Genomic DNA, 227,837 nt, shown 5'->3' with positions numbered 1-227,837 from the left:
CTGCGAATGGCACGAGAGGATCTGTTCGATCAGCGTCGAGCCGGCGCGGGGCAGGCCAACGATGAAGATCGGATCGGGGGAGGCATCGCCCCATCCTTCGTGTTCGGCCACGAACTCGGGCGTGAAGGTGGCGATGACGCCGTCGACCTGTTCCGCGACTGCGGCAGGGTCGTGTTTCACCTCGTCCTTCCGCAGGGCGTTCCCGGCGGCGTAGTGGCGGAATGCCGCCTCGGCGTTGCCGCTGTCGGCATAGGCCTTGCCCAGGGCGAAATGGAGATGGAGGCGGTCTTCGTGAGCAGGTGCGGGCTCGCTTGCCAGCGCGGTTTCCATCGTCTCGACATCGTCATCGCCGAAGCGGACGGTCTTGAGGTTGGCCAGGCTCCACCAGACCTCGCCAAGGTCCGGCTTGACGGCGATGGCACGGCGATAGGCGGCGATGCTTTCGTCTTGCCGACCGACCGTCTTGAGCGCGTGGCCGTAGCTCATCAGCAGCTTGGCGTGGTCGGGAAAGGCCGGGATCAGGTCCTCGTAGATCCGCAGCGCCTCGTCGTAGTCGCCGATCCGGCCGAGGGTGGCCGCCCGCAGGTTGCGGTTCGCCGGGTTCATGTCCCCCGCATCGGCCAGCGCGTCGAGCGTTTCGCCGGCTTCGGCGAAGCGGTTCTGGCGGTAGAGTACGGTGGCGAGGTTCGCCCGCGCGGCGCTGAAGCCCGGAGCCAGTTCGAGCGCGCGGCGCAGCAGAACTTCGGCGTCGCGCAACCTCCCGATCCGCCCGGCCAATTCGGCCATCAGCCGGATCGCCGCCACGTCGAACGGCTGGGACTTGAGCCGGGCACGCAATAGCGCTTCGGCCTGCGGTAAGTCGCCCGCGTTCATCGCCTGGGCGATCGCGATCATGTCCTTGTCGAAGGCCGTCGCCCGGATCGCGGCAAGTTCGGCCTCGGAGGCTTCTTCATCTTCGCCCAGAGTCCTGAGCGCCTGACCAAGCAAGCGCCAAGCCTCGGGGTTCTGAGCATCGTCCCGCAGCAGCTTACGCAGGCGCGCGACCGCCTCTGCCGGGTTGTCCCTTACAAACCTGTCGATAGCTGTTGCTGGCCCCACCATGCCCCTGCTCTAACATGCAGCCATAAGGTCGCTACAGGAGATTCGCATGCGTTCGTTTGCCGCCGTCCTGCTTCTTGCCGTGCCCGTTACCGCCGCCGCTCAATCGCACCCGCAGGCCGAGGCGCAGGCGTTGGCCCTGTCGCAGGAAACGATCGCGCTGCGTTCGGTGCAAGGCGAAAACAACCGCACTGCCGATGTCGCACAGGCCTTCCGCAAGGCGCTCCTCGCCGGCGGTTGGGCGGACAAGGATATCGAGATCGTGCCGGTGGACGACACCGCCTATCTCATCGCCACCTGGCCGGGCAGCGACCCTTCGCTCAAGCCGGTCCTGCTCTCCGCGCATATGGATGTGGTCGAAGCCAAGCCCGAGGACTGGGAACGCGATCCGTTCACGCCGGTGGTTGAAAACGGCTATCTCTATGGCCGCGGGGCGAGCGACACCAAGTTCGAAGCTTCGCTCGCCGTCGCCTCGCTGATCGAGCTGCGGCGCCAGGGCTTCAAGCCCAAGCGCACCATCGTGATCGCCTATTCGGGCGACGAGGAAACCACGATGAAGACCTCGCGCCTGATCACCGACCGCTTCAAGGACGCGGAACTGGTGATCAACATCGACGGCGCCTCGGGCACGTTCTCGGAAGAGACCGGCAAGCCGCTCTACTGGTCATGGCAGGGGGCGGAGAAGACCTACATCGACTTCCAGCTCGAAGTGACCAATCCGGGCGGCCACAGTTCTGCGCCGCGCCCGGAGAACGCGATCGCCCAGTTGTCCGAAGCGCTCGCCCGGATCGGCGCTTATCGCTTCACGCCCGAAGTGAACGACATCACGCGCGCCTATTTCGAAAAGGCGGCTGCGCTTCAGCCTGAGCCCGAACTGGCGGCCGCGATGCGCGCCTTTGCCAAGGACCCGACCGACGCCGCGGCCATCGCGGTGTTGCGCCACGACCCGGCGATGGCGGGGCGTATCGCCACCACTTGCGTGCCGACCATGGTCCAGGGCGGGCATGCGGCCAATGCCTTGCCACAACGTGCTACGGCGGTGGTCAATTGCCGCGTGTTTCCGGGACACTCGAACCCCCAGATCCAGGCCGAGCTGGAGCGGGTCGCGGCCACGCCGCAAGTGAAGTTCAGCGACATCACTGGCGACACCTCGACCACGTCGCCGGCCTCGCCGCTCAAGCCGGAATTCATCAGCGTGTTCGAGAAGGGCGCGCGCAAGGCCTGGGGCGATGTGCCGATCATTCCGATGCAGTCGTCGGGCGCGTCGGATTCGATGTGGTTCCGGGCCGTGGGCGTGCCGAGCTATGGTGCGAGCGCGAGCATGAGCAAGGATTCGGACGACTTCTCGCACGGGCTCAACGAGCGGATTTCGCTCAAGAACATCGGGCCGGGGGTGGTTTACTACCTCAGCGTGATGACGGACTTGGCTTCGAAGTAGGGCTTAATCCTCCCCGAGCTTGTCTCGGGGAGGGGGACCGTCCGCGCAGCGGATGGTGGAGGGGCGTGGCGTTCTTCCGCTTACCCCTCCGTCACGCTCCTTCGGAGCGCCCCACCTCCCCGAGACGAGCTCGGGGAGGATTGAGCCTACGAAACCCCCAACGTCTCCGCCGCAGCCTCCAGCTCCGCACGCTTCTGCGGGTTGGCCGCCAGCGCGCTCTTCAAGGCCTTGCGCGCGTCTCCCTCGCGCCCAAGCGTCTGGTAGCTGCGCATCAGCATGATCCAGCCCTGGACGTTGCCCGGCTCCTTCTCAAGCCGGGCGGCGAGGCGTTCGACCATGCCTTCGGCCATGTCCTGCTGTTCCGACGGGCGCATCTTGGAGGCCGCGGCGAGCTGGTCCTGCGATGGACCGGGGATGCCTGCCATCGCCGGCACGGACTTGGGCCGCAGCGTCTCGGCGGCGGCGACCTGGGTTGCAACGTCGATCGAGTTGATCTTGCCGACTTGCTCGATGGTACGCTTGAGGTCCGCCTCCCACGGCGCGCCGGGGGGTGTTTCGCTCAGGAGCGCGACCCAATCGGCGATAGCGCCCTGATGGTCGCCCGACAGGTCTTTCTCGACCGCGAGGAAATAGCGGGCGCGAGGGTCCTTGGGGTCGAGCTGGGCGGCTTTGCGGAAAGCTTCGCGCGCGGGGCCCGGCATCGGATCGCGCTCGCTCGCCATGGCCAGCGCTTCGCCGAGTGAGGACCACAACACCGCGCTATCAGGATCGGCCTCGGTGGCGTGGCGATAGGCGGTGGCGGCCTCGTCGAACCGGCCGAGTTCGAAATAGGCGAAGCCGAGCTTCTGCCAGGCGCCGGCGTTCTCCGGCTCCTTCTCGACCAGCTGTTCGAGCCTGGTGAGCGGATCCGCCTGCCCTTGCGCCAAAGGCGCCTCGTCGGAAGTGCCGACCAGCCGATAGCCGATTACACCCACGGCAAGCGCCACCGCCACCGCCGCGGCAATCCCTCCTGCGCCAATCTTTTGCAGTAAAACCTTCACGCGTACCCCCGACCCTAAGCGCTTCGGGGAATAGCAGCGAATTCCTCGGCTTCAATCCGACTGGCTGTTGTTGCCGGGCATCCTTTCGGGCATGACGAAGCAGGGGTTTTTCGTGGCGGGTCAGATTTCAACCAAGGTCAGGGTGGCGATCGTCGGCTCGGGTCCGGCAGGCCTCAGCGCGGCCGCGCGTGCCGCCGCTCTCGGCATGAGCCACGTGCTGATCGAGAAAACCGACCACCTCTCCGACACGATCTTCAAGTACCAGAAGGGCAAGCACGTCATGGCGACGCCCAGCAACCTGGTGCTGCGCTCCGACCTCGATTTCGACGCCGCCAAGCGCGAGGCGATCCTCGCGACCTGGGACGAGCAGGTCGCGGCAGGCAAGGTCAACGTCCTGCTCAACGGCGAAGTGACCGCGATCACCGGGGAGAAGGGCGCCTTCACCATCGCGCTCAAGGGCAAGGAGCCGGTCGAGGCCGAGGCGATCGTGCTGGCGATCGGAACCCAGGGCAATCCGAACCTGCTGCGTGTTCCGGGCGCCGAGCTGCCGCAGCTGCAATATCAGCTCGACGATCCGGGCGAGTACTTCGACGAGCACATCACCGTGATCGGCTCGGGCGACGCGGGGATCGAGAATGCGCTCGGCCTCGCCGCCGATCCGGCGCAGCGCAACGTGGTGACGATCCTCAACCGCGGCACCGACTTCGCCCGCGCCAAGGGCGCGAACGTCAAGCTGCTCAACGAGGCGGCGGCGGATGGGCGCATGATTATCCGGCTCGAGACGTCGCCCGCCGAAGTGAAGCCGGGCGAATTGGTGCTCGATACGCGCGACGGGCAGGAGACGATCCGCTGCGACCGGATCATCGCCCGCACCGGCTCCAAGCCGCCGCGCGCTTTCGTAGAGGCTTGCGGCGTGACTTTCGCCAGCGAACAGCCCGACGCCTTCCCGCAACTCAGCCCGAGCTTCGAGACCAGCAAGCCCGGCATCCACGTGATCGGCGCGCTGGCCGGCTATCCGCTGATCAAGCACTGCATGAACCAGGGCTACGACGTGATCGAGTTCCTCAATGGGAACACTGCGCTCAAGCCCGCCGACGAGCCGATCCTGGCGGAGAAGTTTGCCGGGTTGCCGGGCCGCCGCTCGGTCGATGAATGGCTCGAGCTTTTCCGCGCCAACATCGTCATTCTCAACGAGCTCTCCCCGCTGCAGATGCGCGAGCTGATGCTCGACAGCCGGGTCCATGCCTACGGCGCGGACGAGGTGATCTTCGTCCGCAATGACCAGGGCTCCTCGATGTTCGCTATCGCCGAGGGGTCGGTGCTGGTCGAGGTGAGCGCCGAGGACCCGTCGATCACCGTGCCGATCGGGCAAGGCTCGATCTTCGGCGAGGTCGGCCTGATCTCGGGCCGCCGCCGTGGCGCGACGATCCGCGCGGCCGAGCCGACTCTGTGCATGGAACTCTCGCGAACCGCCGCGCTCAAGCTGATGGCCACCGCGCCGAGCGCTGCCCGCGCGGTCAATCGCGTCTTCATCGAGCGGCAGCTGCTGCAGATATTCGGCTCGGGCCTGACGGCGGAAGACGTCGCCGAACTGGTCGATGCCGCGGTGGTGGAGGAAGTCCGCGCCGGAAAGGTCGTCGTCCAGGAGGGGGCCGACGACAAGGACATCTTCCTCGTCCGGCGAGGGTCGATGATCGTCGAGAAGGACATCGGCGGGCACCCGGTGTTCCTATCCTATCTCCCCGCCGGCAGTTACTTTGGCGAGATGGCCGTGATCGACGGCTCCAAGCGCACCGCGACGGTCAAGGCGGCGATCAAGTCCGAGGTCGTGCGCTTCCCCGGCGAGGCGTTCACCGCGTTGCTCGACCGCAAGCCGCGCCTGCGCGAGAAGGCGCTCGCGGACATGGCCGGGCGGCGCGAGGTCAACCAGTTCATCGAGAGCCGCAAGGACAGCTTCGGCGGCGCGGTCGACTATTACTCGCGCACTGCGCAGTTTCTGGTCGACAACGGCATCGGCGAGGCGACCGATGTGCTGCTGATCGACGAGATGCTCTGCGTCGGCTGCGACAACTGCGAGAAGGCCTGCGCCGACAGCCACGACGGCCTCAGCCGGCTCGACCGCGAAGCCGGACGGACATACGCCCACCTCCATGTGCCGACCTCGTGCCGCCACTGCGAGCACCCGCACTGCATGGCCGACTGCCCGCCCAACGCGATCAAGCGCGGCCCCGACGGCGAGGTGTTCATCGACGACACCTGCATCGGCTGCGGCAACTGCCAGCGCAACTGCCCCTACGGCGTGATCCGCATGGACGCCAAGCCGCCGAAGAAACCGGGCCTGCTCTCGTGGATGCTGTTCGGCGCTGGGCCCGGGCCGGGCGAGGCGAGCTATTCCTGGCGCAAGAAGAAGGCCGAGGCGAGCGGGGTCGAGCAGGCCAAGCTGGCGATCAAGTGCGACATGTGTTCGGGCATCACGGGCGGCCCCGCCTGCGTGCGCGCCTGCCCGACCGGCGCGGCGATCCGCGTTTCGCCCGAGCGCTTCCTGTCGGTGGCGCGGCTGGTCGAGGAAACCGATTGATGGCGGCCGCTCCCGACATCGAGTTCGCTGGTCAGTCCGAAAGCGACATCCGGCGTGGTTCGGACCACGAGAGCTTCCTCGCGCACAAGGGCATGCGCTGGCTCAAGGTCTCATTCGGGCTCAGCCTGGTTGCGATCCTCGGCTATGCCTTCGCTGATGTAACGCCGCGCCCGAATGGCGGGACCTGGTACGGCTATCTCCTTGGCACCCTTGGCGCGCTGTTGATCGCGTGGCTCTCGCTACTCGGCGTGCGCAAGCGGGCGTTCACGGCGGGGCGCTGGTCGCTCAAGGCCTGGACCAGCGCGCATGTCTATCTCGGCCTCTCGCTGATCGTGATCGCGACGCTGCACACGGGGTTCCAGTTCGGCTGGAACGTGCACACGCTGGCCTATGCCCTGATGATCCTGGTGATCCTCTCGGGGGTCTACGGCATCATCGTCTACGCCGTCCTGCCGCAGGAGCTGAGCAACAACCGGCGCGAGATGACCCAGGGGCAGATGATCGAATCCCTGGCCGCGATCGACCGTCAGCTCGAACAGGCCGCGCAGCCGCTTGCGCGCGAGGAAGCCGACCTCATCATCGCCGCACTCGGACAGGACACTTTCGCGCCCGGAGTCTTCGCTCGCCTGACAGGACGTTATCGCAATTGCCTGACAGAGCGTGCCTTGGCCGAACTCGCCGACCAGACCAGCGACGAGGCCCACGAGCGTGTCGTCGTGCTCCTGCGCAAGCGTGACGGGCAGCTCGAGCAGATCCGCCGACACTTGCGGCTGAAGGCGCTGCTTGAGGTGTGGCTCTACGTCCACGTCCCGCTGACCGTGGCGCTGCTCGCGGCGCTCGCCGCCCATATCGTCAGCGTGTTCTACTACTGGTAGCGGCCTGAATGTTCCTCATCCGCAGCATCGACCAGACCGCCACCGGCCGCGAGATCGTGCGCGAGCGCGCGGTCGAGAAAGACCAGCTGACCGTCGGCCGCGCGGCGGAGAACGACATCCACCTGCCCGATCTCGCGGTGGAGCAGAACCACGTCGGGATCGTGCCTGCTTCGGGCGGCCGGCTGCGGTTGCAGGCTGCCGGGACGCTGGGGTTCACGGTCGACGGTCGCTCGACCACCGACGTTACGATCGATCCAAGGGACGGGGCTGAACTCGGCCTGGGCTCCTACCGTTTGTCCTTCGCTCGCGAGGGCGCTGGCGAGAGTGGGGGCGAGGTAACCGTCACCGTCCGCCAGGCCGAGGAACGCCAGACCGGCAAGGTCGATGAGCTGGCCGGCTTCTCGCTCGCCCCGGTCATGCCCAGCAAGCGAAAGGTCGCATGGATTTCGCTGGCGTTGATCTTGCTGGCGTTCCTGGCCGTGCCGATCTGGTCGCACCTCAACCGCCCGCGCGTCGCGCCGGGTATCAACAAGCCCGACGCGGTGATGATGGACGCCAGCTGGCGAACCGGCGCGCTGAGCTCAGTCCATCATGGCCTCGAGGACAATTGCGAGGCCTGTCACACCGAACCCTTCGTGGCGGTGCGCGACGAGACTTGCCTCACCTGCCACAAGGACATCGGCGACCACTCGGCGCAGCCGCGCCTGGCCAGCGCCCGCGGGCCGATGAGCTGGGGCGACGAGGCGCAGTGGGACGTCGCCCACACTTTCCACAAGCCCGGCCCCGGCGCCTGCACCGACTGCCACACCGAGCACGAAGGCGCCGGGCGGATGGAGCCGACGCGCGAGCAGTTCTGTTCCGACTGCCACGGCTCGCTCGACCAGCGGCTGACCGACACCGCGCTCGGCAACGCGGCGGATTTCGGCAAGCTTCATCCGCAGTTCCAGGCTGCGCTGTTCACCGCGCCGGGACAGAAAAAGCTGAGCCGGGCGTCGCTCGATGACAAGCCCAAGCAGTGGAACGGCTTGCGCTTCCCGCACGATATGCACCTGAGCAAGACCAACGGCGTCGCGCAGATGTCCCGTCGGCTCGGCGCTGGACGCGGCTATGGCCAGCCGCTTGATTGCGCGAGCTGCCACACGCCGACCGCCGATGGGGTCCGCTTCTTGCCGGTCGACATGGAGAAGGACTGCGAGTCCTGCCACAGCCTCGTGTTCGACCGGGTCGGTACCACCTTCCGCACCCTGCGCCACGGCGATGTCGAGCAGATGCGGGCCGAACTCACCGCGCTCGATGCCCGCATGCCGCGCAACACCGGGCGGCGGAGACCGGGTGAATTCGGTTCGGGCGGGCTCTACCGCGCCAACTTCGGCGGACCGGGCACCGCGCTGATGACGCGGGCGATGTCGGAGAAGGGGCTGTGCGGCGAATGCCATACGCCCGCCGCGTCGGGCGGTTCGCTCCAGGTCATGCCGGTGACCCAGCAGTCGCGCTACTTCCTCAACGGCTGGTTCGATCACGAACCGCACAAGCAGGAGAAATGCACGACCTGCCACGCGGCGGACACCTCGAAGGCGGCCTCCGACTTGCTGCTGCCGGGCATCGCCCAGTGCCGCGATTGCCACCAGGGCGAAACCGCGGTGAAGGCAGAGGTGCCATCGAGCTGCGCAATGTGTCATACGTACCATCCGCGAGAAGGGGCCGCCGCCGCGCCGCCCCGGATCGCGCGGAAGTGAGCAGGGCTAAGTGAGAAGGGAGCTGCTTTGGGAGGGCGGCCTGCAGGGGGCTAGGCAATGCTGATCGCGCAGATGACCGACATCCACATCGGTTTCGCGCCGGACGACAAGCCGGAGGAACTCAACCGCACGCGGTTCCGGGTGACGCTCCGGCGGCTGCTCGACGGCCCCAACCGGCCCGACATGCTCGTGCTGACCGGCGACATCACCGACAATGGCGACATCGAGAGCTTCGACAAGACGGCGGCACTGCTGGCCGAATGCCCGTTCCCGGTGTGGCCGATGGTCGGCAATCACGACAGCCGCGAGGCGCTGCTGCACGCGTTTCCGCAAGTCCGTTTGGACGGGGGCTTCCTGCAATACGTCGTCGAGCAGGATGGCCTACGGTTGATAATGCTCGATACGCTGGACACCGGCCGCCACGGCGGAGCTTTCTGCGAGGCACGCCAGGCCTGGCTCACCGCGCGACTGGACGAGGCGCCCGATACCCCGACGCTGATCTTCATTCATCACCCGCCGGTGGTCAGCGGCATCGACTGGATGGACCCTCTGCCTGATGAGGGCTGGATCCAGCGCCTCGGCGCGACGATCGAGGGGCGCACGCAGATCCTCGCCATTCACTGTGGTCACCTGCATCGCCCGTTGCTGGCGACCTTCCGCGGCATACCGCTTCAGGTCACGCCGTCAGTGGCGCCGCTCGTGTCGATGGACTTGCGCTCGATCGACAAGGAGCAACCCGACGGGCGCGACCTGATCGTCGCCGAGCCGCCGTGCTATTCACTGCACCGCTGGGACGGGGCCAATCTCGTCACCCACCACGAGCGGGTGGATGATTGGCATGTGCTGGCCCATTACACCGGCAAGCTCCAGCAGATGATCCAGGACATGTTCGCCGAACGGGAGTGAGATCCTCCTCCGAAGGGGGAGGGGGACCACCCGCAGGGTGGTGGAGGGGCACGGTCGGTGAACCCAACATCTCGAGGGCAGGACTATCGGCCTGTGCCCCTCCACCATGCTTCGCATGGTCCCCTCCCCGTACCGGGGAGGATCTAGTTGCTCGCCACCACCGGCCCGCGTCCCGGCACCCACGCGGCCATGTCCGGCTCGTCGCTGACCTTCCACGGCACGCCGCCCTTGGTCAGGAACAGCCGCTCCATCTCCGGCCGAGTAAACGGCCGCGAGCCCAATCGCCCGAACACCGCGATCTGCCCGCCAGTCTCGTCCACCGCGCGGTCGCGGTCGAGGCCCTTTGACATGGCAAGCGCCGGCGAGGGCGTCTTGGCCCAGGCGATCAGCTCGGGCATCGGCGCAGGACTAAAGCCGTAGAAGTTGCGCTGGCTGTCGGGGCTGGTGAGTTGCAGCACCTTCATCCCATTCCGGCCGTCGGCGACATAGGCGAACAGCGAGGCGTTGGTGGAGGCGACGACCACGTCTTCGACGTCGTTCATCACGCCGCCGAAAGTCTCCTGCTTGTAGATCTTCGGCGCCATGGGGTTGGTGAGGTTGAGGATCACGAGGCCGTCCTGCTTGGCGGCGACGTAAGCGTAAGTCCGCGCGATGTAGAGCCGCCGCGCGTCGGCTAGCGGCACTGTGCCTGACGGGACCGCGATGGGATTGCGCAAGTTGGTCACGTCGAACAGCTTCACGCCCTCGGCATCGGTCACCCAGAGGTAGCGGAACTGGATCGCGCTCGCCCGCGCATCGGTTAGCGGGCGTTCGGCGGCGAGCTTGGGATGGAGCGGATCGGCCAGGTCGACCACCGCCAGCCCGCCCGCCGTGGTGATGTAGGCCACCTCGCCCGCCAGCACGATATGCCGTGCGCCATTTAGCACCCCGCCCTCATTCCAGGTCACCGCGCGCCTCAGCTTGTTGTTGCGGAATTCGCCGTCGGCCAGCGTGTTGACGTTGACCAGGACCAGCCCCTCCTCGGCGTCGGTGATCGCGGCGTAATTGTAGATCGGCAGGAACGCCTGCTCCTGGTTGAGTGCGCGCAATTCTGCGGTGCTGCGGGTCGGGGCGATCGGCTGGTTGGTCGGCAGCGCCATGCAGGTGGCGTTCCTGGTGTCGACGTGGGTGTCTTGCCCGAGAGCAGAGAACGGCGCGGTCAGGATCCGCTCGGAGAAGCCCTTGTTGGCGATCGAAGCGACGTCATAGACGCGGAAGCCGCCCTTGCCTTCGGCCACGTACATGTACTCGCCGCGCAATTGCAGGCAGCCGACGCGGTCGCTGGTTTTCTCGTGGACGTTGGCGAATTCCTCGAACGCCTGGGTCTCGCCCGAAAGGTTGGCGTCGAAGGTCTTGCCGCGGGTCCAGTTCTTCAGCTCGCGGTTGTTCTGTTCGACGTGCAGGCGCCAGTAGTCGGGGTAGGCGTAGCGCTGGAGGTAGCTGCCGATCACCGCCTGTGGCTCGTCCCACTCGGTCACGCGCACCGCCTCGAACCCGCCTTCAAGCCCGGTCCAGGCGTTGAGGCCGATGAAGTTGACGTAGTTCGTGCCGAGCAACAGCAGCTGCGCCATGATCGCGTTGTTGTCGTCCTTGTCGCTCAGGTGGCAGTCGGAGCAGGTCTTGGTCTCGGTCGTGCGCACGGTGTGTGGGAAGTGCGGGGCGAAGGCCTGGCTCGAAAAACCGATCGAGCTGATCGGCGGCTGCTGGACGTAGATCCGTTCCCGGTTGAGATTGGTCGAGCTGAGCACCAGCGCGCTGGTCGAGCGGATCGGGGCGACCTGGTTGCCCTTGGTGGTCATGTGCTTGCCGAGCTGGAACATCTCGTCGCGCGCGACTTGCGGGTTGTAGGTGGCGAAGTTGCGGGTGGTCTCGCCTTCGTAGCGGTGGACCTCGCTCTGCCAGTTGGCCTCGATCGGCAAGTGGCAACCGCCGCAGCTGGTGGTCCAGGAGAGGTGGCAGGTGAAGCAGGCCATCTCGCCGTCCTGGTGCGCGCGTTCGGTGGGGGCGATGCCGGGGCCGAACTCGAACTTGCCGGTCTCCGCCCCGCTTCGGCTCATCAACTTGGCGCGGGCGGCCTTGGCGTTGAAGTGCGGGTTGGCGGAATCGACGCTGTCCTTGACCAGGCTCACTTGCCATTCGAGCTCAGGGTCGACGATCGAGCGCTGGACCAGCACTTGCCGGCCCATGGAGTCGTAAGTCCACTCGAAGCGGCGCTTGCCGTCAGGGTTGCGCAGGAGGGCGAGGTTGTTGCCCCGTGGTGGCGCGGCAGGCCCGGAGGTCAACAGCGTCGGATAGGCATCGGCGGTGCCGTGGCAGTCCTTGCAGCCGATCTCGACCGCGTTGGCGACCTCGCCGTAGATCAGCCCATTGCCGTGGCTGTCCTGCGCGAAGTGGCAGTCGGCGCATTGCATGCCCTTCTCGGCGTGGATGTCCATCAGGTGGACTGTCTTGCCGGGGTTGGTGCCGACGGGGACGAACTTGTCCTCGCCTTCGCGGCGCCACTTCTCGGGGTCGTCGGGCGAGACAATATTGCCCTCGGCGTCGAGCAGGTTGCCCTCGCGGTCGCGCTTGAACACCGCGCGGAAGTTCCAGCCGTGGCCGTGGTAGTCGGCGAACTGGGTGTCCTTGAGCGTCGGGTTCAGGTCATAGACGTTGCGCAAGAAGTCGAGGTCTCCCCACTTGCCGCGCGGCGCCGCGCCCTCCGGATTGCGGTCGAGGACAGCGCGGACTTCAGCGGCAGTGGGGTACGTCTGCTGCGCGGGCCACATGCTCGGGGCGTCGGACTCGTAGTCCCACATGGTGTAGCCGAGGAACGAGTTCAGGAAGACGTTCGGCTGGTGCATGTGGCAGTTCATGCACTGCGCCGTCGGGATCGAGCGGGTGAACACGTGCCGCAGCGGGTGGCCCTTCTGCTTGACGGGCTCATCCTCGTGGTGGTCGCCGGGCTGCTTTACCGAGCCATGACTTGAGCTCTGGGTGAGCGGGGCGATCGTTGGGTCGACCGTCACCGATTGCCCGTCACGCCCGTATTGCGCGTAAGTCAGGCTGTGCCTCGGCTCGCGGTCGTTGGCGTAGATCACGTGGCAGCTGGCGCAGCCCGAGTGGCGGTAGTCGCCCGGCTGGTCGTTGGTGCCCATGAACCAGGTGAACGGGTCGTTGAGCCGGGTCTTGTGGATGTTGAGCACCGGGATCGCCACGCGCAACCCGGTGGCGGGGCCGCGGTTGGACTGCTTGAGATCGGGCCGTCCGGGCTCGTCGAGGCGCTGGATGCTGCCGGTGGGATTGGGCAGGCCGATCTCGGCAAACTGGGTGCTGATGTTGCGCCCGCCCCGCTCGAACACGCGGAACACGTCGCCGGGGGGGACGACCTGCCAGGTGGGCAGCGGGTAGAGTTCCGCCAGGGCGCCACGTGCCTGTTGGGCCGGGGTTACGGTGCCCGGGGGATTGCCGGCGCTGACGATCTTCGCCGGTTCACCCTCGCGAGTGTAGGCCTCGCCCAGCAGGTAGTTCTTAAACGGCAGGATCCCGTTGTTGTACGCCGCCCCACCCCACAGCATCGCGCCCGAGGCCATCAGCGAGCGCTCGGCTGCTTCGATGGTCTCGACGTGGCAGGCCCCGCAGGCCTCGCGTGCGACGCGGTAGTCGCTCGGGTTCACGAACTTCACGAACTCCGGCGATTCCCGGTTGAGCAGGGCGTAGCTGCGCTCCGGATTGGCCGAGGAGGGGTAGTGCCAGCTGCCCGGATAGAGCGGCAGCACGTGCGCCCGCTCGCGAGCGGAGACGTAGGCGGGGTCGTCGTGCTCGAGTTCGCTGTTGCCCGTGACCGTGGCATCTCCGCCGTGGCAGTCGGTGCAGCCGAGGCGCACTGCCGGGCTCTCGTGCATGGTCGGCGCGTCGGTGCGGACGTGGCAGGAGTAACAGCCGTCGGATTTGCTCGCCATGTCGGCCAGCGACTGCCCGGCCGGAGCGGGCGGGGTGATGACGCGGGTGTAGTCGCGCTGCACCGCTGCCTCGCCGCCAGCGGCGCGCAAGGCATTGCCCGCGAACAAGGCCGCCGCGAACAGCAGAGTTACGGCGAGGAGACGAAACGCCGACGTCAGCGGTCGCCCAAGGTGCTTCGACAAGCTCAGCACGAACGGGAACTGGGAAGACACCAACCTCCGTTCGTCCTGAGCTTGTCGAAGGACGTTGCTCCTACCCATGAGGCTGGGGTGGATTTGCGCAACGCGCGAGAAGAGCCCCCAGGTTCGCATCAGTAAGTCAGGATCGCGTTGGCCAGCACGGAGTAATATGCCTTCGAGCCGCTGGTGTTGTCGAACAGATCGCGGAAGCCATCCCCGGCGATGAGCGTCGCGGCGGAGAGGCGGAACACCAGGTTCTGCGTTGCCTTCGGCCGCCAGATCCCCGCCGCCGACAAGTCCCAGCCGATCGACTTCGGGATCGAGCCTTCCATCCTCAGGGCCTGGAGGGTCGAGGTGTTCTCGAACCACAAGTGGTTGGCGTTGCCCGACAGGCGCACTTGCGGCGTCAGGTCGAAGTCCGCTCCCACGCCCAGCAACATCAGCCCCGGGTTGTTGAAGTTCGACTGGCCCTGCTCCTTGGAGGAGCGCAGCGAGTTGAGCAGGCCATTGCGTCCGCTCAGCGCTACCGCCCGCCCGCCGCCCGCGAAGGGGATCGTCTGGCGGATCCAATAGCTGGTGTCGGCTCCGGCGAAGATCGGGTTCTCGAAGATCGCGTCGAACCCGCCCTCGGTGTCGTCGAAGGGATCAGAGTCGCCGCTGGCCCAGGCGCCCGAGACGCGGAAGCGCATCCAGTCCTGGTCGTAGCTCAGTTCCGCCGCACCGAAGTAGGCGCGGATTTCGGCTTCCCGGTCGGTAAAGAAGTTGTTCCGGTCCTCGCCCAGCGCGGCATAGGCGCTGGCGGTGACGTTGATCCGTCCCACTCGGCCATCGGCGTTGTAACCGAGGTAGAGCACGTCGTAGTCGTGCCCGCGCAAGGTGCCGAGCAGCGAGGGGCGCACTGGGAAGCCGTTGTCGTCGACCTCGATCTCGTCGCCTTCGCGGTTGCGGTTGTAGGCCACGGTCACCTGGCTGGTCAGCGCCGGGATCAGGAAGTCCTGGCGGTAGACGTTGGCCAGCAGCACGAAGTCGTCCCGCGGGCGCTGCACAATCGAATTGAGACCGCTGTTGGTGTCCTTCTCCAGCCGCCAGAACGCCGCCAGGTTGTACTGGAAGCGGTTGTTGTCGCGGTTGCCGAACAGGCGCACGCCGAGCTGCTGGTCGTTGAACAGGAAGCCGCGGAAATCGGCCTGGAACGGCTGGATGCCGACCCGGACGGAATCGAAGTCATACCGCTCCGACACGTTGCGGATGTGGTAGTCGACGAAGGCTTCCTGCAGCCCAAGGAAGTGGTCGAACCGGTGGGTTGGCTTGCTCGGCTCTACGTTGAGCACACGCCGCTCGGGCACGTCGACGTAGTTGAGGTTGAGCGCCAGCGTCATCCGGTATTCGACGTCTGGCGGCTTGAATGCGGTGCTGCCCTTGATCAGCGCGGCGCTGGCGATGATCGTCTGCGAGGCGACGTAGCTGGCGTCGTTGCCGAACACGTCGAGGCTCTGCGGACGGCTGGTGGTCTGCACACCGACAGGGATCGGGAAGGTGCGCGGTTCGAGCACTGTATCGGACACGAGGTTGGCGGCGAAGAACCAGTCGTGGCCGGTGATGAAGGGGACCTGCTCCGGGTTGAGCGGACGGTCACCCTTGAGGGTGTTCTGGTGATAGGGATCGAACCAGCGTTCCTTTACCAGCCCGAGCGTCTCGATAAGGCGCCAGCGGTCGGGGATCGGGATCTGGTCGGTCGGGAACGCCTCGGGCGGCGGGGCACGCACGGCGCCGGGATTGTCCTGTGTGACCGCGTCGGGCAGCGGGCCGGTGTAGCCGGGACGGCGGCGACCATCGATCGATTCATTGTCTACCGGCGGAGGCGCCTCGTCGACTTGGTCAAACGGCAGCTCCTGGATGACGATGGTTTCGCTGCCCGGCTCAAGAGGTGGCGGGGCCGCCTCCGGGCTCGACGCTTGCGCCAAGAGCAAGGGGAAGAGCAGCCCCGCCCCCATCACAGACCCTGACAGACGTTCTGGTCGGACGAGTCGAGAAACGGTGCGAACGGGCAGCTGACATAGCGCAGCCGCACCGACTGCCCGCCGCCGAGCGCCACTAGGATCTGGTCCGCCCGCATCGCCACCGGCGCGTTGCCAAAGCCGCCGAGGCGTGTCCCGGCGTTATGCAGGCCGAGGAAGCTGATCATGTCGTCCTGGTCGATGCCATCGCCCGAAACCCCGAGCCCGCCGACCAGCTGCGTGCCGCGATAGATCGGCACCGAGCCGGGGAATATCTGCAAGCCATTGGCGAGCCGCTTCTGCCCCGGCGCGGCGTCGGGGAGGTCGGTGCAGCGTTGCGGCGTGTCGGTGGCGGAGGCGCCGGTGACGAAGGCGAGGTGCTGGCCGAGATCTCCCAGGACCAGCGCGGACTGGAGCCCCGTCGAGAACGGATTGAACTGAGCGATCGGGCGCGACAGCGGTCCGTTCGGCCTGCCGACCTCGCCATCGGGGAAATAGGGCCGCGAGAGATTGCCGCCGGACCGATCGGCGAAGGCGTGGGTCCCGGTGAGCGCGGTCGCTCCCAGGAACGCCCGCATGTTCGCAAGGAACTGCGGCACCTCGCCGCCTCCGCCCGCGAGCTGGGCCGCGGCAGTGGGGCCGGACATGAAGTTGGCCGTGCGCGCCTTTTGCAATGAGACGTCGATCCCGAACACCGGCGCGTCGGGCGAGCGGACGATCCCCAGCACTTGCCCGCGCGTGTCGACCAGCGAGATCGAGACTTGCGCGCGGCTGTCCAGCGGCTGGCGGATCTGCGCCCGCGCGCGGGTCATGACCTTGAAGGCTTCCTCGAGGATGGCCTGGGCCTCGGCTGCCGAGAGGGGTTGCGCCACGTCGCCTGCGTCGGTGCCTGCGCGGATCGGGTAGCGAGGGGCTCCCGCGCCATTGCTAAGGACGAAGGCGTCGCGGTTGGAGAACTCTGCTGCCGTCGAGGCACGGACACCCGAGGGCTCGCTACCGTAAGCGGTGCCTGCGAGGAGCGCGGCGGTGGGGTAGTAACCGGTGACCGGGACAAGATCGCCGCGAGTGTCGGCCGTAACAAAGCTCGCACCCGCCACGCTCGCAAGCGACGAATAGGCCGCATCGGAATAGCGCAGCGAGGTGCCGTCGACGAAAATGCGTTCGGCTCGGATGCTCGTAGGCGCTTCGAAGCCGACCGTTCCGGCGAGAGCTATCAACTCGTCGGCATCGCTCTCCACGTCGAGCACGTTGGCATCAAAGCCGTACGTGCCGTCAGCGATCACGCCGACCCCTCCGACCAGCACGCCGCTCTTGTACAACGGGAAGCCGCCCGGATCGGCCGAAAGGCCGAGCGGCGAGCGCTTGGGTCCGATCGACCCCGCCGCCAGCCGTGCCGCAAGGTCGGAGCAGGGCAGCTGGCTGAACTGCACGCCGAATAGCGGCCCGCTCTCCAGCCCTGCTGTGCTCGGCGCGGGCGGGAAGTGCTCCTGCACGATCATGCTCGCCGTGCGGGTAGAGAAGGCGTTGCCGCCGCTCGAAAGGTAGGCGCCGGTGATGGCCTTGGCGATGGCAGCGGCCTCTGACGGGACGTCGAGGCCCTGGATGTCGGCGTTCACGCCGTTGGGCGCGTCGGGAATGGCTGCGAGCGCCGGGGTGCCGTTCATGCGGAACACTGCCAGCACGTTGCCGACCCGGTCGACCACCGCGATCGTTGCCGGGCGCGAGAGGGCGTCGGCTTGCGTTACCGCTTGCGCCACCACCTGGCCGACCTCGGCTGCGCTAAGCGCGACCTGCGCAGGCGGGGTGTAGCTCGCGCTGGCCGTCGGCGCGGGGGTTGGGGTGGGCGAGGGGCTGGGCGTCGGACTGCCACCGCCGCCTCCGCACGAGACGAGCACCAGCGTTGCCGCGCTCAGCAGCGCCGTTCCTGCAGTGACCCGCTTCACTGCAGCTTCCCGATCGCCCCGGCGGCCTGGCCCAGCGAGGCACGGAAGCGCACCGGATTGTAGCTCTCCGGGCTGCGGACGGCCTCGTAGGCATTGTTGATATCGGTGCGGATGCCTGCCGCGGCGCCGACGGTGATCCGGCCCTGCCGCACGAGCGCGTTGAGCAGCGTATCCACTGCCATCACCGCCTGCGAGGACCCCGCGTAGTCGGTGAAGCGCGGCGAGGTCGTGCGGTCGGCAATGGCGGCGATGATCGCGAACGCATCCGCTCCGCCGCTGCGGGCGAGCGCATCGGACAACGACCCCGCGGCGCCGCTCAACTTCGTTGCCGCCCCTGCTGCCTCCTGCCGCCCTTCGCCCATTGCCCGGTGGAACTCGCGGCTCGCGGCCTCGAAGCTGTCGGCCTGCCCGGGCGCCAGGACGCGCGACACGGCCGAGAGCATGATGATGTTCTCGTCGTTGAAGGGCGGCTGGCCGAACGGGATCGGACGCGCGGGGTTGGTCTCGAAAGTCAGGCGGCGCTGCGGGCCGTCGTTGATCTGCCGGTGGCAGCTATGGCAGTCGTAGAAAGTGAATTCGGGAAACACGCCCTCGGTGCCGAAGCCGGGGCGGGCGAACAAGTTGGTGGAACGGCGCACCGCCTCCGCCTGGCCCACGGCCCACAGCGTCACGCTATCGGTCCGCCCCTTGCGCTGGGCGTAGTCGGCGTCCTCGTCGTGGTGCTGCTGCAGGGCGCTGAACAGATCGAGCTCGAACACGAGGCGTGGGTGGCCGGCGGCCATCATCCGGTGGGTGACGAACTGGTTGCCGTTGGCGCTGCCGTAGTGGCAGTCGAGGCAGACTTTGGCGCGGGTCTGCGGGTCTTCGAGCGGGGTCAGCCCGGCCGCGACATTGGCCGCGTGCGAGCCGCCCGTAGTGTAATGCGTGGCGATCCATCCCCCGGCGGCGCCGTGACAGGACTCGCAGCCTACACCCTCCGAAAGCTGGAACCGCGGGCCTCGCTCGGCGACGGGCGCGAAAGTGGCGTGGCAGCCGAGACAGGCGGGTTCGGAGGAAGGATCGCCCATGCCGAGCGTCGCCGCGATCTGGCGGCCACGGAGTGAACCCAGGACGGAGAGCGCCCGGCTATGCGCTCCTGCTGGAGACGAGGGCTCCTGCCAGGTGGCGATCTCGTCCTGGCGCACGACGGCGCCATTGCCTTCGGCGCGGCCGTGGCAGGTCGATCCGGCGCATGTGGCCACGCCAACGTAGCGTCCGTTGTCCTGCGCTGTCGCCGGCGGCAGGCCCGCGGCGAGGCACAGTACCGCTGCCAGCAGCACGCGCCAGCGCGACAACCCCCATCGACCGCGACCCCAACCCACGCTTACTCGTTGCCCCCTCTGCAGACCCCATCACCGTCCTGCGCTTCGCAGGGCGGTTCCCACAAGTCGTCGTTGCCGACCCCGGTGATCGGCTCGTCGACCAGCGGCGGCTCGATCAGGGGCCGGGTTTCGGCCAATTCGATCAGCGGCGCAACGATCGATGAATTGTCAGGGCCGACCGGATCGACGGGATTGAGCTCCTCGCTCGGCGGGGGTTCCGGAGCCCGCGGCGGCTGGGGCGGCACGAACCCGCAAGCCGTACCGATCACGCAGCCGTTGATGGTCGAGCCCGGATCGAACTGACCGCCCGCCGCTGCCGGCACGTCGTTGATTGTGACCAGCGGGATGACGTCGAGGCCGCCCACCGGCCCGTTGGACGAAAGGATTTGCCCGTTGATCGCGATCCGCGTGGTCGGTGCCGACGTCGAGATGTCGATCACGTTCGCGGTGATGCCGCGCCGGTCGTCGTAGTCGGTCGAAGTCCCCGTATTCTGGACATAGAACCCGCTGGTGACCGAAGCGGTCAGCGTTCCTGTCCGCAGGGGCTGGGCCACTCCACCCGGCGGGTCGAGCAGCGCGTTGATCGCACCCATGCTGGTTGCCGTCCGCAGCTGGCTGAGCACGGCAGTTGTCGCCACGGCTACCGTATCGCCAACCAGCGTCAGGCGTCCCATCGGCGTGCCGTTGGCGTTCAGCATCGCGATCGAGCCGGTCGAGGTGTCGATGCCGATGAAAGTCGGATCGATCAGGAAGGTATCGCCGGCACTGCTGGTGGTGAGGGCCACGTTGCCAGTCACCATGACTTCGGTCGGGGTCGAAATCTCCAGCGTCCCGCCATTGCCCAGATTGCCTGCAGGCCCAAAGGTCATGGCCAAATCGCGCACTGCGATGAGGCCCTGGCCGGCAGTCGCGCCGGGGCCGACGCCGAGCGAGATCAGGTTGTCGGCAAACAGCACCGCCAGTTCCGCCTGGTTGAGGCTGTAGCCGGTGTTGTCGGTCGCTCCGCCGATGAACGTGGTGCGTGACGGATCGCGGTTGATCAGTTCGATGGTGTCGGTGAGGCCGCGCTCGCCGATGTACGCGCCGCTTCCGGCAAGGACGATGTCGTCGGAGGTCACGCTGACGACTTGCCCGACCGCGCTGCCCGCCAGGTTGAAGGTTCCGTCAGCGTCGATCAGGATCGTGCCCGAGGCGACGATGTCGTCGATCGACAGGGTCCCGCCCACGCGGATCGTCGCGTTGCCGGCGGTCGCGTCGATGGCGCCGAACTGAAGGCCTGTAGTGGAGGCGATGTCGACCGATTGACCCAGGGCGTTGACCTGGCCCGCCGAGAGAAGTTCTCCCACTGCAAGCGTTCCCCCGGTTGCGGAGAGCGTGGTCACGCCTCCGGAGCGTAGTTCCTCCGCATCGATCCCGAGCGTGCCCGCGATGTCCATCGAGACCGTGGCTGAGATAACCCCGCTCGAGGTGAAGCTGCTGCCGCTTATGAACGCGGCCCCGCCGACGTTGAGCGGCTGATCCGCGGTGATGGCGATCGGGCCTGCAGTCGACAGATGCAAATCGCCACCGAGGTCGAACGCGGCCCCGCCGATCACGCCTCGGATGCCCGACGTCGGCGTGAAGTTCACCGCCCTCGCATAGACGCCAAGCGAGCCCGGCAAGGTGACCGCCGAACCCGGATCGAGCACGTCGAACACGAACTCCGCCAGACCGGCGTTCGAGAGCGCAGTCGTGCCGCCATTGCCCGCGCCGCCGACCGCGCTGACGTCGAGAGTGAGGTCGGTAAGGTCGCGCGTCCCGCTCGGGCCCGCGGCGGAATCGACGACCGCGAACCGGGCCTGGCCGCCGCTGGCCTCGCCGGCCACTTGGCCATAGCCACCGTTGCCCATCGCAAGGACCGAGACCGAGCCCAGCGAGAACGAACTGTCGGCAATCCCGACCTCCGCCGTGCCACCGGTCCCGATGCCACCGTCGCCGAGGTCGGACCCACCGCCGAGCCCGCTCGCATCGAGCGTCAGCGAACCGACCACCAGTTGCCCCGCCGCCTGCGTCAGGCCTGCCGCGCCGCCGGTGCCGTCACCGCCGTCGCCCTGAAACGGCTCTCCACCTGGCAGCGTCGTTCCTCCGTTCATGACCAGACGTCCGTCGCCGAGCGCCTGAACCGACAGCGAAGTGGCTCTCAGGCTTGCGGTTCCGAGCGAGCCCTGCAGCAGCTGGACCGAGGCCGTGCCGCCGGTCGCATCGAAGCCGTTGCCGGGCGGTATGACGTCATAGAAGACGTCGACCATGCGGGCGTTGGCCGAGAGGACGATGTCGCCGAGGACCGTGAAAGATCCGTCCTCCAGGACGATCTGCGCGGTACCGCCGATAGCATCCGCCGCGGCCGGGCCTAGCGCTCCGAAAGCGTCGGCCGAAATCCACGCGAAGGAGGAGTTGGTGTCGTCATCGAGCAGGATCGAACCACCGCCGAGCGCGGATACTGTGACCGTTCCGCCAGTTGCGGACCCGGCTGAGCTCGCCACGCCCATGCCAATGGCCTCGGCCTTGGCGTAAAGGTAGCTGGCGGTGACGCTGCCACCGTCAGCCGTGAGCGAGACGGTTCCGCCGTGCTGGCTCGGGGCCGTGGCCGGGTCGGGATCGAGGTTCTCTTCGAAGAACAGCGCGCTGGCCTGGAGGTCGAGAGAGCCCGCGACCACCAGGCTCGCTCCACCGGTGACCGACACGCTTACGTCGCCGGCCTGGCCGGAAAAGACCGCCGGACCTTCGAGCCCCATGTAGCTATTGGCGGTCATGAAGAGGTCGCTGGTGAGATCGAGCTGCCCGGTGCCGCTGATCTCCAGGCTCGCCTCGCCGCCGTCGAGGACATTGCCGGTGAACCCGGTGTCGAAAAAGGCCTGGTTTCCGGCGGTACCGCTGGTGTTGATCGACAGGTAGTCCCAGGCCTGGGCCTGCGAGGTTATCTGGACAGTGGCTCGCCCGCCGGTCGCGTCGCCGCCGTTGAGGGCATAGGCGCCGTTGGCGCGAGCGGTGATGTAGAGGTCGCGGAAGCCAACTGTCCCGCCTTCGTCGACGACCGAGACAAGGCCGCCGATGCCGTTGCCGCCGTCGTTGTCGGAACCGCCACCACTGCCGTCGGCGCTGAGGCTGACGAAGTCGGCTGCGATCGCGCCTCCGCCCAGCACCCTGACACTGACCGTGCCGCCCGTGCCGTTACCGCCGGCAGTGATGTCGAAGCTGCCGTAGCCGTCGGCCGTGCCGAACAGGGTCGTTGCTTCTATGCGGCCGCCGTTGGCGGTGATGTCGACCGAACCTCCCTGGCCATTGAGCGGGGACGTCGCTCCCGAGAGGATGCCATCGCTTGAGGCGTATGCGCTCAAGGTGCCCGCGACGTCGATCAGGCCGGCTTGCGAGCCACCGGACGTGGTCGCCAGGAGCGTGATAGTGCCGCCCGTCCCGGCCTCGCCGGCGGAGAGATAGAGATTGCCGTCGGCCCTGATCTCCTGGAGATCCCCGGCGGTAAGGGCGATCGATCGGGCGGCCTGGAGATTGGCGTCGGCCTGGAAGCTTGTCGTGCCGGAGGGCGGAGCGATCTCGATGCTGTCGGTGGCGTAGCCGGTCACGGCATTGGTGAAAGTGGCGGGGCCGATGTCGATGCTGCCCAGGCGATTGGCGGGGAGCGCGGTCGGGTGGTCGTCGGCGAAGCCGGCGGCGAGCACGACCGAGCTACCGTCGTTGAAGGCATTAGCTGCGGGTGAGTAGCCAATCGAACCCGAGAGCAGCATGGTCAGCGCGTCGTTCTTCGGCAGCGCCACCATCGAGATGCGCTGGGGATCGGTGACGCCGGCAGATTCCGGCCCAGTGGTCGTGCCGTCGTGGACCACGCCGTTCGCGTCGGTCGTGCCAACCGTGAGGGTAAAATCGACCAGCCCGGCGTTGATGGTCATGTCGACCTGCTCGGCCGCGATGTAGGCAATGTTGCCGTCCGCCGAGACCGTACCCGATTGCACCACGCGCGGGGCGACTAGCGCGACGTAGGCGCTCGATCCGTTTGGGTTGCCGAGCGCGTTGATTTCCGCGCCGTTCTGGATCTCGACGAACCCGGCAGAGTCTGCTGGGCCGCGGAACTCAACCAGGCCGCCCGGGCCATAGATGTAGCCGGTTACGTTGTTGGACAGGTCGTCCGCCACGTACTGGATGTCGTTGGTGGTCAGGATCAGGCTGCCGACGTTGAAGGTCGCAGTTGGCCCGACGATGATCCCGGTGGGGCTGTAGAACCAGATCTGCCCGCCGACCACGTTCGGCGTGCCGACCGGACTCACCAAGCTCTCGACCGTGCCGTTGAAGCTGACCGTGCTTGCGATCGGGGCGCCATTGCCGTTGACCGGGAGAATGCGGTTGAGGACGGTGAAATCGGCCAGGCCGTCCGTCCTGAAGGTGGCAGTGGTCCCCGCAGGCTGGAAGTCGACATTGCCATTGCCTAGGAAGTCTTCGGCGGTCCAGTTGATGACCGTTTGAGCTGAGCCGACGGTGATCTCAGTAGTTCCCGAGCCATGCACGACCCCGGCCGAGCCGGTCACGACGCTATGGCTGCCCTGGAACGACTGAGCCCCGGCGGCCTGCGGCAGCCCGACCAGCAAGGCCCCGAGTGCGCAACCGGCAAGCAGTCCGGATCTTGCAAGTGGCAGCATCAGCGGTCTCCCCACGGAAGCAGGCGGGTGGTCAGGGTGAACAGCAGGCGCGGGTCACTCGTCTCGGTCTGGTAGCCGGCGGGGGCGAGTGGGAACGCGAGCAGCACACTGAAGTCGGCCATGCTGCCCCAGCGCCCGCGAGCGCCGAATCCGGCGGTCGTCACGTCCTGCGGATCGGACCCGGCGATGGAGTCGTCGATCCAGGCCTTGGCCCAGTCGAGGAACACGAAGGGTTCGATCGCGAAGCCGTTCGATTGCCTCGGGTAGATGCTGCCGTAACGCAGTTCGAACGAGGCCCCGAGCGCGCTGTCGCCGAGCGCGACGCCGGGTTCGAGACCGCGGCCGATGGTGTAGTTGCCCAAGCTCGCCTGTTCGTAGGAGAGCAGCGGCCCGTCCGAAATCTGCGCTCGCGGAGCGACGGCGATGGTGAAGCGATGTGCTGGGCGGAACTCGAGCTGGCCGTCGAGCCGCGCGACGAAGGAGCTGGGGTCGGCGGCGAAGTTGCTGATCGGCACGTTCGGCGGCAGGCAGTTGGAGAGCGGAACGCAGCTGTCGCTCGCCCCAAGCCCGTCGATCCCCTGGCGCAGTTCGAGCGAGGCGGCGGTGCGCCAGCGCGGTTCGAGCCCGCTGAAGCCGTTTCTTCCGGTGATGCTGTCCCGGTCGACCATCTGGTGATCGAGCCGGGCATAGGCGACCCTGAGCTGGTCCTTGCTCAGCAGGATGTCGCCGAAGTTGACCTCCTGGTCGACCACCTCGAACCCGGCAGTGCCGAACAGCGATTGCGACTGGTGGCGGATGAAGGGGTAGCTGAGGTAAGCTTCGGCAGTGAAACTGTCGGTCGTGAACGGAGCGCCGCCGAGGTCGGGTTCCGTCCGGCCGAACAGCACGCCAACGCCCAGCCGAAGCCCGTCGGCATTGAGCGCCAGGTCGTGCGAGACGTTGATGATCCGCTGCTCGTCCCAGTCGAAGGTGTTGTAGAAGCTGACGATGGTTCGATCGCCGAGGCCAATGAGGTCGTTAGCGGTCAGGGCCACGAATCCCGCCTCGCGCCCGGTGGCGATCGAGCCCAGGTTCTGAATGCCCGCCACGAGTTCGAACGGACGCCGCTCGATCAGCACGTCGCCTACGACTTCGCCCGGCTTGCCACCCGCAGAGCGCAGGACGAGGCGCACGTTGTAGCCGGGCATGTCCTCCATCAGCAGCAATTGCCGCTCGGCTTCGCGGGTGTTGAACCACTCCCGCTCGGTCAGGCGGGCGAGGTGCGCGGCGATCAGCTTGCCGCTGGGGCCGGGTTCGCCCCTTAGCTGCACTTCGACCAACTTGGCCGCGAGCACGTCCATGCGCACCGTGCCTTTGGCATCGATCCGCTGCGGCGGGATCTGGACCGCGGCGAGGTAGCCGAGGCCGCGCAGGATCGTCGCGGCGCGGTCGCGTACTTCGCACAAGGCCGCGATCGGCAGCTCGCGGCCCGCGAGATCGTTCCACGAGGCGTCGAGCACCGAGGCCGGGACGCCGGGCAGGCCGGAGAACTCGACGGTCGAGAACGTGACCCGAGTGTTGGCGAACGAAGCGTCGGCCAGAGGGCAGGGGCCGCGCTCAATGTCGCCTTCGACCGACAGCGTGCTCGGCCGTTGCCGGCTAGCTTCGTCCCGCGCGACGTTGAGGTCGGTGCTGGTCGGCGGATTGGGCACCGCGCCCTGCTGCGCCAGCGCCGATCCCGGAACGGCGACGCATATCGCCAATCCGATCAGCAGGCGCTTACTCGCGAAAAACCCCATGAAACCCCCATTCGGTACGGCCTGGTCGAAAGCCGGCTTCCCTCGCCCGCTTCGCCTTCGAGCCGTTACCGGCTTCGGCGCCTGTGCGGCGCCTTATGCTATCCTTCGGTCACCATCGTTGCCGAAGAGAGCAGCTCAAGCTGCCTGGTGCAGCCATTCTCGATCAGTTGCTGGGCGAGCGCTTCGGGCTCTTCGGCCACCGGATTGAGGATTGCAAAGCTAAGTTCGCCGACAGCATTCCCGCGCGCATCCGCGATGCGATAGACCTGGCCGGCGGTGACCGGCAGGCCCGCGGTGTCCCACGGCGTCAGCATGTCCCCGTCGCCGAAGTTAATGGTCTCGGACTTGCCGCCACCTGCGGGGCTGAGGGTGTAGCTCGCTTCGCCATCGGTGGTGTTGCGCCAGATGCGCACGCGGTCAGTCTCGGCCAGACACACCTTGCCGGGCTTGGCGAGGTCCACGTACCACAGGTTCGGCGGCTGGACCTGTCCGGTCACTTCGTCGCCGCGAACCGCCCCGGTGCGCATCCGTTGCGCCGAACGGCGCTCGGTCAGGACCGCGAAAGTGCCGCTCTTGTTCGGTCCGGCCTGCTGGTCGAGCGAGAACGTCCCCGCCCCGCGCAGGACGCGGGTGCCCTTGCCGTCGAGCACGGTAAGCGCATCGCCGGCGCGCAGGACGATCTTCTCGCTGTCGCCGATCTTCTTGCCGACGGGGAAGCTGGAGGCCGATGGTCCGCTCGACGCTACAACCACGCCCGCCGAGGCAATCGCAGGCACGAGCACACAGGCGGCCGCCGCCAGCGCGAACGGGATCAACCGTTTCGTCTTCGCTTGCTTCACCCCACGTTCCCCTTTCATCGACCGAGACCTTCCTACCAAAATTCGCCCGGAGTTGTCAGTGAAATTCCGGTAGTTGTGCGCTCATCCGAGGATGAACGCGTAGTTGTTCGACAGGCGTTCGGTGCGTTCGACGAGATTGGCGAGGGCGGCGTCGTCGGGGTGCCTCTCAGCGACCCCGCGCAGGACTTCGAGCGCCGCCGGCTTGTCCTTCTCCACCAGGATCATCGCCTGATAGAGCGCCGCGCGATCCTCCTGCGGGAAGTCGGGCGCGGGCTCGAACAGGTCGACCGGCTTCATCCGCCCGCGCAGCACTACCCGGCCCATTGGCCGCCACCAGTCTAGGCCCGAGCGGTCGGCGAACTCGCGGCTCGCCATGACGCTGGAATAGAGCGCCTTGTTGGCCGCCTCCAACCGCGACGCCGTGTTCATGCTGTCGCCGAGTGCGGTGTACTGGATGCGGCTCTTGCCGCCGAAGTTGCCGATCACCGCCTCGCCGAAATGGAGGCCCACGCGGGTCTTGCCGACTGGCGGGAGGCTGGGGTCGATGCTCTTGCGGAATTCCTCGCCAGCCTGCCACACGGCGTAACCCGCCTTGGCCGCGCGGGCGCCGTCGTCCGGCTTGGCGATCGGCGCGCCCCAGAACGCGACCACCGCGTCCCCCACGAACTTGTCGATCACCCCGCCGTGTTCGAGCACGACGTCGCTCAGCATGTCGAGGTAGCGGTTGAGTAGCTTGGCGACCATTTCCGGCTGCAGCGCGTGGCTCATTTTGGTGAAGCCTTCGAGGTCGCTGAAGAGGACGTAGATCTCCTTCTTCTCGCCGTGGAGCGACAGCCGTTCAGGGTGTTCGAGGATTTCCTCCGCCATCTCGCGCGGGAGGTACTTGCCCAGCGCGCCCTGAGCGAACCGTCGCTGCACCGCGCTCGAGGCGCGAGCGGCCGAGGTCACCGCGCTGAAGGCGAGGATCCAGCCGAGCAGCCACCCGGCGGCGGGCAGGCCATAAGTATCGACCCCGCGCCACTGAAGCAGGAACGGTACGCCCAGCAGCGCCGCAAACTGGATCGCCAGCAGGGGGTAGATCCGGAGGTTGCGCAGCTCGACGAGGCCGGTGAGCGCGGCCGTCAGGACCACGGCCAGCCCAAGGAGCCACAGGACGACCGGTGCAGGCTGCGAAAGCCTGGCGCCATCGAGCATCTGCGCGATCATCTCCGCGTGAACCTGCATCCCGGGCGGCGTTTCGCCGGTCGCGGCGGTGAGCGAGGTCGCCACGCGGTCGTAGTCGACGATGTCCCCGCCGATCAGGACGTAGCGTCCCTCGATGGCGGGCTGGAGGTAGGGGAGCACGTCCGGGTTGACCAAGCTGTCGATCTGCAGCGGGCTGTAGACCGGGACCTCGTCACTGGCGGCGCGCCGATAGCGGATCGAGCCTTCGTAGCCGGGAAAGGCCTTGGAACTCTCCCCTGCGGCCGCGAGCATGGCGCGGCCCAGGGTCGGCGGAAGTTGCGGCACGAGCTTGGGCCAGACGCGCGTGGCCCCGTCCGCATTGCTCAGCGCAATGCTCGCAGGATGCGCCTTGCTCCCCTCCAGCCGCGCCAGGAACTGCTCGAGGTATTGCTGCTGCTCGTACTTGATGTCGCCTTGGTTGACCGAGGTTTCGGCAAAGGCGACCGACACCGGGGTCTTCATCGCCCGCAACGTCGCGATCAACTCGTCATCCTCGTCCTGCGGCTGGTCGAACAGGATGTCGATGCCGATGGCCTTGGCGCCCATCCCGTCGAGGTTGCGCAGCGCGTCGGCCAACAACCCGCGGTCGAGCGGCGATCGCTTGCGGGCATTGATCAGCGTCTGATCGTCGTAGACGACGAGCGCGATGCGATCGTCCTGGTCGACTTGCGCGGCGAGCACGAAGCTGCGCAAGTCGTAGAGCCGGTTCTCGGCCTGGTCGGTTACCGGCAAGTACCAGCTGAACCGCGCCAGCAGCAGCGCCACGATCAGCAGCAGCGCCGTCAGCACCAGGCGCCGCGTTCCAGCCTCGCGGATGTTGCGCCATCCGCGTGTCAGGAAGTTCGAAGACCGGCCCCCCGCCATGTGTCCCCCCGAGCCCTCCTCAGGACCCGGAGAACAGCGGCCGGGCGCCGTCGCCGATCAGGGCGAAGCCGGACCAGTAGAACGGGTGCGAGGTCGCCGGATCGTCCATCAGCTGGTGCTGGGCCGCCAGCAGGGCGTCTCCCTGGCTGGTCCCGGCGGGCGCGCGGAAGAAGCTGGCGAACAGTCGTCCGGTCGCGTCGTATTGCTCGGGCGCGGGCCAGTGGCTGGCGATGACCTGCCTGCCGCCGGCACCGATAAAGGCGCGAACCAGACCGTCGAGCGCCTGCCCGCCGCCGCTTTCCAGGCCGGCTTCGCGAGTGGCTTCGAGGCCAGCGGTAGCGGCGGTATCGCAGGCCGAGAGGATGACGAGGTCGGCATCGAGGTTGAGGTCGAACACCTCGCCGAACTGCAGCAGTCCGTCGGAGCCCTGGTCGCCGAACGAGGTGACCAGCGCCGGTTGCGCCGGGCAGCCCTCGCGCGGCGGCGTCACCACGGCGTGGGTCGCGAAGTGAAGGATGCGGAACCCATTGAGATCGGTACGCCCCTCAATCGCGGTGTCGCTGAAGGCGGCGCGAGTGAGCAGGGTCGATTGTCCGGCACCGAAGACCTCGCTCGCCGCGATCAACTCGTCCGAGGGGATCGGGCGGTTCCAGGAGGCCACCGGCAGGGCGCAGCCGGGGTCGGTAAACTGGGGGAGGCCGCGTGTCAGGGCTGCCTGCGTCACTGGCCCAAGCGGCTCGTTTTGGCCGAGCCCGAGATAGGCCTTCGCCGCCCTAGACGAAGGCGCGCGTCGGGCATCGCGGAAGCCCGCCGGCGACAGCGCGGTGCTGATGGCCTTGTCGCGGCCGAGCCAGTTCACCCCGCGGAAGTCGAACTCGTCACCCCCGGAGGCAACTCGCGCGTGGTAGGCGTCGACGCCGGGTTGATCGGCCACGAGCAGGTTGATCGGCAACTGCAGCAAGGCGCCATCGGGCTCGAAGACCAGGTGCTTGACGCGGCCGAGGTCGCCGGCGACCGGCCCGAATACTGCCTGGTAGAGCTGGCGCGAGCTGTCGACGTCGAACGGGTAAGTGGCGGTCACGCCGTTGATGCTCAGCGCGATCGAATCCCGCAGCTTCTGGACCAGCCCCGCCACCTGGCTCGCGCTCGCATCGACGCGCCAACCGGTCGAGCGGGTGGGCGAAAGGTAGACCGCGAACATCTCATCGCCGAGGCGCACCAGCTTGAGATAGGCCTCGTCCGGCTTGAGCAGGGCGACGAGGTCGTCGGCCGCGACGTAGTTGTGCGAGATCGAGCGGTATTCGGGATAGGCGCCCAACGCCTCGATCAACTCGAGCTGGGCCTGTTCGAGCCGGGTCCGCCGATCCTCGAGCTCGGGCAGAAGGGCCGCCGCTTCTCCAACATCGTCGGGCGAGCGGGCCTGGGCGATCGAGAGGTTCACGCGGGTCAGCTCGCGATCGACGGTATTGGCGCGGCGGAACAGGTCCGAGGCCTCGCCGGTCCCCGCCGACAACTGCCGTGAAAGCTGCGCCAGGGTCTGGGCCGCACCGGGCCGCTCGACCAGTTGCGAAGCGAGGAACAAGTCGGAGACCAGCGCCGGCTGCGTCTGCAGGTCTTCCACCAGCATACGCATGTAGGGCCGGATCTGGTTCTCAAGCCCGACCAGCGCGGCGCGCTTGCCTGTCACGTCGCCGACGACTTCGCGATAGAGCGCCAGCGACTGCGGCCGCTCGCCGCGTCGAGCGAGATAGGCCGCGAGCCGCGCCTTGGTCGCATTGACCGAGGCCGATTCAGGATAGCGAAGTTCGGTGAGCGCCACGGCCTCGCGCAGCAGCCCTTCGGCCTCAGCATAGCGACCCGCAGCCTCGTGGACCTGGGACATCTCGGCCAGGATCTGCGCCTGGAGCCGTGCCGTGCTGAGCACCCGGCCTTCCTTGACCCGCAGGATGGCGTCGCGCGCTGCCGTCAGTTCGGCGAGCGCCGCGTCGCTGTCTCCACGCAGGCGCAGGGCCGTGCCGCCGATCTGGCGGGCCTGCGCGTCGATGATCGCGGCGCGCTCGGCCAGGGTCAGACGACTGGCCTGCTGCACCGAGTCCGTCAGGCTGGCAGCAAGGCCCGAATTCAATCCGGCGGACAGCGGCGGATCGATCAGGACAGCGCCGCCTTCCGCCGCAACCGGTTGAGCCACGTCCGGCACCGGGCGGGAAAGGATCGGCGCAACGGCGTCGAGATCGCCGCGATTGAGCGCGTCGATTGCCTCGAAATTGCGCAACAGGCGCGGCTGGATCGGATCGCGCAGGCCCATGGCGCGGGCTTCCCCGAACAGCCGTGTCGCCTCGTCGAAGCGGCCGAGGTTGGACAGCTGGAGCGCGCGGTTGACCATGGTCTCATGGCGCTGCGTAGCGATAGTGGCGGCGCCTTCCTGGCTCGTGTCATCGAGCAGGCCGGGGCGGAAGAACTCTTCGGCTTCGGTATATTCGCCAGCGTTGTTGCGGCGATAGCCCTGGCCGATCAGCAGGTCGTGGCCGCCAACTCCCGCTCGCGCCTGAGCCAGCGAGCGGGAGCCGCCCGTGGTCACGATATCGAGCGTGCCGGGCACGACGCGGTTCTGGACGAGGTTGGCCATGGCCAGGCGCAGCGCGCTGTCGAAGGCCGCGACGCCCTCGACCACCAGCACGCGGTCGCCGGACCGCACGGCGTAGCTGTTCCATTCGAGGTTGCTGCCCTGCTCTCGGCAGCGGCGGACCACGGCACCGGCGGCGATATCGGAGGCGGAGGTCGCCTCGCCGCATTCGATGGGTGCATCACGCCCGCGCCCGACCCAGGCCGACGCGTCGCCTCCGGCACGCCAGCTGAAAGCGGAACCCACCGGCCGGTCGACGTCGCTGCAGATCAGGGCCCACTTGCGGTCGAACACCGAATTCCGCGCCGCACCGAGCATAACACCCTGCGCTTCGCACAAGGCGCCCTCGGTGCCGACCTGGAAGCTCTCGCTCTCGAGAGGTGTCGCCGCCAGCGTGGGCACGGGCAGGGCGAGCGCGGCGGCACTCCACAACACGGCAATCGATGCACGGGAGAAAAACGGCAGCATTCCCTGACCCCTCTGTCGGAACGCGACTTCCAGATTTTCAAGTGCTTTGCGCCAAGCCGGACGGGGAGGCAAGCGTGGGCGAGCGTCCCGTTACCGCCTTTTCAGCGTCTGGCGGGCCGTTCATACTCGGGTGAGTCGCCAACCGGCCGACGCCATGCTCGCCTTCGGAGTCGTATGACCCAATACGCCAATATCCTCGTCGAAACGCGTGGAGCAGTGACGCTGGTCACGCTCAACCGCCCCGAAGCGCTCAACGCCTTGTCGAGCGCTGTCCTGGAGGACCTGATCGCAGCCTTCGCCGCATTCGAGGCTGACGATAGCCAGCGCTGCGCCGTGGTGACGGGGTCGGGCGAGAAGGCCTTCGCTGCCGGCGCCGACATCAAGGAGATGGCCGAAAAGCCATCGGCCGAATTCTACGCCGACGACATGTTCGTGCGCTGGCAGAGCCATCTCGTGGGCGCGGTGCGCAAGCCGTGGATCGCGGCGGTGAATGGCTTTGCGCTCGGCGGTGGGTGCGAACTGGCGATGATGGCGGACTTCATCATCGCGGCGGACACCGCCAAGTTCGGCCAACCGGAGGTCAAGCTGGGCGTCGTCCCCGGCATGGGCGGCAGCCAACGCCTGACCCGCGCTATTGGCAAGGCCAAGGCGATGGAGATGATCCTCACCGGCAGGATGATGGATGCAGCCGAGGCCGAGCGAGCCGGGCTGGTGGCGAAAGTCGTGCCGGGCGCCGAACTGCTCGACAGCGCGCTCAAGACTGCCGGGGCGATTGCTGGAATGCCGCCGCTTGCGGTCCTTGCCGCAAAGGAACTGGTCAACGCCGCGCAGGACTTGCCTCTCGGCGAAGGCATCAGGCTGGAGCGTCGCCTGTTCCACGTGCTCGCGGCGACCGAGGACAAGGCGGAGGGCATGGCCGCCTTCGTCGAGAAGCGCCCGGCAGTTTGGAAGGGGCGCTAGCGCGCGCCGGCAATCGGCTGTGTAATCAGGCAGCTACCCGCTTCCGAGAACTCGACCTCCGCCAGCGAGGGTGCCAGCGCACACTCGCCCGGAGCCACGACCTCGCCTGAGACCACCGCTGAACCCTCGCGCGGGATCACCAGCAGCGGCCCGTGATACTTCGCGGCAATGGCGGCGGCCGGTCCACCGTCGAGCCGGTCGAGCCGGAACCACGGCCCTTCGACCAGGGTCATGTCGCCGCGATCGGGAACGTGCATCGCGCGCTGCTCATCGTAGGGTCGACCCTGCGCCACCCCAATCGCCTCTTCGAGGTGCAGTTCACGCGGGCGACCATAGTCGTAGAGCCGGTAAGTGATGTCGGAGTTCTGCTGGATCTCGATGATGCTGACCCCGCCGCCAATGGCGTGGACCGTGTTGGCGGGAATGTAGAAGAAGTCGCCCGCCTTGACCGGGTGCCACACCAGCATGTCCTCGATGCTGCCATCGAGCGCGGCCTGGCGCATGGTCTCGCGGTCGATCTCGCCGTCGAACCCCATGCCGAGGACCGCGCCGGGATCGGCATCGATCACCAGCCAACATTCTTCCTTGCCCTGCTTGCCCAGCCCAGCGGCTTCGGTCTGAGTGTCCGAGGGATGGACCTGGACCGAGAGTTTCTCGCTGGTGAAGATGTATTTGACCAGCAGTTCGGGCAGTTCCGTTGGCGGCACGAACCAGATTTCGCCGATGCGCTTGCCTTCAGGGGTCGCGAACGGGGGCGGGAGCACGTCCTTGCCCCAGGGTTTCTCGACGGTCTTGGTTTCAAGAAGCATGACGGCCTAACTCCCGGTCAGACCATGAGGTCCAGCAGCGCCTGGATCTCGACGGTGGCGAACCCGACGGCGCTATCCGAAATGCCGTAGGGCACCAGCAGTCGTTCGCCGACTCTCAGCGCCCCGCAAGTATAGACCACGTTGGGCACATAGCCCGAACGATCTGCATCGACCGCCGTCAGCACCGGCTCGGCAGTGCGGCCGATCACCTTGGCCGGATTGTCCCGGTCGAGCAGCGCGCAGCCGAGTGAATACTTGCGCATCGCGCCGACGCCGTGAGTGAACAGCAGCCAGCCGGCATCGGTAAGGATCGGGCTGCCGCAGTTGCCGATCTGGATGAACTCCCACGGGTACTTGGGCTCCATCAGCAGGACGCCGTCGGAATTCCAGCGGTCGAGCCGGTCCGACTTGAGCAAGAACAGGTTCTTCCCGTCCTGCCGTCCGACCATCATGTACTTGCCGCCGACCTTCTTGGGAAACAGCGCCATGCCCTTGTTGCGGCCGGCCTTGCCGACGATCGGTTCGAGCAGGAAACGCTTGAAATCGACCGTCCGCATGAGTTCTGAACGGATCGATTGGCCCGAATAGGCGGTATAGGTGCCGATCCACTCGTAGTCTTCGTCACCATGGTCGAAACGCACTAGGCGCAAGTCTTCCAAGCCGCCGCGCTGCTGTTCGGTGATCGGGAAGATCACGGTGTTCGACAGGCTGGAATCGGGGTGACGATGGACAATCACGCCCGCGTCGCTGTCATGCAGGCTGGCATCGTCGAGGTCGACCGAGGTTGCCAACGTGCCCTGGGGCCACAGGCTGAAGCTGCCGTCGGGATTGGCGATGCCCTCGCGGAAGGCGACCGAGCTGATGTGGCCTTCGCCCACCGCCCGCAACGACATGACGAACCGGCACGATCCGCCGCTGATCCCGCTCTGGTCGGGATGCGGCACGATCGACGGGTTCATCAGCGCCGCCGCGGCGTAAGTGTACTCGTGGCAGAAGAAGGCCCCGATCAGCCGCTTGCGGGTGCGCGAAAAGCCGCTGCAATCGATATCCGCCGTGACCTCGACTTCGTCGAAGCGGTCGTCGAACATTTTCTCAGTCTGCCAGTGCCTTGCCGCGAAGTCCCCGCGCACGCGGTCATACTCCGCGACCACTTCGTCTTCGCTTAGCGCGGCAACGTCGTGGACCAGTTTGAGCGCGCGCCCTCCAGGTGCGTTCGTCGCCTGCCAGCCTAAGTGGAATGGCCGAAGAACGACGCGTGAGGGATCCGCGTGGAGCCGCTCGTCAAGGATTTGCAACGGACTGTTCTGAGACGCGCCCTCGAGACCCAAGCTTATCTCCCGTCGATTCGCCACGCTGTGCCTGCGAGAGCGCTAGCATGGAATAATGGGCGAGCTGAAAGGCAAGAATCGATTCTGCACCACAGTTTTCATTCGCTCCACGTGGATTTATGCCATCCCGACTGCGGCCGGTCGTCAGGTCGCCGAGGATTACGCCGCGGTCGTTGGCTCCGAAAAACCACTTCCAGGCGGCCGTTGCATGCTCGAACCAGCGTCGGTCGCCAGTCGCGACATAGGCGGCGCGCGCGGCCTCGATGGCGGCCTGGACTTCCAGCGGCTGCTGATCGAAGGGCAGGTAGGAATGCTCCTTGCCGAAGCTCTCCGAGCCGATCGGGCGAAAGTGTCCGCTCACTGCGAGCTGTTGCTGGGCCACCCAATCAAGCGTTTCCAATCCCGCCTCGGCGAATTCGAGTCGGTTCAGGACCATCCCTGCTTCGATCAGCGCCTGTGACAGGCGCGGGTTGTCGTAGCCGAGTACGGCTTCGAACCACGCCCAGTCGGGCCGGCGCTCGCGCTCAAGCAGGCGGCTCAGAACTTCTCCGCCCTCGTTCAGCATATTGATTGAACCGCGATGACGCGGAAGTGTTCGCAGGACCGCCGCAGCGCCCAGTATCATGAAGGCGATAGTGCGCGGGGAACCGAACGAGGCGCAGTGCGGCAACGCCGTCTCGAACCAGCGCAAGGCCCAGTCGCGCAAATCTTCATCGGGAGCGTTCTCGACCGTGTGGCCGAGCGCCCACAAGGTGCGGCCGTTCGAGTCTTCCGAACCGCAATCCTCGCACCAGGTGCGCTCGAAGCTCATGAAGTTGCGGAAAGCCTTGAGGTCCTGGTTCCAGGCGTGCTGGATGAAGGAGGCGTAAGTCAGGCTCCAGCGGGCGCGCTCCTGGTCGGGCAGCCCGGCGGCGACGTTCATGAGCATCAGCGCGCGGGCATTGTCGTCCACGCAATAACCGTGGCGTCGATCGGGCACGATGCCGATGGCGTGTTGCAGGATGCCGGTCCCGTCGCTCATCGCGAAGACTCCGCTCAAGCCTGGCGTGGCGGTTATCGGGGCCGGGCGCCCTTCCGGGGCGATGGCCGTTTCGATCAGCGCCGCAGCGCCGTCTGCGAAACGCGGCCAGATCGTTTGCCGGCCCTTGGCATAAGCCCTGCGCTGCAGGGCGAGCAGTTCGTCGCGGTCGTCGAGCAGCGCGTTGACGCTCGCGGCGATGGCTGGGGCGGAATCGGGTTCGATCAACCGACCCGCATCGCCGGCCAGTAATTCGCGGGCATGCAGGTAGGGGGTCGCCACGACGGCCTTGCCCAGCGCGACCGCGTAGCTGAGCGTGCCCGAGGTCGATTGCTGGAGGTTGAAGTACGGGGTGACGTAGATGTCGCAGGCTTCGAGCTGGTCGAGCAAGCCGTCGGTTTCGACGAAGCGATTGTCCCACAGCACATGGTCGGCGACACCCAGTTTGGCGGCCAAGGCCTGTAGGCGTTCGCGATAAGCCTCGCCTTCTTTCGCGACGAGGTTCGGGTGGGTTGCCCCGACGATCCGGTACACGGTGTCCGGATGCCGGGCGACGATCTCCGGCATCGCCTCGATCACTCGCTCCAGGCCCTTGCCGGGGCCGAGCAGGCCGAACGTCATGAGGACGTTCTTGCCGGAAAGCCCCATGCGCTCCTTGAAGGTCTCGCTGCGGCCGAACGGCCTGTCAGGGGCGCCATGCGGAATGATCTGCAGGATTTCCCGCGGCGCGCCGTAATGATTGACCAGCAGCTCGCACGAATGGCGGCTCATCACCATGATCCGGCTCGCCCGGGCGACCAGGTGCTCGAGGATGGCGCGCTGTCGCTCGCTCGGTTCGGTCAGCACGGTATGGGGGGTCAGGATCAGCGGGGCGGCGAGGCGGTCGACGAAGTCGCATACCATCTCTCCGTCGGGTCCGCCGAAGATGCCGTACTCATGCTGCAGCCAGACCGCGCCGACACCGCTTTCGTTGATGCGTCGGGCGGCGGTCAGATAGGACTGGGGATCGTCACTGGCGATCGTGCCAGCGATGTCCTGGTATTCGAGCGGGTCCTTGGGATCGTCGAGCGCGTACACATCGACCTGGATGCCCGGGTGAAACTGGCCGAGCTTTTCGAATATATCGTTGCCGAATGTGGCGATGCCGCATTTGCGAGGGACGAAAGTTCCGACCATGGCAATGCGCGTCTGGTGCAGCGGACTGTCCTTGAGTCGAGTGAAGAACGAACTGGCGTCAACAATCCTCGAAGGTAATGCAGGACGGGACTTGGTCTCGACAATCATTGGCGTTCCCTAGAAACGAGGTTCTTCCGCCGGGCGCCCTCCAACTAGCGGCGGATTCGGTATGTTGTGCAGTGCAACATATAATGCTCGTCATGACAAGCACATTAGCTGTTTTGAGTTGCGGCTGCGGTTCTAAACCCCCGACTTTCAGCAATTTGGTTTTGCTGCACCGCACACGCGGAAGCACTCATTCGGTTCAACCAGAGGGTTCGACCGAGGTTCCTGAACTAATCAATGACAGAATAGCGGCACCGCTAGGGCGCCCGCGCCGGGCTGGGGCAAGCTTGAGCCGAAATGCGGAAACTGGCGGGTTTTGGGGAGGCTCAATCGCGCAGGAAGATTTCCTCGATGGTCATCCCGAACACGTCAGCGATACGAAAAGCCAGCGGCAGCGAGGGGTCGTACTTGCCGGTCTCTATCGCGTTGACGCTCTGGCGCGAGACTTCGAGCCGGTCGGCCAGCTGCTGCTGGCTCCACTCGCGCTCGGCCCGCAGGACGCGGAGGCGGTTCTTCACGGGCATTCGCCCCACACACCGTGGGTGATCCGGTTGACGACCAGACCGACGAACACTCCGATCGCCCAAAGGATGACCACGTAAAACGTCGGCATGTGTTGGACGAGATGGAATACCTCAAGGCAGCCCCACACGCTGGCGATCGAGAAGGCGAAACCCGCGGCGATCAACTGCTGACGGACGGCCAGCATGCGCATGAATTCGTCCTTGGTGTCGACGATCATCATCATGGTCACGTAGAACATCGTCGCTATGGCAAGTCCGGGGACCACCGCCACCGCCACGGCGACCGGGCGCGACACTCCGACGTTACCGATCAGGTACCCTGCGCCGATCATGCTGGTGATGTAGGCGGCCGCGACGATCCAGGAGCGGATCACGTACTTCCGGCGGACGGGGGTGAAGCGGGACGGCATCTCTCAGCCCTTCCTTGCCAGTGGACACGCACCGCGCCCGCTTACGGCCATCCAGCCGGCTACGGGCAGGGCGATCAGCAGGGTCGTGGTCGAGGCCTGGTCGATCACCTCGAACATTCCGGCGAGGGCGACACCGACGATGGCGCCGGCCCAGCAGAGCGCGTTTCGGTAGGAGTTCATTGGTCAAGCTCCCTTGCAATCATGTCAAGGAAACTAGACTAAATCGTGCGTGTGTCAAGTGTCCTAGACATGCGCATGAAAAAAGGGCCCGCTCACAAGGCGTGAGCGGGCCCGTAGTGTGAGCCGGGTGCGCGGCTCAGAAGGTCTTCTTGAAGCCGATCCGCAGCTGGCGCGGTTCGACGATTCGGCTTTGGCGGCCTTCGATGCCGTCGAGCGGTTCGCCGGGAAGGCGGGTGGCGTAGACGTAGTCGATGTCGTGGGCGGTGCTGTCGAACAGGTTGAGCACCTCGCCGTAGATCTCCCAGCCCTTGTACTGGCTCGGCGTCCAGGCGGCGCGCAAGTTCACCAGCAGCGTTTGCTCGCCACGCTCGGAGTTGTCCTCGATCAGCGGGTGCGGGCCGAGGTAGCGGAAGCGAATGGCCGCGTTCCATTCGGGGAAGATGCTCGACACGCCCAGCTCGCCGGCGCTTTCGAGGGCGCCCGGAACATAGTTCTCACCATCGGGCAGACCGACGTAACGCGCCGTCGAGCCCGTCCACACGCCGTCGAGGGCGAGCCAGGAGTTCGGCTTCCAGAACGCAGTCAGCTCGTAGCCGTGGCGCCGGCCGGGATCGCTCGGCTCCACAGCACCAGAGTCGCCGACGTAGATCAGCTCGCTGTCGATATAGCTCCACCAGTAGACGCCGGTGAGGATGAGTCCGCCACGCTCGAAGCGGGCGCCGATTTCCTTCATCGTGCCCTGGACCACGCCGGGCGCTGGATCGGTCGGGCTGGTGACGCCGCGAGAGTCGTTCGAGTGGAAGCCTTCGCCCCAATTGGCGTAGAGCGCGATCCCGTCGGCGATCTCGTAGTTGACGCCGATCTTGGGGAACACACCGTGGTCCTTGACCACGCCGTCCCAGCTGCTGGCTCCTTCGAGGGCCGTGGTGCGGAAGCGATACCAGTCGCCCCGCAGCCCGCCGATCACCATCAGGCGATCGATTGGGCGCACGATGGCTTCGGCATAGACACCCGCGCTCGATTCCTTGACGTCGAACGCGCCGACGGTGAACTCCTTCACCCCGCCGATCGTCTCATCGAATCCGACCCGCGGCTGGGTGTCTTCGCGCAGTTCGGTCCCTGCGCGAACCGACAGAGCGTCGTTCACTTCGACTGTGCGTTCGATCCGCCCGCCATAAGTCCAACGCTTGTCATACTGCCGCAGCTGATCGCCGTTGACCGGGTCTTCGAGGTAGAAGGTGAAGTTGGAGAGCAGGTTCCAGTCGTAGTGCTGGAGATAGCCGGTGATGCGCCAGGTATCCGACTTGTACCCGACCGTCAGGATCTCACGTTCCGTTGATCCGCGTAGCGTAGGGTCGAGCGTTCCGTAGGCGTCCGGCACAAGCGTCCCGATCGCGCGCTCAGGGATCTGCTCGGTCGGCGCCCAAGTCGCGCTGTAGATGTTCAGCGAGGCCTGAAACTGACCGTCGAACAGCGGGGCCGAGTACTTGAGCATGCCGGAGTAGCCGTCGTAGTCTTCCGGCAAGTCCCACGGGCCGTTGTTGTACTTGGCCTGGCCGACGAACAGCAGGTCGCCACCGCCCACCTTGAGCGAACCGCCTGCGACGAAGCGGGCGTAATCGTACATGCCCACTTCGACGACCGCGAACGGATCCATCTTGTTGCGCGTGGTGATGTAGCTCGAACCGACGAAGCCGAAGTCGCCGGTGTCCGCACGATAAGGGCCCTTGCGGTAGTCGAGGCGTTGGACGGCTTCGGGGATCAGGCCGTTGACGTCGAGGTATCCCTGGCCGTGGCCGTGGGTGCGGAAGTTCATCGGCATGTCGTCGATGTAGACCGCAAAGTCGGTGCCGTGATCGAGGTTGAAGCCGCGCAGGAAGTACTGGTTGGCCTTGCCGCCGCCGGAGTGCTGGGTCGCGATCAGGCCAGGAGTCGCCTCCAGGATTTCAGCCGGGCGGAGCAGGGGACGGATTTCGATGTCGGCACCCGCGACGCCGCCCTCGCTGGCCGCACCCGCCTGGCCGATCAACCGCTCGGCCCGGCCGAACACGATGATCGTGTTATTGGAGTCCGCTGGCTTTTCGGCAGAATCGTCCTGTTCGTCGGTCGCAGTCTCGTCGGCCTTGTCCTGCGCCCGTGCAGTGGCCGGAATCGTCGACAGCGCAACCGAAGCAACACCGGCAAGCATAGCCTGCCGGCAAGAAAACCTAACAAAACTCATGACTTGAAAAATCCCCATCCCTGTAGAGAGCAGTGCAAGAATCGGGTTGGTGGGAGCCGCTCGCCAAACCAAGTTAATTACGGTAATCCCTACGTTACATCGCGTTACACCGGGGCTGGCCGCGTCTATGCGACTTGGGGATGAGCGAAGAATTGGTTGAAGCAGTTTCGCATGACGAATCCGCATTCGCGGCAGAAGTCGGGCGGGTTCGCGCAAGCGGCACGCTGGGCGAAGGCGGACGGCTGCTCGAACTGTTCGATTTCCTGGCCTCGCGCGGGGCCAACAAGCCCTCCGCCTCGCAATCCGAAATCGCCGAGATGGTTTTCGGCCAGACCGAGGCGGGCGCGGATGACGCCACTGTCAGGGTCTACATCCATCGCCTGCGCAAGCGGCTCGATGAATTCTACACCGCCAAGGGAGACGCGCCTGACGGCTCCCGCCTGACATTGCCTTCCGGCACTTACGCTCTCCGCCTGGTCCGGCCCGAAGGTGAGCCAGAGGCGGAAGAGACGGCACAGAACTCGCGCCGACGCGGCAACCTGATCATCGGGCTCGTCGCGCTGGCCGCATTGGCGGCCGCGTTCCTCGCCGGTTGGGCGGTACCCTGGCGTGACGAGGCTCCGCCGGCCAATGCGCTATGGCAGCCGTTCATCGACTCCCCGCGGCCGAAGCTGATCGTCGTCGGCGACTACTACATGTTCGGCGAAATCGATTCGGTCTCGCCCGAACGCGGGCGCCTGATTCGCGACTTCCGCGTCAATTCGCCGAGCGACCTGATCCAGATGCAGGACCTCGAGCCTGAGCGGTACGGCAGCGCGGAGGATGTGGGGCTCAACTACCTGCCGTTTTCGGTGGCCTACGGGATCAGTGGGATTGCCCCGGTCCTCGCCGGCGGTGGCAGCCAGGTCAGCGTGATCGCGGCCTCGGAACTTGAGCCCGACATGCTCAACTACTTCGACGTGGTCTATGTCGGCCTGTTCAGCGGCATGGCGCTGCTCGAAGATGTGAACTTCATGGATTCGGGCTTCCAGATGGGCGAGAGCTACGACGAAGTGCTCGACAAGGCCTCGGGCAAGACTTTCACCAGCGGGGAGGCGCGCAGCCTCGCTTCGCCGGCCTACTACTCCGATTTCGGCTACATCGCGCGGTTCCGCACGCCGAGCGGGGCCTTGGTCGCGATCGTGGCGGGGGCGCGTGATACGGGCTTGCGGGGTGTCGCCCCGATCGTTGCCGGACCAAGCCTTCCGGGCGAGTTGGACAAGCTGGCTCGCAAGGGCGACTTCGAGGCCTTGTTCCAAATAACCGGCCAGCAAGGAGCCGATCTGGCCGAAAAGCTGATCGCCGCCCGCCCTCGCGGCGACTGACGCCGATCGACGCGCAGTTGATGCCACAAGACGTACTGCGCACCCGTTAGCTTGCCATTCACAGGCGTAGACCTACATTGACGTGCGAACGCAAAAGGATTCCTGATGAGCGCCAATCGTGAGCCGGAAGGCAACGGCAACCCCTGGATGAAGAGCCTGCTCGTATGGGGCGGTATCTTCCTCGCCCTGCTGCTGGTGGTTTCCATGGTCGGCGGCCCGCGTGAAGCGGCCGGCACCCAGCTCCGTTATTCGGAGTTCCGCGAACGCGTGGCCGAAGGCAGCGTCGAGGAAGTGCAGATCGCGCCCGACCGCATCAGCGGCAAGCTCAAGAACGGTTCGACCTTCACCACGGTCCCGGTTCCCAACGACACCGAACTCACGCGCCTGCTCGATGACAGCGGCGTGAAGTACGCCGGCACCGCGCCGGAAGAACCGAACGTGCTGCTCTACATCCTGATCCAGTCTCTGCCGTTCCTGCTGATCCTGGGTGTGGCGTTCTTCGCCCTGCGCCAGGTGCAGAAGGGTGGCGGTTCGGGCGCCATGGGCTTCGGCAAGTCCAAGGCCAAGCTGCTCACCGAAAAGCAGGGCCGCGTGACGTTCGATGACGTTGCCGGCATCGACGAAGCGCGCGAAGAACTGCAGGAGATCGTCGAATTCCTGCGCGATCCGCAGCGCTTCTCCAAGCTCGGCGGCCAGATTCCCAAGGGCGCGCTGCTGGTCGGCTCGCCCGGTACCGGCAAGACCCTGCTCGCTCGCGCCATCGCGGGTGAGGCGCGGGTGCCGTTCTTCACCATCTCGGGTTCGGACTTCGTCGAAATGTTCGTCGGCGTCGGCGCCAGCCGCGTGCGCGACATGTTCGAGCAGGCGAAGAAGAACGCGCCGTGCATCGTGTTCATCGACGAAATCGACGCCGTTGGCCGCCATCGTGGCCATGGCCTCGGCAACTCGAACGACGAGCGCGAACAGACCCTCAACCAGCTGCTGGTGGAGATGGACGGGTTCGAAGCCAACGAAGGCATCATCATCATCGCCGCGACCAACCGTCCCGACGTGCTCGACCCGGCGCTGCTGCGTCCGGGCCGTTTCGACCGCCAGGTCGTGGTGCCGATTCCCGATATCGAAGGACGCGAGAAGATCCTCGCCGTGCACATGAAGAAGGTGCCGCTGGCGCCGGACGTGAACCCGCGCACCATCGCTCGCGGCACGCCCGGTTTCTCGGGTGCCGACCTCGCCAACCTGGTGAACGAAGCGGCGCTGCTCGCTGCCCGGCGCAACAAGCGCCTGGTGGCGATGCAGGAATTCGAAGACGCCAAGGACAAGGTCATGATGGGCGCCGAGCGCCGAAGCATGGTCATGACCGAAGACGAGAAGAAGATGACCGCCTATCACGAGGCGGGCCATGCGATCGTCTCGGTCAACGAGGAAGCGTCGGACCCGATCCACAAGGCCACGATCATCCCGCGCGGCCGGGCTCTCGGCATGGTCATGCGCCTGCCGGAGCGGGACAACTACTCGTACCACCGCGACAAGATGCACGCGAACCTCTCGGTCTCCATGGGCGGCCGCGTGGCGGAAGAGATCATCTTCGGCCACGACAAGGTCTCGAGCGGCGCTTCGAGCGACATCCAGTATGCCACTAGCCTCGCCCGCAACATGGTCACCAAGTGGGGCATGTCCGATGCGATGGGCCCGCTCCAGTACGAAGAGCAAGGCGAAGGCTATCTCGGCTACGGCGCCAATCAGCGCGTGATGATGTCGGACGAGACCAGCAAGCAGATCGACAAGGAAATCCGCGCGCTGGTCGAAGGGGCTCACGCCCGGGCGACCGACATCCTCAGGACGCAGGAAGACAAGCTGCATCTCCTGGCCCAGGCGCTGCTCGAGTACGAGACGCTGACTGGCGACGAGATCAAGACCCTGCTCGAAAGCGGCAAGATCGACCGCCCGGATCAACCGAGCGGCCCGTCTCCGGTTCGTCCGGTACGCGGTTCGGCCATTCCCAAGGCCGGCAAGCGCTTCGGCGGGGAAGCTCCGCAGGGGGCTTAAACTCCTAGCGGAGGCCGAAAAGTCTTAGTTCCGTTCGTGGTGAGCTTGTCGAACCACGCTGGCGTGGCGCTGGCGTCCTTCGACAGGCTCAGGACGAACGGAGAAGTGGTTGCAGAGGGGTGAATCTTATCGATCACCCCCCTCAGGCCACCATCACGCTGATCGCAGCGGCGAAGATCAGGATGGCCACCCAGGCGAACAGGCTCAGCGCCAACATGCGCAAGATCGCGCCCCACCGGCCCAACCCGTAAGTGCCGCGCAACTGGCGGTACATGTGCCACGGGGCGTAGAACAGCAGCAGGCCTCCGATCGACCCCAGGTCGAAGAAGAACAGCAGGCTGACCACCGCCACCAGCGCGATCATGAAGCTGATCGAATAAGTCGCGAACACCGTGTGGTCGTAACCGCCGAACCGGCGGCTGAAGGGGAATAGCAGCCAGACGAACGGGACGCTCAGCGGGATCAGCATCCAGCTGTATTTGTAGGCGCTGGTCTGCGCCTTGTAGATCGCCAGCTGCGGGTTGGACTGGATGTGCTCGATCGCCTTGGTGATCTTGTTGCCCTTGGGCAGTGGAGTGCGTTCGAACCCGGCCTTGAAGTCCCGTTCGAACTGGCTGCCGACGTTGCCCAGGACCATGCGCATGGCGTCCTGGTCATCCTTGAGGCCGCGCATCTCCTTGTCGATCCGCGTCACTTCCGAGGCGTTGCCGGCCAGCTTTTCGCGCTGGACGCGCAAGTCGGCGAGCTGCTGTTCGTTGGATTCGTAGGCGGCTTTCACCTGCTCCATGCCGTTGACGCTGGGCGTGAGCGACTCCGCGCCGCCCAGCGCGCTGAACAGCGCGTAGCTCAGGAACACGACGAACAGGAACACCGCGACCGGGCTGACATAGCTGGCGCGGCGTCCGTCGATGTACTCGCGCGTGAGCTTGCCGGGGTTCCACACCAGCAGCGGCAATGTGCGCCAGGTCCTGCCTTCGAAGTGGAGCACGCCGTGAAGCAAGTCGTGGAAGAACGCGCCCAGGGTGCGGTGGACATGGCTGCTCTGGCCGCAATTGTAGCAGTGCGGGCCGACCAGCGGCGTTCCGCAATTGAGGCAGGCGCTCTCGTGCGTGTGACCGTCTGCCGCCGGTTCCACTTCCGCGACGCTTTGTTCGTTCATGCCCTGCTCCGCCATCGAGCTAGCCTAGTCCAGCGTTCGGAATGGCGAAAGAGCGGCATTTCAGGCCTTTGGCTTGGCCAGCTTGCGCTCGATCGCGGTCCACAGTTGGGCGAAGCCCTTGGCGGCCGGGGACGCTGGCGCAAAGGCGCCGAGCGGCTGCTGGCGAACCGCGCATTGCTCGATCGCGCTCGCCATCGGGATTACCGGCCAGTTGCCATTCTCCTCCCGCGCGGTGCGGTGCAGGGCGCGGCGGGCGTCGATCATCGAGAGGACCGGCAACATCGGCGGATGGTCGGGGGCGTGAGTGCTGATTTCCTCGGCCACCAGTTGGAAGGCCCGCGAGGATAGCGGCGAGGGCGGCAGCGGCACGATCACGCAGTTCGCCGCGCGGATGACCTGGGCACTGATCTCGTTGAGAACTGGCGGGCAATCGAGAATGATCCGCTCATAGTCCGAGGCCAGCGTTTCGGTCAGCTTGGCGAGGCGCCGCTTCTTGCCCATGCGGGAGAAGAGGTTGTGGAGATCGCGCAGGGATTCGTCGGCCGGCAACAGGTCGAGCCGCTCGATGCCAGTGTGGCGGATCAGGTCAGAGGGGCGTGCGTCCTTGGCGAACAGGCTCTCGGCGCTGTGCTTCTTGCGCGGTTCGACGCCGAACAGGAAACCCGCGCCGCCCGCCGCATCAAGATCCCACAGCAGCGTCCGGCGGCACGAGATCGCTGCAGAGCACCACGCGAGATTGGCCGCGATGGTGGTTTTGCCGACCCCGCCCTTCACGCTGTAGACCGCGATAACCGCCAACCGACATTCTCCCTTCAGGGGAAAGGCCGTTGTGCCATTTCGTCGCCAGCTTGCAAGGATTCACCGGCATCAACGAAAAAGGGCCGCCCTTGCGGACGGCCCCTAATTCGAGTTCGAACCTTTCGGCCCGGATCAGCCGTCGTAATCGCCGCCGACCGAGTTCGAGCGGGCTGGGGCCGCAGCCGAGAGGCGCATGGCCTCCGCCGACTGGCTCAGCGAACCGATATCGTCCGCCTCGTCCTCTTCGTCAGGCAGCACGCGCTGCAGCGACTGGACCAGGCTTTCGTGCAGGATCTTGGGCCGCACAGTGATTTCTGCGATCTCGCGCAGGGCGACGACCGGGTTCTTGTCGCGATCGCGATCAATCGTCAGCTCGGCGCCGCCGGAAATCTCGCGGGCGCGCTGGGCTGCAAGCAGGACCAGATCGAAACGGTTGGGAACCTTGTCGACACAATCTTCGACAGTAACGCGCGCCATGAGCACTCCGGAAATTCGGGTTGTTCGGAAAGCGAGGCACTTAGGTGGGGAGGGCGCAGGAGTCAAGGTTTCGCACCGGCGCGATGTTGGTAGGAAGGGGTATGGCCTCAAGCGACCTGCAGCCTGCGGACTCATGTGACCCTGAACCGTTCTCCCTCGAGGCCCAGGGCCATTCGCTGGCGTTCTACCCGGGCGGACAGGAACGGCTCGATGCCCTGCTCGGCATGATCGCGGGCGCGAAGACCAGCCTCAAGCTGGCGTTCTACATCTTCGCCAAGGACACCTCAGGCGTGCTCGTGCGCGATGCGCTGACCGAGGCGGCGCGGCGAGGGGTCGACGTGCACGTCATCCTCGACGGTTTCGGGGCGGATGCCGACCGGCGATTCTTCGCGCCGATGATCGAAGCGGGGGGCACCTTCGTCTGCTTCATCGCCAAGTTCACCCGCCGCTACCTGATCCGCAACCACCAGAAGATCGTCATCGCTGACGGCAAGCTGGCGATGCTCGGCGGGTTCAATGTCGAAGACAGCTACTTCGCCATGTCCGGTGACCGCTGGGCCGATCTGGCCTTCACCGTCGAAGGGCCCGTCGTCGAGCGGATAGGGCAATGGTACTCGGAGCTTGAGGACTGGGCCTCGCATCCCGACGCTCAGCTGCTCTCGATCCGCCGCAAAGTGCGTGAGTGGCGCAGCGGCAGCGGGCCGGTGCAGCTGCTGATCGGCGGACCGACCGGTCGGCTCTCAAGCTGGGCGCGCAGCGTCAGCACCGATCTGGTCGAGGGCGACCGGCTCGACATGATCATGGCCTATTTCTCTCCCTCGCGCCGCCTGGCGAAGCGCATTCGCCGGATCGCGCGCAAGGGCCAGACGCGCCTGCTGTTTCCCGCCAAGTCCGACAACGGCGCCACGATCGGGGCGGCGCGGGCCTACTACACCCGCCTGCTCGATGCCGGGGCGCGGATCTGGGAGTTCGAGCCGTGCAAGCTGCACACGAAGCTGATCGTGCTCGACGATGCGGTGTATCTCGGCAGCGCCAACTTCGACGCGCGCAGCCTGTTCATCAACCTGGAGATCGTGCTGTTCATCGAGGACGCGGCGCTGGCGAAGCGGCTGAGCTACTTCATGGAGAGCCTGCTGCCTGCGTCGTTGGAGATCACTCCCGAATTGCACGCGCAGCGAGCAACGTGGTGGAACCGTGCGCGCTGGCGCTTGTCGCGGTTCCTGGTCGCGGTGGTGGACTATACGGTGACGCGGAGCCTCAACCTAGGGCAGTAAATTACCTGGCCCCGTTCGTGGTGAGCTTGTCGAACCACGTTAGCGCCGCGCCAGCGTCCTTCGACAAGCTCAGGACGAACGGGAATGGGGTCCGATCATGGTGAGCTTGTCGAACCACAGGCTCAGGACGAACGGATCAGTAGGTGTGCAGAAGCGCGAACGCTCAGCCTCACTCCAGATCTTCACCCCGATACTCGCCATCAGCGAGGTCGGAGAACTTGGTGATCTTCGGCTCGAAGCGCATGCGCACTTTGCCGGTGGAGCCGTGGCGCTGCTTGGCGATGATCAGTTCAGCCAGGCCATAGACCCGCTCCATGTCGGCCTGCCACGCGGCGTGGGCCTCGTGCGCCTTCATGTCGTCATCGCCGACCGGGACTTTCGGTTCGCGCGAGGCGACGTAGTAATCCTCGCGGAACACGAACCAGACCATGTCGGCGTCCTGTTCGATCGAGCCCGATTCACGCAAGTCGGACAGCATCGGACGCTTGTCTTCGCGCTGTTCGACCGCACGGCTGAGCTGCGAGAGCGCGATCACCGGAACTTGTAGTTCCTTGGCCAGGGTCTTGAGGCCGCGGCTGATCTCGGAGATTTCGTTGACGCGGTTGTCCGTGCTGCGCCCGCTGCCCTGGAGAAGCTGCAGGTAGTCGACCACGATCAGACCGATATCGTGCCGACGCTTGAGCCGCCGCGCGCGGGTGCGCAGCGCGCCGATGGTGAGCGCCGGGGTGTCGTCGATGAACAGCGGCAGTTCGGCCAGGCGCTGGCTGGCGTAGCTTAGCTGCTGGAAATCGTCGCGGCTGATCTTGCCCATGCGAAGCGCTTCGCTGGGGATGCCGGCCTGTTCGGCCAGGATACGCGTGGCAAGCTGGTCGCAGGACATTTCGAGGCTGAAGAAGGCCACTGCCGATCCGACCGATTTCTCGATCCCGTCGCGCTGGTCGCGCAGCCAGCGGTCGGCGCAATTGAAGGCGATGTTGGTGGCGAGCGAGGTCTTGCCCATGCCCGGGCGTCCGGCGAGGATGATAAGGTCGGAATCGTGGAGGCCGCCGCACTTCTCGTTGATCGAGGACAGGCCGGTGGTCTTGCCCGAGACGTGGCCGCCCGAATTGATCGCGGTCTCGATCATTTCGAGCGCCTTGCCCGTAGCGCCGCGGAAGCTCTCGGCTTCGCTGGCGCCAGAGGCGCCTTCGGCGACGCGGAACAGCGAAGCTTCTGCCAGTTCGATCTGCCGCATGGGCTCGACTTCTTCGGACGTGTCGAGCGCGCCTTCGACGAGTTCGCGGCCGACAGTGACCAGTTCGCGCAACAACGCCAGGTCGTAGATCTGCTGCGCCAGCTCGCGCGGGGCGAGCAGGCCGTGGCCGTCGGCGGTCAGCCGGGCGAGATAGCCCGTGCCCCCCAGCTCAATCACCGCCGGATCGGCTTCGAAGTAGGGCTTCAGCGTTACCGGGGTGACGACCATCTGCCGGTCGGCGAGAACGAGGATTCGTTCGAAGATCCGGCCGTGCAGCGGCTCGAAGAAGTGTTCCGGCCGCACGGTGACCGGCAGCTCTTCCAGCACCCGATTGTCGATCAGGACCGCGCCGAGGAAGGCCGATTCGGCTTCCAGGTTCGCGGGTAACGCCCGTCCGGATGCGACTTCTGCGGCAGGGTGATCGAGAACGGTGGTGCTGGCCATGGGGCTCAGATGCGCCGAGCCCTGTCTCGCGGCAAGAGCCCATCATGTGGATAGCGGGCACAAGCCGGCGGGCCGCGACACAAATCCTCCCCGAGCTTGTCTCGGGGAGGTGGCGCGCGCTGAAAGCGCGTGACGGAGGGGGAGGCGGAACAGCACAGTGCCCCTCCACCACCGACTTCGTCGGCGGTCCCCCTCCCCGAGCAAGCTCGGGGAGGATCAAGGCCTTGCCCAATCCCTGCTGCATCTGCGAAAGACGCCCGGTGTCCGATGACCGTATCGCCCATATCGAGCTCGACGAAGCTACGATTCTCAAGCGCAGCTCCGATGTCGAGCAGGAGCGCGAGGTGGCGATGCGCGATCTCGAGGCGGACAACCGCTTCAGACCGATTCTTGCGGCGGGGAACGGCTTCGAGGGCCCGTGGTCGTTAAAGCTGACCATCGCCGAAGGGCGCCTGACCATGACCTTGCGCGACCACGAAGGGACCGATGCAGGCGGGATCGGGCTCGGGCTGGCGCGCTTCCGGCGCGAGGTGCGGGAATACTTCGCGATTTGCGATTCGTACTACCGGGCGCTGCGCAAGGCCTCGGCGAGCGAGATCGAGACGGTCGACATGGCGCGCCGCGCGATTCACGACCGCGCCACGCGTCAGTTGCTCGAAGCGCTCGAAGGAAAAGTCGAAACCGACTTCGCCACGGCACGCCGCCTCTTTACGCTGATCTGCGTCCTCCATATCAAGGCCTGAGGAGGCGGGGCCCAGGGTCAGGCCCCATGCCCAGCGCGTTCGAGGTTTGAATCAAAATGGCTCAGTGCAAGGAAGGAAGCCGCAGTAATATGTCGATATTTCAAGGTTTCCTGACGCGGCAATGGGCCATTTTGATCAAATCCCGAAGGGACGGCAGAATGGCTTCCATCTCGGACGGAAACGACCTTGGAAAGGCATCCAGCCTTTCCGGCGGCCCTTTCCGTCCGATATGTTCGCCATTCTACCGCCTCGAAGGCGCTGGGCATGGGGCCTGACCCTTAGGTCAGTTCAATGGGGAGGAAGCGCGCAATTGGTTGGCGCGGCCGTGTGGCCGCGACGGTGGTGCTGGCGGCATTGGTCGGCAGCGCCTGGACGTGGTGGGTCGCCCGCCATTGGGCCCCCACGCGCAGCGAGTTTCCGGTCCAGGGCGTGATCGTCGGTGCCGAAGATGGCGAGACCGATTTCAAGGCCTTGCGCGCGATCGGCGCCGATTTCGCCTATCTCGAAGCCAGCAGCGGCGACACCTCGCGCGATCCGGCCTTCGCCCGCAACTTGCGCGAAGTGCGCGGGACCGGGCTGCGGTTCGGCGCGGTCCATACTTATGATCCCTGCGTGCCGGCGGACCGCCAGGCGGCGAACTTCGTCACCATCGTCCCGCGCGATGCCGCGCTGCTGCCGCCGGTCATTTCGCTCTCGAGCCTGACCGAAGGGTGCCACGATCCCGTGAGCGAGGCCGGTGTCGAAAGCGAGCTGACGACCTTCCTCAACCAGGTTGAAGCGCATACCGGCCAGCCGGCCGTGCTCAAGATCGGGCCGGAGTTCGAAGATCACTACCACATCGCCGCGCGGCTGGAGCGCGGCCTGTGGCTGGAGCGCGACTGGATGCAACCCGACTACGCCGGGCGGCCGTGGACCTTGTGGACGGCTAACTCCTCGCTGCGGACCGAAGCGGGTTCGACGCCGTTTCGCTGGGTTGTCCTGCAACCCTAATCCTCCTCGAGCTTGCTCGGGGAGGGGGACCGTCCGCGAAGCGGATGGTGGAGGGGCTCTCGCGTTCTTCCGCCTGCCCCTCCGTCACGCGCTTGCAGCGCGCGCCACCGCCCCGAGACAAGCTCGGGGAGGATCTGGTTAGTGTATCAGCGGATCGAATTACCCGAATCGCCGATCGTCCAGGCGCTCACTTCGCAGACGTTGACGTTGCGCTTTTCGACGGTCTTCTCGTTGCTTAGCACTGCCTTGAGGTCGTAGAAACACTCGTCGCTGCCGTTGTCGATGTCAGCCTCGATCGTTTCGCCCGGCGCCAGGGTCCGCTGGCCGAGCAAGTCTTCTTCCCAGGTGTCGGAGGAAACCGGTGAAGCGTATAACTCGCGCAGCGTAACGCTGGTGTAGTTCTCGACGACGACCTTGCGGTTCTTGCCGTCGGATGCTGCCCAGGCTGTTCCGGGAATGGTCGCGGCGATAGCCAGAGCCGCCACGAATGCCTTCGCACCGCGTATGCTTGTCTGCATTACTGCCCCCTTCGAATTTTGACCCTCTGCTATTCGCAACAATACGCGGGAGCGCCCTTCGCGACAAGCGTACCTGCAGGGTTCTTCCGCCACGGCGCACTCGTGCTAAAGTGGTGCAAGACCGCGAACGGCGCCGGCTGAAACGCGGCGCATGGGAAGAGGACGTTGGCGATGATGATTTCGGCCGACAACGAGTTGCTGACCCGCGTCGGGCCCGGCACCGCGATGGGCACGATGTTGCGGGAATACTGGGTCCCCGCTTGCCGTTCCGCGAAGCTCGAAGCCGATGGCGCGCCCGAGCGGGTTCGCCTGTTCGGAGAGAACTTCGTCGTCTTCCGCGCCACTGACGGTCGCGTCGGCTTCATGCAGGATGCCTGCCCCCACCGCTGCGCCAGCCTGGCGCTCGCCCGCAACGAAGGCAACGGCCTCAGGTGCGTGTTCCATGGCTGGAAGTTCAGCGTCGAAGGCAAGTGCGTCGACGCGCCGACCGAACCGCGGACCCAGCGCGAGCGGTTTGCCGAAAGTGTCCCAGTGCGCAGCCATCCGACCCATGAGGCCGGCGGTCTCGTCTGGGTCTACATGGGTCGGCAGGACAGCCCGCCGCGCTTTCCCGACTACGAGTTCACCAATCTGCCCGAAGACCACGTGCAGCCCTATCGCGGGATCATCCGCACCAATTGGCTGCAAGGCCTGGAGGCGCTGCTCGATTCCGCGCACGTCACCTTCCTTCATTCGGCCAACCTCAATTCCGACCGAGGGCGCGACTATTTCAAGGCCGAGAGCGACTACCTGCTCAACGATGGCGCGCCGGTGTTCGAGTTCGACGAACGCCCCTACGGCTTCCGCGAAGGCGCGATCCGCGAGGAAGGGGCTGCGCGCAGCTACGCCCGCGTGCGCGAGGTGGCCTTGCCGTTCTTCTCGTTCATCCCTTCGGCGCCGCAAGGGGCCAGGATCGTGTGCTGCTCGATCCCGGTCGACGACGTGACCACCGCGCAATGGTACATCGCCTACGACACCGACGCGCCGCTCAACCCGAACCTGTTCGGTGCCTTCGGCATGTGGTCGGGCGATCCCGATCACTTCAACTCGGACATGGGCGATGCCTCCAACCTCTGGCACCAGGACCGGCAGGCGATGAAGGATGGCCACTGGTCCGGCATTACCGGGCGCGGGAATGCCTACGAGGACTTCGCGGTGCAGGAATCGATGGGCCCGATCGTCGATCGCAGCCAGGAATACCTCGGCACTTGCGACAGGGTGATCTACCGCGCCCGCAAGCTCCTGCTCGAAGCGGTGAGGCGGCATCGTGACACGGGCGAATTGTCCTTCGCCGGGGACGACATCGACTACACCGCCATCCGCGCGGTCAGCTTCGCCTTTCCGCGCGAGGCGGACTGGCGCGAGGTCGATCCTTACGAACTGCAGGAAGCGGCGGAGTAGGCGTGCGGCACTTCGGAGGGTCCAATCGCTCGCGCATCGGGGCGGCCGGCGTCGTGCTGGCGTTGTCCGGTGTCCTGGGAGGCTGCGCGGCGGCTGTGGTCGTGCCGATGCTGGCCGCGGGCACCATGGTCGCGACCAACAGCAGGAAGGATCGGCGTCCCGAGGAGCAGTCCGTAGCGGTGGTAGTTGAGACGGACGAGCCCGCCCCTCAGCTCGTATCGCAGCCCACACCTCAGGCGGCTCTTGTGGCTCCAGCGGCCCTTGTTCCAACTCGTTCCTCTGTGACCGTCGCTACTCAACTTTCGGACATCGACGAGTGGCGGGCTTTTGTTGACTATGCGCTTGGCAAGAGCCGCGTGCTTGGTGGCCCCGAGCCGGTGGAATCCGCCCTACTCGTTACCGGCTCGCGGCTCGAACGGCCGGACCGACTCCCATGTAGAAGCTCCACCCCAGCGGTGATCCTGGACCTCGATCAGGGCACATCGGCATTTTCGCCAAGCCCTTCGGCTCAACCTGTCGCCGGTCTTGCCGAGGGGCTGGCGCAGCTTCGCGCCGAGGGGGTCGTGGTGATGTGGGTCTCCGCAGCTGACGCAAACCGGGTCACCCCGATCGGTGAGGCCCTGCGCAGTTCGGGTCTCGACCCTGCCGGGAAGGATCCGCTCCTGCTCATCCGGAACGGGGAGCAACGCAAACAGGTGTTGCGAGACGACGCGAACAGGTCGGTCTGCATCATCGCCATGGCAGGAGACCGCCGCAGCGATTTCGACGAGCTGTTCGACTACTTGCGCGACCCTTCGGCCGCCGCCGGGCTCGATACGATGCTGGGTGATGGTTGGTTCATCGTGCGGCCACCCCTGGACGAAGCTCCGCCGCCAGTGAACTGAGCCGCCTCAGACGTAATTCGCCACCCATGCAACCGCCATCGCCGAAGGAACGAACAGCGCTTGGGCGAGCACGGTACCGACCAGGCGGCTGAACGAGATCCATACGATCGTGCGGCGGAACAGCGGCTCGCTGACCCGGCCTTCGACGACGTCATCGGTCATTACCGAGAGCTGGGGATCGATCAGCGCGAACAGCAGGATCGTCGCGAACCCGTTGATTACCGCCGAAAGCTGCGAGGCGGTAACCCGGAACTCGGGGTTCAGGTAGCCGGCGTAGAGCGAGGCCAGTACGCCGACGGTCAGCAGCGCCTGGGCTAGGCAATTGGCCAGCAGCACGCCCCAACCCACGCCCCGCGGCAGAGCGAGTTCGCGCAGCTGCTTGGGACGCGGCATGGCGAGCGAATCGCGGATCGTTCGCATCCCGGCCGGCGTCGCGCTGCGCATCAACATGCGGGTGGTCGAGCGGTGCTCCTGGAAATAGCCGATGGCGCGCGCGAACAGCCGCTGCGAGGTCGGCACCAGCAGGATACCGACGAACACCGCGATCGAAGCCGACATCAGCACCAACCGGAAATCGCCGAGCAGAGCTTCGCCGCTGTCGTTGGAAATCTGCGTCTCGATCCGCTTGGCCAGGAACGGCCCGAGGAAGCTGTTCGACATGCGCGAGATCAGGACGAGGATGTTGAACAGCGCAAAGCTCATCGCGATCCGCCGCGTGCGCACGCCCGCGATACGCGCGGCGTAGGCCAGCGTGCCGATGAGGTTGATGCCGGCCGTCAGCAGGCAGATGACGAGGAGCTGGGGGTCTATGTTCACGGCACCTGATTAGTCGAGCGAGGGACGGCCCGCCAGCGAGCGCGACGAGCTATCCCCTCTCGGTTAAGGCGGGTTGCCCCAGTCTACAGCACCGCGTCGAACGCGTCCGACAGGCGTCCCAGGCTACCCGGCACGTCCTTGAGCTTGTCGAGCCCGAACAGGCCCAGGCGGAAGCTCTTGTAGTCCGCGCCCTCGTCAACCATCAGCGGCACGCCCGCGGCGATCTGCAGGCCCTGGGCGGCGAACTTCTTGCCGTTCTGGATCTCGGGATCCTCGGTGTAGCTGACCACCACGCCGGGCGCCTGGAAGCCCTCGGCAGCTACCGAGCGGACCCCGCGCTGTTCGAGCATGCGGCGCACGGCATTGCCCTGCTCCCACTGCGCGGCCTTGAGCGTGTCGAAGCCGAGCGCCTTGGTCTCCAGCATCGACTTATGGAACGCCCGCAGCGCGTCGGTCGGCATGGTCGCGTGGTAGGCGTGGCCGCCGCCGAGGTAGGCCTCCATGATCGCGTTCCACTTGTTGAGGTCCATCGCGAAGCTGGTGGTCTGCGCAGCCTTGCAGCGTTCGAGCGCGGCCTCGGTCATCATCACCAGGCCGGCCGAGGGTGGGGCGGACCAGCCCTTCTGCGGGGCGGAGATGAGGATGTCGACGCCGGTGTCCTTCATGTCGACCCAGACGGTGCCCGAGGCGATGCAGTCGAGCACGAACAGCGCGCCGACTTCATGCGCGGCGCTGGCCACCTCGCGGATGTAGTCGTCGGGCAGGATCATGCCCGAGGCCGTCTCGACGTGAGGGGCGAAGATCATCTCCGGGCGGTCGGTGCGGATGCGTTCGACCACTTCCTCGATCGGCGCCGGAGCGAACGGAGCCTGTGGGCCGTCACCCTGACGGCGGGCCTTCAGCACGATCTCTTCGGAGGGGATCGAGCCAGCCTCGAAAATCTGCGTCCAGCGATAGGAGAAGAAGCCGTTGCGGATCACCAGCGCCTTCTTGCCGGTGGCGAACTGGCGCGCGACCGATTCCATCGCATAGGTCCCGCCGCCCGGCACCACGACCGCCCGGTGCGCGCCGTAGACCTCGCACAGCGTCCCGTGGATCTCACGCATGACCTGCTGGAAGGCCAGACTCATGTGGTTGAGCGAGCGGTCGGTGAAGACCACCGAATATTCGAGCAGGCCGTTGGGATCGACGTCGTTGCGCAGCGCAGGCATGGGGTTCTCCTTCTGCCGAGCCCGATTCACCCGATTTGCGCGGCAGTCAAATTTATCCGGGCGCTGCGCTGGATCCGTGGTTCGACAAGCTCACCACGAACGGGGGAGGGGTGGTGGCCTTCCTTCCTCCGTTCGTCCTGAGCTTGTCGAAGGAACCTTGTCGAAGGACGTTGTCGCCCCCCACGCTCTGCGATACAAAAATCGCCGAGGCGGAACGACGCCTGACGATGGAGGGGTAATCGATGTTCAAGTCACTACGTTTCGCGGCGATCGCTGCGACTGCTTCGCTGATTGCCGCGCCGGCCCTGGCGCAGTCTTCGCCGGTGCTCGGCACCTGGGCCACCGCGGTCGACGTGCAGGGCCAGAAGATCGAAGCCGAGATGACCTTCTCGCAGGCTGGCGGCGCCTATGCCGTGGCGATCAAGGACGGCCCGATGCCGGGCGCTCCGGCCGATGCCCCGCCGATGGAAAGCAAGATTTCGGACGTCGTGGTCGATGGGTCGAAGTTCACTTTCAAGCGCGCGCTGACCACGCCGCAGGGCGCGATGAACCTCACCTACACCGGCACGGTCGACGGCGATAAGCTGTCGGGCGAGGTCGGCTCGGACTTCGGTCCGATCGCGATCACCGGCTCGCGTAAGTAAGGCAACAGGCCTTAGGGCATCTGTAGCTCCGACCGGCCAGATAGCTTTTGTCGCGCGGCATAAGCTGCGGTACAAAAGCGCTGGCCGGTATGGGGCGGCTCCTGTCGTTGGAGGGATGCTCGATGCTGAGGACAATCCATTTCGCCCCGTTTGCCGTTGCAGCCTTGCTCGTCGCGGCTCCTGCCATGGCCGCGGATTCGCCAGTGGTTGGCACCTGGGCCACCGAGTCCGTGACGGACTTCGGGACTTTCAAATCGACACTCACCGTCACCGAGGTAGGGGAGGGCTACCAGGTCGACATCAAGGACGTGCCGCTCGAAGGCGCTCCGCCAGCGCCGCCGTCACCGCCTGGGGCGATCAGCGATGTCGTGGTCGACGGGACGACATTCTCGTTCAAGCGCAAGCTGACCACGCCGCAGGGCGAGATGCAGTTTTCCTACGTGGGCAATGTCGAAGGCGACAAGCTGACGGGTGAAGTCGACACCGGCCAGTTCGGCAAGATTCCGGTCACCGGCGTCCGCCAGTAACCTATTTCCCGGAGAGAAAGCTCTCGATCACCTCGCGCGCGGGGCGCGTCGGGCGGCGGGTCTCGGCGTCGAGGCAGCACCAGCTCGAACGGACTTCAGCGACGACTTCCTCGCCGCGGCGGATCAGCGTTTCGTAGAACGCCCGTGCGCCCTGGACTTTTTCGAGCAGGACTTGCGCCACCACGGTATCGCCGAGGAAAGTCGGGCGCCGGTAAGTGATCTCGTGCTTGAGCGCGACCCACAAGTGCCGGGCCACCGCCTCAGCCGGAGCGCGCGACCGCCAGTGGCCGATCACCGCGTCCTGCACCCACGTCAGGTAGCTGGCGTTGTTGACGTGCCCCATGAAGTCGATGTCCGCGGGGCCGATCTCGATCGGATGCAGGTAGGGGGATACGCTGTTCACAGTTGTGTAAGTAACATGAAGGAAGGTCGGCGGGAAGTGGGATGTTTTGGCGATATTTCTTGACATCAATAACCAAATAGGTTATAGACCCCGCCGTCAGTTGACACCTGACAAGCGACGGGTGCGGGAGCGTGTAGCGCTTCGCTTTCACTCCCGCAGCTAAGGCCGGCGCCCTTCGACATCGTCAGAGGGTGTCCGTAGGATACGAGGATGTGAAAACCGTTGGCGGGACTTGCGAGCCCTAACCGCCAGTGCCTCCTATCCGACAGGGCCGAGCAGCGAGTTTTGGTCGCAGCCCTCGCCGCCGTTCGCCATATGCTAGCGCAAGGCAATCCTGTGACGCCCAGGACGCGCCGGCCTTTGCCCGTCCGCGTTTTTGCCTCTGGCGTTAGGCCCGCGCTCGCCAGCGGGTGTTCTTGCATGTCTGGAACTCAAGATCCTCCCCGAGCTAGCTCGGGGAGGGGGACCGTTCGCGAAGCGAATGGTGGAGGGGCTCTTGCGTTCTTCCGCCTACCCCTCCGTCAGCCCTTAGGGCTGCCACCTCCCCGAGACAAGCTCGGGGAGGATATTGTCGCTACCCTTCCAACCACTCCACCAACGAAGCCAGGCAATCCCGCGCCAGCAGCTTCGACCGCTCCGGGCTCCACCCTTGCTCAGGATCGGGCAAGTCGTCGTTGTCCTTGAACGGCATCTCCAGCGTCATCGCGCAGGCGCCGAAGCGTTCAGCGAGCTGGTTGGTGCTCATCGACAGGTTGGCTTTGCCGGCCCCGGCCACCGGGTAGCCCTTGGCGGTCTGGAAGTCAGGACTCCGCCGTTCGAGGATCGAACGATAGCGCGAGTATTGCCCGCCCAGATCGTCGGTCCACGAAGGGATACCCTCGAACCCGGCGAGGAAATTCGCGGCAATCGCCTCGTCGCCGTGGACGTCCATCACGAAGCGCACCCCGCTCGCGTCCATCGCGTTGCGGATGGCCAGGACTTCGGGCGAACGCTCGGGCGTCGGCTCATGCCATTCGCGGTTGAGGTTCACCCCGGCGGCATTGGTGCGCAGGTGGCCGCGGGTCGAACCGTCGGGATTGCAGTTGGGCACGACGTACAAGCGGCACTTCTGCCGCAGCACGCGCGCCACCGGATCGGCCGGATCGCATAGCGCCTCCAGCGCGCCTTCCATCAACCATTCGGCCATGCTCTCGCCCGGATGCTGGCGGGCGATGAGCCACACGGGAATCGAACCTTCGCCCATCTCCAGGCAGTCGATCGGACGCCCGTCGAGGCTGTGTCCGAGGCAGCGATAGGCCACGCCCTCGCTTGCAGCGGCTTCGGCGATAAGGTCGTGGTGCCGTTCGAGCGAATAGGGCGCGAAGTAGGCGAACCAGGCGATGTCGCTATCGGGCGTGTGGCGGATGGTCAGGGTGCCGCCGTCCTCACTCTTGTCGAAGCTCGTTTCCGCGCGGGCCCAGTAGCTGCGGTCTTCCGACGCGCAGGCGCGGTAGCCACGCCAGCCCAGCGGATAGGCCGAGGCGTTGAGGTCGCCGATCTTCAGCTCGAGTTCCTGTCCTGCCGCACCGGCGACGCGGAAGTGGAACCACTGGTAGAATTCGGACTCGTGATCGTGCCGGATGCGCAGCCGGGCCTGGCTGCCGGAGATCTCGAGGACTTCGATGTTGCCGCTATCGAACGCGGCGTCGATGTGGATGTTCATCGCACCCGGATAGTCTCTCCAGACTGTCCGGGGAAGCCACCGAACAGCGCCCCGGCCAGGCGACCGGCGGCAGCATCCACGCTGCCGTAGTTGCTGTTGGCGGTGGCGTTGAACTGTGCGCCGCCTTCCCACAAAGCGTCGCCGCCGCCGGCCGGCTTAATCATGACGCGCATTTGAGTGACGACCTGATCCGACGGGCGCGGGGTGAGGTCGATGCCGACAGCCGCACCGACTCCGCCGTGCCTGGGATTGACCGCGCTCCCGCTCGCCGCGCCGACGCCCACGCTGACCGGCGAGTGGCCCGAGGCCTGCATCACGAACCGCTCGACCCGGACTTCGGCCACTTGCGGGGCGTCGCCCTTGACCACGGTGTAGCCGAGCCGGGTAAGCTCCGCGGCGACCGCGTCCTCGAACACGCGGTTTTCCAGCGAGGCGGAATCCTGACCCGGTGCCGCGCGGACCACGATCTCTCCTCGGCCGAGAAGATGTGGCTCACTGCCGGTGAAGCGGGTGACTTCGACCGGGGAGACGAATGAGGTGGTGCAGGCGCCAAGCGTCGCGACAAGGGCCACGGCGAGAGCGGGGGCGAGGAGGCCGGGGGCGGTCTTCATGAAGCCCAAACGCGCGAAGTGCCAAGCAGTTGCAGCCATTGTGCGGGTCCTCCCCTTGCAAAAACGATTGCGCCTTGACGCGATGCTACGTAGCCCGCGGACTGATGACCAGCCCTGTTCCAGTACTCGTCACCGGCGGCGCCGGATATATCGGCAGCCACGCTGTCCTCGCTCTGCTCGACAATGGCTGGCCGGTCACCGTGATCGACAATCTCACCACGGGGTTCCGCTTCGCGATCCCGGATGAAGCCGCGTTCTACGAAGGCGACATCGAAGACGGCGAGCTGCTGGCGCGCATCTTCGCCGAGCAGGGCATCAAGGCGGTGATGCATTTCGCCGGCTCGATCATCGTGCCTGAATCGGTCGAGAACCCGCTCAAGTACTACCACAACAACACCGTGAAGAGCCGGGCGCTGCTAGAGGCTGCGGTGAAAGCGGGCGTGCCGCATTTCATCTTCTCCAGCACTGCTGCGACATACGGGATTCCCAAGGACTCGCCGGTGTCGGAAGACTCGCCGAAAGAGCCGATCAATCCCTACGGTTGGTCCAAGCTGATGACCGAACGGATGCTGGCCGATACTGCGGCGGCGCATCCCATCAACTTCTGTGCACTGCGCTACTTCAACGTCGCGGGCGCGGATCCAAAAGTGCGAAGCGGACAATCGACCGTGGGCGCGACTCACCTGATCAAGGTCGCGGTCCAGGCTGCCCAGGGTCAGCGCGACAACGTCCAGGTCTTCGGTACCGACTACGACACCCCCGACGGCACCGGCGTGCGCGACTACATCCACGTCAGCGACTTGGCCGCGGCCCACGTCCTGGCGCTCGAGGCGCTGATCGCCGAGCCGGGGCGCTCGATGACCATGAACTGCGGCTATGGCCGGGGCTTCTCGGTCTTCGAGGTGCTCGATGCGGTTGATCGGGTGACTAACCGCACGATCGAGCGAGTGCTCTCGCCCCGCCGGGCGGGCGATCCGGATTCGCTTATTTCGGACCCGACAAGGATCAAGGCGACCTTGCCGTGGCAGCCGAAGCACGCCGATCTCGATGAAATCGTCAGGCATGCGCTCGCCTGGGAACGGCGCCTTTCGGAATTGCGCGGTCCAGCTTGACTTGAAGCGGCGCCGAGCATAGGGCGCGGCCACGAATTCCGGCATCGGGGGTGTCTCCGGTGCCGCACTTTTTTGGAAAATAGCCATGAAGATCGTCAACAGCCTCAAGTCGCTCAAGGGCCGCCACCGCGACAACCGCGTGATTCGCCGCCGCGGCCGGGTCTACGTGATCAACAAGACCAACCGCCGCTTCAAGGCGCGCCAGGGTTGATGTCTGCCGCGCCGCGATTCGTTCGCGGCCGCGATGACTTGCAGGGCCTCCGAGGAATCGGGGGCCTTTTGCATGCCTGAAGTCCCGCACGCCGTTGTCTTCGACATCGGCCGGGTCCTGTTCGACTGGAACCTGCGCTACCTGTTCGAAAAGCTGATCGCCGATCCGGCGGAGCTCGACTGGTTCCTCGCCAACGTCATCACCGAATCGTGGCACTTCCAAAGCGACGGCGGGCGCCCGTTGACCGAGATGCTGCCCGAACGCATCGCCGAGTTCCCGCAACACACGGCGCTGATCGAAGCCTATGCCGAGCGTTTCATGGAAACGCTGCCCCACGCCATTCCCGGCACGCACGAACTGGTCCGGCGCCTGGCCGAGCGGAACGTCCCGCTCTTCGCGCTGACCAATTTCGGTGCCGAGTTCTGGGCCCGCTTCCGTCCCGCCCAGCCGGTGTTCGACCCCTTCCTCGACGTGGTGGTTTCCGGCGAGGAGCGCTGCGTGAAGCCCGATGCACGAATCTACGAGATCGCCGAGACCCGATTCGGCCTTCCGCCAGAGGCGCTGTTCTTCACCGACGACAACCCCGCCAACGTCGCCGCCGCCCAGGCGCGCGGATGGCAGGCGCACTTGTTCACCGATGCCACTTCACTGGAAGCGGAACTGGTCGAACGGGGATTCCTGGCCTGAAGCAAATGACCCCCGCGCATAAAGGGGGGAGTCGCGCGGGGGCCGAGTCTGCGCCCGGGAGATGGAGTTTTCGCTGGGCGCTCGAGATACCTACATAGGTGTAAGCAAGTCTGGATCTCAGGCGCGAGGGGGCTGCCTGCGATAGCTGAGCGCCTCCGCCACATGGATCCGCCCCACCTGTTCGGCACCCCCCAGATCGGCAATGGTCCGCGCCACCCGCAGCATCCGCGTGTAGCCCCGCGCAGTTAGGCGCATGGCGTCCGCCGCTTGGAGCAGGAGCTTGCGGCCCGCTTCGTCAGGGGAGGCGTACCGGTCGAGTGCATCACCCTCGAGCTCCGCATTCGAACGCACCCCGCGCGGGGCCTGTCGGTTGCGAGCTGCGGCAACCCGGGCCGCGACCTCAGCTGAACCCTCGGCAGGCGGGGGCAGGGCTAGGTCGGCGGCGCTGACGGCCTCAACTTCCACATGTAGGTCGATCCGGTCGAGCAGCGGGCCTGAGACCTTGGACTGATAGTCGGCGGCGCAGCGAGGCGCGCGGCTGCAGGCGAGGGCGGGGTCGCCCAAGTGGCCGCAGCGGCAAGGGTTCATCGCCGCCACCAGTTGTACCCTCGCCGGAAAGGTCACGTGGGCGTTGGCACGCGCGACGTCGACCTTGCCGGTCTCAAGCGGCTGGCGCAGCGAATCGAGCACCGCGCGCTGGAACTCGGGCAGTTCGTCGAGGAACAGCACTCCGAGGTGGGCGAGGCTGACCTCGCCGGGGCGTACCCTAAAGCCGCCGCCTGTCAGCGCGGCCATCGAGGCCGAATGGTGCGGCGCCCTGAACGGACGGGTGCGGCTGATCTTACCGCCTTCGAGCGTGCCCGCGACCGAGGCAACCATGCTCACCTCCAGCGCTTCGGCCGGAGCGAGTTGGGGCAGGATGCCGGGGAGGCACGAGGCCAGCAGGCTCTTCCCCGCGCCTGGCGGACCGCTCATCAAGAGGTTGTGGCCACCGGCAGCGGCGATCTCCAGCGCGCGCTTGGCGGTCTCCTGCCCTTTGACTTGTCTGAGGTCGGGGCCAAAGCCCGGCTCTTCGACCTCGCCCGGTTCGGGCTGAGACAGCAGCTGCGTGCCCTTGAGGTGGTTGAGCAGGCTGACGAGCCCCGGCGCCGCGACAACGGGGATGCCGCTGGCCCAGCGTGCTTCGGCGCCTTGAGCGGCGGGGCAGATCAGGCCCCGCTCCCTCTCGCTGGCATGGAGCGCGGCGAGCAGCACGCCGGGCGATGGCACGATGCGGCCATCTAGGGCCAGTTCTCCGACGGCGATCCAGTCGGCCAGTTGCTCGGCATCGGTCACGCCCATCGCGGCCAGCAGAGCGAGCGCGATGGGTAGGTCGTAGTGGCTCCCTTCCTTGGGCAGGTCCGCTGGCGAGAGGTTGATGGTGATTCGCTTGGGCGGCAGCGACAGGCCCATCGCAGCGAGCGCGGCCTGCACCCGTTCCCGACTTTCCCCGACGGCCTTGTCGGGCAACCCGACGATGGTGAAGCGCGGCATGCCGGGGGCGACCTGGCACTGCACCTCTACCTCGCGAGCCTCCAGGCCGAGGTAGGCGACCGTCGATACTAGTGCGACCAAGGGAACATCCTTTCAAATCAGCTAGATAGACCTCTGTTGTTCTAAGTGTCGAGCGCAGATCAAATTCATGGGTATTCCCCCGTCCGACGCGGGTTGGGCCCAATTGTCGGACCCCCGTGGAGTCCGGGATAAGCGACCGACGCCTCGGGAACGCGCTGTCGTTCCGGGCTTGAGAGATGCGTGGCCTTGTTTGCCTCCTGGCACTGCCCTGTGCCTTGTCGCTCGCGGCACCCGCCGCAGCGCAGACGGCCACCACCGCCCAGCAGGCGACATCTGCTGGCGGGCAGACCTCCGTGCTCAGCTTTGTCCCGAGTGCCTGGACCCCGATCGCCAGCTACGGTCCGTTCGCGGTGATGGAGAAGCGTACCGCTGCCCTGGTCGGCAGCACCGACGCCCGCTCACCGGCGGCCTTCCGCGCCATGCTGCGCGATTACCCGGCGATCGACACGCTCGTGTTCATCGAATGCCCCGGCACTTACGACGACCGCGCCAACCTGGCGCTCGGCCGGCTGATCCGGCTGGCGGGCCTTGGCGTCTATGTTCCCCCAGGCGGCTCGGTCCGCTCGGGGGCGATCGACCTGATGCTGGCCGGCACCAACCTGGTGATCGCCGACAGCGCGGTGTTTGCCGTCCATGCCTGGCGCGAAAGAGGCGGGCGCGAGGCGGGCCAGGTTCCGGCCGATTCGTGGGAGCACACGAAATATCTGGCCTATTACCGTGAAATGGGCATGACGCTGCCGCAAGCGAAGGCGTTCTATGCGATGACCAATTCGGCGCCGCATGAAAGCCCTCGCTGGATGTCGGGCTCGGTCATGCGCGAATGGATCAAGGGCGATCCGGTGCTGGTGCGATCCTCGCAGCAACTCGGCCGCCTTGACTTGGGCGCACCTCTCCACTAACCGCCCGCCCCGTACCAAGGCCGCCTGAGCTGCGGCCCTTTTTGTTGATTCAGGATTTACGACGATGAAGCGCACTTTTCAGCCGAGCAACCTCGTCCGCGCCCGGCGGCATGGCTTTTTCGCCCGCAAGGCGACCGTTGGTGGCCGCAAGGTTCTGGCCAACCGCCGCAAGCGTGGCCGCAAGAAGCTCTGCGCCTGAGCATAGGGCTCGATCCCGGCGGATCGCCGGGATTGTTCGCATTCGACGCTCTTCGGATTTCGTCCGGAGGGCGTTTGTGCGTTTGTGCCCATCTGGCGGCGCGCCGAATCAGCACCTAGATATGCGGCCACAATGACCGCCGGCATCCAGATCATCCGCAAACGGGCAGACTTCGTTGCCGCCAATCGCGGGCTGCGAGTCGCGCGTCCGGGCTTCGTGCTCCTGGCCCTGGCGAACAACGGACAGGGCAAGCGCTACGGCATCACGGTCACCAAGAAGATCGGCAATGCGGTGGTCCGCAACCGCATGAAGCGCCGCTTCCGCGAGCTGCTGCGAGAGGCCCTGCCCGCAGACGGATTGCCCGATCACGACCACGTTCTGATCGGCCGCGAAGGCGGGATCGAGCGCGACTTTTCCAAGCTGCGCGAAGAGCTTGCAGTTGCGCTGTCCCGCGCCACGGCGGGCAAGGGTGACCCGCCGCGCCGCAGAGGACCGTCGCGCAAATGAAGCAGGTCCTGATCGTCATCGCCAGGGCCTGGCAACTCGGCCCCTCGCGGGTCCTTCCGCCCTCGTGCCGCTATCAACCTTCGTGCAGCCAGTACGCTATCGAGGCGGTCGAAAGACATGGCGCGATCAAGGGTGGATGGATGGCCGCCAAGCGTCTAATGCGCTGCCACCCATGGGGGGGACACGGCTATGACCCGGTGCCCTGACGAGTGGCACGGTAATCGGATCTAGGATCGCATCTTGAACAATCAGCGTAACCTTATTGTCGCTGTCGTGCTGTGCATGGCGCTGCTGCTCGGCTTCGACCTGGTCATGGGTCGGCTCTATCCGCAGCCTGCACCGACCGCACAAGTTGCCGCCGAGGCCGACGCGCCGACTCAACCCGCCGCGGTCAAGCATACCCGCGAAGGTGGTCTGACGGATCCGATCGAAATGGCCGAAGAGGTCAAGGATCTGAAGACCGTGCTCGCCACGCCGGGCCGCGTTGCGATCGAGGCGCCGAAGGTCGCCGGCTCGATCAATCCGGTCGGCGCGCGAGTCGATGACATCACGCTCACGGCGCACCGCCAGACGGTCGAAAAGGACAGCGGCCCAGTGCGGCTGTTCTCGCCCAACGGCACCCCGGCGCAGCAGTTCGCGCAGTTCGGCTGGATCGGCCAGGGCGTTGCGCTTCCGGGCCCGCAGACCGTGTGGCAGGTGTCGGGCGGACCGCTGGCACCCGGCAAGCCGGTTACGCTGACCTGGGACAACGGCCAGGGCCAGCGCTTCACGCAGCGCTTCACGATCGACGAATTCTACATGCTGACGGTCGAACAGACCGTGGCGAATACCGGCGCCGGCACCGTCGCCCTGCGGCCCTATGCCTTCATCAACCGCACCAGCCGCACGGCCAGCCAAAGCAGCTTCAATCTCCACTCCGGTCCGATCAGCGCTTCGGATGGAAGCGTGAACTTCAAGGTCAGCTACGGTGGGTGCAGCAGCTTTTCGTTCGTTTCGCGGTGCGTCGATCTCGGTGAATTGAAGCGGGTTCCAGTGGCGGGCAAGCCGGCCTGGCTCGGCTTTACCGACATCTTCTGGCTTTCGGTCCTGGTTCCCGAAGACGGCGCGCGCGTTGAAAGCGGCTTCCAGGCGCTCGGCAACGAACTGTTCCGCGCCGACGTTGTCTATGACCCCGTCACGTTGACTCCGGGCACGCAGGCCACTCGCACGACGCGCCTGTTCGCAGGCGCCAAGGAAAGCGAAGTCCTCAATCATTACGAAAAGGGCGGGATCGAGAACTTCGGTCTGGCGATCGACTGGGGCTGGTTCCGCTGGCTGATGTATCCGATCTTCTGGCTGTTGAAGCAGATCTACGCGGTGACCGGTAACTTCGGCGTGGCCATCATGCTGCTGACGGTGATCGTGCGCGGACTGATGTTCCCCGTCGCGCAGAAGCAGTTCGCCAGCATGGCGCAGATGCGTGCCGTGCAGCCGAAGCTCAAGGCGCTGCAGGAACGGCACAAGGACGACAAGGTCCGCCTGCAGCAGGAGATGGGCAAGCTCTACAAGGATGAAGGCGTCAACCCGCTTGCGGGATGCCTGCCGATCTTCCTGCAGATCCCGATCTTCTTCGCCCTCTACAAGACGCTGCTGATCGCGATCGAGATGCGGCACAAGCCGTTCATCCTGTGGATCCACGACCTTTCGGCGCAGGACCCGGCGATGATCCTGAACCTGTTCGGCCTGCTGCCGTTCACGCCGCCGAGCCTGCTCTCCATTGGCGTGCTGGCGGTGCTGCTCGGCTTCACCATGTGGCTGCAGTTCAAGCTCAACCCGGCGGCGATGGATCCGGTCCAGCAGCAGATGTTCATGATCATGCCCTGGGTGCTGATGTTCGTCATGGCCCCGTTCGCGGCGGGCCTTTTGATCTACTGGATCACCTCGAACGTCCTGACGTTGGGACAGCAGAAGTACCTCTATTCGAAGCATCCACAGCTCAAGGCGCAGGCGGACAAGGACGCTGCCGACAAGTCCCGCGCCTCCGAACGTGACAAGGCCAAGGGGTGACCGATCAAGAGCAAGAGCAAGGGCAAGAAGCGCTGATCGAGGAAGCTCGCCGGCTGTTTTCCGGCCGGGTGGACTTCCTCAAGTCGGCGCCTTCGCTCGACTTCCTGCCTGATGGCAACTTGCCGGAGGTGGCCTTTGCCGGCCGCTCGAATGTCGGCAAGAGCTCACTGATCAACGCCGTGACCGGGCGCAAGTCCATCGCCCGCGCTTCGGTGACGCCGGGCCGCACGCAGGAACTGAACTTCTTCGAGGTTGGGGAGCCGACGCGCTTCCGGCTGGTCGACATGCCCGGCTATGGCTTTGCCAAGGCTCCGGTGAAAGTGGTCGAACGCTGGCGCCGCCTGGTGCGCGACTTCCTGCGCGGACGGGCTGCGCTACAGCGTACCTTGGTGCTGATCGACAGCCGCCACGGTATCAAGCCGCCCGACGAAGAGATGATGAAGATGCTCGACGAGGCCGCGGTCGGCTATCGCCTGGTCCTGACCAAGGCGGACAAGGTCAAGGCCAGCGAACTGGCCGAAACCCTCGCCAAGGTCGAAGTCCAGGCGCGCAAGCATGTTGCGGCCTATCCGGTGATCCACGTGACCAGCGCCGAAAAGGGCATGGGCATTCCGGAATTGCGCGCCGCGATTCTCGCCGACGCGCTCGGCTGAACCCAAGACATCAGGCGCCGGCTGGCGCCTTGTGACAAATAGCTGACGCCCCTTGTCACGCCAGGGTGGGTCAGCGGGGTCGACGCTTGTCGGATAAATTCGGCGAATTGTGACAATCCGGCGAGATGGAAACTTCTTGGCGTCATCTGCAAAGCCAGAACCCGTTACCTTGCTACGGTTATGAAAGGGGTCGACGCGGCAATTTGGTGCCGTTTGGAGGGTAAACAGTGCACCAGGTTCGTGTGGCCTCGCTGGCGTGTTACGCCCAGGTAGCCGGCCAGGTCGGCCTCGATGGCCCGGCGATGCTGCGCGAGGCTGGGCTGCAGCTCTCGGGGTTGAACGACCCGGAGATGCGCATTTCCGCCGGCGCGGCCGTCAAGCTGCTCGAAGTGTCGGCCGAGCGTTCCGGGTTCGATAGCTTCGGACTGCTCATGGGCGAGGCTCGGTCCTACTCGAGCCTGGGTCCGCTTTCGCTCCTGCTCGAGCGGCTGGAAAACGTCGGCCAAGTGCTGGGCGCGCTGACCCGCTATCGCCGCCACCTCAACGATGTTCTCAACATGGCCGTGGAAGAGCAGGACGGCACCAGCATCATCCGTGTCGAACTGATCCCGGAGTATGCTCGGACCCAGGTGCTCGACTACTCTCTCGGGTTCGTGGCCAAGATCCTGCATTGCGTCTCGGGCGGGCGTTGGGTTCCCTCGATGATCCACCTCGAACGCAAGGCGCCGTCGGACCTGTCGATCGCGCGCCGACTGTTCCGTGTGCCGGTGGAGTTCGAAAGCAATTTCAACGGCATTTCGTGCCCGGCGGATTCGCTCGCCATCGCCTTGCCGATGGCCAATGCCGAAATGGCCCACCATGCCGAGAGCCTGCTCGCGCTGGTGCCGCTCGGGCCCGAGGATGCCCCCATCAGCGAGCGGACCAAGCGCCTGATGATCCAGCTCCTGCCCAAGGGCCTGACGACCGTCGAACAGGTCGCCAGCACTTTCGGGATCAGTTCCCGCGCCCTGCAGCGCAACCTGGAACAGGAAGGGCAGAGCTTCGCCCTGCTCCTCAACGAGGCCCGGCGGGAGCTGGCCAAGCGCTATCTGACCAACTCCACCCGATCGATCACCGCGGTGGCAGAGTTGACCGGCTATGCCAGCCTCAGTTCCTTCAGCCGCTGGTTTGCCCGCGAATTCGGCACATCCCCACATTCCTGGCGCGCCGCCAAACTGCGCTCCGCCCTTGAAGGCACGCGGCCGTGAGCGGCGTCATTTTCAGCCTGAGGGACGGGGAGGTCTGGGCTAGCTGGCCGGGCAACCCCAACGCCGTGCGCCTTGGCGAAGTGGGCGAAGTCTCTGCAATGATGCGTGATTTCCTGCAGCAAGTGGAACTGGGCGAGCGCCTGAACCGGAAGTCAGGGCCTTCGGAATAGTCCCCGAAGGGTTGATGCCGCGAAGACTCACTCCCGGTCGCGGCGGCGGCGCGAAATGTGAACAGCGTTGACTCGTTCTTGAATTGCTGGGCAAATGCCCTTCGAGGCTAAGTTCGGGAAAACGAGTGGGTTCTCGATACGCTCAAGACCACGCCATTGGGCACAGAACGTCCCACGATGACGGTCACACCCTCGCATCACCTGATGTTATCGCTACCCTCGTCGCCGGCGCCTCGACGCCGATCGATGTGTTCGAGAAGCTCGTCAACGGACTGCCGGACCAGATCGCCCTGCTCGATATTCGCTGGAACATCATCGCCAGCAATGACGCCTGGACGGATTATTGCGCGGCTCATGGGTTCGAAGTCTTCCAGGTAGGCCACAACTACCTCCAGGAACTCGAGCGGCTCAGCGAGGAAAAGCGAGAGGCGTCGCGAGCGACCGACGCCGTGGTCGCCGCCATCAAGGAGTTCGAGCAAGGCCGGCCGAGCATGTACCGGCACGTCTACAGCGGTCCGCGCGACGGGCAGGAAACCCAGATCCGCATCGCGAGCATGGAGATCGGCGGCCGCAAGTACTTCACCGTTACCCGGATCGACGTGACCGAGCTGGTCCAGCTGCGCCGCCTGCGCCAGGGCTTCAGTACTTCGCTGATCCACACCCAGGAGGAAGAGCGCCGCCGGATGGGGCGTGAGATTCACGATTCCACGATGCAGCAGCTTTCCGCGCTCGGACTGGCGGTCAGCCAGTTGAAGCGCACCCGCTTGCCGGGCGAATCCCTGGCGCTGGTCGATGACATCGAGGAACTGCTGTTCGATGCCCAGCGCGAACTCCGCTCGATCGCCTATCTCGCGCATCCCCCTCAGCTCAGCCGGATGGAGCTTTCCGAAGCGATGCGGACCCTGGTCGAGGGCTTTGGCCGGCGGGCTGGCCTGCTCACCACGTTCGAGGTCGAAGGCGAAACCGACGTGCAGTGGCAGAACGCCCGAGTGGCAATCTATCGCGTGCTGCAAGAAGCGCTGTCGAACGTGCACCGCCATGCCCACGCCACGCAGCTGTCGGTCAGACTCATCGGGCGCCAGTCGATGATCCACCTGATCGTGGCGGACAATGGCCGGGGGATGCCGGTCGACGTGTCCCCGGGCGTTGGCCTGCTGGGCATGCGTGCTCGGCTGGCAGAACTCGGCGGTCGCGTGATTCTGCGCAACCTGTCGCCGGGCACGGCCGTGATCGGCAGCGTGCAGCGGACCTGATCCGCGCCGGTCGGTTCAGTCTCGACAGTCCAAGAATGAACGCCTAGGGCGCGCAGCGGGCAGACAGGGCGCCGAGCGTGAAGCTAATCATCGGTAACAGGAACTACTCGAGCTGGTCGCTTAGGGGCTGGCTTGCAGCCAAGCAGTCGGGCCTCTCGTTCGAATCGCTGACCGTCCATATCGACGGCGACGACTGGCAGGCGACCAAGCGCACCGACGACGAATTTCAGCCCTCCGCCGGCAAAGTGCCAGTGCTGTGGGACAACGAGGTGGTGGTGTGGGATTCGCTCGCCATCCTCGAATACTTGGCCGACAAAGTCGGGCGTGACCGCTTCTGGCCGAAAGACGATGCCGCGCGTGGCATGGCGCGGGCGATGGTGGCGGAAATGCACAGCTCCTACCTCGCGTTCCGCCGGCAGTGCCCGATGAACATCCGCAAGCGCGTCGAAGGGCTGGAGCTGACCGACGATGCCCGTCATGACATCGTGCGCATCCTCGGCCTGTGGGCAGAGGCTCGCGCGCGGTTCGGCAAGGGCGGGCCGTTCCTGTTCGGCACGTTCGGCGCCGCAGACATCTTCTACGCCCCGATCGTCACTCGCCTGGTCACTTACGGCATCGGCGTTCCTGGCTTCGCCCAGGCCTACATGGAGGCGATCTGGGAACATTCCTGGATGCAGGAATGGATCCAGGGCGCCGAAGACGAACAGTGGGTCATTGAACAGTTCGAGGTGGCGTAACGCCGGTCAGCCTTTCGGCAGGTAAGGCGTCCCGTCGTTGTGCAAGTAGGCGCCGGGCTCGAACCGCAAGTCGATGTCGGGGTAGTCGCCCCGATCCTTGTCAGGGTCGCCTGCGCTGATCGCCACGAAGCTGCAGTCGGTCTCAGTGCGGTTCTGCAGGCAGTGACCGTTGGTCACACCCTTGGGCCAAGCCGCTACATCTCCGGCCCGCAGCACGGTCTCTCCGTCGTCCTCGACCAGCACCGCCTCGCCCGAGAGCATCACCAGCAACTCGTCGACCTCGGCATGCCAGTGGCGCTGCGAGGACCACGCGCCGGGCTTCAGCACCACATGGCTCGCGCCCATTTCGTTCAGCCCACCCGCAGGCGCCAGCCGGCGCCACCAGCGGCCTTCGACGTCGCGATCGTAGGGATCCGGATAGCCTGTCCGGTTCGACTGCGGGATGGCGTCGAGATCGAGCTTGGGCATGATCTTCATCTCCGGCTGGAAAGAGGCATGACGCTCGTCTAACCCGCCAGCGATGGGAAATTCCAGCGACGTTGTGAGCTACGCCGAGCGGCTGATTGCCTGCAAGAGCGTCACCCCTGCCCGCGGGGGCGTGTTCGACGTGCTTGAGGCGATGCTCGCGCCCTTGGGGTTCGAGGTTCACCGCTTCGTCGCCGGTGAAGCGCCGGACGGCCCGGTCGAGAACCTCTTCGCGATCCGCCGCGGACCTCAGGGAAGCCGCCACCTCGCCTTTGCCGGCCACGTCGACGTGGTCCCGGAAGGCGAAGGCTGGACCAGCGGCGCCTTCACTCCGGAACGGCGCGGCGCGCTGCTCTATGGCCGCGGGGCGGTCGACATGAAGGGGGCAGTCGCGGCGATGGTCTCCGCGGCAGCGGAAGTCCCGGTGGAAGCCGGGACGCTGAGCTTCATCATCACAGGCGATGAGGAAGGGCCAGCTGTCTACGGCACCCGCGCCCTGATCGACCAGATGCGCGAGCGCGGAGAGCTTCCGGACTTGTGCCTGGTCGGCGAGCCGACTTCGGTCAATCGCCTGGGCGACATGATGAAGATCGGCCGGCGCGGTTCGGTCAACGTGTACCTGGAGGTCGAAGGGAGCGAAGGCCACGTCGCCTATCCTCACCTGGCCGACAACCCGATCCCGCGACTGGTGGCGATGCTGGCGGAGCTCGACGCACTCGATCTCGACCAGGGGACCGAGTGGTTCCAGCCCTCGAACCTGGAGATCACCGAACTCGAAGTCGGCAACCCGGCCACCAATGTCATACCGGCCCGGGCGAAGGCGCGCATCTCGATCCGCTTCAACGACACCCATACCGGCGCAGAATTGGCCCAGAAGGTCACAGAGATCGCCCGCAAGCATGGCGGCACCGCCAGACCGATTATCTCCGGCGAGCCGTTCCTGACGCCTCCAGGCGCCTTCTCCGACATAGTCAGCACGGCAGTCGCGGCCGAGACCGGCATCGCGCCCGAAGCCTCCACCAGCGGCGGCACGTCCGACGCGCGGTTCCTTCGCGCGCTGTGCCCGGTGATCGAGTTCGGCCTGCCCAACGCGACCATGCACAAGCGCGACGAGGCGGTGGCGCTTGAAGACCTCGAATGCCTGGTGCGGATCTATCGTCGGATCGCCCTGGCGGCCTTCGCCTAGTCAACCTTAGATCAGTGCCCCTCCCGCGCGGGAGGGGAGGACCTCCGTACGTATTATCACGGAGTTTTCATCCCTGATGGTAGCGCTACCAATACGCGCACCATCGGCAGAAAGCCGAAATAAAACAGGGAGGATAGCGTGGTTTCACGCCTTGAGATCGTGCGCCGTGAACTGCTGGCCGCGGTGGCCATTTCCAGTCTGATGCTGCCAACGCTGGCGCAGGCCGAATCCGAGGCAGTCGAAGCCGAGGCTGAGCAGCCGCCGGTCGATGAGTTCGATCTTGAGAACTGGGATGAGGAGAACGTGATCCTCGTCTCCGGCTACCGGGCGTCGCTGCAAAGCCAGACCAATGCCAAGCGCGAATCGACTGGCTTCACCGACACGATCTTTGCCGAAGATATCGGCAAGTTCCCTGACACCAACATCGCCGAATCGCTCAACCGCATTCCCGGCATCACCATCGGCCGCGAAGTCACCGGAGAGGGCGTGACCATCGCCATCCGCGGCCTCGGCAGCGCCTTCACCCGGGTGTTGCTGAACGACGCGCCCGTGGCGATCGCTTCGGTGCGGTTCGATGCGCAAGGGACCAACCGCGAAGTCGACCTCGACCTCTTGCCGACGGAACTGTTCACCCAGCTCACGGTCAGCAAGTCGCCAGTGGCCAGCCAGGTCGAAGGCGGCGCGGCCGGCACCGTCAACTTGCGCGCCGCCCGCCCGTTCGACAATTCGGAGCCCTACGTCAGCTACGGCCTGCAGGGCTCGAAAGTGAGCGGAGCGGACAAATGGGGCTATCGCGGTCACGTGCTGGCGAGCGCGACGTTCGGCGACTTCGGCATTCTCGTCGGCGGGGCTGCGGTCAGGAATAACTTCCACGTCGAAGGCTTTGAGACGATCGGCTGGACCAATCCGAACCTGACCGCCGCTCAGCGCCTCGGTCCCGACGAATTGCGCAATCCTACCAGGGGCGGCAACTTCACCATCCCTTCGACCGTGCCGAGCAATGCGGGCAATGGTCTGGTCCCCGGCGCGGCGATCGACGAGGCATTCCTGCTCGCCAACAATCCCGGTGCGACGATCGACCAGATCGACAACGGCCTGATTCCGCGCCTCGGCCGACCGCGCTCCGAGATTGGGGAGCGCCAGCGTTATAACGGGTTGGTCGCGCTCGAATGGCGTCCCAGCGACGACTTCCATTTCTACGTCGACGGCATGTACGCGAGGCGCACCACCGATTTTACCCGCACGTCGATGAACTGGGCGGTCCGCAACGGCGCGGCGATCCCGCTCAACACGACTTATGACCGGGATGATTGCTCGCAGGGCTGCGTCGTCACCGGCGGCACTTATGCCAACTCGCAATTCTTCCTCGAATATCGCCAGTACAAGGACACGCAGGAATATTACGGCGTCAATCCGGGGGCGGAGTTCACCTTCAACGAGTGGCTGAAGGGCGACTTCAACGTCAATTACACCAAGAGCACGTTCCACCGCGAAAACCCGACATTCCTGGTCACGACGCCACCCAACGGGGGCGCGACGGTGACTTATCGCAATGACGGCAGCGTTCCCTCGATCGAGACCGACATCGACCTCAACGACCCCGCCAACTTCGGCTGGGTCGGCGGCGGCCGCGTCAACCTCAACGGCGAGGATCGGGAGACCGAGACCATAGGCGTGCGCGGCAGCCTGCTGTTTGGCGACGAGAAGCGTCTCAGCGTGCGCGTAGGCGGCGCCTATGACGACACCCGCCGCCGCATCACGCCGTTCGACAATACAAACCCGTGGCAGAACGCGATCTGCGGCAACGGGCCAAGCGTCACGCTGCTGGCGCCCAATACCGTGACCACCCCATGCTCCGGGCTTGACCAGCCGGGCAGTTCCACACCTGCAGGCTTCCCTAGTTTTCCAGGCTTCGGGTCCAACGCCACGAGTGGCGCTCCGCCGCTAATCTATGCCGGCTCGCTCATCCCGAACGCTTTGGTGCCCAGCTACCTGCGGCCGGGCGGCAACGGTTACGTCACCGTCGATTGGGACAAGGTCAAAGCCGACACCGACTATGCCGGTCATCTTGCGAACGCGCCGGAGATCAACGCGAGTGCCACTGGAGCGAACGGCGGCTTGATCCGCGAGAAAGTCGCCAGCAGCTTTGTCGAGGGCAACGGCATCTTCTACGTCGGCGATGACACGCTGCGGCTGAACGGGGGTCTGCGCGTAGTGTGGACCGAACAGTTCGTCGGCGGGCGAGTCAGCTTGCCCGATCCGCGCAACAATCCCGTGGGCGCTCCTCCGGTTGCCGATGGTGGTCGCTATCAAAACGTGATCAACTTCCCGACCACCAGGACGAGCTATTCGAACCTGCTTCCGTCAACGAGCATTGCCTACGAATTTGGCGGCAAGGCCGTAGCGCGCGCCTCGATCTCGCGAACGATGACTCGGCCCGATCCCAATGCCATGCTGCCCGGCGCGAGCTTCGTGCAGCCGTCGTCCGACATCGGCACTGTCGGGAACAGCGCGCTCGATCCCTATATCTCGGACAATATCGACGTGGGGTTCGAACTCTATACCGGCGGTGAAGGGGTGATCGCCTTCGCGGCCTTCCGCAAGTCAATCACCGGCTTCACCGTCAATAGCCTGACCAACGTGCCGTTCTCATTCTTCGAACAATACGGCATCAACCTGGACTCCCTGACCGAGACCCAGCGCCAAGCCCTCGCCTCGCGCGCTCAGCCGGGCCAGGCGCTGCGAGACGTCAGCGTGGTGGTCCAGCAGCAGGTCAACGCCGACGGCAAGCTGAAGGTCAACGGCCTCGAATTCCAGCTCACGCAGCCGCTCGATTTCCTGACTGAGTATGTCGGCGTGTCGGGCTTCGGCGTGCAGGCGAACCTGACCTTGATCGATCAGAAGGGCCAGGGCGCCGGGGCTCCCGCCGTGGCGATTGGCGTCTCGCCGATGACCTACACGCTGACCGGCTACTACGAGAAGGGCGCGATCTCCACCCGCCTGACTTACACCCGCAACGACGGATCGCAGGGTTCGGGCCTCAACCAGAACGGCATTCCGCAAGCGGCTATCTTCGGGCGCGGCTACTCGCAGCTCGACTTCTCGGGCAGCCTCGACCTTGGCTACGTGTTCGACAACGAGCGTCTGCCAACCCTGGTGCTCAACGCGACCAACCTCACCGAGCAAGCCCAGGGCAGTTACTTCCAGTTCCCGAACGCGATCTTCAACCAATACAATCCTGGCCGGACCGTGCTGGTGGGTATTCGCGGGACGTTCTGACGGTTGGGAGAAGAGCGAGAGACCTTCTTCCGTTCGTGGTGAGCTTGTCGAACCACGCTGGCGCTGCGCTGGCGTGGTTCGGCAGATCCAGGACGAACGGGTTAGGGGTGAAGGATATCTCACGCAGAGGCGCAAAGCGCTTGCTCCACACCTCCCCCTCTTTCGTCATTCCCGCGAACGCGGGACCCCAGGGCGGAGCAGCGAAAAAGAGCCGACTGGGTCCCCGCGTTCGCGGGGATGACCATGGGCGGAAAAAGGAAGTGGGTCATGGACGCTCATCCCCGCCCGCCTCCAGCGCGATGCTCGACCGATGCGGATTGCTTCGCTACCTTCGCCGATAGAACAAGGGAACGGGGTAGGCATGAGCACTGACGCGGAGCAGATCGCCCAAGAAGCCACGCCTGCCGGCCACAGCAAGTTGCAGTGGCGTATCCTGATCGGTTTTATCGGCGGTCTCGCCGCTGGCCTGCTGACATATGCCATCGCACCCGACGCTGCCTGGCTGCAATGGGTGGTGACCTACGTCACGGGCCCGATCGGGCAGATATTCCTGCGCCTGCTGTTCATGCTGGTGCTGCCGCTGCTGTTCTCCGCACTCGTCGTCGGCATTGCCGAGATGGGCGAGATCCGCGCCCTGAAAGCGATCGGTTTGCGCACTCTGGCTTACACTGTGATCGTCTCGAGCATTGCGGTCGCCGTTTCGCTGGTGCTGGTGAATGTCCTCAAGCCCGGCCAGGGTGTCGATCCCGCGGCGGCCAACGAGCTGCTCGCCCAGGGGAGCGCCAGCGCCGCCAGTATCGTCGCGGCCTCTGCGGAGAGCGAGGCCGGGGTCAACGCCTTCGTTGCCATCGTGCCGAGCAACGTCGTCTCAGCGATGAGCAACAACGACATCCTCGCAGTGATGTTCTTCGCTCTCATGTTCGGCATTGGCCTACTACTGGTCCGCACTCCGCGCACTCAGGTGCTCAAGGAAGCGATCGAAGGCGTGTTCGAAGTGGCGATGAAGCTGATCGGCATCGTCATCCAACTCGCGCCGATCGCGATCTTCTGCTTCATGTTCAACCTCTCGGCGCAGTTCGGCTGGGATCTGCTGCCGCGGCTCGCCGCGTTCGTAGGCGTGGTGCTGCTGGCGCTGGGCGTGCAGATGTTCCTGGTGTTTCCGGCGCTGCTCAAGTTCGTCGCCGGCAAGAGCCCCGTCGCATTTTTCCGCGAGACACGCGAGGCGAGCGTGATGGCGTTCTCCACCGCCAGCTCCAACGCGACGCTGCCGACCTCCCTGCGCGTGGCAGAGACCCAGCTCAAGCTGCCGCCCAAGATCTCGCGCTTCGTCCTCACCATCGGGGCCACTGCCAACCAGAACGGCACGGCGATGTTCGAAGGCGTGACGGTGCTGTTCCTCGCCCAGTTTTTCGGCGTCGACCTGACGCTGGCCGATCAGCTGTTCGTCATGCTCGTCTGCATCCTGGCCGGCATCGGCACCGCGGGCGTGCCTGGCGGCTCGCTGCCGGTGATCGCGCTGATCCTCGCGGGCGTAGGCGTGCCGCCCGAAGGGATCGGCCTGATCCTCGGCGTGGATCGCTTCCTCGACATGTGCCGCACGACGCTCAACGTGGTCGGCGATCTCGTCGCCGCCCAGGTGATCAGCAGCCTCAGCCGTGAGCCGTCAGTAGCCGAAGCGACCTAGTCGGCTGGTGGTTCGGGCGGGTCGGAGCTCTCCGAACTGCTCGACGTGTCGGGATTCTCCGTGGTTAGCCTAATGGGCACGAACCTGCCAAGCCGGCACCGCGGGCCACGTGCGGACCCGGCCTGTAGCACGGTGATCATATCGGTGTGACAGAGCCGCCCGGCGGTGGCCTGGTACGCGAAGCGCTGCTGGAAACCGAGCTGCGGGCAGCGATTGGGCAGGGTGTTACGGAAGGTCTGGTTGCCGGCCATCCTGAAGTCGATCGTGAAATCGTCATGCACCCGCGTATTTCGGATACGAGCGATGCTGATACAGTTGACCGGCTCGCCAACGACCTCCGCCGCTGGGGCGCGGCTCTGAGGCGTTCGATCGGTTCCGCTTCCGTCCGCACAGGCTGCCAACGACAGCAATCCCGCGCAGGCCAGCGCGGGCGTAACCACTTTCATGGTCATCGCACATACTCCCTCTGTTGCGCCCCAGCTGCAGGCAGGGGGTCATTCAGTAGAGGGAATCGTTGCCCGCTTGCTCTTCGCGGTGGGCCTCTCGAGCACCTTATCCCGATAGGAGCATAAGTCGATTACGGCGCAACGCCAACACTCCGGCTGGCGCGCTTTGCAAATATATCGGCCGTGGAGAATCAACCAGTGGTGCGCGTGACGCCGGAACGGCTGCGGCACGCGGTTCTCCAGTTTGGCTTCGACCTGGTCGGGGGTCTTGCCCTTGGCGAGACCGGTGCGGTTGGAGACGCGGAACACGTGGGTGTCGACCGCAAAGGTCTCCTCCCCGAAAGCGCAGTTCATCACCACGTTGGCGGTCTTCCGGCCGACGCCGGGCAGGGTGACCAGCGTGTCGCGGTCCTGCGGCACCTGGCCACCAAAGTCGCGTTCGAGGATTTCCGACAGCGCGATCACGTTCTTCGCCTTGGCGTTGAACAGGCCGATGGTCTTGATGTGCTGCTTGAGGCCCTCTTCACCCAGCGCGACCATCTGCGCGGGCGTCTTCACCTCGCGGAACAGCGCTCGCGTCGCCTTGTTGACGCCCGCGTCGGTCGCTTGCGCGGACAGCACGACCGCGACCAGCAGTTGATAGACATTGCCGAATTCGAGCTCGGTCTCCGGCGCCGGGTTGTCCTCGGCGAGGCGGCGGAAGAACTCGAAGATCTGATCCCTCGTCAAAGCCCCAGCACTTGCCCCATGGTGTAGCGGCCGGCCGGCTGGCCAATCAGCCAGGTAGCCCCGCGCACGGCGCCGTGCGCGAAGATCATCCGGTCCTCGGCGCTGTGCGACAGGACCAGGCGCTCCTGCGGCCCGGCGAGAATCACCGAGTGCTCGCCGGCCACCGTGCCGCCGCGAAGGGAGGCAAAACCGATTGCGCCTTCGACGCGAGCGCCGGTGTGACCGTCGCGCCCGCGTTCGGAGTTGCCCGCAAGCTCGATCCCCCGACCCTCAGCCGCCGCTTGGCCGAGGAGTAGTGCCGTGCCGGAAGGGGCATCGACCTTCATCCGGTGGTGCATCTCAAGCACCTCGATATCCCAATCGGGACCGAGGCTCGCAGCGGCCTGCTTGACGAGGTGGGCCAGCAGCGTGACGCCGAGCGAGGTATTGCCGGTCTGCAGCACCGGCACGGCCAGCGCGGCGCTTTCGATCAAGGCTTGCTGGGTTTCGCCGAGCCCTGTCGTGCCGACCAGGATCGGGATGCCCGCGCCGACTGCGGCGTGCAGGTTGTTCTCCAGCGCGGCGGGGGCGGAGAAGTCGACCAGCGTGTCGCTCTGATCGGCCAATCTCCCTGCGTCACCGCCTCGGTCGATCCCGCCGGAAACCTCGTGACCGGCCGCCTCGATGGCGCGCGTGAGCGCCAGTCCCATGCGTCCGTCGCTGCCAATAATACCAATGCGGGCCATTGCGCCTCCGTTCGTGCGCGTGCTTCATGCGAGCAATGGACGCTATCCGCAATATCGTGATCCTCACCGGCGCCGGAATTAGCGCCGAGAGCGGGCTGAGGACTTTCCGCGCCGATGATGGATTGTGGGAGGATCACCGGGTCGAGGACGTGGCGACGCCGCAAGGTTTTCGCCGCGACCCCGACCTCGTGCAGCGGTTCTATGACGAGCGGCGGACGAACATCCTCGCAGCGGAGCCCAACGCCGCGCACGAGGCCTTGGCGCGGCTCGACCGAGAATTCGGCGGGGAGCTGCTGATCGTGACGCAGAACATCGACGACCTGCACGAACGCGCCGGGGCCGGGCGGGTGCTGCACATGCATGGCGAGGGGCTTTCCGCCTGGTGCCTCGCTTGCGACGCGCGCCATCGCTGGACCGGAACCTTGCTCGACGAACCGCCTTGCCCCTCGTGCGGCGAGGTGGCTCTACGGCCCGACATCGTCTGGTTCGGAGAGATGCCCTACCGGATGGACCAGATATTCGCCGCGCTGGCCCGAGCGGACATGTTCGTTTCGATCGGGACTTCAGGCGCTGTCTATCCGGCTGCGGGGTTCGTGCAGGAGGCCAAGAGCCACGGCGCGCGGGCGCTGGAGCTCAATCTCGAACGGAGCCAGGGATCGCAGTGGTTTGACGAGACGCGTCTGGGCCCGGCGAGCGAGCTGGTTCCGGCGTGGGTGGATGAGGTCCTAAGCGCCTGAGCTACACGCCCGGCACGCCGGATCCTTGGCAAGATTGAGCGTCCGCATCGACGGCGCCAGTCCGTCGAGCAAGTGCAGCTTGCCCCACTGCGGATCGCCCAGGCCGCCAACCGGAGCGAGCAGAACGCGGATGGCCTGGAGCGCGGCGAAGGTCGCGGTCCAGCCGGCCATGGCACCGAGCATGCCGTCTTCGGCGCATGTGTCGCAATCGTCGGCATCGAAGGCATCGCCGACATAGCAGCGGTAGCAAGCCTGGTCGGGCAGGTGTCCAGCGAAAGCACCGACTTGGCCCTGGAAGCGGCCGACGGCGGCGGAGAGGAGTGGGATGCCGGCCGCGACGCAGGCGTCCGATACGGCGAGGCGGGTAGCGAAGTTGTCGCACCCGTCGAGCACCAGGTCGGCGCCTTCGATCAATTGACCGGCGTTGTCGGACGTAATCCGATCACTGATCCAGCGCACATCGAGATGGGCATCGAACTCGCGCACCCAGGCGGCGGCGAGGTCGGCCTTGCCGCGGGTCACTTCATGCTCGCGGAAGATCGTCTGGCGCTGGAGATTGGTGACATCGACCGTATCGTCGTCGATCAGCACCAGCGAGCCGATCCCGGCTCCGGCAAGGTATTGCAAAGCCGGCGAACCGATCCCGCCGACACCGATCAGGACGACTTTCGCCGAGGCCAGCGCTGCTTGCCCCGCGCCGCCGATCTCGGGCAGCACGATGTGGCGGGCGAAGCGTTCCAGGCGTTCGGGGGGGAGAGTCATGCCCTGCAGCTAGGGCCGGACACGCACCTCGGCAAGCTCAGCCAAACGAAGTCAGGATCCGAACCCCGTTCGCGCTGAGCTTGTCGAAGCACCCTCCCGTCAGAAGCTCAGCTCTCGAGCTGGCGCAACAGGCTGCGTACATCGCCGTCCATGTCGGAATCGCGCTGGCGCAGATCCTCGATCAGGCGGACGGCGTGGATTACGGTCGAGTGATCGCGGCCACCGAACTTGCGCCCGATCTCCGGATAGGAGCGCGGCGTAAGCACTTTGGCGAGGTACATCGCCACCTGGCGCGGGCGAACCACCGCGCGGGCGCGACGCTTGCTCGACATTTCAGCGCGGTCGATGCGGTAGAACTGGCACACCGTGCGCTGGATCTCGTCGATCGTGATCCGGCGGCGGTTGGCTGACAGGATATCGGTCAGCTGTTCTTCGGCCAGCTGGAGCGAGACGTCCTGCCCGGTCAGCTGGGCATACGCGATCAGCTTGTTGAGACCGCCGACGAGCTCGCGCACGTTGCGGTTGATGGTGCGGGCGAGGAACTCGATCACGTCGGCCGGCACGTCGAGCGGGGCAAAGCGCACCAGCTTCGACTGCAGGATCAGCCGGCGCAGTTCGATGTCGGCCGACTGGATGTCGGCGACGAGGCCCATCGACAGGCGGCTGAGCAGGCGCGGTTCGACACCGTCGAGCGCCTGGGGCGCGCGGTCGGCGGCGAAGACCAGCCGCTTGCCTTCGGCGAGCAGCGCATCAATCGTGTAGAGCAGCTCTTCCTGGGCGCTGGCCTTGCCGATGATGAACTGGATGTCGTCCACCAGCAGAAGATCGAAGCCGCGCAGGCGCGCCTTGAACTCGATCATCTCGTTCGACTTCAGCGCCGAAACGAACTCGACCATGAAGCGCTCGGCGCTGCAGTAGAAGATGCGGGCGCGCGGGTGGGCCTGGAGATAGGAGTGGCCGATCGCGTGCAGCAGGTGCGTCTTGCCCTGGCCGGTGGCGGCCTTGAGGTAGAGCGGCGAGAACTGCGGCTTTTCCGCCTGGGCCATGCGCTCGGCTGCGTTCTTCGCCAGCACGTTGGTAGTGCCGGTGACGAAGGCAGCGAACGTCAGCGAGGGGTCGAGGCCGACCGACGAGGTGAACCCGTCGTCGCCGATCGATTCCATAGCCCGGGCACCGGCGAGGGCGCCATCGTTGGCAGCGCGGTGGCCGAAGCCGTCTTCGCCGCGGAAGTCGAGGTCGGCCAGTTTGCGGCGGCCGGGATGGACGCCGATCTTGACGTTGCGCACTTCGCTGCGGGCGATCTTCCAAGCGAGCGAGAGGCGGTCATGGAATCGGTCCTGCACCCAGTTCGCAGAGAACTCGGTCGGCAGGAACAGGTGAAGGGTGCCGGTGTCCTTGCAGAAGCTGCCGACCTGAATCGGACGAATCCACTGGCTAAACAACTGGTGGCCCAGATCCTTGCGCAGGCCCTGGCTGATATCAGCCCAGTCTGCTGCAAGATCGACGGCTTCCTGTTCTTCCATATCCCCCTCAATGCCATCGTTCTTGGCAGGCCCCGATCGGCCGGCGTGCGGTCCCATCCGAATCATTGATCCGTTCCCCTCCCCGAAGGCTTTCCACACTTGAAGACGCCGGGCACAGAAAAGCCCCCCTCGCGAATCCAGTGGAATCGCAAGTGCCCCCGTACGTCATCTCGAATTAGTTCGGCTGGACGAGTCAGTCGCCAACCGGAAGGCCGTTATGAACGTGCCTCGATGACGCTCGCAAGTGTGCGCATCTAAAAAAAGTGAAATATATCGACTTGACTTGCGTGGACCCCGCAGCCTTGCGTTCAAGTCGCTGATTCAGCTTCAAATTGTTGTGACAGTTTTGCGAATCGGCAGAAATCCTGCACTTTCGGGCAGGTCAGTATTTACTGTCTCGCAGACGCGAAAAAGGGCCGGTGGAAAACCCACCGACCCGTTCCAATTTCGTTCCTGGCAAATCCCGAAACGGGACGAATCAGAGAGCCGCGACTCGCTTGGTCAGGCGGCTCATCTTCCGGGCCACGGTGTTCTTGTGGAGCACACCGCGCGCCACGCCACGAGCCATCTCCGGCTGGGCAGCCTTCAGGGCAACCTGAGCAGCGTCCTTGTCACCGGCGTCGAGCGCGACTTCCACCTTCTTCACGAAGCTGCGGATGCGGCTGATGCGCGCACCGTTGATCTCGGCGCGCCTGTCGTTGCGGCGGATGCGCTTGCGGGCTTGGGGCGTATTGGCCATTTTTGTCCTTACAACGGGCCGCGTTTGACGAGCGGCCGGAAGCTCTGTCTAAAATTGCTGAAACGGCAGTTTCCCGCCGGAAAGCGGCGCCCTTACCCACGAGGGGCCGAATCGTCAACACTCCTTATCTTGCCTCAGGAGCCGGCGGGGCCATCCGGACCCTTGGCTTTCCTCGCATAAGCTCGGGCGGGCGCCACCGGTAGGCTACGCCTGCCGGCTACTTGAGCCTAGCGCCCTTGCCGTCCGCTGGTCGCGGACGGAGCTAGTCTACTTCTGACAAGTCGGACAGAACCAAGTGCTGCGACCGCCTTGGGCGATTCTCTGGATCGTGCCGCCGTCGCTGTGATGGCAAGGCTCACCCTCTCTTCCATAGACGGCGAAGCGGCTGGCGAAGTAGCCTAGCTCGCCGTCGGGGCGGGCATAGTCGCGCAGGCTGGAGCCGCCGTCTTCGATCGACTGTTCGAGGACCGCCCGAATCGCCGGGACCAGCCGTTCGAGCGCGGCCCGCGATACTTTGCCGCCGGCCTTGCGAGGGTCGATGCCGGCGCGGAACAGGGCTTCGCAGACGTAGATGTTGCCGAGGCCCGCCACGATCCTTTGATCGAGCAGGAGCAACTTCACCGCCTGCTTTCGGTCGCGCAGAGCCTCGCGCAGGTGCTCGACTGTCAGCCCCGGCCCGAGGGGCTCCGGGCCCATCGCGGCGAAGGCCGGCCACTGGTACAGCCCAGTCGTTTCGACGAGATCGACGAACCCGAACCGCCGCGCATCGTTGAGAGCGAAGCGGTGGCCGATCGTTTCGAGCACGAGGTGGTCGTGCTTGCCGGGCTCCTCGGGATCGATTCGCCAGCGGCCGCTCATGCCGAGGTGGAACACCAGCGTCGTGCCGCGGTCGGTGTGGATCAGGCCGTACTTCGCCCGCCGCCCCATGCCGGTCACGCTGGCGCCGACCAGCGCCTGCACCAGCCCTTCCGGAAACGGGAAGCGCATGTCCGGACGGTTGAGCGCGACACGCTCGATCCGCGCGCCATCGAGGAAGCGGGCGAGGCCGCGGACGGTGGTTTCGACTTCGGGAAGTTCAGGCATCTGCGGACAATACCTAGTCGCCCCGGCTCACTCTGTCATCGCCAAGCACGGCGGGGCTGACTAAAGCGCCGCCATGCCCGTCGATCGCAACCAGGCTCGCGCCTTCGCCCTGCTCGGACTTGTCATGGTCTTTTGGGCCGGGAACTCGATCGTGGCTCGCGCCGTGCGTGCGGACGTCGCGCCGTTCACGCTGGCCTTCATCCGCTGGACCGGGGCCTGCCTCGCCGTCGCTCCGTTCGCCATCGGCCCGCTGAAGCGCGACTGGCCGGAGATCGTAAAGGGATGGAAGCCGCTGCTGCTCCTCGGCCTCGTCGGTGTCGCGGCGTTCAATGGGTTTCTCTACTCGGGCCTGCAGTACACGACGGCCACCAACGCCTTGCTGCTCCAGGCGGCGACACCGGCGATCGTTGTCTTGCTCGACCGGACGCTGTTCGGGGTCCGCCATGGCACGTGGCAAGTCATCGGGGTGAGTGCCTCCATGCTGGGCGTGTTGGTGATCGTGTTCGAAGGCGACGCTTCGGCCGCGCTGCAGCTGCAATTCGGCAAGGGCGACGCGTTGATCCTGTGTTCGGTCGTCGTGTGGTCGCTCTACACCGTGTTCCTGCGCCTGCGTCCGCCTATCTCGCCGGTGAGCTTCATCGCGGTCACGTTCTCCATTGCCATGGTGACAATGGCCGGACCGGCTGTGCTTGAGTGGCAAGCGGGAAGGACGATCGTCTGGAGTCCGGGCGTGGTCGGCGCTTTCCTCTATGTCGCCTTGCTGCCGTCACTGTTGTCCTACTTCATCTACAACTATGCGACCGGCGTCGTCGGCCCAGCCAAGGCGGGACAGGCCATAACGCTGATGCCGCTGTTCGGCGCGTTTCTCTCCGCCGGGCTGCTCGGCGAGCGGCTCCATCCGTTCCACTTCGTGGGCATGGTCTTCATCCTCGCCGGGATCGCGTTGAGTTTGCTGTCCGGCACACGCAAAGAGCCCGCTGGCGCCGCGCCCGGCCCCTCGCTAGAGGACCGGGCATGAGCGATCAGGTTTCCTTCGGATACGAGACGGTCGAGGCGGACGAGAAGACCCGCCGCGTCGGTGCGGTGTTCTCCAACGTCGCGGCGAAGTACGACGTGATGAACGACGCCATGTCGGGCGGCATGCACCGGCTGTGGAAGGACCAGTTCGTCCGCCGCGTGAAGCCGCAGCCGGGCGAGGCGATCCTCGACATGGCGGGCGGCACGGGCGACATCGCCTTCCGCATGGCCGCGCGCGGTGCGGACGTGACGGTGGCCGACATCAATCAGGAAATGCTCGACGTCGGGCTCGAACGCGCAGTCGAGCGCGGGATCGATACGCTGGTCTGGTCGCGCCAGAACGCCGAGCAGCTGGCCTATCCGGACCGCTGCTTCGATGCCTACACGATTGCGTTCGGCATCCGTAACGTGACCCATATCGATCAGGCGCTGGCCGAGGCATTCCGCGTGCTCAAGTTCGGCGGGCGCTTCTTCTGCATGGAGTTCTCGACCACCGAGTGGCCGGGCTTCAAGGACGTCTACGACTTCTATTCGCACAAGATCGTGCCCCAGGTGGGCAAGGCCATCGCCGGCGATGAGGACAGCTACCGCTACCTGATCGAATCGATCCGCCGCTTCCCGCCGATGTCGGAATTCGAGCGGATGATCCGCGCGGCCGGTTTCGAGAAGACCAAGGTCGAGCCGATCCTGGGCGGGCTGGTCGCCATTCATTCAGGGTGGAAGATCTGACCCGACCGACAATCCATATCCTGCGCCTGCTCAAGTGGGGGCGCACGCTTGCCCGGCACGGAGCGCTGAGAGGGATCGAGGGCGATCCCAACACGCCGCCGCCGGTAAAGCGCCTGGTCCGCATCGCGCGCTTCGGCACGGTCCAGCCGCGCGTGCCGGACTATGCCGCCGCGTTCCAGGCCATTGGGCCTGCCGCGATCAAGCTCGGTCAGACGCTCGCCACCCGGCCCGACATCGTCGGCGAAGAGGCCGCGCACAACCTGCTGACGCTGCAGGACAGCCTGCCGCCGCTCCCCTTCGAGCAGGTCGAGGCGGAAATGGCGCGCAGCTTCGGCGTGCCGCTAACCTCGGTGTTCTCTGAGATCGATCCCGTGCCGGTCGGCTCGGCCTCGATCGCGCAAGTCCATCGCGGCGTGACTGTCGAGGGGCACACGGTCGCGATCAAGGTGCTGCGGCCCGGCATCCGCGAAAAGTTTGCCAAGGATATCGAGACTTATGAATGGGCCGCGGCCCATCTCGAAGGGCTGGGCGGCGAAGCGCGGCGGCTGCGTCCGCGCATGACCATCGCCAATTTCAAGCGCTGGACCCATCGCGAGCTCGACTTGCGGCGAGAGGCTGCGTCCTCGTCCGAACTGGCCGAGGCGATGAAAGGTTTCGAGGGTTACACGGTCCCGGACGTCGACTGGGACCGGACCAATGGCCGCGTCATGACCATCGAATGGGTCGACGGCATCAAGATCGGCGACGTCGAGGCCCTGCGCGCCGCCGGGCACGACTTGCCGCAACTCGCCAGCCGCCTGGTGCTCGCGTTCCTGACCCAGGCGATCAGCGGCGGGTTCTTCCATGCCGACATGCACCAGGGGAACCTGTTCGTGCGGCCCGACGGGACGATTGTGGCGATCGACTTCGGGATCATGGGCCGCATCGACCGCCGCGCGCGGCAGTGGCTGGCGGAGATCCTCTATGGCCTGACCACCGGCAATTACCGCCGCGTGGCAGAGATCCACTTCGAGGCGCAATACGTGCCGAGCTATCACTCGGTCGAAGAGTTCGCCACGGCGCTGCGCGCAGTGGGAGAGCCGATGCGCGGCAAGCCGGTCAGCGAACTGTCGGTCGGCATGATGCTCGACAGCCTGTTCGCCATCACCCGCGACTTCGACATGCAGACCCAGCCGCACTTGCTGCTGCTGCAGAAGACCATGGTCATGGTCGAAGGCATTGCCACCCAGCTCGATCCCAAGATCAACATGTGGGACGTGTCCGCGCCTTACGTCCGCAGCTGGATCCGCGACGAACTCGGGCCTGAGGCCGCCCTGGCCGACCGTATCCGCGAGGACTTCGGGACGCTGCTGCGCCTGCCGCAGATCGTCCGCCGGATCGAGGAGCGCTTTCCCGCCAAGGGCGGCGCGCCGGACCAACCGCCGTTGCCGGAAATCGACCTGGTCTGGGAAGGCAAGGCGGAAGGCGGTTCGCGTTGGCTGGGCTATGCCGTAGCCGTGCTGGTGGGTGGGGGACTCGTATGGGCAGGCCAGATGTTGGGGTGGCTTGGTTGAACGGCGCGGCGCCTGACTGGTGCCGCTTTGCCAATTGGCCCCGAGGCGCTGCCATCGCGGTGCTTGCGGCCTTCGCCCTGTTGCTCGGCCTCGCGGTAGTCACCGCCCGCCCACCCGCTCGTAGCCCGTCTGGAATGACCTCGTCTGGGCCCACTGCGGCCCGCGCTGCCGAGGTCGCCAAGCGCGACGAGGACTTGCGCCTCTACGACCGCATTGCCGAGCGCGTAGCGGCGGGCGACAACTATTATCGGGCCGCCGTCGAGGAACAGCGGGCGCGCGGCTTCCCTGTCCGCCCCGGCCTGACAGTGCGCTTGCCTACGCTGGCGTTCATGACGGCCAAGCTTGGCCAACCCGGTATGATCGCCCTTGCGGCGCTCCTTGGCCTGGCCCTGCTCGCCGCGTGGTGGCGCCGGTTGGGCAGCGAGCCGGGGGCGGGCGACAAGCGCTTGGTCTGCATGCTCTTGCTGGTGATCGGCAGCAGTCTGGCGCTGAAGCCGCAATACCTGGTGCTGCACGAGCTATGGGCGGGGCTGCTGCTGTCGCTGAGCTTTGCGCTCCATCGACCGGGCAAGTGGATCGGCGCATGGGTGGCCGCCGCACTGGCGCTGGCGCTGCGCGAACTGGCGCTACCGTTCGTCCTGCTGATGGGCGCGCTGGCCCTTTGGCGGCGTGACTGGCGCGAGGCCGTGGCCTGGGCCGTGCTGGTCGGCCTGTTCGTCGCGGGCATGGCGCTGCACCTGTCGCAGGCCTCGCAGTTCGTTTCGCCCGAAGACCCGGAATCGCCGGCCTGGCTGGTACTACGCGGCCTGCGCGGGTGGACCTCGAACATCCAGCTCAACAGCGTGCTGCAATACCTGCCCGCGTGGCTGGCGGCCCCGCTGGCGCTGCTTCCGTTGATCGGTTGGGTCGCCTGGCGCAGCGATGCGGGGGTTTTCGGGACCCTGCTGCACAGCGGCTATGGGCTGTTCTTCATGCTCGCGGGGCGGGATAACAACTTCTACTGGGCGCTGCTGGTGATCCCGACCTGGTTCCTAGGCCTCGCCTTCATGCCGCGTGCGCTCGGCGATCTAGCGAGGGCCTCGCTAGGCAAAACTTAACCATCGCGCGGCAAGGCTGGCGTTGAAGTGGCCCTAAATGTAGGTCTTGTTCGTTGAACCGGGCTGGAGAGAGCATCACCGCCACCATGGCAGAACCGCGTATCTTGCTGGTAGTGGGCGGGGGCATCGCCGCCTACAAGTCGTGCGAACTGGTCCGCCTGATCAAGAAGGGTGGGGGGGACGTGACGTGCGTCCTGACCGAAGGCGGCGCGCAATTCGTCACGCCGATGAGCCTTGCGGCGCTCAGCGGCAACCAGGTCCATTCGACACTGTGGGACCTCAAGGATGAGGTCGAGATCGGCCATATCCAGCTCAGCCGGCAGGCGGACCTGGTGGTCGTGTGCCCGGCGACGGCAGACTTGCTGGCCAAGATGGCGGCAGGCATCGCCGACGATCTCGGCACCACGCTGATCCTGGCGACCGACAAGCCGGTCATGGCGGTCCCGGCGATGAACGTGCGCATGTGGGAACACGAGGCAACGCAGCGCAACGTGACCTGGCTCAAGCAGGCCGGGGTGCACGTGATGCAGCCCGACGATGGCGAGATGGCCTGCGGCGAATACGGCCCTGGGAGGCTGCCGGAACCGGAGATGATCTGGCTCGAGATCGCCGAGAAGCTGGGCCTCGACCCTGGCGAGGCCGGATTGCGCGAGGTGACGAGCTATCTCGAAGCGATCGAGCCGGAAGACGAGCCCGAGAGCGAGCACGAGGCGGAACACGGCAAGCCGGGCGGCCTGGCGGGCCTGCTCGCCTCGCTCATCCCGCGGAGCACGCCGCGCCGGATCGAACCGGACGAAGTGCGATACGTGGAAGAGCCGTTCGCCGATGAGCCGCTGGACGAACTCAAGCCGGATGGGCCGCCGCTGCCGGAGCCCGACCTGACGGGTGGCCCGCTGATCGTGAAGAAGGGGCAGGCAAGGTCTGCCCCGCCGACCGACCGAGATGCGATCAATCACGAGGTCAATCCGGCGCAGGCGCCCCCCGAACCGCCAGGATTCGATCCGCTCGAGGGTCAGCCCGATTTCGACGTCGACCCCGAACACCGCCCATTGTTCGGCAAGCATGTCCTCGTCACTGCCGGGCCGACGCACGAGCCCATCGACCCGGTGCGCTTCATCGCCAACCGCTCCTCCGGAAAGCAGGGCTTCGCGATCGCCGCCGCGGCCGCGGCCGCAGGCGCGCGGGTGACCCTGGTCTCGGGACCGGTGACTTTGGCGACTCCTCCGGGCGTCGACCGCATCGATGTGGAAAGCGCCCAGGAGATGGCCGCCGCGGTCAAGGCTGCGCTTCCGGCCGACGCCGCGGTGATGGTCGCCGCCGTCGCCGACTGGCGGACGAAGGACTTCGTGCAGGAAAAGATCAAGAAGCGCGGCTCGGCCCCTCCGGCGCTGATCCTTGCCGAGAACCCCGACATCCTCGCCTCCGTCGCGGCGAGCAATCAGCGGCCCCGGCTGCTGGTCGGTTTCGCCGCCGAAACCGAGAACGTGATCGACAACGCCACTCGCAAGCGCAAGAGCAAGGGCGTGGACTGGATTGTCGCCAACGACGTCGGCCATGCTGACGGCAAGAGCGGCGTGATGGGTGGCGACGAAAACACCGTCCACCTGATTACCGAAGGCAAAGTCGAAGATTGGGATCCGATGAGCAAGCAGGCGGTCGCACGGCGGCTGGTGGAGAAAATGACCGAGGTTCTGACCAGTGAGTGATGCGACAGTCGGTGTGCGGATCAAGCGTTTGCCGCACGGCGTAGGCCTCGCCCTCCCAGCTTATGCGACCCACGGTGCCGCGGGCATGGACGTGCTGTCCGCCGAGGATGTGACTCTGGCGCCCGGCGCGCGCCACGCGGTTGCGACAGGCTTCGCGGTGGCCATCCCGGCCGGATACGAGATCCAGGTTCGCCCGCGTTCGGGGCTGGCCCTGAAGCACGGCATCAGCGTGCCCAACACGCCCGGGACGATCGATTCCGATTATCGCGGTGAGGTGAAGGTGATCCTGATCAACCTCGGCAGCGAGAGCTTTGCGATCGCTCGCGGCGACCGTGTTGCCCAGCTCGTGCTCGCGCCGGTGACGCTGGCGTCATGGCAGGAAGCCGATGAGCTGGACGATACCGCGCGAGGCGCCGGCGGGTTCGGCTCGACCGGCGGGCATTCAGCCCTGGTCTGAGCCAAACCCGCGCGGCAGTTCAGTCGCGGCTGGCGGTCTGCTTCTCTGGCGCGATCGAAATGCGCACCGTCTCGCCCGAGTTGCCCGGGAAGCCCACGAACATCGCATCGACGAGGTTCGGCACGAGGTACTGCAGCCGGTTCGAGGTCGACAGCGCCTGGGCGTTGCCTTCGAACAGTCGCACGCCATCAGCCGCGCGGTCGATCTTCAGGTCGACGCCGCTGGTGAAGACGGTGTAGCTGTAGACGTCGTTGAAGAATGCCGAATTCCAGCCCCAGCCCCACGGGCCGCCGCGGGAACCATAGAAACCCCCGCGCCAGCCCGGGCGATAGCCGTACCACGAGCCCCAGGGGTCCGAGAAACCGGTCGAGCGAATGCGCTCGCGCCCGTTGTCGACGCCATAGTCGAAGCTCACGATCAGGTCGGCGCCCTGGCGGTCGGTGACCGGGCGATAGCCGAGTTCCGTGAGGTGGTTGGTCACCAGCTGCGCGTAAGTGCGGAATTCGATGCCGCCTTCGAGCGCGGGATCCAGCGCAGCGACATAGAACGTCTGTCCGGCAGGGGCCGGCAACTGCGATTCAAAGCGCGAAACGTCCGCCTTGAACGGCGTGGTACAGGCGGCCAGGGCGGCCAGGGCCAGCGGCACCAGGATCAGCCTGAGGTGTCGTGCCATCTCGGACAGGTTGCTCATCTCGAAACTCTCTTTCGAAAAACCTTGTGCAACTCGAACTCGTTCGATCGGGTACGAGTTCCTAAACGTTAGAACGTGTCATATCGGAGGCGGGCTGAATAGCCGTTGAACACAAACAGCGGAAAAACCGTGGTTTTTCAAAGAGCACCAGCGCCCACGAGGCGCCGATCGTGCGGAATCGCCGCCCGGACGGCCTGTTCTGGATACAGGACCTTCCGGGTCGGACGATAACTTATTGGATAGTCAGCGACTCCGGGCTCGAGCCGTCAGCCGCGCACCAGCCCCAATGCCCGATAGGCTTGATCCAGCGTCGGACCGGCGATCTGCCGGGCCTTGGCAGCGCCGCGGGCGAGAATCGCGTCTAGCGATTCCCGGTCCTCGAGCAGCCCGGTGAAACGCGCCGTGATCGGGCTCAAGGTCTCCACCAGCAGTTCGCCCAGGGCGGGCTTGAATGACCCGAAACCCTGGCCGCCGTGTTCGGCCAGGACATCGGCCACCGACTTGTCGGTCAGCGCCGCGTAGATCGTGACCAGGTTGAGCGCTTCAGGCCGGCCTTCAAGTCCCGCTTCCTCACTCGGCAGCGGTTCGGGGTCCGTCTTGGCCTTCTTGACCTTCTTCATCACCTCGTCGGAATCGTCGGCGAGGTTGATGCGGCTCATGTCCGAAGGGTCGGACTTGCTCATCTTCGCCGTGCCGTCACGCAGCGACATGATCCGCGCCGCGCCGGGCGGGATGATCGGGTCGGGCAGGGTGAACACCGGGGCGTCCTCGGTGCAGAAGTCGTTGTTGAACTTCTGCGCGATGTCCCTCGCCAGCTCCAGGTGCTGTTTCTGGTCGTCGCCCACGGGAACGTGGGTGGCCTGGTAGAGCAGCACGTCGGCCGCCTGCAGCACCGGGTAAGTGAACAGCGCTACGCTGGCCCCCTCCCGGTTCTTGCCGGACTTGTCCTTGAACTGCGTCATGCGGGAGAGCCAGCCCATGCGGGCGGTGCCGTTGAGCAACCATTGCAGTTCGGCATGGGCGGGCACCTGAGCCTGGTTGAACAGGATCGAACGGGTCGGATCGATGCCGCAGGCGACGACCGCCGCAGCCATCTCGAGCGTGGCGGCCTTCAGCTCGGCCGGGGAGTGGGGCATCGAAATGGCGTGGAGGTCGGCGAGGAAGAACAGGCATTCGCTGTCCGCGTCCATCGCGTCCTGCATGCGGACCCAGTTACGGATCGCGCCAAGGTAATTGCCGAGGTGAAGGGAGCCGGTGGGCTGGATGCCGGAAACAACGCGCATGATGAGAGTCTCTCAGAACTTGAATTGATAGGGGAGGCCGCCCGAAAAGCGGGGCGGCGAGCGCTCAAAAAGAGGCGCGCGTCCGCCATCGCCAGGCCGCCCGGCCACGCGCCATGAAACGGCACGAGCTCTTACGTGAAGGGGCGGCGGGATGTTCCATCGTCGGCGCCGATAGCACAATCGGCGGCGCGCGACAGCCCTACTCGGAAAGGTTGACCGATTGCGCCGGGCGCTTGCGGCGAAGCTGGGCGATCAGGTCCTTGTCGATCGCCCCGATCAGCCACGCGACCGCGAAGAACACGAAGCCACCGGCGCCGACCAGCAGCGCAAGCGACCACACGCGCTCAAGGACATTACCGCCGTAGTGATCGGCCAGAGCCGGGGTCAGCCACCATAGCAGGGCACTCATCACCGCCGTGGCGACCAATTGCCGGGCGATGCGGCCGGCGAGCTTGCCGGTGAAGTGGAACCACCCGCGCAGTTGCAGCAGCGTGTAAAGCGTCAGCACGTTGAGCGTGGCGGTGAAGGCGGTTGCGGCTGCCAGGCCGACGATGCCGAAGCGGGGCACGACCCAGAAATTGAGCGCGATATTGATCGTCAGCACGCAGGCGGCGACGTAGACCGGTGTACGAGTATCCTCGCGGCTGAAGAACGCCGGCTGGAATACCTTCACCAACACGTAGGACGGCAGGCCCGCAACCAGCGCGACGACGATGTTGGCCATGAGCGCGCCATTGGCCTCGGTCATCTTGCCGCCGACAAAGAAGGCGGTGACGAAGGCCGGCGCACAGATCGCTAGTGCGGCGGCAGCGGGCAGGGTCAGCAGCGTTCCGACTTCGACCGCATTCGACTGCAGGCGTTGCGCTTCCTTGGCGTCGCCGGTCTGGATGTGGCGTGCGAGCATCGGCAGGATTGCCGTGCCAAGCGCAATGCCGAAGATCCCGAGCGGCATCTGGTTGAGCCGATCGGCCATCTTGAGCAGCGTCAGCGAACCCTGAGGCAGGCTGGTGGCGAAGAACGTGTCGACCAGCTGGCTGATCTGGTAAACGCCCGCGCCGAACGTGGCTGGCAGGATCAGCATTCCAAGCCGCTTCACCTCGGGGGTGAATTTCGGGAACGAGACCTTGAGGTGCACGCCTGCCTTGCGCGTGGCCCAGGACATGTAGGCGAGCTGCGTCACACCGGCGAAGGCCAGGGCCACCGACTGGGCGTAGGCCACCGTCACGTCGCTGCCGGTGACGTTCTCACGCAAGTAGTAACCGACCACGATGCCGCCGATCAGCACCACGTTGAGCAGCACCGGCACGAACGCGCCGGGCGCAAAGCGCGAACGGGCGTTGAGCAGGCCCGAGAGCATCGCCACCAGGCTGACCAGCATCAGGTAGGGAAAGGTGATCCGCGAGAGGCTGACCGCGAGCTCGAACTTGCCCGGGACTTCCTGGTACTCGCGCGCCAGTAGCCAGACGATGCCCGGCATGAGCAGCATCGCAAGCGCCGAAAAGCCCAGGAGCACCCAGACGAACACTGCCAGTACGTCGTTGGCGAAGCGGTCGGCCGCCTCTTCTCCGCCTTCGCCGTGGAGCGCGCGGGAGTACATCGGCACGAAGGCAACCGAGAATGCCCCTTCGGCGAACAGTCGGCGGAAGGTGTTGGGCAGGGTGAAGGCAAGCTGCCACGCGTCAGCTGCCAGCCCGGCTCCGAGGACCCGGGCGAGCAGCATGTCGCGGATAAAGCCGAACACCCGGCTGACGGCGGTCAGCCCGCCGATCGTGCCGACGTTCTTGACGAGGCTCATGGAGCGAACCTCAGCAGGGCCGTAAGATCAGGCCTCGCCGACAGGAGCGTTCTGTTCGGCCTGCTGGGCCTGCGCCTGGAGTTGCTGGACGTAGAGGCCGTTGAAATCGACCGGATCGAGCAGCAGCGGAGCAAAGCCCGCGTCGCGCACGGCATCGCCGACGATGCGGCGAGCGAAGGGGAACAGGATGCGCGGCGCTTCGGCGTAAGTGAAGGCGTGCTTCTGTTCGTCGCTCATATTGCGCATTCCGACGAGGCCGCAATATGACAGTTCGACGATATAGGCGGTGCCCTGGGCGGTCTTGTTGGTGACCGAGATCTTCAGTTCGATCTCGTGGACCTCTTCGTTGATCTTGCGCGCGGCGATGTTGAACTGCACGTCGATCTGCGGCTGGTCCGTCCACTGGAAGCTCTCGGGAGCCTTTGGATTCTCTACCGAAAGATCCTTCACGTACTGCGTCAGGAGACCCGCGACAGGCAGGGTATCCGCGCCATTGCCAGCGCTGGCGGCATCGGAATCGAGATTGGTGAGGACGTCGCCCTGTTCGGCCATGATGGTATTCGACTTTCGAAAAATGGGTTTGGGGCGCGCTAGCACCGCCATTGCGCCGCCGCAACGGCTGCCTAAAAAGCGTAATCTCTCAGGAGCCAGTGGGCCTGACAGGAGTTGTTCATTTGTGTATGGCAACTATCTTAAGCATAAGTAGGCTCTGGCCGTTCGTCCGTGGACGAGCCGGGTCGCAGATCGGACAAGCGTAGTGATCATTGAAATTGTCATCCTGGCCATGATCGCAGCCTTTCTAGGGCTGCGGCTTTATTCCGTGCTCGGCCGCCGTGCCGAGCATGAAGAAGAGCCGGTGCCGACTCGCTTCGAGCGGGGCGAAACTGGCAACGCGCCGCGCCAGATGACGACTTCCGCTGTCGAGCTGCCGAACAACAGCCGCGAGATTGCGGGCTTCCCGCCCGCCATCGAACAGGGGCTGCGCGATATCAGCGTTGCCGACCGCCGGTTCGACCTGCTGAGCTTCCTCGAAGGCGCCAAGGCGGCCTACGGCATGGTGCTCGAAGCCTTCTGGCGCGGGGACAAGGACGAACTGCGCCAGCTGTGCGACGATGACGTATACCAAAGCTTCTCCGCAGCGATCGACCAGCGCGAGGCCGCGGGCGAGACGCTCGACAACCGGCTGATCCGAATCGAGGACACAGTGGTGCACATGGCCCGGCTTGACGGGCGCGTGGCGCGTGTGGCGGTGCGCTTTACTGCCGATATCGCCGCGGTCACGCGCGACAAGGAGGGCAACGTCGTTGCCGGCTCGCTCAACGATGCGATTGAGAGCATCGACGTGTGGACCTTCTCCCGCGACGTGAACAGCGCCGATCCCGACTGGCTGCTCGACGAAACCGACGAAGGCTGACCCCGGGTGCCGGGGGGAAGGCGTTTCCGATTCGCCGGGCTGGCAACGCTTGCCCTGCTCGCCGGGTGCGTAGCACCAAGCATCAAGCCGTCTGAGCCAAGGCCCATTGCGGTCCCGAGTCCGACGCCGACCCCAGCCACTGCGTTTGCGGCTGGAGTGCGGGCCGGCCCTGCGATCTCCGACCTGCAGCTCACCGTTTCCGATGCGCGCGGAGCGCTGACCTCTTTTCGTGAAAGCTGTCCCAAACTCCTGGCGCGCACCGACGGAAGCGGGCTGACGCAGAAGGACGATTGGCGCCCGGCTTGCTCCGCTGCCGCCGGCTGGTCGGCGGAGGACGCGCAGCGCTTCTTCGAGACGCAGTTCGAGGCGGTGATCGTCGGCGAGGGCGCTAGCCACGTCACCGGTTATTTCGAACCTGAGATCGCCGGCAGCCGCCAGCGTCGTCCGGGTTACGAAGTGCCAGTCTACCGCATGCCGCCCGACCTTGTACGCGATTGGCACGCAGGCACTCCGACTGGCGAACGGAACGGGCGCCCACCCCTCGGCCGGCGCGACGAGCGCGGGGTGTTCGGCCCCTATTTCGACCGCGCTCAGATCGAAGACGGCGCACTTGCGGGCAAGGGCCTGGAGATTGCCTGGGCGGCGGATCCTATCGAGTTCTTCTTCCTGCAGATCCAGGGATCTGGCCGCCTGCGCACGCCGGATGGCGAGGTGATCCGCATCGGCTACGCCGGGCAGAACGGGCGTTCCTACATCGCGATCGGCTCGTTGATGCGCCAGCGCGGGCTGATCGGCAGCGGGCCGGGGCAATACTCGGGCTCGATGCAGGGGATCGTGCAGTACTTGCGCGAGCATCCAGCGGAAGGCCGCGCGATGATGCGCGAGAACCAGAGCTGGGTGTTCTTCCGCGAGCTGACCGGCGACGGCCCGCTGGGTGCGCTTGAGGTGCCGGTGCGGCGGGAGAACTCGGTCGCCGCCGATCCGGCGTTCGTGCCGCTTGGCGCACCGGTGTTCATCAGTGTCGACCGGCGCGAGGCCAACGGGTTGTGGATCGCCCAGGACACCGGCGGGGCGATCAAAGGCGCCAACCGTTTCGACACGTTCTGGGGCGCGGGAAGTGACGCCCAGGTCATCGCAGGTGGCATGAACTCGCGCGGCAGGGCGCTTGTCCTGCTGCCGAAAGGGACGCTGGCGCGCTTGAGGTCGCAATGAAGGCCCCGCGCGGGCTGAGCGCGGAGGAAGCGGCGCTCTGGGCACGGGTTGCGAGTACGGTCACGCCGCTGAATCCTCCCCGGCACGGGGAGGGGGACCAGCCGAAGGCTGGTGGAGGGGCGCCCGCGACCGAACCAGAGCCCTCGAAGAAGACCCCGCCTAAACCTGCACCCAAGCCATCACCGCGCGTGCCCCTCCACCCCCGACCTGCGGCCGGCGGTCCCCCTCCCCGTAGCGGGGAGGATAAAGTCGGCCTCGATTCCTCATGGGAGCGCAAGTTGGCGAAGGCGGCGATCGATCCCGACTTCACGCTTGATCTGCACGGTCACAACCTGGAGCAGGCGCACAACCGGCTCGACATGGGTCTGATCCAGGCCAAGGCCATGGGCGCGCGGCTGGTGCTGCTGATCACCGGCAAATCGCGCCCCGTCCACGCCGCCGACCGCGGCGAGAAGCGCGGGGCGATCCGGGCAAAGGTGCTCGACTGGCTTGCGGCCGGTCCGCACAGCTCGGACATCGCCGCGATACGCAAAGCGCACCGTCGCCACGGGGGCGAGGGCGCGCTTTACCTGGTGCTCAAGCGGCGGCGTTAGGCGGGTGAGCCCACCCGGCCTTCAGTTCGCCAGCGCTTGAGGAGGCGAAGAACTCGCCACCGGAGTGAGCGACGGTTCGCCGACATATTTCTGGAAGAACTTCTTCTCGGCCAGGTTCTGGAGCGCCGACACGAACGCCAGGTCCCAAAGCTCCTCGAATCCGCTGACCGAGAACTTGGCCAGCGTTCCTTCTCCTTGAGTCTCGATGGTCTCGACCACCTTCTGCGCCGCTCGATCGTAGATTTGCCATTCGACGTTCACGGCAATGCTGCCCTTCACCCCGTTAACCGACGAGCAGACGTTGATCGTTGAGGGAACCACGGTGGCTCCGAGGAGATAGTCCCCTTTCACCTCGGACTCGGAGGCGAACAGGTCTCCCGCGGCCGTGGTGACGGCAAAGCCGCGACCCTTGATCTCTGCCGAGAACAGGTTGTCGTAGCGTTCGTTGTCCTGGGTCTTCTTTTCCTTCGGCAAATCGATGTTGGACGGGAACACGCACAAGGTGCCCCCTTTGACGCGCATCTGGATCGGGCTTGTCGCCGTATCGACGACGACCTTGCTCAGCTGGACCGATTTCGGCGCCGTTTGCGCGGCGCTCGGCACGGCGGCACAGACACTCACGCCCAACAGGGCGAGCCACAAAGTTCGCATGATTTTCCCCCCAAGTAGACTTGGTAAATCTAGCGAGGGGGAAATTCACTCGCAAGCGGGTGTTAGGCCGCCTCGGCTACGTCCTCTGCCGGCGCGTTGCGGATGATGTAGTCGAACGCAGAGAGCGCCGCCTTCGACCCTTCGCCCATGGCGATCACGATCTGCTTGTAAGGCACGGTGGTCACGTCGCCCGCCGCGAATACGCCGGGGAGGTTGGTCGCGGCCTTGTGGTCGATCACGATCTCGCCGTAGCTCGACAGCTCGAGCCCGGACTCCTTGAGCCACTCGGTGTTGGGCACCAGCCCGATCTGGACGAACACACCCTCCAGCTCGATCTTGTGCTCCTGGCCCGAGGCGCGGTTCTTGTACAACAGGCCGCTGACCCGCTCGCCGTCGCCGATAACCTCGGTGGTCTGGGCCGAGATGCGGATGTCGACATTGGGAAGGCTGCGCAGCTTGTCCTGCAGCACCTGGTCGGCGCGCAGCTGGCTGTCGAATTCGATCAGGGTCACGTGGCCGACGATGTTGGCGAGGTCGATCGCCGCTTCGACGCCCGAGTTGCCGCCGCCGATCACCGCCACGCGCTTGCCCTTGAACAGCGGGCCGTCGCAGTGCGGGCAATAGGCCACGCCGCGGTTGCGGTACTCGAACTCGCCCGGCACGCCGAGGTTGCGCCAGCGCGCTCCGGTGGCGAGCACCACCGCGCGGGCCGAGAGCGTCGCGCCGTTCTTGAGCACGACCTCATGCCAGCCGCCAGGCTTCTTCGCCGGGATCAGGCGCTCGGCTTCGGCGAGGTTCATCACGTCGATGCCGTTCTCGGCCACGTGCGCTTCGAGCGCGCGGGCGAGCTTGGGACCCTCGGTGTAGGGGACCGAGATGAAGTTCTCGATTCCCATCGTGTCGAGAACCTGCCCGCCGAAGCGTTCCGCCGCGATGCCGGTGCGGAAGCCCTTGCGCGCGGTGTAGATGCCGGCCGCGGCGCCTGCTGGCCCGCCACCGACGATGAGCACGTCGAACGGCTCCTTCTCGCCCATCTTGGCAGCGGCACGCGCAACGGCGTTGGAGTCGAGCTTGGCCAGCAATTCCTCGACGCTCATCTTGCCGCTGGCGAACATCTCTCCGTTGAGGAAGGTCGCGGGGACGGCCAAGACGTTGCGGGCGTCGACTTCCTCCTGGAAAGTGCCTCCCTCGATCAGCGTCGCGGTGATGTGCGGGTTGTAGAGCGCGAGCAGTGTCAGCGCCTGCACGACGTCCGGACAGTTGTGGCACGACAGTGAGAAGTACATCTCAAACGCGTAGTCGCCCTCGAGGTGACGGATCTGCTCGAGCACTTCGTCGGAGACCTTGGGCGGATGACCGCCGGTCCACAGCAAGGCGAGCACCAGGCTGGTGAATTCGTGGCCCATGGGCAGCCCGGCAAAGCGCACCCACACTGCTGCGTCAGACGCGCGGCGGATGATGAAGCTGGGCTTGCGTTCGTGGTCGCCGTCGAAGCGGGCCGAAACCTTGTCCGACAGTTCCGCGATCTCATTGAGCAGTTCGCGCGTCTGGTCGGACTTCGTGCCTTCGCCGAGGGAAGCGACAAGCTCGATCGGCTCCCGGAGGTTGCCGAGATACTGCTTGAGCTGTTCCTTCATCGTGGCGTCGAGCATCGAAAATTCCCTTTAGTTTGAAACGTAAAGACGGCCCGGGACAAAGGGGGGGAGGTGCCCCGGGCCGCCTTGCATCCCGCGTACGCGGGACGCGAACCGTTAGATCTTGCCGACGAGGTCGAGCGACGGGGCAAGCGTCTCGGCGCCTTCTTCCCAAGCGGCCGGGCAGACCTCGCCCGGGTGAGCGCGGACGTACTGGGCGGCCTTGATCTTGCGGACCAGCTCGTTGGCGTTGCGGCCGACACCCTCGCAGGTGATTTCCATGATCTGGATCACGCCGTCCGGATCGACCACGAAGGTCGCGCGGTCAGCCAGGCCAGCTTCTTCGCGCAGCACGCCGAAGTTCTTCGACAGGGTGTGCAGCTGGTCGCCGAGGAAGGCGTAGTTCAGCTTGCCGATCTTCTCGGAGGTGTCGTGCCAGGCCTTGTGGCTGAAGTGGGTGTCGGTCGACACGGCATAGACGTCCACATCGATCTTCTGCAGCGTGTTGTAGTGCTCGCCGAGGTCTTCGAGCTCGGTCGGGCAGACGAACGTGAAGTCCGCCGGGTAGAAGAAGAACACCGCCCACTTTCCGGCGAGGTCCTGCTCCGTAACGTCGAAGAAGTCCTTGCCCGCCTGGAAAGCGGTCGCCTTGAACGGCTTGATGGTGCTGCCGATGATACCCATGATTTCTCCGTGGTTTTTGGGTTGAACTCGAAACTCTGTGCCGCCCCAGATAGGCGTTGTTGCGATGCAAAAAAGCGATTTGTTGCGATTGCGAGGATCGAAATAATCGATCAACCGAGGGACACTTTCGAAAAGCGCAACAGGTGGTGAGGTTTTTGCATCCTCCCCGAGCTCGCTCGGGGTAGATCAAATCTCACGCAAAGCGGCAAAGCCGCGAAGAGCTAGTTCGATACTCTCTTCATTCGTCATTCCCGCGAACGCGGGAACCTAGGGCGGAACAGCGCAAGAAGAGCCGACTGGGTCCCCGCGTTCGCGGGGATGACGAAGGGTAGGAATTAGTTCTTCGCGCCTTAGCGTGAGAAAAATCTCACCCGCACTGCGCGCGGTGGAGCAGCTTATGATCGGCCAGTACCAGCGCCATCATCGCTTCCACGACCGGCGTACCGCGAATGCCGACACAAGGATCATGGCGACCCTTGGTGACGAGCTCGGTCGCTTCGCCTTCGCGCGTGATCGTCTCTTGCGGGATGAGGATCGAGCTGGTCGGCTTGAACGCCACCCGCACTACCACCGGCTGACCGGTCGAGATGCCGCCGGCGATGCCGCCCGCGTGATTGGCCAGGAACTCAGGGCCTTCTGCGCCAGGCCGCATCGGGTCGGCGTTCTGCTCGCCACGCAACGTGGCTGCGGAGAAGCCGTCGCCGATCTCGACACCCTTGACCGCGTTGATGCCCATCATCGCCGCGGCGAGGTCGGCGTCGAGCTTGCCGTAGATCGGCGCCCCCCAGCCGGCCGGAACGCCAGTGGCGACGCATTCGACCACCGCGCCGAGCGAGGAGCCGTCCTTGCGCGCGTCATCGACCAGCTTCTCCCAGCGCGCGGCGGCAGCGGCGTCAGGGCAGAAGAACGGGTTCTGGCCGATCTGCGCAGCGTCGAACGCGGCATGATCGATCCGGTCGCCGCCGATTTCGGAAACGTAGCCGATGATCGTCACTTCGGGGATGACAAGCCGCGCTACCGCGCCAGCGGCCACTCGCGCTGCGGTCTCGCGCGCCGAGGAACGCCCGCCGCCGCGATAGTCGCGGAAGCCGTACTTGGCGTCGTAGGCATAGTCGGCGTGGCCGGGGCGATAGGCCTTGGCGACTTCCGAGTAATCCTTCGACCGCTGATCGGTGTTCTCGATCAAGAGGCTGATGGGCGTGCCGGTGGTCTTCCCCTCGAACGTGCCCGAGAGGATCTTCACCAGGTCGGGCTCGCGCCGCTGGGTGGTGAACTTGCTGGTGCCAGGCTTGCGCGCGTCGAGAAGCGGCTGGATCGCCTCTTCGCTGATCGCGAGCCCCGGCGGGCACCCGTCGACCACGGCGCCCAGCGCTGGCCCATGGCTCTCGCCCCAGGTGGTAAAGCGAAGGACGCGGCCGAATGTGTTGACGCTCATGGGCCGCAGGCATTGGCGCAAGTTGCGACGGCTGTCCATATTGGCGCGGTTTGGGAGTTACTGGGGCACGCGATGGCGTGGAGGCGCGGATGGCCGCCTCAGGGGCTCAGAAGGGCTGTCTTTAGCGCCTGCTCCAGCGTCGCCGCTGCGTTGGTGCTGTCGCTTGCCCGCCAGGCGACGAAGCCGTCGGGGCGGGCTAGCAGAGCCCCCGCGGGACCGATCCCGAACCGCTCGAGCACATCGTTCGAAAGGTAGGTCCCCGACAGAGCGAAACCCACCGCCCGGCACGCCTCTGAAGCGCTATCTATCCACGCATCGCCCTGTGGTCCCATGAACAGCGCAAAGTTCGCCGCCGTCCAGTCGATCGTCGATATCCCTTCCTGCAACCACACATGCGGAACCCGGCTGCCCGGATGTCCGCGCGTCACGTCGGGATGAACGCAAGCCAGCTCGCCCTCCGGCCTCCCGCCAACGATCGCCGCCGAGCGATAGAACTGCCCGATCTCCATCGTCAGCTCATCTTTCATCTCGGGGGTGTCGGGTGCGATCTCTTCCGGCACTACGCGGCGGATGTAGCGGGCGTAGGCCTGCTCGACCGTCAGTTGCCCCACCGGGCGCCGCTCGGCCTCGTAGCTGTCGAGCAGCGCCTCGCCCGCTTCGCCTTTCAGCACTGCAGCCACTTTCCATGCGAGGTTCGCCGCGTCCTGCACCCCGGTATTGCCGCCGAACCCGCCGGTCGGCGGCACCACGTGCGCCGCGTCTCCGGCAAGGAACACTCGGCCCACGCGATAGGCATCGGCGCATTCCGCGGTGGCCTTCCAGGTGGCGACGTCTTCGATCTCGACTTCGAGGTCAGGCACCCCGACGGCCGAGCGCACCAGGGCCACGCAACGCTCGTGCGAGAGGTCACCCGCCACGTCCTTCGCACCGGGCAGCGACAAGTCGCCCAGCGTGTTGACCGCCAGGAAGCCGCGCGTCCCGCCTGCCTCGAAGCGGAAGAACCCGCGCTGGTCCGCGTTGACCACGTAGATCACGCCCAGCTGGCGCCCCTCGAGCCACGGACGGCAGTCGGCCTTGAAGTAGATCGTGATGCTGTCGGAGAGCAGGCCGGGCCCGCTCATGCCGATGCCGAGCGCCTCGCGCACCGGGCTGCGGTTGCCGTCGGCCGCGATCATGTACTTGGCGCGGATTGTGCGCAGGTCTCCGGTGTCGAGATCGCGCACTTCGGCGAGCACGTGGTCGTCGTAGCTGCCGAACCCGACCAGTTCGGAACGGTAGGAGAGTTTCGCCCCAAGCTCCGCGGCGCGCTTGTGCAGCAGCGGCTCGAGGCTTTGCTGGGTCATGAAGAATCGGCGGCTTGGGCTATAGGGCTCGACGCCGGCGTTGATGCTATCGACGTGGCGGGCGAGTTCACGCCCGGCGAGCGATTCCACCGCGTTGATCCCCCCATCGGGGCCGAATTGCTCTTCCGAAGCCTGGCGGATCGCCGGCTCCAACCCGATCCGGCGATAGGCCTCCATCGTGCCGATATGGAAGTATCCGGCGCGCGGGTGGATCGAAGTCCCCGCGTGCTTTTCGATCACTCGGGCCTCGATCCCATGCGCTCCCAGGAACGCCGCCGCCGACAGCCCGACCAGGCTGCCGCCGACGATCAGCACGTCGCAAAGCTCATCGGGCCGCGCCGCCATTTGTTTTCTCCTCTTCCCCGCAGGCATCCTAGGCCACGGCGGAACGCTGGCAAGCGCGACGAAGAGGCTTTAGAGCCTGCCAAAGCCAAGGAGGAACGATGGAGCATTCGGAGACCGGTTTCCTCTTGCGTGACGGCTTCGTCATGCTCGGGTTCGCGCTGTTCTTCGTGCTGCTGTTCCGGCGCCTGGGACTCGGCGCGACCTTGGGTTACCTCCTCGCCGGGGTGACCATCGGTCCTTACGTGCTGGGTCTGGTTGGCGACGCCGAGGAAATGAGCGGCATCGGTGAGCTCGGCATCGTGCTGCTGCTGTTTATCGTCGGGCTGGAGCTGAATCCCTCGCGGCTGTGGCGGATGAAGCGGGAAATCTTCGGGCTCGGCCTGTTGCAAGTCGTGCTGTGCGGCCTGGCGCTGACCGGGGTGATCCTGCTCTGCACCGTGTTTTCGCCCGCCGCGGCGCTGGTGATCGGGCTGCCGCTGGCGCTGTCTTCGACCGCGCAGGTGCTGCCGATGCTGCAATCGGCCGGGCGTTTGCGTTCGCCGTTCGGAGAGCGGGCCTTTGCGATCCTGCTGTTCCAGGACCTGTCGATCATCCCGCTGATCACAATCGTCACCGCGCTCAGCCGCAATCCGGCCGATCTCGAAGGTCCCTCCGGGTGGCTGACAGCGGCGCTCACAGTGGTCGCGATCATTGGCTTGATCGCCGCGGGACGTTTCCTGATCCGGCCTCTGTTCCGCCTGATCGGCGGGCTGGGTGAGCGCGAGATGTTCATCGTCGCCGCGCTGTTCACGGTGGTTGCTTCGGCTGCAGTGATGCAGGCCATCGGGGCAAGCACCGCGCTCGGGGCCTTCGTTGCAGGCGTGATGCTGGCGGATTCGCCCTATCGGCACGAGCTGGAGGCGGACGTCGAGCCATTCCGTTCGATCCTCCTCGGACTGTTCTTCCTCTCGGTCGGCATGCTGCTCAACCTCGACGCGATCTCGGAGCGGCCGCTGTTCGTGTTCGGCCTGGCGATGGTGCTGGTGGCGGTGAAGGCGCTGGTGATCTTCGGCCTCTGCCTGGCGTTCAAGATGCACTGGCGTCCGGCGCTCGGGATGGGCCTGCTCTTGAGCCAGGGTGGCGAGTTCGGGTTCGTGCTGTTCGCCGCGGCGCACGACGCGCTGCTCATCAGCGACGAGGCGGCCAGCCTGTTCGGCGCCGTGGTGACCGTGTCGATGGCGACCACGCCGTTCCTGATGTCGGTGACCAAGAGTTTCCGGCGAAGCCCGGAGCAGCTGAAGGAATCCCGCGAAGGTCCCTCGGAACAGACCGCCGGGGCGCTGATCGTCGGTTATGGACGCTTCGGCCAGACCGTGGCGCAGACGCTGGTCGCGGGCGGCATCACGGTGACGCTGGTCGATAGCGACGTCGAGATGATCGACGTGGCCGAACAGTTCGGCGCCAAGGTCTACTTCGGCGACGGTACGCGCGTGGACCTGCTGCGCCAGGCCGGCGCGGCCGAGGCCGAACTTATCATGTTCTGCATCGACCAGGAGCAGATCGAGCCCGAGTTCGTCCACGCGGTCCACAAGAGCTTTCCGCAAGCCGCGATCTATGTCCGCGGGTTCGACCGCCGCAGCGTGTTGAAGCTGAGCGATACGCCAGCCGAATACGTCGTGCGCGAGGTGCTTGAATCCGCGCTTCGCATGGCGCGCATGGCGCTGCAGAAGATGGGCCTCAGCGAAGAGGCGATCGAACGCGCCGAGAGCCTCTACCGCGCGACCGACCGCGAACGCCTGTCAAAGCAGATCGCCGCCGGCGACTTGCGCGCGGCGCGGGGGATCGTCCTAACAGAACCGCAAGTGCATGACCCGGTGGCGAACGATCCCGCCTAGAGCGCCAGCTCGTAGAGGAACTCGTCGTCGCGGTGGTTGCCGACCCAGAAGTCGATGTCGGCGACTTTGGTGAAGCCGTAGCGCTGGTAGAATCGCTGGGCGCCGAAGTTCTCGCTGAATACCGATAGCTGCAGAACATCAGCACCCCAGGCGCGCGCTTCGGCGATGGCCCATTCGATGAGCGCGGCGCCGAGGCCGTGGCCGGTCATGTCTCCCGCGCAGTAGAGTTGGCTAAGGTACACCGGCTTGCGCGGCTGAGGATCGGGTCGGCCGTCCATGAGGTGACCGCGGACGATCAACGAGTAGGCCGCCAGCTTGCCATCGACCTCGGCCACCTGGATCAAGGTCGGCGGATCGGCCAGGTGAGCGCGGAACGCCTCGGGCGTGCGATATTCCTCGAGGAAGCCTTCGAGATCTTCGGGCCGATAGAGACGGCCGAAGGCGGCGATGAAGCTGTCACGGCCCAGCTTGGCAAGCGCTTCGGCGTCGCTGGCGGTGGCGGGGCGGAGAAGGGTGGTCAAAGGGCGCGCTCCATGCAGATCGAGAAGTCGTCCGAGACGTAGTTGCCGAACGGCGCGCATTCGCTGAAGCCGTGCTTTCGGTAGAGCGATTGCGCCGGTTGGAACGGTTCGGGGCGACCGGTCTCCAGGCCCAGCCAGCCATAGCCTCGCCGCTCGGCCTCGGCCATCAAGTGCAGCAGGATCGCCTCGCCCGCACGCTTGCCGCGATACTCGGGGGCCGCGCGCATCGACTTGAGCTCGCCATGTGTCGCGTCGAGTTCCTTGATCGCGCCGACCGCGGCGAGCTTGTCTCCATCCCAGGCGCTGAAGAAGGTCACATCGGGCTGGCGCAGCCGTTCGACCGGCATGGCGTGCACGCTTTCCGGCGGAGACCAGCGGTGCATCTCCGAAAGGTGAAACTCAAGCAATGCGGTCACCTCGGCGCCGGTCAGGTCGTCGAGCCTGATGTCGTAGTCAGTCATTTCCGCTCTGTGCTACGCCACGACCCGTGCTGACAAGACCGTCCTTGCGCCGTCGTCTCACGTTGGTCGCAGCCCCGCTGGACCTGATCGCGAGCCCGGCTCAGGCGCAGGACGAGCAGGCCTGGGCCAAGGCCCCCGACGTGGCGGTTGGTGGGCTAGTCCTCTGGTCTGTCGCTGTTCCGCTGGGGAAGAAGGGCGGCGGGGCGGCGTTTGCGATGGCGCTCTAGAGCGGCGGAGAAAGGAGAGGGAGGCGGCTGCTGGTGGTTCGACAAGCTCACCACGAACGGAGTTCTAGACTACGGATATACACCACATCCGTTCGTTCTGAGCTTGTCGAAGGACGCTGGCCCCAGGACTAACGGTCGAACTTGTCCTTCTTGCGCTTGCCGAAGCGCATCCCGCTTTCCAGCCTGGCGCGGAGCGCTTCGTAGAAGGCCTCGAGGAACTTGCGGTCATCGCCGTGTCCGGGCTCCCAGCCGATCTTGCGGCAGATCGCCTCCACCACCTTGCGCTGCGCCTCGGGATTGTCGTTCCGCAGGACGCCTTCGAGCACTTGCAGCTCATGCTCGCCGTACACCGATAGCTCCGCCTCTCCGAAGCGGTAGGCGCCCGGAGTGCGCGGGGTGAGCGACATGGCCTCAGGCAATTTATGCCGCTCCGCCTCTACCACCCAGGTGCCCGCGATCAGGTCTCCGGCGCGCAGGGCGTCGCGGTTGAAGAACGGGAACAGCACGAACACCGCCAGCCACACGCCCGCCGCGATCCCGGCGACGCCGCTTGCCCCGCCCGAGAAGAGGAACACCACCGGCACGAACACCTCGACGTCGCGCATCAGGTTGCGGGCGATCACCGCCTCTGCGGTCAAGCGTCCGCCGCCCCGGGCCGCGACGCGAATGCCAAGCGCGCGCTTGCCGGGCGTCGCCCCGCGCGGGCCGATCTCGAACCACAGGAAGTAGCCGTAACGGGCCAGGAACAGGAACAGGATCACGAGGACGAGCAAGACCTCGACACCTGGCGACACCTGTTCGCTTTCGGCTTGGGACATTCCGATGCCGAGGGCCACGAGCAGCAGCGAAAACACGATCAAGCCGAGGAAGATCATGCCCAGGTCGAGCATGAGCGCGCCTGCCCGCGCGCCCTTGGATGCGACGGTGAGCGGCAGCGAAAGCCCCTCGGGTGTCACGAGCTCGCGGTGGCGTTTGGCCTCGAGGCCTTTGCGGGCAGCGATGGCGTTCACGATATCGCTCCCAGGTTGCCCTTTCGCCGTCCGGCGAAGGCGAAATAGGTCAGCCACAGCAGCAGCATCACACTTCCGATGGCGCCGCGCGCCGCGGGTAGCTCGACCAGCTGACGGGCGAACCCTTCCAGCAGGCCGGCAATCGCCAGCATGAACACCACACCCGCCATGACTTGCGCCGCTCGGCGTCCACTGGAGGCGGCTGCGGCCATGACGGAGCGGTCGCCGGGAAAGGCCATTGTCCGCCCGACGTGCAGACCCGCCGCACCGGCCAGCAGGATTGCGCCGAACTCCGTCGTCCCGTGGACCGAGAGCCAGGCGACGAATTGCCACCCGAGACCGGCCTTGAAGAAGACCCACAGCATCGCCCCCAAGGAGGCCATGTTGTAGACCAGCAGCAGCAGCGTCGGGATGCCAAAGGCAAACCCGAGCGCGAAAGCCAGGATCGAAACGGAGGAGTTGTTGGAGAACAGGAAGGTGGCGAAAACCGTCAATCCTTCGCTGTCGTCCGCCCCCTTGAGCGTCTCAGCCAGAGCTGCGCGATCCGCCCCCGGTTCGCGCCCGCCTGCCATCTCTCCAGGAACCAGCGCGTAATACCATTCGGGCTCTTGCGACACGAGCACCCAGCCGGCCGCGGTCCCGGCGACCATCACCGCCAGGGCGATGGCAATCTCCAGCCAGATCGCTCGCACCGCGATGCTCCAGCCGCCGCCGAGGAACTGCCGCAGCCAGCCAAAAAGCGAGGTGCGCGGGCCGTAGACCTGGAACCAGGCGCGCCGGACCAGGGCTTCGAGATAGGCAAGCGTCGCCGCATCGAGCGAAGTCTCGCGCGCAACGGCGAGGCTCGAGGCGGCCTGGCGGTAAAGCACCGGGAGCGCCAGCAGATCCTCGTCCGAAATGCGGCGCAGCCGGTTCTTTTCGAGCGAGATGACAATCCCTTCCAGCCGGCGCCAGTCGCTCTCGCGTTCGAGCCGGAAACGGTCAGAGCGAAGCGACGCCGCCTCGATGTCGGGCAGCGGCGCGATCTCGGGCTTCTTGAACAGGGCCAGCGCCATCAGCCGACCGCCTCCATGCGCTTGGCCTGGAGGTAGCGATCGAGCAAGCGATAGCCGATCGCCTCCCACGGGGCTTCGATCACATCGACTCCCAACCGGCGCAGCCGCTGCAACACCAGCGCGCGTTGGCGGGCGAGACCATCCGCCGCGACAGCGGTCGCCAGGTCGCGCACAGTGGCGGGCTCCGCCCCGGTCAGGTCGGAGAGTTCCTCGTCGGCCATGGTCACGAAAATCACCAGGTGATGGCGCACCAGCCGTTCGACGCTTTCGACCATGATTTCGGCGGAAGTCGGATCGGTGAAGTCGGAGAACAGCACGATCAAGGATCGGCGCTTGAGCTTGGCGGTCAGGGTGGCGAGCGCGAGGGTGAAGTTCGGTTCGCGCGGGATGTAGTCGAGCTCAGCCGCGGCCCGCTGCAACCGGTTGAAGCCGCGCGAATCGAGCGCGAACGGGGTCATCAGCTCAGGCTTGTCGGCGAAGCCGAACAGCGCGACGCGGTCGCCGCCCTTGAGCGCGACATAGGCCGCCATCAGCGCAGCGGAGATCGCCCGGTCGATCCGCGGCAATCCCTCGACGGGCTCGCTCATCGACTGGCCGCAATCGAACGCGAAGACGATCTGGTTGTCGCGTTCGGATTCGTTCTCACGCGCGTAGAGCCGCGAATGGCGTGCGCTCGCCTTCCAGTCGATCCGGCGGCGGTCCATGCCCGGCTCGTATTCGCTGAGCGCTTCGAACTGGGTGCCTTCGCCCCGGATGCGGCGGGCGATCAGGCCGAACTGGGAGTCGCGCAAAAAGGTCTGGAGTACGGGAGAACGGACCGGCGATAGGTCGGGCCATACGCGCACCGGCTCGCCGAGTTCGCGGTGAGCTTGGCGATGCGCAAGGCCGAGTGGCCCGGGCCAGCGGAGCCAGAGCTCGTGCAGTGTCCCGGTTCCCCGGCGGACCGGGACGATCTCGGTCTCGCTCGACCAGACGTCAGGCACCGGGCCTGGTGCCAGGGTAAAGCTCGCCGTTCCGCGGTCGCCCAGGCGCGCATCGAAGCCCAGCGCGCCCTGCGGGGCACCGCTCCCGACCCGGCCGCCGAACTCGGCGTGAAGCAGCAGGCGCATCGGCTGGCCCACCTCGACGTCGGCCGGATAAGTCAGCTTGAGATCGTGCAACCGGCCCGCGATCAGCCCGTCGAGCGCCGTCACCACCAGCAGGGCTAGGGCCGCTGCCGGCGCCACGATCCATGCGTTCGGAGCGAACGCGCCGATCAGCACCGCTATGGGCGCCATCAGTGCCAGCAGCAGCAGGGCCCGGGCCGAAGGGACGATGCGCGACTTCATCGAATCACTTCGGCGCCTCGGTTTGCTCGATCAGGCCGGCCACGAGATCCTCGACCAGCTTGCCCTCGATCTCGGCCGCGGGCGACAGCAGCAGACGATGGCGCAACACCGAGGTGGCGAGGGCCTTCACGTCATCGGGCAGCACATAGTCGCGGCCTTGCAGCGCGGCTCGTGCCCTCGCGGCGTTGGCGAGCACGACGGCGGCGCGCGGCGAGGCGCCGCTGGCGATGTCGGCGCTCTCGCGCGTCGCCCGCACCAGCGCGACGGTGTAACCGATCACTTCGTCAGCGAGCTTGACCGACTTCACCGCTTCCTGCGCTGCGCCAAGCGTCGCGGCGTCAGCCACCATGGCGATGCCGAAATCGGTCGGGTTCGGCGGACCGCTGCGCTCGCCGAAGCGGCGGACGATTGCCGCCTCTTCCTCGGCACTGGGGTAGGGCACCAGCAGCTTGAACAGGAATCGGTCGAGCTGCGCTTCGGGCAGCGGGTAGACGCCCTGGTTCTCGATCGGGTTCTGCGTCGCCACCACCATGAAGTGGTCGGACAGCGCATGAGTCTGCCCGTCGAGCGTCACCCGCCTTTCCTGCATAGCTTCGAGCAGCGCGGCCTGGGTCTTGGGCGGCGTGCGGTTGATTTCGTCGGCCAGCAGCAGTTCGCGGAAGATCGGGCCGCGCGTCAGGGTGAACTGGCTGGTCTGGAAGTTGAACAGGTTGGAACCCAGGATATCGCCCGGCAGCAAGTCCGGGGTGAACTGGATCCGCCCGAACTCGAGCCCGGTCGATGCGGCGAAGCACTGGGCGAGGAAAGTCTTGGCCGTGCCGGGCGGACCTTCGAGCAGCACGTGGCCTTGCGCCACCAGCGCGATCAGCAAGTGCTCGATCGTCTCTTCCTGGCCGACGATCGCCTTGCCGATTTCTGCCCGGATGGCGTCGGCCAGCGCGCGCGTCTCTGCGAGCGATAGGGTCATTGAACAAGGGTCCTTTCGATGGATCTGAGAGCACCGGCAGCGCGCAGCAAGTCGGCCGGGCGGCGGGCGTTGCGCAAGGCTTCGGCCCGTTCGGGAAAGTCGGCGGGCAGGCCGCGCAGGGCCTGGACACGGGCGATGGCCGCTTCGCGCGCGCCCGGCTCCGCCTCGCGAATATTGAGCGCTGCGGCGATGCGGGCGGAGACCAGCGCGGCATAGGGCGGGCCCAGCAGGTGCAGCCTGCGCGCCCGCTCCACTAGTGCGGCGCTGTTTCGCGCCAGCTGCTGCTTGCCCATCGCGAACGACGGAGCCTCGGCCACAGGTGGGCCGAAGCGGCGGAATGAACGCCAGGCGATGAGCAGCGCGGCCAAGATCAGGCACAGGGTGGCAGCCAGGAACGGCGGCCGGAAAGCCATCGTCAGCAGGTTCTCGTTGCGGCCCAGGCCAGCCACCGTGAGATCGAACACGATCGGCAGGTCGTAGTCCTCAAGCGTCGTTTCGACCAATGCGACTGCCGCTTCGGCCCGTTTGGCGTCGGCGAGGCCGTAGTTGTTCATCAGGTCCGGCTCGACGACCACCACGACGGGCCAGAGCGAATCGTCGACCCCGGGCTCGCTGCCGTCGAGCGGCGGAATCCCGGCTGCGTCGGCGAGATAGGGGTAGACGCCCTTGTCGTTGATGTAGCCGGCCAGCGCCTCGCCATCCTTGTCGCTGATGAGCGGCATCAAGCCGTCACCACGGAGCCCAAGCGTCTCGTCGGGCACGGGGAACGTCCCTTCGAGATCCAGGCCGTACCAACGTTCCCGCTTGGCGAGCCTCAACTCGCCATTCTTGAGACCGTCGATCTCGGTCACGAACTCGGGCTCGCCAGCGCCGCCGAGAATGACCCAGCCACGCGGTACGTTGAGCGTACGGATGCTGTCAGCTTTGCCCGCCGTCCATTTGGGCAGGATCAGCAGCGTGGGCCCGGCGTAGCGTCGTTCGCGAATGATCCGGGAAATTTCCTCTCCGTCCGCCTGGAAGAGGTCCGGCGTGATCACCAGCAGCACCTCGTCCTGCAGGCGTGCCTTTGAACGGGAGAGCGAGACATCATAGCCCTGCGCCTTCAGCAGCCGTGTGAGCCCGGCAAAGCCGTTGAGCCCGTTCGCCGCCGCGTGGGAGCCGCCGTTGCGGTCTTCGCGCCCGTCCCAGCCTGCCCCGATTGCGTAGAGAAACAGCAGGAAGGCCCCGGCGCCGACCACCAGCACCGCGAGGATCATCTTCGGCGAGAAAGGTGAAGCGCTCCGACTCATCCGGCGACCACTCCGAGCCTTGGCGCTGCCAAGGCGAACTCGGCGTAGGCGGCGCGCGCGGCCTGCCAGTCTTCTGCCGAGAGGTTGCGCAAGGCAAACAAGCTGCGCTCGACCCGTTCGGCAATTACGCCGAAGGCGCTGCGGGCGCCGTGCGAGAGGTCTGGCAACTCGGCGATCTCGCGGGCGGTGCTCGATGGCTCGAGCAAGCCGGGCCGCGCTTCAGCGATCTGGCCGACACTGCGCTTGAGCAAGAGGTGAGTGGCTTCCTCGAATCGGCCTTCGGCGGCAAGCCTGTCCGCGTCTTCGAGCAAGGCCAGCGCTTGATCGGCATCGGGCGTCCATTCGGGCACGCTTTCGTTCGCCCCGCCAGGTCGCGCGTTCGCCAGCATCGGGGCAAACGTGCGCCACAGCAGGTAGAGGATCAGCAGTGCCGCGAGTGCCAGCACCGACCACATGATGACCTGTCCGGAAACTCCGAGGAATCGGCCAATGGCACCGAACACGTTGGCCAGCAGATCGCCCAGCGGCTGAAGCAATTCGCCCAGCCATTTGAAGAAGCTCTGCAGCCATTCCGGCGGCGGGTTCGGCGCGGGCGGTTTTACGGGGACGAATTGGATGTCGGAGGCCGCACGCAGCGCTTCCCAGTCGCGCGCGAAATCGCCTGCGCCCGCTTTCGCGGCGCTATCCCCCGTCTCCACTGTCACACGCTACGAGGTGGCATGGCCGCCGCGACGGCGCAACCCGTGGTTTTACGTGGTCTAGCCGCGAACCCTAGCCTGCGGATAGCTGCCGAGCATGCGCAGTTCCTTGCTGTGGAACGCGAGCTCCTCGAGCGCCCTGTCGATCGACGGATCGCCTGGCGCGCCGAGGATGTCGGCAAAGAACATCGTCGCCGAGAAGCTGGCGCCTTGCTGATAGCTTTCGAGCTTGGTCATGTTGACGCCATTGGTCGCGAACCCGCCGAGCGCCTTGTAGAGCGCGGCCGGTACGTTCTTCACCTCGAACACGAAAGTGGTCATCGCCGGATGGCCCGAGAGCGTGGCGGGATCGAGCGCGTCGCGTGAAAGCACCACGAATCGGGTGGTGTTGTCGGGCGCGTCTTCCACACCCTGCTCGGCGATGGTCAGGTCATAGAATTCGGCCGCGAGCGCTGGCGCGATGGCGCAGGCTTCGGGATCGCCCATCTCCTTGACCAGCGCGGCGGCACCGGCGGTATCGGCATAGGCAAGCGGGACGATGCCCCGCTCACGCAGGTATTTCCGCGTCTGGCCGAGCGCCTGCGGGTGGCTGTAGGCCGCCTTGTAGGGACCCGCGCCGAGACCCATTACCGCGTAGGTGATCGGCAGGAAGTACTCGCCGACGATCGACAGCCCGCTTCCGGGCAGCAGAAAATGAATGTCGGCCACGCGGCCATGTTGCGAATTCTCGATCGGGATGATCGCGCTACCGGCACGTCCTGCGCTGACCGCATCGAGCGCATCTTCGAACGAAAAGCAGGGCAGCGGCAGGCAGCCGGCCGACCATTCGATCGCAGCGCGATGCGAATTGGCGCCAGGCGCGCCTTGGAAGGCGACCGCGCGAGCGGGGTTGGCCGCGGCGGCGGCGTGCATCTCTTCCACGAGGGCAAGGGCGGGAGTGGGATAGCTGTCCATTCAGGCGACGCGGGTAACGACGCATCTTGCGACCGACAAGTGACTATCGGACTTGCGCCTTTGAACCCGCCTTACTAGAGCGGCGCGCAAATCTGACTCTGGTAGATAATCCATCGATGACTGATCGTTTCAACACCATCGCCGGCTGGACACTGGGTGCGGCCATCGTCGCACTTGGCGGCTCCATCGCAAGCGGCCTGTTTTTCCAGGCCGACAAGCCCCACCGTCCGCACGTGATGGGCTTCCCCATCGAAGGCGTCGTGGAAGCGGGTGCCGCCGCCGAAGGTCCTCCGCTGGCGACTCTGCTCGCCACGGGTGATGCGGCTGCGGGCGAGAAGATCTTCGCCAAGTGCACCTCGTGCCACACGATCGCTCAGGGCGGTGGAGATGGCATCGGTCCGAATCTCTATGGCATCGTTGGCAAGCCGATCGGCAAGCACGAGCCGGGCTTCGCTTATTCGAGCGATCTTTCGGGTCATGGCGGTGACTGGACGTTCGAGAATCTCGACCACTGGCTGAAGAGCCCGAAGGCTTTCGCTGGCGGCACGAAGATGAGCTTCGCCGGCCTCGGCAAGCCTGAGGATCGCGCCAACGTGATTCTGTTCCTGCTGCAGAACGGTGGCGGTCCGCCGCTGCCTCCGCCGCCGGCAGCCGACGCGGCCGCTGGTGATGCGGCCGCTGCTCCGGCCGACGCTGCTGCAGCTCCTGCTGCTGACGCAGCTCCTGCTGCTGACGCAGCCGCTGCCCCGGCCGACGCTGCTGCAGCTGCTCCGGCCGCCCACTAAGACCGGCGGCTACGGCCGCCGCGTTTCTAGCGATTGTCCCGCGAGGGAAAGGAAACGGCCGCTTCTGCGGCCGTTTTTCTTTCAGGCTTGGTCCCGGCCCTTGAAGCCCTGCGCGATGACGTACCATTCCGACGAGCCCTTACGGCTGGCGGGGGGCTTGGCATGCTTCACCGCACGGAAGTGTCGCTTGAGGAGAGCCAGCAAGTCGGCATCGGTCCCCCCGGCCAAGACCTTGGCCACGAAGGCCCCGTCTTTGTCGAGCACTTCGACCGCGAAGTGAGCGGCGGTCTCTACCAGCCCCATCGTCCGCAAGTGATCGGTCTGCTTATGGCCCACGGTGTTGGCGGCCATGTCCGACAACACGAGGTCTGGCGGCCCGTCGAGCGCGGCTTCTAGCGCCGCGGGGGCATCGTCCGCCATGAAGTCCATCTGGAAGATCGTCACGCCTTCGAGGGGTTCGGTCTCGAGCAAGTCGATGCCGACGACCGCGGCGCCCGGCACGCGCTTGCGTACGACCTGGCTCCAACCCCCCGGGGCGATGCCGAGGTCGACGACCCGGCGCACACCCTTGAGAAGGCCGAATCGCTCGTCGAGTTCGAGAAGCTTGTAGGCGGCCCGGCTGCGATAGCCTTCGGCCTTGGCCTGCTTGACGTAAGGATCGTTGAGCTGGCGTTCGAGCCAGCGCGTCGACGACGCGGTGCGGCCCTTGGTTGACCGGACGCGCCGGTCGGGATCGCGGCCAGAGCGGGTCACCGGAGTGTCTGCTTGAGTCGTCGCAGTGCTGCTTGCGCCTCGATGCCGAGCGCGTCGGCGGACATCAGTCCGCGCAGGATGCCCTCGCGGATACCACGATCCGCCACGCCGAGCCGCGGTGCCGGCCAGATGTCGAGGATCGCTTCGAGAATGGCGCAGCCCGCCACCACCAGATCGGCCCGCTCGTTGCCAATGCAGGGCAGCCGGCGGCGGTCTTCGGGCCCCATGGTGGAAAGCCGGGTGGCGATGTCGCGCATCGATTCGGACGGCACGACGAGTCCGTCGACCGCCTTCCTGTCGTACTGCGGAAGGTCGAGATGCAGGCTGGCGAGAGTGGTCACGGTGCCGCTCGTACCGAGGAGACGCAGGTCCGGCAAACGGAACGGAGCGATGCGCTCTGCGAAACCGGCAAAGCTGTCGGCCACGAGCTTGTGCATCTTGCGATAGCGGGCAAGCCGCGAGGCGGCGTCCTTGCCTTCGTCGCCGACGGTCTCCGTCAGCGAAACCACGCCCCAGGGGACGCTCTGCCAGTCGAGAATATGCGGCACCGGCGCGCCGGGTTCGATCAGGACCAGTTCGGTCGATCCCCCGCCGATGTCGAAGATTACCGCCGGTCCGATGCCGTCTTCGAGCAAGATGTGGCAACCGAGCACTGCCAGCCGCGCCTCTTCCTGGGCGGAAATGACGTTGAGCTTGATGCCAGTTTCATGCTGCACCCGTTCGATGAACTCGGCGCCGTTGGTTGCCCGCCGACACGCCTCGGTGGCGACAGAACGGGCAAGGCGGACATTGCGGCGCTTGAGCTTGTCGGAGCAGACTTTGAGCGCCCCAACGGCGCGGTCCATGGCCAGGTCGCTCAGCCGGCCCGTCTGGGCGAGACCTTCACCCAAGCGTACGACACGGCTGAACGCATCGATGACCACGAAATTGGCATCGGCCGGGCGGGCAATCAGCAAGCGGCAGTTATTGGTGCCAAGATCGATCGCTGCATAAGCCTGGCGCGATTGGCCAAGCGGAAGGCTTGCAGGCTGCTCGCGCAGATCAGCGCCATTGGCGCTGCCATTTTCCTGCCTTTCGCCGGCGGTGCCGGAGTGGCCCGACTGAGGGTTCGCCAAATTCGGCGCCTCTCCCTCAGAACCCGCGGTACTCCGCCGCTCGTCCGACGGATTGAAATCCGCCATTTTCTTTGAACTCGCTCGTATTTCTTACCCGCTCAAGGCGGAACCTGAACACAGGCTAGCGAAAGCGCTTCGCCGGGGCAAGTTTGGGGCAACCGAGGCCCTTACGTGCAATCCTGGCCACAAGACGCGTGTGGCCCGCTTGACGAGACCGTCCGGCCTTTCTAGATGCGCCGCTCCCGCGTTGCCCCGTCGTCTAATGGTAAGACTACGGACTCTGACTCCGTCAATTGAGGTTCGAATCCTCACGGGGCATCCAGGTTTTCCCTTAAAAGTCAGCGATATAGCTCTACTTAGCCGGTTGCCTGATGGGTTTGCGGCATTTCCGCTGAGTTGCGCGGTTTTCCGTCGATTCTCTCAGCTTCCCCGCCCCTCCGTGCAACACCAGTGCAACATGAAGGGATGTTCGCGCCTCGACCTTGTGGCGACGGGACGGCATGGTCGGAGCTGTAAAAGACGGTCACGGACTCGCAACCAGCCTTCAGATGGACCTCACGTTAGCGAGGCATTGTCGATTACGAACCGATACTTCACGTCGCTCTTCAGCATACGCTCGTAGGCAACATTGATCTGTTCGGCTGGGATGAGCTCGATGTCCGACACGATCTGATTCTCAGCACAGAAGTCGAGCATCTCTTGGGTCTCCGCGATGCCGCCGATCGTGGACCCTGCAATCGCCTTGCGCCCCATAATTAGGGGGAAGACCTCTGGAGAAGGATGTGGGTGTTCCGGCGCGCCAACCAGGCACAGCGTCCCATCCCGCTTCAGAAGGGAGGTGTAGTCATCGAGCTTGTGACTCGTTCCCACCGTGTCGAGGATGAAGTCGAACGTTCCCGCGTGCTGGGCCATCTCGGCCGCGTCTCTGGAAAGGATGACCTCGTCAGCGCCCAGGGCGAGGATGTCAGCTCGTTTGCTTTCCGATGTCGTGAACCCGACGGTATGCGCACCCAGCGCATGGGCGAACTTCACCCCCATGTGCCCCAGTCCGCCAATGCCGACGACCCCAACTTTATGGCCTGGCCCGACATTCCAGTGCCGGAGGGGGGAATAGGTCGTGATCCCCGCGCACAGCAACGGGGCTACGGCAGCCAGATGCTCTTCGCTATGGGTGACCCGCAGGACAAACTTCTCGTCCACGACGATCCGGTCCGAATAGCCGCCAAGGGTATGTCCAGGCGGGTCCTGGGTGGGCGAGTTGTAAGTGAGAGTGTTTCCCGTCTCGCAATACTGTTCGAGCCCCTCCGCGCAGGATGGGCAGTGCTGGCAGCTGTCCACCATGCAGCCCACGCCGACTGCATCACCGATGGCAAACTTGCTCACCGCCGCGCCCACGGCGCTGACATGACCCACGATCTCATGACCGGGCACACACGGGTAGATCGTGCCATCCCACTCGCTCCGCGTCTGGTGCAGGTCGGAGTGGCAGATGCCGCAGTAGGCGATCTCAATCTGGACATCTTTGGGTCCGGGCTCGCGGCGCTGGATGACCAGCGGAGCGAGCGGCTGGTCAGCAGCAGAGGTGCCATAGGCTTTGACGGTCATGTTGAGTCCCTGACGTCTTCTTGCAGATTGCCGGCGAGGTCGGCGAGCGTTGTATCGAGGCTACTAACGTCCGCGGGAGTAAGTTCCGCATCGGGGACCCCGTGTTCTCGTCAGGCAGGGGTTACCTGCGCGGATCGACCATGGACAACGGCGGCGCTGATGAAGGGAATCGGCCGTTATCTTCACTCGGTGACGGGGAAGGCGTGAAGCTCATGAGTCATGTCTCAAGTGCTGAGCAACACCGTGGTCAGGCACCTTTGCCGCAGAGCGAACTGGGCTTTGATCCCGGTCAAGGCAATCAGAGCTCCGGTTATTCATTAGGGTATTCGGGCACAGAAGCCTAAGTTTCTCGATGCCCGCCACGTTGACAAGGAGGAAGCAATGGCCGCCTCAGTCGTCAGTGAACAAGCGCTCGGAAAGCGCCACAAGCTAAGCGTCGTTCGCCTGCTCGTAAGCGGCGCCGCGACGGGCCTCGCGATCTTTGTCCTTTGCTGGATCGGAACCGCTGTCCCGTTCTCAAGCCCAACTCACGCCTACATCAGCTTGTTCACCAATGCTCAGGTGAACTCCGGCGCGGCGCTCGTGGAAGGGTCGGTCTGGTCCCTGCTCTTTGGCGGACTTTCTGCGGGTCTCTTCGGAATTATCTACAATCTTGCCGCACCACTTGAGAGTCGGTGACTCGACGCCGGATCGTCTGACGGACTGCGGACCGTTCTTGGAGCCGAAGGCCCTGCGCGAGGCAGGCTGGCAGGAACTCCAGTTGCGGCCTTCCGGCATCGGCAACGGGTGAAAGGGATAGATCGCTTTCGTCATCTGATGGCGGAAGGGAAGACCTGCTGGTCGTTTCCCCGATCCTCATGTCCTCATATCGACACGCTCCGCAGCCGGAGCGAGTTGCCAATGACGGCAACCGAACTGAATGCCATCGCCGCTCCAGCGATGATCGGGCTCAGGAGTATGCCAAACCATGGATAGAGCACGCCGGCAGCAATCGGAACGCCCGCCGCATTGAACACGAACGAGAAGAAGAGATTCTGGCGGATGTTGCGCATCGTTGCGTGACTGAGGCGACGCGCCCGGACGATACCGCCAAGGTCGCCCTTTACGAGAGTGACCGCGGCGCTTTCCATGGCGACATCTGTGCCGGTTCCCATGGCGATGCCGACGTCCGCCGCAGCAAGGGCCGGCGCGTCATTGATGCCATCACCGGCCATGGCCACGCGGCGTCCAGCTCGCCGGAGCTCTTCCACCTTGGCCTGTTTCTGATCCGGCAAAACCTCGGCTATCACTTCATCAATATCGACACGACGAGCTACCGCCTCTGCGGTCCGGCGATTGTCGCCGGTCATCATGACGACATGAATACCCGCGCGGCGTAGATCTCCAACGGCCTGCACCGCACTCTCCTTGATCGGGTCTGCGACGACCACCAGCCCGGCCAGCTTGCCGTCGATGGCGACGAACATCACACCCGCGCCCTCGGACCGATGCTTGTCCGCTTGTTGTTCGAGCATGTCCGAGCTGATCCCGAGGTCCACCAACAACGCCTTGTTCCCCAGACCTACCATCCGGCCATCGACGCTTCCCGTCACGCCCTTGCCGGTATGTGACGTAAAAGCAGTGCTCGCCGGTATGGTGATATTCCCGTCTTCCGCGCCTTCGACGATTGCCGCGGCAAGCGGGTGCTCGCTCCCTCGTTCGAGCGAAGCAGCCAGCCGAAGCACCTCCTCTTCGGAAAAGCTATTCACCGGCTCGACGGCGACAAGCTTCGGTTTACCCAAGGTCAGAGTTCCGGTCTTGTCGACCACAAGCGTGTCAATCTTCTCCATCAATTCGAGCGCCTCGGCGTTCTTGACGAGCACGCCGGCTGTGGCGCCGCGCCCGGTTCCAACCATGATCGACATTGGAGTCGCGAGACCGAGAGCGCAGGGACAAGCGATGATGAGAACCGCGACGCTGTTGACGAGGGCGTGGGCGAGACGGGGCTCCGGTCCCACAAAGTTCCAGACCGCAAAGGCAACGATTGCAACGAGCACCACGGCCGGAACGAACCACGCGGACACCTTGTCTGCAAGCGCCTGGATCGGTGCGCGGGAGCGCTGTGCGTCGGCCACCATCCGCACGATCTGCGAAAGGACCGTGTCGTGCCCGACCCTTTCCGCGCGCATCACCAGACTGCCGGTGCCGTTGACGGTCGCACCTGTGACTTTGTCGCCCATGACCTTTTCGACAGGCACTGGCTCGCCGCTGATCATCGACTCGTCGACCGAACTGCGGCCCTCGACGACCGTGCCGTCGACAGGGACCTTTTCGCCCGGCCGGATCCGCAGCAAGTCGCCGAGATGGACTTGTTCCAACGGGATGTCTTCTTCGCTGCGGTCAGCTTTCAGGCGGCGTGCGGTCTTGGGCGCGAGGCCGAGCAAGGCACGGATCGCCTTGCCCGTCGCGGATCGTGCGCGCAGCTCCAGGACTTGGCCGAGAAGAACTAGCGTTGTGATGACCGCGGCCGCCTCGAAATAGACCGGCACCAGGCCGCCCATTGAGCGCAGGGACATGGGGAACAGCTGCGGCGCGACTGTCGCTACGACGCTGTAGCCGTAGGCCACCCCGATACCCAGACCGATCAGGGTGAACATGTTGAGGTCCCGCGTCTTCAGTGAAGCCCAGAACCTCTCGAAGAACGGCCAGCCGCCCCAAAGCACCACAGGCGTGGCAAGCGCAAACTGCGTCCAGATTGAGCTGCGCATCGGCAATAGATCCAAGCCGAGAAGTTCCGTGGCGACGACAAGGATCACCAGCGGGATGGACAGCGTAGCGCTCACCCAGAAGCGGCGCGTAATGTCGGCCAACTCGGGGTTTGGCCCGTCTGCGAGCGTGGGCTCAAGAGGCTCTAGGGTCATGCCGCAGATAGGGCAGAAGCCGGGTCCATTACGGCGGATCTGGGGGTGCATCGGACACGTCCAAATCGTGCCCTCGGTCGCTGCCGCCGACGCGCCAATGGTGGAATTGCTAGTCGTTGGCTCGTTCGCCGACCGGCTCAGGTAGTGGTCAGGATCGACCTGAAACTTGTCGAGGCAACGAGCGCTACAGAAGAAATAGGAGGCGCCGTTCAGTTCGAGGCGATGCGGGCTGGTGCGGCTATCGACCTTCATTCCGCAGACCGGATCGGTCACGAGGACATCATGATCTTCCGACTTAGCGGAGTGCTCGTGATTGCTATGCCCGCACTCTGTCATGCCCGTTCCTTTCAGATGCGACTTGCGATGCCGACCGCCAGGGCGGGTAGCACAACCATTCTCACGCCATTGGTCCAGGTGGTTCCAGCGTCCCGAGCCAGGCCACTAGACCGAGGATCCCGACCGAGGCCGCCCCTTCAAGCGCCAGGCTCTTTCGCAGGTCACGGACCGCCGCTGCAACGTCGCGAGTGCGGATTGCCTCGCCGAGAGCTGGCGTGAGACGCCACCTGTTCGCAGCAGCGAGAATCAGCATGGCCGCAAATAGGCCGAGCTTGGCGAGGAGGAGCTGCCCGTAGGGCGAACCCATCAATTGGCCCAGGTCAGCAAGGCCCAACAGGACGAGACTGTTGACGATCCCGGTCGCCAAGATAAGCCCAACGGCTATTGTCCCGACACGAGCGAACTGTTCCAGGGCGCGATGGCTCGTAACCAGCCGCGCTTCCGATGGCGTTGCCATCGACGGGAACAACAACCAGGCAAAGGCTGCGAGGCCGCCAATCCAAGTCGCTGCCGCCAGCATGTGGACGATGTCGCTAACTCTATGTGCTGTTCCGGTCCAACCTTCGGTGGCGCCGGCGTGTCCGGTCCAGACCAGTGTGGCGATTGCAACGGACACCGATACGAGGAGGAAGAGGCGCGCGGCCCGAGGCTTCCAGCCGAGAGCGACAGCAGACGCCACGGCGGCGGTCATGGCCGCCATGCGGACGATCCACGCAGTTCCGATCGCGGTCTCGCTGACCACTTCACGCAGCACGGCACCATCGATCGCCAAGAGGCTGGAACCTGTCATTGACGCGACGAGTGCGAACATGCCGACCCAGGACAGTAGTAGTCCGATCAGCGACAAGGCCAGGGCAGGCTTCTCTAACGGCAATATGCCCGAGGCGCGCTCCTGAGGGGTCAAAGCATATAGGGAAAACGCGGTCAGGCCCGCCAGCGCCAACAGGCCGGCGTAAAGCGCGAACCTGATGACGATGACGGGCACATAATCCATCGCCCTAGCGCACAGTGAAGCTGAAGTTGCCGCCGGCGCGATGTGAGTCTGCGCCCGCAGCTGACCAAGTAACCTTGTAGGTCCCCGCCGCGAGTGCGTGCCGCAGTTGCAGTGTCATGGTCTTCTTGTCCTTGCTCATTTGCGAGGTGAATCCCGTGACTGCCGTCGGGTCGTGGCTGGCCGTGCCCGGCATGCCGGTCATCGCGATTTCGGCGCGCGCAGTACTGCCGACAATCGGCTCCTCGAAATGAAGCTCGATCTTGGTTGGGCTGGCGACCCGTGCATTGGCGGCCGGTATCGTCGAGACGAGCTCGGTGTGTGCGCTGGCGATCTGGGGGGCACCGAGCGCAAGCGCTGCGAATGCGAGGGTGAGGATACGGATACGCATGGGGTGTCTCCTTGGGGGCGTGCCATGGTGCAATACGCGGCGGGGAGAGCCGCCCCTCAAAATCTCGCACGGAATTTTCCCTGAGGGATCGAGCGACCGACTGCGTATAGGAACGCGAAGACATTGGAGACCTTATCCATGCACGACCTCGATCTGTCCCTTCGCCGTCTCAGCGAAATGCCGGTCCCTCCGGGGCTCGACACGATCGACGACGCCGTGTTCGCCGGTCTTGTTCGTGTTCGGCAGGACGCGGTCAGCGGACGGCGCCTAATGGGCATCGCAGCCGCGTTCGCGCTGGTTCTGGGAGTTGCGGGAGGCGGCCTCGCCGGGGGCACGCCCGCAGCGGCCCATCCCTTATCGCCCTTTGCAGCAGACAACGCGCTCGCACCTTCGACCTTGTTGGCGGTTCATCCGTGAATTGGGGCAAGCGGCTGGTTTTGGTGGCGATCGTCACAATCCTCGCGGCGGTCACCGGGGTCTTTGCCGGACGGACAATATTCGATTCGAGGCAGCGGAGCGAAACCGAGCTGCACGCGCTGCTGCACGAGGAATTGAAGCTCGATGCGGCGCAGGAAGCCAAGATCGAGGTCATCGAGCAGCGCTTCGCCGTTCGCCGAAAGGCTCTTGAACTGGAGATGCAAGCGGCGAACGCCCATCTCGCCGCGGCAATTGAAAGCGAGCACGGCTACGGTCCGCAGGTCACCGCCGCCATCGATCACACTCACCACCTCATGGGTGAGCTGCAAAAGGAAACGTTGGAGCATCTATTCGCCATGCGAGCCGTGCTGACGCCCGAGCAGGCTGCTCGGTTCGACAGCACCGTGGTCAAGGCCCTGACTCCAGACAAGCCGTGAAACTGGCGCTGTCGGCCGCCAGTGATGCAGAACTTGCGGACTTGGCGCGTGCCGGGCGTCAAGAAGCCTATCGCGAATTGCTGGATCGACATCGAGAAGCTGTCTTTCGCTTGGTCCGTGCCACCACCAACAATCCCGACGAGGCGCTGGACATCACACAGGAAGCCTTTGTCGCGGCATTCGCAGCGCTAAACCGCTACGACAGAGATCGGCCCTTTGCCGCTTGGATCAAGCGGATTGCCCTTAACAAGTGCCGTGACTGGGCGCGACGCCGCGCAGTGCGATCTTTCTTCACCCGCGCCGCCCCCCTGGAGGAAGCCTTGGCAGCGTCAGACACTGCAGCCCCCGCTGACGTGCAAGCCGCCGATCGAGCCGAACTTGCGAAGGTAACCGCGGCAATAGCGAAGCTGCCTGCACGCTTAAGGGAGGTTCTGCTGATCCGAACGATCGATGGCCTCAACCAGGTCGAAACGGCCGAGTTGCTCGGCATCAGCGAGAAGACAGTCGAGACCCGGCTCTACCGTGCCCGTGCTAAGCTGCGGGAAATGCTGGGCGTCTAAATTCCAAGGGATGCTGCGCTGGGCTGCGTATGGGCATTAACAGTCCCCGAAACCGCTGGAAGTCATGCGCACAATCTCTCTCGACCGACGCGGCCTGATGCGTTCCGCTGCCTTGGGTGGCGGTCTCCTAACTCTCTCGGCAGCACTTCCCACTTGGGCGCGGAGCGGCACCGCCGGACTTGCAGCGCCAATGGCGACGGTGTCGGGCAATGACATCCAGCTCACGATCGGACACGTCACGATAGATCTAGGCGGACGCCAAGGCCACGCTGTTGGTATCAACGGCACGGTTCCGGGTCCCGTCATCCGGTTGAGGGAAAACCAGACGGTTCGGCTCACGGTTACGAACACGCTCGACGAGGAAAGTTCGATCCACTGGCACGGGTTGCTGTTGCCGTTCCAGATGGACGGCGTTCCCGGCGTCAGCTTTCCTGGCATTAAGCCGGGCGAGACCTTCGTCTACGAGTTCCCGGTCCGGCAATCCGGCACCTATTGGTATCACAGCCATTCCGGCATGCAGGAAGCGATGGGCATGTATGGCGCCATCGTCATCGACCCGGCGACGCCCGATCCAGTGGCGTATGACCGCGAGCATGTCCTGCTCCTCGCCGACTGGAGCTTCCTGCATCCGCATACCATCCTGCGGAAGCTGAAGGCTCAGGCTGGCTACTTCAACATGCAACGGCAGACACTCGCCGGTCTGCTGGCTGGTAAGGACCAATCCGGGGCTGAGCGGCGCATGTGGGCGCAGATGCGAATGGACCCCACGGATATTTCCGACGTCACTGGCTCGACTTTCCATTACCTCGTCAATGGCCATGATACCGCCGCCAACTGGACTGGCGTGTTCGCTCCCGGCGAGCGAGTGCGCCTGAGGATCATCAACGCATCGGCGATGACCAATTTCAATGTGCGGATGCCTGGTTTGCCGATGACGGTTGTCGCTGCCGACGGCCAGAACGTGCAATCGATCGAGACCGACGAGTTCCAGATCGGCATCGCCGAGACATACGATGTAATCGTCACGCCGACGGCGGATCAGGCTTATGGTTTGATCGCCGAGGCGATCGACCGTTCGGGCCAGGTTCGCGCCACACTCGCACCGCGTGTGGGCCTCGTCGCGCCGGTCCCGGAAATCCGCGAGCGTCCGCTGCTCACCATGAAGGACATGGGGATGGGCAGCATGGACATGTCGGGCGGTAGCGAGATGCCGGGGATGGATCATTCGGCGATGGGCCATGACATGGCTGCGACGGACCACGGCTCCATGAAGATGCGCGACCCTTCCGTTGCCCCGCAGGTCAAGTTGGGGCCGGGTGTCGCGACGCTCTCGCCAATGCCGGTGGATCGAACCGGGGAGCGTCCAACTGGTCTCGAAGATGTCGGGCATCGGGTGCTGACCTATCGCGACCTGAAATCGCTCGCGCCCAATCCCGATACGCGCACGCCGGCGCGTGAGATCGACATCCACCTCACCGCCAACATGGAACGGTTCATGTGGTCGTTCGACGGCGAGCAGTTCGGCACTGGCACAGAGCCCATTCCCTTCCGGCACATGGAGCGCGTGCGGGTCAATCTCATCAACGACACGATGATGCCGCACCCGATCCACTTGCACGGCCACTTCTTCGAGGTCGTGACCGGCAATCCCGGCCATCATCCAGTGAAGCACACGGTCAACGTCCTACCGGGGGGCAAGGTCTCCTTCGACCTTACGGCGGACGCGCTCGGCGATTGGGCATTTCACTGCCACATGTTGCTGCACATGATGGCCGGCATGTTCCGCGTCGTAACGGTGCGCCACGAGGAGGATGCAGCATGAGAGCGATCTCTCTCACCTCTGCTTTGCTGCTCCTGGCAACGAATGGCGTTGCATCGGCGCAAGCATCGACGCCCGGAATGAACGTTGCGACGCCGGAGGTTTCGGAGCCCAATCACGACCACGCCGGACACGACGCAGCCGAGCCTTCGACGCCTGAGAACGAGGCGGAAGCGCCAGGCAACGCGAGCACCGAAGTAGTGGACCATTCCGGCCACGATATGGCGGATATGCCGTCCAACTCCTCACAAATCGGCACGGCGCCCGCGCCTGCACCGCCGGAAGATCATGCGGCCGATGCGATCTTCGATCCGGCGGACATGGCACGGGCGCGCGCGGCAGCGGTTCGTGAAATGACGTTCACCGGCTCCTCGATCCTGTTCGATCTTGCCGAATACCGAGCGCGTGAAGGCGGCGATGGCTATCGATGGGAAGGCGAGGCTTGGTTCGGCGGCGACATCAATCGCCTGCTTCTCAAGACCGAGGGAGAGGGCACCTTCGGCGAACCCATCGACGACCTAGAGGTCCAGGCGCTCTACTCTCGTGCGATCTCGCCGTTCTGGAACGCGCACGTCGGGCTCCGCCATGACATCGTGCCGAACCCGTCGCTGACCTATGCGGTGGCCGGCGTTGAGGGTATTGCGCCCTACTGGCTTCATCTAACCGGCCAGTTGTTCCTGTCCGACAAAGGCGACGTCAGCGCTCGGATGGAAGGCAGCTACGACGAACGCATCACCCAGCGGCTGATCCTTCAACCTCGCGCAGAGTTCAATCTCTCGGCGCAAGACGTGCCGGCCATAGGGGTAGGGTCAGGGCTGTCGGAGTTCGAGTTGGGCGTGCGCCTGCGCTACGAGATCCGCAAGGAATACGCCCCCTATGTCGGCGTGGAGTGGTCGAAAAAGACGGGCGATACCGCTCGATATGCACAACTGGCAGGCGAAGATCCCGATACAGTCGATTTTGTCGCCGGCGTGCGGTTCTGGTTCTGACGAGCCGAACTGCGAATCCTAAACAACGTAAGGACACCTGGGCATGTCGCATCAACGCATGATGCAGCGCTTCGCACGCTGGCATATCTGGCTCGGCTGGGCGATCGCGCTCCCGATCCTGATCTGGACCATCACCGGCCTGGTCATGGTGGCTCGCCCGATCGAAGAGATACGGGGTGACCACTTGAAGGCCGGGAAAGTTGCGTTCGAACCCGACCGGCTAGTGTGGCCCAAGATCGGTGAGCCGCTCCAGGAGGCTAAACTCGTTCTCCAGCCCGACGGCCCGTTATGGATAGTCACCGCAACCGACGGCCGACAATGGCGCTACTCCGCCACAACCGGCACTTCGATTTCGCCTGTGCTCAGGGACGAAGCGCGGCGGATCGCCGATGCGGCCTTTGCCGGGGACGCCCGGCTTGAAAAGATGACCTACTTCCCAGTGGACGAGGAGCCGCTCGACCTCCGGGCCGGTCGCGCCGCCTGGCAAGCACATTTCGCCGATGGCACCAACGTCTACGTCGACGATACCACCGGGGAGGTGCTCGCGTTTCGCACCGGCAACTGGCGGATTTATGACTTCCTCTGGGGCTTGCACATTATGGATCCACAGACACGGGAGGACACTCACAACCCACTCGTAATTGGGTTCGGCGTTCTCTCGTTGATCGGCGCTCTGTTGGGCTGCATCCTACTCTTCCGCCGCCGCAAGGCGCGGGTCCAGACACGCCCTGCCCTGGCCAATTGAAAAGTCTTGAGCATGACCAGATCTTATGGTCGCGCCTTCCTTGCGACGCTGGGCATGTCTGGTGGATCGCAGATCGTGCGGCGCGCCCGCCAAGAGTGGCAATCTGTAAGTCGAACGAAGTTGCTTAGCAGGTAGCCGGACCTTGCGCTCAAACGGAATTCCAGTTCGGGACAAGTCCTGACCCGCATTCATGCCGACAGATGGCAATTTAGCTGAGGGCACCGTCTGATTGGCGCTACGCGGATGCGAGGTGGCGACCAAGCGTAGGACTTCGTCTTTCCAGGTCTCGCCAACCTAAGTTCCACGCTCATACCAGCCACGCGAGCGTTTCGCGATCGCCACCACAGAGAGCATTACCGGCACCTCGACAAGAACGCCGACAACAGTGGCCAATGCTGCGCCGGAGTTGAGCCCAAACAACGAAATCGCGGAAGCCACGGCGAGCTCGAAGAAGTTCGATGCGCCAATCAACGCTGCGGGAGCGGCCACGCACCACGCCACACCCAACCTCCTCGACAGCCAGTAGGCCAAGCCCGCGTTGAAGTAGACCTGGATGAGTATGGGAACTGCGAGTAGCGCTATCACGAGCGGCTGTGCGAGTATCTGCTCACCTTGGAATGCAAACAGCAAGACGAGCGTGGTGAGTAGTGCGACCAATGACACCGGGCCAAGGGCATTTAGCAGTCGGGAGAGGGCGTCCTCTCCACCCCTTGCGAGGACCTGACGCCGGACGAGCTGGGCAACAACCACCGGGACGATGATGTATAGGCCCACCGATAGAAGTAGCGTTTCCCATGGCACCGAGATTGAAGCGACGCCCAGCAGCAACGCGACGAGCGGCGCAAATGCGAACACCATGATGACGTCGTTGAGCGCGACTTGGGATAGGGTGAAGTTGGGCTCGCCTTCACATAGGTTGGACCAGACGAACACCATGGCGGTGCAAGGTGCGGCCGCCAGCAAGATTAGGCCGGCGATATAGCTCTCGATCTGCGCTTCAGGGAGCAGCGGACGGAATAGCCACCCGATGAATACCGTCGCCAGGAGAGCCATCGAGAAGGGCTTCACGGCCCAGTTGATGAACAACGTAACTCCGACCCCGCGCGAGTGCTGCCGCACCTGCCGCATGGCCTTGAAATCGATCTTGAGCAGCATGGGGATGATCATCAACCAGATCAGCACTGCCACCGGCAGATTGACCTGTGCGACTTCCGCTGCGGCGATCACAGCGAAAGCGCTGGGGATCATTGCGCCGAAGGCGATGCCGACGAAGATACAGAGCCCGACCCATACCGAGAGATAGCGCTCGAACGTCGAAATCGCCGGCTTCGTAGCCGTCACGGATTCCAAAGGAGCAGACACTAGGAGCCCTTTGCGACCAGGGTTGCGCCTTCGCTCAGGCCGATCTCCCGAAGCCGCGACTTCAGTGTCAATTCGTCGATGCTTGTCATGGGGAGGGCGACGAGCAGAGATATGCGATTGTGCAGGTAGTGCATGGCTCGTTCGAACGCTTCGCGCTGTCTCTCACCTTCGATCGCTGCTGGGTCTTCTATGCCCCAGTGCGCGGTGATCGGTCGCCCCGGCCAGACAGGACAGCTTTCACCAGCCGCGTTGTCGCAGACGGTAATGATGAGATCGATTTCAATTGCAGCTGGTCCGGCGAACTCAGTCCAGCTCTTGGAACGCATGCCGTCAATTAAGAATCCATGACTTTCGAGGACATCGAGCGCCATGGGATGCGGCTCGCCTTTGGGCTGACTACCAGCCGAGAAGGCATGGAAGCGTCCCTCCCCCATCCGATTAAGCAAGGCTTCCGCCAAGATCGACCGGGCTGAGTTCCCCGTGCAGAGGAACAGGACATTGCAGACTTCGCTCACGCGACACCCGAGGGTGCGCAACACCTGGCCGGCTCTTCGGCTGCCAGAGTGTCCAGCGCCGGACTATCACCATAGACCGTCGCATCACCGTCCGTGAAGAAGGCTTCCCACACGATACCGTCGGGATCGGCGATCCAACTTTTTTCAGACTTGGCATAGCAGCAGGTGGTCTTGCCCTCGTCGAGAACAGGGCGATCGGCAGCCTTCAGCCGGCCGTAGACCTCCGCCAGTTCGTTGGTGTCTTCGGCCTGGATACCGAGATGCTCGATGCCCTTGCGAGCGTGGTTGCCCGACGAGATGGCGAAGTTGACCCGCGGGTCGTCAAGCATCCACTTGGCGTAGTCGTCCTTGAGGACAGCAGGCTCGGCAGCGAAGAGCGTCGAGTAGAACTGAATCGATTGGGCGAGATCATTCACCCCTACGTGGACATGCAGACGCTTCACGCGGACTTCCTTTCCTGAGCTTGTGGTTCGCACTCGACGTCTGCCCCACAGGCCGCACCGGCACAGCAGTTCTCGGTGAGGTAGGCGAGCAGCGCGTTCATCGCCGGATAGTTGGCCCGGTAGATCAGAGAGCGGTGCTGCCGCTCTTGCAGTATCAGCCCTGCGCTACGGAGTTGCGCCAGATGGAACGAGAGCGAACTGTTGGGGATGCACAGCGCTTCGGCTATAGAGCCCGCAGCCATACCTTTGTCGCCTGCCTGCACGAGTTGGCGGAACAAGGCCAGGCGGTGCTCCTGGGCGAGCGCGCCGAGCGCGCCGATCACCGATGTTGCTTCCATGTTGCCACCTCAATTCGACTCGTGTTGAAATGATCGCGGCCTTATCGGATGGTGTCAATGACGTTTCGAAAGATGCCGAAATAAGCCTCGCTTTCCTTCGTTGCTAACTTGCAAGCGCATCCGCTCTGGGGGCGGTTATGGCAAGCGACAGCGGGGGACGTTGATCTTGCCTGGGGTGGCTCCCGCCCCTATGCTCGCCTCGTGACGGTCCGCATGCTCAAGCTCTGTCTAATTTTCGCTGCCCTACTGGGCCTGGCGGCAGAAGGCACGGCGATTGCCGCGACGCAGCCCTCGGTTCACGAGGCAGTCGCTGCGATGACGGAAGACTGCATAAAGATGATGGCGGAGCACGAGGACAAGAAGTCCTCGCCTTGCGACGGCTCGTTCAAGTGCATGCTCGCCATGGGGTGCCTGTCGGTGAACATGATACCCGAAGCCGGCGACGCATCGGTCGGCGAACCATCCATGACGACACCGGAGTATTGGTCCGCCGTCGTGGCCTTGCAGGGCACCAGCTACCCACCGGAAACAGATCCTCCGACTACTTTCGACTGAACTGATCGAGCGCTGGGCCTCGGCCCCGGCGCTTTGCGTATCAACCTTTCGGTCGAAAGCTTCTCGACATGAAGATTCTGCCTTTCGCTGCCTGTGCGGCAGTGCTGTTCCTCGCGCCGCACGCCGCGGCGGGAGAGCCCATAACATTCGACGACGCCTTGTCAGCTGCTTCGGCCAACGCGCCTCAGGTGCAAGCGGACACGCTCCTCGTCGAAGCACAGCAGTCCGCGTCGATCCCAGCCGCATCGCTGCCGGACCCAAGGCTGGGCGTTGCAGTAGAGAACTTTCCCATTTCCGGGCCACCGGCATTCAGCCTGTCGCAGGACGAGATGACGATGGTCACCGTCAGCGCAAGCCAGGAGATACCGAGCAGCGCCAAGCGCCGAGCGCGCGTTGCTCGCGCGCAGGCCGACATCGGTGCTGCACGCGCATCGCTCGCGTTGACCGAGCGACAGGTTCGGATCGAGGCCGCGCTGGCCTGGCTCGACCTCGCCTACGCAGAGCGGCGGCTCGCAGCGCTCGATGACGCTGTCGCGCGGATCTCGGCCTACGAGGGCAGCTCCACCGCCGGCGTCGGTTCCGGGAGCGTGAGGCCAGCGCAGTCGCTGGAAGTGCGCAAGGCGGTTGCCTCCTTGCAAGACGAACGGGCCGAACTGGAAGCGCAGCGCGGACGCGCCGCGGCAGCGCTTGCGCGGTGGACCGGCAATCACGACCCCGAAGCGAGCGGTCCCATGCCCATGTTCGAGATCGATCCCGAGCGGCTGGCCGATGCTATAGATCGGCATCCCCAACTGGGCGTTGCTATAGCGCAGGCGAGGCAGGCCGAGGCTGACGTCGAGCTGGCGCGGGCCGAGAAGCGCCCCGACCTCATGGCAGATGTGGCCTATCAGCATCGCGATCCCGGCTACGGTGACATGATCAGCGCTGGCGTCACGGTGAGCCTGCCCCTGTTCGCCGAACGGCGGCAGGACCCCCTCATTACGGCGCGCGTCGCCGAAGCAGGGGCGGCCCAGGCCAGGAGGGAGGACGCACGACGCGAGCTGCACGCTGAGCTGGACGCGGCCCTCGCCGATCATGCGATGCATCACGATCAGCTGGAACGCGCACGGACCACGCTGCTACCCCTCGCGCGTCAGCAATCCGATCTGGACACCGCCAGCTATGCTGCCGGGCGCGCGAGCCTTGCCGACGTGATCGCCGCGCGGACCGAGCTTGCCGAGACCGAGCTCCTTCTGCTCGACCGGGAGATCGCCGTTGCGAAAGACGCCGCACGCCTGGTCCTAGCTTACGGAGGCTCCGAATGATCGCGCTCGATCGAAGGGCCGGGCTCGCCGTGGCCGCCGTCGCGCTTGCCCTGGCCGGCGGCGGCGTTGGCTACGTCCTCGGAATGGAAGGCGGCGAGGCGCCGCCGGGCACCGCCGTAGACGGCCGTGAGGTGCTCTACTGGTATGACCCGATGGTCCCAAGCCAGCATTTCGACAAGCCGGGCAAGTCGCCCTTCATGGAGATGCAACTCGTCCCCAGGTTCGCCGACGAAGCGGATGCCGGTGGCGGCGTGGCCATCGACCCCTCGCGCACGCAGAACCTCGGCCTGCGCACCGAGGTCGCTCAGGTGGGCAAGCTCGACGCCTCCGTCATCGCAAGCGGCACAATCGCGTTCAACGAGCGCGACGTGTCGATCGTCCAGGCACGAGCCGCGGGATTCGTGCAACGGGTCTACGGCCACGCGCCGAGCGACGTCATCGAAGCGGGCGCGCCGCTGGCGGACATCCTCGTGCCGGAATGGGCCGGTGCGCAGACCGAGTTCCTGGCGGTCCGCAAAACCGGCGACGAACCTCTGATCCGGGCTGCGCGCCAGCGACTTGCGCTGCTCGGGATGCCGCAAGGCGTCGTCGCCTCGGTGGAGCGCGCCGGACGGGTGCAGAACGTCGTGACCGTGAGCACGCCGGCCGGCGGGACGATCAAGAGCCTCGGAGTGCGCAGCGGGATGACCGTTGGCCAAGGGCAGACGCTCGCCGAGATCAACGGCCTCGGCACCGTGTGGCTCGACGCAGCCGTGCCAGAATCTGCTGCCGGGCTGGTGCGGGTTGGCCAGGGGGCCACGGCATCGCTTACCGCGTTCCCCGGCGAGAGCTTTGCTGGCCGGGTGACCGCCATTCTGCCCTCGGTGCAAGAAGCCAGCCGCACGCTGACCGTGCGGATCGAGCTGCCCAACCGCGGTGGAAGGCTGCGACCGGGCATGTTCGCGACCGTAGGCTTCACGGGAGATGGCCGCAGCGCGCTGCTCGTGCCGACCGAGGCGGTCATCCGCACCGGACGCCGCGCACTGGTGATGCTGGCGCTCAATGGCGGCCGATACCAGCCGGCCGAAGTCCAGCTGGGCCGAGAGGCGGGCGGACAGACCGAGATCATCGCCGGCCTTGCCGCGGGAGAGCGGGTCATCACTTCCGGCCAGTTCCTGATCGACTCCGAGGCGAGCCTCTCCGGCGTTCAGGCAAGGCCGATCGATGCGGCAGCGGGGGCTAAGCGGTGATCGAGAGGCTGATCCGATGGTCGGTCGCCAGCCCGCTCGCCATCCTGTTCGCCGTGGTAGCCCTGGTCGTGGGTGGATTGTGGGCGGTGCGGACTACTCCGATCGATGCGCTGCCCGATCTCTCTGACACCCAGGTCATCATCAGGACGACCTATCCGGGCCAGGCGCCGCAGATCGTCGAGAACCAGGTCACCTACCCGCTCGCGACCACGATGCTCTCGGTGCCGGGCGCGAAGACCGTCCGCGGGTATTCGTTCTTCGGCGACAGCTTCGTCTACGTGATCTTCGAGGACGGCACCGACCTCTATTGGGCGCGATCGCGTGTGCTCGAATACCTGAACCAGGCGCAGGGGCGATTGCCGGAGGCCGCGCGCACCGCCATTGGTCCAGACGCAACGGGTGTCGGTTGGGTCTACGAATATGCGCTCGTGGACCGGACAGGACGCAACGATCTCGCGCAGCTACGGTCGCTCCAGGACTGGTTTCTGCGCTACGAGCTCAAGAGCCTGCCGGGTGTAGCCGAGGTCGCCAGCATCGGCGGCATGGTCAGGCAATACCAAGTCGTCATCGATCCGGTGCGCCTCGCCGCCTTTGGCGTGACGCATGACGAAGTCGTCGAGGCCATCCGGCGCGGCAACCAGGAAACCGGCGGCTCAGTCGTCGAGATGGCCGAGGCCGAATACATGGTCCGCGCGGCCGGCTACCTGCGCGAGCTCGACGACTTCCGCTCGATCAGCCTGCGCACCGCCGGGGGCGTCCCCGTTACGCTAGGAGACGTGGCGACCGTCCAGCTCGGGCCGGAAATGCGCCGAGGCATCGCCGATCTCGATGGAGACGGCGAGGTTGTCGGGAGTGTCGTTATTCTGCGATCCGGCGCGGACGCCCGAGTCACTATCGAGGCTGTGCGGCAGAAGATCGAAGGGTTGAAAAAGAGCCTGCCTCCAGGCGTGGCTATCGTTCCAACCTACGATCGATCGCTGCTCATCGACGATGCAGTCAAGAACCTGACCGGCAGGCTGCTGGAGGAGTTCATCGTCGTCGCGATCGTCTGCGGATTGTTCCTGTGGCACGCCCGGTCGGCATTGGTCGCCGTCGTAACACTGCCGCTCGGGGTCCTTGCCGCGTTCGTCATCATGCGATTCCAGGGGGTCAACGCAAACATCATGTCGTTGGGGGGCATCGCGATCGCCATCGGCGCGATGGTCGATGCGGCGATCGTGATGATCGAGAACGCTCACAAGCACATCGAGGAGTGGAACGCCGATCATCCCGAAGGGGAGCTGGCCGGCACAGAGCGCTGGCGCGTAATTACTGCCGCTGCGGTCGAGGTCGGTCCCGCGCTGTTCTTTAGCTTGCTGATTATCACCCTGTCGTTCGTGCCGGTGTTCACGCTCGAAGCGCAGGAAGGCAGACTGTTCGCGCCGCTCGCCTTCACAAAGACCTATGCCATGGCCGCCGCGGCACTGCTTTCGGTGACTTTGGTGCCATTGCTGATGGGATGGCTGATCCGCGGACGCATCCCTTCCGAACAAAGCAACCCGATCAACCGCGCGCTCACGCGCGCTTATCGTCCTGCGATCGATTGGGTGCTCACGCGGCCGAAGCAGACGCTGGCGATCGCCGGACTGATCTTCCTGACCACCGCCTGGCCGCTCGCCCGTATAGGCGGCGAGTTCCTCCCTGCAATGGACGAAGGCGACCTACTCTACATGCCGTCGGCATTGCCCGGCCTGTCCGCCCAGAAGGCATCGGAGCTGCTCCAGCAAACCGATCGGATGATCAAGACGGTGCCCGAAGTGCAGAGCGTATTCGGCAAGGCCGGCCGCGCCGAGACGGCCACCGACCCAGCGCCGCTGGAGATGTTCGAGACCAGCATCCGCTTCAAACCGCGAGACCAGTGGCGGCCGGGAATGACACCGGAAAAGCTGATCGAGGCCCTGGACCGGACAGTGCAGGTCCCAGGTCTGGCCAACGTGTGGGTTCCGCCCATCCGTAACCGCATCGACATGCTCGCGACGGGCATCAAGAGTCCGATTGGGGTGAAGGTAAGCGGCAGCAACCTCGCTGAAATCGACCGCATCGCCCGCGACGTTGAGGATGTCGCGAAGCGGGTGCCCGGCGTCAGCTCGGCGCTTGCCGAACGGTTGACGGGCGGGCGCTACATCGACGTCGACATCGATCGCGCCGCAGCGGCGCGCTACGGCCTCAACATCGCGGATGTGCAGTCGATCGTCGCTGGAGCCATCGGGGGCGAGAACATCTCGCAGGTCGTCGATGGTCTGGCGCGCTATCCGATCAACGTCCGCTATCCCCGTGAAATCCGTGACAGCCTGGAAGAGCTGCGCGCGTTACCGATAGTCACCGCGTCGGGCGCCCAGATCACGCTCGGCACCGTCGCAACAATCGAGCCGGCGACCGGGCCGCCGATGCTAAAAACCGAAAATGGCAGGCCATCGACCTGGGTCTACGTCGACGTCCGGGGCCGGGATCTGACATCTGTGGTGAGCGACTTGCAGGAAGTGGTGAACCGGCAGGTTCGCCTGAGCCCCGGCGTGAGCATCACCTACTCGGGGCAGTTCGAATATCTGGAACGCGCTTTGCAGCGGCTTATGCTCGTCGTTCCCGCCACGCTCGCGATAATCTTCGTGCTGCTCTACCTGATATTCCGTCGCCTTGACGAGGCAGCACTGATCATGGGCACCTTGCCGTTCGCGCTGACCGGCGGTTTCTGGACGCTCTACCTGCTCGGCTACAACCAGTCAGTCGCGACCGGCGTCGGTTTCATTGCGCTGGCCGGGATCGCCGCACAGTTCGGCGTGGTCATGCTCATCTACCTCAAGGCGGCGCTGGCTAGGCATGGAGCCGATCCATCGGGCGCGGACGTGGCCGATGCAGTGCGCGAGGGCGCGCTGCAACGTGTCCGTCCCAAGGCGATGACTGTGGCGGTGATCCTAGCCGGCCTCCTGCCCATCCTAATCGGTTCGGGTGCTGGTTCAGAGATCATGAGCCGCATCGCTGCCCCAATGGTCGGTGGCATGCTGACTGCACCGCTACTGTCGATGTTTGTTATTCCCGCGGCCTACCTGCTCATGCGCCGGCCGCGAGAAGCGTCGCTCAAAAACCCAAGCTCAACTAAGGAGAATGGCCATGAACAGCCTATTCAAGAGTAGCATACCCCTCGCCGCCACTCTGTTTGTCCTCTCGGCCTGTAACGACTCCCAGACCGCGCCGGAAGCGGATGCCACAGCGACCAACAGTGCGATCGACGGGATGGACGAAACACAAGCTGCCCCGGCCATCGTCAAAGCGAAGAGCACCGGCACGATAACTGCGATCGACACAACCGCCGGCACGGTGACACTCGACCATGCGGCTATCCCCGAAGTGGAGTGGCCGGCAATGACCATGGGATTCGCTGCCGACCCGGCGCTACTCGACGACGTCCAGGTCGGCGACAAGGTCGCGTTCGACGTGGAAATCACCGGATCGAGCGGCAAGGTAACGGCAATCACCAAGCAATAACCGTGCCTCGGGACGGCTTCGGCAGATCGGCACATCCCACGCCGAAGCCGTCGGCATTGCCTCGATCCTCAACTCACCGGCAACTCGGCACCGAGAGCATCGACGTCACTGTAATCGCCGGCGACGTGGTGCTTGTGCCTGCCGCGCAGCAGCAGGTGGCTGATTGCCGGAAGGACGAACAAGGTCAGCAAGGTCGAGGTAATCAAGCCACCGATCACCACGACTGCCAGCGGCTTCTGGACTTCAGCCCCAGTGCCTGTTGCGAGCGCCATGGGGACGAAACCGACAGCGGGGACAATACCCGTCATCAGCACGGCCCTCACGCGCTCCATCGTGCCCTCCTTGACGGCCTGATCGACAGCCATGCCCGCATCGAGACGATTGTTGATGCTCGTCATCACCACAAGTCCGTTGAGGACAGTAACGCCGGACAGCACGATAAAACCAACTGCTGCCGATACCGAGAACGGATGCCCCGTGAGGAGCAGTGCGAACACGCCGCCCGCCAATGCCAATGGAATGGCCGAGTAGACCGCCAGCGACTGCCGTATCCCGCGCAAGGCGAGGAACAGGAGGCCGAAGATGGCAGCGAAGATCAGCGGGATAACCAACGACAGCCGTGCCGAGGCAGCCTGGAGGTTCTCGAACTGCCCGCCCCACTCAATGAAGCTGCCTGGCGGCAACGTTACTTCGCGCGCGACCTTGTCCTGTGCTTCGGCCACGAACGATCCGAGATCGTTGCCGCGGACGTTGGCCTGGACGACCACCCGACGCTGACCGTTCTCTCGGCTGACCTGATTCAGACCTTCAGAGAAGCTGAACCTTGCAAGTTCACGCAGAGGGACCGATCCGCGATGGGCGTCCTCACCGGGTAGCATCACCGGCAACGCTCCCACGGCGTCGAGATCATTGCGAGTGGCGGCATCCAGGCGAACGACAACGTCATACCGCCGGTCACCCTCGAACACGATGCCGGCTTCGCGGCCTCCCATTGCCGCCGCAACGGTATCGCTGACATCCTTGAGGCTGAGGCCGTAACGAGCGATCGCATCGCGATCGAACTGCACGTCCAACACGGGGAAGCCCTCGGTCTGCTCGACCTTAACGTCAGCGGCGCCGGGGACGGTGTTGAGCACCGCCGCGATCTCGTTCGCTGTCCGTCCCATGGCTTCGAGGTCATCGCCATAGACCTTCACGGCGATGTCTCCGCGAACACCGGCGATGAGCTCGTTGAAGCGCAGCTGGATGGGTTGGCTGATCTCGACCGCGTTGCCGACCAGTGGTTCGAGCGCCTTCTCAACGCGCTCGATCACTTCGTCCTTGGTGTTCACGCCGTCCGGCCACTCGTCCTTCGGCTTGAGGATGATGAAGGTATCCGAGGCGTTGGGTGGCATCGGATCACTGGCCACTTCGGCGGTGCCGGTCTTGGAGAAGACGAACGCCACCTCAGGCAACTTGGCGACGGTCCTTTCGACCTGCTCTTGCATCCTTGTGGACTGCGCCAGCGAGGTCGACGGGATGCGCACGGCCTGCATCGCCAGATTGCCCTCACCGAGCACCGGCAGGAACTCACTGCCGAGCATGGTGAATACGAGCGCTGCTGCCGCGAAGGTTCCGGCGCCCGCACCAATCCACGGCCAGGGTCGAGCGATGACGCGGCCGAGCACCGGCTCGTAACGCTCCTTGACCCAGGCGACGGCCTTCACGTCCTTCTCGGCCACCTCGCCACGGATTAGCAGAGCGACCATAGCTGGCACGAAGGTGAGCGACGCCAGGAACGCCCCAGCGAGGGCGAGGAGCACAGTTATGGCCATCGGCGAGAAGGTCTTGCCCTCAACGCCTGTGAAGGTGAGCAGGGGGATGAAGACCAGGAAGATGATGGCCTGGCCGAAGAGCGTTGGCCGTATCATCTCCTTGGAGGCTTCAAACACCTCGTGCAGTCGCTCATCACGCGAAAGGACGCGACCCTCCTGCTGCTGCCGGTGGGCCAGCCGTCTCAAGCAGTTCTCGATGATGATGATCGAGCCGTCGACAATGAGCCCGAAGTCGAGCGCACCAAGGCTCATCAGATTGCCTGACGTGCCGGTGAGATTCATGCCGGTGCCCATGATCAGGAATGAGATAGGTATGACGAGCGCAGCAATGACCGCGGCCCGGAAATTCCCGAGCAGCCAGAACAGGACGCCGATCACCAGCAAGGCGCCGAGCAACAAGTTCTCCTCGACAGTGCCGATTGTGGCATCGACCAGATGAGACCGATCGAGCACCGCATTGACTTGGATGCCGGGTGGCAAGGACTTCGCCACCTCTTCAAGTCTCTCGGCTGAAGCCGCCGCAACGATCCGGCTGTTGCCATCAGCCAGCATCAGCACCGTGCCGACGACAACTTCCTTACCGTCTTGGGTAGCGGTGCCGGTGCGGAGATCGCCCCCAACAGTTACGGTTGCAACATCACGCACCTGAACCGGAACACCACCTCGCGTTGCAACGGTCGCTCGCTCGATCTCGTCGAGCGTTCGAATGCGCCCATCAGCACGGACGAGGAACGCCTCACCTCCTCGTTCCACGAAGTTCGCGCCGACGGAGACGTTGGCGCTCTCAAGGGCTTCCGCGAGCTCTGAGAATGAGATCCCGTAGCTGGACATCCGCGCAGTGTCGGGGTGGACGACGAACTGCTTCTCGTAGCCGCCGATGGAGTCGATGCCTGCGACACCGGATACCGACCGGAGCTGCGGTCTAATCACCCAATCCTGGACCGAGCGAAGGTAGCCTTGCTTGGCGACATCATCTCTGAGGATTTCACCGGACGGTGTCATGTAGGTGCCGTCAGGCTGGAAGCCGGGACGGCCCGCAACCAGCGGTTTATCCTTGGTGCCGGCCGGGGCGAAGTCCACGACATACATGAGAACCTCACCAAGTCCGGTCGAGACTGGCCCCATCTCAGGCTCCACGCCGTCAGGCAGCGTGCCCATCGCCTGGTTCAGCCGCTCGGCCACTTGTTGCCGGGCGAAGTAGAGGTCGGTGTGATCTTCGAAGACGACCGTGACTTGGCTGAAACCGTTGCGCGAGATCGAGCGAGAGCTCTCTAGCCCCGGAATTCCGGCCATGGCGGTTTCGACTGGAAAGGTAACCAGCCGCTCCATGTCCAGCGGCCCCAGGTTCGGTGCAACCGTATTGATCTGGACTTGCTTGTTGGTGATGTCGGGGACGGCGTCGATCGGCAGCTTGAGGAGCTGGAACACGCCATAGGCGGCGATGATCATGGTTATGATCACGACCGCCCAGCGGAAGCGGATCGAGGCGTCGAGGATGCGTGTGATCATCTCAGTGCTCCGCCTCGCCCTTGCCGAGTCCGGCCTTGAGAAGGAAAGCACCGCGCGTCGCCGCGACGGTGCCGGGACGAAGGCCATCGACGATCTCGATACGACCGCCACCGCGTTGTCCGGCGACGACGTTTGTTGCCTGGAAGCCGTTGGCAGTCCGCACGAACACGACATCGCGACCTTCGAAGCTCTGCACCGCTTCCTCGGGCAGTGCGATACGGCTGGTATCGGCACCGGCCGGTTGGATACGAGTGCGGAGGCCCTGTCCCAGGCTAAGCCCCCCGGACCCCTCCGGCTCCAGCACGACCGTGGCGGTTTTGCTCTCCGGGTCGAGCCCCGGCGTAACCGATCGCACGACCGCTCCGCGGGTTTCTCCGTTGGCGAGCTCGATGACTGCCCGATCGCCTGGTTGGATGCGCTGGGCATCCGCAGCGAGGACCGAGGCATTAATCTGTATCCTGCTCGGATCAGCAACTCGGAACAGTTCCGTTCCCGCTGGAATGAAAGAGCCGAGTGTAGCGTCAGCCTTGGTTATACGTCCCGAGATAAGGCTCACGACCGCCAAGGTGCGACCGTCACCGCTTACCTTCGAGGCGCTGGCCGCGGCGCGCGCGCGGCGAGCCTCAGCCTCAGCTTGCGACAGCGCCGCGCGGGCACCTTCGAGATCCTGCCGAGCAGTGACCTTGGCATCGTAGAGCCGCTGTTCACGTTCGTAGGCCGAACGAGCCAGCGCTAGTTGTGCTTCGGCACTGCTGCGTTCTGAGGAAAGGGCCGCAGCATCACGGCTCTCCATCGTCGCTACCGATTCCCCGGCCCGGACATACTCCCCCAAGCGATGATTGATGCGCACGATTGCACCATCAGCGCGAGCGGTGAGGACAGCCTCGCCAGTCGGGGTGGGAGCGACAACGCCCTGTGCCAGGATCTCGGAGGCAAGTCCGCCGGCCTTGACCTGCTCAACGGCGATACCAGCGGTCTTGGCTCGGTCGGCCGTCATGGCGACGAAGCCTTCAGGGCCATGCCCTTCCTCTTCCTCGTGTTCGTCGGCCGCCTCAACCTGCGGGGCGGGAGATACTGTGCGGCCGACCAAGTAGCCGCCAGCGACAAGCACAAGCGCACCAGCCGCGCCCACGGCGATGAGCTGGTTTCGATTCAATGGGAGTTCCATCAGCGGAATGTCCTTCTTGCGCGATCCGCGCGAATGTTGGGGGTCACTGTGCGGCCAGCCTGATGAGGAGGGCGGCTGCCTTGCCTTGCGCTTCCCGCGCGTCGATCAGAGCTCGCCGGATGCCATCACGGGCTTCAGCCGCAGACAGCAATTCGAGCATCTCGAACTTGCCGTTGCGATAGCCGATGTCCGCAAGCCTCACTGCTTCCTCGGCCTGAGGCAGGGAACCCGCCTCAAGGGTGTCGGCCTTCGCTTCAGCGGCGAGATAGTCAGCCCGCGCCTCGGCTACGGCCTGGCGATACTCTGATACTGCAACGGTCTCGCGAGCTGCCGCAGCACGGGCCTGGGCCTGAGCTGCTGCGACGTTGCCCTGGTTACGATCGCGGAACGGGAGCGGGATGCTAAGGCCGAGAACGAGCGCGTTGTCGTTGCTCTCCTCGAACCGCCTCACACCAGCGGAAACCGTCGGATCGGGAATGCCCAAGGTGCGTTCGCGCCCGATTACCGATTGGGCGGCGATCCGCTCAGCGGCTGCCAGTCGAGGCTCCAGCCCCTGGTATTCCGCCAGCAGCTCGTAAGGCGGTTCAATTCGAGGGAAGCCATCGGCCGGCGGCGGGGCTGGATCTTGCGACCAGAGCATTCCCAGGGCGAACCTGGACGCAAGCGCCGTTGCCTGCGCGGCCTTCAGTTCTGCTTCGGCCTCTGCCAACTCCGATTGGGCACGGAGCGATCGAAGCGGTGGTTCGCGGCCGGCGTCGACAAGCTCGGTTGCGATCCGAGCCAGTTCCCGGTTCCGCTCGACAACATCCAGTGCCAACGTCACCCGAGATTGAGCAGCGACAGCGCCGACGTATCGCTGACGCACGGTCATTGCGAGATCGGCAAGCGCTACCTGCTCACGCAGACGCGCAACGTCGACGTCAGCACGCGCTACCGCCAGTCTCGCACCCCGTTTCCCACCCAACTCAAGCGGGAGCCCCGCGCTGAACGTGTATTCAGCCGCGCTCGTCCCAGAGTAGAGTCCACTGCCGGCCACATTCTCGACCTCCAGCGATGCTTCCGGGTTCGGCCCCAGTCCCGCCTGGGTCACCAGCGCTTGCGCGGCTTCGACTTCGGCGCGTGGACCGATGGCCCGTGGGTTCTGCGAGCCAGCCGATGCGACACTCGTCGCACCGGCGAGGTCTAACGCCTCTTCAAGGGTAACCGTGTCTTGGGCAGCCGCCGACAGCGGCACAGCCGCGAAGCCGGCGCCCACCAACAGGGCACCCCACAATGTTACGGATTTCATGATTCATCCCGTTCTCGTCCATTGATCACGATCCGCCGCAGAGCGGCGAAGTGATCAGGCGCGAGGCGGGCGCTTCAGTGTGTCGGGGTCTATCGACGTAAGGATACGGTCGAGCGGCAGCGGATGGTCGCCGTGATAGGCTGCAACTTCCGTGAGAGCCGTCAGCTGCTGAATATAAGGCACGCCATGATGGCAATGCCCGTGGATACACACCCCATCGTGGTCCGCGCCCGGTATTTGATGATCGCTGGGTTCGTCAGCGCCAGCAACTGCCAGAACGCTGATTTCCGTCGTCGGCTCGCACGCCACAACGTCCACGGTTCCGCCGAGCATTACGCCCAGAAGCAGCAGCAATGCCGCAAAGCGTCGAGCGCTACCATGGGACAGCAGGCGAAACATTTCGGCCTGTCTACTAGCTACCGCTTTACATTTAGTCATCCGCTTTCGCCTACGGGGTCGCGAAGCCGCATTGAAGCTTCGGAGCGCGATAGCTAGTTGTCCTGCATGTCCGCTGACTGCTGCAATAGTGTTTGCTCGTCTGTAACTGCGCCGAACAATCGCCGCTGGCGCATCGCCTTGTGGATCGCCTTGATGATTAACTTGGTGATGTTCGCGGTGGAGATGGTCGCCGGCGCCGCCGCTGACTCGCGCGCTTTGATGGCCGACGCGCTCGACTTCTTCGGTGACTCGGCCAACTACGCCATTAGCCTGATCGTCGCCGGGATGGTGCTCTCGATCCGGGCCAAGGCGGCATTCATCAAGGGCGGGACCTTGTTCCTTCTCGGCGCCGGCATTCTGGTTGGCAGCGTCTACGCAGCCGCTACGGGAACGTCACCTCAACCTGAAGCTATGGGCATAGTCGGAACCGTCGCCCTCATTGCCAACGGCTTCGTTGCCCTGCTACTCTATCGCTTCCGCACCGGCGACGCGAACATGCGCTCGGTCTGGATCTGCTCGCGCAACGACGCGATTGGCAACATCGCGGTTGTAGTCGCAGCAGCGGGCGTATTCGGAACCGGCACCGCCTGGCCCGACCTAATCGTCGCCACTATCCTCGCCGGGTTAGGCATCTCAGGTGGATGGCAGATCATGCGGCAGGCCCGCCGGGAAATAAGGTCGGAACGTGAGTCCACAGGACTGGCCTTGCGTCCATCTGGAACACCAATTTAGAGCAAAGTCCGCACTGCGCCGCGTCGGTGGATGGATCTCACGGCCAACACACCGGCTGACAGGCCCCATCCGGATGCTTGGTTACTTCCTACCGTAGGACTTCTTCTTGATGGATAGGCTGTTTCATGCGGAGACAATTAGAGAACGACGAGGCGGCTCCCACCCTTGGCATGTTCAGTTGGGGTGTTACGTCAGTAGCAACGAGCGTTGCTACTAATGGAACACTAGATGAAAATGTCAAAAGCAGTGGCTTATTACAGAGTCTCTACAGCAAAACAGGGTCGCAGCGGATTGGGATTGGATGCACAGCGCAAAGCCGTCGCCGACTTTCTCGCTGGCACTCAAGCAGAACTGATGGCGGAGTTCGTCGAAGTTGAATCAGGGAAAGTCGACCAGCGCCCGCAACTCGAAACAGCGTTAGCTCAGTGCGAGCTTACCGGAGCAACGCTACTGGTGGCAAAACTCGACCGGCTCAGCCGTAACGTTGCATTTCTCGCGGCACTCCAGGACAGCGGGACGCGGTTCCTTGCCGTTGACATGCCCGAGGCCAACGAACTCACCATCCACATCATGGCAGCGGTGGCTCAAGCAGAGCGAAAGGCGATCTCTAGACGGACGAAAGAGGCGCTTGCGGCTGCGAAAGCACGCGGGGTCCGGTTGGGTGGAAACCGAGGGAATGGTGCGGACCTCCGAGTAGGACCTGCAATCAGTGCGCAGAAACGATCCGTGGCAGCTTCTGAACGCGCTGCCAAAGTATGCCGACAGATAGCGCTCATTCGCGCCGAGGGATCTGCATCACTAAGACAAATCGCAGCTGCGTTGAACGACCGGGGCATCACCACGCCCAGAGGTGGCTCGTGGAGTGCCGCCCAGGTCCATGTGGTGCTCAATCGCGCTTCGCGCTGACGGCCGCGCCGGTCCCTGGTCCAAGCCCAGCATCATAGTGTCTGGTCACGTCTCACGCCATCAGACTCCAGCGAGACGTTTTCCCTCCGAAGGGGTTGCGAGAAGCGGAATGCTCTGGGAGAACTCGGGCAATGGGTAGTCCGAATTTCCCATCATCAATCAATAGACTATGCTTCGAGTTTGCGGGGATCGGGACGAGGGGTCGAGATGATAACCAGAGGGTCCGAGTGGCGGCGCTGGGAGCCCCATATTCATGCACCGGGAACCGTGCTCAACAACCAGTTTGGCGGGGGAGATCCCTGGGCAACCTATCTGTCGACACTGGAATCTCGAACTCCGAAGATCGAGGCGATTGCGGCTACTGACTACTATGTCACCGACACATATGAACAGATGTTGGCACACAAGTCGAGCGGCCGACTTCCCGACGTCAAGCTGATCTTCCCGAACATAGAGGTCAGGCTAGATGTCGCTGCCAAGTCGGGTTTCGTAAACCTCCACCTGCTCGTTAGCCCCGAAGACCCAAACCATCTCGCCGAATTAGGCCGCGTCTTGAAACGGCTGCAATTCAATGCCTTTGAAGATACGTTCGATTGCAGTCGCGAAGAACTGATACGACTGGGCCGGCGTGCCAATCCCGCACACATCGACGATCGTGCAGCGCTCGCGCACGGCGCAACCCAGTTCAAGGTAAATTTCGATCTGCTCCGCAAGGTGCTCAAGGACAATGACTGGGCCAAAAACAACATACTCGTGGCCGTTGCGGGAGGCGCCAATGATGGCACGTCGGGCTTGCGTCAGGCGGCCGACGCCACGGTCCGCCAAGAGATCGAGAAGTTCGCCCACATTATCTTCTCCAGCAGCCCGGCGCAGCGAGAGTTTTGGCTTGGCCAGCGCGATGCTAGCGTCGAGCAATTGCGCGAAGGCTATGAAGGCTGCAAGCCGTGCCTCCACGGCAGTGACGCGCACGACCAGGCAGCAACTGGACAACCCGCTGAAGATCGCTTTTCATGGATCAAGGGTGGACCAACCTTCGATGCGCTGCGTCAGGCGTGTATCGATCCTGGCAGTCGAGCTTATGTCGGGATTGAGCCGCCGCGATCGGCGATGCCGTCCCAAGTCATCGGCGAGGTAGCAATCAAAGATGCGAGCTGGGCGGCTAGTCCCGTCGTTCCGCTCAATCCGGGACTCGTCGCGATCATAGGGGCGCGCGGTTCAGGCAAAACGGCGCTGGCCGACATAATCGCCGCGGGCTGTGATGCAATCACTCCTGCTGCGTGGGATGCCGACGAGAATGTTAGCCCATCGTTCCTTGTGCGGGCTCGATCATTGGTCGGTCAGGCCACGGTCAAGCTGACTTGGGGTGGGGGTGGGACGATCAGTCGCTCTCTCGACGGACGCGACGCTTCAGACCCCCTTGCCTTCCCTCGTGCCCGCTATTTGTCACAGCAATTTGTAGAGGAACTATGTTCGTCAAGGGGCGCGTCTGAGGGGCTCATCCAAGAGATCGAGCGGGTTATCTTTGATGCCCACCGGCATAACGATCGCGATGGGGCGGGCAATTTCACCGAATTGCGCGAGCGCCGGACGATGCGATTCCAACAAGCACGCCATCGCGAGGCCGAGGCGATTGCCGCCATTTCAGAAAGGATCGCAGAGGAGTTCGAGAAAGAAGGACTAATCACCGCACTGACAAATCAGGCCGCACAGAAACGTACTGTGATCGCCGGCTATACGGCCGACCTCGCCAAACTGGTGATCAAAGGCACCGAGGCTCAAGCCAATCGTCACACCGAGCTGAACGGGGCGGCGCAGGCCCGCAACGCGCAGGCCCAGACGTTTGCGCAACAGCGGCGCACCTTTCTAGCAATGCAGGATGAAGTGAAGAGCTTGCGCGTAACGAGAGCGCCGGAAATGCTTCGGGAAGCGCAAGCACGCCATGCGGCGAGCGGACTCAATACGGGTCAATGGGGAGAGTTTCTGCTCGATTACAAGGGCGATGTCGACGCAGCGCTCGAAGGCTATGTCGTCTGGGCTGATCAACAGGTCGCGGCGATCAACGGCGTTCCACCCCCACCTGGCGATCCTCATGTCGCGTTGATTGCCGACGGTGCAGATCTTGGCACTGTTCAGCTCTCAACGATCAAAGCCGAGATGGCGCGGCTGGAGCAACTCATCAGCGCGGACAAGGTGGTCCGAGATCAATATGCTGCGCTTTCGGCGCGCATTGGTCAGGAGAACAGTGACCTGCTGGTCATTGACGCCCGCCTGATGGACGCGAACGGTGCCGCCGCGCGAAGGAGGGATCTCCAGGCTGAGCGCAATGCCGCCTATGGACGGGTGTTCGAGGCGATCGTGAACGAGCAGAACGCGTTAGCTGAGCTATACGCGCCTTTGATGATGCGACTGGCGGAATCGTCAGGGACGCTGCGTAAGTTGAGCTTCTCCGTTTCGCGCGTCGTCGATGCGGCGTCTTGGGGTAATGTAGCTGAAGACCATCTGATCGACTGCCGGAAAGCCGGTCCCTTTTATGGCCGCGGCTCACTTATCCATGTCGCCGAGAAGATGCTCAAGCCGGCATGGGCAGTGGGAAGCCCCAGTGATGTTCAGACCGCGATGGCCAATTTCACCACAACCCACACTCGCGACCTATTTGAGCACGCACCGTATGTTCCCACACAGCAAGCCGAGTTCCGAGCTTGGTCGAAACAGTTTGCGCACTGGCTGTTCGGGACAGACCATATCTCGGTCCGCTACGAGATTTCCTATGACGGCGTGGACATCCGCAAGTTGTCTCCAGGGACCCGTGGTATCGTCCTGCTGCTGCTCTATCTTGCGCTCGACGACGCTGACGATCGCCCTCTCATAATCGATCAGCCCGAAGAAAACCTCGATCCCCAGTCCGTGTTCGACGAACTGGTATCGCTGTTCATAGCAGCCAAGCTCAAGCGCCAGGTCATCATGGTCACACACAACGCAAACCTGGTGATCAATACTGACGCCGATCAGATTATCATCGCAGAATCGGGTGCGCATCCCGCTGGCGGCTTGCCGCCGATCAGCTACGTCGCGGGTGGCCTAGAAGACGAGCATATCCGCAACGCAGTCTGCAATATCCTTGAAGGCGGGAAAGAAGCGTTCCGAGAACGAGCGCGACGTCTCCGGGTCCGCCTCAAGCGCTAGCTAACTAATTGACAGCCGCTTCAGTCAATTTGTTGAGAAATTCAACCGCCCTTAGAGGGTGGCGTTCCTATTTTACGGGTAAGAACGAACCTCGCCCTGTAGTGCAGAAAAATGCTTGAACGAAGAATTGAATGCTCGGTAGATGTCAGGGATCGCGTCGATCTTACGTCTCAACCCTGCCTTATGTGACCGCTGTGGCCGTTCCATCCTCGGGATCGACGATGTGCCAACCCTCGTCAGCGGTCCACCGTGCGACCCCGGCAACACCGGCATCCATGTCGTCCCGCAGCGACGCCAATGCGAGCACCAGCTGCCACCGAGACTTGCGGTTGATCACAATGCCGCTCGGGACATCGCCATACTCGTCCAGGTGCCAAACCACGTAATAGCCCACCGCTTCCTCGAAGCTCTCCGCGAAGACCAACAGCTCCTCGCCATCGGTGGCTCTTACGCGGTGGTATTTGACGAGCGAAGGTGGACGCACGAGATCACCGGAAGGGGGATCGCTTGGGCGTACTACCAGCCATCGCCGGGTCGTCGTGTCCCAGTAACCGATACCAGCCGTCCCGGTCATCCTTGCGAGAATGAGCTCCGGGCGGCCCTCCAGGTTGAAGCCTTCATAGTGGTAGATCAATGAGGCACACGCCGGCTCGCTGGGGCGATGCGCGAGGATCCATTCCGCGTAGATCCTTTCGGCATGCCCCAGGTCTTCCGCGAAGACGGTGATGCGCTCTTCCGTCCAAGGCAGAGCCACCTCGAATACCTGGATCACGTTCTTGACGCTCATGCCGAAACCGCCTGTTGCCAACCCGAAAAGCTGTCGAACTCCGCGATGCCCCATGGTCCATAGGTGAGCATATCCTCAAGGCCGAGCTGCTGGTCGGCAAGCAGATGGGTGTCAACCGGCTCGATCGTGAATGACGGGCAGTCTCGACCTTCATCGAGCTCTCGGCTTACGAAAATCGTGACACCGTGATGAGAGCTCTTCGCCGTCATGAAGAGTTGCTCGCGGTCTTCGGGGACGACGCGGTAGAGTTTCAGTCGCATTGGTGTGTCTCCTGATCGTGGTTGGTGAGACCACCATGAGACATGCACACCGATGAGTCGGGTGGCTTCGTGACGGGCATTCGTTGGCCATCCCAGAGCGGTTAGAAACAAACGGCCTGATGTCTGCCCCATACCTACCGACGGCATCACCGACGTGAGGTGCGAACTCCAAAGGCAGAGGCCGCTCCAGCAACCGCCCCGTTCGCCAAGGAGAGGTCTCCAAGCTCGTCGGCCTGGACGATCGCTTCCATAAGGTGATTGATGATGGCCTGGCTGTCAGCGAGCCGCCGAGCCAACACAATCTCTTCCTTGGCCTTGGCATGAGCTCGCCGAAGTGCCTTACGATCAAGGGAAGCTTCCAGGTCCGCTACAGTCTCCCGAGACCGTCGTCCCTTGATTGCCCCTCTACGCTTCATCTCTCGCATGACCGTCTGCGGTGAGACACCAAAATAGATTGCCAGCTCCCGTCCATTCTTGAAGCCGAGTTCAAAGAGGTCAGTTGCGTGATCCCATTGTTCAGGGGGTATGTCAGATCGCTTGGGCATCAACATAAATTCCAATAGCTTGGGGGAACACCGCAGATATGTGGAGGGATGTGCGCACCGAGGATAAGCGCGAAGGTGAAGCGGGCCTCCGTTCAACCATCTAAGGAACGCCGGAGAGATATTTTAATGTGAGGACTACCTGCTCGGGCTCTCGTGCAGCGAGGGCCCGCAGAATAATCTTAGATTATTCTTCATTCGGGCCGGACGCAGATGGTATGCGCTAAAGCCCGCAGGAATCCTGAGTTCTTGTCGCGGCGTGATCCAAGTCCGACCTACGGCGGTTATCGCTCTCGGTAGGACCTGAACACACAACACCATCGGGTTTACGCCGCCGCCGCCATGTAGGGGGTCGAGGTTTCACTTTGATCAATGGCTGAGGCTAAGTTGAACGGTGGCCACACGGGGTCGTTGCTGCCCGGCCGCGGCAAGCGTTCGAGCAAGTCGACGCGCAGTAGATCCCGAGGAACTCGCTGCCGAAGGGCGTTATGGTTTGTATATACCTTCGGGGATTGCACCATCATTTCATGTGCAATAGCGGAAGGGTTCACCTTGGCCTTTCGAAGTTGCAACAGGACTCTTGCATGCCAGGCGTCTGCCGTGATCGCGGCCGAACTGAGGGGCATCCCCGCGATGCGCTTCGGAAGGCCGCCTGACCTTTTCAGCAATCGCAGCTGCGCTACGCGCCAAACTCTGTGAAGCTGCAAGACTTCGAGGAACGCATCATCGAGGTCCCCCTGGCCAACGGCCTTTCTACGGGACTTGCGCTTCCTGTCCGCATCACGCTCGCGCAATTGCGTGCGTTCGTCCTTGTAGTAGTTGAGAACTGCTGCATCGTTAGTGCTCGTAAAGCCGCCGTGCTGCACCAGAGCCAGACACAGGCGTTGGAACTCTCGGTCAGCGCGGGGACAGTCCGTCGGATGACGTAGACCATAACCACCGCCGGCCCGTTCGAACGCGATGAAGGCTTCCTGGATGTCCCGTGTGGCCCGCAATCTCTTCTTGGCTACGTTCTCACAAGCATCATTCACGGGACAGCGCATGCACTTTGACGGGACTACACCAAAACGGGGATGTGAGAGCGGTTGGTGACCGCCGTGCCTAGCGAACGCAGTGGGTTGGCCAAAGCATGGCTTTCCAATCAGCAAAGGCATGCGGATGATGTTCCAGTCGGTGTCCATCAGAACAGCGTTCCGGCCCAGATCAGTCGTGTGGCTCAGCCGCATGCCCTGCCATGGATCACCTTGTGCCCAATGACGGATCTTGGCCTTCGGAGTGAGACCTTCGAGCTCTTCGTGCCTCTCGCGTGTCATGCTTGGCCACTCGCTCTGAAGGCGCAGTCCAGTTCCGACTTGCGAAAGAACATGCGCCGGCCCTTTCGAACCACCGGCAGGTGGCCGTCTTCGACCAGGCGGTAAATTCTTCGGCGGTCGAGCCCGGTATATGTCGCGGCACCCGAAGCGCCGGATAGCAAATCACTGTTCACGCGGTTTCCTTCAACTTGGAACAAGAACATTATTGTTCGTTGTTGTGCCGCCCTTTACAGCCACCCCAAAATGTGGTCAAGAGAGAAAAGGAAGATTATTGTTCTGAGGGTATGATGGATCTGGGATCACGCGACGTTGAAGAGCTGCTGGCAGCGCGGCATGGCATATATGCCGAACGCCGCGTCGCTTTCCGTGGGCGCCTGGAGCATCTCCGCAAGCTAGGCTGTCCTGTGGGTGTGCAAACCGGGAAGGGAAAGCCCGCGGTGTTCGGGTGGAGCCACTTGATCGAGTTAGCGGTAGCTCTCGATCTGGTGAACTTGGGTCTAACGCCTGACCATGCCGCGACCGTCATCACGAACCACCATGTCTTTATCCGAACCGTGTTTTCCGCGCTCGGCACGGATGGCCTGAAATCGAGTGAGCTACTTGAAGCGGCCCAATGCGAGAAATGGCCATTCGAAAAGACATTCTTCCTGTTCGTCGATGTCGGATCGCTGACAGGATTGCGAAAGGACGGCTCGAAGCAGGCCCCCGTCATTGCGGCTTACGACGCCGCTGAACTCGTGCAAACATTGCGGATAGCGCCTGCCGGATCACACGCACACGTCCTGCTCGACCTCGGCACGATAGTTGCCAACTTGATCTACCTCGTAAGCGATGGGTCGAAGGACGACATAGCCAGCGTTGCCGCTCAATATGCCAGGTGGAGCGACGAGAATGTCGTCAATCCGTAAGCGAACATGGACCGGGCCAGACGGGAGGTCACGACAAGCGTGGCAGGTCGACTACAGAGATCAGTCTGGAAAACGTCGCGCCCGCCAGTTCGATAGGAAGAAGGATGCCGAGACTTGGGCCACCAACGCCCTTTCTGAGGTGCATCGAGGCATCCACACACCGGAAAGCGTATCCGTAACCGTTTCGGCCGCTGCTGCGCTATGGATCAAGACGGTTACGGCGAACGGTCGCGAGCCAACGACCATCGCGGCCTACGAGCAGCACGTCCGATTGCATATTGTCCCAAAATGCGGAGCGAAGAAGCTCTCACAGCTCACCGCGCCGACGGTCAGACTGATGCTGGACGCATGGCTTACTGAGCTCTCGCGACCCATGGCGGTGCGAGTATTCCGCACTTTCAAGGCGATCATCACGGACGCCCAGGAGAGGGGGCTCGTCGCACAAAATGTGGCCCTCGCCGTGAAGGTCACGAAGGCGCCGAGGCAGGCAACCAGGGCCTCTCCTCCGTCGAAGGCTGAGCTAAGAGCTATACTCTGTGCGGCCGAGAAGAGCGACGATCTCAAGGGGCGCACGATGGTCGAACTTGTAATCTTCTCGGGCCTTCGCGCCTCTGAGCTTCGAGGGCTTGCCTGGCGGTCGGTCGACCTGAAACGCAGCACCGTTACGGTGGACCAGCGCGCCGACGCAGAGGGGATGATCGGTGCGCCGAAATCACCGGCGAGCTTCCGAACCATACCCTTGCCGAAACGGGTAAGCGCAACGCTTCGAGAGTGGAAGCTTGCCTGTCCCGGTAGCGAGCACGATCTGGTCTTTCCAAGCGAGAAGGGGAAGGTGCTTTCGCATGCCGTCATGGCCAAGAACCACATTAAGCCAATTCTCGTCGCCGCGAAGGTAACCAAGGCTGCATCAACTGATCCCGACGAGCAGGTTGCAAAATACACCGCTCACATATTCAGGCACGCCGCTGCGTCTCTCTGGATCGAGCAGCGCATGAACGCCAAGCGAGTTCAGACCTTGGTCGGACATGGCTCCATCCAGGTCACCTTTGATACCTACGGGCACCTGTTCGAGCAGTTTGAACGGGACGCGAATGATGCGAATGCTATCGAGCGCGCCCTCTTTGCAGATGCAACATAGGTGCAACATGGGCAGCGAAGCATGAGCTTTTCCGCGACCTGACTACGGACTCTGACTCCGTCAATTGAGGTTCGAATCCTCACGGGGCATCCAGGTCTTCAGGAAAATTCACCCAAGTCGAATGCGGCGGTCCGAACTTTCGGCATTTCCGCTGACGTCCGCGGCTACGCGATAAAGACCTGGCGATACGGAAACTCCCTTATTGAGGTGTCGCTTCCGCCAACACAGGCTCGCAACGCAACAAAGGTGGCCACAGGGGCCGTCGCCTTCACGGTCGAAGGCTGTTTGCAGATGGAGACCTGTTGAGATGCGTTGGGCCATTACTTCCCTTGCCCTGATCGCGAGCGCACCGGCATTGGCGCAGCCGTCAACAGAAGCCTTCATCTCGCCCCCGCTCGCGGGTGTTCAGGCCGGGGCGGTGCAGGTCGGTATGGACTACGGCGCCTTGCGTGGCGTCCTGTTGGTCGCAGGTTGGGAAGCGGCGAGCGACACGGACTGCGTGAAGGGCGTCTATGGCGGCACTGGCGCCCGAACGCCGGGTCAGGAGAATATCTGCCGCGACCTGCCGGAAATCGAAGCCTGCTCGGGCGATGGCCATTGTGTGATGTACTTCAGCAATCCGCGTACCGACCATCGGGTTCGGATTACCACCTATGGAGACCTTCGCGCCTGGGAGCAGAAGAACCAATTGTCGGTCCTGGGATGGGAGCAGCAATGAGGCTTGGCCGTCGAGCCAGGTTTGGATTCGGCGAGGGCGCGTCGCGCCTCCTTGTTGCGCCCGAGCTAGGCATGCAAAATCCACCGCTGCTTCCTTTCCGCGCCGCAAATGCCTAGGTCGCTGGGTAAGATTGCTGGGAGAGAGATGTGAGCGGACCGGAAGACCTCGAAAACGACGGGAACATCGAGGACCGCAAGTTTTACCGTGCAGAGCAGGAAGCCGGGTTTGTCGAATCGGCTCCGACTGAAACGCCGCAAACGCTGCACCCAGCCTATCGCCTGGCATTCCACGACACCGATTTCCTGCTGCGGGACGAGCTTCGCCCGGTCCGCTTCCAGCTCGAGCTGCTCAAGCCCGAGATGCTGCTTGACGAGGCGGGCGTCGGTTCGATGCTGGTCATGTACGGATCGGCACGCATTCCGCCGCCAGAGGCCGCGGCTGTCGCCCTCGAAGGGGCCAAGGATCTACCGGTCGAAGAGCGGTTGGTGATCGAACGGTTGGCCGAGAAGGCCAAATATTATGGCGAGGCCTACAAGCTGGCCCGGCTGGTCAGCGAAAAGGGTATTATCGAGCAGGGCAAGCGCCAGTTCGTGATCTGCTCGGGCGGTGGGCCTTCGATCATGGAAGCGGCGAACCGGGGTGCCTCGGACGCCGGGGCCGAATCGGTCGGGCTCAACATCGTGCTGCCGCATGAGCAGGCGCCGAACCCCTATGTGACCCCATACCTGTCGTTCCAGTTCCACTATTTCGCGCTGCGGAAGATGCACTTCCTGATGCGTGCTCGGGCAGTGGCGGTGTTCCCGGGCGGGTTCGGGACCTTCGACGAGATGTTCGAGCTGCTGACGCTGATCCAGACCGGCAAGATGAAGCCGATTCCCGTTCTGCTGTTCGGCAAGGAGTTCTGGACCCGGGTGATCGACTTTGGCGCCCTGGCGCGCGAGGGAGTGATCTCACCGGAAGATCTCAAACTGATCACCTGGTGCGAGACGGCCGAGGAGGCCTGGGACCATATCGCTGACTTCTATGGCATTGCCCGCGATGCCAAGCGGATGCGCTAGCGGACGGCCTGATGACCCATCGGGCCGTGCCCGGCGCCAAAGCCGGGGGCGGCGATGAGGGCGGCTCGGACGAACTCACGGGCCTGGGCAATCGCTTCCTCGAGAGGCTGGCCTTGGCCAAGACACGTGGCGATCGCGCTGGACAGGGTGCAGCCCGTACCGTGGTTGTGGCGGGTGTCGATGCGTGGCGAACGCCATACGATGTCGTCCTGTCCGGGGCGAACCAGGCGGTCCTCGACCTCCGGACCCTCGGCATCGCCACCCTTGGCGAGGTAGGCGATGTTGCGCGCGGCCATGGCCTCGGTGCCGCCCAGAGCCATGAGTTCAGGGACGTTGGGCGTGGTCAGGGTGGAAACCCGCATGAGGCGCTCGAACGCCGCCACGGTGCGCGCATCGGCCAATACCGCTCCGCTGGTGGCGACCATGACCGGATCGAACACGACCGGCAGCCCTGCCGTCTCAAGCCGGGCCGCGACGACATCGGCGATGTCCGGCGAGCCGAGCATGCCGATCTTCACCGCATCCGCGCCGATGTCCGACAGGCAGGCATCGATTTGCGCTCCGACCATTTCCGGCGAAAGCGCCTCGACCGCGGTGACACCGCAAGAGTTCTGCGCGGTGATGGCGGTAATCGCGGTCATTCCATAGCCGCCAAGCATCGTGATCGTCTTGATGTCGGCCTGGATGCCGGCACCGCCGGAACTGTCCGAGCCGGCGATCGCAAGGATGCGGGGTGGGGTGGTCATTCGCCTTTGAAGTGCCGCTCTGTCGATGGCGGGTGCTTCGCGTGCAGCTGTTTCGCCCGAGTAGGACGGTCCATCAGTTCGCCGCCGCAATTGGGGCAACGGTCGTCGAGCGCGTCGGCGCATTCGGCGCAGAAGGTACACTCGAAGCTGCAGATGAACGCGCCGGGGGAATCGGCCGGAAGGTCGGTGCCGCACCGCTCGCAGTCGGGGCGCATCTCGAGGCTCATGCGGCGGCCTTCACCGCGGCGCAGATGTCGTCGACCACCTGCTCGACTTCGCCAGCGTCGTCGCCCTCGGCCATGACGCGGATCTTGGGCTCGGTCCCCGACTTGCGGATGACCAGCCGACCACGCCCTGAAAGTCGCGCTTCCGCGTCGGCTATGACCGACTTCACCTGTGCGTCCGACAACGGATCGCCACCGGCGTAAATCACGTTCTTGAGGAACTGGGGCACCGGATCGAACAAGTGCAGCAGCTCGCTCGCCCGTTTGCCGGTGCGGACCAGCGCCGCGAGCACCTGCAGGGCTGCGATGCAGCCGTCGCCGGTGGTGGCGTGGTCGAGCAGGATCATGTGGCCGGACTGTTCGCCGCCGACATTGTAGCCCCCTGCGCGCATGGCTTCGAGCACATGGCGGTCACCGACCTTGGTCCGTACGAGGTTGAGCCCGGCGTCGTTGAGCAGGCGCTCGAGGCCGAGATTGGACATGACCGTGGCGACCACGCCGCCGCCGCGCAGTTCACCGCTCGCGGCCATGCGCAGGCCGATCAGGGCCATGATCTGGTCGCCGTCGACGATCTGGCCCTTTTCGTCGATCACGATCAGCCGATCGGCGTCCCCGTCGAGGGCGATGCCAATGTCGGCGCCCTCTTCAACCACGCGCGCCCTGATCGCATCGAGTGAGGTCGAGCCGACACCGTCGTTGATGTTGAGGCCGTCGGGCGAGACGCCCATGGCGATGACTTCAGCGCCCAGTTCCCAGACCGCTGTCGGCGCTACGGTGTAAGCGGCGCCATTGGCGCAATCGACCACGATCTTGAGCCCGTCGAGCCGGGTGTCGGATGGAAGCGACTGCTTGATCGCGTGGATGTAGCGGCCGCGTGAATCCTCGATCCGGCGAGCCCGGCCGATGGCATCGGCCTGGGCGAGGACCTGTTCCACCTTCATAGCCGCTTCGATGGCTTCTTCGTCCGCGTCGGACAGCTTGAATCCGTCGGGTCCAAACAGCTTGATGCCGTTGTCTGCGTAGGGATTGTGGCTGGCGGAAATCATCACCCCAAGATCGGCGCGCATCTCGCGGGTCAGCAGGGCGACCGCCGGGGTTGGCAGCGGGCCGGTCATGATCACGTCCATGCCGACGCTGGTGAATCCGGCGACGAGCGCGGTTTCCATCATGTAGCCCGACAGGCGCGTGTCCTTGCCGATCACCACGCGATGCTTGTGGGAACCGCGCAGGAAATGGCGCCCTGCGGCCTGACCGACTTTCATGGCCGTGGCGGCATTGAGCACGTTTCCGTTGGCCCGTCCGCGAATGCCGTCAGTGCCGAAATATTGTCTGCCCATTCAACCCTCGTGCTGCTGGCGATTGCCATGGCGCTTTCGGACTGCAATGTCACGCAGCGGTGACACAGATCAAGCTGCCTGCTGGATGGACTTTCGCGGCGCTGATAGCTGGCTTGGCTCTTGGCTGGCTGCTTTCCGGGAGCGCTGCGAGCGACACCGCCCGCGCTATTGCCGGCCCGGTCGGTTCAGTCTGGTTGCGCGCCTTGCAGATGACCATCGTGCCGCTGGTCGCTGCGCTGCTGGTCACCGGGATCACCCAGATGGTGGCGACGGCGCGCGCCGGTCCGGTGGCGCGGCGGACGCTGCTGACGTTTTTCGTCATTCTCCTCGCCGGAACGCTGTTCGCTGCGTTTGCCACGCCCGCTTTGCTCGAGGCGTTTCCCATTCCCGGGCAAGCCGAAGCCGCCCTGGCGGTTGAAAGCGCTTCGGCCCAACCGGTACCCAAGATCGGCGAATTCATAGAATCGCTCGTCGCAGACAATGTGGTCGCCGCTGCGGCCGAAACGGCGATGCTTCCGCTCGTGGTGTTCTTCGTCGCCCTGGGGCTGGCCATTTCCCGCCTCGAAGGGGTCCAGAAGGACGTGATGCTGCGGCTGTTCGAGGCAATCGGGCAGACCATGCTCATCATCATCGGCTGGGTCCTGCGCGTTGCTCCCGTCGGGGTCTTCGCCTTGGCGCTGGGCGTCGGGCTCGCCAGCGGGGCCGGGGCTTTCGCGGCATTGGGGCACTACATCCTGATCGTGTCCGGCCTGGGCTTCGTGGTGTTGGCAGCCGGATTCGTCCTGGGCAACGTTGCGGGCCAGCGCGGTCCTGTCGGGTTTGCCCGAGCGATGACGCCGTCGCTGGCCGTGGCCATTTCGACCCAGAGCTCGCTCGCGAGCCTCCCCGCCATGCTGCAGTCGTGCCGACAACTGGGCGTGCGGGAGACAACTTCGGACTTCGTGCTCCCGCTTGCGGTCGCCCTGTTCCGCGCAACGGGCCCGGTGATGAACCTGGGTGTCGCGATCTATGTGGCGAAGCTGACGGGGGTGGTACTGACGCCGACGGCCTTGGCGGCGGGCATCGCGGTGGCCCTCGTGACGACCATCGGATCGGTCAGCCTGCCCGGCGCGATCAGCTTCATTACGGCGATTGGTCCGATCGCCTTGGCGATGGGCGTTCCGATCGAGCCGCTGGCCATCCTGGTGGCGGTCGAGATGCTGCCCGACATCATGCGCACGCTCGGAAATGTCACCATGGACGTGGCGGTCACCGCCACAGTCGACCGGACTAGCGCATCTTCGGGCCGGGCTAACATTTCTACGCGAACTTGAATCGGGATGGAGCGTTAGGGGGCCAGACCCAATCCATCAGAGGACGATTTCCCATGGCCTTCGAACTGATCCCGTTGCCCTATGACAGCGAAGCGCTCGCGCCGGCGATTTCCGCCGAGACGCTGAGCTTCCATCATGGCAAGCACCACAAGGCCTATGTCGACAAGACCAACGCGGCCGTCGAAGGGACCGACCTCGATGGCGCCTCGCTCGAAGCGGTCATCGCCAAGGCCCGCGGCACCAACCAGGGCCTGTTCAACAACGCAGCGCAGAGCTGGAACCACGGGTTCTATTGGTATTCGCTCTCGCCGAACGCGAGCGCACCGAGCGGCGACCTTGCGGCCAAGATCGATGAGGCCTTCGGGTCGCTCGAGAACTTCAACAAGCAGTTCGCCGAACGCGGCGTTGGCCACTTCGCCAGCGGCTGGGTCTGGCTCGCCGAAAAGGGCGGCAAGCTCTCGATCGAGGAAACCCATGACGGCGATACGCTGGCCGACCAGGGCTTCCGTCCGCTGCTGACGATCGACGTGTGGGAACACGCCTATTACCTCGATCACCAGAACCAGCGCCCGGTCTACCTCAAGGAATTGATCGAAAAGCACCTCAACTGGGACTTCGCGGCGGAAAATCTCGCTCGCGAGGGGACCTGGAGCTATCCGGCGCCGACTTACGCCTAACAGCGGACAAGTTGCTCCGGGCCGGACGGAATCCGGTCCGGAGCAACCATGATCCGGAAGGAAACCTTAATCATCGCCGTTTAGCGTCCGGCAATGGCTTCCAAGCGCGCTTCTCTCGTCAACAACCCCGAAACTTCGCGGTCGGGGGAGCGCAATTCCCTGACAATCGAAGGGAAATGCCAGATTGGCGACGGCTCGGTCCAGGAGGTGCTCCTGACCGATCTCGACACACTCGGTTGCATGATGCGTGGCTCCGCAATCGGGGTGATCAAATCTGATCCGCTGCAGCTGTGGCTGGGAGAGATCGGCCCCATTGCAGGGAAGCTCCGCTGGGCTCGCCATGGTTCGGTCGGGATCGAATTCGATACGCCGCTTTATGACGATGTTATCGACCAAGTGCGCACCTTCGAGCCGGGACCGACAGTGGTCGCGCTCAGCCGCCGATCCGGGCGCTGAACCTACTCAGGCTCCCTGGGTTCGAGCTTACTGGCCGCAAAGAGCGGCTCTCCGAACAGAAAACCGATGATGTTGGGCCGGCCGAGGTGCTCCATGAGTGCGGTCACGGTCAGCAGGATCGGTACTGAGAGCAAGGCCCCGGTCACCCCCCAGATCCAGCTGAAATAGCTGAGCGCGAGCAGGATCAGCACCGGGTTCATGGTGAACCGCGCGCCCAGGATCGTGGGTGTCAGGAGGTTGGATTCAGTGGCGTGCAGCCCGAGGTAGGCCGCTGCCGGGACCAGGCCCACGAACGGACTGTCCGCCGTCCCCAGTCCGAACAAGGTCAGCAGTCCGATCATGACCAAGGGCCCGACGTAAGGCAGGAAGTTGAGCAGCGCGGCCAGACCGCCCCACATGACCGGGAAATCCATCCCCAGCGCCCAGGCGCCCAGCGTCACCACGACCCCGACACAGAGATTGATGAGGCCAACGGTCAGGATGTAGGCGGCCACCCGGTCCTGCACGTCGCGCATCACTCGGGCGGCTTTCAGGCTCGCGCCGAACTCTTGCCGGTCGAGCAATAGCCGCCGCCGCATGCGCACCCGCGCTTCGATCATGAAGAACGCCATCAGCAGCGTAAGCAGGACCTCGAGCACTACTGTGGGGGTCGCGAAGGCCAGCTGCTGGAGCATCGTCGGCTCGGCCAGAACGACGCGCTGGCCGCCGGCCGATCCGACCAGGCCGGCAACTTTGTCATTGAGCCGGGATATCCATGCGAGGTTCCCCTGCAGCGCGTTGAAATGCTCTCCGATACGGTCGACCATCGCGGGCACGTCGTCGAACATCGACAGCGCCGGGCGCAGGACTGCGGTCAGCGCCAGGGATACGATGACGAGGAAGAGCGCCAGCGCCAGAAGCGAGGCCAGGAAGTTGGGCAAACCGAAGCGTGCCAGTCGGTCCGCCATCGGTGAGAGGATGATGGTCAGGATTATCGCCGTGACCAGCGGGAGGAATACCACCGAGCCGATCGACAGCACGAACGGCAGCGCCAGGAACAACCCGATGGCGATCAGCACGACCAGCGCGGAGATCAGCCGCAGTTCTTCTTCCGCGAACGCCAAACGCTTGCGTCTCGGAGTGGCTTCACCGCTTCGTGGATCGGCCTCTTCGGCCTCGGTGCCATCAGTCATCCCAGCGCCCCCGCATCCCCCCTACTTGGTCGCTATGCTAATCCCCTTGCCCGACGCGACATCGTCAAGTTCCTGCAAAATTGCGCGATGCGCGGCTGGGTCGTCGATCGAACGCTCGGGTATCGAGCCTTCCTCGATCATGACCGTCAGGGCCGCACGCGCTCGGCCGACACGGCTCTTGATCGTACCGACCGCGCAACCGCAGATCTGCGCCGCCTCTTCGTAAGAGAAGCCGCCGGCACCGACCAGCAGCAGTGCCTCGCGCCGTTCAGGCGGCAAGGTCAGCAAGGCGCGGTGCATATCGGACAAGTGGATCGGTTCTTCCTGCGCGGCGGGCGCGACGAGGATACGCTCGGCTGCCGTCTCGTCATATTCCCCGCGAAAGCGGTTGCGGCGCATGTCGGTGAGATAGGCGTTGCGGAGGATGACGAAGGTCCAGGCCCGCATGCTGGTGCCGGGTTCGAACCGGTCCTGCGCGGCCCAAGCCTTGAGCAAGGTTTCCTGCACCAGGTCGTCGGCCATGTCGGGCCGGCCGCACAAGCCGCGAGCAAACGCGCGCAGGTGCGGGACGACCTCGGTAAGGTCGCGCTTGAACGCGCGCTTTTCGTCGGCGCTGCGTTCTGGCGTCACACGCTGTTCGTTGCTCATCGTTTCCCGTCGTCAAGCCTGGCAAGCAAATCCTTGAACGCGTCGGGGATAGGTTCCTCGATCACGGAGTCGTAGAGTTGCTTGAGCCCGGAAGCCCATTCCGGCCCCTGCTTCCTTGTATGCTGCTTCTTGCCTTTCACAGGCTTCCCCGTCCTGTCAGCGCCAGCCATTATCGATGCTTCCACCAGCTCCACGTTGCGTCCTTGCAATTGCCTTGACACCGACCCCTGTTGCAAGTGTGCATCTGCTTCGGCGTTGTTGCGCTCGTTCGGAACGAAAGGGGGGGCATCCGGTTCCCATTCGTAACGGCCGATCGCGAATTCTCTGGTTGGTCCGGACCAACAGGGGGGATGCCTGTGCAATGGGGGAGCGGGCGGCAGACAACCGCCTCAGGGGAGTCGAGATTGGAGCAGGCCACCGGCGGGCGAAGCAGAACCAAGCGCTGGCTTGTCCGCTACCCGCGGGCAGTCCCGGTCGCCATCTTCGTCCTGATTGCCGCAATCACTGTCCTTAGCGTCTTCGCCATCGAGCGGGGTGAAGACGCCCGCGCTGCTGTCCAGTTGCGCAGCCGCGCTGCTGCCGTTGCCTCTGCCCTTGAACGTCGCTCCAACGCCAGCAGCGCCTATTTGCGCGCCGGCGCCGCTCTCCTCGCCACGCTTGACGAGGTGCCGGCGGCAGGTTTCCGCCGGTTTGTCAGCGAGCTTCAGCTCGACGAGGATTATCGCGGGTCCGAAGGGATCGGCTGGGCCGAAGTCGTGCTGCCCGACGAGATCGATGCTTTCGACCAAATGATGTCCGAAGTGGGATCGGGCACGGTCCGGCTCTATCCAAGGCCTTCCGGAGGCCAGCCCTTCTCCGTCCCCGTGACTTACCTGCAGCCCGACACCGAACGGAACAGGCAGGCCCTCGGCTTCGACTTGTTCTCGGAGCCGATCAGGCGCGCTGCGCTAGTGGAGGCCGAGCGAACGGCACGCCCGACCGCGACCGGAAGGATCGTGCTGCGGCAGGATCTCGACACCGGACAGCCGGGCTTCCTGATCGTGATGCCGGTGTTCGAGCCGGCACCGGGCGGCAGGCGCCTCAAAGGCTACATCTTCAGTCCCTTCAACGCGCGCGAGTTCCTCTTGTCCGCGCTCGAGCTGGAAGACGGCGGGAGCTACTCCGTCAGGCTCTATGACGGCGACATCGGCGACAACAACCTGATGGCCTCGATCACCGGCGGGGCCGGGGAGGGGGACACGGTCGCGGAAGAGCTTTCGATCGCTGACAATGTCTGGACCCTGCAGGTCACGGCTTCCTACGGTGGCGGCCTTTCCGGGTTGTCGATGGTGACGATGATCTTCGGCATGCTCGTGGCGAGCCTTCTCATGCTGCTCGTGCGCATGCTGACCCAGCAGGCGATCGAGGACGAGGCCTCGCTCCGCTGGTTCGAAGAGCAGGCGTCGATCCGCAACTCGCTGACGCGTGAGCTTAATCACCGGGTGAAGAACACGCTGGCCAACGTGCTGTCGATCATCGCGCTGACACGGCGCCGGGCGGGTAACCTCGACGAATTTGCCGACGGCCTCGACGGCCGCATCCGGGCGCTGTCCGCCACGCATGACCTGCTGACCAAGTCGGATTGGGGCACCACCCCGATCCGCTCAGTAGTCGAGGCCGAGTTGCTCCCTTACGCGCAGGATGGCGACCACGAGATCGAGTTGCTCGGTCCGGATATTGCGCTCGCCCCCAACGATGCGCTGTCACTCGGCCTGGCCACCCACGAACTGGCGACCAATGCGGCCAAGTACGGCGCGCTCAGCAAGTCGGGTGGCAAAGTGTCGGTGCACTGGAACCTCGTTTCCGACGCGCTCGTGCGGATCGAATGGCGCGAGAGCGGCGGCCCTCCGGTCACTAACAAACGCGGTCGGGGTTTCGGCACCGACTTGATCGAGCGCATCGTGGCGCACGAGCTCAAGAACCCGGTGGACCTGGTGTTCGACCCGGCGGGCGTCCGCTGCGTGTTGCGGATTCCGGTGCGCCGTCCGAGCGAATTCATCATGCGGGCCGGCAGAGGCCCCTTGCGAGACGCCGCTGTCAGCGCGAATTCCACCGAGCACTGACCATTTCACGCACTGGACGTGCTATGTCCCTGGCGATACAGCGGCTCGATGACAAAGGCCCTTTCCGCCTCGCTGCGCTGGATTTGCCTGGCGCTCCTTCTGCCCCTGCTCGCGGCTTGTGGGAGCCCGGCTGAGCCGACCGAGGGGCCAACCGTGCTCGCGGCGGCAAGCCTTCAAGAATCGCTCGAGGCAGCGGCCAAGGCGTGGGAAGCGCAAGGGCACCCAGCGCCGATCCTGTCCTTCGCGGGCTCCTCCGCCCTGGCTCGCCAGGTAGAGCAAGGCGCTCCGGCGGACGTGTTCATTTCGGCCGATCAGGAATGGATGGACTATCTTGCCGGGAAGAATCTGATCCAGCCGGCCACTCGGGTCGCCCTGCTGACCAACCGCATCATGCTGATCGCCCCTAAGGGCGGAACCGTGCGCAGCCTCGATGCGCTGGGCGCGGGCAAGCTGGCGCTGGCTGACCCCGAAGCGGTTCCGGCCGGCCGCTATGCCAAGGCCGCCCTGGAGAGCCTCGGCGAGTGGCAGGCGGTAGCTACCAACGTCGTCCCGGCGGAGAACGTGCGTGCGGCGCTGGCGCTGGTGGAGCGGGGCGAAGCGCAGCTCGGTATCGTCTACGCAACCGACGCGAAAGCATCGGACAAGGTCGAGGTCGTGCGTGAGTTTCCCGAGAGCAGCCATCCGCCGATCCGCTATCCAGCGGCGATCCTGGCCAAGTCGGACAATCCCGAAGGCAAGGCCTTCCTCGGGTTCCTTTCCTCCGCCGAGGCGAGCAAGATCTTCGCTTCGCATGGGTTCGGTATCGCTGAATGAGTGAATGGCTCACGCCCGCCGAATGGGGCGTAGTTACCCTGTCGCTCAAGGTCAGCCTGGTGGCCGTGGCCATCACGCTGCCGGTTTCCTACGCGCTTGCCTGGGTGCTGGCGCGCAGGCGCTTTCCTGGGCGGATCTTGCTCGACGCCGTCGTGCACCTGCCGTTGGTGGTCCCGCCGGTGGTGACGGGCTGGATCCTGCTCGTGCTGTTCGGCCGCAACGGCCCCATTGGTGCGTGGCTCGAGAGCCAGTTCGGGCTGGTGCTGGTGTTCCGTTGGAGTGGCGCGGCGCTGGCCGCGGCGGTCATGGCGCTGCCGCTGATGGTGCGGGCGATGCGGCTGTCGATCGAGGCGGTAGACCGGCGCCTGGTCGATGCGGCCCGCACACTGGGGGCCAGCCCGTGGCGGGCGTTCCTGAGCATTACCCTGCCGCTCAGCGCACCGGGTATCGCCGCGGGGGCCATGCTCGGCTTTGCCCGCTCGCTGGGCGAGTTCGGCGCGACCATCACCTTTGCTTCTAACATCGCCGGGCAGACCCGCACGTTGCCGCTGGCGATCTATAGCGGGCTGCAACTGCCGGGTGCCGAGCTGCAGGTGGCGCGGCTCTCGCTGATCTCGGTGGTGCTGTCGCTGGCAGCGTTGGTCATTTCCGAGCTGCTGGTGCGGCGCTCGGGTGGGGGCCGCGCCCATGTCCTTTGAGGTCGATCTGCGCTGCCCTGTGGGCGAGCGGACCATTGAGCTGGCGTTTGCCTCCGAGGCTCGGCTGACCGCGCTCGTCGGACCCTCAGGGGCGGGCAAGTCCACTGTGCTCAACTGCATCGCCGGATTGCGGCGGCCGGAGAGCGGGCGGATCGCGGTTGCCGGAGAACTGCTGTTCGATGCCGGATCCGGAGTGAACCTGCGCCCCGAGCGTCGCCGGGCCGGCTATGTGTTCCAGGACGCGCGACTGTTCCCGCACATGCGGGTGGCCGCAAACCTCACTTATGGAGAGCGGCTGGCGCCTAAATCAGACCGCTGGATCGGGCAGGAGGAAGTGGTCGAGTTCCTCGGTATCGGCCATTTGTTGACCCGCTGGCCCGCCACGCTCTCGGGCGGCGAGATACGGCGGGTGGCGATCGGTCGGGCCCTGTTGTCGGCGCCGCGCTTCCTGCTGCTGGACGAGCCCTTCGCATCGCTCGATGCCGAGCGGGGCGAGACTCTGATGGGTTTGGTCGAACGAATCCGCGACGAGCTCAAGATCCCGATCCTGCTGGTCAGCCACGACCGCAGCGAGGTCGAGCGGCTGGCCGGCGAGGTTGTAACTCTAGCCTAACGGTTCGCTGGTGGAGGCGGGGCCGGCGAAGGTGCCGGCGGCTCTCCGCGTAGTTCCTGGAACGCAGCGGTGAGCCCGTTGAGGGCGCGGGCCCGTGGCGTATTGCCTTCATTGCCGCCGATCGGAACCTCTGCGCTCAGGAACGATGCCAGTTCCGGCTTGCCTCCGAGCGCGGCGAGGGCCTGTTCCGGCGTGCGGCCCGCCTTCTCAGCTTCCCGCGCGGCATCGGCCACCTGGCGAGTGAACGCGACGTATGAGAGGAACGCGGGCCAGTCGTGCACCGTGGTCCCGTGACCGTCGATCACCTTGTCGACGCCGCTGATGGTATCCTGAGCCTTAGCCAGTGTGTCGGGCAGGGCGAGGGCGCTACCGCCCGAGCCACGGTCGATCCGGGGCATGGCGAGGAGTTGGAAGATGTCGCCAGTCGCCATGGTTCGCTGGGCCGGGAAGACCACGAAGGCATCGCCGTCGGTATGACCGGCACCGAACCAGTAGAGCTCGATCCGATCCGCGCCGGCGCCCAGCGTCAGCCGATCCTCGAAGGTCCGCTTGGCCGCACCGACGTTGGCCATCGCCGCCATGCGCCGCGATGTGTTGGCCTGGGCTACGACTTCGATATCGCCGCGCGGGTTGATCTCGGAGTTGGAGCCGACGTGATCGCCGTGGGAGTGGGTGTTGATGATCAGGGTCACCGGCTTGTCGGTGACCTTGCGCACTTGCGCCAGGATCGCTTCGCCGTTGTTGGCGAGCTTGGTGTCGACCAGCGCCACCCCGTCGCTGCGCAGGAATACCGTCGTGTTCCCGCCCGCGCCGTGGATCTTGTAGATGGTGTCCGACACCTTTTCGATGTCGGACACGCCGGGTCCGCCCTGGGCCTGGAGCCCCGCGGCGGCCATCCCTGCCGCCAAGAGTGAGGCAAGGATGGCAAACCGCTTCATGTCAGACCTCCGTTAGAGGTGATTGTGTTCGTCGGCCGGCGCCCCGCCACCACCAGCCGGACGCGGACCACCGCCACCAGGGCCGGTCGGAAGCGGCTGGCCCGGAAGCGGGGGAGCGCCCATGATCAGCGGCGGCTTCTCGCCGCGCAGTTCCATCATCGCGATGAAGAGGTTGTTGAGCGAGCGCGACTTCGGCGTGCCGCCGTATTCGAGGCCGGGCTTGAGTGCCTCGCTGATATAGGGCGCCATCGCCGGATCGGTCGCGAAGTACTTGTTGAACGCCTGCACGTAGTCGATGTTTTCGGCCACCGCGCGCTTGGCCACTTCCACGACCTTACGGGTGTAGGCGGCGTACTGCAGGAAGCCGGCCCAGGTGTTCGCATCGCCGTGACCTTCGATCACGCGGTCGACGCCGTGAATCCCGGCCACGGCCTTAGCGACCGTGTCCGCCGTGCCGAGCATGCTGCCGCCCGACATCGGATCGACCAGCAAGCCCATGTTCCACGCCATCACGTCACCCGCGGCCATGACCTTTTCCTTCGGGAAGACCACGAAGGCGTCACCATCGGTGTGTGCCGGACCGAACCAGTAGAGGTCGATCTGGTCCCCGCCCTTGCCGAGCGTCAGCTTGTCGGTGAAGGTCTGCGTTACCTTCGGGGTGCCCGGCATCGCGGCCATGCGCGTGGCGCTGTTCGCGTGGGCGACGATCTGCACGCTGCCCCGCGCGGTGTTGATCTCCGCGTTCGAACCCATGTGGTCCGGGTGCGAGTGGGTGTTGATGATCATCGTCACCGGCTTGTCGGTAACTTCGCGGACCTTGGCGAGGATCGCTTCGCCGTTCTTGGCGAGCTTGGTATCGACCAGCACCACGCCGTCGCTGCGGATGAAGAACGTGGTGTTCCCGCCCGCGCCGAAGATCTTGTAGACGTTGTCGGAGACCTTTTCGGTCGCACCGATCCCTGGCAGTCCCTGCGCGTTAAGACCTGCGGCAGCGAGGCCGCCAGCCACGATCGTTGCCAGGATTGCGAACCGCTTCATCATTCAGCCTCCGAAAAACACCCTCTCGACAAACCAGTAGCCGCCCGCTGCGATGACCACGAGCGAGCCGATCGTTACGATCCAGCCACTCGCCGCCGGTCTGCGCCGGCGGATCACCTCCAGCAATGCGCCGACTACGGCGACGATTGCCAGCTGCCCCAATTCGACGCCGACATTAAACGAAAACAGCGACCAACCAAGCGCTTCTTGAGGAAGTCCGAATTCTTTGAGCACGTTGGCGAAGCCGAAACCGTGGATCAGCCCGAAGAAAAGCGCCGCCCAGGCACGCAAATCTCGGCCTTCTCCCCTCCGTTGCAACAGGTTATCGACGCCGACCACCACAATGCTGAGCGCAATCGCCGGCTCGATCAGCCAGGGCGGCGGGTTGAGAATGTCCAAACTGGCGAGCGTCAGTGTGATGGAGTGGCCGAGGGTAAACGCGGTCACGATCGTGACCAGCTGACGCAAGCTTCCGCCAAGTAGCAGCAGGCCGACCAGGAACAGGATGTGGTCCGGCCCGATCATGATGTGGTGGACGCCTGAAGGGATGAAGGTCCCCATCACCGCGAAGGCGCCGGCGGTGGTCCCGCGGTAATAAGTCTTCGGCTTGCTGGCGTCCGAGAAGATGAACTGCTGCCGCAAGTCCCCGTCTTCGTAGACGTTGACGAAAGTCTGGTGGTTGGGGTCGGTGGTGAACAGGTCGGTATCGAGCGCCAAGGCCCCTTCGGGAGTGCCCTTGATTGTGAAGGTCAGCTCCAGCGCCTCGTTCTCGTCGACCACCGCGATCGGCCCCCATTCGGCGCGGGCAAATCCGTCGTTCTCGAACGCGATGTGCGAGGCGAGATAGCGTTCGATCTCCACTCGCCGCGCGGCCTGCACTTGCGGGTCGAGCAGAGATTGCGGATCGGCAATGCCGAGGATCGGCGCGATGTCGGTCAGGTGCGCCCTGACCCGGCCGGTGACGGCATCGTCATGCACTTCGAGATCGAGGTAGCTGAACGGCACCGGATGTGCCGCGGCGGGCACGGTGAGGAGCAGTGCGAACAGGGTGACGAGCCAGCGCAGCACAGGCCAGTTCATGTTACCTTTGCGCGCATGGCACGCGTTACTCACCGCTTGCTTTCCAGAGTCAGTGTTCGTTCCTGCTCAACGGTCGTGTCTGCGACATTGTCGTGAAGCACGATCTGTAGTCGATAGGTTCCGGCGGGATCGCTTGACTGCAGCATCGCCGGCACGGGCTCCTCGCTGAACATTTGAACGCCGGCGGGCTGTGGGGCTTTCGTCCAAATCTTCCGCGCGCGATCGTCTACCACCTGCTTGCCGCTGGGGTCGAACAGGCGGTAGTCGGCTGTCACATTGCAATTTCCGTTCGCACCAGGCTTGCAACCAGCAACTGCGACCATGACGAGGAAAGGAACATCGGCCAGTTTCGCCGGTACGACCGTAGCCTCACCGAAAGTGGCCGCGCCGCGTTGCCATGCCTGGAATTTCCCGCGATCGAAGAAGATGTAGAGCGCGCCCTGAAAACCGGCGGTCGTTCCCTGCGCCATGGCAGCGGGGACAGTGACGGGAACTATACCGGCCAAGCCTGCCAGCATCGCAGCAGCACCATAGATCGCCCTCATCTTCCCATTCCCCCGTATTTTTTTTGCGCGGCGAGTGTCCCGCCATTCCGATCGCGCGTTGGCGTTGCCGATGCCGAAGAGGAGGCCTTGTATCAAGGGGGGAAAGTGCGTTGGAAGTTGATTGGTTTGACAACTTCAGGTCCGCTTTCCACCCATTGTGGACCTTCGCGCATTGCCTGTTGTCGCCGCACCCGACGCGATGATAACGCTACCATAAAGAGGGTGCGGAGGGGTGCCATGAGTCTTGGCGAGTTGAGCGTCGCGTTCTTTCTCCAGATATTCGTCATCATTGCCGCGTGCCGCGCGATGGGGTGGGTGGTGAAACGGTTCTTCGACCAGCCGCAGGTGATCGGCGAGATGATTGCCGGGGTGATCCTCGGGCCATCGCTTTTCGGCCTGTTGGCGCCGGAGCTGCAGCAGACCGTCTTTCCGCCCGACAGCAAGCCCGTCCTCTACGTCTGCGCGCAGCTTGGCGTCGGGCTCTACATGTTCCTGGTCGGCCTCGGCTTCCGCACCGACCATTTCCGCGACAATGCCAAGAGCGCCGTGGCGGTGTCGTTCTCCGGCATGTTCGCGCCGTTCCTCGTTGCGGTCGCGCTGACGCCGTGGCTGCTGAACCTAGATCTGTTCGGCGAGGGCGTCTCCGGCCTCCAGGCCACGCTGTTCATCGGGGCGTGCATATCGATCACCGCGTTCCCGGTGCTGGCGCGCATCATCCAGGAGCGCGGCCTCACCAAGACACCGCTCGGCTCGCTGGCGCTGTCGGCGGGTGCGATAGACGATGCAGGCGCCTGGACCGTGCTGGCGATCGTCCTGGCCAGCTTCGGGGGCGGACCGGAAGTCGCGCTCAAGGCGATAGTGGGCGGCGGATTGTTCGCCGCCTTCATGATCCTCCTCGGACCCAAAGTGTTCGCCCCGCTCGCCCGCTGGGCCGAACGCGAGGGTAAGATGACCCCACCGCTGCTGGCGGTCGTCGTGATGCTGTTCGGGCTGAGCGCCTGGGCGATGGACGCCGCTGGCCTGCATTCGGTGTTCGGCGGGTTCCTGCTTGGCGTAGCCATGCCCCGAGGCCTGCTCACGCGCGAGATCAAGCGGCAGATGGAGCCGTTCACTATCGCCTTGCTGGTCCCGATGTTCTTCGTCTTCTCCGGGCTCAACACCCAGCTGACCATGGTCAACAGCCTGGACCTGGCGGCTATTGCCGGCGTGATCCTGGTGGGCTCGATCGCCGCCAAGGCTCTCGCCTGCTGGGCTGCGGCGAGAGTCACCGGGCAGGACAATCCGACGGCCATGGCGGTCGGCGCGCTGACGAATGCGCGGGGCCTGATGGAGCTGATCATCATCAACATCGGCCTGCAGAGAGGCATCATCGGACCGGCGCTGTTCTCGATGCTGGTGGTGATGGCGATCGTGACCACGCTGATGGCCTCGCCGCTGTTCGAGTTGGTCTACGGCCGAAAGGCCCGTGCCAGTGGCGAGCTGGGCCAGCTCAATGACGACGAGGACGAGGACGAGGAAGAGCGTGGAAAGCTCGAATTGGCCCCGTCGCGCCTTCGGTGACCCTTGACGATGCAGATCGCCCCCAGCGGCCGCACTTTCTGATGGGCAATATCAGCATGGCTAAGTAGGTTCCGCTGGCCAAGGCGGGAGACCGGCGATGGACGATGCGGTGCGGATCCCTATCGATATCGGTTACGAAGCTGCTTCAGCCGAGGCCGCTTCTGGTGAACCGGCCGTCCAACGAACCACCGTGCGTGAGGACGGCACGGTCGTTATCGACGTTCTCGCGCCCCAACCTTGCGTCCCCGAGCCGAGCACCGGCGACGAAATCGTGGTCTGCGCGCAAATTGATGGCGATCCACAAAGGATGCCCGACGCTCAGCCACCGCCGTCACCAGGTCCGATGGAAAAGCTGAAGAAGGCTTTGACAGCTCATGTAGGTCCGGTCGAGATCACGCCTTTCGGCGCGCGGTTCAAGTTCTAGACTGCACCCCGTCCGCACCATTTCCCAATGTCCGGTTTCCACCCCGCGGACAACCAATGCGGTCAGTCCTCGCTGTCCGCGACAACCATCCAGCTGCTCTCAGTTATACGTTTGAATGTTGTTTCAACGGCAGCCCAGATCGGCGTGGCGGGTGGTGCCGGGACGTCAGGCGGTAGGACCAAGGCTTCCCACGGCCGATTTACTGTGCGCTCGTAGGAACAGCGGACTCGATCCTCAACCTGCGCTTCGCAACGGATACTGCGCACCGAATACCAGTCTCCGAGCCGATAGTAGCACGTGAGTTCGTCGCAGGACTCGATGCGGGGACGTCGCAATGTGTCCTGAATGGCTTCCGCGCCAGGGAACTCTTCGGCTTTCGCCGACGTCGAAGTTGCCGTTGATGCCCGGAGCACCAGCAAGGAAGCCGTGAGGACGCGAACGGACGACATGGCGCGGGGGCAGACCCTTCAACCGCCCGGGGAAAACGGCAGTGAATCTGGCGGCAATGTCCGCACACCATATCTGGCCGCCAGTTCGGTGTATCGCTCCCTGTCACGCGGCATCTGCAGGCCAGCGTCCGAGGCCTCGCGGAACATCTTCTCCAGTCCGCCGGGGATCAGCGTCAGCACATGTTCGCCGGGCTCGGTGCCGATGTTGCGAAAAGTGTGGGGTATGCCCTTCGGCATGAAGAGTGCGGTTCCTGCCGGAGCGTCGACCTCCTCGTCGCCATGGCGGAAGCGATAGTGGCCGCGCACGATCGTGAAGACCTCGTCCTCGCGCGAATGCACATGCGGCGCCGCGCCTTCTCCTGGCGGCACAAAAATCCGCAAGACGGCCGTCGCTCCGTTGGTGTCCTCGCTACTGGCCTCGAGGAACATCTTGAGGGCGAGGAACCTGAACGCCTCCCCTTCCTTTTGCGTCGAACTTGCCGCTGGATGCAGATGGCTGGCCAGCGATGCCTGACCGACTGCCGCCGATCCGGCCACCAGCGCTGAGAAGCCAACCACCGCGCCGCGTCGCGTAATCGTTGTCATCGCCATGTCCCCATTCCCCGGGAGGCGACTTCATAGCGATTTCGGTTGGAGGATGCGAATCCGCCGCCGGCTGCGTCCGCCAACCATCCAGGTCATTCTGACCGCCGAGTGCCTGAAACTGGGTCTACCCAAAGCGGACAGTCAGCTAGCGACCCATTGCGGTCATTGGCCACGTGCCTAAGATCGCCACGTGAGGACCGCAACGTCGTGCTGAATAGGTGGTGGTTAGCGTCAGCTTTGGCGGCGGTCGTGCTTGTCGGCACGGCGATGGTGCTGTGGTATCAAATTGATCGCACGACGATGCTAAAGTCGATGTGCGAAGTCGGCCTTCCAAATTTCTCACGTCCCAATGAAATTGATGCCGATCGTTTGGGTTGTGCGATCGTCGGCCCAAAGAGGACCTTCTCAGGCGTGCTGGTGACCGGATTCGAAGCGTCAAACTTCCAAAGTCCGGACTTCCCGAGCGTTCCGGGGCAACAGAACTCTGAGGACAAGCGGGCTTGGTTTAATTGCCCTAGAACAGGCTGCGGCAACGAGTTTGATGCGCAACTGGGCCACAATTACGTGGACTGTCCGGGAGATGATTCCTTGCTCCACAGGGGTTTGGCAAGCATTGAAGCGGAAGGTTGGGTTACGGTTTCCGAAGGGGCATTTGGGCACCTGGGCAGTTACCCTCGCGAGTTCTTTGCTTCCAGGATCGTTCGCGTATCGCCCCCACCTCAAAGAATGGTCGACGAATGGATGAGTGTCCACGAACGCTATGATGAGTGCGACGGAGTCCCTTTCACATAAGGCACAGGCCGCCCAACGTCCGCTTTCCACCCATCGCGGCCACCGAGCGATTTCGCCCTTGGGCTCATGACTTGCCATGACGTTATCGGTTGGCAGGCCAGTGCCTCCTTGTCCGTCCAACCGCAGCAGTGAGCTTCGTCTGAGCGTCACAGAAGGGCGAGTCAGTCTAGCCGAGACGGCAAGTCCATTGCCGTCGCCTTGCAGTTGCGTCACTGTGGAGGAACCACGCCCCATTTCCGCCCGGCCATGACGGCCTGAAAGGAGGACGATGGAAGCCAAAGTGAGGAAACTCTTCGAGCGTTACGAAGGCTCGTTCAATCGGGCCTTGAGCGGCGTCGTCGATCTTGAGGAAGTCGTCTCGCTCTACGCGCCCGAGTTCATTGGAGCTGCCCCCGGCGGTGTGATGACCGGGAAGAACGACGACAAGTTCGCTTTGGCCATGGCGGAGGGCTATGCCCGCTATCGGACGATCGGGATGAAGGACATGCATCTCCGCGAAGTCCGCATCTCACCAATCGACGATCTTCATTGCCTGGCCCACGTTGGCTGGACGGCGACCTATGCCCGCTGGGATCAGCCGGATGTGGCGATCGACTTCGAGGTCCAATACTTCGTCAGGACGCTCGAGGGGGAACCGAAGGTGTTCGGTTGGGTGACGGGTGACGAAGAAACCCTGTTGAGGGAACACGGAATCCTGGGCCCTCCGGACGGGCTCCGTACCTACAAGCGCACCGCGACCTATACCGAAGACAGCATTCCCGCGGGCCTGCTCAAGGACCACGCGACCAAGGAAGGCACCTGGGGCCTGATTCATGTGGAGCAAGGCAAGCTCCGCTTTCTGGTCACGGACGATCGCCGTCCGCTTATCGAGCGGATCCTGACGCCGGAAACCGATCCGGGCTTAGTTGAGCCGACGATCCTCCATCATGTCGAACCGCTGGGGCAGGTCCGATTTCATGTCGAGTTTCTCCAGCGCGATGAAATGCCCTCTCCCATATGAGAAGAGGGCATCGTCGCGTCGGACCGCCTTATTGGAACAAGCGCGGCGCGAAGTCGGTCAGGTAACGGCGCCAGTTGATCCAGGTGTGGCCGCCGCCGGTCTCGTTGTAGACATCCTCGATCCCGTACTTGGCGAACATTGCCCGGGTCGGGGCGACGGTGCCGTAGAGGAAATCGTCCTTGCCCATCGCGTAGTAGACCAGGTTGAGGTCCGCGGCCGCCTTCTTCAGCGCGACGTCGTTGGCGGTTTCGTAGGCCGTCACGTCAGCCGGACCCTGCATGCCCAAGCCCATCGAGAAGATGCCGATGTAGTCGAACAACTCGGGATGGGTCAGGCCATAGCGGATGGTGTGCGATCCGCCCATCGATAGGCCGGCCATCGCGCGGCTCTGCTGGTTGGCGAGCGTACGGAAGTTCCCGTCGACGTAGGGGATCAGGTCCTTGATCAGGTCGTCCCCGAAATCGGTGTTGGCGAGCATGTTGGTGCCCGGACGGTCGGGCGTGTGGCCAAAGGGCATGACCACGATCATCGGCTTGGCCTTCTGGGCCGCGATCAGGTTGTCGAGGATGTAGTTGGCGTGGCCGACCGAGGTCCAGCTGTCGGCGCTGTCGCCCGCTCCGTGCACCAGGTAGAGCACTGGATAGCGGGCGCTGTCCTTCATGTAGCCCGGAGGGGTGTAGACATAGGCGCCGCGCTTGGCTCCGATTGCAGAAGACCAGTACTCGATCCGGCTCACAGTCCCGTGCGGGATGCCCGGATCATAGGCTTGGAATTCGCCGGCCTGACCGGTCACCTCGAAGGTGGAGTTGGTGCCGACGCGCTCGTGGCTGAAGGTCGTGCCTTGCGGGTCGGGCACCTTGGCGCCGTCGACCTGGAAGGCGAAGCGGTAGTTGTCGGCGGGGACGGGCACCGCGGTTGTCGCGGTCCACAGGCCAGTTGCATCCTTGGTCATCGGCAAGCCACGGGTGCTGCCCGGTTGGATACCCATCGGGATCGCCTCGTCGATGTCGTTGCTGGTGACGCGGACCTCCTGCGCTTCAGGCGCGCAGATGCGAAAGGTCACCTTGCCGTCGGGCAGTTGCTCGACCGACTTGTAGCCGGCCGCCGCGGCAAACATGCCTTGCGGGCGACAACTCGCGGGCTGGGATGAGGGCGCTGGCTGGGCGAGGGCAGGGGCCGCGGCGAGTGTGGTAGCCAATAGCGCGATGCAGGCAGTCTTGTTCATGGTGGCGATGCTCTCCCTGGAAGTCCTGGCACACTTTCGGCGCCTTGATATTCGACGTTCATGCGTTGCTAGTGAGTGCGCCAAGGCGCGCGGCACGCGGCCCCTCCTCCTCGACCCCTCAATTTGAGACAGCGTTGTCCACAATCGGGGGAAAGGCAAGCGGCCAGTCGGTGCTGACACGCATAGGGGGCGTTGTGAGCGCTATCTTTTCGTGATTTACTCCGCTGTGGAGGAGGAGGTGATTATGAAACGAGGGGCTGCCATTATCGGCTGTGTGCTGGCGTTGTTTTTTCTGGGACCGGCCACGGCCCAGGACGATCTGGCCAGCAAGATCATCAACGACCCGGGCAATCCGCAAGTCACGGGCGCGTCGGCCAAGCTGCGTGAGGATCCTGCAGTACAAGGCGGACAGGCCCTACGGATCGCGGTCCGCCGTAAAGGCGCGAACCCGTGGGACGTTGCGGTGCAGACGACGATCGACAAGCCGGTCAAGGCTGGCGACTCGCTGATCTTCGCCTTCTGGGCACGGCTTGAAAAGGGCGAGAACGGCGCCACCGAAACGGTCCTGCCCTACAACGCGGTGCAGATTTCGGCGGCGCCCTATACCGCGCTGTTTGTCGAACCCGCGACTATCGGGCCGGAATGGAAGATGTTCGAAGTGAAGGGCAAGGCGGCCAAGGATCAGGCCGCAGGCTCGCTCAACGCGACGATCCACCTGGCGACGGCGGCGCAGACGGTCGATCTTGGACCTCTGATCGTGGTCAACATGGGGCAATAACAACCGGCGTCCCCGCTGAGTCCGGGGAAAAGCGCCGAACGAAAGCAGCGGATTGCGTGCTGCGCGCGTAAGGAAAGCCATCCGCTTGGGGAGGGAAAATGGAAAACAAGTCGACGGTGCGCGCGGCCTTTATTGCCGTGACCACGCTGTTCTTCGCCTGGGGTTTCATCACCTCGCTGATCGATCCGCTGGTTGCGGCGGTGAAGGGCATCTTCACGCTCACCGACGTGCAGGCGCAGCTTTCCGCATTCGCCTTCTTCATCGCCTATGGTCTGGTGTCGTTTCCAGCTGCGGCGCTGATCTCGCGGGTGAAGCCGGTGCCGGCGATCCTGCTCGCGCTGGGGATGATGGCGGTTGCCTGCCTGATCATGCTCGGGGCGGCCAACCTGGCGATCTACACGCTCGTGCTCGTCGGCCTGTTCGTGCTGGCGAGCGGCATCACCATCCTGCAGGTTGCGGCAAATCCGCTGGCCGCGGCCCTCGGCCCTCCAGAGCGCAGCCACTTCCGCCTCACGCTATCGCAAACCTTCAATAGCTTCGGCACTTTCATCGGCCCGTTCCTCGGCGCGGTGTTGTTCCTCGAAGGGGTGGAAGTGAAGGAAGGCACCGCGATCACGCCGGAGGTGCGCGACGCCGCGCTGGCAGGCATCGACCGGGCCTATTTCTGGATTTGCGGCTTGCTGCTGCTGCTGCTCGCCTTCTTCTGGTTCAACCGCAAGACGGTGGCGGCCGCTGCGCCGGAACCAGCTGTGTCCCACGGAATCGGGGCGATGATCTCTGACGCGATCGCCTCCAGGTGGGCGTTGCTCGGAGGTGCGGCAATCTTCCTTTACGTCGGGGCCGAAGTGTCGATCGGCACGCAGATGGCGCTGTTCCTGAATTCGGACGGCATCTGGGGTGGCTCTGACGCGCCGTTCGGCGTGCCGCTGCTCGGCCACGCGATGGGCAGCGACGGCGTGCCTGGCGTCAGCCTGCAGGAAGCCGGCAAGGCCGTGGCGTTCTACTGGGGTGGTGCGATGGTCGGCCGGGCAGTCGGTTCGGCGCTGTTGGCACGTTTCTCCGCCTGGCGGCTGCTGGCGCTATTCACCGCCATCGCCGCGGGCATGTGTGCTTATGTCTTCGTCATCGGAGGCGTCACCGCCGGATTCGTGGCGCTGAGCATCGGCCTGTTCAACTCGATCATGTTCCCGGTCATCTTCACGCTCACGCTCGAGCGTTCGACGGCAAGCGAACAGGCGACTTCGGGCCTCCTGTGCACGGCGATCGTCGGCGGCGCATTCCTGCCGTTGCTGGTGGGCGCGGTGTCGGACAACGCGGGATATGTCGCCAGCTTCGTAGTGCCCGCTGCCTGCTATCTGTTGCTGTGCGTCTTCGCGCTGTCAGCCGGGCGGGCGCGAGCCGTCGTGCGGACTGCGGACGTGACATTTCACTGAGCCACCGCGACGCCAGAACGAGTGAAGTCTAAAAGTGCACCGCCCCGTCGCATGGCCGTCCTGCAATAGGCCGTTTGACGGGGCGGTACTTCATGCCGGCGAGAAGTTGGGAGGAGGCTCCGGCATGATGGGTCCTGAAGTCGCCGCTTTGAAGACGACTTTCCGCAACCATCGGCCTACGCCCCTTTTTGTCTTCAAGGCATCAGTGAACTCCCTGACCGGCTGAAGGAATTTCCCCGACCGATGGGATGGGTCGTTGGCATTGAAGTCGGGGTGAACCTCCTTCGCTGCCAGCAGCAGATGCGGAATTGGCGTCGCCGATGCGCTTCCCGTGAAGGTGCGCGGCTGGTGACCAAGCGTGGGCTCCAAAGCCTGCTTGGCATGGTGAGCGAGCGGCGCTGAAGATTGCCAAACGTCCGATGGGTTGGAGCAAATCGCGACGATCGCCAGCGGCCGTACCTTGCCACGCTATATCATGCCTGAAGGTTCCGGACCGTCCTGCAAGCGGATTGCGTCACAAACGACGTCAAACCCTTGAGTTAACGGCACAAAAATAGCACCGCACTGACAAGAAAGCAATTGCCAACGCCCAAAAAGGACGGCAGTGTCGGCCTCGGTCGAGGGGTCGCCAAAAAGTGGGGCGCCGCCAAAATGGTCTCGCGGCGACGCCCCAGGGGTAGTGCACCCCCCGGGTCTTGGGGTCGAAGGGGATGCCATGTCGTTATGTCCGTGGCTCCCCTGACCCTCAATAAGTGATGATACGTAAGGTGTTTCTACGTAGTCGGCCTCCGGCTACGTAGCATCGCCTTCGCTCAACCGCCCCTCTCGCGCCACACCGCGAAGAGCCGGGAGGCAGTCGCTCGCTGAGCGAGGCTTTGGCCGCTTCAACAGGAAGCGAAATAGTCCTGTGCCGCGCCCCGGCATTCTCCATGAAAAATCCATTAACTATTCGTAATGATTTCGATTAGGTTCGATAATCTAGCGTTAATGTGAATCTTGAAATAAAGATGTCGTGGCGACTAGATCAGCCATATTTGAATAACGTCACCCATGAATCGTTGGTGAAATGCCAATGACGTGTTTGCAATTGCTGCGGCATCGGGGGTGCTTCCAGTAGGTCTTTTTGTAGAGGGCCTTCTTCGTTCGGCATACGTAAAAATGCCTATATTCAGCGAGGCTAGCGCCAAGATATGGCGCGGGCACGTGGGGCGCTCAGCCGACTTTTGCCGCCCGATTCGATCAGATGCTGCGTGCCTGATCGATTCAGCGTCGGCCAAACCAACGAGAGACTGAAAATGTTCGATTCATCTCCGAATGAAAGCAATCAATGGCGGTTCAAATGAAACGCTTGAACAACACTAATTACTTGAGGTCCCTATTGGCCAGTGCGCCAATAGGGATGATCGTGCTCGACCGTCGTCTAATGATTGTGTCCTTCAATAGCGTGGCTGAATCCATATTCGGCTACAGCGAAGGGGAAGTAGTCGGCAAGCACGTCAAGATCCTTCTTCCGGAGGCAGATCGCAATCGGCATGCCGCCTACCTCAGGCGCAATATCCGTGTGGGTTGGCCCAATCGCATCGGCCTTGGCCGCGTGCTGGGCCGCGTCGATGTCGCGCAAAGGCGCGATGGCAAGGTTTTCCCGGTCCAGTTGACCATCGGTGAAGCCAGAACTCCCGAGGGGGTCGTGTTCACGGGGTTTCTGCACGACATCACGTCGCGCCAGCAGGCGCAGCAGGAACTGCATGAGTTGCGCGATCAGCTCGAGCACGTGTCCAAGATGAGCGCGGTCACCACGCTGGCGCAGTCATTGACGCATGAGCTCAACCAGCCCCTGACGGCCATTGCGAGCTACATGGAAGCATCGCGCGATCTGCTTGAGGCTGCTGATCTCGACCGGGCCATGATGCGCGAAGCGCTGGATGAGGCCGCGACACAGGCCATCCGCGCAGGGCGGATCATTCGCCGGATGCGCGACTTCATCATGGAAGGTGAATCCGAAAAGGGCGTGGAGAGCATCGCCGATGTCGTCAATGAAGTGACGGTGCTGGGCCAATTTGGCCCAGCTACGAAAAACGTCCATCTGCAACTCAATCTCGACCCCAGCATGGACCGTGCGGTGATCGATCGCACGCAGATCCATCAGGTGCTGCAGAACTTGATCCGCAATGCGCTCGAAGTGATGCGGGATTCGCCGGTTCAGCGGCTGGAGATCAGTTCACGCAAGGTGGACGACGGCGCGCTCCGCATAACCGTGGCCGACAGCGGCCCGGGCCTCGCGCCCGGCGTGCGGGAGCGCCTGTTCGAACCATTCTACACGACAAAGCGGCACGGCATGGGGCTCGGATTGCCGATCTGCCGCGCCATCATCGAATCTCACGGGGGCAAACTGTGGGCGGGGCCGTCTCATCTGGGCGGGACCGCATTTCATTTCACTCTACTTACAGGAACATTCCCCGAGGTGACCCATGACTAAGCGACTAGTCTATCTCGTCGATGACGATAACGCTGTTCGTCGGGCCGTATCATTCATGCTGCGTACCGCCGACTACGATGTAACGACTTTCAAATCCGGCGACGAATTCGTCAAAGAGTCAGACACGCTTTCTCCAGGTTGTGTCTTGCTCGACGTGCGCATGCCGGGAATTGACGGCCTGGAAGCGCAACGCCTGATCGCTCACAAGGGCAGTGTCCTGCCGGTCGTGATCATGACTGGCCACGGCGACATCGCGATGGCTGTGCAGGCTATGAAATCCGGCGCAGTGGATTTTCTCGAAAAGCCCTTCGAGAAAGCCATGCTGGTGAGTGCGTTGGAGCAAGGCTGGCTGCGGCTCGAAAAGTCGGACCGCTTGCGGCTCAGGTCAACCGAAGCCGCGGCGCAGCTGGAGATACTCTCGCCTCGCGAGCGTGACGTGCTCAACGGCATGGTCGAAGGGCTGCCGAACAAGGCCATCGCCCATGACCTCGGCATCAGTCCGCGGACGGTGGAAATTCACCGGGCCAACGTCATGTCCAAACTAGGCGTCAAAAGTCTCTCCGAAGCACTTCGTCTCGCTTTTGCAGCGACTGAGAAATTCGAGTCCGGGTGAAGGTTCACGCACGGCGGTGGGTGATCCGGAAAGCTTGCGTATTGTGGGGTTCCCGCCGCCGTCTGATGCTCGCTGGGGCCGGGCATCGCTGATCCGCCACCGTCAAGTCATCGAATGCCAAGGCGTCTACGGGAACACACTTATTGGTAGCTGGATGTCCGCTCTTCATATCGCCGCTCCGTCGCGATCTCGAATCAGCGTTTGAGCTCAGGGCCGATCGCGCCGTTGTTAAGAGTAAGGGATTTCCATGAATTCGAAGCTTTTTGTTGCCGCCGCCTTTGCGGCTGTGATCGCCACGCCCGCATTTGCCAATCCGGCTTCGGGTCCCCGGATCGAGGGAGTTGTCGGCTGGGACAAGCCGAGCATCGACGGGCTCGATGACGCCCAGAACGGAGCCGACGGCGTAGTTTTTGGTCTGGGTGTGGGCTATGATACGGTCGTCGCAAACGCCTTGGCGATCGGTATCGACGCCGAAATCACCGACGGCGACGCCGGTTGGAAATTTAGCGATGATGAGGACGGCGCTTCGCTGCTGTTCGGCCGCGATCTCTACGTCGGCGCCCGCTTTACCACGCAAGCTTCAGACAAGATCTCGCTCTATGCAAAGGTTGGCTACACCAACGCCCGTCTGACGAGCGTCGTGACGGAAGACGGAGTTTCCGAAAAGGACTCCGCTTCTGCGGAAGGCTTCCGGACCGGCCTCGGTGCGCAGTACCTTGTCACCAACAACGCCTATCTCGGCACTGAGTATCGTTACTCGAACTATGAAGCTGGCTTGTCGCGCCACCAGGTCGTGGCCACGCTCGGCTGGCGCTTCTAGGCTCCATGGGGCGCGGTCCGGCCCTTTCGTTCGGACCGCGTCCTCAACACCGCACGCGTCGAGTTGTGACCACTAGTGCGGCCGGACCGGCCGCCGGTGTTTGTCCCGCTGGACGAAGGGGGGGGGGCAGCGCCTGACTTGATTGCGTGTGGTCGTTCGCCGCGGCGCCCGAAAAGGGCGCCGCGGCATTTCTATTTGGGCTTGGCGTTCCGCAGACACTCGGCCGGAAACAATCCATTTCAACAGTTTATCTACGGAGATTTGCGTACAGAATCCCGAAGACGGAACCGATATCAAAGTCATGCTCCATCGAACCGGTTGAGCTCGAAGAAAGACACGTCGGGGCCTTCGCGTGCTCTTACCGGCGTACCCTACGGGTGAAGTGCAGAATTGAGGATCGGCCGTGTCTACATCGGTTAAAAGGCAACAAGACCTTGTCTCTTATGAATTGGGCAATGAAGTTCGGGGTTTCGAATCCGGCGAATTCCCGGATGACGAAATCGCCTGGCAGGTGCTGTCTCAGAAATTCAACGAACGCTTTCCTTCGGCAGCCGGAAGGCATGTCGAACTGCGCAAAGTGATCCGTTGGGGCAGAGTTGGACCAAGCGCTTGATGCGCTCCGGCCGCTTTGGTCCATTCCGCTGGCGGCGATTCAGCCAGAAGGCCGGTCCGCGGGGTCGTTAGCCATGGCGAGCCGAACGACCCGAGGGGTTTGACCTTCTAAGAGGCAATCCGTGCGAAGCTCATCTGTCGATGCGACTGCCGAATGCCTCACCACCTCACGCGGTCGGAAGAATATCCAGCTGCAACTGCTGTGTGTCGAAGCCCTGCTCGCCGGGGATCGCCGAAATCGAGCGCTCGCGAATGCGCGGACCGGTCGAGCGGCTGAGGACAGCCTGGCCGGATCCGTCGAGCACCACGGTATCAGACCCGGCGATGATCCGCGCGCCGCGCAGAGTGCCAGGGGTGTACCTGACCATCAATTGATAGCCGCCAGGTGCGTTGCAGTACTCACGGAAGGTCCCGAGCGAAATGCCACTGCCCTCACCACCCACGCCGAAGCCGGCGGCTTGGTGCTGCACGGAGCAATAGATGGGAACAGTCGCTCGAAGGTTGAAGCTGAATGACGAGTTCGCATAGGCGACAGTCGGCAACACTACGAGCGCGACGCCAGCAAGACCAATTGAGAACTTATTAACCATAACGACCCCTTCCGCCTTTTCAAAGGCTTCAAGGGCAGTGATTAGTTTCCGATAGCTAAGTTGCGGTTAACAGGCAATCGGGTGTTCTCTGGATGACTTCCGCTCGTCCGGAATTTACCTCGCAGTAACGGAAATCGAAAGTACGTCGCTGTAGGTGCCGGCCCGGCGATCGGCGACATCGCCGATCACGAATTGAATCGGCAGGGCTTCACGGCGGAAGCCTGATTCCGGCGATCCCGTGATCGTGCTCGCGCCCAGGAGGTTGACCGAGTTACCACCGATAGCGACCGAATACGGCACGTACCATTCGCTCGACCCGAGACGCAGGCGACCCGAGTTGGCGGACGAGACACTGACGTCGTAGCGGCCGGTGCTGTTGACGCGAAGCTGGAGTGGAACAGGAGCAACTCCGGTCCGGAGCTCGCCCAGGTCGACGACGGCGTGCCCGTTCTGCATCGCATAGGCCCCGGCCAACCCGAGACGGGCGGACGGGAGGACGTTGAGGCCAAGGACGATCCGCGCTCCTGCAAGCGCCCTGAAATTGTCGTCCTGCGCTTCGAGCGTCACGTCCTGCGTGAATGTGCCCGCGTCCCGCACATCGTCAGGATCGGCCACCAGCTTGAACAGGACCGTGCGCGTCTGGTTGGCGCCGAGGACCATGTCGCGCTGCGAGGAATTGCGCAGCGAACGGCCCGCCCGGGGCGTCACGTCTTCGGTGTCCGTCAGATTGAGCAGGGCGTATTGGATGGGCCGGCCGGTTCCCTTCGACAGGCCGAACGGCGGCTGGTTCAGTTCGAAGTGCGGCGTGAAGCGGCATTCTTGCGAACCTTCGTTCATGAAGGTCACGCCGAAGGTGCCTTCAGGAATGGAGCCGCCGAATGGATCGTAGCCCTGGATCATCCAGGCCGATGGCACGGCGTTCATGCGCATGACGCAACCGGCCTCTGGCGAAGGGCCCGGATTGTCCTTTGCAAGCGCCGGCGTAGCTAACGCGATCGCGGCCAGGAAGAGTGTCGGACGGAGCATTGTCTGTCTCCTAGTTGCTCAAGCCCGGCTGAACTGTGCCGAGATTGACGAGGCCGTCGGTATCGTTCGGAACGGAGAATTCGAAGCTCCGGTCGATTGTACCATTAGGTCCATAGGTTTCTACAAGATAACGGCGGCCAGGAAGCAAGTTTGCGATCGCAAAGCGTCCCGCTGAATTGGTGAAGAATGGCGTCGGTTCCGGAGTGTCTCCGTCCGAAACGTCGAGCAGCGTGACGCGACCGCCGATCAAGGCGACAGGCTTGTCCGGAGCGGTAACGAGAGTGCCCATCGCGCTCACGAACGCGTCGGTTCCAACCTTGTACACGTAGCCGCTCTTATACGGCGGATTGACCCGCAGCACACCCGGTCCAGTGTCGTAGCCCGTCGGCGGATCCTCGACGTCGTACTGCACCGATTGAACCACGTACGATGCAAGGAAGTTGTTCACTGCTGATCCTAGAGCGCCGCTCCGGCCGATATAATTGTTTTCGGCCAGGGATTGGCCGGCGACGACACTGCGTTTGCCAAGATTTTCATGCGGATGAAGCAGCATGAAGCTGTCGTTGATCCGACGTCCCATGCCGAATTCGCCGTCCGCAAACGCCAGGGTGGTGCCCACGCGGACCGAGGTGGCGTTCACGTCCGCAAAGTTCGAGAAACTCGGGCCGTAAGTCGCGTGGCTGACCGCGGCGTCGAAACGGTTGGCAGAATAGGACGCGTAGCCTTGCGCTCGCATGTTGCCATCCTGATGCGCGACCACACCGCCGAAGCCGAGGCTGTTGATCTCGTTGAGGCCGCTCTGATTGTAAGAAACCTCGCCCAGGTTATCGCGGCTCTCGTATCGGGCTTCGGCACGCCGGCGGTAGTCGGGCTGGAAGATCAGACCAACGTTGACGCTGAAGCCGGTCCCTCCGGAAAATGCCGTCGGGAACTTGGCGTAATCGGCGCCGGCCCTGAAGGTCCAGCGGTCGTTAAGCCGATAATATCCGGTCGCTCCAACACGATAGCTATCGCCGACAGAGTCGCGGCCCTTGAGATAAGATGCCGTGGCTGTCGCCAGGAAACGGAAGCTGAATTGCCGGGTGTACTGCGAGGAAAACGAGAACGACGTCGTGTTTATCGCTTCGGGATTCCCTAGCGTCGCAAAGCCGGACGAAATGTAGTCCGCCCGCAGCGAGAAGTTATCCGCCAGGCCCCCCCGGTCCATGAACTGTTCGTAGCTCACGCCACCGGCAAAACCCTGGTCGGCGGCTTCCGAATTGCTGCCGGCCATGTCGAGAAGAATGCGGCCGCCGTTCCCGAGCACGAACTGGCCTTGACCGTTGAGAGTCTGCACGTCCTCGCTGACCTGCAAGCCGACGCCGAGCGCCGGTTTGTTCAGGAACGCCTTGCGGAAGAAGCCCGTGAAAGCGACCGGACCCTTGTAGTCCGGCGCTGTGCTGAAGTTCCGGTTCGTCGGGCCGAGAAAGGCGCCATACTCATAGTCGCCCGGATCGAGGTCGATCGGGTCGAGGTACTGTTGGAACGACAGGCTCTGGAGGCTGCCGGTGTTGTCTTCGACTTGAATGTCGATGTCGTTGCTGCCGGCGATGAGCGGCAGCGAACTGAAATCGTAGCGCCCCGGCTGCAACCGCATTTCGCGATAGAGAGCGCCGTTGCGCATGAAGCGGACGGTCGATTCTCGCTGTAGTATCAGCTGGCGGTTGGCCTGCAGGATCGCGGAGCGGAAGGTGTTGAACCGGCGCTGCTGGCGGAGCACGCCGATACCGCCCATCTGGACGTAAGACTGCTGGCCGCGGATCTCGGGATCGAGATCACCGATCATCCAGCGGCGGTAATCCTCGGGTTCGTCGTAGACCACGCGGGCGTAGTTGCGCTCGAACTTGTATACTTCTTCGCCCGTGTCTTCGACGCTCTGCCGGAACTGGGCGTCGCCTTCGAAAACCACGTTCCCGTACCGCATCGCGCCGTCGAAGTTGATGGTCGGCGGAGCGACGTCGTCCGCTTCCCAGATATAGGAATCGACGAGGTTGAGATTGAGATAGGCGGAGAAGTCGGCTGGCTTGAGCGTGACGTCGTTCAAGTCTTCGCGAGGCGGGGCGAACAGGTTCTGGATGGCGCGCTGCTCAGGCGAGACTTCGACCACCACCACTGCCAGCGAGCTGGGATCGTAAGTAAGTTCAACTCCAGCGCCTTCGAGTTCCGCGGGGCCAAAGGACCTCACGTTCTGAAGCCGTGCAGCCAGCGATGCATGCGCGGGATCGTTGAGGATCGGGCGCATGAGACGGACAAACGTTTCGGATTCCAGGAGGAATCGGTCATCCGCCGTAAGCCGCATGGGAATTTCGCCCAGGCTGCGGTTCTGGAACGTCAGCGGCACCGTCATGTCGATGTCGCGATCGTAGGGATTGATGTCCGGCCGTCCGTGCGGACCCATCGGTACCTGCGGTATGATGGGCGAAGAGGTTGGCGTGGGCGCCGGGACTTGCCCAGGCAGCGGGATGGTTGCCGGAGTGCCTTGCACCGAGCCATTTGCCCCCTGTGGCAGGGGGAACGACGCTTGCGCAAACGCAGTCCCCGCCCACAGGGCAGATAGCGCCACCGAGCAGAGTGCGTAGCCGAGTCTCACTGGATGAACGACAGCGTGATGGGGCCTTGGCCGAAGCCGGGAATCGGAACTCGGAAGGTGCGCTGGCCGAGTGCCGGCACGTAGCCGGTACCTACGGCCTGGTTGAGTTCTTCGGGCGAGACTTCGACGCGGAGTTGCTTTCCGTTCGCGTCCAACCCTTCGAGGCGCCAGCCGAAGTTCGACATCATCGCATGGCGGCGGCCATCGTTCTTCAAGGTGATTTCAACGCCGTCCTGGAGCGCTGGCAGGGCATCGGTGCCCGGCGCGGCCGGCGGCTGGTAGTTGAGCTGGTGAACAGAAGTCGCGCTGACATTCGGCTTCGCGCCGGGAGGGGCGACCACCACCAGGGCGCGCATATTGTAGAGCAGCTGTACCTGCGCTGCGACACCCTCTGCCGAGTTTGGCTCGAAGGATACGGGCAACTGCTGGACGGATACGTAATAGGCCTGCGAGGCGGCGAGGTCGGGCTCACCGACCCACTGCAGGCGAATGACCTGACGGCCGCCGGCGGGCAGTACACCCTGCGGCGGGAAGATCAGGAACTTGTCGTCGGCGGGCGTCTCGACGATGTTTCCGTTTTCGTCGATGTTCATGAGGAAGACGCGGGTCTCGAACGCCAGGTTGCCCTGGTTGATGTTCTGGACCTCGACGCGCGCGATGGCATCGCTGCCGCGCGTTTCCATTTCAACCACCATCGGCGAAACGCGCATGGCTGCAGCCGGTGTGCTCAGCGCGGCAAAAACCGCAAGCGCCGCCGCGAGCGCGCAAGCGCGGCTCTTCAACATCTTCAACACTGTCATGGTATCCTGCCCACTACCCAATGACTGCAAATAGGCATGCGTTCGTGAAGAAAGGGGAAAGATCGCTCTTCCCCCTTTCTCCGAACTTACGCCTGGACCTTAGATCGCGCGCAGCGTGATCGTGGTCTGACCTTCGTAGTTACCGGCGACCAGGCCCTTGCCGGTCACGACCGGGGCAACGATGTCGATCGCCATGTTCGAACGCCATGCGCCCTGCTGCTTCTGGGCAGCGTTGGACACTTCGTTGACGGTCAGCGACTGGTTGGTGCCGGTGGTCTGGGCGTTCAGGGCAACGCCCGTCCAGCGAGCTTCCACCTTGTAGGGGATGTTCGCCTGGAACTGGTTGGTGTCGTAGCCACCCGGGTTGTTGTTCACGAGGCCACGGATGTCGTTCTTGTTGATCTCGACGACGTTGTTCGTGTTGCAGCCAGCGGTCAGGGTGTCGATGTCCGCAGCAGCCGGGCCGACCATCTGGAAGGCCGACTGAACGTTGACGTTGTTGCCGGTCTGGATGCCGATCACGCCGAAGTCGATGTCACGAGCGTTGCTGTTGTTGCCCGAGTAGAACGAGCAATCCTTGTTGACCTTGCCCTTGAGGGTGAAGGTCACGTCAACGCGATCGGTCGCAGTGCCGATGTCGCCAGCCGCACCGGCGAACGCGGTGTAGCGGGTGCCGATACCATTGGCGATGGCGGCTTCGGCCAGGCCAGCAGCGATCAGGCCGCCGATGCCGGTCGGGTTGGTGAGGGTCACCGAGCCAGCGGCGTAGTGGACCTGGGCGGTCTGGGCGGCAGCCGGGGTGGCGATACCGACGAGGGCGATGGCGGCAACAGCGCCGCTAAGGATCGTCTTCATAGCTTACTTTCCTCTGTTGTTGCCGCACCCGGTTGAATGGGTAACGGCGGGATATCTGCACCGAAGTAGTGGGGACCTGGAGAGCAGCGGTGCCTACTCCCCCGGTTTACGTTCGCGGATGGACCGCGACCGAATTCGTAATGTCAGTCAGATCGGAGAGACGGTGATCGTGATCGTCTCCGTGTATTCGCCGGCGAGAAGTCCAGCCTCGCCCGAAGGCATGCCGAGCTGGACTCCAAGGACCATTCCATCAGTGGCGATGCCGCCGTTGCTGGAAATGACGCCGCCAGACTGAAGCTGCTGGCTGCCGAATGTCTTGCTGAGGACTTGCGTCGCGGGATACCGGACCGGCATCTGCACCGCGAGCGAGTAGGGAACGGCTCCACCGAACGGACCCTGGCCGTTTGGCATCGTAGTATGCGTTAGGGCGCCGCGCGCACCTTTGATCGTCATCGTGAAGGGAACGTTGCAGTCGAGGGCGACCTGGGTCTGGAATCCGAGGCTGCGGCGTTCGAGATTGCCGAAGTCCATGTCGGCCACGCTGCCCATGGCGCAATGTTCACGGATCGAGCCGTTTACCGCGACGTCGAGCGAGCGCACGTTCTGGATTTCATCCGCGCTTGCAGGCCTCGCAAACGCCGTTGCGACAAGCGCCATCAGCAGGAACCGCACTGACCCCTCCACCCCATAATGCTCGGGCTGCGTAAGCGCTGCCCCAGGCGACCACTCATTCATGGGAGAGCCCGTACGACTCATCCCCTCCAATGAAAAAAAGTTAGTACATCATTAAGTTGCGGCGGGTAGTCCCAAAATCGAGTTGTACTGAGATGGGGCAGGCACTGGGGATCTGGACATCCTCGAAAAGCCCAGGAGTCTTGCGGCGTAAGATAGTTAACGGCCCCTCTGTGGTGAATCGAGATTCAGCCCAATCGTCCTGAAACGAGACGGTGAAGTTAAGAATCTTAATAAGTTAGGGATTGAATCGCTAATTTTGGCAAATGTTCAACTCGCCGCGAGGACTCTCGACTTCTTGGCCGGTACATTGTAGATTCTCGAAGAAACCAAGGACCTGGCTGGGCTTTTACGAAAAGCATGGCGGCGATGGCCTGATTAACTATTCATCAACCAAGCACTGCGAGGGCTCGGTTATGCCCATTCGCACTCCAGTTGAGCCGCAGGATGCGTCTCCAGTTCGGGGCGCGCATCGCGTTCGGCTAAAGCTTGAGGTGTCCGGTTCGTTCGAGAACGGCAGCCAGACGAGCGCGCTCGTGCAAAATCTTTCGGCATCAGGCATCCTGATTGAAACCGGTGAGGCTCTGTCGCTCGATCAGAGGATCGAGGTCGACTTGCCCGAAGCGGGTCAGGTCGGTGCGACGGTCATCTGGACGAGCGGGACGCTTTCGGGTTGCCGCTTCGATCGGCCGCTTCCCAAAGCGGTCTTGAGTGCGGCGCAGTTGCGCAACCCATCACCGCTGGAATCGCATTCGTTTGATGCTTCCGATGACGCAAGCTCGCGCCAGTTGCTGGCAAATCGCCTGCTCGATTTGCGCCGTCGTCGCGGCTTGAGCCGGTCGGCTCTGGCAGAGCGTGCTGGCCTGAGTGCACCGAGCCTGTGGGCGTGGGAGACCGGGCGGGTCTCGCCTCGTCGCAAGAACCTGCTCGCGTTGGCTCGAGCCTTGGACGTCTCGGAGCGGGAGCTCCTCCCCGAAGGCGATGCAAACACGCTTTTCGGCCAGCAGGATCAGGCCGATCCAGCTAACGCCAAGAGGCTCGAAGACCTCATTCGCTCGACCAAGCGGCAGATTGCCACCGCCGCCGGGGTCGATGTCGAGCATGTGAAAATTACCATCGAGCTGTGAGCCCGGCGATTGATCGCCGGTTGACCCGCACCAAATCGTGGTGGCAAGCGGCGCGCGGTTGACGGGCGGGCTTCACCCCGCACCGTGAACCACCGACTTGGCTTGGGAGCTAATCCTCCAAAGCAGGTCTTGGCGCGTGTAGCTCAATGGTAGAACAGAAGCTTCCCAAGCTTCCAGCATCCGCGGAATTCCACCATTTTTGCTATAAAAACGCTACGAACTGCGCTCAATCTACCCATTCCTTGCGGCCTTTGCGCTCCTCGTCCGTAAGCTGCGGGTCGGGATCATCCGGGCTAAGCCGATCATCACCACATGCAAGCTCATGCGCGCCAAGCGGATGGATCGTCCTCTTGCGCCACCAAGGCCAAGCCCTGCGCGATCGATGTCAGCTCGCCGCCCGACGTGATTTGTTCGTTGCGGAAGCGGCTTGTGAATACCTGTCTGACAGCGGGTACCAACGACGTCCCGCCGGTGAGGAACACGCGATCGATATCGGTTTGGCCGACTCCGGCATCTGCGAGCGCCTCGTCCACTGCCTGGGCCATCCGGGCGACGTCGTTGGCTATCCAGCTCTCGAACTCGGCACGCGTCACTACCGCCTCGATTTCCAGGCCTGCACCTGAGAAGCTAAAGGTCGAGCAGTCCTCAACCGTCAACGCGCGTTTCAGCCGCGTCACCGCATCGTACAATGGGAAGCCGAGCTCGTTGTCTATCATCGCGATCATGCGGCCGATCGCTTCCGGCTCCAGCGCGCTACGGCGAAGCCGTTCGAGTTCGTCGAGCGTGCGTCGATTCCGCATTAACGCGAGCTTGGACCAGTCAGAGAAGTCGGCGAAATAGCCAGGCGGAATTTCAAGTTCTTTATCGAATGAGCGATAGCGCCCGCCTTTGCCAAGCATCGGCAGCACGAGCCGATCCATGATGCGCTGATCGAACCGATCGCCCGCGAGCCCCACGCCGGCGTGGCCGAGGGGAATGCACCGCTGCGGCGTACCAGGTTCCCGCACCTGAACCACCGAGAAGTCGCTCGTGCCGCCGCCGAAATCGGCGACCAAGAGCGTCGCTGGCTCCGTCAGGCACGCTGCGTAACTGAAGGCGGCCGCTAGCGGCTCGTAGACATAGTGGATTTCCCGCGCGAAGCCTTCGAACATTGCGTCGTAACGCTGCCGTGCAAGGCCCGGATCAGGGCTCGCGCCTGCATATTTTACCGGTCGCCCCACCACGATCCGGTCTAGCCCGTCCAGCAATCCTCCTGCGTGCGACGCCAGCTTATCGAGGAAGAGTCGGCCCAACTCCTCGAAGCGATACGGGCGCGTGAACACTGACGCTCGTTCGAATGACCGGCTAGCAGCGACTGATTTGAACGATTGCAAAAAGCGGCTGTCGCTCGGGAACTCGAGATATTCGTGGATCGCGGCCGGACCAGCCTCCACAGCCAAGCCACCTCGCACATCCTCATCGCGCCAGAAGCATAACGCCGACCGAAACACTTCAGCCGGCCCACCGGGGCCGTCGAGCGGGACAAGATGCGGCTCCTGACCGAATCCGCCGGGCAGAGCCGCGACAGAGTTGGTCGTTCCGAAATCCAGGCCAGCCAAGCCACGGGAAATGAGAGAGTTCATGTGATCATGTAAGCCTGCGTTGCACCTTGGGCGCGCCTACGTTCGTGTCCACGCGCAGACAAGCGGGGTGCTCAGACTCTTAAGGCTTCGGTGTCGTCCGGTTGTGGCGCCAATGGGTGGAAAGCGGACGTTTCAGTTCGCATCGTGCAGGTCGGAAAGCAGACGTCGCCTAAGTCAGTTCGCGCCCAAGTCGCTTCCGAACGGCCTGCCTAGCACATTCGCGTCCTTCTTCGGCCAAAGGCATCTGCCTTACTATCGGATCGACTATAATCCGAAGCTCAGCCTCTCGTTCGATGATTAAGTAGCCGCCAAGTCTGCAATCTCGCCGAATCTCGGAGAGTATCCGCTTCGTCTCCTCATCATTCATTGGTTGCAAAGCCCCGCCACAGGCACCGCACATAGAAGCGGGATCGCTTTCAGGCTCCAAGTGCCGCTATGCCGGAGGCCATAGATGGCATCTATGAGATCTATACCATAATGGCATCTGGCGTGATGGGCGCTCTCTAACGATGCTGAATTGGTTGCAGATATCATTCTCGTCCCTCTGCGTGCTGGACGAAACCACAGCGGGCAGGGCGAACATTGCGGGTGTTGGGTATGAATGGAACTCGCGTAGGTAAAAGGCTGATAGGCACCCAGGCGCCAGTCACTGTGGGGTGGGAAAACATACCCCGCGTAGAGGGCGGCCCGGTGAAGCAGTTCATCTTTACCTGGTTCCAGCCCACGATGCTCTTCGCGCTGCTCGCGTTCTGGTACTACGCGCCCAATTCGATCGCCAAGGCGTCAACCGCTATCATGATCGGCATCGGCTTCCGGGCGTTTCTGCTGGCACTGGAATGGGTCAACCCGCGCTTCGACAGCTGGCGCCTGACCTGGAAGGAACTGGCGACAGACCTGTTCTATGTCGGGCTCGGCTATACGATGCTCCGCCTGGTCGACGAGTACATCGGCGACGGCGCCATGGTCGAAGCCGTTCAGGGTTCTTTCGACTGGGACAAGTTCGCGTGGTTCATGGGCCTGCCACTTCTGCTGCAGGCCTTCCTGATCTCGTTCATCTTCGACTTCGGGCAGTACTGGATGCATCGCGGGATGCATAACTGGCATCCGCTGTGGCTGACCCATGCACCGCATCACTACATCACCCAGTTGAACATCAACAAAGGCGCGGTCGGCAATCCGGTAGAGCTGTTCCTGATCGGGCTCGGTATCGGCGGGTTCTTCGACTTCCTGCCGCGGGCCGCCCTGCTTGCCGGCACCCTCGGTCTGGCGGTCGGAACCTACCAGCACATCAACGTGCGCTTCAACTCGCCGCGCTGGTGGCGCTTCGTGTTCAACACCACCGAGCACCACAGCGTACATCACTCGCAGGACTTCGAAGCCAGCCGCAGCAACTATTCCGGCACCTGGATTATCATCGACCGGATGTTCGGCACCTGCGTCGACGGTGAGGCCGAACTGCTCGGGATGGAGGGCGGACGCCGGATGTCGATCCGCGAGACCATGGTCTATCCCTTCGCCGAGGGCTGGAAGACGTTCAAGGAACGATTTGGCAGGCAGGAGGCGGTGCCGGCCGAATAATGCAACGGCTCCGTTCGTACGATCACTCACCCCATTCATTTTGGCCATGCCTGGCCGCCACTAGCGGCGCCGGATTGAGCCTGGCTGTCCCGGGCCTCACCGAACAGTTCGCTCAAAAGGAGATCACGTGAACCTGCGCTTCACCGACTGGATCTGGCACGTAAAAGGCAGCCTGGCCCTCGCTCCCGGGCAATCGAGCGATGAAGCCTTTGACAGGCTCGACCCCCTGTTCCGTGAAACCGGCACCAGCCACCATCGGAACGGCGACACGCTGACGTTTCGCAAGAAGGACCAGGCGGCCCAGGACAAGATGTCCATTTTCACCGATGGCGTCCTGCAGATTGAGAGAGGCGTGAGCGGGCTGGTCCTGCGCTATCATCTGACCAGCCGGGCCCTGCTGCTCTGCTTTCTCGCGCCGCTGCTGTTCCTGGGCTTCGCTCAACTGACCATAGCCATCGGCATTCTCGACAAGCCGACAGCCCAAGAGTTGGCGGAAGAGAAGAAGAAGGAGGAGGAAGAAGAGAAGAAGATTGCGGCGCGGCCGCTGAATCCGATCGACAAGTTCCTTGGCGCGCCGGCACCCGAGAAGCCGAAGAAGGACAAGGATAAGGACAAGAAAAAGAAGGACGAAGAGGAAGATCACGGCCCTTCGCCAGTGCCCGCCTATGTCTTCGCCGGGATCTTCGCAGCTCTGTATGTCGGGGGACGCATCCTCGAAGACAGGCTGGTCAAGTCGCTGTTTAGAAAGCGCTTGCTGGGCTCATAACCTTACCCGAGCCGCCCCTTGTCTCCGTTTCAGGGGCGGCGCTCAGACGGGAACGAGGTCGGACCGGTAGCCCCAATCCGACCAATCGTCAGTTACCGGCATTCAGCCTTTCGATATAAGCGCGCCAGCCACCGAGATGGGTAATATCCTCCGCGCCAGTCAGGGCGCGGGGCTCGGCAACGAAGCCTTTGACGCTGGTGCCATCGGCCAGGGTCACCGTTCCGATTGCTAGCGGGGCCGGAACCTCCACGACGAAGCTCCCGAAGGCCGCGACGTCGAGTTCATAGACTTCGACCGCGATCGATGCGCCCTCGTAGCTGTGGACCAGGGCCGGCTTGGGCGGAACGCTGTCCGCCATCGCGTAGAGGCGATAAGTCGGCGCTGTTTCGAAGGCGCCGACGAAGGTCGCATCCCGCGAGGTCAGCTGCCAGTGCAGCGGCATATCCTTCAGGTGGGCGCCGACAACGGCCAACTTCACGGTTTCCATTCTTCCCTCCAAGTCGAGTGCGGGAGCGGCCGGCAGGTCAGCCGCCGCGAGATAGGTTTCTGCCACTGCAAGCAGGCCGCGGTCGCCGTCGGCGGGGCCGATGAGGGTGATGCCGAAACCGGTTCCGTTCGAACGGGTACCGGCTGGCACCGCGACCGCCGCCATATCCAGTAGGTTCACGAAATTGGTGTAGCGGCCGAGATTGCTGTTCAGCGCGACCGGCGACGCGAGCAGTTCCGCAACTCGATAAGTGGTGCCGGTGGTCGGGAAGGCGAGCAGGTCGACCGTGTCCCATAAGCCGTCAGCGTGGCGCTTCAGCTCGGCGAGGCGGTAGATGCCGTTCCAAAGTTCGACCGCACTTATGTCGCTGCCCGGCTGTACGACGCTGCGGACGGTCTCGTGGATCGCGTCGGGGTTGCTCGCCAGCAACCCAGCGATTGCGGCGGTACGCTCTGCGACCCAGGGTCCGCCGTAAAGAAGCTGAGCGGCCTCGAGCAACGGCTCGAGGTCGATCTCGACGATCTGTGCCGTCTCGGACAATCGGTCGAGGGCGCGGTCGTAGAGATATTCGGACTGGCTGTCGCCGAACCACACACGCTGGCTGTGGTAGGGCACGCCGATGCGCTCCGGCTGAACCGGCGCGTCAGCCAGGGGTTTCGAATAGGGATCGGCGGGGTCGAAGCTGGCCACGACCTTATCGACCAAACGCGCATCCGCCACCGTGTCCGTGAAGACCGTAATGCAGTCGAGCGTGCGGCACGCAGGGACGAGACCGCGCGTGCTCCAGCGGCCCTTGCTGGGCTTGAAGCCTACCAGGTGATTGAAGGCGGCGGGGACGCGGCCGGAACCCGCAGTGTCGGTGCCTAGCGCGAAAGGCACGAGTCCGGCCGCAACAGCGACCGACGACCCCGAGCTGGAACCGCCGCTTACATAGGCCAGGTTGTAGGCGTTGCGCGGGATGCCATAAGGACTGCGCGTGCCGACAAGCCCGGTCGCGAACTGGTCGAGATTGGTCTTGCCGACGCAGATCGCCCCCGCCGCTTCCAGCCGTTCGACGACGCCCGCCGATCCCGAGGGCCGGTAGGCGAACGCGGGACAGGCCGCGGTCGTCTCGAAACCGGCGACGTCGATGTTGTCCTTCACCGCATAGGGGACTCCGGCAAGCGGAAGCGTCTCGCCGGCCGCGAGGCGTGCATCCACCGCGCGGGCGGCGGCCAGGAAGTCCTCAGGCTCAATCCGGCTGATCCAGATCTGCGGCTGGACGGCGTCATAGGCGGCGAGGCGGGCCAGGGTATTCTCAGCCACTTCGACTGCGCTCGATGTCCCGCTACTGACAGCGTTAGCGATGGCCGCCACGCCGCATCGGTCCAGCGCGGTCATCAATGCGGCCTCAGCGCGAGCATCGGCGTACCGGGTTGCAATGACTGCCGCTCCTGCATGTAAAGCGCCGCAATCGTGCCGCTACCGGGGCTTTCCAGCGGGCATTCCATCTTCATGGATTCGATCACCGCGATGATGTCACCTGTTTCGACCGTATCGCCGGCAGCCACCATCAGCTTCCAGACGCTTCCCCCGAACGGCGCTTCGATCACGTCTGCTCCTTCCGGTACTTCAATGGCAGCCGTCTCGACGCCCGCGGCGGCGCCACCGTCCGCGAGGTCGGTAACCCGGTCGAATTCGCCGGACCGCTGCCACTCGGCGCGCTCCTCGTCGAAGGCCGCCTGGCGTTGAGCCTCGAAAGCAGCGATCGACCCGGCATTCTGCGCGAGGAATGCCCGGTAATCCGCAAGGCGAAATTCGGACTCCTCAACTTCGATCGAGCGGCGGCCATTGGGAAAGTCTCGGCGCCACTCGACGAGCTCTTCTGCGTTGACCTTGAAGAAGCGGATCTGGTCGAAGAAACGCAACAGCCAGGGTTTGCCATCGACGAAGGCATCCGTCTGCCGATGCGTGTTCCACACCTGAATGGTCCGCCCGAACAGCTGATAGCCGCCCGGACCTTCCATTCCGTAGATGCACATATACGCGCCCCCGATGCCCACGACATTGGGCGGGGTCCAGGTCCGTGCGGGGTTGTACTTGGTGGTGACCAGCCGGTGCCGTGGATCGACCGGTGTCGCTACCGGCGCTCCGAGATAGACGTCGCCCAATCCAAGCACGAGATAGCTCGCGTCGAAGATCAGGCTCTCGACCGCATCGGCATCGGGCAAGCCGTTTACACGGCGGATGAACTCGATGTTGTCGGGACACCACGGCGCGTCATCACGGACGGCGCCCATGTACTTCTCAATGGTCTCGATCGTTGCCGGATCGCGCCAGCTTAGGGGAAGGTGGACGATGCGCGAGGGGGCCGAGAAATCCTCAAGATCGCCGAGCGCTTCCTCAGCTGTCATCAGGACGGCGAGGGCGCCGCGCTGGTCGAGCACATCGCCATCGAAATGCAGTTGGAGCGAACGGATGCCCGGCACGATGTCGATGACGCCGGGCAAGGCCAGCTCCTCGAGCTCGGTCATCAGCGCGTGAACGCGGATGCGAAGTTCGATGTCGAGCACGATCGGCCCATATTCGACCAGGATGTTGCGGTCGCCCTGCTGCCGGTAGACCGTGCGCGGACGCAAGCCCTGTGCCGGGGTGCTGGCGAGGATGGGCGAAAGGGTCGCGATGTCGTGCGCCGGCGCTTCCGTTGCGAGAAGCTCAAGCGGAGCCTGGTTCGCCGCGGCGGCGTCTTCCGCAGTGACCGGAACGAACCGCAGGCGATCGTCCGGGGAGAGTTGCCCGATCTTCCAGCGATCAGCCGCGATCACCGTAAACGGACAGACGAACCCGCCAAGGGACGGGCCGTCAGGGCCCAGGATGATCGGCATGTCCCCGGTGAAATCCACGGCGCCGATGGCGTAGGGATTGTCATGAATATTGGAGGGGTGGAGGCCTGCCTCGCCGCCATCCTTTCGGGCCCATTCCGGCTTGGGCCCGACCAGGCGAACGCCGGTGCGGTTGCTGTTGTAGTGAACCTGCCATTCGGCGGCGAGGAAGGCGCGAATGTCGTCGTCGGTGAAGAAGTCCGGTGCGCCGTGCGGACCGTAGAGAACGCGCAGCGTCCAGGTCTCGCCGAAGTTCGGTGCGGGGCTGGGCAGAGCCGGCGTCGCAACTTCCGCCGTCCCGAGATGGACCGTGTCGCCGGCCAGCAGTCGCCTTGCCGCATGCCCGCCGAACTGACCGAGCGCGAAGGTGCTGCGGCTATCGAGGTAGGGCGCGATATCGAGCCCGCCGGCGAACAGGATATAGCCGCGCATACCGCCGCCTGAGGCCCTGCCCAGGGCAAGCGTCTGGCCGGCCGCAATGTCCAAGGCGGTGCCGCGTTCGACGGGCTTGTCGTCCAGCGTGGCGCCGAAATCGGCACCGATGACGCAAACGCGTGCGGGTGCGTTGAAGACCAGGGTCGGACCGCTGGCGGTAACCTCCAGCCCGGCCGTGCCCTCGGGATTGCCGAGCACTCGGTTGCCGATGCGGAAAGAGCGATCATCCATCGGGCCCGACGGCGGGACACCAATCGCCCACAGGCCTTGCCGGCCGGGCCAATCCTGCACGGTGGTCGCGGTGCCGCCGCTGACCACGCGGAAGCTGCGCGGATTGTAGGTGACCGTCTCGAGCAGTTTGGTCGAGACTTCCCCGCTGGCGAACTTCCCGTTCCTCACGACATCACGCAGCCAGCGTAAATTCGTTTCGATGCCGTCGACCCGGCTTTCATCGAGCGCGTCCTGCATCGCCGCAATTGCCGCCTCACGCGTCGCGGCGTGAACGATCAATTTGGCGAGCATCGGGTCGTACCAGGCGCTGACCTCGCTGCCGGCCATGCACCAGGTTTCGGCGCGGATGTCCTGCGGAAAGCTGACGGCCGTCAGTGTGCCGCTGGTGGGGCGATAGTCGAGCGCGGGATCCTCGGCATAGAGGCGCACTTGCATCGAATGGCCCTGAGGCACGGGCGGTTCGCGGTCGAGGAACGAGAAATCGCCGGCGGCCCCGCGGATCATCCATTCGACCAGATCGATCCCCATCACCTCTTCGGTGACGCCGTGCTCGACCTGGAGTCGGGTGTTCATTTCAAGGAAGAAGAACTCCTGCCGGTCAGCATCGAACAGGAACTCGACCGTACCGGCGGAGCGATAATTTGCCGCTTCGCCGAGCCGGACGGCGGCGGTGATGAGTTCGGCGCGCTTGGCTGCGGACAAGAGCGGGGCGGGCGCCTCTTCCACCACCTTCTGGTTCCGGCGCTGCAGTGAACAGTCGCGTTCGCCCAGCGGCATGATCCGGCCTTCGCCATCACCGAAGATCTGGACCTCGATGTGACGCGCGCGGCCGATATAGCGTTCGAGGAAGACACCGGCATCGCCGAAATTCCCCTCGCCCAGCCGAGCGACGCCCGCGAAACCCTGGCGCACAGAGGCCTCGTCCTCGCAGATGCGCATGCCGATGCCGCCGCCGCCGGCGGTCGCCTTGAGGATCACCGGGAAGCCGATTTCCCGCGCAGCACGGGCGGCTTCTTCCTCGTCCGTCAGCAGGCCGGTCCCGGGCGCCAGCGGCACACCATGCTCGGCCGCTAGCGCCCGAGCGCTGTGTTTCAATCCGAAGGTGCGGATGTTCTCCGGCGTCGGGCCGATGAACACGATCCCGGCGGCAGCGCAGGCATCGGCGAACTCGGTGTTCTCCGCCAGGAAACCGTAGCCCGGATGGATCGCGCCCGCGCCGGTATCCTTCGCGGCCTGCAGGATTGCCGCGATATTGAGATAGCTTTCCGCTGCCGGGGCGGGGCCGATGCACACCGCCACATCCGCTTGCGAGACGTGGAGCGAGCCGGCGTCCGCCTCGGAGTAGACCGCGACCGAGCGTAGACCCATGCGGCGCACGGTGCGGATGATCCGGGTGGCGATCGCCCCCCGGTTTGCAACCAGGACTGTATCGAAGCTCATGCGGTGACGATCATCCGAACGGGAGTGGGATTGAAGGCATTGCACGGGTTGTTGATCTGCGGGCAGTTGGACACGACCACGATGACGTCCATGTCTGCCCGTAGATCGACCGTCAGGCCGGGTGCGGAAATGCCATCGACGATGCCCAGCGCACCGTCCTCTTCCACTGGCACGTTCATGAAGAAGTTGATGTTCGAAACCATGTCGCGCTTGCCGCGACCCTCGCTGAGGTTGGCTTCGAGAAAATTCTCGACGCAGGCGTGCTGCGACTTGGTGTGATGGCCGTAGCGCAGCGTATTGGACTCACACGAACACGCCCCGCCGATCGTGTCGTGATATTCGACCGAGGTGCCGACGATGGTCATCATCGCGCTTCCTTCGTTGGAGCGCAGCACCGTGCCGGAGCGCAGGAACAGGTTCCCCTGCGCCGAGACGGTATCTTGCGCGCTGTAGCGCTCGGCATCGTCGGCAGCGGCATAGAGCAGGAAGTCGACCGCTTGGTTGCCCTCGAGGTCGACGATGCGCAGCGTCTGGCCAGCGGCGACATGGTGCAGCCAGGGCGCTCTTGCCGGGACGATCTCGTCATGGACGACAGTGCCGGCAAGGCCTGAGAGGCCCGGATCGGTGGTCATTTTGGCCTTGGCGTCCTTTCTAGCGACGGAAATAGTCTTCGACGTTCAGGAAGGCCCGCAAACCTTCCGGCGTGGCCGAGCGAATGGGGTCGGTCTCAGGGGTGACCGGGCCTCGCCAGGCCGAGACCCGCAGCGGCGTTACGGACCATTGCGCGCGCGGATCGAGCACGTGCGGGCAGTTGGCGATCACGACGATCACGTCCATCTCGGCCCGCAGGACCATGCTCCGCCCAGCCTCATAGGGGCCGACAAGCGGAGTGATGGTCCCGTCCGCCTCAATCCGCGTGCCCTTGAACAGGTTTACGCAGGGGTGGACGTCCCGCCGCTGCAGCCCATGCTTGGCCGAACCCAGCACGAGGCGATCGCGCCCATTGGGAAAGGCGCCACTGTTGCGGCCTTCGCCATATTTCGCCTGGTTGGTGGCGGCGTTGGAGGTGCCGCAGAAGGCGTCATGAGTTCCCGCCTCGTCCGCGAGGATGCTCATCAGCACGCGCCCCATGTCCGACAGCAGCAGCTTACCGGCGCCGAGGTAGGCGTTCCATTGCACCTTTACCGTGTCGGCGACATTGAGCCGCTCGCTCGGCATCTCGGCGTTGTAGATCAGCACCGACGCACAGGCGTCGCCTTCGAGATCGATCAGGCGCAGGCGCGAACCGCGGGCCAGCCTGCGGGTTGCATAGCCGCCGGCGGCGATTGTTTCCTCCCACAGTAGGTCTTCGGCAGGAACGTCAGCCGGAAGGTCTCCGGCGACGGGCGGCACTTGCGGCATCGCTTCCACGACCGTGCCAGCCATGGCGCGAGCATGGTCGCGTGCCGCCATTGGATCGGCAAGCGCGCCCATCACGCGATGGTTTCCTTTTTTGCGGGGCCTTCGCCCACCAATTCGTGCAGCGGCGGGAGCAGGGCCGTGGTGGTGACGAGCTGCAACTGATGCACGCCGCGGATGCTGCGCAAGGCATCGCACAGCTCCTTGAGGCGAATGGCCGGGCCCTGGACCAACAGCACTTCGAGAGACTGGTCGTCCTCCAGGAACACGTGCTGGGAGGAGATCACCTCCTTCAGGTATTCGACCTGAGTCTCGGCAAGCTGCTGGCGCACCCGCCCGCGATTGCCGCGATAAACCAGCGTGACAGTACCGGCGAGCATGTCTTCGGGGCGGGTCAGCGCCTCATGTTCGGCCAGCGCGTGGCGGATCAGTTCGGCGATCAGCTGGGAGCGCGACGGAAGGCCGCGTTCCTCGACCATCACATCCAATTGACGGAAGAGTTCTGCCGGAAGGCTCATGCTGAGCCGGGCGAGACTGGTGGGATCGGGGGTCATCCTATTGTACTCTCAAATATTATCAAAACTGTCAATCGTAATACCGCTTTCCGCGGGAGCGGAGACGGCTGGGCGCTTGTTGAGCGGCAAATCATAGACCACCGTCGCGCCGAACCGATTAGGGGCGTGGGGGTCGTGACGGCGCTTATCCAAGGCCAGCACCCGGGTCCCGAGCGTGAACGCTTCCTTGATGTCGTGCGTGACCATGATCACGGTCAGGGAATAGTCGCTCCACAGCCGAGTAATCAGCGCGTGCATGTCAGCTTTGATGCCCGGATCGAGGGCGCCGAAAGGCTCGTCGAGCAGCAGGATCCGCGGTCGTTTTATCAAGGCCTGCGCGATCGCGAGCCTTTGCTGCATACCGCCCGACATCTCCGCCGGATAGAGATGCAGGCTGTCGCCCAGGCCGACCGCCGTGAGCATTTCTTCGGCCTCGGCCAGGGCGGTGCGACGCCGTCCGCCAAACAGCCGGGCCGTCAACGGGGCCTGCGCACATTCCAGGCCGAAGAGCGTGTTGCGCAGGACCGACAGGTGCGGGAACACCGAATAGCGTTGGAACACGACGCCGCGATCGGGGCCGCATTCTGGTGCCAGCGGTTTGTCATCGAGCAGGATCGAACCCCGCGACGGTGCCTCTTGCCCCAGCACGACGCGCAGCAGGCTGCTCTTTCCGGCGCCCGATGGACCGACGATCGAGACGAAGGAACCGGCCTCGATATCGAGGTTCAGACGTTCCAGGACGACCTTATCGCCATACTCGACCCAGACGTTGCGGAGGCTTAGCAGGGCGCTCAATGGCTGGCTCCGTGTGCCCAACGAAACATCCGCCGGCTCGACCACACCAGCAGGAAATCGATCACTACGGCTAGCAGCGCGATCCACGCCACATAGGGCAGGATGATGTCCATCGAGAGATAGCGGCGGACGAGGAAGATTCGATAACCAAGGCCGATGTCGGAGGCGATCGCCTCTGCCGAGATCAGGAATACCCAGGCCGGGCCGAGTGACAGGCGCACCGCCTGGATCTGGCGTGGCATTGCCTGCGGCAGCGCCACGCGCAGCATTAGTTGCCAACTGCTGGCTCCCAGTGTTTGCGCTTTGATGATTTGCTCCTTCGGCAACGCGGCGACGTGCGCGGCAAGGTCCCGGATCATGAAGGGCGCGATACCGATGACGATCAGCGCCACTTTCGCCGTCTCGCCGAGACCGAAGGCGATGAACAAGATCGGCAGCAGCGCGATCGGCGGTATGACCGCGATCCCCGTCACCAGCGGACTGAAGGTGGCTCGTACCGGCGGAAGAACGCCAAGCACGAGACCCACCAGCAGCGCCGAAAGTGTCGATATACCGAGGCCGATGCCGAGCCGCTGAAGACTGGCGAAGGTGTCCGCCCAGAACAGCAACTGTCCGGAAAGCTGGTCGGGCTGGAACAGCAGCGCCGACATCGCTTCGGCCATCGCCCCCGGCATCGGCAGGATCTTGTCGTTGGGATTGTCCGCGTGGCGGCTGGCAGCTGCCACGAGATAGAGCAGCACCAGGAGCGCGATCGGAAGTGCGCCCAGAAGGATGCTGTTCCCTCGTCCAATCCGACGGTTCACCCAGCGCATAAGACCCCGTTTCTGCTGAAGACCGTGCGCTCAGAGCTTACCATCGGCAGCCATTTGCATGAACGTCGGGTCGAAGCGCAGGGTGATGTTCTGCGTGTCGCCCAGCGTCTTGTTGCCCGGGAAAGACATGCCGACGGCGTCAGCCGACTTCGCCCCCTGACCGAACAAGCCCTTGGAGAAGCTGAAGTCGCGCACCCGGGTCATCGTGGTGATGAGAGCGGGAGATGAAATGGCCTCCAACGCGGCTTTTGGATCGGCGTAGAGGAAGGTCGTGGCCAGTTGGCTTTCGAACTCTTCAGGCGTCGTGCCTGCCAGCTTCGCCATCGCCGCGCGTGCCGCTTTGCCTTCGGCATCCTGCCGGTGCATCAGCGCCATCGTCTCGTACCAGATTCCGGCCAGGGCCTTGCCCAGGTTGGGGTTGGCCTTCAGCGTGGCGGTATCGACCACCAGCAGGTCGAGGATCTCGCCCGGGATGTCGGCTGAGCTGAACACCTGTTTCGTACCGGGCGTGGCCCGCATGGTCGAAAGCTGCGGGTTCCACGCGACTGCCGCTGTCACTTCCGGAGCCGTGAAAGCGCCGACAATGTCCGCGTCGGAAGTGTTCACCGTCTTGACGTCGGTGAGTGCCATCCCGGCGGATTCGAGCCCGCGTGCGAGCAGGTAATGGGAGACGGAAAGCTCAACGAGGTAGACCTGACGGCCCTTGATAGCGCTGACGTTGTCGGCGCCTTTTAGCAGGATGCCGTCATTGCCGTTCGAGTAGTCGCCAACGATGATCGCGCTGGTGTCCTTGCCGCCGGCGGCGGGAATGGTCAGGGCATCCATATTGGCGACAGTCACGCCATCCAGCTTGCCGGCTGTGTACTGGTTCACCGACTCAACGTAGTCGTTCACCTGCACGAACTTGATATCGACGCCGTATTTGTCGGCCCATTTCTTGACGATGCCGGCCTGCTGGGCAAATGGCCAGGGCATCCAGCCGGCATAGATCGACCAGCCGATGTTGAACTCCGTCTTCGGCTCCGCAGGCGCATCCGCCGAAGGCGAGCACGACGCCACCAGCAGGGCGCAAGCTATCAGTGCAATTCTTCCGGCGCTGCGGATCCCGTTGAGCATGATTCGTCTCCTTTCGCACCTGCAGCATTGCCGCAAAGCGAGGCGTTGTCCATCCGCTAATTATTACTGTTGATATAAAATGTAATATCCATATGATGATTGTCTCGCGGGCCGGATTACGTTCGATCGGCAAGCCGCGGCGTCTGGGAGGGCGTGCATCGAAGGCTATCGTTCAAGGGCCGCGTCCGCGGCCGTTTTCGAAAGAATTCGATGCCTCAAAGCCCGACCTACAACCCGGTCCTGTCAGGCAATCCGCAGTCTGCGACGGCGCGCTCATACCCCAACGGAAACCCCACGCTCGGGTACAATCCGGCCGGGGCGCGCAACACCGACAGCGCCGTTCCGCTGCACCGTAAGGAAGCGGTTATCCACGACTATGCCAGCGACGGACCGGCACCAGGCAATTTGGCCTTCCGCTGGACTTATGGGTCGAATGTCGCTGCGAAAAATCGCGATCCGCGCGTGCAGGTGGTGCAATATAACGAGGACACCTTCGTGCTGCGGCAGAACGTCTGCGTGCATTGGGAGGCGCCGTTCACCTACCTGCTGTTCGGCAATAAGGGCGCGCTGTTGATCGACAGCGGCGCGACCGCAAGCGCCGAACATTATCCGCTCCGCAACACGGTGGATGCGATCATCACGCGTTGGGCGCAGGCGCGCCGGCGCAGCACAGTTCCGCTTACGGTGGCGCTGACGTCAGGCGAGGACGTCGCACAAAACCAGGGGCTGGTGCAGTTTGCCGGACGTCCGGACACCACGATCGTCCCCAAGCCGCTCGGGGCGATGAAGGGCTTTTACGGCTTTGCTGGCAACTGGCCCACAGGCTTGGGCCGGATCGATCTCGGTGACCGTGTGATCGAGGTGATCCCCACACCGGGCACGCACAAGGACGGGGTGAGCTTCTACGATCCCTATTGCGACTTCCTGTTCACCGGCGACCTGCTGTTCCCTGGCAAGATCAACATTAGCCATGACGGCGATTTCGTTGCCTCGCTCGAACGGTTGAAGGCCTTCGCCTCGAACAAGCCGGTCAAATGGCTCCTCGGCGGCCACATCGAGATGATGTTCGTGCCCGGGAAGTACTACGCCCGGTTCGCGACTTATAAGCCCTACGAACGCGTCCTCGAGATGGAGCCGAGCCTGATCGACGAGGCCCTCCGATATGGCCGCGAAGTGCAGGGCAAGGACATGATGCTCATCCGGCCCGATTTCGCGCTGTTCAACGGGGTCAGCCCCGACGCGCGGACGCAAGTCTGGCCCGAGGGCGTGCCCAACATCAATGCACCACGCCCCTTCTGACGCCCCCTCTGGACCCGAAGAGAGCTTCCATGGATCGCCGCACATTCCTCGCCTATAACGCCGCGGTGGCCGTGCCGCTGTCCGGCGCAGGACTTGCTTCGTTTGCCAGCGCTACATCGGCCGCCACTGGCGGGATGCCGATCGACTTCAAGAGTAACCTCCCCGCCGTGGGCAGCTTTCCCAAGAAGTGGATTTGCGGCTCGCCCTCCTGCATGGACAACATCGATCCGCCGGTGCAGGTCCATTGGTACAATCCGCACACGGCAATCCTGCGGCAGAACAAGGCCTATAGCTACGAGGCGCCCTTCGCCCCGCTCTATTTCGGCAACGACCGGGTGTTGTTGCTCGACGAGGGCTTCGTGCAGCTTCGCAGCGATTGGGACCTGCGCGGTGTCGTGGATCAGTGCATCGACGAATGGTGCCGCCGCAACGGCCGCGATCCCGCCAGCCTCGAATTGCTGGTAGCCTTCAGCCACCTGCACGCGGACCACTATGCCGCGGTCAACCAGTTCGCCGACCGCCCGAACACCCGGTACATGGGCCTGACCCATGACGAGATGGTCGGCTTTTGGGGGATGACCAATTTTCCCGAGGAACGCGTGACGCTCGATCTCGGCGGGCGCGAGATCTTGATCTGGGGTTCGCCCGGTCACGTCGTGTCGGAATTCGCCTACTACGATAGCTACACCCAGATCCTCTACACCGGCGACATGTTCTACCGGGGCCGCTGCTACATCAGCTTCTGGGAACCATGGTTCGACAGCATGAAGCGCCTGATCGACTTCTGCGACACCCACGCGGTGACGCATGTGATGGGCTGCCACGTGGAGATCAGCAACGCCGGCGAGGACTATGCCTATGGCTTGACCTGGCAGCCGGACGAGGCGCCGGTCGAGATGACGGTGCAACAGCTGCGGGAGGCGTTCGAGTACGCCAAGACGATCACCGAGCCCGGCATCTATTTCACCGGCACGGTTTTCCTCTGCAACCAGACGCGGGGCACGACGACAATCGACACCAATCCCTATCGTTACAGCTGAGCCGCGAAGGGTCCAGGACAGGAGCATGCGCATGAAGAAATCGGTTGGTCTGGCACTGGCTTCGGCCGCACTCGGCCTTTCGGCCCCTGGTCACGCTTCGGAGCTGACCGAACAGGAATTCAATGTGCCGGGCTTCGCCGACTTCCTGGCGATCGACGGAACCACGGTGTGGACTACCAATGACGGACGGGTCGAACAGTGGTCGACCGAAGGCAAAGTGGCGTCCACAGCTGTGCCGAGGCCCTGCGGCGCCATGTCGGTGGCGTTCGGTTCGCTGTGGGTGGCCAATTGCAAGGACGGCAATCTCTACCGGATCGACGTGAAGACGGCTGCGGTGCAGGCGATCATCCCGACCGGGATCGCCAATCCCAAGGGCGAGACCAACGTCGTGGTCGGCGCTGGTTCGATCTGGGTGCCCAGCGACGCGGCGGGCAAGATCGCCCGGGTGGACCCGGCCTCCAACACCGTGATCGCTACGGTCGCCGTTGATCCTGGCACCTTCTTTCTGGCCTTCGGGCTCGACGCGCTCTGGGCCGTCAGCAGCGATGCGCGATCGCTCCAGAAAGTCGATCCAATGACAAATGCGGTGGCGGGCAGGGTCGCGCTCGGCGCACAGCCCGGCTTCCTCGCCGCGGGCGAAGGGGCGGTGTGGGTACAAGAGCAAGGTGACGGCACCGTCGCGAAGATCGATCCCGCCAAGCTTGAAGTGTCCGGCCGCACCAAGGTCGGGAAAACCTTGATGTATGGCGACATCGACGTTGGGGGCGGAGCAGTGTGGCTGCGCACGACCGAGGATCAGACTTTTGCCGTGATCGATCCGCAATCGATGGAAATCCTCGCCCGCGCGGGCAAGCCAGCCGGCAGTGGCGCGCTGCGTTATACGCCCTCCGGCATTTGGACCACGGCGCATGATCACCAGACCCTGTCATGGTGGACCGGGAGTCCAAAGAGCGGGGATTGAACGGGCTGGGGTTGGTCCGGGTACGAATCAACGGGAAGGGTGCGCTGAAGCTGTTGCAGGAGCGTCACCCTGACCGATCCGATCCGAGAAAAATCGGACGATTTCAGGTGATACAAGTTTTTAGGAAAATATCGGAAGTTCAGTGTTTTAAATTCCTGAGGCCCAGAAAAAATCGCTCATAATTAATACGCTTGACGCATTAGGTAATATCTATACCGTGTCCATGTCGCCTGAAGAGCGGCCTCAAGGCTCGGGGAGAGGATCTGCAACATTAGGCCGGTTAGCCGGCTTGATATGGAGATTCTAATGGACCAGCCGCCCGCCAGCATCGCTTCTATCGACGGCATCCAGGCAAGGTGCGGCAGCCCGGCGCCCGCGCCAAGCTGACTTAATCGGACATCAGGAGGAGCACGGGATCGCAAACCTCGACGGAATGAATAAGTCGAGCAGCAAGCGGGCCAGCCGATAAACCGAAAAACGGCGACGGCGGCAGCGCAAGATCCTCAAATCAAAGGCTAAACCGGTTCTGGCGTGAGTCAGGGCGCGGGGAAGCTCTGCCCAAAAAGAAGATGGGGGTTACACATGACATATTGCGCGAAACTAAGGCGGGGGCTCCTCTCAGCGACCATGTTCACCGGCGCGGCATTGGCAACGCCGGCGTTGGCCCAGGATGCCAATAGTGCGGAACCGAGCACGGAGTTGCCCGCCGTCACCGCCGCCGATTATGGCGACGCGATCATCGTCACCGGCACGCGCCGCGCCACCACGATCATGGACACGCCGATCAATATCTCGGCGATGAGTGCCGAGGCCATCAACCAACAACGGATCGACGACGTGCGCGATCTGGCGGCTTTCACCCCGGGCATGACCATTGCCGATACGGGCCCGCGTTCGACCGGTACGATCGTCCTGCGCGGCTTGCGCGCGTCGGACACCGACTCCTTCGGCTCCGATTCCGACACTGCCCTGGGCGTCTATCTCGGTGAGGTACCGCTCTATTTCGACTTCAAGCTGCTCGACCTCGAACGTGTCGAAACGCTCCTCGGACCGCAGGGCACGCTTTACGGCCTAGGCACACTTGCCGGCGCGATCCGCTACATCCCTGAGCGGCCAGATGTAACCAACATCGAGGGGGAAGCTCACGCCCGCGTCCATGCCAAGGATCACTCCGACAGCCTGGGATACCAGGTTGATGGTGTCATCAACCTCCCGATCGTCACCGATCACATCGCCTTTCGTTCGGCCACCGGTTACTACTTTGATCCTGGCTTCATTGACTACACGCTACTCCTGCAGAACCCGGGAGTGTCCTTGCCGCAGCCCGACGGACCCGACAGCATCTCCGATGCCGGATATGCCGCGAACCTTTATCGGCAGGAGGATCTCAACTTCGAGCGGACCTTCACCACGCGTAACCAGTTGCTGATTCAGACCACCGAAGACCTCAAAGCCATCTTCACTTACGCGTTCCAGAAAACCAATACCGACGGCACTCAGTCCAACAGTGCCGGCGTGCTCGGAACTGGCAAGTACGAATATGGAGCCCGCTACATCGAGCCGGTGTCGCGCCGCGCGCACCTTGCCTCGATGGAAATCAACGCAAACATCGCCGACATCGTCGATCTCGTCTCGACTACGGCCTACACCAATGTCCGCACCCAGGCGCGGGGCGACGTCACTGATCTCCTGCTCGACCTCGATTACGACTACGAACTCTTCCCGGCCTTCTCGGGCTGGAACGAGAGCGAAGCGGAGCGGGAGCAGGTCAACCAGGAAGTCCGTTTTGTGTCTCGTCACGGCGGTCCGTTCCGCTGGGTGCTCGGCGGTTTCTACAACGAGCAGAAGCTGCAGCGCGACTATGCCGAGCATGTGCCTAACCACCCGTGGGTCGAGTTCGGGACCTCGCCCAACCCTGACGAACTCGAATACGTCTCCTACACGACCTCGAAAGTGACCGAGAAGGCGATCTTCGGCGAGGGCTCCTATCAGATCACTCCCGAGTGGCAGTTCACGGCAGGTGCGCGCTATTTCAAGTATACCTCGGAGATCGCGGGCGCTGCCACGCTGCCGTTGCTTGGCCAGCCGCTCAGTCCTTACGACCTGCCGGTAAACGGCGGCAAGGACACGCAAGACGGGTGGGTGTGGAAGTTCAACACTTCCTACAACTTCAACCGGGATATCATGGTCTATGCGACCTACAGCAAGGGCTATCGCATCGGCGGCCCGAACACGGTCGCACCTTGCCAGAACCCGCTGCCCCCTGGGCAGAACATCTGCGCCCTGCCGGACGAACTCCAGTTTGGCCCCGACACGACGAAGAACATCGAACTCGGCATCCGCACGCAGCTGTTCGACGACATGCTGAGCTTCAACTTCAACATCTTCAAGATCGATTGGCAGGGGATTCAGGTCGCCTCCGCCACCGTTAACGGTGCAGCCGGGATCACAGTGAACGGCAGCGCAGCCAGGTCGAAGGGCTTCGAGACGTCGTTCCAGCTAAGTCCAATCCCCGAGCTGGAGATTCAAGGCACCTATTCGTACACGGATGCCTATCTGACCGAAGACGTGGCGGGCATTCTCACCATTCGTGAGACACCGGGCGACTACTCGAACCGTTTCGTCCAGCTCGATGCCTTGGCCGGCGATCGCTTGCCGGGTTCGGCGAAGAATTCGGGAAGCCTCGGCGTTACCTACACAACGTCGATGTGGGCCGGGGATGTGAGCGCCAACTGGACCGCAACCTATCGTGGAAGCGTCGTGACGCGTTTGGGCTGGGATCGGGCCTATGGCGACAAGCTGCCCGGCTATGTCCTGAACCGCGCGTCATTGACCTATGACACTGACGACTACAGCTTCTCGCTGTTCGTGAATAACATCTTCGACAAATATGCGATCTCGACCGTCGACAACGATCGGTCGCGGATTGGCGTCAATGACGGTGTCGCCGTGCGCTTCTACCGACAGACAGTGATTAGTCCGCGTACGTTTGGCCTTGAGGGTCGCTACAAGTTCTAACCTGCAGAGGGAGCGGGGCGCTTGCCGGTAACGGTGGCCGCCCCGCTTCCCTAGCGCCCAACCAAGAGCGCTAGTCTATCGTAAATCCCTGGGCCTCGAGCCAGTTCGCGACTGGGCGCAAGGCCGCTTCATGCGTGCGCCATTTCCCTATGGCATCGGCGTTAAGGGGGCGCCGAACTTGCGCCGCGCTGGGCGTCGCTACTGCAGCGCCATTTTCGTGGAATGACAGGCAAGTCTCATCCCAATCGAGACCGCAATGCTCGAGCAACTCTCGAGTTTGGCCCTGCTGGTCGGCCACCAGAGCTTCGTACGACAACTGCAGCACCCGCCCAGGAAACAGACGCTCCCATAACCGCATCAGCGCGTCGAAGCGCGCGTAATAGCAAGCCGTATCCATCAGGTCGTAGGAATAGGCGTAATAGGCGGACTGGCTGGCGAAGAGGTTCTTGTAGTTGCTCCACACCGTATCCATCGGATTGCGGCGCAGGCAGACGATCCGGGCATTGGGCAACGCGCGCGCGATGTGGCCGATATAGAGGAAGTTCGCTGGTAGCTTGTCGGTAAACCGCGAGGTGCCCGCGGGCCGATGATGGGCGGCGCGCGCGAGATAGGCATCGCCAATGGCGGCCGGATCAAGGGTTCCGCTCGCCGCGATCGTGGCGGGATCGATCACCGCGCGCGACTGGGTGCCCGCGAGCTGCTTGACCGCCAGGGGCATGGCCTGGAGCTCCCCTGCCGAACCGACATCGCGGTGCGACGAGAGGATACGGTCGACCAATGTGGTGCCGGTTCGCGGCATGCCGACCACGAAGATCGGCGCCGGGTCCGGGTTGCCCGGTACGGCGGCAAGAGCGTTCCTGTCGCCGGCGAACAGCGTTTCGATCGCGTCGAAAATCGCGGCGTCCAGCGCGAAGCTGTAGCCGATCGTGCGCTTGTGCGCGACATTGGCAGTCCAGAGTTGTTCGAAAGCGCCGGGATCCCCAAGATCCTCCAGTTCCTTGGCCAGGGCATAGCGAAGGCGCAACGCATCTTCTGGCTTGTCCGCCGCAGTCACTGCGGCTTGCAGTCGGGGAACGTGATTGGCCTGGGAAGTCTGGCGGGAGAGAATGGCGAGCGCATAATGCGCGCGAGCATTGCCCGGGTCCTTCGCCAGGATTGTCTCATAGTGCGTGCGGGCTTCGTCCACCCGGCCGGTGAAGCCGTTGGCTGCCGCCAAGTTGTAGCGATACTCCAGGTTGCCCGGTTCGCTCGTGACGGCGGCAGAGAACCGTGCGATCGATTCCTCGTGGCGTCCCAGTCGGGCCAAGACGCACCCAAGGGTGTCGAGCGTCAGGGGGTCGTCCGGTGTCAGCGCGATTGCCTTGTCCACTGCATCCGCAGCTTCGCCATCGCGCCGGAGCAGGATGAGCAGCTTGGCCAGTTGCGCCAGGTGCTCCGCCTTCGGTCCGCGCTCCAAGGCAGCCTCGATGAGAGGGACCGCCTTGGCGATCTGCCCCGCTTCTGCGGCCACGATGCCCAACAGGAAGAAACCCGCCGATTGATCTGGAGCCGACGAGACAAGCGCTTGTGCAGCGACTGCGGCGGCCGGCAGGTCACCACGCCTGAGCGCCGCCCTCGCTTGCGCTTCCAAGCTCATCGATTGGCGGTGAAGGAAGATACGCCCAGGAATGGATTTGTCGTCAGGTCTTCCGTTGCGACAATATCCATAGGCCCATCATATGGAGCGCCACTTGCCTTGGCAAACGCAAGATCGCGGGCGGCTGTCGGCCACCTGCCTTCTCGCGCAAAGAGTGCAACGAGTTGCAGGTGGCCGTAAGTCTTAGCGGGCGGAAGCGAGCTGTGTCTGTCCCGCGCGAGCGGCGACAGCTGTCCGGGCTTCGATCTCGGTCCGAATGTCCGCGAGCACAGCCGTCCGGCATTCGCGCGCGCGTGCGTCCATGTTGAGATGCACGCTGGCCAAGCGATCGCCGCAAACGGCGCGTGCCGCCTGGTCCATGCGAATGGCGAGGCGCTGCTGCCCTTGGGCGGTCGAGAGGTCGAGCCCGTCAAGGCGCAGTACGGCCTCGTCCCTGGCGAACGGATTGTCGGTGGCGGCGGCGGACATCGAAGTCGCCAAGGCGCATGCGCCCAGCACCAGAAGGCCTTTCTTCATTATCGTCTCCTGCATAAATATTCACCGCACTTCGGCGGTCTGCAGGTGCCATAGGCCCGGGAACAGGCTCTGACAAGACTTGAAAAGGCCAAAATTTGTTGGCGAAGTATTTAATATTACTACTTATATAAAGTATATTAATGGCCTTATTACTGAACATACAAAGTATATTACCGATGTTCGAGGACTAGTGCACGTTGATCACCAGCGAGGCGAGAACGGTCCCATCCGCCAGCAGGCCGATCGGCAGGGCGACACTGGCGATAGACTCTTGCTGCAATTCGGGGCTGCCAATCGAGACATCGATCGTTCGGGCATTTGGGGCCGACCATTCGCGCACCACATCGACTGGCAGATGGACCGTCCATTTGCTGTCACCTTCGGCGGGCACGGCATAGCCGTTGATCCGCACGATCGAGGCCGGATTGTCGCGATGCCCTGAAACCCGCAGGCAGCTTTGCTCGCCGCAGCGGACCAGCTTCGCACTCGGCTCTCGCGCGGCGAGTGCTGGTGAAGCGACGCTTCCGGCAACGATCCCCGCCGCCAAGGCTAGCAAGCGACCGTGAAAGCGAAGTCTCTCGAGGAAGCCGGGATACCCCTGCGTGCCTGGCGGTGCGACCTTGCGTCGGGGTTCGTGACTGTTTGAAGAGCTATCCAAGCGAACTGCACTGAAGGCCGTGATACCGTCCATGAAGATCCTCCGACAGCGCGCCGACTATCGGCGCGATGCTTTCAGACCTCTCCCTGTGACGTTTCTGCTCTGGGGCCGAGACTATCGAAATTACTCAAGGGGTCAAGACTGGGCATAGAGGGTGAAAAGCCCGCTTTGGAGTTCCCATTGATTTCATCTATGCCTAAGCCCCGTCCATTCAATCGACCAGGGAACAAGCATGAGCGACGAGCCGCCGATGACCGACAAGAAGTTCGCAAGTCGGGTGGACTGGAACCTCATGCGTACCTTCGTCGATATCGTGCGCGCGGGGGGGATCGGTGCCGCCGCGCGGCAACTCAATCGCCAGCAACCCAGCATCAGCGCGGCCCTGAAGCGGTTTGAGGAGCACGTCGGAACCACGCTGCTGTACCGCACTGCAACCGGTGTCGAGGTCACGGCGGCGGGCAAAGCCATCTTGGCGCTGTGCGAGGACATGCTGGAATCGGCGCGATTGATGCCTCACCAGATCGCGCAGGCAACGAAACGGGTCGAAGGCATTGTCCGCATCCAGATCGTGTCGGGCCTCGTCTCTCCCGAGCTGGACGAAGCTATCGCCAGCTTTCACCGGCGCCATCCGGCCATTCATATCGAGATACGGGTTTCGCCTTGGCGCCAAGTGCTCGATGCGCTTGAGCGAGGCGAAGTGGAGATCGGCGTAGGCTACGACAGCAGCGTCCGCGGAAGCCTGATGTACGAGCCGATGCTGGTGGAGCGACAGCAGCTCTATTGCTCGCGGAGCAGCCCCCATTTTGGCCATCGCGTTAGCCGACTGCTCGAACTCAAAGACGAGGGCTTCGTGCTTACGGGGGAGGACGAGATCGAGCTGATCACTCACTTGCGTCGACGTTATCGGCTGGGCACCAACGTCAGCGGATTGGCCGAGGACATCAACGAAGCGCGGAGGCTAATCGTGCAGGGGGTCGGGATCGGCTTTCTTCCAATCCTTGCTGCCGAAAACGAGGTAGCCAAGGGCCGGCTTTGGCCCTTGCTTCATGCCGACTTTGAACCATCCTACGACATCTTCCTCCTGGCCCGTTCAGAGCCGGCCAGGGACACGGCGACCCAGCTGTTTTGGGACGAGGTAATTCGACGTATTCGCGCTCAGCAAAAGGCATAGGCCTAATCTATGCCTTTCATCAGAACTTTGCCTCTGCTTTTATGACGCAACGCAGCGCACTGTGACCGCATTGAGCGGAGCAGGGGCATGCAAATCACTATTAAAGACCGGATATTCAACCATATCCCGCCCGCGATGATCGCCATGGTTCTCGCCTTTTGGGCTTTTGCCCCGAAGAGCTTGCTTGAGAATCCCTGGACTCTCACCGTGGTGTCCCCGCTTATCGTTATTGTCGTGTTGCTGCTCGAGTTCGTCCACGAGCGTCATTCCGGCTGGCGCATGAACCGCCAGGAGTTCTTCACGGACCTGTTCTACGTTGTGCTCAGCGCAACGGTGATCTCGTGGTTCACCGAACTGTTGGCTGAGGATCCGTTGAAAGCGGCCAAGGCCTCACTCGGCATCACCACGGAGTGGGCCAAGCAATTGCCGTGGCTAGCCCAGGTCGCGCTGGTGATCTTCCTCATCGAATTCGGCCAGTACTGGATGCACCGGTTGATGCACAACTGGACGCCGTTCTGGCTGACCCACGCACCGCATCACCATATCACTCAGTTGAACGCGGCAAAGGGGGCCGTGGGCAATCCGGTCGAGCTGTTCCTGATCAGTCTCAGCGTGGTCGCGCTGTTCGATCTGGAGGTGACTGCGATCTTTGCCGCGATCAACACCATGGGAGTCATCTCCGTCTTCGCCCACGCCAACGTGCGCTCCGATCCGCCCAAGTGGTACTCTTTCTTCTTCACGACCATCCGGCACCACAGCCTGCATCATTCGACCGACTATGAATCCACTCGCTGCAATTTCGGCAACTCGCTGATCCTGCTCGATCGCATCTTCGGTACCTATCGCGAGGGCGAAAGCGTGATCGTCGGTCAAGACGACCGCAAGCGGCTGTCGATATGGGAGCAGACGATGTTCCCGTTTCAGCCGATGATCGATGCCTACAAAGCTAGGCGCGACAAGCGGCTATCCGGGGGAGGCGACGAGGCGACGGCAGCATGAAGATGACAGCCTCGCCAAAGTGCGACCTCCCGTTCGAAGGCCGCAGAACATTCCAAGTCATCACCAACGCGCGGACCATGCTCCCCGCATTGTCCCGATAGTCGAACTTGGCTGCTACTTTTTTGATTGGTCCGAGGAGCGTTGAATGGCGAGTCCTTCGCTCGGCGGGCTGCCGGTGATCGCTTGCGCTCGTGATGAGATGCCTTCGAGCACCAACTGCAGCGCGTTGGCGAGAGTCACGGCCAGCCACTGCGTAAGTTTGCGGTTGGAGCTTCTAGAAGTTTGCATGCCGAGTTCCCCTGAGAGTCCTCATGCTGCTCGGCAGCGCCATGTCACGGCAGGTACAAATGCATGATGAAAGGCATAGACGAATACTATGAGCGATGCTTGGCACTCACTGCCCATCCCGAGCGGCGTCGGCGCCGCCGAGACGTAAGGGACCGGCTTTCGCTCATACCCTCGCCCGTCCCGCACTTTCGCTGAAGACGGTAGAGCCCAGAAGCGGTCTCGCGCGAGATCGCGTTCCCCCCAAGATTTGACGAACAGAACGACGGAGAAGCAAATGTCGGTTGAAATTGTTGCGAAACCAAACGGCCCATACGTTGTCAGCGGTGACTTGAGTCTCCTCGAGCTCCGAGACGGCACGGGCAAGCTTTACGACCTGGAAGGGAAAAAGCGCGTCTTCCTTTGCCGCTGCGGTGCATCCACGACGAAGCCATTCTGCGACGGACAGCACACGAAGATCGGCTTCCAGGCTGCTGAGGAAGCCGTGGCTTCCGAAGTGTGACGCATCCCGCGCCAGCGCCGGGCCGCTGTCATCCTCCCCGACAATACTGCGCGCTGACCATTATCCGGAAAATTCGAGGAGTTGCGAGTTGTGTCTGAGGTTATCGTAATATCCCGGGATGGGCATGAGCACCGTGTGCCTTTCCAACGTGGCCTGAGCCTGATGGAAGCTATCCGCGAATCTGGACTCGATGAGCTTCTGGCGCTTTGCGGAGGATGTTGTTCCTGCGCCACCTGCCATGTTTACGTTGACCCGGCTTTTGCTGATCGCTTGCCACCGATGAGCGAGGACGAAAACGACCTACTCGACAGTTCCGATCATCGCGCACCGATTTCACGTTTGTCCTGTCAAATTCCCCTTTCGGACGAACATGACGGTCTATCTGTGAGCATCGCGCCCGAGGAGTAACGCCCCAAATCGTCATCATCATTGTCGGCACTGGTCACGTCGGCGCGCAAGCGGCGATTGCCCTGTGCCTGCACGGCTTCGAAAGCTCGCAGGATCTGTGCAGCACGTAAGTTGCTGGACTGCTTGTAGAACATCGACTGGCGTCGAATGATCGGCGCGTGTTCTGATCTCGGTGCCATTCACCGACGTCGAGATTGTAGAGGTGATGGGTTGGTTATCGCAACGGGACGCCGGGATCCGCCGGACCTGTGTTGACCGTCGTACGGTGGTTGTGGCAATTGCCCAGAAATTGAGGGGCGTGTGTAAAAAGCGCGGTAAAAACCTCACCGGCCGTTCCGAATATCTCGTTATTTTGTAACGGTTTGCGGGTGTAGCTCAATGGCAGAGCAGAAGCTTCCCAAGCTTACGACGAGGGTTCGATTCCCTTCACCCGCTCCAATTCGATATCAATCACTTAGGTTTCCAGTTCGTTCGGGCTGCCGACCGGGCTTGGAAAGCTCAAGGTGAAGATCGCGCCACCGTCCTCGTGATTGCGGGCCGATGCAGCGATGCCCATCGCTTCGGCGAAGCCCTTGACGATTGCGAGCCCGAGACCGCTGCCGCCATGGCGGTCGCTGCCTTGACCTTGGGCAAAGGTTTCGAAAATTCGCTGTTCTCTACCCGGCGGTAGTCCTGGTCCTTGGTCCCGGATTGAGAGCAGCACCGCATCAGGTGAGCGCTTGCCTTCGATTGTGATCACGCCGTGCTCTCCGCCATGTTGCGCGGCATTGGCGAGCAGATTGATCAGGATGTGGTGGAGCAGGGTCGGGTCGGCGTTCACGAACGGAAGGTTCGCCGGCACCTTCAGATCGATATGCCGACCGCGGAACAGATCCTTGAGGTCGTGTACCGCACTGCCGATGGCGTCGACGAGGTCGATCGGTTCTGGATTCATGGCCAGCGCGCCAGCATCGATACGCACCATATCGAGTAGGTTGTCGAGAAAGCGACGGAGTCTCGCCAACTCCATCCGCGCGACGGGGAGAGTGCTCGCGTTGGGATGTTCGACTGCGATGGCCTCGATCGCGCCCGAGACCGATGTCAGCGGCGTGCGCAAGTCGTGCCCGATCGAAGACAGCAGAGCGGCGCGCAGGCGGTCCCGCTCCTTGAGCACGGTGACCTCCCGGACCTCGGCCTCAAGCTTGAGACGTTCATGCGCCAGCGCCGCCTGGCCGAGCAGGGTCTGAAGCAGCAGGACCCGGTCGGCCGATACGGGGTCTTGGCCGTCTTCCCTTGAGAGGCCGACTACGGCAAGCACGCCGAGAGCCGTCTTCAGCGGTTGGAATTGCCAGTCCGCGGCGTTGAGCGTTCCCGTGCCGGCACCCGCGGCCTCGCCCCGGGCCCAGGTCCAGTCGGCTGCGGCCATATCGACCGGGCTGAGTTCGCCGAAATCCGAAGACGATGCGATGGTGTGGAGCTTGCCATCGGCGGCATTGAGCACGACCACATTGAGCTGGAGCAGCCGTGCGATCTCGTTGCAGACTAGCTCGCTGGTCGATTTCCAGTCGGAGGTGCGGGCGAGCATCTGCCCAAAGGCCGCCACCGCGGCGTTCTCCTGCGCGCTGCGGGCGCCTAGTGTCGCGCGGGTCTTGAGCCGCCCGGCAAGGTTCGCCGTAAAAGCGCCCACCGCGATCAGGACGAACATTGTCAGCAAGCTCTGCGGCGCGGCGATGGTGAACGTGTAGATCGGCGGCAGGAAGAAGAAGTTATAAGCGAGCGCCGAGGCGACGCCGGCAACAAGTCCCGGCCGAAGCCCGAACCGGCCCGAAGCCAGGATCACGGGTAGGAGATAGATCAAGTCCACCCCGCCCATTCCGATCAAGGGCTCGACGAGCTTGCCGAGTGCTGTCGTGGCTGCGATGAGCCCAGCGATGGCCAAGTAGTCGGAGGACTTGCCCCAGCGGCCCGGCACACCGGGGGACTTGCGGCTGGCTGGCGTGTCGGAGTTTGCGGGAATGACATGCACCGCCAGACCATCGCCAGTGCGCAGCATGGCGTTGACGACTGAGCCGTGACGAACTTCGAACCACCAGCTCCTGACGGACTTTCCCAGCACGAGTTGAGTGGCGCGGGTATCCTGGACCTGACTGGTAAGTCCCTCGATCACGCTTTCGGCAGGCACGGTGGCGATGGTCGCGCCGAGGTTTGCGGCCAGGCGCAAGGCGTCGGCGACGGCGTGCTTCTGGTCTTCGCTGAAGGATTGGGCTCTTGGTGTCTCGATGTAGACCGCCTGCCAGGGGGCACGGAGCGCATCGGCCAGGCGCTTCGCCGCGCGGACGATGATGTCTGAGCCGGGCAGCTCGCTAACCGCCACCAGCACCCGCTCTCCGCCGGCGTAGGAGCCGACCACCGCACCCGCGTCGAGATCGTCGAGCAAGGCGCGGTCGACGCTCAGCGCCGCGCGGCGCAGCGCCATCTCACGCAGGGCCGAGAGATTGGGCTTGGAGAAGAAATGGCCGAGCGCCCGGCTCGCCTCGTCGGGGATGTAGACTTTCCCGTCCTTGAGGCGCTCGATCAGCTCGTCCGGGGGAAGGTCGACGACTTCGATTTCTGCGCCGTCGAACACGCTGTCCGGCACCGTCTCGCGCACGCGCACTTTGGTGAAGCTGGCGACAACGTCGTTGAGGCTTTCGACGTGCTGGACGTTGAGTGTCGTGTAGACGTCGATCCCGGCGTCGAGCAGTTCCATGACGTCTTGCCAGCGCTTGGGATGCCGACTGCCCTCGACGTTGGTGTGAGCGAACTCGTCCACGAGTGCGAGTTCGGGCTGCCGGGCGAGGACTGAGTCGAGGTCCATCTCCTCCAGCGCGTGGCCCCGATATCCGATCTTGGTGCGAGGGAGGACTTCGAGCGGTTCGAGGAGCGCCTTGGTCTCGGCACGGCCATGGGTTTCGACCACCGCCACCACCACGTCGTCGCCGTCTCTCAGGCGCTCGGCGCCTTCGCGCAGCATCTCGAAGGTCTTGCCGACGCCAGGGGCGGCGCCGAGGAAGATCTTCAGTCGGCCGCGCTCCTCGCGCCGGGCGGCGCGTAGCAGGGCTTCGGGCGAGGGGCGGTTGTCGCTTGGCGGCATCGTCGCTCAATTACGACCGGCAGCCCAGAATGCCAACTCGGTGAGCCGAAAACTAATGCCGTCTTAATGCTGGCGCTCAACTTTCGCTGTCGAACCTTAATGCCCTGAGCGCCTAGTTGAGCTGCGCCGCCACGATCGCGCGGCGCAGAACGAAGGTTCCTCCAATGCAGGATCTGCTCTGGCTCGCCGTGCTCGGCGGGCTGTTCGCGGCCACGCTGGCCTACGTCCGCTTGTGCGACGTGGCGTGATCATGACGACCCACCTCGCGCTCGCCGGCCTCACCGCCCTTGGCCTCCTCCTCTACCTCGTTGCCGTGCTGGTGCGGCCCGAGAAATTCTGAAGGCACTGATCATGACATTCGAGGGATGGGCGCTGATCCTCATCTTCGCCGCGCTCACGGTAGCGCTGGCCAAGCCGATCGGGCTGTGGCTCCACGCACTTTACGAGGGACGGCGGACGCCGCTTCATGCCGTGCTCGGCCCGGTCGAGCGGGGCTTCTACAAACTCGCGGGCATTGACCCGACAGCTGAGCAGAGCTGGCGCCGTTACGCGGTGCACATGCTGCTGTTCCAGGTCGCGACGCTGCTGTTCACTTACGCGATCCTGCGGTTGCAAGCGGTGCTGCCGCTCAACCCGCGTGAACTGGCCGGGCAGAGCCCCGACCTGGCTTTCAACACGGCGATCAGCTTCACCGCCAACACCAATTGGCAGAGCTATTCGGGCGAGACGCTGTCGATCCTGAGCCAGATGCTCGGGCTCACGATCCACAACTTCCTCTCGGCGGCGACTGGCATTGCGATCGCCTTCGCGCTGTTCCGCGGCTTCGCGCGGCGACAGGCGAGCGGGATCGGCAACTTCTGGGCCGACCTCACCCGCGTCACGCTCTACCTGCTGCTCCCGATCTGCGTAATCTACGCGCTGTTCCTGGTCTTCAGCGGCGTGCCGCAGGCCTTTGCCAGCCTTGTCGATGCGACCACGCTTGAAGGCGCCAAGCAATCGATCGTGCTCGGGCCGGTCGCCTCGCAAGAGGCGATCAAGATGCTCGGCACCAACGGCGGCGGCTTCTTCAATGCCAACTCGGCTCATCCATTCGAGAACCCGACAGCGCTGACCAACCTGGTGCAGATGCTGTCGATCTTCGCGATCGGCTCGGGGATGACCTGGTGCTTCGGCAAGGCCATGGGAAACACCCGCCAGGGTTGGGCCATCCTCGCCGCGATGATGCTCCTGTTCCTCGCAGGTGCGGGCGTGACTTACTGGCAGGAAGCCGCGGGCAACCCGAACCTCCACGCGCTCGGCCTCGCCGGGGGCAATATGGAGGGCAAGGAGGTCCGCTTCGGCATCGCCGCGAGCGCGCTGTTCTCCGTGGTCACCACTGCCGCCTCGTGCGGCGCGGTCAACGCCATGCACGACAGCTTCACGGCGCTCGGCGGGATGATCCCGTTGTTCAACATGCAGCTCGGCGAAGTCGTGATCGGCGGTGTCGGCGCGGGTATCTACGGCTTCCTGGTGTTCGCGATCCTGGCGGTGTTCGTCGCCGGGCTGATGGTCGGCCGCACGCCCGAATACGTCGGCAAGAAGATCGAAAGCCGCGAGGTCAAGCTGGCCGTCCTGGCGATAGCAATCCTGCCGCTCTCGATCCTCGGCCTGACCGCGCTCTCGTCGGTCTTGCCGCAGGGGCTGGCCGGACCGCTCAACAAGGGGCCGCACGGCTTTACGGAGATACTCTACGCCTTCACCTCGGCGACCGGGAACAATGGCTCGGCCTTTGCCGGACTGACCGCGGCCACGCCGTACTACAACGGCCTGCTGGGTCTCGCGATGTGGTTGGGGCGGTTCTTCATGATCGTGCCGATCCTCGCCGTTGCCGGCAGCCTCGCCGCCAAGAAGTACACGCCGGAGACCGCGGGGTCCTTCCCCACCACCGGCCCGCTGTGGGTCGGGCTGCTAGTCGGGATCATCCTGATCGTCGGCGGCCTGACCTTCCTTCCCAGCCTTGCGCTCGGACCCATCGCCGATCACATCGCGATGGTCCGCGGCCAGCTCTTCTGAGTGACGCCCATGACCAAACCTAGCGTATTTACGGCCGACCTGATCCTTCCCGCGATCGGCGACGCCTTCAAGAAGCTCAATCCGCGCCAGTTGGTGCGCAATCCCGTGCTGTTCACGACTGCGGTCGTGGCGACCCTGCTGACGGTCCTGCTGCTGATCGGCGGGGAGCGTCTCGCGGTCGGGTTCCAGGTACAGCTGATCGTCTGGCTCTGGCTGACGGTGCTGTTCGGGACTTTCGCCGAGGCGCTCGCCGAAGGTCGGGGGAGGGCGCAGGCTGCGTCCCTGCGGGCGACCAAGTCCGAACTGAAGGCCAAGCTGCTGCTGGGCACGGACGATCTCTACGAGATGGTCGCGGCCTCGCAGCTGGAGAAGGGCGAGGTCGTCCTGGTCGAGACCGGCGATCTGATCCCGGCCGACGGCGAGGTCATCGAAGGTGTCGCCTCGGTCAACGAGGCCGCGATCACTGGCGAAAGCGCGCCAGTGATCCGCGAGGCGGGGGGCGACCGTTCGGCGGTTACTGCCGGCACGCGGGTCATTTCGGACCGGATCAAGGTGCGGATCACGCAGGAGCCCGGCCAGGGCTTCCTCGACCGGATGATCGCGCTCGTCGAGGGTGCCGAGCGGCAAAAGACCCCGAACGAGATTGCGCTCACCATCCTCCTGGTCGGCTTGACCATCATCTTCCTGATCGCGGTTGCGACCATTCCTGGGTTCGCGAGCTACGCGGGGGGCGGCGTGCCGGTGGCGATCCTTGCGGCGCTGCTGATCACGCTCATCCCGACGACGATTGCTGCCCTCCTTTCGGCGATCGGCATCGCGGGCATGGACCGGCTGGTGCGCTTCAACGTCCTCGCCAAGTCGGGCCGCGCGGTCGAAGCAGCTGGCGACATCGACGTGCTGTTGCTGGACAAGACCGGCACCATCACCATCGGTGATCGCCAGGCGAGTGCGTTTCGGCCCCTGACCGGCATCGAGGCTGACAGCCTCGCCAGTTCGGCTCTGCTCGCCAGTCTGTCCGACGAGACGCCCGAAGGACGTTCCATCGAGGTCTTGGCGCGTGAGAAATACGCGGTGCCCACTCGTGAACTTCCCTCCGATGCCAAGGTCATCCCTTTCACGGCCCAGACGCGCGTGTCGGGCGTCGAGGTTGCCGGCGTTGTCATTCGTAAGGGGGCGGTCGACTCCATCCTCAAGGCCGAGCCGGCCCTTGCCGACACACCTGCCGCGAACGAGTTGCGCAAGATCACCGATGAGATTGCCCGCTCCGGCGCTACCCCGCTCGCGGTGAGCCGTGATGGCAAGCTGCTTGGTGCGATTGCGCTCAAGGACGTGGTCAAGGCCGGGGTCCGCGAGCGTTTCGCCGAACTCCGCCGCATGGGCATCCGCACGGTGATGATCACCGGCGACAATCCGCTGACTGCCGCTGCCATCGCTGCCGAGGCGGGAGTGGACGACTTCCTCGCCGAGGCAACGCCGGAGGATAAGCTGGAACTGATCCGCAAGGAGCAGGCCGGCGGACGGCTGGTGGCAATGTGCGGCGATGGCACCAACGACGCCCCCGCGCTCGCTCAGTCGGATGTCGGCGTAGCAATGAACACTGGCACCCAGGCGGCGCGCGAGGCCGGCAACATGGTAGACCTCGACAGCGATCCGACCAAGCTCATCGAGATCGTCGGCCTCGGCAAGCAGCTGCTGATGACACGCGGCGCTTTGACCACGTTCTCGGTCGCGAACGACGTCGCCAAGTATTTCGCGATCATCCCGGCGATGTTCATCGTGCTCTACCCGGGCCTTGGCGTGCTCAACGTCATGGGCCTCTCCAGCCCGGAGAGTGCGATCCTCTCCGCGATCATCTTCAACGCCCTGATCATTCCCGCGCTGGTACCGCTGGCGCTCAAGGGGGTGACTTACAAGCCAATGGGCGCGGGACCGCTGCTTGCCCGTAACCTCGCGGTCTACGGCCTGGGCGGCCTGATCGCGCCGTTCGTCGGCATCAAGCTCATCGACCTCGCCGTTTCCAGCTTCCAGCTCGCCTGAGGACAGACCCCATGCTCACCGACTTCAAGACCGCCCTGCGTCCCGCCCTCGTGCTGACGTTGCTGTTCGCCGCCCTGCTGGGACTGCTCTACCCAGCCCTCATCACTGGGATCGGGCAAGTGATCTTCCCGCACCAGGCCAACGGCAGCCTCATCCGTGAGAACGGCCGCGTGATCGGCTCGGAGCTCCTGGGCCAAGGCTTCGCTAGCGACCGCTACTTCCACGGCCGCCCGTCGGCCGCGGGAAGCGACGGATACGATGCGACAGCCTCGGCAGGCTCTAACCTCGGCCCGACCAGCCAAGCGCTGGTCGACCGGGTGAAGGGCGATCTCGCCACTCTTCCCCAATCGCCAGAGTCTAATGTCCCACCTGATCTGGTGACCACCTCGGCTTCGGGGCTTGACCCCCACATCAGCCCCGAAGCCGCCCTTTTCCAGGTATCCAGAGTGGCGGAAGCGCGTGGGGTCGGGGTCGATGACCTGCGCAACCTGGTGCAGCGGCACGTCGAGGGGCCAGCGCTCGGCTTCCTGGGCGAACCGCGGGTTAATGTCCTGGCGCTCAACCGCGATCTCGACCGATTGGCCGCGCGTCCCTAAACGCAGACCATGCCATTGGCGACCAGGATACTCATCGTGGAGGACGACGCTCACGTCCGCCGCCTCCTTCAGGCGGCCCTCCAGCGAGCCGGGCACGAGGTCGCCGAGGCAGCCACCGCGCGCGAGGGGCTGTCGCTGCTCGACATCTACAAGCCTGACACGGTGCTACTCGACCTCGGGCTTCCCGACCGCGATGGCTTGGAGATGATCCCGCTGATCAAGTCCCGCTCCGACGCGACGCTGATGGTCGTGTCGGCGCGAGAGGACGTCGCAGAGAAGGTGACCGCGCTCGATCTCGGCGCGGATGACTACCTGACCAAGCCGTTCGACACCGAAGAGCTCCTCGCCCGCATCCGCACCGCGCTGCGCCATAGACTTTCAGGCCATGCCGAGCGCGAGCGGGTTCTCATCGGCGACGTGGAAATCGACCTCGGCCACCGCCGGGTTCGTCGCGGGGATGAAGAGGTCCACCTTTCGCGCAAGGAATTCGAGGTGTTGGCGGAACTGGCCAAACATCCCGATCGCGTTATCGGCCACGCCCAGCTGCTACGCGCGGTTTGGGGCCCCGCTCACGAGGCGCGCGTCGATTACCTTCGGATCGTGGTTCGCAACCTGCGGCAGAAGCTGGAGGCGGATCCCGCGCGGCCTGGCCTGATCGTCAACGAACTAGGCGTGGGCTATCGGCTTCGCACCGCGCGACCATAAGCGTTTGGTGGGATGGATAACCTGCGTTAACTTGCGCAAGTGACTGACAGCCGGCTCTTCGACCGCCTGATCGATGTCGCCGGGCGGGCGCAGGCCTGGGCGGAATCTCCCCTGGCCTCGCGGATCCGCAAGGGCTTCAACGCCCTGCTTTCAATCCTCATCTTGCTGTTGCTCGCCAGGGCGATCGCGCAAGTGGGCTGGCACGAGGTCGTGGCAGTCGTCCCGGCGTCGTTGCTGTTCTGGCTGCTGTTCGTCGGTTCCTATCTCCTGCAGCCGCTGATGGAGTGGTTCATCTATCGCCACTGGTGGAAGTTCGGCTGGGGTGCGGTCGGAGTGTTCCTGCGGATGCGGGTAATGAACGACGCGCTGTTCAGCTACTCGGGCCACACCTACCTGCTCGTCTGGGCCGCGCGCCGGATGGGGATCCAGTTCGATCCCAACGGACCCAAGCAAAAGATCTTCGGTCGAGGCGATGGTCCGGGTATCGATCCGGCGGAGAACCCGTTTGCCGCCGTGAAGGACATGGCCATCACCTCGGGCCTCGCCGGCAACTTCGCCACGCTGGTCCTGTTGCTGATCACGCTGACCATGGATGGTGCATCGGTCCTGAGTGCGGCCCTCGATCCGCGGACCCTGCGCGTCCTGACGTGGAGCTTTGTCCTGATGATCCTGCTCAACATCGGGATCCTGGCGTTCAGGGGCAAAGTCATGAGTCTCCCGGTCAAGGAGAACATGTTTGCCGTCCGCTGGCACCTGTTCAGGGTGCTGGCGGTCCAGGCGCTGCTGGTCGGAAGCTGGGCCGTCGCATTGCCCGGGATCAGCTTCCAGAACTGGTTCCTGCTCGGTGCCCTGCGCATGGTCATTATGCGCATGCCGATCCCCAACAAGGAGATCCTGTTCGCCGCGCTCGCCGTCAGCCTGACGGAGGACGCCTCGGTCGAGGTCGCCGCGCTGATGGCCGCGCAAGGCGCATTGCAGCTCATCCTGCATGCCCTTTCCTGGGGCGCGGCAGCAGCTATCGAGGCCACCGTGGGCGAGGAAGAGGCCAAGGCGCGCTCCTGAACCGCGTAGCGGGCCGACTTGTCCCAATGATAGGAAGTCTATCCTCCAAACGCGTTGACCTCACATTCTCAATTAAATAACTTGAGAATGTGAGGCAGCTGATTCCGTCCTCACCTTGCTCCCAGCATCCTGGGCTTCAGGAACGCCACCGCTGCTCTGCCAGCAGCGGGTGACGGGAGCGGGCAAATGACGTTTTGGAGCAGACGAAGTTGAAGACCGGGCTGATCATTCGACACGTGCCGTATGAGGGGATTGCCGGTTACCGGGAACCGATCGAGGCCGCGGGTTATCACCTCGACCGGATCGACGTCGCCGATCCCGCTTTCTCGACGCTCGACCTGCGCGAACCCGACCTGTTGATCATGATGGGCGGGCCGATGGGGGTCTACGAGGACGACCGCTATCCCTGGATCCGCTGCCAGCTGCGGCGCCTCGCGCTGCGGCTCGAGCTTGATCGGCCGACGCTAGGCGTCTGCTTCGGCGCGCAGATGATCGCCGCGGCGCTTGGCGCCAAGGTCTATCGCGGGCCGGTGAGCGAAGTGGGCTTTCATGAGTTGCAGATCGCCAAGGCGCCCGCAGCGGCGCCGCTGCGCCATCTAGACGGAGTTCCGCTACTGCATTGGCACAGCGATTCCTTCGAGCTGCCCGAAGGCGCCGAACTGCTCGCCTCCAGTCCGCTATACCGCCACCAGGCCTTCCGTCGCGGGAGCAACACGCTGGGCCTGCAGTTCCATGCCGAGATGGGGAGGGACGAACGGTTCCACGCCTGGACCTCGAGCTGGCCGGAAGACATCGCCGCCAGCGGCACGACCGTTGAACGGCTGCGCGACGATCACGACCGGCATGGGCCGCGGGCGGTTGAAGCCGGGCAGTCGATGATCGCGGAGTGGCTGACGACGTTGCATTGATTGGTTGGTGCTGGCGATATCGGTGACGAAGCGGACCGTCAGCAAACGACCCATTGCGGACATTGACGCAGCGGTGTTTACGTCAGCAGCGGAGGGGTTTGCTGATGTTGCATAAGGATGATGCCGAACACCCGGTGCCCGAGCCGTTGCGCTCAACTTTTCGGCAGATAGCCGACGCTTTCGTTGCGGGAGACTTCCAGCTTCGCGACCATTCAATTTCCGGTGTGAGACCGCTCGATCCTGATACGGCGGAGTGGATAGCCGATAGCATCTCGACCTACGGCGACGCGATCGCGCCCCTGAACGAAGAGACGTGGAACCGGTCTGTCTATCGCTGGATGGACGGCTATTGGCAGGCGCTTGTTGACCTCACCACAATTTCCGAGCCCGTTAGCGACCTCACACTTCACGCAAAGTTATATGAGATAGACCACGATCTCGTGGTGACCGTCGACGCAGTTTATGTCCCGTAATTGACGGCTTCGGTAACGTCCGCTTTCCACCCTTCGCAGCGGATTGCGGACGTTCGGTTAGCGACCCATTACGGACGTTTACGGCTGTCTCAGGCTTGCCGAGAAGCGGACGGCAGGTAAGTTGACGGGATGCTGCGTCGATTGGCCTTTTCAATTC

Annotated in this window: 206 protein-coding genes and 2 tRNA genes (1 of these 208 running past the window's edge); 103 read left to right on the top strand and 105 right to left on the bottom strand. The window is 64.2% G+C overall.

Annotated elements, in window-relative coordinates:
* Positions 1 to 1,101, bottom strand: the 5' portion of a protein-coding gene (locus ASD76_RS12265) for a tetratricopeptide repeat-containing sulfotransferase family protein (RefSeq protein ID WP_055923342.1). It extends 681 nt beyond the left edge of the window; the window shows 1,101 of its 1,782 coding nt (coding positions 1–1,101); the start codon lies at positions 1,099 to 1,101; the stop codon falls past the left edge of the window.
* 46 nt (positions 1,102 to 1,147) lie between these two features.
* On the opposite strand from ASD76_RS12265, the gene ASD76_RS12260 reads away from it, so the two are divergent.
* Positions 1,148 to 2,536 (top strand): M20/M25/M40 family metallo-hydrolase, encoded by a 1,389-nt coding sequence (locus ASD76_RS12260; protein ID WP_055923341.1) that lies wholly within the window; start codon positions 1,148 to 1,150, stop codon positions 2,534 to 2,536.
* A 146-nt stretch (positions 2,537 to 2,682) separates the two neighbouring features.
* Here ASD76_RS12260 and ASD76_RS12255 read toward each other — a convergent pair whose 3' ends face one another.
* The gene (locus tag ASD76_RS12255) at positions 2,683 to 3,576 is read right to left on the bottom strand and encodes a tetratricopeptide repeat protein (RefSeq protein WP_235506709.1); all 894 of its coding nucleotides are present in this window, start codon (positions 3,574 to 3,576) and stop codon (positions 2,683 to 2,685) included.
* A gap of 91 nt (positions 3,577 to 3,667) precedes the next feature.
* Here ASD76_RS12255 and ASD76_RS12250 point away from each other — a divergent pair, with 91 nt between their 5' ends.
* Genes ASD76_RS12250 through ASD76_RS12235 form a run of 4 tightly spaced genes read left to right on the top strand, consistent with a single transcriptional unit; the run spans position 3,668 to position 9,671 of the window.
* Complete coding sequence (locus ASD76_RS12250; protein WP_055923340.1) at positions 3,668 to 6,154, top strand: cyclic nucleotide-binding domain-containing protein; 2,487 nt, start codon at positions 3,668 to 3,670, stop codon at positions 6,152 to 6,154.
* On the top strand, positions 6,154 to 7,029 hold the full coding sequence (locus ASD76_RS12245) for a hypothetical protein (RefSeq protein WP_055923339.1): 876 nt from the start codon (positions 6,154 to 6,156) through the stop codon (positions 7,027 to 7,029). Before ASD76_RS12250 ends, ASD76_RS12245 begins: the two co-directional genes overlap by 1 nt.
* Positions 7,030 to 7,037: 8 nt before the next feature.
* Positions 7,038 to 8,765: a cytochrome c3 family protein gene (locus tag ASD76_RS12240; RefSeq protein ID WP_055923338.1), complete on the top strand. Its 1,728-nt coding sequence runs from the start codon at positions 7,038 to 7,040 to the stop codon at positions 8,763 to 8,765.
* A 57-nt stretch (positions 8,766 to 8,822) separates the two neighbouring features.
* Positions 8,823 to 9,671 (top strand): metallophosphoesterase, encoded by an 849-nt coding sequence (locus tag ASD76_RS12235; RefSeq protein ID WP_055923337.1) that lies wholly within the window; start codon positions 8,823 to 8,825, stop codon positions 9,669 to 9,671.
* A 143-nt stretch (positions 9,672 to 9,814) separates the two neighbouring features.
* Here the strand turns inward: ASD76_RS12235 and ASD76_RS12230 are convergent, their stop codons facing one another.
* The 9 genes from ASD76_RS12230 to ASD76_RS12190 all read right to left on the bottom strand — a co-directional run bounded on the left by ASD76_RS12230 (position 9,815) and on the right by ASD76_RS12190 (position 31,616).
* The gene (locus tag ASD76_RS12230) at positions 9,815 to 13,810 is read right to left on the bottom strand and encodes an LVIVD repeat-containing protein (protein ID WP_055924233.1); all 3,996 of its coding nucleotides are present in this window, start codon (positions 13,808 to 13,810) and stop codon (positions 9,815 to 9,817) included.
* Positions 13,811 to 13,962: 152 nt separating this feature from the next.
* Entirely contained in the window at positions 13,963 to 15,825 is a 1,863-nt protein-coding gene (locus tag ASD76_RS12225) for a hypothetical protein (RefSeq protein WP_156457709.1), read from the bottom strand.
* Complete coding sequence (locus tag ASD76_RS12220; RefSeq protein WP_055923336.1) at positions 15,825 to 17,771, bottom strand: heme-binding protein; 1,947 nt, start codon at positions 17,769 to 17,771, stop codon at positions 15,825 to 15,827. The genes ASD76_RS12225 and ASD76_RS12220 overlap by 1 nt, the downstream gene beginning before the upstream one ends.
* Positions 17,768 to 19,132, bottom strand: coding sequence for a multiheme c-type cytochrome (locus tag ASD76_RS12215; RefSeq protein WP_055923335.1), 1,365 nt, complete (start codon positions 19,130 to 19,132; stop codon positions 17,768 to 17,770). The genes ASD76_RS12220 and ASD76_RS12215 overlap by 4 nt, the downstream gene beginning before the upstream one ends.
* 2 nt (positions 19,133 to 19,134) lie before the next feature.
* On the bottom strand, positions 19,135 to 23,820 hold the full coding sequence (locus ASD76_RS12210) for a beta strand repeat-containing protein (RefSeq protein ID WP_156457708.1): 4,686 nt from the start codon (positions 23,818 to 23,820) through the stop codon (positions 19,135 to 19,137).
* Positions 23,820 to 25,598 carry a ShlB/FhaC/HecB family hemolysin secretion/activation protein gene (locus ASD76_RS12205; RefSeq protein ID WP_235506708.1) on the bottom strand — a complete coding sequence of 593 codons (1,779 nt, stop codon included), beginning with the start codon at positions 25,596 to 25,598 and terminating at the stop codon, positions 23,820 to 23,822. Before ASD76_RS12205 ends, ASD76_RS12210 begins: the two co-directional genes overlap by 1 nt.
* 98 nt (positions 25,599 to 25,696) lie before the next feature.
* Positions 25,697 to 26,437, bottom strand: coding sequence for a hypothetical protein (locus tag ASD76_RS12200; protein ID WP_156457707.1), 741 nt, complete (start codon positions 26,435 to 26,437; stop codon positions 25,697 to 25,699).
* Positions 26,438 to 26,518: 81 nt separating this feature from the next.
* On the bottom strand, positions 26,519 to 28,525 hold the full coding sequence (locus tag ASD76_RS12195; protein WP_055923332.1) for an adenylate/guanylate cyclase domain-containing protein: 2,007 nt from the start codon (positions 28,523 to 28,525) through the stop codon (positions 26,519 to 26,521).
* Between the two features lie 19 nt (positions 28,526 to 28,544).
* Complete coding sequence (locus tag ASD76_RS12190) at positions 28,545 to 31,616, bottom strand: CHAT domain-containing protein (RefSeq protein WP_235506706.1); 3,072 nt, start codon at positions 31,614 to 31,616, stop codon at positions 28,545 to 28,547.
* A gap of 174 nt (positions 31,617 to 31,790) precedes the next feature.
* Here ASD76_RS12190 and ASD76_RS12185 point away from each other — a divergent pair, with 174 nt between their 5' ends.
* Positions 31,791 to 32,576, top strand: a complete 786-nt coding sequence (locus ASD76_RS12185) for an enoyl-CoA hydratase-related protein (protein WP_055923331.1) — start codon at positions 31,791 to 31,793, stop codon at positions 32,574 to 32,576.
* Here ASD76_RS12185 and ASD76_RS12180 read toward each other — a convergent pair.
* The 7 genes from ASD76_RS12180 to ASD76_RS12155 all read right to left on the bottom strand — a co-directional run bounded on the left by ASD76_RS12180 (position 32,573) and on the right by ASD76_RS12155 (position 40,347).
* Positions 32,573 to 33,385: a class I mannose-6-phosphate isomerase gene (locus tag ASD76_RS12180; protein ID WP_055923330.1), complete on the bottom strand. Its 813-nt coding sequence runs from the start codon at positions 33,383 to 33,385 to the stop codon at positions 32,573 to 32,575. The two genes, ASD76_RS12185 and ASD76_RS12180, sit on opposite strands and share 4 nt — an antisense overlap.
* 17 nt (positions 33,386 to 33,402) lie before the next feature.
* Positions 33,403 to 34,680 (bottom strand): glycoside hydrolase family 130 protein, encoded by a 1,278-nt coding sequence (locus tag ASD76_RS12175; RefSeq protein ID WP_055923329.1) that lies wholly within the window; start codon positions 34,678 to 34,680, stop codon positions 33,403 to 33,405.
* Positions 34,667 to 37,015, bottom strand: coding sequence for a glycosyltransferase family 4 protein (locus ASD76_RS12170; protein WP_082553815.1), 2,349 nt, complete (start codon positions 37,013 to 37,015; stop codon positions 34,667 to 34,669). The genes ASD76_RS12175 and ASD76_RS12170 overlap by 14 nt, the downstream gene beginning before the upstream one ends.
* A gap of 323 nt (positions 37,016 to 37,338) precedes the next feature.
* On the bottom strand, positions 37,339 to 37,530 hold the full coding sequence (locus tag ASD76_RS12165) for a helix-turn-helix transcriptional regulator (RefSeq protein ID WP_055923327.1): 192 nt from the start codon (positions 37,528 to 37,530) through the stop codon (positions 37,339 to 37,341).
* Positions 37,527 to 37,946: a hypothetical protein gene (locus ASD76_RS12160; RefSeq protein WP_156457706.1), complete on the bottom strand. Its 420-nt coding sequence runs from the start codon at positions 37,944 to 37,946 to the stop codon at positions 37,527 to 37,529. The genes ASD76_RS12165 and ASD76_RS12160 overlap by 4 nt, the downstream gene beginning before the upstream one ends.
* A gap of 3 nt (positions 37,947 to 37,949) precedes the next feature.
* The gene (locus ASD76_RS18345; protein WP_156457705.1) at positions 37,950 to 38,126 is read right to left on the bottom strand and encodes a hypothetical protein; all 177 of its coding nucleotides are present in this window, start codon (positions 38,124 to 38,126) and stop codon (positions 37,950 to 37,952) included.
* Positions 38,127 to 38,262: 136 nt separating this feature from the next.
* The gene (locus ASD76_RS12155; protein WP_162249670.1) at positions 38,263 to 40,347 is read right to left on the bottom strand and encodes a TonB-dependent receptor; all 2,085 of its coding nucleotides are present in this window, start codon (positions 40,345 to 40,347) and stop codon (positions 38,263 to 38,265) included.
* Positions 40,348 to 40,487: 140 nt separating this feature from the next.
* Here ASD76_RS12155 and ASD76_RS12150 point away from each other — a divergent pair, with 140 nt between their 5' ends.
* The gene (locus tag ASD76_RS12150; RefSeq protein ID WP_055923324.1) at positions 40,488 to 41,711 is read left to right on the top strand and encodes a helix-turn-helix domain-containing protein; all 1,224 of its coding nucleotides are present in this window, start codon (positions 40,488 to 40,490) and stop codon (positions 41,709 to 41,711) included.
* A gap of 105 nt (positions 41,712 to 41,816) precedes the next feature.
* Complete coding sequence (gene ftsH, locus ASD76_RS12145; RefSeq protein WP_055923323.1) at positions 41,817 to 43,757, top strand: ATP-dependent zinc metalloprotease FtsH; 1,941 nt, start codon at positions 41,817 to 41,819, stop codon at positions 43,755 to 43,757.
* A 142-nt stretch (positions 43,758 to 43,899) separates the two neighbouring features.
* On the opposite strand, the gene ASD76_RS12140 is transcribed toward ftsH, so the two are convergent.
* The 3 genes from ASD76_RS12140 to rpoZ all read right to left on the bottom strand — a co-directional run bounded on the left by ASD76_RS12140 (position 43,900) and on the right by rpoZ (position 46,191).
* Positions 43,900 to 44,916 carry a DUF3667 domain-containing protein gene (locus tag ASD76_RS12140; protein WP_162249669.1) on the bottom strand — a complete coding sequence of 339 codons (1,017 nt, stop codon included), beginning with the start codon at positions 44,914 to 44,916 and terminating at the stop codon, positions 43,900 to 43,902.
* 60 nt (positions 44,917 to 44,976) lie between these two features.
* On the bottom strand, positions 44,977 to 45,714 hold the full coding sequence (locus tag ASD76_RS12135; protein WP_055923321.1) for a ParA family protein: 738 nt from the start codon (positions 45,712 to 45,714) through the stop codon (positions 44,977 to 44,979).
* 132 nt (positions 45,715 to 45,846) lie between these two features.
* A complete protein-coding gene (rpoZ, locus tag ASD76_RS12130) occupies positions 45,847 to 46,191 on the bottom strand; it encodes a DNA-directed RNA polymerase subunit omega (RefSeq protein ID WP_055923320.1) in 345 nt (114 codons plus the stop codon).
* Between the two features lie 101 nt (positions 46,192 to 46,292).
* Here rpoZ and ASD76_RS12125 point away from each other — a divergent pair, with 101 nt between their 5' ends.
* Entirely contained in the window at positions 46,293 to 47,465 is a 1,173-nt protein-coding gene (locus tag ASD76_RS12125; protein WP_082553814.1) for a phospholipase D-like domain-containing protein, read from the top strand.
* 169 nt (positions 47,466 to 47,634) lie between these two features.
* Here ASD76_RS12125 and ASD76_RS12120 read toward each other — a convergent pair whose 3' ends face one another.
* The gene (locus tag ASD76_RS12120) at positions 47,635 to 49,143 is read right to left on the bottom strand and encodes a replicative DNA helicase (protein WP_055923319.1); all 1,509 of its coding nucleotides are present in this window, start codon (positions 49,141 to 49,143) and stop codon (positions 47,635 to 47,637) included.
* A gap of 260 nt (positions 49,144 to 49,403) precedes the next feature.
* On the opposite strand from ASD76_RS12120, the gene ASD76_RS12115 reads away from it, so the two are divergent.
* Together ASD76_RS12115 and ASD76_RS12110 are read left to right on the top strand one after the other, a co-directional pair.
* Positions 49,404 to 49,886: a UPF0262 family protein gene (locus tag ASD76_RS12115; RefSeq protein ID WP_055923318.1), complete on the top strand. Its 483-nt coding sequence runs from the start codon at positions 49,404 to 49,406 to the stop codon at positions 49,884 to 49,886.
* A 291-nt stretch (positions 49,887 to 50,177) separates the two neighbouring features.
* The gene (locus ASD76_RS12110) at positions 50,178 to 50,876 is read left to right on the top strand and encodes a glycoside hydrolase family 25 protein (protein WP_055923317.1); all 699 of its coding nucleotides are present in this window, start codon (positions 50,178 to 50,180) and stop codon (positions 50,874 to 50,876) included.
* Positions 50,877 to 51,022: 146 nt separating this feature from the next.
* On the opposite strand, the gene ASD76_RS12105 is transcribed toward ASD76_RS12110, so the two are convergent.
* Positions 51,023 to 51,394 (bottom strand): hypothetical protein, encoded by a 372-nt coding sequence (locus tag ASD76_RS12105; protein ID WP_156457702.1) that lies wholly within the window; start codon positions 51,392 to 51,394, stop codon positions 51,023 to 51,025.
* Between the two features lie 171 nt (positions 51,395 to 51,565).
* Here ASD76_RS12105 and ASD76_RS12100 point away from each other — a divergent pair, with 171 nt between their 5' ends.
* Both ASD76_RS12100 and ASD76_RS12095 read left to right on the top strand, forming a co-directional pair.
* Positions 51,566 to 52,834, top strand: a complete 1,269-nt coding sequence (locus tag ASD76_RS12100) for a Rieske 2Fe-2S domain-containing protein (RefSeq protein WP_055923316.1) — start codon at positions 51,566 to 51,568, stop codon at positions 52,832 to 52,834.
* A gap of 2 nt (positions 52,835 to 52,836) precedes the next feature.
* Positions 52,837 to 53,718 (top strand): hypothetical protein, encoded by an 882-nt coding sequence (locus tag ASD76_RS12095; protein WP_156457701.1) that lies wholly within the window; start codon positions 52,837 to 52,839, stop codon positions 53,716 to 53,718.
* Between the two features lie 6 nt (positions 53,719 to 53,724).
* Here ASD76_RS12095 and ASD76_RS12090 read toward each other — a convergent pair whose 3' ends face one another.
* Together ASD76_RS12090 and ASD76_RS12085 are read right to left on the bottom strand one after the other, a co-directional pair.
* The gene (locus tag ASD76_RS12090) at positions 53,725 to 54,528 is read right to left on the bottom strand and encodes a lipid II flippase Amj family protein (RefSeq protein ID WP_055924216.1); all 804 of its coding nucleotides are present in this window, start codon (positions 54,526 to 54,528) and stop codon (positions 53,725 to 53,727) included.
* Positions 54,529 to 54,617: 89 nt separating this feature from the next.
* Entirely contained in the window at positions 54,618 to 55,745 is a 1,128-nt protein-coding gene (locus ASD76_RS12085; RefSeq protein WP_055924213.1) for an aminotransferase class V-fold PLP-dependent enzyme, read from the bottom strand.
* A gap of 242 nt (positions 55,746 to 55,987) precedes the next feature.
* On the opposite strand from ASD76_RS12085, the gene ASD76_RS12080 reads away from it, so the two are divergent.
* Positions 55,988 to 56,389, top strand: coding sequence for a hypothetical protein (locus tag ASD76_RS12080; protein ID WP_055923314.1), 402 nt, complete (start codon positions 55,988 to 55,990; stop codon positions 56,387 to 56,389).
* Between the two features lie 122 nt (positions 56,390 to 56,511).
* Complete coding sequence (locus tag ASD76_RS12075) at positions 56,512 to 56,916, top strand: hypothetical protein (RefSeq protein ID WP_055923313.1); 405 nt, start codon at positions 56,512 to 56,514, stop codon at positions 56,914 to 56,916.
* A 1-nt stretch (position 56,917) separates the two neighbouring features.
* Here the strand turns inward: ASD76_RS12075 and ASD76_RS12070 are convergent, their stop codons facing one another.
* From ASD76_RS12070 to ASD76_RS12060, 3 genes are all read right to left on the bottom strand, one after another.
* Positions 56,918 to 57,319: an acyl-CoA thioesterase gene (locus ASD76_RS12070; RefSeq protein ID WP_055923312.1), complete on the bottom strand. Its 402-nt coding sequence runs from the start codon at positions 57,317 to 57,319 to the stop codon at positions 56,918 to 56,920.
* 574 nt (positions 57,320 to 57,893) lie between these two features.
* The gene (locus ASD76_RS12065; RefSeq protein ID WP_055923311.1) at positions 57,894 to 59,021 is read right to left on the bottom strand and encodes a M14-type cytosolic carboxypeptidase; all 1,128 of its coding nucleotides are present in this window, start codon (positions 59,019 to 59,021) and stop codon (positions 57,894 to 57,896) included.
* Positions 59,018 to 59,671, bottom strand: a complete 654-nt coding sequence (locus ASD76_RS12060) for a hypothetical protein (protein ID WP_055923310.1) — start codon at positions 59,669 to 59,671, stop codon at positions 59,018 to 59,020. Before ASD76_RS12060 ends, ASD76_RS12065 begins: the two co-directional genes overlap by 4 nt.
* Positions 59,672 to 59,736: 65 nt before the next feature.
* Between ASD76_RS12060 and galE the strand changes: the two genes are divergently transcribed.
* The 3 genes from galE (at position 59,737) to ASD76_RS12045 (ending at position 61,642) form a co-directional block, all read left to right on the top strand.
* The gene (gene galE, locus ASD76_RS12055; RefSeq protein WP_055923309.1) at positions 59,737 to 60,744 is read left to right on the top strand and encodes a UDP-glucose 4-epimerase GalE; all 1,008 of its coding nucleotides are present in this window, start codon (positions 59,737 to 59,739) and stop codon (positions 60,742 to 60,744) included.
* 85 nt (positions 60,745 to 60,829) lie between these two features.
* A complete protein-coding gene (gene ykgO, locus ASD76_RS12050) occupies positions 60,830 to 60,955 on the top strand; it encodes a type B 50S ribosomal protein L36 (protein WP_033920696.1) in 126 nt (41 codons plus the stop codon).
* Between the two features lie 72 nt (positions 60,956 to 61,027).
* Entirely contained in the window at positions 61,028 to 61,642 is a 615-nt protein-coding gene (locus ASD76_RS12045; RefSeq protein WP_055923308.1) for an HAD family hydrolase, read from the top strand.
* Positions 61,643 to 61,759: 117 nt separating this feature from the next.
* Here ASD76_RS12045 and ASD76_RS12040 read toward each other — a convergent pair whose 3' ends face one another.
* Positions 61,760 to 63,256, bottom strand: coding sequence for a YifB family Mg chelatase-like AAA ATPase (locus ASD76_RS12040; protein WP_055923307.1), 1,497 nt, complete (start codon positions 63,254 to 63,256; stop codon positions 61,760 to 61,762).
* A gap of 176 nt (positions 63,257 to 63,432) precedes the next feature.
* On the opposite strand from ASD76_RS12040, the gene ASD76_RS12035 reads away from it, so the two are divergent.
* The 10 genes from ASD76_RS12035 (at position 63,433) to ASD76_RS12000 (ending at position 70,967) form a co-directional block, all read left to right on the top strand.
* Entirely contained in the window at positions 63,433 to 64,155 is a 723-nt protein-coding gene (locus tag ASD76_RS12035) for a hypothetical protein (RefSeq protein ID WP_055923306.1), read from the top strand.
* Between the two features lie 64 nt (positions 64,156 to 64,219).
* Positions 64,220 to 64,354: a 50S ribosomal protein L34 gene (gene rpmH / locus ASD76_RS12030; RefSeq protein WP_055923305.1), complete on the top strand. Its 135-nt coding sequence runs from the start codon at positions 64,220 to 64,222 to the stop codon at positions 64,352 to 64,354.
* A gap of 132 nt (positions 64,355 to 64,486) precedes the next feature.
* A complete protein-coding gene (gene rnpA / locus ASD76_RS12025; RefSeq protein WP_055923304.1) occupies positions 64,487 to 64,861 on the top strand; it encodes a ribonuclease P protein component in 375 nt (124 codons plus the stop codon).
* Positions 64,858 to 65,067 carry a membrane protein insertion efficiency factor YidD gene (yidD, locus tag ASD76_RS18005; protein WP_082553811.1) on the top strand — a complete coding sequence of 70 codons (210 nt, stop codon included), beginning with the start codon at positions 64,858 to 64,860 and terminating at the stop codon, positions 65,065 to 65,067. Before rnpA ends, yidD begins: the two co-directional genes overlap by 4 nt.
* Before the next feature lie 34 nt (positions 65,068 to 65,101).
* A complete protein-coding gene (gene yidC / locus ASD76_RS12020) occupies positions 65,102 to 66,907 on the top strand; it encodes a membrane protein insertase YidC (RefSeq protein ID WP_055923303.1) in 1,806 nt (601 codons plus the stop codon).
* Entirely contained in the window at positions 66,904 to 67,560 is a 657-nt protein-coding gene (yihA, locus tag ASD76_RS12015; RefSeq protein ID WP_055923302.1) for a ribosome biogenesis GTP-binding protein YihA/YsxC, read from the top strand. The genes yidC and yihA overlap by 4 nt, the downstream gene beginning before the upstream one ends.
* Positions 67,561 to 67,787: 227 nt before the next feature.
* Entirely contained in the window at positions 67,788 to 68,807 is a 1,020-nt protein-coding gene (locus tag ASD76_RS12010) for an AraC family transcriptional regulator (protein WP_055923301.1), read from the top strand.
* Positions 68,804 to 68,977 (top strand): hypothetical protein, encoded by a 174-nt coding sequence (locus tag ASD76_RS18340; RefSeq protein ID WP_156457700.1) that lies wholly within the window; start codon positions 68,804 to 68,806, stop codon positions 68,975 to 68,977. Before ASD76_RS12010 ends, ASD76_RS18340 begins: the two co-directional genes overlap by 4 nt.
* 248 nt (positions 68,978 to 69,225) lie before the next feature.
* A complete protein-coding gene (locus ASD76_RS12005) occupies positions 69,226 to 70,230 on the top strand; it encodes a sensor histidine kinase (RefSeq protein ID WP_055923300.1) in 1,005 nt (334 codons plus the stop codon).
* Between the two features lie 77 nt (positions 70,231 to 70,307).
* Positions 70,308 to 70,967 (top strand): glutathione S-transferase family protein, encoded by a 660-nt coding sequence (locus ASD76_RS12000; RefSeq protein ID WP_055923299.1) that lies wholly within the window; start codon positions 70,308 to 70,310, stop codon positions 70,965 to 70,967.
* A 6-nt stretch (positions 70,968 to 70,973) separates the two neighbouring features.
* Here ASD76_RS12000 and ASD76_RS11995 read toward each other — a convergent pair whose 3' ends face one another.
* Complete coding sequence (locus tag ASD76_RS11995; RefSeq protein ID WP_055924210.1) at positions 70,974 to 71,435, bottom strand: cupin domain-containing protein; 462 nt, start codon at positions 71,433 to 71,435, stop codon at positions 70,974 to 70,976.
* A gap of 52 nt (positions 71,436 to 71,487) precedes the next feature.
* Between ASD76_RS11995 and dapE the strand changes: the two genes are divergently transcribed.
* The 3 genes from dapE (at position 71,488) to ASD76_RS11980 (ending at position 77,581) form a co-directional block, all read left to right on the top strand.
* Complete coding sequence (gene dapE / locus ASD76_RS11990; protein ID WP_055923298.1) at positions 71,488 to 72,618, top strand: succinyl-diaminopimelate desuccinylase; 1,131 nt, start codon at positions 71,488 to 71,490, stop codon at positions 72,616 to 72,618.
* Between the two features lie 138 nt (positions 72,619 to 72,756).
* A complete protein-coding gene (locus ASD76_RS11985; protein WP_055923297.1) occupies positions 72,757 to 75,897 on the top strand; it encodes a TonB-dependent receptor in 3,141 nt (1,046 codons plus the stop codon).
* A gap of 361 nt (positions 75,898 to 76,258) precedes the next feature.
* Complete coding sequence (locus tag ASD76_RS11980; RefSeq protein ID WP_055923296.1) at positions 76,259 to 77,581, top strand: dicarboxylate/amino acid:cation symporter; 1,323 nt, start codon at positions 76,259 to 76,261, stop codon at positions 77,579 to 77,581.
* Here the strand turns inward: ASD76_RS11980 and ASD76_RS11975 are convergent.
* From ASD76_RS11975 to dapB, 3 genes are read right to left on the bottom strand one after another with little or no spacing between them, the layout of a single operon-like run.
* Positions 77,578 to 78,033: a DUF6491 family protein gene (locus ASD76_RS11975; RefSeq protein ID WP_055923295.1), complete on the bottom strand. Its 456-nt coding sequence runs from the start codon at positions 78,031 to 78,033 to the stop codon at positions 77,578 to 77,580. The genes ASD76_RS11980 and ASD76_RS11975 overlap by 4 nt on opposite strands.
* Positions 78,034 to 78,075: 42 nt before the next feature.
* Positions 78,076 to 78,756: an endonuclease III gene (gene nth / locus ASD76_RS11970; RefSeq protein ID WP_055923294.1), complete on the bottom strand. Its 681-nt coding sequence runs from the start codon at positions 78,754 to 78,756 to the stop codon at positions 78,076 to 78,078.
* Positions 78,753 to 79,481, bottom strand: coding sequence for a 4-hydroxy-tetrahydrodipicolinate reductase (gene dapB, locus ASD76_RS11965; protein ID WP_055923293.1), 729 nt, complete (start codon positions 79,479 to 79,481; stop codon positions 78,753 to 78,755). Before dapB ends, nth begins: the two co-directional genes overlap by 4 nt.
* 35 nt (positions 79,482 to 79,516) lie before the next feature.
* Here dapB and cobB point away from each other — a divergent pair, with 35 nt between their 5' ends.
* Positions 79,517 to 80,218 (top strand): Sir2 family NAD+-dependent deacetylase, encoded by a 702-nt coding sequence (gene cobB, locus ASD76_RS11960; protein ID WP_055923292.1) that lies wholly within the window; start codon positions 79,517 to 79,519, stop codon positions 80,216 to 80,218.
* Here cobB and ASD76_RS11955 read toward each other — a convergent pair.
* From ASD76_RS11955 to mutM, 4 genes are all read right to left on the bottom strand, one after another.
* The gene (locus tag ASD76_RS11955; RefSeq protein WP_055923291.1) at positions 80,207 to 80,980 is read right to left on the bottom strand and encodes a HesA/MoeB/ThiF family protein; all 774 of its coding nucleotides are present in this window, start codon (positions 80,978 to 80,980) and stop codon (positions 80,207 to 80,209) included. The two genes, cobB and ASD76_RS11955, sit on opposite strands and share 12 nt — an antisense overlap.
* A gap of 107 nt (positions 80,981 to 81,087) precedes the next feature.
* The gene (gene dnaA / locus ASD76_RS11950) at positions 81,088 to 82,503 is read right to left on the bottom strand and encodes a chromosomal replication initiator protein DnaA (RefSeq protein ID WP_200943098.1); all 1,416 of its coding nucleotides are present in this window, start codon (positions 82,501 to 82,503) and stop codon (positions 81,088 to 81,090) included.
* Positions 82,504 to 82,981: 478 nt separating this feature from the next.
* Complete coding sequence (gene rpsT / locus ASD76_RS11945) at positions 82,982 to 83,242, bottom strand: 30S ribosomal protein S20 (RefSeq protein WP_055923289.1); 261 nt, start codon at positions 83,240 to 83,242, stop codon at positions 82,982 to 82,984.
* 267 nt (positions 83,243 to 83,509) lie between these two features.
* Entirely contained in the window at positions 83,510 to 84,325 is an 816-nt protein-coding gene (gene mutM / locus ASD76_RS11940; protein WP_055923288.1) for a bifunctional DNA-formamidopyrimidine glycosylase/DNA-(apurinic or apyrimidinic site) lyase, read from the bottom strand.
* Between the two features lie 73 nt (positions 84,326 to 84,398).
* Here mutM and ASD76_RS11935 point away from each other — a divergent pair, with 73 nt between their 5' ends.
* The 6 genes from ASD76_RS11935 (at position 84,399) to dut (ending at position 90,884) form a co-directional block, all read left to right on the top strand.
* On the top strand, positions 84,399 to 85,343 hold the full coding sequence (locus tag ASD76_RS11935; protein ID WP_055923287.1) for a DMT family transporter: 945 nt from the start codon (positions 84,399 to 84,401) through the stop codon (positions 85,341 to 85,343).
* Entirely contained in the window at positions 85,340 to 86,071 is a 732-nt protein-coding gene (locus tag ASD76_RS11930) for a class I SAM-dependent methyltransferase (protein ID WP_055923286.1), read from the top strand. Before ASD76_RS11935 ends, ASD76_RS11930 begins: the two co-directional genes overlap by 4 nt.
* On the top strand, positions 86,068 to 87,624 hold the full coding sequence (gene ubiB / locus ASD76_RS11925) for a 2-polyprenylphenol 6-hydroxylase (RefSeq protein ID WP_055924207.1): 1,557 nt from the start codon (positions 86,068 to 86,070) through the stop codon (positions 87,622 to 87,624). The genes ASD76_RS11930 and ubiB overlap by 4 nt, the downstream gene beginning before the upstream one ends.
* Positions 87,612 to 88,721 (top strand): hypothetical protein, encoded by a 1,110-nt coding sequence (locus ASD76_RS11920; RefSeq protein ID WP_055923285.1) that lies wholly within the window; start codon positions 87,612 to 87,614, stop codon positions 88,719 to 88,721. Before ubiB ends, ASD76_RS11920 begins: the two co-directional genes overlap by 13 nt.
* 86 nt (positions 88,722 to 88,807) lie before the next feature.
* Complete coding sequence (locus ASD76_RS11915; RefSeq protein WP_055923284.1) at positions 88,808 to 90,427, top strand: bifunctional phosphopantothenoylcysteine decarboxylase/phosphopantothenate synthase; 1,620 nt, start codon at positions 88,808 to 88,810, stop codon at positions 90,425 to 90,427.
* Positions 90,420 to 90,884, top strand: a complete 465-nt coding sequence (gene dut / locus ASD76_RS11910) for a dUTP diphosphatase (protein ID WP_055923283.1) — start codon at positions 90,420 to 90,422, stop codon at positions 90,882 to 90,884. Before ASD76_RS11915 ends, dut begins: the two co-directional genes overlap by 8 nt.
* A gap of 19 nt (positions 90,885 to 90,903) precedes the next feature.
* On the opposite strand, the gene ASD76_RS11905 is transcribed toward dut, so the two are convergent.
* The 4 genes from ASD76_RS11905 to secB all read right to left on the bottom strand — a co-directional run bounded on the left by ASD76_RS11905 (position 90,904) and on the right by secB (position 95,205).
* Positions 90,904 to 91,575: a DUF4136 domain-containing protein gene (locus tag ASD76_RS11905; protein WP_055923282.1), complete on the bottom strand. Its 672-nt coding sequence runs from the start codon at positions 91,573 to 91,575 to the stop codon at positions 90,904 to 90,906.
* Positions 91,576 to 91,841: 266 nt separating this feature from the next.
* Positions 91,842 to 92,858, bottom strand: coding sequence for a tryptophan--tRNA ligase (gene trpS / locus ASD76_RS11900; RefSeq protein ID WP_055923281.1), 1,017 nt, complete (start codon positions 92,856 to 92,858; stop codon positions 91,842 to 91,844).
* Positions 92,859 to 93,057: 199 nt separating this feature from the next.
* A complete protein-coding gene (murJ, locus tag ASD76_RS11895; protein WP_055923280.1) occupies positions 93,058 to 94,653 on the bottom strand; it encodes a murein biosynthesis integral membrane protein MurJ in 1,596 nt (531 codons plus the stop codon).
* Positions 94,654 to 94,680: 27 nt separating this feature from the next.
* A complete protein-coding gene (gene secB / locus ASD76_RS11890; RefSeq protein ID WP_055923279.1) occupies positions 94,681 to 95,205 on the bottom strand; it encodes a protein-export chaperone SecB in 525 nt (174 codons plus the stop codon).
* Positions 95,206 to 95,410: 205 nt separating this feature from the next.
* Here secB and ASD76_RS11885 point away from each other — a divergent pair, with 205 nt between their 5' ends.
* From ASD76_RS11885 to ASD76_RS18795, 3 genes are all read left to right on the top strand, one after another.
* Positions 95,411 to 96,067: a Tim44/TimA family putative adaptor protein gene (locus ASD76_RS11885; RefSeq protein WP_055923278.1), complete on the top strand. Its 657-nt coding sequence runs from the start codon at positions 95,411 to 95,413 to the stop codon at positions 96,065 to 96,067.
* A gap of 156 nt (positions 96,068 to 96,223) precedes the next feature.
* A complete protein-coding gene (locus ASD76_RS11880) occupies positions 96,224 to 97,279 on the top strand; it encodes a murein transglycosylase A (protein ID WP_414826690.1) in 1,056 nt (351 codons plus the stop codon).
* 278 nt (positions 97,280 to 97,557) lie between these two features.
* A complete protein-coding gene (locus ASD76_RS18795; protein WP_321164431.1) occupies positions 97,558 to 97,872 on the top strand; it encodes a Smr/MutS family protein in 315 nt (104 codons plus the stop codon).
* A gap of 21 nt (positions 97,873 to 97,893) precedes the next feature.
* Here ASD76_RS18795 and ASD76_RS11870 read toward each other — a convergent pair whose 3' ends face one another.
* The 5 genes from ASD76_RS11870 to ASD76_RS11850 form a co-directional block, all read right to left on the bottom strand.
* Positions 97,894 to 98,523, bottom strand: coding sequence for a hypothetical protein (locus ASD76_RS11870; protein ID WP_055923276.1), 630 nt, complete (start codon positions 98,521 to 98,523; stop codon positions 97,894 to 97,896).
* A gap of 62 nt (positions 98,524 to 98,585) precedes the next feature.
* On the bottom strand, positions 98,586 to 100,175 hold the full coding sequence (ahpF, locus tag ASD76_RS11865; RefSeq protein ID WP_055923275.1) for an alkyl hydroperoxide reductase subunit F: 1,590 nt from the start codon (positions 100,173 to 100,175) through the stop codon (positions 98,586 to 98,588).
* 99 nt (positions 100,176 to 100,274) lie between these two features.
* Complete coding sequence (gene ahpC, locus ASD76_RS11860; protein WP_055924201.1) at positions 100,275 to 100,841, bottom strand: alkyl hydroperoxide reductase subunit C; 567 nt, start codon at positions 100,839 to 100,841, stop codon at positions 100,275 to 100,277.
* A 367-nt stretch (positions 100,842 to 101,208) separates the two neighbouring features.
* On the bottom strand, positions 101,209 to 102,276 hold the full coding sequence (gene aroC, locus ASD76_RS11855; protein ID WP_055923274.1) for a chorismate synthase: 1,068 nt from the start codon (positions 102,274 to 102,276) through the stop codon (positions 101,209 to 101,211).
* 98 nt (positions 102,277 to 102,374) lie between these two features.
* Positions 102,375 to 103,964 carry an FAD-dependent monooxygenase gene (locus ASD76_RS11850; RefSeq protein ID WP_055923273.1) on the bottom strand — a complete coding sequence of 530 codons (1,590 nt, stop codon included), beginning with the start codon at positions 103,962 to 103,964 and terminating at the stop codon, positions 102,375 to 102,377.
* Between the two features lie 98 nt (positions 103,965 to 104,062).
* Between ASD76_RS11850 and ASD76_RS11845 the strand changes: the two genes are divergently transcribed.
* Positions 104,063 to 105,838 carry a cation:proton antiporter gene (locus ASD76_RS11845; protein ID WP_055923272.1) on the top strand — a complete coding sequence of 592 codons (1,776 nt, stop codon included), beginning with the start codon at positions 104,063 to 104,065 and terminating at the stop codon, positions 105,836 to 105,838.
* On the opposite strand, the gene ASD76_RS11840 is transcribed toward ASD76_RS11845, so the two are convergent.
* Both ASD76_RS11840 and ASD76_RS11835 read right to left on the bottom strand, forming a co-directional pair.
* Entirely contained in the window at positions 105,835 to 106,359 is a 525-nt protein-coding gene (locus ASD76_RS11840; RefSeq protein WP_055923271.1) for a GNAT family N-acetyltransferase, read from the bottom strand. The genes ASD76_RS11845 and ASD76_RS11840 overlap by 4 nt on opposite strands.
* Entirely contained in the window at positions 106,356 to 106,820 is a 465-nt protein-coding gene (locus ASD76_RS11835; protein WP_055923270.1) for a GNAT family N-acetyltransferase, read from the bottom strand. The genes ASD76_RS11840 and ASD76_RS11835 overlap by 4 nt, the downstream gene beginning before the upstream one ends.
* 44 nt (positions 106,821 to 106,864) lie before the next feature.
* Here ASD76_RS11835 and ASD76_RS18335 point away from each other — a divergent pair, with 44 nt between their 5' ends.
* Positions 106,865 to 107,047, top strand: a complete 183-nt coding sequence (locus tag ASD76_RS18335; RefSeq protein WP_156457698.1) for a hypothetical protein — start codon at positions 106,865 to 106,867, stop codon at positions 107,045 to 107,047.
* Between the two features lie 128 nt (positions 107,048 to 107,175).
* On the opposite strand, the gene ASD76_RS11830 is transcribed toward ASD76_RS18335, so the two are convergent.
* Genes ASD76_RS11830 through ASD76_RS11800 form a run of 7 tightly spaced genes read right to left on the bottom strand, consistent with a single transcriptional unit; the run spans position 107,176 to position 114,348 of the window.
* Positions 107,176 to 108,057, bottom strand: coding sequence for an RDD family protein (locus ASD76_RS11830; protein ID WP_055923269.1), 882 nt, complete (start codon positions 108,055 to 108,057; stop codon positions 107,176 to 107,178).
* Positions 108,054 to 109,112: a stage II sporulation protein M gene (locus tag ASD76_RS11825; protein ID WP_055923268.1), complete on the bottom strand. Its 1,059-nt coding sequence runs from the start codon at positions 109,110 to 109,112 to the stop codon at positions 108,054 to 108,056. The genes ASD76_RS11830 and ASD76_RS11825 overlap by 4 nt, the downstream gene beginning before the upstream one ends.
* Complete coding sequence (locus tag ASD76_RS11820; protein WP_055923267.1) at positions 109,112 to 110,440, bottom strand: DUF58 domain-containing protein; 1,329 nt, start codon at positions 110,438 to 110,440, stop codon at positions 109,112 to 109,114. The genes ASD76_RS11825 and ASD76_RS11820 overlap by 1 nt, the downstream gene beginning before the upstream one ends.
* Positions 110,441 to 110,444: 4 nt before the next feature.
* Positions 110,445 to 111,407: an AAA family ATPase gene (locus ASD76_RS11815; RefSeq protein ID WP_055923266.1), complete on the bottom strand. Its 963-nt coding sequence runs from the start codon at positions 111,405 to 111,407 to the stop codon at positions 110,445 to 110,447.
* Positions 111,404 to 112,696 carry a DUF4350 domain-containing protein gene (locus ASD76_RS11810; protein WP_055923265.1) on the bottom strand — a complete coding sequence of 431 codons (1,293 nt, stop codon included), beginning with the start codon at positions 112,694 to 112,696 and terminating at the stop codon, positions 111,404 to 111,406. The genes ASD76_RS11815 and ASD76_RS11810 overlap by 4 nt, the downstream gene beginning before the upstream one ends.
* Complete coding sequence (locus tag ASD76_RS11805) at positions 112,693 to 113,400, bottom strand: hypothetical protein (RefSeq protein ID WP_235506703.1); 708 nt, start codon at positions 113,398 to 113,400, stop codon at positions 112,693 to 112,695. Before ASD76_RS11805 ends, ASD76_RS11810 begins: the two co-directional genes overlap by 4 nt.
* Before the next feature lie 54 nt (positions 113,401 to 113,454).
* On the bottom strand, positions 113,455 to 114,348 hold the full coding sequence (locus tag ASD76_RS11800) for a prephenate dehydratase (RefSeq protein WP_055923264.1): 894 nt from the start codon (positions 114,346 to 114,348) through the stop codon (positions 113,455 to 113,457).
* A 116-nt stretch (positions 114,349 to 114,464) separates the two neighbouring features.
* Here ASD76_RS11800 and ASD76_RS11795 point away from each other — a divergent pair, with 116 nt between their 5' ends.
* Positions 114,465 to 115,133: a c-type cytochrome gene (locus ASD76_RS11795; protein ID WP_055923263.1), complete on the top strand. Its 669-nt coding sequence runs from the start codon at positions 114,465 to 114,467 to the stop codon at positions 115,131 to 115,133.
* An 81-nt stretch (positions 115,134 to 115,214) separates the two neighbouring features.
* Here the strand turns inward: ASD76_RS11795 and ASD76_RS11790 are convergent, their stop codons facing one another.
* Together ASD76_RS11790 and ASD76_RS11785 are read right to left on the bottom strand one after the other, a co-directional pair.
* Positions 115,215 to 115,886: an RlmE family RNA methyltransferase gene (locus ASD76_RS11790; protein WP_055923262.1), complete on the bottom strand. Its 672-nt coding sequence runs from the start codon at positions 115,884 to 115,886 to the stop codon at positions 115,215 to 115,217.
* Positions 115,883 to 117,067, bottom strand: coding sequence for a Ppx/GppA phosphatase family protein (locus tag ASD76_RS11785; protein ID WP_055923261.1), 1,185 nt, complete (start codon positions 117,065 to 117,067; stop codon positions 115,883 to 115,885). The genes ASD76_RS11790 and ASD76_RS11785 overlap by 4 nt, the downstream gene beginning before the upstream one ends.
* Positions 117,068 to 117,249: 182 nt before the next feature.
* Between ASD76_RS11785 and ASD76_RS11780 the strand changes: the two genes are divergently transcribed.
* A tRNA-Gln gene (locus ASD76_RS11780) sits at positions 117,250 to 117,323 on the top strand.
* A gap of 233 nt (positions 117,324 to 117,556) precedes the next feature.
* On the opposite strand, the gene ASD76_RS11775 is transcribed toward ASD76_RS11780, so the two are convergent.
* Positions 117,557 to 118,606 carry an NAD(P)-dependent alcohol dehydrogenase gene (locus tag ASD76_RS11775; RefSeq protein ID WP_055923260.1) on the bottom strand — a complete coding sequence of 350 codons (1,050 nt, stop codon included), beginning with the start codon at positions 118,604 to 118,606 and terminating at the stop codon, positions 117,557 to 117,559.
* Between the two features lie 20 nt (positions 118,607 to 118,626).
* Here ASD76_RS11775 and ASD76_RS18330 point away from each other — a divergent pair, with 20 nt between their 5' ends.
* Both ASD76_RS18330 and ASD76_RS11770 read left to right on the top strand, forming a co-directional pair.
* Entirely contained in the window at positions 118,627 to 118,950 is a 324-nt protein-coding gene (locus ASD76_RS18330; RefSeq protein ID WP_156457697.1) for a hypothetical protein, read from the top strand.
* 37 nt (positions 118,951 to 118,987) lie between these two features.
* Entirely contained in the window at positions 118,988 to 119,284 is a 297-nt protein-coding gene (locus ASD76_RS11770) for a hypothetical protein (protein WP_055923259.1), read from the top strand.
* Positions 119,285 to 119,469: 185 nt separating this feature from the next.
* Here ASD76_RS11770 and ASD76_RS11765 read toward each other — a convergent pair whose 3' ends face one another.
* From ASD76_RS11765 to copC, 3 genes are all read right to left on the bottom strand, one after another.
* On the bottom strand, positions 119,470 to 121,842 hold the full coding sequence (locus ASD76_RS11765; RefSeq protein ID WP_082553807.1) for a heavy metal translocating P-type ATPase: 2,373 nt from the start codon (positions 121,840 to 121,842) through the stop codon (positions 119,470 to 119,472).
* 61 nt (positions 121,843 to 121,903) lie between these two features.
* Positions 121,904 to 122,836: a copper homeostasis membrane protein CopD gene (gene copD / locus ASD76_RS11760; protein WP_055923257.1), complete on the bottom strand. Its 933-nt coding sequence runs from the start codon at positions 122,834 to 122,836 to the stop codon at positions 121,904 to 121,906.
* 4 nt (positions 122,837 to 122,840) lie between these two features.
* Positions 122,841 to 123,224, bottom strand: a complete 384-nt coding sequence (gene copC, locus ASD76_RS11755) for a copper homeostasis periplasmic binding protein CopC (protein ID WP_055923256.1) — start codon at positions 123,222 to 123,224, stop codon at positions 122,841 to 122,843.
* A gap of 138 nt (positions 123,225 to 123,362) precedes the next feature.
* On the opposite strand from copC, the gene ASD76_RS11750 reads away from it, so the two are divergent.
* The 6 genes from ASD76_RS11750 (at position 123,363) to ASD76_RS11725 (ending at position 128,191) form a co-directional block, all read left to right on the top strand.
* Positions 123,363 to 123,641: a hypothetical protein gene (locus tag ASD76_RS11750; protein WP_055923255.1), complete on the top strand. Its 279-nt coding sequence runs from the start codon at positions 123,363 to 123,365 to the stop codon at positions 123,639 to 123,641.
* Positions 123,642 to 123,664: 23 nt separating this feature from the next.
* A complete protein-coding gene (locus ASD76_RS11745) occupies positions 123,665 to 124,078 on the top strand; it encodes a Spy/CpxP family protein refolding chaperone (protein WP_235506701.1) in 414 nt (137 codons plus the stop codon).
* Positions 124,075 to 124,638 (top strand): RNA polymerase sigma factor, encoded by a 564-nt coding sequence (locus ASD76_RS11740; protein ID WP_055923253.1) that lies wholly within the window; start codon positions 124,075 to 124,077, stop codon positions 124,636 to 124,638. Before ASD76_RS11745 ends, ASD76_RS11740 begins: the two co-directional genes overlap by 4 nt.
* Positions 124,639 to 124,702: 64 nt before the next feature.
* The gene (locus ASD76_RS11735; RefSeq protein ID WP_055923252.1) at positions 124,703 to 126,460 is read left to right on the top strand and encodes a copper resistance system multicopper oxidase; all 1,758 of its coding nucleotides are present in this window, start codon (positions 124,703 to 124,705) and stop codon (positions 126,458 to 126,460) included.
* A complete protein-coding gene (locus ASD76_RS11730) occupies positions 126,457 to 127,446 on the top strand; it encodes a copper resistance protein B (protein ID WP_055923251.1) in 990 nt (329 codons plus the stop codon). The genes ASD76_RS11735 and ASD76_RS11730 overlap by 4 nt, the downstream gene beginning before the upstream one ends.
* A gap of 43 nt (positions 127,447 to 127,489) precedes the next feature.
* Positions 127,490 to 128,191, top strand: a complete 702-nt coding sequence (locus tag ASD76_RS11725; protein ID WP_055923250.1) for a PepSY domain-containing protein — start codon at positions 127,490 to 127,492, stop codon at positions 128,189 to 128,191.
* Between the two features lie 294 nt (positions 128,192 to 128,485).
* On the opposite strand, the gene arsB is transcribed toward ASD76_RS11725, so the two are convergent.
* Genes arsB through ASD76_RS11705 form a run of 4 tightly spaced genes read right to left on the bottom strand, consistent with a single transcriptional unit; the run spans position 128,486 to position 130,849 of the window.
* On the bottom strand, positions 128,486 to 129,532 hold the full coding sequence (arsB, locus tag ASD76_RS11720; RefSeq protein ID WP_414826689.1) for an ACR3 family arsenite efflux transporter: 1,047 nt from the start codon (positions 129,530 to 129,532) through the stop codon (positions 128,486 to 128,488).
* A gap of 20 nt (positions 129,533 to 129,552) precedes the next feature.
* Entirely contained in the window at positions 129,553 to 130,068 is a 516-nt protein-coding gene (locus ASD76_RS11715) for an arsenate reductase ArsC (RefSeq protein ID WP_055923248.1), read from the bottom strand.
* Positions 130,065 to 130,511 (bottom strand): ArsI/CadI family heavy metal resistance metalloenzyme, encoded by a 447-nt coding sequence (locus tag ASD76_RS11710; RefSeq protein WP_055923247.1) that lies wholly within the window; start codon positions 130,509 to 130,511, stop codon positions 130,065 to 130,067. The genes ASD76_RS11715 and ASD76_RS11710 overlap by 4 nt, the downstream gene beginning before the upstream one ends.
* Complete coding sequence (locus ASD76_RS11705) at positions 130,508 to 130,849, bottom strand: ArsR/SmtB family transcription factor (RefSeq protein WP_055923246.1); 342 nt, start codon at positions 130,847 to 130,849, stop codon at positions 130,508 to 130,510. The genes ASD76_RS11710 and ASD76_RS11705 overlap by 4 nt, the downstream gene beginning before the upstream one ends.
* A 201-nt stretch (positions 130,850 to 131,050) precedes the next feature.
* Between ASD76_RS11705 and ASD76_RS11700 the strand changes: the two genes are divergently transcribed.
* The 5 genes from ASD76_RS11700 (at position 131,051) to ASD76_RS11680 (ending at position 137,459) form a co-directional block, all read left to right on the top strand.
* Entirely contained in the window at positions 131,051 to 131,404 is a 354-nt protein-coding gene (locus ASD76_RS11700) for a hypothetical protein (protein WP_055923245.1), read from the top strand.
* A 68-nt stretch (positions 131,405 to 131,472) separates the two neighbouring features.
* Positions 131,473 to 132,708 carry a TolC family protein gene (locus ASD76_RS11695; RefSeq protein ID WP_055923244.1) on the top strand — a complete coding sequence of 412 codons (1,236 nt, stop codon included), beginning with the start codon at positions 131,473 to 131,475 and terminating at the stop codon, positions 132,706 to 132,708.
* Complete coding sequence (locus ASD76_RS11690; protein WP_055923243.1) at positions 132,705 to 133,937, top strand: efflux RND transporter periplasmic adaptor subunit; 1,233 nt, start codon at positions 132,705 to 132,707, stop codon at positions 133,935 to 133,937. The genes ASD76_RS11695 and ASD76_RS11690 overlap by 4 nt, the downstream gene beginning before the upstream one ends.
* On the top strand, positions 133,934 to 137,107 hold the full coding sequence (locus ASD76_RS11685) for an efflux RND transporter permease subunit (RefSeq protein WP_055923242.1): 3,174 nt from the start codon (positions 133,934 to 133,936) through the stop codon (positions 137,105 to 137,107). Before ASD76_RS11690 ends, ASD76_RS11685 begins: the two co-directional genes overlap by 4 nt.
* Positions 137,085 to 137,459 (top strand): copper-binding protein, encoded by a 375-nt coding sequence (locus ASD76_RS11680; RefSeq protein ID WP_055923241.1) that lies wholly within the window; start codon positions 137,085 to 137,087, stop codon positions 137,457 to 137,459. Before ASD76_RS11685 ends, ASD76_RS11680 begins: the two co-directional genes overlap by 23 nt.
* Before the next feature lie 68 nt (positions 137,460 to 137,527).
* On the opposite strand, the gene ASD76_RS11675 is transcribed toward ASD76_RS11680, so the two are convergent.
* The 4 genes from ASD76_RS11675 to ASD76_RS18325 are packed head-to-tail and all read right to left on the bottom strand — an operon-like array spanning position 137,528 to position 143,637.
* Positions 137,528 to 140,782 carry an efflux RND transporter permease subunit gene (locus ASD76_RS11675; RefSeq protein ID WP_055923240.1) on the bottom strand — a complete coding sequence of 1,085 codons (3,255 nt, stop codon included), beginning with the start codon at positions 140,780 to 140,782 and terminating at the stop codon, positions 137,528 to 137,530.
* A gap of 1 nt (position 140,783) precedes the next feature.
* Positions 140,784 to 141,950, bottom strand: coding sequence for an efflux RND transporter periplasmic adaptor subunit (locus ASD76_RS11670; RefSeq protein WP_055923239.1), 1,167 nt, complete (start codon positions 141,948 to 141,950; stop codon positions 140,784 to 140,786).
* Between the two features lie 43 nt (positions 141,951 to 141,993).
* Positions 141,994 to 143,238 (bottom strand): TolC family protein, encoded by a 1,245-nt coding sequence (locus ASD76_RS11665; protein ID WP_055923238.1) that lies wholly within the window; start codon positions 143,236 to 143,238, stop codon positions 141,994 to 141,996.
* A gap of 54 nt (positions 143,239 to 143,292) precedes the next feature.
* Positions 143,293 to 143,637, bottom strand: coding sequence for a hypothetical protein (locus tag ASD76_RS18325; protein WP_156457696.1), 345 nt, complete (start codon positions 143,635 to 143,637; stop codon positions 143,293 to 143,295).
* Between the two features lie 105 nt (positions 143,638 to 143,742).
* Here ASD76_RS18325 and ASD76_RS11655 point away from each other — a divergent pair, with 105 nt between their 5' ends.
* The 3 genes from ASD76_RS11655 (at position 143,743) to ASD76_RS11645 (ending at position 148,497) form a co-directional block, all read left to right on the top strand.
* The gene (locus tag ASD76_RS11655; RefSeq protein ID WP_055923236.1) at positions 143,743 to 144,408 is read left to right on the top strand and encodes a cation transporter; all 666 of its coding nucleotides are present in this window, start codon (positions 143,743 to 143,745) and stop codon (positions 144,406 to 144,408) included.
* A 228-nt stretch (positions 144,409 to 144,636) separates the two neighbouring features.
* Positions 144,637 to 145,314 carry a recombinase family protein gene (locus ASD76_RS11650; RefSeq protein WP_055923235.1) on the top strand — a complete coding sequence of 226 codons (678 nt, stop codon included), beginning with the start codon at positions 144,637 to 144,639 and terminating at the stop codon, positions 145,312 to 145,314.
* 207 nt (positions 145,315 to 145,521) lie between these two features.
* A complete protein-coding gene (locus tag ASD76_RS11645) occupies positions 145,522 to 148,497 on the top strand; it encodes a TrlF family AAA-like ATPase (RefSeq protein ID WP_055923234.1) in 2,976 nt (991 codons plus the stop codon).
* 181 nt (positions 148,498 to 148,678) lie between these two features.
* On the opposite strand, the gene ASD76_RS11640 is transcribed toward ASD76_RS11645, so the two are convergent.
* From ASD76_RS11640 to ASD76_RS18000, 4 genes are all read right to left on the bottom strand, one after another.
* A complete protein-coding gene (locus ASD76_RS11640; RefSeq protein ID WP_055923233.1) occupies positions 148,679 to 149,284 on the bottom strand; it encodes a hypothetical protein in 606 nt (201 codons plus the stop codon).
* On the bottom strand, positions 149,281 to 149,544 hold the full coding sequence (locus ASD76_RS11635; protein ID WP_055923232.1) for a hypothetical protein: 264 nt from the start codon (positions 149,542 to 149,544) through the stop codon (positions 149,281 to 149,283). Before ASD76_RS11635 ends, ASD76_RS11640 begins: the two co-directional genes overlap by 4 nt.
* An 868-nt stretch (positions 149,545 to 150,412) precedes the next feature.
* Positions 150,413 to 151,399 (bottom strand): hypothetical protein, encoded by a 987-nt coding sequence (locus ASD76_RS11625; RefSeq protein WP_082553806.1) that lies wholly within the window; start codon positions 151,397 to 151,399, stop codon positions 150,413 to 150,415.
* Positions 151,396 to 151,572, bottom strand: a complete 177-nt coding sequence (locus tag ASD76_RS18000) for a helix-turn-helix domain-containing protein (protein WP_235506699.1) — start codon at positions 151,570 to 151,572, stop codon at positions 151,396 to 151,398. Before ASD76_RS18000 ends, ASD76_RS11625 begins: the two co-directional genes overlap by 4 nt.
* A gap of 114 nt (positions 151,573 to 151,686) precedes the next feature.
* Between ASD76_RS18000 and ASD76_RS11620 the strand changes: the two genes are divergently transcribed.
* The 4 genes from ASD76_RS11620 to ASD76_RS11605 all read left to right on the top strand — a co-directional run bounded on the left by ASD76_RS11620 (position 151,687) and on the right by ASD76_RS11605 (position 155,221).
* Complete coding sequence (locus ASD76_RS11620) at positions 151,687 to 152,307, top strand: hypothetical protein (protein ID WP_156457695.1); 621 nt, start codon at positions 151,687 to 151,689, stop codon at positions 152,305 to 152,307.
* Entirely contained in the window at positions 152,291 to 153,445 is a 1,155-nt protein-coding gene (locus ASD76_RS11615; RefSeq protein ID WP_055923228.1) for a tyrosine-type recombinase/integrase, read from the top strand. Before ASD76_RS11620 ends, ASD76_RS11615 begins: the two co-directional genes overlap by 17 nt.
* Positions 153,446 to 153,752: 307 nt before the next feature.
* A complete protein-coding gene (locus tag ASD76_RS11610) occupies positions 153,753 to 154,163 on the top strand; it encodes a hypothetical protein (RefSeq protein ID WP_055923227.1) in 411 nt (136 codons plus the stop codon).
* Positions 154,164 to 154,309: 146 nt separating this feature from the next.
* Complete coding sequence (locus tag ASD76_RS11605) at positions 154,310 to 155,221, top strand: TIGR00730 family Rossman fold protein (RefSeq protein ID WP_055923226.1); 912 nt, start codon at positions 154,310 to 154,312, stop codon at positions 155,219 to 155,221.
* On the opposite strand, the gene thiD is transcribed toward ASD76_RS11605, so the two are convergent.
* Genes thiD through glmM form a run of 3 tightly spaced genes read right to left on the bottom strand, consistent with a single transcriptional unit; the run spans position 155,218 to position 157,528 of the window.
* Positions 155,218 to 155,967 (bottom strand): bifunctional hydroxymethylpyrimidine kinase/phosphomethylpyrimidine kinase, encoded by a 750-nt coding sequence (gene thiD / locus ASD76_RS11600; RefSeq protein WP_055923225.1) that lies wholly within the window; start codon positions 155,965 to 155,967, stop codon positions 155,218 to 155,220. The genes ASD76_RS11605 and thiD overlap by 4 nt on opposite strands.
* Positions 155,964 to 156,194 (bottom strand): DUF1272 domain-containing protein, encoded by a 231-nt coding sequence (locus ASD76_RS11595; RefSeq protein ID WP_055923224.1) that lies wholly within the window; start codon positions 156,192 to 156,194, stop codon positions 155,964 to 155,966. Before ASD76_RS11595 ends, thiD begins: the two co-directional genes overlap by 4 nt.
* Positions 156,191 to 157,528 carry a phosphoglucosamine mutase gene (glmM, locus tag ASD76_RS11590; RefSeq protein ID WP_055923223.1) on the bottom strand — a complete coding sequence of 446 codons (1,338 nt, stop codon included), beginning with the start codon at positions 157,526 to 157,528 and terminating at the stop codon, positions 156,191 to 156,193. Before glmM ends, ASD76_RS11595 begins: the two co-directional genes overlap by 4 nt.
* A gap of 59 nt (positions 157,529 to 157,587) precedes the next feature.
* Here glmM and ASD76_RS11585 point away from each other — a divergent pair, with 59 nt between their 5' ends.
* The 3 genes from ASD76_RS11585 to ASD76_RS11575 all read left to right on the top strand — a co-directional run bounded on the left by ASD76_RS11585 (position 157,588) and on the right by ASD76_RS11575 (position 159,974).
* Positions 157,588 to 158,841, top strand: a complete 1,254-nt coding sequence (locus ASD76_RS11585; RefSeq protein ID WP_055923222.1) for a dicarboxylate/amino acid:cation symporter — start codon at positions 157,588 to 157,590, stop codon at positions 158,839 to 158,841.
* A gap of 53 nt (positions 158,842 to 158,894) precedes the next feature.
* On the top strand, positions 158,895 to 159,518 hold the full coding sequence (locus ASD76_RS11580; protein ID WP_055923221.1) for a superoxide dismutase: 624 nt from the start codon (positions 158,895 to 158,897) through the stop codon (positions 159,516 to 159,518).
* Between the two features lie 93 nt (positions 159,519 to 159,611).
* On the top strand, positions 159,612 to 159,974 hold the full coding sequence (locus tag ASD76_RS11575; protein ID WP_055923220.1) for a hypothetical protein: 363 nt from the start codon (positions 159,612 to 159,614) through the stop codon (positions 159,972 to 159,974).
* A 2-nt stretch (positions 159,975 to 159,976) separates the two neighbouring features.
* On the opposite strand, the gene ASD76_RS11570 is transcribed toward ASD76_RS11575, so the two are convergent.
* From ASD76_RS11570 to ASD76_RS11560, 3 genes are read right to left on the bottom strand one after another with little or no spacing between them, the layout of a single operon-like run.
* On the bottom strand, positions 159,977 to 161,146 hold the full coding sequence (locus ASD76_RS11570; RefSeq protein ID WP_055923219.1) for an AI-2E family transporter: 1,170 nt from the start codon (positions 161,144 to 161,146) through the stop codon (positions 159,977 to 159,979).
* 21 nt (positions 161,147 to 161,167) lie between these two features.
* Positions 161,168 to 161,794 carry a sigma-70 family RNA polymerase sigma factor gene (locus tag ASD76_RS11565; protein ID WP_055923218.1) on the bottom strand — a complete coding sequence of 209 codons (627 nt, stop codon included), beginning with the start codon at positions 161,792 to 161,794 and terminating at the stop codon, positions 161,168 to 161,170.
* Positions 161,791 to 161,988, bottom strand: a complete 198-nt coding sequence (locus ASD76_RS11560) for a NepR family anti-sigma factor (protein WP_055923217.1) — start codon at positions 161,986 to 161,988, stop codon at positions 161,791 to 161,793. The genes ASD76_RS11565 and ASD76_RS11560 overlap by 4 nt, the downstream gene beginning before the upstream one ends.
* A 210-nt stretch (positions 161,989 to 162,198) precedes the next feature.
* Here ASD76_RS11560 and ASD76_RS11555 point away from each other — a divergent pair, with 210 nt between their 5' ends.
* Genes ASD76_RS11555 through ASD76_RS11540 form a run of 4 tightly spaced genes read left to right on the top strand, consistent with a single transcriptional unit; the run spans position 162,199 to position 166,020 of the window.
* Positions 162,199 to 163,896: a CHASE domain-containing protein gene (locus ASD76_RS11555; protein WP_055923216.1), complete on the top strand. Its 1,698-nt coding sequence runs from the start codon at positions 162,199 to 162,201 to the stop codon at positions 163,894 to 163,896.
* A gap of 48 nt (positions 163,897 to 163,944) precedes the next feature.
* Positions 163,945 to 164,709: a molybdate ABC transporter substrate-binding protein gene (gene modA, locus ASD76_RS11550; RefSeq protein ID WP_055923215.1), complete on the top strand. Its 765-nt coding sequence runs from the start codon at positions 163,945 to 163,947 to the stop codon at positions 164,707 to 164,709.
* The gene (gene modB / locus ASD76_RS11545) at positions 164,706 to 165,407 is read left to right on the top strand and encodes a molybdate ABC transporter permease subunit (RefSeq protein WP_055923214.1); all 702 of its coding nucleotides are present in this window, start codon (positions 164,706 to 164,708) and stop codon (positions 165,405 to 165,407) included. The genes modA and modB overlap by 4 nt, the downstream gene beginning before the upstream one ends.
* A complete protein-coding gene (locus ASD76_RS11540) occupies positions 165,397 to 166,020 on the top strand; it encodes an ATP-binding cassette domain-containing protein (protein ID WP_055924196.1) in 624 nt (207 codons plus the stop codon). Before modB ends, ASD76_RS11540 begins: the two co-directional genes overlap by 11 nt.
* Here ASD76_RS11540 and ASD76_RS11535 read toward each other — a convergent pair.
* From ASD76_RS11535 to ASD76_RS11520, 4 genes are read right to left on the bottom strand one after another with little or no spacing between them, the layout of a single operon-like run.
* On the bottom strand, positions 166,017 to 166,958 hold the full coding sequence (locus tag ASD76_RS11535) for an MBL fold metallo-hydrolase (protein WP_082553803.1): 942 nt from the start codon (positions 166,956 to 166,958) through the stop codon (positions 166,017 to 166,019). The two genes, ASD76_RS11540 and ASD76_RS11535, sit on opposite strands and share 4 nt — an antisense overlap.
* A 12-nt stretch (positions 166,959 to 166,970) precedes the next feature.
* Positions 166,971 to 167,996 (bottom strand): MBL fold metallo-hydrolase, encoded by a 1,026-nt coding sequence (locus ASD76_RS11530; protein ID WP_162249668.1) that lies wholly within the window; start codon positions 167,994 to 167,996, stop codon positions 166,971 to 166,973.
* Positions 167,997 to 167,999: 3 nt separating this feature from the next.
* Positions 168,000 to 169,076 (bottom strand): HupE/UreJ family protein, encoded by a 1,077-nt coding sequence (locus ASD76_RS11525; RefSeq protein ID WP_055923211.1) that lies wholly within the window; start codon positions 169,074 to 169,076, stop codon positions 168,000 to 168,002.
* A gap of 29 nt (positions 169,077 to 169,105) precedes the next feature.
* Positions 169,106 to 169,621 carry a hypothetical protein gene (locus ASD76_RS11520; RefSeq protein WP_156457694.1) on the bottom strand — a complete coding sequence of 172 codons (516 nt, stop codon included), beginning with the start codon at positions 169,619 to 169,621 and terminating at the stop codon, positions 169,106 to 169,108.
* A gap of 237 nt (positions 169,622 to 169,858) precedes the next feature.
* Between ASD76_RS11520 and ASD76_RS11515 the strand changes: the two genes are divergently transcribed.
* Positions 169,859 to 171,181: a cation:proton antiporter gene (locus tag ASD76_RS11515; protein ID WP_055923209.1), complete on the top strand. Its 1,323-nt coding sequence runs from the start codon at positions 169,859 to 169,861 to the stop codon at positions 171,179 to 171,181.
* A 97-nt stretch (positions 171,182 to 171,278) separates the two neighbouring features.
* Entirely contained in the window at positions 171,279 to 171,605 is a 327-nt protein-coding gene (locus ASD76_RS11510; protein ID WP_055923208.1) for a hypothetical protein, read from the top strand.
* A 467-nt stretch (positions 171,606 to 172,072) separates the two neighbouring features.
* Here the strand turns inward: ASD76_RS11510 and ASD76_RS11505 are convergent, their stop codons facing one another.
* The gene (locus ASD76_RS11505; RefSeq protein WP_055923207.1) at positions 172,073 to 172,645 is read right to left on the bottom strand and encodes a cupin domain-containing protein; all 573 of its coding nucleotides are present in this window, start codon (positions 172,643 to 172,645) and stop codon (positions 172,073 to 172,075) included.
* A gap of 201 nt (positions 172,646 to 172,846) precedes the next feature.
* On the opposite strand from ASD76_RS11505, the gene ASD76_RS18320 reads away from it, so the two are divergent.
* Entirely contained in the window at positions 172,847 to 173,431 is a 585-nt protein-coding gene (locus ASD76_RS18320) for a hypothetical protein (protein WP_156457693.1), read from the top strand.
* A 280-nt stretch (positions 173,432 to 173,711) separates the two neighbouring features.
* Positions 173,712 to 174,431: a DUF1971 domain-containing protein gene (locus ASD76_RS18315; RefSeq protein ID WP_235506697.1), complete on the top strand. Its 720-nt coding sequence runs from the start codon at positions 173,712 to 173,714 to the stop codon at positions 174,429 to 174,431.
* A gap of 28 nt (positions 174,432 to 174,459) precedes the next feature.
* On the opposite strand, the gene ASD76_RS11495 is transcribed toward ASD76_RS18315, so the two are convergent.
* Entirely contained in the window at positions 174,460 to 175,656 is a 1,197-nt protein-coding gene (locus tag ASD76_RS11495) for an alpha/beta hydrolase-fold protein (protein ID WP_082553802.1), read from the bottom strand.
* A 244-nt stretch (positions 175,657 to 175,900) separates the two neighbouring features.
* Between ASD76_RS11495 and ASD76_RS11490 the strand changes: the two genes are divergently transcribed.
* The 6 genes from ASD76_RS11490 (at position 175,901) to ASD76_RS18310 (ending at position 182,389) form a co-directional block, all read left to right on the top strand.
* Positions 175,901 to 176,434 (top strand): hypothetical protein, encoded by a 534-nt coding sequence (locus ASD76_RS11490; RefSeq protein ID WP_055923206.1) that lies wholly within the window; start codon positions 175,901 to 175,903, stop codon positions 176,432 to 176,434.
* A 98-nt stretch (positions 176,435 to 176,532) separates the two neighbouring features.
* Positions 176,533 to 177,867 (top strand): MFS transporter, encoded by a 1,335-nt coding sequence (locus ASD76_RS11485; protein WP_055923205.1) that lies wholly within the window; start codon positions 176,533 to 176,535, stop codon positions 177,865 to 177,867.
* A 1,327-nt stretch (positions 177,868 to 179,194) separates the two neighbouring features.
* A complete protein-coding gene (locus tag ASD76_RS11480) occupies positions 179,195 to 180,343 on the top strand; it encodes a sensor histidine kinase (RefSeq protein ID WP_082553801.1) in 1,149 nt (382 codons plus the stop codon).
* Positions 180,336 to 180,956: a response regulator transcription factor gene (locus ASD76_RS11475; protein ID WP_055923203.1), complete on the top strand. Its 621-nt coding sequence runs from the start codon at positions 180,336 to 180,338 to the stop codon at positions 180,954 to 180,956. The genes ASD76_RS11480 and ASD76_RS11475 overlap by 8 nt, the downstream gene beginning before the upstream one ends.
* 247 nt (positions 180,957 to 181,203) lie before the next feature.
* Entirely contained in the window at positions 181,204 to 181,776 is a 573-nt protein-coding gene (locus ASD76_RS11470) for an outer membrane protein (protein ID WP_055923202.1), read from the top strand.
* A 403-nt stretch (positions 181,777 to 182,179) separates the two neighbouring features.
* Positions 182,180 to 182,389, top strand: a complete 210-nt coding sequence (locus tag ASD76_RS18310; RefSeq protein ID WP_156457692.1) for a hypothetical protein — start codon at positions 182,180 to 182,182, stop codon at positions 182,387 to 182,389.
* 166 nt (positions 182,390 to 182,555) lie between these two features.
* On the opposite strand, the gene ASD76_RS11465 is transcribed toward ASD76_RS18310, so the two are convergent.
* The 6 genes from ASD76_RS11465 to ASD76_RS11440 form a co-directional block, all read right to left on the bottom strand.
* A complete protein-coding gene (locus ASD76_RS11465) occupies positions 182,556 to 182,978 on the bottom strand; it encodes a hypothetical protein (RefSeq protein WP_055923201.1) in 423 nt (140 codons plus the stop codon).
* A 114-nt stretch (positions 182,979 to 183,092) separates the two neighbouring features.
* The gene (locus ASD76_RS18640; RefSeq protein WP_055923200.1) at positions 183,093 to 184,004 is read right to left on the bottom strand and encodes a hypothetical protein; all 912 of its coding nucleotides are present in this window, start codon (positions 184,002 to 184,004) and stop codon (positions 183,093 to 183,095) included.
* A gap of 10 nt (positions 184,005 to 184,014) precedes the next feature.
* Positions 184,015 to 186,441, bottom strand: a complete 2,427-nt coding sequence (locus ASD76_RS11455) for a fimbria/pilus outer membrane usher protein (RefSeq protein WP_055923199.1) — start codon at positions 186,439 to 186,441, stop codon at positions 184,015 to 184,017.
* A gap of 188 nt (positions 186,442 to 186,629) precedes the next feature.
* On the bottom strand, positions 186,630 to 187,433 hold the full coding sequence (locus ASD76_RS11450; RefSeq protein WP_055923198.1) for a molecular chaperone: 804 nt from the start codon (positions 187,431 to 187,433) through the stop codon (positions 186,630 to 186,632).
* 99 nt (positions 187,434 to 187,532) lie between these two features.
* Entirely contained in the window at positions 187,533 to 188,288 is a 756-nt protein-coding gene (locus tag ASD76_RS11445; RefSeq protein ID WP_055923197.1) for a hypothetical protein, read from the bottom strand.
* Positions 188,289 to 188,435: 147 nt separating this feature from the next.
* Positions 188,436 to 189,023, bottom strand: coding sequence for a hypothetical protein (locus ASD76_RS11440; protein WP_235506696.1), 588 nt, complete (start codon positions 189,021 to 189,023; stop codon positions 188,436 to 188,438).
* A gap of 263 nt (positions 189,024 to 189,286) precedes the next feature.
* Here ASD76_RS11440 and ASD76_RS11435 point away from each other — a divergent pair, with 263 nt between their 5' ends.
* Positions 189,287 to 190,147 (top strand): helix-turn-helix domain-containing protein, encoded by an 861-nt coding sequence (locus ASD76_RS11435; RefSeq protein WP_082553800.1) that lies wholly within the window; start codon positions 189,287 to 189,289, stop codon positions 190,145 to 190,147.
* Positions 190,148 to 190,467: 320 nt separating this feature from the next.
* Here ASD76_RS11435 and ASD76_RS11430 read toward each other — a convergent pair whose 3' ends face one another.
* On the bottom strand, positions 190,468 to 191,769 hold the full coding sequence (locus ASD76_RS11430; protein WP_055923195.1) for an Hsp70 family protein: 1,302 nt from the start codon (positions 191,767 to 191,769) through the stop codon (positions 190,468 to 190,470).
* 597 nt (positions 191,770 to 192,366) lie between these two features.
* Between ASD76_RS11430 and ASD76_RS11425 the strand changes: the two genes are divergently transcribed.
* Both ASD76_RS11425 and ASD76_RS11420 read left to right on the top strand, forming a co-directional pair.
* On the top strand, positions 192,367 to 193,347 hold the full coding sequence (locus ASD76_RS11425) for a sterol desaturase family protein (protein ID WP_055923194.1): 981 nt from the start codon (positions 192,367 to 192,369) through the stop codon (positions 193,345 to 193,347).
* A gap of 127 nt (positions 193,348 to 193,474) precedes the next feature.
* Positions 193,475 to 194,113, top strand: coding sequence for a hypothetical protein (locus ASD76_RS11420; RefSeq protein WP_055923193.1), 639 nt, complete (start codon positions 193,475 to 193,477; stop codon positions 194,111 to 194,113).
* An 88-nt stretch (positions 194,114 to 194,201) separates the two neighbouring features.
* Here the strand turns inward: ASD76_RS11420 and atzF are convergent, their stop codons facing one another.
* The 8 genes from atzF to ASD76_RS11380 are packed head-to-tail and all read right to left on the bottom strand — an operon-like array spanning position 194,202 to position 204,242.
* Positions 194,202 to 195,980 carry an allophanate hydrolase gene (gene atzF / locus ASD76_RS11415; RefSeq protein WP_055924188.1) on the bottom strand — a complete coding sequence of 593 codons (1,779 nt, stop codon included), beginning with the start codon at positions 195,978 to 195,980 and terminating at the stop codon, positions 194,202 to 194,204.
* Entirely contained in the window at positions 195,980 to 199,567 is a 3,588-nt protein-coding gene (uca, locus tag ASD76_RS11410; RefSeq protein WP_055923192.1) for an urea carboxylase, read from the bottom strand. The genes atzF and uca overlap by 1 nt, the downstream gene beginning before the upstream one ends.
* Positions 199,564 to 200,199 carry an urea amidolyase associated protein UAAP2 gene (locus ASD76_RS11405; RefSeq protein WP_055923191.1) on the bottom strand — a complete coding sequence of 212 codons (636 nt, stop codon included), beginning with the start codon at positions 200,197 to 200,199 and terminating at the stop codon, positions 199,564 to 199,566. Before ASD76_RS11405 ends, uca begins: the two co-directional genes overlap by 4 nt.
* Before the next feature lie 19 nt (positions 200,200 to 200,218).
* Complete coding sequence (locus ASD76_RS11400; RefSeq protein WP_055924186.1) at positions 200,219 to 201,040, bottom strand: urea amidolyase associated protein UAAP1; 822 nt, start codon at positions 201,038 to 201,040, stop codon at positions 200,219 to 200,221.
* Positions 201,040 to 201,519 (bottom strand): CopG family ribbon-helix-helix protein, encoded by a 480-nt coding sequence (locus ASD76_RS11395; RefSeq protein ID WP_055923190.1) that lies wholly within the window; start codon positions 201,517 to 201,519, stop codon positions 201,040 to 201,042. The genes ASD76_RS11400 and ASD76_RS11395 overlap by 1 nt, the downstream gene beginning before the upstream one ends.
* Positions 201,520 to 201,531: 12 nt before the next feature.
* Positions 201,532 to 202,314, bottom strand: coding sequence for an ABC transporter ATP-binding protein (locus ASD76_RS11390; protein WP_055923189.1), 783 nt, complete (start codon positions 202,312 to 202,314; stop codon positions 201,532 to 201,534).
* Positions 202,311 to 203,126 (bottom strand): ABC transporter permease, encoded by an 816-nt coding sequence (locus tag ASD76_RS11385; RefSeq protein WP_055923188.1) that lies wholly within the window; start codon positions 203,124 to 203,126, stop codon positions 202,311 to 202,313. Before ASD76_RS11385 ends, ASD76_RS11390 begins: the two co-directional genes overlap by 4 nt.
* Before the next feature lie 30 nt (positions 203,127 to 203,156).
* The gene (locus tag ASD76_RS11380; RefSeq protein ID WP_055923187.1) at positions 203,157 to 204,242 is read right to left on the bottom strand and encodes a putative urea ABC transporter substrate-binding protein; all 1,086 of its coding nucleotides are present in this window, start codon (positions 204,240 to 204,242) and stop codon (positions 203,157 to 203,159) included.
* Positions 204,243 to 204,452: 210 nt separating this feature from the next.
* Between ASD76_RS11380 and ASD76_RS11375 the strand changes: the two genes are divergently transcribed.
* The 4 genes from ASD76_RS11375 to ASD76_RS11360 all read left to right on the top strand — a co-directional run bounded on the left by ASD76_RS11375 (position 204,453) and on the right by ASD76_RS11360 (position 210,560).
* On the top strand, positions 204,453 to 205,541 hold the full coding sequence (locus tag ASD76_RS11375; RefSeq protein WP_055923186.1) for an MBL fold metallo-hydrolase: 1,089 nt from the start codon (positions 204,453 to 204,455) through the stop codon (positions 205,539 to 205,541).
* 29 nt (positions 205,542 to 205,570) lie between these two features.
* Complete coding sequence (locus tag ASD76_RS11370; RefSeq protein ID WP_055923185.1) at positions 205,571 to 206,581, top strand: MBL fold metallo-hydrolase; 1,011 nt, start codon at positions 205,571 to 205,573, stop codon at positions 206,579 to 206,581.
* A gap of 31 nt (positions 206,582 to 206,612) precedes the next feature.
* Positions 206,613 to 207,542 (top strand): hypothetical protein, encoded by a 930-nt coding sequence (locus ASD76_RS11365; RefSeq protein ID WP_055924183.1) that lies wholly within the window; start codon positions 206,613 to 206,615, stop codon positions 207,540 to 207,542.
* A gap of 627 nt (positions 207,543 to 208,169) precedes the next feature.
* On the top strand, positions 208,170 to 210,560 hold the full coding sequence (locus ASD76_RS11360) for a TonB-dependent receptor (protein ID WP_235506694.1): 2,391 nt from the start codon (positions 208,170 to 208,172) through the stop codon (positions 210,558 to 210,560).
* Between the two features lie 70 nt (positions 210,561 to 210,630).
* On the opposite strand, the gene ASD76_RS11355 is transcribed toward ASD76_RS11360, so the two are convergent.
* The 3 genes from ASD76_RS11355 to ASD76_RS11345 all read right to left on the bottom strand — a co-directional run bounded on the left by ASD76_RS11355 (position 210,631) and on the right by ASD76_RS11345 (position 213,259).
* Complete coding sequence (locus ASD76_RS11355; RefSeq protein ID WP_055923184.1) at positions 210,631 to 212,196, bottom strand: tetratricopeptide repeat-containing sulfotransferase family protein; 1,566 nt, start codon at positions 212,194 to 212,196, stop codon at positions 210,631 to 210,633.
* 183 nt (positions 212,197 to 212,379) lie between these two features.
* Positions 212,380 to 212,712, bottom strand: coding sequence for a UrcA family protein (locus ASD76_RS11350; protein ID WP_055923183.1), 333 nt, complete (start codon positions 212,710 to 212,712; stop codon positions 212,380 to 212,382).
* A gap of 187 nt (positions 212,713 to 212,899) precedes the next feature.
* A complete protein-coding gene (locus ASD76_RS11345; protein ID WP_235506691.1) occupies positions 212,900 to 213,259 on the bottom strand; it encodes a hypothetical protein in 360 nt (119 codons plus the stop codon).
* Between the two features lie 343 nt (positions 213,260 to 213,602).
* Here ASD76_RS11345 and ASD76_RS11340 point away from each other — a divergent pair, with 343 nt between their 5' ends.
* Together ASD76_RS11340 and ASD76_RS11335 are read left to right on the top strand one after the other, a co-directional pair.
* The gene (locus tag ASD76_RS11340; RefSeq protein ID WP_055923181.1) at positions 213,603 to 214,541 is read left to right on the top strand and encodes a LysR family transcriptional regulator; all 939 of its coding nucleotides are present in this window, start codon (positions 213,603 to 213,605) and stop codon (positions 214,539 to 214,541) included.
* Positions 214,542 to 214,628: 87 nt separating this feature from the next.
* Positions 214,629 to 215,540, top strand: coding sequence for a sterol desaturase family protein (locus ASD76_RS11335; RefSeq protein WP_055923180.1), 912 nt, complete (start codon positions 214,629 to 214,631; stop codon positions 215,538 to 215,540).
* Between the two features lie 114 nt (positions 215,541 to 215,654).
* Here the strand turns inward: ASD76_RS11335 and ASD76_RS18305 are convergent, their stop codons facing one another.
* A complete protein-coding gene (locus ASD76_RS18305; RefSeq protein ID WP_156457690.1) occupies positions 215,655 to 215,828 on the bottom strand; it encodes a hypothetical protein in 174 nt (57 codons plus the stop codon).
* A gap of 274 nt (positions 215,829 to 216,102) precedes the next feature.
* Between ASD76_RS18305 and ASD76_RS11330 the strand changes: the two genes are divergently transcribed.
* The 3 genes from ASD76_RS11330 (at position 216,103) to ASD76_RS11325 (ending at position 217,173) form a co-directional block, all read left to right on the top strand.
* The gene (locus ASD76_RS11330; RefSeq protein ID WP_055923179.1) at positions 216,103 to 216,327 is read left to right on the top strand and encodes a CDGSH iron-sulfur domain-containing protein; all 225 of its coding nucleotides are present in this window, start codon (positions 216,103 to 216,105) and stop codon (positions 216,325 to 216,327) included.
* Positions 216,328 to 216,417: 90 nt separating this feature from the next.
* Positions 216,418 to 216,735, top strand: a complete 318-nt coding sequence (locus ASD76_RS17990; RefSeq protein WP_082553798.1) for a 2Fe-2S iron-sulfur cluster-binding protein — start codon at positions 216,418 to 216,420, stop codon at positions 216,733 to 216,735.
* A 364-nt stretch (positions 216,736 to 217,099) separates the two neighbouring features.
* Positions 217,100 to 217,173, top strand: a tRNA-Gly gene (locus ASD76_RS11325).
* Between the two features lie 16 nt (positions 217,174 to 217,189).
* Here the strand turns inward: ASD76_RS11325 and ASD76_RS11320 are convergent.
* Positions 217,190 to 219,847 (bottom strand): sensor histidine kinase, encoded by a 2,658-nt coding sequence (locus ASD76_RS11320; protein ID WP_055923178.1) that lies wholly within the window; start codon positions 219,845 to 219,847, stop codon positions 217,190 to 217,192.
* A gap of 116 nt (positions 219,848 to 219,963) precedes the next feature.
* On the opposite strand from ASD76_RS11320, the gene ASD76_RS18765 reads away from it, so the two are divergent.
* The 9 genes from ASD76_RS18765 to ASD76_RS11280 all read left to right on the top strand — a co-directional run bounded on the left by ASD76_RS18765 (position 219,964) and on the right by ASD76_RS11280 (position 227,680).
* Entirely contained in the window at positions 219,964 to 220,095 is a 132-nt protein-coding gene (locus ASD76_RS18765) for a hypothetical protein (RefSeq protein WP_268760328.1), read from the top strand.
* A gap of 2 nt (positions 220,096 to 220,097) precedes the next feature.
* On the top strand, positions 220,098 to 220,187 hold the full coding sequence (locus ASD76_RS11315) for a potassium-transporting ATPase subunit F (protein WP_055923177.1): 90 nt from the start codon (positions 220,098 to 220,100) through the stop codon (positions 220,185 to 220,187).
* 11 nt (positions 220,188 to 220,198) lie between these two features.
* Positions 220,199 to 221,899, top strand: a complete 1,701-nt coding sequence (gene kdpA, locus ASD76_RS11310; protein ID WP_055923176.1) for a potassium-transporting ATPase subunit KdpA — start codon at positions 220,199 to 220,201, stop codon at positions 221,897 to 221,899.
* A 9-nt stretch (positions 221,900 to 221,908) separates the two neighbouring features.
* A complete protein-coding gene (gene kdpB, locus ASD76_RS11305; RefSeq protein ID WP_055923175.1) occupies positions 221,909 to 223,936 on the top strand; it encodes a potassium-transporting ATPase subunit KdpB in 2,028 nt (675 codons plus the stop codon).
* An 11-nt stretch (positions 223,937 to 223,947) separates the two neighbouring features.
* On the top strand, positions 223,948 to 224,532 hold the full coding sequence (gene kdpC / locus ASD76_RS11300; RefSeq protein WP_055923174.1) for a potassium-transporting ATPase subunit KdpC: 585 nt from the start codon (positions 223,948 to 223,950) through the stop codon (positions 224,530 to 224,532).
* 9 nt (positions 224,533 to 224,541) lie between these two features.
* Positions 224,542 to 225,237: a response regulator gene (locus tag ASD76_RS11295; RefSeq protein ID WP_055923173.1), complete on the top strand. Its 696-nt coding sequence runs from the start codon at positions 224,542 to 224,544 to the stop codon at positions 225,235 to 225,237.
* 39 nt (positions 225,238 to 225,276) lie between these two features.
* Entirely contained in the window at positions 225,277 to 226,299 is a 1,023-nt protein-coding gene (locus ASD76_RS11290; protein WP_055923172.1) for a hypothetical protein, read from the top strand.
* A gap of 209 nt (positions 226,300 to 226,508) precedes the next feature.
* Positions 226,509 to 227,207 carry a glutamine amidotransferase gene (locus ASD76_RS11285; RefSeq protein ID WP_055924177.1) on the top strand — a complete coding sequence of 233 codons (699 nt, stop codon included), beginning with the start codon at positions 226,509 to 226,511 and terminating at the stop codon, positions 227,205 to 227,207.
* Between the two features lie 104 nt (positions 227,208 to 227,311).
* Positions 227,312 to 227,680 carry a hypothetical protein gene (locus ASD76_RS11280; RefSeq protein ID WP_156457689.1) on the top strand — a complete coding sequence of 123 codons (369 nt, stop codon included), beginning with the start codon at positions 227,312 to 227,314 and terminating at the stop codon, positions 227,678 to 227,680.
* Positions 227,681 to 227,837 lie beyond the last annotated feature (157 nt).

Source organism: Altererythrobacter sp. Root672, from assembly GCF_001427865.1.
GTDB lineage: Bacteria > Pseudomonadota > Alphaproteobacteria > Sphingomonadales > Sphingomonadaceae > Croceibacterium_A.
The sequence above is the reverse complement of the archived record's forward strand: the minus strand, read 5'-3'. Positions and strand labels throughout refer to the sequence as shown.

Excerpts from the sequence above, each read along its gene's own strand:
- ASD76_RS12180 (WP_055923330.1), bottom strand. The coding sequence starts at position 33,385 with ATGCTTCTTGAAACCAAGACCGTCGAGAAACCCTGGGGCAAGGACGTG.
- ASD76_RS11640 (WP_055923233.1), bottom strand. The coding sequence starts at position 149,284 with ATGAGCGTCAAGAACGTGATCCAGGTATTCGAGGTGGCTCTGCCTTGG.
- ASD76_RS11435 (WP_082553800.1), top strand. The coding sequence starts at position 189,287 with ATGTTCAACTCGCCGCGAGGACTCTCGACTTCTTGGCCGGTACATTGT.
- ASD76_RS12110 (WP_055923317.1), top strand. The coding sequence starts at position 50,178 with ATGGGGAGGAAGCGCGCAATTGGTTGGCGCGGCCGTGTGGCCGCGACG.
- ASD76_RS11615 (WP_055923228.1), top strand. The coding sequence starts at position 152,291 with ATGTCGTCAATCCGTAAGCGAACATGGACCGGGCCAGACGGGAGGTCA.
- ASD76_RS12190 (WP_235506706.1), bottom strand. The coding sequence starts at position 31,616 with ATGCTGCCGTTTTTCTCCCGTGCATCGATTGCCGTGTTGTGGAGTGCC.
- thiD (WP_055923225.1), bottom strand. The coding sequence starts at position 155,967 with ATGACCACCCCACCCCGCATCCTTGCGATCGCCGGCTCGGACAGTTCC.
- ASD76_RS12120 (WP_055923319.1), bottom strand. The coding sequence starts at position 49,143 with ATGGCCAGCACCACCGTTCTCGATCACCCTGCCGCAGAAGTCGCATCC.
- ASD76_RS11620 (WP_156457695.1), top strand. The coding sequence starts at position 151,687 with ATGGATCTGGGATCACGCGACGTTGAAGAGCTGCTGGCAGCGCGGCAT.
- cobB (WP_055923292.1), top strand. The coding sequence starts at position 79,517 with ATGGACGCTATCCGCAATATCGTGATCCTCACCGGCGCCGGAATTAGC.
- glmM (WP_055923223.1), bottom strand. The coding sequence starts at position 157,528 with ATGGGCAGACAATATTTCGGCACTGACGGCATTCGCGGACGGGCCAAC.
- uca (WP_055923192.1), bottom strand. The coding sequence starts at position 199,567 with ATGAGCTTCGATACAGTCCTGGTTGCAAACCGGGGGGCGATCGCCACC.
- ASD76_RS11930 (WP_055923286.1), top strand. The coding sequence starts at position 85,340 with ATGAGCGATCAGGTTTCCTTCGGATACGAGACGGTCGAGGCGGACGAG.
- ASD76_RS12085 (WP_055924213.1), bottom strand. The coding sequence starts at position 55,745 with ATGCCTGCGCTGCGCAACGACGTCGATCCCAACGGCCTGCTCGAATAT.
- ASD76_RS11955 (WP_055923291.1), bottom strand. The coding sequence starts at position 80,980 with ATGACTCTCCCCCCCGAACGCCTGGAACGCTTCGCCCGCCACATCGTG.
- ASD76_RS11320 (WP_055923178.1), bottom strand. The coding sequence starts at position 219,847 with ATGCCGCCAAGCGACAACCGCCCCTCGCCCGAAGCCCTGCTACGCGCC.
- ASD76_RS11575 (WP_055923220.1), top strand. The coding sequence starts at position 159,612 with ATGGCTTCCAAGCGCGCTTCTCTCGTCAACAACCCCGAAACTTCGCGG.
- ASD76_RS11280 (WP_156457689.1), top strand. The coding sequence starts at position 227,312 with ATGTTGCATAAGGATGATGCCGAACACCCGGTGCCCGAGCCGTTGCGC.
- ASD76_RS11795 (WP_055923263.1), top strand. The coding sequence starts at position 114,465 with ATGACTGATCGTTTCAACACCATCGCCGGCTGGACACTGGGTGCGGCC.
- ASD76_RS11425 (WP_055923194.1), top strand. The coding sequence starts at position 192,367 with ATGAATGGAACTCGCGTAGGTAAAAGGCTGATAGGCACCCAGGCGCCA.
- ASD76_RS18640 (WP_055923200.1), bottom strand. The coding sequence starts at position 184,004 with ATGCTCCGTCCGACACTCTTCCTGGCCGCGATCGCGTTAGCTACGCCG.
- rpsT (WP_055923289.1), bottom strand. The coding sequence starts at position 83,242 with ATGGCCAATACGCCCCAAGCCCGCAAGCGCATCCGCCGCAACGACAGG.
- ASD76_RS12235 (WP_055923337.1), top strand. The coding sequence starts at position 8,823 with ATGCTGATCGCGCAGATGACCGACATCCACATCGGTTTCGCGCCGGAC.
- ASD76_RS11820 (WP_055923267.1), bottom strand. The coding sequence starts at position 110,440 with ATGAAGTCGCGCATCGTCCCTTCGGCCCGGGCCCTGCTGCTGCTGGCA.
- ASD76_RS11825 (WP_055923268.1), bottom strand. The coding sequence starts at position 109,112 with ATGGCGCTGGCCCTGTTCAAGAAGCCCGAGATCGCGCCGCTGCCCGAC.
- ASD76_RS12125 (WP_082553814.1), top strand. The coding sequence starts at position 46,293 with ATGGCCTCAAGCGACCTGCAGCCTGCGGACTCATGTGACCCTGAACCG.
- modB (WP_055923214.1), top strand. The coding sequence starts at position 164,706 with ATGAGTGAATGGCTCACGCCCGCCGAATGGGGCGTAGTTACCCTGTCG.
- ASD76_RS12170 (WP_082553815.1), bottom strand. The coding sequence starts at position 37,015 with ATGATTGTCGAGACCAAGTCCCGTCCTGCATTACCTTCGAGGATTGTT.
- ASD76_RS11770 (WP_055923259.1), top strand. The coding sequence starts at position 118,988 with ATGGCCGCCTCAGTCGTCAGTGAACAAGCGCTCGGAAAGCGCCACAAG.
- ASD76_RS18305 (WP_156457690.1), bottom strand. The coding sequence starts at position 215,828 with ATGCAAACTTCTAGAAGCTCCAACCGCAAACTTACGCAGTGGCTGGCC.
- ahpF (WP_055923275.1), bottom strand. The coding sequence starts at position 100,175 with ATGCTCGACGCCACGATGAAGGAACAGCTCAAGCAGTATCTCGGCAAC.
- ASD76_RS11370 (WP_055923185.1), top strand. The coding sequence starts at position 205,571 with ATGGATCGCCGCACATTCCTCGCCTATAACGCCGCGGTGGCCGTGCCG.
- dapE (WP_055923298.1), top strand. The coding sequence starts at position 71,488 with ATGGGAAATTCCAGCGACGTTGTGAGCTACGCCGAGCGGCTGATTGCC.
- ASD76_RS11645 (WP_055923234.1), top strand. The coding sequence starts at position 145,522 with ATGATAACCAGAGGGTCCGAGTGGCGGCGCTGGGAGCCCCATATTCAT.
- ASD76_RS12155 (WP_162249670.1), bottom strand. The coding sequence starts at position 40,347 with ATGAGTTTTGTTAGGTTTTCTTGCCGGCAGGCTATGCTTGCCGGTGTT.
- ASD76_RS12250 (WP_055923340.1), top strand. The coding sequence starts at position 3,668 with ATGACGAAGCAGGGGTTTTTCGTGGCGGGTCAGATTTCAACCAAGGTC.
- ASD76_RS12205 (WP_235506708.1), bottom strand. The coding sequence starts at position 25,598 with ATGGGGTTTTTCGCGAGTAAGCGCCTGCTGATCGGATTGGCGATATGC.
- galE (WP_055923309.1), top strand. The coding sequence starts at position 59,737 with ATGACCAGCCCTGTTCCAGTACTCGTCACCGGCGGCGCCGGATATATC.
- ASD76_RS11975 (WP_055923295.1), bottom strand. The coding sequence starts at position 78,033 with ATGACCATGAAAGTGGTTACGCCCGCGCTGGCCTGCGCGGGATTGCTG.
- ASD76_RS11470 (WP_055923202.1), top strand. The coding sequence starts at position 181,204 with ATGAATTCGAAGCTTTTTGTTGCCGCCGCCTTTGCGGCTGTGATCGCC.
- ASD76_RS11810 (WP_055923265.1), bottom strand. The coding sequence starts at position 112,696 with ATGAGTCGGAGCGCTTCACCTTTCTCGCCGAAGATGATCCTCGCGGTG.
- kdpC (WP_055923174.1), top strand. The coding sequence starts at position 223,948 with ATGCTCACCGACTTCAAGACCGCCCTGCGTCCCGCCCTCGTGCTGACG.
- ASD76_RS11465 (WP_055923201.1), bottom strand. The coding sequence starts at position 182,978 with ATGGTTAATAAGTTCTCAATTGGTCTTGCTGGCGTCGCGCTCGTAGTG.
- ASD76_RS11535 (WP_082553803.1), bottom strand. The coding sequence starts at position 166,958 with ATGAAGCGGTTTGCCATCCTTGCCTCACTCTTGGCGGCAGGGATGGCC.
- ASD76_RS12240 (WP_055923338.1), top strand. The coding sequence starts at position 7,038 with ATGTTCCTCATCCGCAGCATCGACCAGACCGCCACCGGCCGCGAGATC.
- ASD76_RS12260 (WP_055923341.1), top strand. The coding sequence starts at position 1,148 with ATGCGTTCGTTTGCCGCCGTCCTGCTTCTTGCCGTGCCCGTTACCGCC.
- ASD76_RS11650 (WP_055923235.1), top strand. The coding sequence starts at position 144,637 with ATGAAAATGTCAAAAGCAGTGGCTTATTACAGAGTCTCTACAGCAAAA.
- ASD76_RS11375 (WP_055923186.1), top strand. The coding sequence starts at position 204,453 with ATGCCTCAAAGCCCGACCTACAACCCGGTCCTGTCAGGCAATCCGCAG.
- atzF (WP_055924188.1), bottom strand. The coding sequence starts at position 195,980 with ATGACCGCGCTGGACCGATGCGGCGTGGCGGCCATCGCTAACGCTGTC.
- ASD76_RS11655 (WP_055923236.1), top strand. The coding sequence starts at position 143,743 with ATGTCCGCTGACTGCTGCAATAGTGTTTGCTCGTCTGTAACTGCGCCG.
- ASD76_RS11750 (WP_055923255.1), top strand. The coding sequence starts at position 123,363 with ATGCACGACCTCGATCTGTCCCTTCGCCGTCTCAGCGAAATGCCGGTC.
- ASD76_RS12100 (WP_055923316.1), top strand. The coding sequence starts at position 51,566 with ATGATGATTTCGGCCGACAACGAGTTGCTGACCCGCGTCGGGCCCGGC.
- ASD76_RS12075 (WP_055923313.1), top strand. The coding sequence starts at position 56,512 with ATGCTGAGGACAATCCATTTCGCCCCGTTTGCCGTTGCAGCCTTGCTC.
- rpmH (WP_055923305.1), top strand. The coding sequence starts at position 64,220 with ATGAAGCGCACTTTTCAGCCGAGCAACCTCGTCCGCGCCCGGCGGCAT.
- ASD76_RS11295 (WP_055923173.1), top strand. The coding sequence starts at position 224,542 with ATGCCATTGGCGACCAGGATACTCATCGTGGAGGACGACGCTCACGTC.
- ASD76_RS11440 (WP_235506696.1), bottom strand. The coding sequence starts at position 189,023 with ATGAATGAGTGGTCGCCTGGGGCAGCGCTTACGCAGCCCGAGCATTAT.
- ASD76_RS11360 (WP_235506694.1), top strand. The coding sequence starts at position 208,170 with ATGTTCACCGGCGCGGCATTGGCAACGCCGGCGTTGGCCCAGGATGCC.
- rnpA (WP_055923304.1), top strand. The coding sequence starts at position 64,487 with ATGACCGCCGGCATCCAGATCATCCGCAAACGGGCAGACTTCGTTGCC.
- ASD76_RS12140 (WP_162249669.1), bottom strand. The coding sequence starts at position 44,916 with ATGAACGAACAAAGCGTCGCGGAAGTGGAACCGGCGGCAGACGGTCAC.
- ASD76_RS11520 (WP_156457694.1), bottom strand. The coding sequence starts at position 169,621 with ATGAGGGCGATCTATGGTGCTGCTGCGATGCTGGCAGGCTTGGCCGGT.
- ASD76_RS11785 (WP_055923261.1), bottom strand. The coding sequence starts at position 117,067 with ATGGCGGATTTCAATCCGTCGGACGAGCGGCGGAGTACCGCGGGTTCT.
- ASD76_RS12195 (WP_055923332.1), bottom strand. The coding sequence starts at position 28,525 with ATGGCGGGGGGCCGGTCTTCGAACTTCCTGACACGCGGATGGCGCAAC.
- ASD76_RS12065 (WP_055923311.1), bottom strand. The coding sequence starts at position 59,021 with ATGAACATCCACATCGACGCCGCGTTCGATAGCGGCAACATCGAAGTC.
- ASD76_RS11430 (WP_055923195.1), bottom strand. The coding sequence starts at position 191,769 with ATGAACTCTCTCATTTCCCGTGGCTTGGCTGGCCTGGATTTCGGAACG.
- ASD76_RS11670 (WP_055923239.1), bottom strand. The coding sequence starts at position 141,950 with ATGGAACTCCCATTGAATCGAAACCAGCTCATCGCCGTGGGCGCGGCT.
- ASD76_RS11850 (WP_055923273.1), bottom strand. The coding sequence starts at position 103,964 with ATGGCGGCGCGGCCCGATGAGCTTTGCGACGTGCTGATCGTCGGCGGC.
- ASD76_RS11490 (WP_055923206.1), top strand. The coding sequence starts at position 175,901 with ATGAAACGAGGGGCTGCCATTATCGGCTGTGTGCTGGCGTTGTTTTTT.
- ASD76_RS11690 (WP_055923243.1), top strand. The coding sequence starts at position 132,705 with ATGATCGCGCTCGATCGAAGGGCCGGGCTCGCCGTGGCCGCCGTCGCG.
- ykgO (WP_033920696.1), top strand. The coding sequence starts at position 60,830 with ATGAAGATCGTCAACAGCCTCAAGTCGCTCAAGGGCCGCCACCGCGAC.
- ASD76_RS11365 (WP_055924183.1), top strand. The coding sequence starts at position 206,613 with ATGAAGAAATCGGTTGGTCTGGCACTGGCTTCGGCCGCACTCGGCCTT.
- ASD76_RS11510 (WP_055923208.1), top strand. The coding sequence starts at position 171,279 with ATGGACGATGCGGTGCGGATCCCTATCGATATCGGTTACGAAGCTGCT.
- ASD76_RS11675 (WP_055923240.1), bottom strand. The coding sequence starts at position 140,782 with ATGATCACACGCATCCTCGACGCCTCGATCCGCTTCCGCTGGGCGGTC.
- aroC (WP_055923274.1), bottom strand. The coding sequence starts at position 102,276 with ATGAGCGTCAACACATTCGGCCGCGTCCTTCGCTTTACCACCTGGGGC.
- ASD76_RS11335 (WP_055923180.1), top strand. The coding sequence starts at position 214,629 with ATGCAAATCACTATTAAAGACCGGATATTCAACCATATCCCGCCCGCG.
- ASD76_RS11385 (WP_055923188.1), bottom strand. The coding sequence starts at position 203,126 with ATGCGCTGGGTGAACCGTCGGATTGGACGAGGGAACAGCATCCTTCTG.
- ASD76_RS11485 (WP_055923205.1), top strand. The coding sequence starts at position 176,533 with ATGGAAAACAAGTCGACGGTGCGCGCGGCCTTTATTGCCGTGACCACG.
- ASD76_RS11815 (WP_055923266.1), bottom strand. The coding sequence starts at position 111,407 with ATGACCCTATCGCTCGCAGAGACGCGCGCGCTGGCCGACGCCATCCGG.
- ASD76_RS11395 (WP_055923190.1), bottom strand. The coding sequence starts at position 201,519 with ATGACCCCCGATCCCACCAGTCTCGCCCGGCTCAGCATGAGCCTTCCG.
- ASD76_RS11625 (WP_082553806.1), bottom strand. The coding sequence starts at position 151,399 with ATGACACGCGAGAGGCACGAAGAGCTCGAAGGTCTCACTCCGAAGGCC.
- ASD76_RS11775 (WP_055923260.1), bottom strand. The coding sequence starts at position 118,606 with ATGACCGTCAAAGCCTATGGCACCTCTGCTGCTGACCAGCCGCTCGCT.
- ASD76_RS11765 (WP_082553807.1), bottom strand. The coding sequence starts at position 121,842 with ATGACAGAGTGCGGGCATAGCAATCACGAGCACTCCGCTAAGTCGGAA.
- murJ (WP_055923280.1), bottom strand. The coding sequence starts at position 94,653 with ATGAGCCTCGTCAAGAACGTCGGCACGATCGGCGGGCTGACCGCCGTC.
- secB (WP_055923279.1), bottom strand. The coding sequence starts at position 95,205 with ATGGCCGAACAGGGCGACGTCCTCACCAATCTCGATTCCGATGCCGCC.
- ASD76_RS11525 (WP_055923211.1), bottom strand. The coding sequence starts at position 169,076 with ATGAACTGGCCTGTGCTGCGCTGGCTCGTCACCCTGTTCGCACTGCTC.
- ASD76_RS11980 (WP_055923296.1), top strand. The coding sequence starts at position 76,259 with ATGAGCACTGACGCGGAGCAGATCGCCCAAGAAGCCACGCCTGCCGGC.
- ASD76_RS11995 (WP_055924210.1), bottom strand. The coding sequence starts at position 71,435 with ATGCCCAAGCTCGATCTCGACGCCATCCCGCAGTCGAACCGGACAGGC.
- ASD76_RS11355 (WP_055923184.1), bottom strand. The coding sequence starts at position 212,196 with ATGAGCTTGGAAGCGCAAGCGAGGGCGGCGCTCAGGCGTGGTGACCTG.
- ASD76_RS11570 (WP_055923219.1), bottom strand. The coding sequence starts at position 161,146 with ATGACTGATGGCACCGAGGCCGAAGAGGCCGATCCACGAAGCGGTGAA.
- ASD76_RS11480 (WP_082553801.1), top strand. The coding sequence starts at position 179,195 with ATGGCGGTTCAAATGAAACGCTTGAACAACACTAATTACTTGAGGTCC.
- ASD76_RS11635 (WP_055923232.1), bottom strand. The coding sequence starts at position 149,544 with ATGCGACTGAAACTCTACCGCGTCGTCCCCGAAGACCGCGAGCAACTC.
- ftsH (WP_055923323.1), top strand. The coding sequence starts at position 41,817 with ATGAGCGCCAATCGTGAGCCGGAAGGCAACGGCAACCCCTGGATGAAG.
- dnaA (WP_200943098.1), bottom strand. The coding sequence starts at position 82,503 with ATGGAAGAACAGGAAGCCGTCGATCTTGCAGCAGACTGGGCTGATATC.
- ASD76_RS12245 (WP_055923339.1), top strand. The coding sequence starts at position 6,154 with ATGGCGGCCGCTCCCGACATCGAGTTCGCTGGTCAGTCCGAAAGCGAC.
- ASD76_RS11350 (WP_055923183.1), bottom strand. The coding sequence starts at position 212,712 with ATGAAGAAAGGCCTTCTGGTGCTGGGCGCATGCGCCTTGGCGACTTCG.
- modA (WP_055923215.1), top strand. The coding sequence starts at position 163,945 with ATGACAAAGGCCCTTTCCGCCTCGCTGCGCTGGATTTGCCTGGCGCTC.
- ASD76_RS11695 (WP_055923244.1), top strand. The coding sequence starts at position 131,473 with ATGAAGATTCTGCCTTTCGCTGCCTGTGCGGCAGTGCTGTTCCTCGCG.
- ASD76_RS11315 (WP_055923177.1), top strand. The coding sequence starts at position 220,098 with ATGACGACCCACCTCGCGCTCGCCGGCCTCACCGCCCTTGGCCTCCTC.
- ASD76_RS11405 (WP_055923191.1), bottom strand. The coding sequence starts at position 200,199 with ATGACCACCGATCCGGGCCTCTCAGGCCTTGCCGGCACTGTCGTCCAT.
- ASD76_RS11445 (WP_055923197.1), bottom strand. The coding sequence starts at position 188,288 with ATGAAGACGATCCTTAGCGGCGCTGTTGCCGCCATCGCCCTCGTCGGT.
- ASD76_RS12185 (WP_055923331.1), top strand. The coding sequence starts at position 31,791 with ATGACCCAATACGCCAATATCCTCGTCGAAACGCGTGGAGCAGTGACG.
- ASD76_RS12045 (WP_055923308.1), top strand. The coding sequence starts at position 61,028 with ATGCCTGAAGTCCCGCACGCCGTTGTCTTCGACATCGGCCGGGTCCTG.
- ASD76_RS11515 (WP_055923209.1), top strand. The coding sequence starts at position 169,859 with ATGAGTCTTGGCGAGTTGAGCGTCGCGTTCTTTCTCCAGATATTCGTC.
- ASD76_RS11565 (WP_055923218.1), bottom strand. The coding sequence starts at position 161,794 with ATGAGCAACGAACAGCGTGTGACGCCAGAACGCAGCGCCGACGAAAAG.
- ASD76_RS18325 (WP_156457696.1), bottom strand. The coding sequence starts at position 143,637 with ATGTTTCGCCTGCTGTCCCATGGTAGCGCTCGACGCTTTGCGGCATTG.
- ASD76_RS12225 (WP_156457709.1), bottom strand. The coding sequence starts at position 15,825 with ATGGGGGCGGGGCTGCTCTTCCCCTTGCTCTTGGCGCAAGCGTCGAGC.
- ASD76_RS12060 (WP_055923310.1), bottom strand. The coding sequence starts at position 59,671 with ATGGCTGCAACTGCTTGGCACTTCGCGCGTTTGGGCTTCATGAAGACC.
- rpoZ (WP_055923320.1), bottom strand. The coding sequence starts at position 46,191 with ATGGCGCGCGTTACTGTCGAAGATTGTGTCGACAAGGTTCCCAACCGT.
- ASD76_RS11835 (WP_055923270.1), bottom strand. The coding sequence starts at position 106,820 with ATGACTGACTACGACATCAGGCTCGACGACCTGACCGGCGCCGAGGTG.
- ASD76_RS11540 (WP_055924196.1), top strand. The coding sequence starts at position 165,397 with ATGTCCTTTGAGGTCGATCTGCGCTGCCCTGTGGGCGAGCGGACCATT.
- ASD76_RS11915 (WP_055923284.1), top strand. The coding sequence starts at position 88,808 with ATGGCAGAACCGCGTATCTTGCTGGTAGTGGGCGGGGGCATCGCCGCC.
- ASD76_RS11905 (WP_055923282.1), bottom strand. The coding sequence starts at position 91,575 with ATGAGCAACCTGTCCGAGATGGCACGACACCTCAGGCTGATCCTGGTG.
- ASD76_RS11730 (WP_055923251.1), top strand. The coding sequence starts at position 126,457 with ATGAGAGCGATCTCTCTCACCTCTGCTTTGCTGCTCCTGGCAACGAAT.
- ASD76_RS18345 (WP_156457705.1), bottom strand. The coding sequence starts at position 38,126 with ATGAACTCCTACCGAAACGCGCTCTGCTGGGCCGGCGCCATCGTCGGT.
- copD (WP_055923257.1), bottom strand. The coding sequence starts at position 122,836 with ATGGATTATGTGCCCGTCATCGTCATCAGGTTCGCGCTTTACGCCGGC.
- ASD76_RS11455 (WP_055923199.1), bottom strand. The coding sequence starts at position 186,441 with ATGGGTCCGCACGGACGGCCGGACATCAATCCCTACGATCGCGACATC.
- ASD76_RS11705 (WP_055923246.1), bottom strand. The coding sequence starts at position 130,849 with ATGGAAGCAACATCGGTGATCGGCGCGCTCGGCGCGCTCGCCCAGGAG.
- ASD76_RS11870 (WP_055923276.1), bottom strand. The coding sequence starts at position 98,523 with ATGCGAACTTTGTGGCTCGCCCTGTTGGGCGTGAGTGTCTGTGCCGCC.
- ASD76_RS12080 (WP_055923314.1), top strand. The coding sequence starts at position 55,988 with ATGTTCAAGTCACTACGTTTCGCGGCGATCGCTGCGACTGCTTCGCTG.
- ASD76_RS11610 (WP_055923227.1), top strand. The coding sequence starts at position 153,753 with ATGCGTTGGGCCATTACTTCCCTTGCCCTGATCGCGAGCGCACCGGCA.
- ASD76_RS12035 (WP_055923306.1), top strand. The coding sequence starts at position 63,433 with ATGCGTGGCCTTGTTTGCCTCCTGGCACTGCCCTGTGCCTTGTCGCTC.
- ASD76_RS11340 (WP_055923181.1), top strand. The coding sequence starts at position 213,603 with ATGAGCGACGAGCCGCCGATGACCGACAAGAAGTTCGCAAGTCGGGTG.
- ASD76_RS11680 (WP_055923241.1), top strand. The coding sequence starts at position 137,085 with ATGAACAGCCTATTCAAGAGTAGCATACCCCTCGCCGCCACTCTGTTT.
- ASD76_RS12160 (WP_156457706.1), bottom strand. The coding sequence starts at position 37,946 with ATGCCGTCCCGCTTCACCCCCGTCCGCCGGAAGTACGTGATCCGCTCC.
- dapB (WP_055923293.1), bottom strand. The coding sequence starts at position 79,481 with ATGGCCCGCATTGGTATTATTGGCAGCGACGGACGCATGGGACTGGCG.
- trpS (WP_055923281.1), bottom strand. The coding sequence starts at position 92,858 with ATGCGCGTTGTTTCCGGCATCCAGCCCACCGGCTCCCTTCACCTCGGC.
- ASD76_RS11380 (WP_055923187.1), bottom strand. The coding sequence starts at position 204,242 with ATGCTCAACGGGATCCGCAGCGCCGGAAGAATTGCACTGATAGCTTGC.
- ASD76_RS11595 (WP_055923224.1), bottom strand. The coding sequence starts at position 156,194 with ATGAGCCTCGAGATGCGCCCCGACTGCGAGCGGTGCGGCACCGACCTT.
- kdpB (WP_055923175.1), top strand. The coding sequence starts at position 221,909 with ATGACCAAACCTAGCGTATTTACGGCCGACCTGATCCTTCCCGCGATC.
- ASD76_RS11665 (WP_055923238.1), bottom strand. The coding sequence starts at position 143,238 with ATGAAATCCGTAACATTGTGGGGTGCCCTGTTGGTGGGCGCCGGCTTC.
- ASD76_RS11330 (WP_055923179.1), top strand. The coding sequence starts at position 216,103 with ATGTCGGTTGAAATTGTTGCGAAACCAAACGGCCCATACGTTGTCAGC.
- copC (WP_055923256.1), bottom strand. The coding sequence starts at position 123,224 with ATGCGTATCCGTATCCTCACCCTCGCATTCGCAGCGCTTGCGCTCGGT.
- ahpC (WP_055924201.1), bottom strand. The coding sequence starts at position 100,841 with ATGGGTATCATCGGCAGCACCATCAAGCCGTTCAAGGCGACCGCTTTC.
- mutM (WP_055923288.1), bottom strand. The coding sequence starts at position 84,325 with ATGCCTGAACTTCCCGAAGTCGAAACCACCGTCCGCGGCCTCGCCCGC.
- ASD76_RS11400 (WP_055924186.1), bottom strand. The coding sequence starts at position 201,040 with ATGGGCGCGCTTGCCGATCCAATGGCGGCACGCGACCATGCTCGCGCC.
- ASD76_RS11845 (WP_055923272.1), top strand. The coding sequence starts at position 104,063 with ATGGAGCATTCGGAGACCGGTTTCCTCTTGCGTGACGGCTTCGTCATG.
- ASD76_RS11505 (WP_055923207.1), bottom strand. The coding sequence starts at position 172,645 with ATGGCGATGACAACGATTACGCGACGCGGCGCGGTGGTTGGCTTCTCA.
- ASD76_RS11450 (WP_055923198.1), bottom strand. The coding sequence starts at position 187,433 with ATGACAGTGTTGAAGATGTTGAAGAGCCGCGCTTGCGCGCTCGCGGCG.
- yidD (WP_082553811.1), top strand. The coding sequence starts at position 64,858 with ATGAAGCAGGTCCTGATCGTCATCGCCAGGGCCTGGCAACTCGGCCCC.
- ASD76_RS12150 (WP_055923324.1), top strand. The coding sequence starts at position 40,488 with ATGAGCGAAGAATTGGTTGAAGCAGTTTCGCATGACGAATCCGCATTC.
- ASD76_RS11935 (WP_055923287.1), top strand. The coding sequence starts at position 84,399 with ATGCCCGTCGATCGCAACCAGGCTCGCGCCTTCGCCCTGCTCGGACTT.
- ASD76_RS11725 (WP_055923250.1), top strand. The coding sequence starts at position 127,490 with ATGTCGCATCAACGCATGATGCAGCGCTTCGCACGCTGGCATATCTGG.
- ASD76_RS11495 (WP_082553802.1), bottom strand. The coding sequence starts at position 175,656 with ATGAACAAGACTGCCTGCATCGCGCTATTGGCTACCACACTCGCCGCG.
- ASD76_RS12105 (WP_156457702.1), bottom strand. The coding sequence starts at position 51,394 with ATGCAGACAAGCATACGCGGTGCGAAGGCATTCGTGGCGGCTCTGGCT.
- ASD76_RS11800 (WP_055923264.1), bottom strand. The coding sequence starts at position 114,348 with ATGGACAGCTATCCCACTCCCGCCCTTGCCCTCGTGGAAGAGATGCAC.
- ASD76_RS11530 (WP_162249668.1), bottom strand. The coding sequence starts at position 167,996 with ATGAAGCGGTTCGCAATCCTGGCAACGATCGTGGCTGGCGGCCTCGCT.
- kdpA (WP_055923176.1), top strand. The coding sequence starts at position 220,199 with ATGACATTCGAGGGATGGGCGCTGATCCTCATCTTCGCCGCGCTCACG.
- ASD76_RS12210 (WP_156457708.1), bottom strand. The coding sequence starts at position 23,820 with ATGCTGCCACTTGCAAGATCCGGACTGCTTGCCGGTTGCGCACTCGGG.
- ASD76_RS11475 (WP_055923203.1), top strand. The coding sequence starts at position 180,336 with ATGACTAAGCGACTAGTCTATCTCGTCGATGACGATAACGCTGTTCGT.
- ASD76_RS11735 (WP_055923252.1), top strand. The coding sequence starts at position 124,703 with ATGCGCACAATCTCTCTCGACCGACGCGGCCTGATGCGTTCCGCTGCC.
- ASD76_RS11580 (WP_055923221.1), top strand. The coding sequence starts at position 158,895 with ATGGCCTTCGAACTGATCCCGTTGCCCTATGACAGCGAAGCGCTCGCG.